This is a genomic window from Kribbella sp. CA-245084 (assembly GCF_050942355.1).
In the GTDB taxonomy this organism is placed as follows: Bacteria; Actinomycetota; Actinomycetes; order Propionibacteriales; family Kribbellaceae; genus Kribbella.
On record NZ_CP192053.1, the window covers coordinates 4,121,794 to 4,345,022 of the forward strand.

General features: G+C 68.1%; 214 protein-coding genes and 4 pseudogenes (2 of these 218 only partly in view). 105 read left to right on the top strand and 113 right to left on the bottom strand.

What is annotated here, in order from left to right; all coding sequences use genetic code 11:
• Both thrS (ACQPYH_RS19790) and ACQPYH_RS19795 read left to right on the top strand, forming a co-directional pair.
• Positions 1-1,240, top strand: the 3' portion of a protein-coding gene (gene thrS, locus ACQPYH_RS19790) for a threonine--tRNA ligase (RefSeq protein ID WP_432893295.1). Its footprint begins 782 nt before the window's first position; the window shows 1,240 of its 2,022 coding nt (coding positions 783-2,022); the start codon falls outside the window, past its left edge; it ends in the stop codon at positions 1,238-1,240.
• Positions 1,237-1,809, top strand: coding sequence for an HIT family protein (locus ACQPYH_RS19795; RefSeq protein WP_432893296.1), 573 nt, complete (start codon positions 1,237-1,239; stop codon positions 1,807-1,809). Before thrS (ACQPYH_RS19790) ends, ACQPYH_RS19795 begins: the two co-directional genes overlap by 4 nt.
• On the opposite strand, the gene ACQPYH_RS19800 is transcribed toward ACQPYH_RS19795, so the two are convergent.
• Together ACQPYH_RS19800 and ACQPYH_RS19805 are read right to left on the bottom strand one after the other, a co-directional pair.
• Positions 1,806-2,723 (bottom strand): hypothetical protein, encoded by a 918-nt coding sequence (locus ACQPYH_RS19800; RefSeq protein ID WP_432893298.1) that lies wholly within the window; start codon positions 2,721-2,723, stop codon positions 1,806-1,808. The two genes, ACQPYH_RS19795 and ACQPYH_RS19800, sit on opposite strands and share 4 nt — an antisense overlap.
• A 70-nt stretch (positions 2,724-2,793) precedes the next feature.
• The gene (locus tag ACQPYH_RS19805; RefSeq protein ID WP_432893300.1) at positions 2,794-3,735 is read right to left on the bottom strand and encodes a hypothetical protein; all 942 of its coding nucleotides are present in this window, start codon (positions 3,733-3,735) and stop codon (positions 2,794-2,796) included.
• A 106-nt stretch (positions 3,736-3,841) separates the two neighbouring features.
• Between ACQPYH_RS19805 and pgsA the strand changes: the two genes are divergently transcribed.
• From pgsA to ACQPYH_RS19820, 3 genes are read left to right on the top strand one after another with little or no spacing between them, the layout of a single operon-like run.
• Entirely contained in the window at positions 3,842-4,504 is a 663-nt protein-coding gene (pgsA, locus tag ACQPYH_RS19810) for a phosphatidylinositol phosphate synthase (protein WP_432893302.1), read from the top strand.
• A gap of 2 nt (positions 4,505-4,506) precedes the next feature.
• Entirely contained in the window at positions 4,507-5,373 is an 867-nt protein-coding gene (locus tag ACQPYH_RS19815) for a phosphatidylinositol mannoside acyltransferase (RefSeq protein ID WP_432893304.1), read from the top strand.
• Between the two features lie 24 nt (positions 5,374-5,397).
• Positions 5,398-6,495: a glycosyltransferase family 4 protein gene (locus ACQPYH_RS19820; RefSeq protein ID WP_432893305.1), complete on the top strand. Its 1,098-nt coding sequence runs from the start codon at positions 5,398-5,400 to the stop codon at positions 6,493-6,495.
• Here ACQPYH_RS19820 and ACQPYH_RS19825 read toward each other — a convergent pair.
• On the bottom strand, positions 6,488-6,892 hold the full coding sequence (locus ACQPYH_RS19825; protein ID WP_363875064.1) for an HIT family protein: 405 nt from the start codon (positions 6,890-6,892) through the stop codon (positions 6,488-6,490). The genes ACQPYH_RS19820 and ACQPYH_RS19825 overlap by 8 nt on opposite strands.
• A 63-nt stretch (positions 6,893-6,955) precedes the next feature.
• Between ACQPYH_RS19825 and ACQPYH_RS19830 the strand changes: the two genes are divergently transcribed.
• From ACQPYH_RS19830 to ACQPYH_RS19840, 3 genes are read left to right on the top strand one after another with little or no spacing between them, the layout of a single operon-like run.
• The gene (locus tag ACQPYH_RS19830; RefSeq protein ID WP_432893307.1) at positions 6,956-7,390 is read left to right on the top strand and encodes a hypothetical protein; all 435 of its coding nucleotides are present in this window, start codon (positions 6,956-6,958) and stop codon (positions 7,388-7,390) included.
• Positions 7,387-8,262, top strand: coding sequence for a tetratricopeptide repeat protein (locus tag ACQPYH_RS19835; protein WP_432893308.1), 876 nt, complete (start codon positions 7,387-7,389; stop codon positions 8,260-8,262). Before ACQPYH_RS19830 ends, ACQPYH_RS19835 begins: the two co-directional genes overlap by 4 nt.
• Entirely contained in the window at positions 8,259-9,512 is a 1,254-nt protein-coding gene (locus ACQPYH_RS19840) for a tetratricopeptide repeat protein (protein ID WP_432893310.1), read from the top strand. The genes ACQPYH_RS19835 and ACQPYH_RS19840 overlap by 4 nt, the downstream gene beginning before the upstream one ends.
• A 1-nt stretch (position 9,513) precedes the next feature.
• On the opposite strand, the gene ACQPYH_RS19845 is transcribed toward ACQPYH_RS19840, so the two are convergent.
• On the bottom strand, positions 9,514-11,640 hold the full coding sequence (locus tag ACQPYH_RS19845; RefSeq protein WP_432893312.1) for an elongation factor G-like protein EF-G2: 2,127 nt from the start codon (positions 11,638-11,640) through the stop codon (positions 9,514-9,516).
• A gap of 119 nt (positions 11,641-11,759) precedes the next feature.
• Between ACQPYH_RS19845 and ACQPYH_RS19850 the strand changes: the two genes are divergently transcribed.
• Positions 11,760-13,646 carry a DUF2207 domain-containing protein gene (locus ACQPYH_RS19850; protein WP_432893315.1) on the top strand — a complete coding sequence of 629 codons (1,887 nt, stop codon included), beginning with the start codon at positions 11,760-11,762 and terminating at the stop codon, positions 13,644-13,646.
• Between the two features lie 66 nt (positions 13,647-13,712).
• Here ACQPYH_RS19850 and ACQPYH_RS19855 read toward each other — a convergent pair whose 3' ends face one another.
• The 3 genes from ACQPYH_RS19855 to ACQPYH_RS19865 are packed head-to-tail and all read right to left on the bottom strand — an operon-like array spanning position 13,713 to position 17,164.
• Positions 13,713-14,240 (bottom strand): ferritin, encoded by a 528-nt coding sequence (locus ACQPYH_RS19855; protein WP_432893317.1) that lies wholly within the window; start codon positions 14,238-14,240, stop codon positions 13,713-13,715.
• A gap of 9 nt (positions 14,241-14,249) precedes the next feature.
• The gene (locus tag ACQPYH_RS19860; RefSeq protein ID WP_432893320.1) at positions 14,250-16,151 is read right to left on the bottom strand and encodes a DUF2264 domain-containing protein; all 1,902 of its coding nucleotides are present in this window, start codon (positions 16,149-16,151) and stop codon (positions 14,250-14,252) included.
• Entirely contained in the window at positions 16,148-17,164 is a 1,017-nt protein-coding gene (locus ACQPYH_RS19865; protein WP_432893322.1) for a hydroxyacid dehydrogenase, read from the bottom strand. The genes ACQPYH_RS19860 and ACQPYH_RS19865 overlap by 4 nt, the downstream gene beginning before the upstream one ends.
• Positions 17,165-17,340: 176 nt before the next feature.
• Here ACQPYH_RS19865 and ACQPYH_RS19870 point away from each other — a divergent pair, with 176 nt between their 5' ends.
• From ACQPYH_RS19870 to thrS (ACQPYH_RS19880), 3 genes are all read left to right on the top strand, one after another.
• The gene (locus ACQPYH_RS19870) at positions 17,341-18,255 is read left to right on the top strand and encodes a proteasome assembly chaperone family protein (protein WP_432893324.1); all 915 of its coding nucleotides are present in this window, start codon (positions 17,341-17,343) and stop codon (positions 18,253-18,255) included.
• 108 nt (positions 18,256-18,363) lie between these two features.
• Positions 18,364-19,209 (top strand): acyl-CoA thioesterase, encoded by an 846-nt coding sequence (locus ACQPYH_RS19875; protein ID WP_432893326.1) that lies wholly within the window; start codon positions 18,364-18,366, stop codon positions 19,207-19,209.
• Between the two features lie 147 nt (positions 19,210-19,356).
• Entirely contained in the window at positions 19,357-20,652 is a 1,296-nt protein-coding gene (gene thrS, locus ACQPYH_RS19880; protein WP_432893329.1) for a threonine--tRNA ligase, read from the top strand.
• Here the strand turns inward: thrS (ACQPYH_RS19880) and ACQPYH_RS19885 are convergent.
• The 5 genes from ACQPYH_RS19885 to ACQPYH_RS19905 all read right to left on the bottom strand — a co-directional run bounded on the left by ACQPYH_RS19885 (position 20,594) and on the right by ACQPYH_RS19905 (position 25,170).
• On the bottom strand, positions 20,594-20,878 hold the full coding sequence (locus ACQPYH_RS19885) for a GlsB/YeaQ/YmgE family stress response membrane protein (RefSeq protein ID WP_432893331.1): 285 nt from the start codon (positions 20,876-20,878) through the stop codon (positions 20,594-20,596). The two genes, thrS (ACQPYH_RS19880) and ACQPYH_RS19885, sit on opposite strands and share 59 nt — an antisense overlap.
• A 66-nt stretch (positions 20,879-20,944) precedes the next feature.
• Entirely contained in the window at positions 20,945-21,802 is an 858-nt protein-coding gene (locus tag ACQPYH_RS19890) for a MaoC/PaaZ C-terminal domain-containing protein (protein WP_432893333.1), read from the bottom strand.
• Position 21,803: 1 nt separating this feature from the next.
• Positions 21,804-23,150: a 3-oxoacyl-ACP reductase gene (locus tag ACQPYH_RS19895; RefSeq protein WP_432893336.1), complete on the bottom strand. Its 1,347-nt coding sequence runs from the start codon at positions 23,148-23,150 to the stop codon at positions 21,804-21,806.
• A gap of 8 nt (positions 23,151-23,158) precedes the next feature.
• Entirely contained in the window at positions 23,159-24,436 is a 1,278-nt protein-coding gene (locus tag ACQPYH_RS19900; RefSeq protein ID WP_432893339.1) for an acetyl-CoA C-acetyltransferase, read from the bottom strand.
• On the bottom strand, positions 24,433-25,170 hold the full coding sequence (locus tag ACQPYH_RS19905) for a TetR/AcrR family transcriptional regulator (RefSeq protein ID WP_432893342.1): 738 nt from the start codon (positions 25,168-25,170) through the stop codon (positions 24,433-24,435). Before ACQPYH_RS19905 ends, ACQPYH_RS19900 begins: the two co-directional genes overlap by 4 nt.
• A gap of 96 nt (positions 25,171-25,266) precedes the next feature.
• Here ACQPYH_RS19905 and ACQPYH_RS19910 point away from each other — a divergent pair, with 96 nt between their 5' ends.
• On the top strand, positions 25,267-26,643 hold the full coding sequence (locus ACQPYH_RS19910; protein WP_432893344.1) for an acyl-CoA dehydrogenase family protein: 1,377 nt from the start codon (positions 25,267-25,269) through the stop codon (positions 26,641-26,643).
• Between the two features lie 793 nt (positions 26,644-27,436).
• Here the strand turns inward: ACQPYH_RS19910 and ACQPYH_RS19915 are convergent.
• Positions 27,437-28,024 (bottom strand): annotated as a pseudogene (locus tag ACQPYH_RS19915) (response regulator); the annotation flags it as partial.
• Positions 28,025-28,112: 88 nt separating this feature from the next.
• The gene (locus ACQPYH_RS19920; protein WP_432893347.1) at positions 28,113-29,138 is read right to left on the bottom strand and encodes a sensor histidine kinase; all 1,026 of its coding nucleotides are present in this window, start codon (positions 29,136-29,138) and stop codon (positions 28,113-28,115) included.
• Positions 29,139-29,457: 319 nt separating this feature from the next.
• Between ACQPYH_RS19920 and ACQPYH_RS19925 the strand changes: the two genes are divergently transcribed.
• From ACQPYH_RS19925 to ACQPYH_RS19935, 3 genes and pseudogenes are all read left to right on the top strand, one after another.
• Positions 29,458-29,862, top strand: coding sequence for a DUF6326 family protein (locus ACQPYH_RS19925; protein ID WP_432893350.1), 405 nt, complete (start codon positions 29,458-29,460; stop codon positions 29,860-29,862).
• Positions 29,863-30,198: 336 nt separating this feature from the next.
• A pseudogene (locus ACQPYH_RS19930) lies at positions 30,199-30,342 on the top strand (IS256 family transposase); the annotation flags it as partial.
• Positions 30,343-30,767: 425 nt separating this feature from the next.
• Complete coding sequence (locus ACQPYH_RS19935) at positions 30,768-31,589, top strand: hypothetical protein (RefSeq protein WP_432893353.1); 822 nt, start codon at positions 30,768-30,770, stop codon at positions 31,587-31,589.
• A gap of 454 nt (positions 31,590-32,043) precedes the next feature.
• Here ACQPYH_RS19935 and ACQPYH_RS19940 read toward each other — a convergent pair whose 3' ends face one another.
• The 3 genes from ACQPYH_RS19940 to ACQPYH_RS19950 form a co-directional block, all read right to left on the bottom strand.
• On the bottom strand, positions 32,044-32,856 hold the full coding sequence (locus tag ACQPYH_RS19940; protein ID WP_432893355.1) for an LLM class flavin-dependent oxidoreductase: 813 nt from the start codon (positions 32,854-32,856) through the stop codon (positions 32,044-32,046).
• A gap of 69 nt (positions 32,857-32,925) precedes the next feature.
• Positions 32,926-33,876, bottom strand: coding sequence for an alpha/beta hydrolase (locus tag ACQPYH_RS19945; protein ID WP_432893358.1), 951 nt, complete (start codon positions 33,874-33,876; stop codon positions 32,926-32,928).
• Positions 33,877-34,014: 138 nt separating this feature from the next.
• Positions 34,015-34,824: an alpha/beta hydrolase gene (locus tag ACQPYH_RS19950; RefSeq protein WP_432893360.1), complete on the bottom strand. Its 810-nt coding sequence runs from the start codon at positions 34,822-34,824 to the stop codon at positions 34,015-34,017.
• 211 nt (positions 34,825-35,035) lie between these two features.
• Here ACQPYH_RS19950 and ACQPYH_RS19955 point away from each other — a divergent pair, with 211 nt between their 5' ends.
• Together ACQPYH_RS19955 and ACQPYH_RS19960 are read left to right on the top strand one after the other, a co-directional pair.
• Positions 35,036-36,013 (top strand): Acg family FMN-binding oxidoreductase, encoded by a 978-nt coding sequence (locus ACQPYH_RS19955; protein WP_432893362.1) that lies wholly within the window; start codon positions 35,036-35,038, stop codon positions 36,011-36,013.
• A gap of 195 nt (positions 36,014-36,208) precedes the next feature.
• Positions 36,209-36,886: a PEP/pyruvate-binding domain-containing protein gene (locus tag ACQPYH_RS19960; RefSeq protein WP_432893365.1), complete on the top strand. Its 678-nt coding sequence runs from the start codon at positions 36,209-36,211 to the stop codon at positions 36,884-36,886.
• Here the strand turns inward: ACQPYH_RS19960 and ACQPYH_RS19965 are convergent.
• Positions 36,779-37,279, bottom strand: coding sequence for a DUF1579 family protein (locus ACQPYH_RS19965; protein WP_432893368.1), 501 nt, complete (start codon positions 37,277-37,279; stop codon positions 36,779-36,781). The genes ACQPYH_RS19960 and ACQPYH_RS19965 overlap by 108 nt on opposite strands.
• 10 nt (positions 37,280-37,289) lie before the next feature.
• The gene (locus tag ACQPYH_RS19970; RefSeq protein WP_432893371.1) at positions 37,290-38,156 is read right to left on the bottom strand and encodes a universal stress protein; all 867 of its coding nucleotides are present in this window, start codon (positions 38,154-38,156) and stop codon (positions 37,290-37,292) included.
• A gap of 262 nt (positions 38,157-38,418) precedes the next feature.
• Here ACQPYH_RS19970 and ACQPYH_RS19975 point away from each other — a divergent pair, with 262 nt between their 5' ends.
• From ACQPYH_RS19975 to ACQPYH_RS19990, 4 genes are all read left to right on the top strand, one after another.
• Entirely contained in the window at positions 38,419-38,979 is a 561-nt protein-coding gene (locus tag ACQPYH_RS19975) for a hypothetical protein (RefSeq protein ID WP_432893374.1), read from the top strand.
• 50 nt (positions 38,980-39,029) lie between these two features.
• On the top strand, positions 39,030-39,941 hold the full coding sequence (locus ACQPYH_RS19980; protein WP_432893377.1) for a universal stress protein: 912 nt from the start codon (positions 39,030-39,032) through the stop codon (positions 39,939-39,941).
• A gap of 14 nt (positions 39,942-39,955) precedes the next feature.
• Entirely contained in the window at positions 39,956-40,495 is a 540-nt protein-coding gene (locus ACQPYH_RS19985) for a flavodoxin family protein (RefSeq protein WP_432893380.1), read from the top strand.
• 144 nt (positions 40,496-40,639) lie between these two features.
• Positions 40,640-41,293, top strand: a complete 654-nt coding sequence (locus ACQPYH_RS19990) for a response regulator (protein ID WP_432893383.1) — start codon at positions 40,640-40,642, stop codon at positions 41,291-41,293.
• A gap of 46 nt (positions 41,294-41,339) precedes the next feature.
• On the opposite strand, the gene ACQPYH_RS19995 is transcribed toward ACQPYH_RS19990, so the two are convergent.
• From ACQPYH_RS19995 to ACQPYH_RS20010, 4 genes are all read right to left on the bottom strand, one after another.
• Entirely contained in the window at positions 41,340-41,696 is a 357-nt protein-coding gene (locus ACQPYH_RS19995; protein ID WP_432893386.1) for a hypothetical protein, read from the bottom strand.
• A complete protein-coding gene (locus ACQPYH_RS20000; protein WP_432893389.1) occupies positions 41,693-42,664 on the bottom strand; it encodes an Acg family FMN-binding oxidoreductase in 972 nt (323 codons plus the stop codon). The genes ACQPYH_RS19995 and ACQPYH_RS20000 overlap by 4 nt, the downstream gene beginning before the upstream one ends.
• An 89-nt stretch (positions 42,665-42,753) precedes the next feature.
• Entirely contained in the window at positions 42,754-44,487 is a 1,734-nt protein-coding gene (locus ACQPYH_RS20005; RefSeq protein WP_432893391.1) for a GAF domain-containing sensor histidine kinase, read from the bottom strand.
• Positions 44,488-44,506: 19 nt separating this feature from the next.
• The gene (locus ACQPYH_RS20010) at positions 44,507-44,956 is read right to left on the bottom strand and encodes a pyridoxamine 5'-phosphate oxidase family protein (RefSeq protein ID WP_432893394.1); all 450 of its coding nucleotides are present in this window, start codon (positions 44,954-44,956) and stop codon (positions 44,507-44,509) included.
• Between the two features lie 439 nt (positions 44,957-45,395).
• Here ACQPYH_RS20010 and ACQPYH_RS20015 point away from each other — a divergent pair, with 439 nt between their 5' ends.
• A complete protein-coding gene (locus tag ACQPYH_RS20015) occupies positions 45,396-45,905 on the top strand; it encodes a Pycsar system effector family protein (RefSeq protein WP_432893397.1) in 510 nt (169 codons plus the stop codon).
• Positions 45,906-46,352: 447 nt separating this feature from the next.
• Positions 46,353-47,924, top strand: coding sequence for a hypothetical protein (locus ACQPYH_RS20020; RefSeq protein ID WP_432893400.1), 1,572 nt, complete (start codon positions 46,353-46,355; stop codon positions 47,922-47,924).
• Between the two features lie 491 nt (positions 47,925-48,415).
• Here ACQPYH_RS20020 and ACQPYH_RS20025 read toward each other — a convergent pair whose 3' ends face one another.
• The gene (locus ACQPYH_RS20025) at positions 48,416-49,708 is read right to left on the bottom strand and encodes a hypothetical protein (protein ID WP_432893403.1); all 1,293 of its coding nucleotides are present in this window, start codon (positions 49,706-49,708) and stop codon (positions 48,416-48,418) included.
• Positions 49,709-50,052: 344 nt separating this feature from the next.
• Between ACQPYH_RS20025 and ACQPYH_RS20030 the strand changes: the two genes are divergently transcribed.
• The gene (locus tag ACQPYH_RS20030) at positions 50,053-51,360 is read left to right on the top strand and encodes an alpha-L-fucosidase (protein WP_432894435.1); all 1,308 of its coding nucleotides are present in this window, start codon (positions 50,053-50,055) and stop codon (positions 51,358-51,360) included.
• Here the strand turns inward: ACQPYH_RS20030 and ACQPYH_RS20035 are convergent.
• Entirely contained in the window at positions 51,320-52,048 is a 729-nt protein-coding gene (locus ACQPYH_RS20035) for a class I SAM-dependent methyltransferase (protein WP_432893404.1), read from the bottom strand. The genes ACQPYH_RS20030 and ACQPYH_RS20035 overlap by 41 nt on opposite strands.
• Before the next feature lie 111 nt (positions 52,049-52,159).
• Here ACQPYH_RS20035 and ACQPYH_RS20040 point away from each other — a divergent pair, with 111 nt between their 5' ends.
• Both ACQPYH_RS20040 and ACQPYH_RS20045 read left to right on the top strand, forming a co-directional pair.
• Positions 52,160-52,543 carry a hypothetical protein gene (locus tag ACQPYH_RS20040; protein WP_432893407.1) on the top strand — a complete coding sequence of 128 codons (384 nt, stop codon included), beginning with the start codon at positions 52,160-52,162 and terminating at the stop codon, positions 52,541-52,543.
• Positions 52,540-53,472, top strand: a complete 933-nt coding sequence (locus ACQPYH_RS20045) for a hypothetical protein (protein WP_432893409.1) — start codon at positions 52,540-52,542, stop codon at positions 53,470-53,472. The genes ACQPYH_RS20040 and ACQPYH_RS20045 overlap by 4 nt, the downstream gene beginning before the upstream one ends.
• On the opposite strand, the gene ACQPYH_RS20050 is transcribed toward ACQPYH_RS20045, so the two are convergent.
• Together ACQPYH_RS20050 and ACQPYH_RS20055 are read right to left on the bottom strand one after the other, a co-directional pair.
• Positions 53,457-56,816: a CHAT domain-containing protein gene (locus tag ACQPYH_RS20050; protein ID WP_432893411.1), complete on the bottom strand. Its 3,360-nt coding sequence runs from the start codon at positions 56,814-56,816 to the stop codon at positions 53,457-53,459. The genes ACQPYH_RS20045 and ACQPYH_RS20050 overlap by 16 nt on opposite strands.
• A 58-nt stretch (positions 56,817-56,874) precedes the next feature.
• Positions 56,875-57,834, bottom strand: a complete 960-nt coding sequence (locus ACQPYH_RS20055; protein ID WP_432893414.1) for a DUF5937 family protein — start codon at positions 57,832-57,834, stop codon at positions 56,875-56,877.
• A gap of 55 nt (positions 57,835-57,889) precedes the next feature.
• Between ACQPYH_RS20055 and ACQPYH_RS20060 the strand changes: the two genes are divergently transcribed.
• Positions 57,890-59,146 (top strand): MFS transporter, encoded by a 1,257-nt coding sequence (locus ACQPYH_RS20060; RefSeq protein ID WP_432893416.1) that lies wholly within the window; start codon positions 57,890-57,892, stop codon positions 59,144-59,146.
• A 33-nt stretch (positions 59,147-59,179) separates the two neighbouring features.
• Positions 59,180-59,560, top strand: a complete 381-nt coding sequence (locus ACQPYH_RS20065) for a VOC family protein (RefSeq protein WP_432893419.1) — start codon at positions 59,180-59,182, stop codon at positions 59,558-59,560.
• Between the two features lie 20 nt (positions 59,561-59,580).
• On the opposite strand, the gene ACQPYH_RS20070 is transcribed toward ACQPYH_RS20065, so the two are convergent.
• The 5 genes from ACQPYH_RS20070 to ACQPYH_RS20090 form a co-directional block, all read right to left on the bottom strand.
• Positions 59,581-59,910 carry an STAS domain-containing protein gene (locus ACQPYH_RS20070; protein ID WP_432893421.1) on the bottom strand — a complete coding sequence of 110 codons (330 nt, stop codon included), beginning with the start codon at positions 59,908-59,910 and terminating at the stop codon, positions 59,581-59,583.
• Entirely contained in the window at positions 59,907-62,060 is a 2,154-nt protein-coding gene (locus ACQPYH_RS20075; protein WP_432893424.1) for a SpoIIE family protein phosphatase, read from the bottom strand. The genes ACQPYH_RS20070 and ACQPYH_RS20075 overlap by 4 nt, the downstream gene beginning before the upstream one ends.
• A 51-nt stretch (positions 62,061-62,111) precedes the next feature.
• Entirely contained in the window at positions 62,112-62,921 is an 810-nt protein-coding gene (locus ACQPYH_RS20080; RefSeq protein WP_432893426.1) for a hypothetical protein, read from the bottom strand.
• Positions 62,922-63,186: 265 nt separating this feature from the next.
• Positions 63,187-63,591 carry a nuclear transport factor 2 family protein gene (locus ACQPYH_RS20085; protein ID WP_432893429.1) on the bottom strand — a complete coding sequence of 135 codons (405 nt, stop codon included), beginning with the start codon at positions 63,589-63,591 and terminating at the stop codon, positions 63,187-63,189.
• Between the two features lie 35 nt (positions 63,592-63,626).
• Entirely contained in the window at positions 63,627-65,174 is a 1,548-nt protein-coding gene (locus ACQPYH_RS20090) for an HD domain-containing phosphohydrolase (protein ID WP_432893432.1), read from the bottom strand.
• Positions 65,175-65,264: 90 nt separating this feature from the next.
• Between ACQPYH_RS20090 and ACQPYH_RS20095 the strand changes: the two genes are divergently transcribed.
• Positions 65,265-67,187: an acyl-CoA dehydrogenase family protein gene (locus tag ACQPYH_RS20095; RefSeq protein WP_432893434.1), complete on the top strand. Its 1,923-nt coding sequence runs from the start codon at positions 65,265-65,267 to the stop codon at positions 67,185-67,187.
• Here the strand turns inward: ACQPYH_RS20095 and ACQPYH_RS20100 are convergent.
• Positions 67,178-67,996, bottom strand: a complete 819-nt coding sequence (locus tag ACQPYH_RS20100) for a LysR family transcriptional regulator (RefSeq protein WP_432893437.1) — start codon at positions 67,994-67,996, stop codon at positions 67,178-67,180. The two genes, ACQPYH_RS20095 and ACQPYH_RS20100, sit on opposite strands and share 10 nt — an antisense overlap.
• An 84-nt stretch (positions 67,997-68,080) precedes the next feature.
• Between ACQPYH_RS20100 and ACQPYH_RS20105 the strand changes: the two genes are divergently transcribed.
• Positions 68,081-69,115: a methyltransferase gene (locus tag ACQPYH_RS20105; protein WP_432893440.1), complete on the top strand. Its 1,035-nt coding sequence runs from the start codon at positions 68,081-68,083 to the stop codon at positions 69,113-69,115.
• A gap of 1 nt (position 69,116) precedes the next feature.
• On the opposite strand, the gene ACQPYH_RS20110 is transcribed toward ACQPYH_RS20105, so the two are convergent.
• Positions 69,117-69,596 carry a MarR family winged helix-turn-helix transcriptional regulator gene (locus ACQPYH_RS20110; RefSeq protein WP_432893443.1) on the bottom strand — a complete coding sequence of 160 codons (480 nt, stop codon included), beginning with the start codon at positions 69,594-69,596 and terminating at the stop codon, positions 69,117-69,119.
• Positions 69,597-69,689: 93 nt separating this feature from the next.
• On the opposite strand from ACQPYH_RS20110, the gene ACQPYH_RS20115 reads away from it, so the two are divergent.
• On the top strand, positions 69,690-70,562 hold the full coding sequence (locus ACQPYH_RS20115) for an alpha/beta fold hydrolase (RefSeq protein WP_432893446.1): 873 nt from the start codon (positions 69,690-69,692) through the stop codon (positions 70,560-70,562).
• 11 nt (positions 70,563-70,573) lie between these two features.
• On the opposite strand, the gene ACQPYH_RS20120 is transcribed toward ACQPYH_RS20115, so the two are convergent.
• Positions 70,574-71,038 (bottom strand): winged helix-turn-helix transcriptional regulator, encoded by a 465-nt coding sequence (locus tag ACQPYH_RS20120; protein WP_432893449.1) that lies wholly within the window; start codon positions 71,036-71,038, stop codon positions 70,574-70,576.
• A gap of 77 nt (positions 71,039-71,115) precedes the next feature.
• Between ACQPYH_RS20120 and ACQPYH_RS20125 the strand changes: the two genes are divergently transcribed.
• From ACQPYH_RS20125 to ACQPYH_RS20140, 4 genes are all read left to right on the top strand, one after another.
• Positions 71,116-71,700, top strand: coding sequence for a dihydrofolate reductase family protein (locus tag ACQPYH_RS20125; protein WP_432893452.1), 585 nt, complete (start codon positions 71,116-71,118; stop codon positions 71,698-71,700).
• Complete coding sequence (locus ACQPYH_RS20130; RefSeq protein ID WP_432893455.1) at positions 71,700-72,524, top strand: MBL fold metallo-hydrolase; 825 nt, start codon at positions 71,700-71,702, stop codon at positions 72,522-72,524. Before ACQPYH_RS20125 ends, ACQPYH_RS20130 begins: the two co-directional genes overlap by 1 nt.
• 122 nt (positions 72,525-72,646) lie before the next feature.
• Positions 72,647-73,147 (top strand): DUF2461 family protein, encoded by a 501-nt coding sequence (locus ACQPYH_RS20135; protein WP_432893458.1) that lies wholly within the window; start codon positions 72,647-72,649, stop codon positions 73,145-73,147.
• Between the two features lie 41 nt (positions 73,148-73,188).
• On the top strand, positions 73,189-73,665 hold the full coding sequence (locus ACQPYH_RS20140) for a ribonuclease H family protein (RefSeq protein ID WP_432893461.1): 477 nt from the start codon (positions 73,189-73,191) through the stop codon (positions 73,663-73,665).
• On the opposite strand, the gene ACQPYH_RS20145 is transcribed toward ACQPYH_RS20140, so the two are convergent.
• From ACQPYH_RS20145 to ACQPYH_RS20160, 4 genes are all read right to left on the bottom strand, one after another.
• On the bottom strand, positions 73,650-76,994 hold the full coding sequence (locus tag ACQPYH_RS20145; RefSeq protein ID WP_432893463.1) for a beta-N-acetylglucosaminidase domain-containing protein: 3,345 nt from the start codon (positions 76,992-76,994) through the stop codon (positions 73,650-73,652). The genes ACQPYH_RS20140 and ACQPYH_RS20145 overlap by 16 nt on opposite strands.
• Before the next feature lie 89 nt (positions 76,995-77,083).
• Complete coding sequence (locus tag ACQPYH_RS20150; RefSeq protein WP_432893466.1) at positions 77,084-78,352, bottom strand: nitric oxide synthase oxygenase; 1,269 nt, start codon at positions 78,350-78,352, stop codon at positions 77,084-77,086.
• Complete coding sequence (locus ACQPYH_RS20155) at positions 78,349-78,870, bottom strand: DivIVA domain-containing protein (protein ID WP_432893468.1); 522 nt, start codon at positions 78,868-78,870, stop codon at positions 78,349-78,351. The genes ACQPYH_RS20150 and ACQPYH_RS20155 overlap by 4 nt, the downstream gene beginning before the upstream one ends.
• Positions 78,818-80,122 (bottom strand): globin domain-containing protein, encoded by a 1,305-nt coding sequence (locus tag ACQPYH_RS20160; RefSeq protein WP_432893470.1) that lies wholly within the window; start codon positions 80,120-80,122, stop codon positions 78,818-78,820. Before ACQPYH_RS20160 ends, ACQPYH_RS20155 begins: the two co-directional genes overlap by 53 nt.
• Positions 80,123-80,487: 365 nt before the next feature.
• Here ACQPYH_RS20160 and ACQPYH_RS20165 point away from each other — a divergent pair, with 365 nt between their 5' ends.
• On the top strand, positions 80,488-80,982 hold the full coding sequence (locus ACQPYH_RS20165) for an RNHCP domain-containing protein (protein WP_432893473.1): 495 nt from the start codon (positions 80,488-80,490) through the stop codon (positions 80,980-80,982).
• Positions 80,983-80,984: 2 nt separating this feature from the next.
• Here ACQPYH_RS20165 and ACQPYH_RS20170 read toward each other — a convergent pair whose 3' ends face one another.
• Together ACQPYH_RS20170 and ACQPYH_RS20175 are read right to left on the bottom strand one after the other, a co-directional pair.
• On the bottom strand, positions 80,985-82,064 hold the full coding sequence (locus tag ACQPYH_RS20170; RefSeq protein ID WP_432893476.1) for a hypothetical protein: 1,080 nt from the start codon (positions 82,062-82,064) through the stop codon (positions 80,985-80,987).
• The gene (locus tag ACQPYH_RS20175) at positions 82,064-82,621 is read right to left on the bottom strand and encodes a TetR/AcrR family transcriptional regulator (protein ID WP_432893479.1); all 558 of its coding nucleotides are present in this window, start codon (positions 82,619-82,621) and stop codon (positions 82,064-82,066) included. Before ACQPYH_RS20175 ends, ACQPYH_RS20170 begins: the two co-directional genes overlap by 1 nt.
• A gap of 71 nt (positions 82,622-82,692) precedes the next feature.
• On the opposite strand from ACQPYH_RS20175, the gene ACQPYH_RS20180 reads away from it, so the two are divergent.
• Genes ACQPYH_RS20180 through ACQPYH_RS20190 form a run of 3 tightly spaced genes read left to right on the top strand, consistent with a single transcriptional unit; the run spans position 82,693 to position 84,279 of the window.
• On the top strand, positions 82,693-83,496 hold the full coding sequence (locus tag ACQPYH_RS20180; protein WP_432893482.1) for a deoxyribonuclease IV: 804 nt from the start codon (positions 82,693-82,695) through the stop codon (positions 83,494-83,496).
• A gap of 3 nt (positions 83,497-83,499) precedes the next feature.
• Positions 83,500-84,051, top strand: coding sequence for a nuclear transport factor 2 family protein (locus tag ACQPYH_RS20185; protein WP_432893485.1), 552 nt, complete (start codon positions 83,500-83,502; stop codon positions 84,049-84,051).
• 33 nt (positions 84,052-84,084) lie between these two features.
• Positions 84,085-84,279, top strand: a complete 195-nt coding sequence (locus ACQPYH_RS20190) for a hypothetical protein (protein WP_432893488.1) — start codon at positions 84,085-84,087, stop codon at positions 84,277-84,279.
• Here the strand turns inward: ACQPYH_RS20190 and ACQPYH_RS20195 are convergent.
• Complete coding sequence (locus ACQPYH_RS20195) at positions 84,269-84,847, bottom strand: redoxin domain-containing protein (protein ID WP_432893490.1); 579 nt, start codon at positions 84,845-84,847, stop codon at positions 84,269-84,271. The genes ACQPYH_RS20190 and ACQPYH_RS20195 overlap by 11 nt on opposite strands.
• A 119-nt stretch (positions 84,848-84,966) precedes the next feature.
• Here ACQPYH_RS20195 and ACQPYH_RS20200 point away from each other — a divergent pair, with 119 nt between their 5' ends.
• Both ACQPYH_RS20200 and poxB read left to right on the top strand, forming a co-directional pair.
• Positions 84,967-86,235: an acetamidase/formamidase family protein gene (locus ACQPYH_RS20200; protein ID WP_432893492.1), complete on the top strand. Its 1,269-nt coding sequence runs from the start codon at positions 84,967-84,969 to the stop codon at positions 86,233-86,235.
• Positions 86,235-87,962, top strand: a complete 1,728-nt coding sequence (poxB, locus tag ACQPYH_RS20205; RefSeq protein ID WP_432893495.1) for a ubiquinone-dependent pyruvate dehydrogenase — start codon at positions 86,235-86,237, stop codon at positions 87,960-87,962. The genes ACQPYH_RS20200 and poxB overlap by 1 nt, the downstream gene beginning before the upstream one ends.
• Before the next feature lies 1 nt (position 87,963).
• On the opposite strand, the gene ACQPYH_RS20210 is transcribed toward poxB, so the two are convergent.
• Complete coding sequence (locus ACQPYH_RS20210) at positions 87,964-89,055, bottom strand: sensor histidine kinase (protein ID WP_432893497.1); 1,092 nt, start codon at positions 89,053-89,055, stop codon at positions 87,964-87,966.
• A 162-nt stretch (positions 89,056-89,217) separates the two neighbouring features.
• On the opposite strand from ACQPYH_RS20210, the gene ACQPYH_RS20215 reads away from it, so the two are divergent.
• Positions 89,218-89,700 carry a VanZ family protein gene (locus ACQPYH_RS20215; protein WP_432893500.1) on the top strand — a complete coding sequence of 161 codons (483 nt, stop codon included), beginning with the start codon at positions 89,218-89,220 and terminating at the stop codon, positions 89,698-89,700.
• On the opposite strand, the gene ACQPYH_RS20220 is transcribed toward ACQPYH_RS20215, so the two are convergent.
• From ACQPYH_RS20220 to ACQPYH_RS20230, 3 genes are read right to left on the bottom strand one after another with little or no spacing between them, the layout of a single operon-like run.
• On the bottom strand, positions 89,657-90,667 hold the full coding sequence (locus ACQPYH_RS20220) for a Gfo/Idh/MocA family protein (protein ID WP_432893503.1): 1,011 nt from the start codon (positions 90,665-90,667) through the stop codon (positions 89,657-89,659). The two genes, ACQPYH_RS20215 and ACQPYH_RS20220, sit on opposite strands and share 44 nt — an antisense overlap.
• The gene (locus ACQPYH_RS20225) at positions 90,667-91,425 is read right to left on the bottom strand and encodes an SDR family NAD(P)-dependent oxidoreductase (protein ID WP_432893506.1); all 759 of its coding nucleotides are present in this window, start codon (positions 91,423-91,425) and stop codon (positions 90,667-90,669) included. The genes ACQPYH_RS20220 and ACQPYH_RS20225 overlap by 1 nt, the downstream gene beginning before the upstream one ends.
• A 29-nt stretch (positions 91,426-91,454) precedes the next feature.
• Positions 91,455-92,084: a TetR/AcrR family transcriptional regulator gene (locus ACQPYH_RS20230; RefSeq protein WP_432893509.1), complete on the bottom strand. Its 630-nt coding sequence runs from the start codon at positions 92,082-92,084 to the stop codon at positions 91,455-91,457.
• Between the two features lie 64 nt (positions 92,085-92,148).
• Here ACQPYH_RS20230 and ACQPYH_RS20235 point away from each other — a divergent pair, with 64 nt between their 5' ends.
• On the top strand, positions 92,149-93,540 hold the full coding sequence (locus ACQPYH_RS20235) for an FAD-dependent monooxygenase (RefSeq protein WP_432893512.1): 1,392 nt from the start codon (positions 92,149-92,151) through the stop codon (positions 93,538-93,540).
• Here ACQPYH_RS20235 and ACQPYH_RS20240 read toward each other — a convergent pair.
• The 3 genes from ACQPYH_RS20240 to ACQPYH_RS20250 all read right to left on the bottom strand — a co-directional run bounded on the left by ACQPYH_RS20240 (position 93,527) and on the right by ACQPYH_RS20250 (position 96,414).
• On the bottom strand, positions 93,527-94,264 hold the full coding sequence (locus ACQPYH_RS20240; RefSeq protein ID WP_432893515.1) for a VOC family protein: 738 nt from the start codon (positions 94,262-94,264) through the stop codon (positions 93,527-93,529). The genes ACQPYH_RS20235 and ACQPYH_RS20240 overlap by 14 nt on opposite strands.
• 105 nt (positions 94,265-94,369) lie before the next feature.
• Positions 94,370-95,401, bottom strand: a complete 1,032-nt coding sequence (gene vanA / locus ACQPYH_RS20245; RefSeq protein ID WP_432893518.1) for a D-alanine--(R)-lactate ligase — start codon at positions 95,399-95,401, stop codon at positions 94,370-94,372.
• On the bottom strand, positions 95,398-96,414 hold the full coding sequence (locus ACQPYH_RS20250; RefSeq protein ID WP_432893520.1) for a D-isomer specific 2-hydroxyacid dehydrogenase family protein: 1,017 nt from the start codon (positions 96,412-96,414) through the stop codon (positions 95,398-95,400). The genes vanA and ACQPYH_RS20250 overlap by 4 nt, the downstream gene beginning before the upstream one ends.
• Positions 96,415-96,500: 86 nt before the next feature.
• On the opposite strand from ACQPYH_RS20250, the gene ACQPYH_RS20255 reads away from it, so the two are divergent.
• Entirely contained in the window at positions 96,501-97,856 is a 1,356-nt protein-coding gene (locus ACQPYH_RS20255; protein WP_432893522.1) for a UDP-N-acetylmuramoyl-tripeptide--D-alanyl-D-alanine ligase, read from the top strand.
• Between the two features lie 84 nt (positions 97,857-97,940).
• Here the strand turns inward: ACQPYH_RS20255 and ACQPYH_RS20260 are convergent.
• The 3 genes and pseudogenes from ACQPYH_RS20260 to ACQPYH_RS20270 all read right to left on the bottom strand — a co-directional run.
• A pseudogene (locus tag ACQPYH_RS20260) lies at positions 97,941-98,285 on the bottom strand (GNAT family N-acetyltransferase); the annotation flags it as partial.
• Positions 98,282-99,358: a lipid II:glycine glycyltransferase FemX gene (locus ACQPYH_RS20265; protein WP_432893525.1), complete on the bottom strand. Its 1,077-nt coding sequence runs from the start codon at positions 99,356-99,358 to the stop codon at positions 98,282-98,284. The gene ACQPYH_RS20265 and the pseudogene ACQPYH_RS20260, both read right to left, overlap by 4 nt.
• Positions 99,355-99,822, bottom strand: a complete 468-nt coding sequence (locus tag ACQPYH_RS20270; RefSeq protein ID WP_432893528.1) for a M15 family metallopeptidase — start codon at positions 99,820-99,822, stop codon at positions 99,355-99,357. Before ACQPYH_RS20270 ends, ACQPYH_RS20265 begins: the two co-directional genes overlap by 4 nt.
• An 87-nt stretch (positions 99,823-99,909) precedes the next feature.
• On the opposite strand from ACQPYH_RS20270, the gene ACQPYH_RS20275 reads away from it, so the two are divergent.
• From ACQPYH_RS20275 to ACQPYH_RS20295, 5 genes are all read left to right on the top strand, one after another.
• Complete coding sequence (locus ACQPYH_RS20275) at positions 99,910-100,590, top strand: response regulator transcription factor (RefSeq protein WP_432893531.1); 681 nt, start codon at positions 99,910-99,912, stop codon at positions 100,588-100,590.
• Positions 100,583-101,662 (top strand): sensor histidine kinase, encoded by a 1,080-nt coding sequence (locus ACQPYH_RS20280; RefSeq protein ID WP_432893534.1) that lies wholly within the window; start codon positions 100,583-100,585, stop codon positions 101,660-101,662. The genes ACQPYH_RS20275 and ACQPYH_RS20280 overlap by 8 nt, the downstream gene beginning before the upstream one ends.
• A gap of 92 nt (positions 101,663-101,754) precedes the next feature.
• A complete protein-coding gene (locus ACQPYH_RS20285) occupies positions 101,755-102,675 on the top strand; it encodes a metal ABC transporter solute-binding protein, Zn/Mn family (protein ID WP_432893537.1) in 921 nt (306 codons plus the stop codon).
• A complete protein-coding gene (locus ACQPYH_RS20290) occupies positions 102,672-103,466 on the top strand; it encodes a metal ABC transporter ATP-binding protein (RefSeq protein WP_432893540.1) in 795 nt (264 codons plus the stop codon). The genes ACQPYH_RS20285 and ACQPYH_RS20290 overlap by 4 nt, the downstream gene beginning before the upstream one ends.
• Positions 103,467-103,471: 5 nt before the next feature.
• On the top strand, positions 103,472-104,311 hold the full coding sequence (locus ACQPYH_RS20295) for a metal ABC transporter permease (protein ID WP_432893542.1): 840 nt from the start codon (positions 103,472-103,474) through the stop codon (positions 104,309-104,311).
• A 29-nt stretch (positions 104,312-104,340) separates the two neighbouring features.
• On the opposite strand, the gene ACQPYH_RS20300 is transcribed toward ACQPYH_RS20295, so the two are convergent.
• Positions 104,341-106,476 carry an MMPL family transporter gene (locus tag ACQPYH_RS20300; RefSeq protein ID WP_432893545.1) on the bottom strand — a complete coding sequence of 712 codons (2,136 nt, stop codon included), beginning with the start codon at positions 106,474-106,476 and terminating at the stop codon, positions 104,341-104,343.
• 99 nt (positions 106,477-106,575) lie between these two features.
• Between ACQPYH_RS20300 and ACQPYH_RS20305 the strand changes: the two genes are divergently transcribed.
• Positions 106,576-108,243, top strand: a complete 1,668-nt coding sequence (locus tag ACQPYH_RS20305; RefSeq protein WP_432893547.1) for a SulP family inorganic anion transporter — start codon at positions 106,576-106,578, stop codon at positions 108,241-108,243.
• Between the two features lie 34 nt (positions 108,244-108,277).
• On the top strand, positions 108,278-108,466 hold the full coding sequence (locus ACQPYH_RS20310; RefSeq protein ID WP_432893550.1) for a hypothetical protein: 189 nt from the start codon (positions 108,278-108,280) through the stop codon (positions 108,464-108,466).
• A 7-nt stretch (positions 108,467-108,473) separates the two neighbouring features.
• Here ACQPYH_RS20310 and ACQPYH_RS20315 read toward each other — a convergent pair whose 3' ends face one another.
• On the bottom strand, positions 108,474-109,388 hold the full coding sequence (locus ACQPYH_RS20315; protein WP_432893553.1) for an alpha/beta fold hydrolase: 915 nt from the start codon (positions 109,386-109,388) through the stop codon (positions 108,474-108,476).
• A 103-nt stretch (positions 109,389-109,491) separates the two neighbouring features.
• On the opposite strand from ACQPYH_RS20315, the gene ACQPYH_RS20320 reads away from it, so the two are divergent.
• From ACQPYH_RS20320 to dhaK, 5 genes are all read left to right on the top strand, one after another.
• Positions 109,492-110,052, top strand: coding sequence for a DJ-1/PfpI family protein (locus tag ACQPYH_RS20320; RefSeq protein ID WP_432893556.1), 561 nt, complete (start codon positions 109,492-109,494; stop codon positions 110,050-110,052).
• A gap of 67 nt (positions 110,053-110,119) precedes the next feature.
• On the top strand, positions 110,120-110,977 hold the full coding sequence (locus tag ACQPYH_RS20325; protein WP_432893559.1) for a class II fructose-bisphosphate aldolase: 858 nt from the start codon (positions 110,120-110,122) through the stop codon (positions 110,975-110,977).
• Complete coding sequence (locus tag ACQPYH_RS20330) at positions 110,974-111,762, top strand: HAD-IA family hydrolase (RefSeq protein ID WP_432893562.1); 789 nt, start codon at positions 110,974-110,976, stop codon at positions 111,760-111,762. Before ACQPYH_RS20325 ends, ACQPYH_RS20330 begins: the two co-directional genes overlap by 4 nt.
• Entirely contained in the window at positions 111,759-112,400 is a 642-nt protein-coding gene (dhaL, locus tag ACQPYH_RS20335; protein WP_432893564.1) for a dihydroxyacetone kinase subunit DhaL, read from the top strand. Before ACQPYH_RS20330 ends, dhaL begins: the two co-directional genes overlap by 4 nt.
• Positions 112,401-112,418: 18 nt before the next feature.
• Positions 112,419-113,414 (top strand): dihydroxyacetone kinase subunit DhaK, encoded by a 996-nt coding sequence (gene dhaK / locus ACQPYH_RS20340; RefSeq protein WP_432893567.1) that lies wholly within the window; start codon positions 112,419-112,421, stop codon positions 113,412-113,414.
• Here the strand turns inward: dhaK and ACQPYH_RS20345 are convergent.
• The gene (locus ACQPYH_RS20345; protein WP_432893570.1) at positions 113,379-114,641 is read right to left on the bottom strand and encodes a GAF domain-containing protein; all 1,263 of its coding nucleotides are present in this window, start codon (positions 114,639-114,641) and stop codon (positions 113,379-113,381) included. The genes dhaK and ACQPYH_RS20345 overlap by 36 nt on opposite strands.
• A 138-nt stretch (positions 114,642-114,779) precedes the next feature.
• On the opposite strand from ACQPYH_RS20345, the gene ACQPYH_RS20350 reads away from it, so the two are divergent.
• The gene (locus ACQPYH_RS20350) at positions 114,780-115,934 is read left to right on the top strand and encodes a heavy-metal-associated domain-containing protein (protein ID WP_432893572.1); all 1,155 of its coding nucleotides are present in this window, start codon (positions 114,780-114,782) and stop codon (positions 115,932-115,934) included.
• Between the two features lies 1 nt (position 115,935).
• Here ACQPYH_RS20350 and ACQPYH_RS20355 read toward each other — a convergent pair whose 3' ends face one another.
• Both ACQPYH_RS20355 and ACQPYH_RS20360 read right to left on the bottom strand, forming a co-directional pair.
• Complete coding sequence (locus ACQPYH_RS20355; RefSeq protein WP_432894437.1) at positions 115,936-118,092, bottom strand: heavy metal translocating P-type ATPase; 2,157 nt, start codon at positions 118,090-118,092, stop codon at positions 115,936-115,938.
• Between the two features lie 47 nt (positions 118,093-118,139).
• On the bottom strand, positions 118,140-120,149 hold the full coding sequence (locus ACQPYH_RS20360; RefSeq protein WP_432893574.1) for a cytochrome c oxidase assembly protein: 2,010 nt from the start codon (positions 120,147-120,149) through the stop codon (positions 118,140-118,142).
• 113 nt (positions 120,150-120,262) lie between these two features.
• Here ACQPYH_RS20360 and ACQPYH_RS20365 point away from each other — a divergent pair, with 113 nt between their 5' ends.
• A complete protein-coding gene (locus tag ACQPYH_RS20365; RefSeq protein WP_432893577.1) occupies positions 120,263-120,775 on the top strand; it encodes a DUF5134 domain-containing protein in 513 nt (170 codons plus the stop codon).
• Positions 120,776-120,791: 16 nt separating this feature from the next.
• Here the strand turns inward: ACQPYH_RS20365 and ACQPYH_RS20370 are convergent, their stop codons facing one another.
• Positions 120,792-122,126: a dihydrolipoyl dehydrogenase family protein gene (locus ACQPYH_RS20370; protein ID WP_432893579.1), complete on the bottom strand. Its 1,335-nt coding sequence runs from the start codon at positions 122,124-122,126 to the stop codon at positions 120,792-120,794.
• Positions 122,127-122,285: 159 nt separating this feature from the next.
• On the opposite strand from ACQPYH_RS20370, the gene ACQPYH_RS20375 reads away from it, so the two are divergent.
• Together ACQPYH_RS20375 and ACQPYH_RS20380 are read left to right on the top strand one after the other, a co-directional pair.
• Positions 122,286-123,755, top strand: coding sequence for an MFS transporter (locus ACQPYH_RS20375; protein WP_432893582.1), 1,470 nt, complete (start codon positions 122,286-122,288; stop codon positions 123,753-123,755).
• A 28-nt stretch (positions 123,756-123,783) separates the two neighbouring features.
• Positions 123,784-124,521 carry an SDR family oxidoreductase gene (locus tag ACQPYH_RS20380; protein ID WP_432893585.1) on the top strand — a complete coding sequence of 246 codons (738 nt, stop codon included), beginning with the start codon at positions 123,784-123,786 and terminating at the stop codon, positions 124,519-124,521.
• Here the strand turns inward: ACQPYH_RS20380 and ACQPYH_RS20385 are convergent.
• The 9 genes from ACQPYH_RS20385 to ACQPYH_RS20425 form a co-directional block, all read right to left on the bottom strand.
• Positions 124,518-127,277, bottom strand: a complete 2,760-nt coding sequence (locus ACQPYH_RS20385) for a helix-turn-helix transcriptional regulator (protein WP_432893587.1) — start codon at positions 127,275-127,277, stop codon at positions 124,518-124,520. The genes ACQPYH_RS20380 and ACQPYH_RS20385 overlap by 4 nt on opposite strands.
• A 98-nt stretch (positions 127,278-127,375) precedes the next feature.
• Positions 127,376-128,047: an urease accessory protein UreD gene (locus ACQPYH_RS20390; RefSeq protein WP_432893590.1), complete on the bottom strand. Its 672-nt coding sequence runs from the start codon at positions 128,045-128,047 to the stop codon at positions 127,376-127,378.
• On the bottom strand, positions 128,031-128,765 hold the full coding sequence (ureG, locus tag ACQPYH_RS20395; protein WP_432893592.1) for an urease accessory protein UreG: 735 nt from the start codon (positions 128,763-128,765) through the stop codon (positions 128,031-128,033). Before ureG ends, ACQPYH_RS20390 begins: the two co-directional genes overlap by 17 nt.
• Positions 128,758-129,570 carry an urease accessory protein UreF gene (locus tag ACQPYH_RS20400; RefSeq protein WP_432893595.1) on the bottom strand — a complete coding sequence of 271 codons (813 nt, stop codon included), beginning with the start codon at positions 129,568-129,570 and terminating at the stop codon, positions 128,758-128,760. The genes ureG and ACQPYH_RS20400 overlap by 8 nt, the downstream gene beginning before the upstream one ends.
• Positions 129,570-131,273, bottom strand: coding sequence for an urease subunit alpha (locus tag ACQPYH_RS20405; RefSeq protein WP_432893598.1), 1,704 nt, complete (start codon positions 131,271-131,273; stop codon positions 129,570-129,572). The genes ACQPYH_RS20400 and ACQPYH_RS20405 overlap by 1 nt, the downstream gene beginning before the upstream one ends.
• Positions 131,274-131,440: 167 nt before the next feature.
• Complete coding sequence (gene ureB, locus ACQPYH_RS20410) at positions 131,441-131,803, bottom strand: urease subunit beta (protein ID WP_432893601.1); 363 nt, start codon at positions 131,801-131,803, stop codon at positions 131,441-131,443.
• Between the two features lie 11 nt (positions 131,804-131,814).
• A complete protein-coding gene (locus ACQPYH_RS20415; RefSeq protein WP_432893604.1) occupies positions 131,815-132,117 on the bottom strand; it encodes an urease subunit gamma in 303 nt (100 codons plus the stop codon).
• Entirely contained in the window at positions 132,114-133,763 is a 1,650-nt protein-coding gene (locus ACQPYH_RS20420) for a purine-cytosine permease family protein (RefSeq protein ID WP_432893607.1), read from the bottom strand. The genes ACQPYH_RS20415 and ACQPYH_RS20420 overlap by 4 nt, the downstream gene beginning before the upstream one ends.
• A gap of 102 nt (positions 133,764-133,865) precedes the next feature.
• Positions 133,866-134,261: a MarR family winged helix-turn-helix transcriptional regulator gene (locus ACQPYH_RS20425; RefSeq protein WP_432893609.1), complete on the bottom strand. Its 396-nt coding sequence runs from the start codon at positions 134,259-134,261 to the stop codon at positions 133,866-133,868.
• 101 nt (positions 134,262-134,362) lie between these two features.
• Here ACQPYH_RS20425 and ACQPYH_RS20430 point away from each other — a divergent pair, with 101 nt between their 5' ends.
• The gene (locus tag ACQPYH_RS20430) at positions 134,363-135,427 is read left to right on the top strand and encodes a substrate-binding domain-containing protein (protein ID WP_432893612.1); all 1,065 of its coding nucleotides are present in this window, start codon (positions 134,363-134,365) and stop codon (positions 135,425-135,427) included.
• Here the strand turns inward: ACQPYH_RS20430 and ACQPYH_RS20435 are convergent.
• Positions 135,424-137,493 (bottom strand): glycoside hydrolase family 2 protein, encoded by a 2,070-nt coding sequence (locus tag ACQPYH_RS20435; protein ID WP_432893615.1) that lies wholly within the window; start codon positions 137,491-137,493, stop codon positions 135,424-135,426. The two genes, ACQPYH_RS20430 and ACQPYH_RS20435, sit on opposite strands and share 4 nt — an antisense overlap.
• A 51-nt stretch (positions 137,494-137,544) precedes the next feature.
• Here ACQPYH_RS20435 and lhgO point away from each other — a divergent pair, with 51 nt between their 5' ends.
• Together lhgO and ACQPYH_RS20445 are read left to right on the top strand one after the other, a co-directional pair.
• Positions 137,545-138,741, top strand: coding sequence for an L-2-hydroxyglutarate oxidase (lhgO, locus tag ACQPYH_RS20440; protein WP_432893618.1), 1,197 nt, complete (start codon positions 137,545-137,547; stop codon positions 138,739-138,741).
• Positions 138,742-138,792: 51 nt separating this feature from the next.
• Complete coding sequence (locus ACQPYH_RS20445; RefSeq protein ID WP_432893621.1) at positions 138,793-139,611, top strand: amino acid-binding protein; 819 nt, start codon at positions 138,793-138,795, stop codon at positions 139,609-139,611.
• Here the strand turns inward: ACQPYH_RS20445 and ACQPYH_RS20450 are convergent.
• The 3 genes from ACQPYH_RS20450 to ACQPYH_RS20460 are packed head-to-tail and all read right to left on the bottom strand — an operon-like array spanning position 139,608 to position 143,482.
• Positions 139,608-140,792 (bottom strand): acetate/propionate family kinase, encoded by a 1,185-nt coding sequence (locus tag ACQPYH_RS20450; RefSeq protein WP_432893624.1) that lies wholly within the window; start codon positions 140,790-140,792, stop codon positions 139,608-139,610. The two genes, ACQPYH_RS20445 and ACQPYH_RS20450, sit on opposite strands and share 4 nt — an antisense overlap.
• On the bottom strand, positions 140,789-142,864 hold the full coding sequence (pta, locus tag ACQPYH_RS20455; RefSeq protein WP_432893627.1) for a phosphate acetyltransferase: 2,076 nt from the start codon (positions 142,862-142,864) through the stop codon (positions 140,789-140,791). Before pta ends, ACQPYH_RS20450 begins: the two co-directional genes overlap by 4 nt.
• A gap of 12 nt (positions 142,865-142,876) precedes the next feature.
• Positions 142,877-143,482, bottom strand: coding sequence for a TetR/AcrR family transcriptional regulator (locus tag ACQPYH_RS20460; RefSeq protein WP_432893630.1), 606 nt, complete (start codon positions 143,480-143,482; stop codon positions 142,877-142,879).
• 90 nt (positions 143,483-143,572) lie between these two features.
• Here ACQPYH_RS20460 and ACQPYH_RS20465 point away from each other — a divergent pair, with 90 nt between their 5' ends.
• Positions 143,573-144,361, top strand: a complete 789-nt coding sequence (locus tag ACQPYH_RS20465; protein WP_432893633.1) for an SDR family NAD(P)-dependent oxidoreductase — start codon at positions 143,573-143,575, stop codon at positions 144,359-144,361.
• Here the strand turns inward: ACQPYH_RS20465 and ACQPYH_RS20470 are convergent.
• From ACQPYH_RS20470 to ACQPYH_RS20480, 3 genes are all read right to left on the bottom strand, one after another.
• Complete coding sequence (locus ACQPYH_RS20470; RefSeq protein ID WP_432893636.1) at positions 144,358-144,747, bottom strand: VOC family protein; 390 nt, start codon at positions 144,745-144,747, stop codon at positions 144,358-144,360. The two genes, ACQPYH_RS20465 and ACQPYH_RS20470, sit on opposite strands and share 4 nt — an antisense overlap.
• Before the next feature lie 62 nt (positions 144,748-144,809).
• Positions 144,810-145,544 carry a helix-turn-helix transcriptional regulator gene (locus ACQPYH_RS20475; protein WP_432893639.1) on the bottom strand — a complete coding sequence of 245 codons (735 nt, stop codon included), beginning with the start codon at positions 145,542-145,544 and terminating at the stop codon, positions 144,810-144,812.
• 41 nt (positions 145,545-145,585) lie between these two features.
• Complete coding sequence (locus ACQPYH_RS20480; RefSeq protein ID WP_432893642.1) at positions 145,586-146,212, bottom strand: VOC family protein; 627 nt, start codon at positions 146,210-146,212, stop codon at positions 145,586-145,588.
• A gap of 126 nt (positions 146,213-146,338) precedes the next feature.
• On the opposite strand from ACQPYH_RS20480, the gene ACQPYH_RS20485 reads away from it, so the two are divergent.
• The gene (locus tag ACQPYH_RS20485; protein ID WP_432893645.1) at positions 146,339-148,051 is read left to right on the top strand and encodes a cation:proton antiporter; all 1,713 of its coding nucleotides are present in this window, start codon (positions 146,339-146,341) and stop codon (positions 148,049-148,051) included.
• Here ACQPYH_RS20485 and ACQPYH_RS20490 read toward each other — a convergent pair.
• Positions 148,048-148,785: a dienelactone hydrolase family protein gene (locus tag ACQPYH_RS20490; RefSeq protein ID WP_432893648.1), complete on the bottom strand. Its 738-nt coding sequence runs from the start codon at positions 148,783-148,785 to the stop codon at positions 148,048-148,050. The genes ACQPYH_RS20485 and ACQPYH_RS20490 overlap by 4 nt on opposite strands.
• Positions 148,786-148,966: 181 nt before the next feature.
• Complete coding sequence (locus ACQPYH_RS20495) at positions 148,967-150,367, bottom strand: sulfatase family protein (RefSeq protein ID WP_432893651.1); 1,401 nt, start codon at positions 150,365-150,367, stop codon at positions 148,967-148,969.
• Positions 150,368-150,771: 404 nt separating this feature from the next.
• Here ACQPYH_RS20495 and ACQPYH_RS20500 point away from each other — a divergent pair, with 404 nt between their 5' ends.
• From ACQPYH_RS20500 to ACQPYH_RS20510, 3 genes are read left to right on the top strand one after another with little or no spacing between them, the layout of a single operon-like run.
• Positions 150,772-151,608 carry an ROK family protein gene (locus ACQPYH_RS20500; protein ID WP_432894439.1) on the top strand — a complete coding sequence of 279 codons (837 nt, stop codon included), beginning with the start codon at positions 150,772-150,774 and terminating at the stop codon, positions 151,606-151,608.
• A complete protein-coding gene (locus ACQPYH_RS20505) occupies positions 151,584-153,053 on the top strand; it encodes a sulfatase-like hydrolase/transferase (protein ID WP_432893654.1) in 1,470 nt (489 codons plus the stop codon). Before ACQPYH_RS20500 ends, ACQPYH_RS20505 begins: the two co-directional genes overlap by 25 nt.
• Positions 153,050-154,633: an alpha-L-arabinofuranosidase C-terminal domain-containing protein gene (locus ACQPYH_RS20510; RefSeq protein WP_432893657.1), complete on the top strand. Its 1,584-nt coding sequence runs from the start codon at positions 153,050-153,052 to the stop codon at positions 154,631-154,633. The genes ACQPYH_RS20505 and ACQPYH_RS20510 overlap by 4 nt, the downstream gene beginning before the upstream one ends.
• Here ACQPYH_RS20510 and ACQPYH_RS20515 read toward each other — a convergent pair.
• From ACQPYH_RS20515 to ACQPYH_RS20540, 6 genes are all read right to left on the bottom strand, one after another.
• Entirely contained in the window at positions 154,623-155,192 is a 570-nt protein-coding gene (locus ACQPYH_RS20515) for a GNAT family N-acetyltransferase (protein WP_432893660.1), read from the bottom strand. The genes ACQPYH_RS20510 and ACQPYH_RS20515 overlap by 11 nt on opposite strands.
• Positions 155,189-156,787, bottom strand: coding sequence for a RecQ family ATP-dependent DNA helicase (locus tag ACQPYH_RS20520; RefSeq protein ID WP_432893662.1), 1,599 nt, complete (start codon positions 156,785-156,787; stop codon positions 155,189-155,191). Before ACQPYH_RS20520 ends, ACQPYH_RS20515 begins: the two co-directional genes overlap by 4 nt.
• Before the next feature lie 7 nt (positions 156,788-156,794).
• Positions 156,795-157,448 (bottom strand): DNA-3-methyladenine glycosylase family protein, encoded by a 654-nt coding sequence (locus ACQPYH_RS20525; protein ID WP_432893664.1) that lies wholly within the window; start codon positions 157,446-157,448, stop codon positions 156,795-156,797.
• Positions 157,438-158,547, bottom strand: coding sequence for a DUF6042 family protein (locus ACQPYH_RS20530; RefSeq protein ID WP_432893666.1), 1,110 nt, complete (start codon positions 158,545-158,547; stop codon positions 157,438-157,440). The genes ACQPYH_RS20525 and ACQPYH_RS20530 overlap by 11 nt, the downstream gene beginning before the upstream one ends.
• A 21-nt stretch (positions 158,548-158,568) precedes the next feature.
• The gene (locus ACQPYH_RS20535) at positions 158,569-159,144 is read right to left on the bottom strand and encodes a dihydrofolate reductase family protein (RefSeq protein WP_432893668.1); all 576 of its coding nucleotides are present in this window, start codon (positions 159,142-159,144) and stop codon (positions 158,569-158,571) included.
• An 80-nt stretch (positions 159,145-159,224) separates the two neighbouring features.
• Positions 159,225-159,944 carry a class I SAM-dependent methyltransferase gene (locus ACQPYH_RS20540; protein WP_432893670.1) on the bottom strand — a complete coding sequence of 240 codons (720 nt, stop codon included), beginning with the start codon at positions 159,942-159,944 and terminating at the stop codon, positions 159,225-159,227.
• 50 nt (positions 159,945-159,994) lie between these two features.
• Here ACQPYH_RS20540 and ACQPYH_RS20545 point away from each other — a divergent pair, with 50 nt between their 5' ends.
• Positions 159,995-160,537 (top strand): HD domain-containing protein, encoded by a 543-nt coding sequence (locus ACQPYH_RS20545; RefSeq protein ID WP_432893672.1) that lies wholly within the window; start codon positions 159,995-159,997, stop codon positions 160,535-160,537.
• On the opposite strand, the gene ACQPYH_RS20550 is transcribed toward ACQPYH_RS20545, so the two are convergent.
• The gene (locus ACQPYH_RS20550; protein ID WP_432893674.1) at positions 160,534-161,181 is read right to left on the bottom strand and encodes a VOC family protein; all 648 of its coding nucleotides are present in this window, start codon (positions 161,179-161,181) and stop codon (positions 160,534-160,536) included. The genes ACQPYH_RS20545 and ACQPYH_RS20550 overlap by 4 nt on opposite strands.
• A gap of 177 nt (positions 161,182-161,358) precedes the next feature.
• Between ACQPYH_RS20550 and ACQPYH_RS20555 the strand changes: the two genes are divergently transcribed.
• Together ACQPYH_RS20555 and ACQPYH_RS20560 are read left to right on the top strand one after the other, a co-directional pair.
• On the top strand, positions 161,359-162,747 hold the full coding sequence (locus ACQPYH_RS20555) for an alkaline phosphatase (RefSeq protein ID WP_432893676.1): 1,389 nt from the start codon (positions 161,359-161,361) through the stop codon (positions 162,745-162,747).
• Between the two features lie 95 nt (positions 162,748-162,842).
• Positions 162,843-163,778 carry an AraC family transcriptional regulator gene (locus tag ACQPYH_RS20560; RefSeq protein ID WP_432893678.1) on the top strand — a complete coding sequence of 312 codons (936 nt, stop codon included), beginning with the start codon at positions 162,843-162,845 and terminating at the stop codon, positions 163,776-163,778.
• Here ACQPYH_RS20560 and ACQPYH_RS20565 read toward each other — a convergent pair.
• Positions 163,775-164,464: a GAF and ANTAR domain-containing protein gene (locus ACQPYH_RS20565; RefSeq protein ID WP_432893680.1), complete on the bottom strand. Its 690-nt coding sequence runs from the start codon at positions 164,462-164,464 to the stop codon at positions 163,775-163,777. The two genes, ACQPYH_RS20560 and ACQPYH_RS20565, sit on opposite strands and share 4 nt — an antisense overlap.
• Positions 164,465-164,633: 169 nt before the next feature.
• On the opposite strand from ACQPYH_RS20565, the gene ACQPYH_RS20570 reads away from it, so the two are divergent.
• On the top strand, positions 164,634-165,299 hold the full coding sequence (locus tag ACQPYH_RS20570) for a transglycosylase SLT domain-containing protein (protein ID WP_432893682.1): 666 nt from the start codon (positions 164,634-164,636) through the stop codon (positions 165,297-165,299).
• A gap of 11 nt (positions 165,300-165,310) precedes the next feature.
• On the top strand, positions 165,311-165,925 hold the full coding sequence (locus tag ACQPYH_RS20575; RefSeq protein ID WP_432893684.1) for a DUF1684 domain-containing protein: 615 nt from the start codon (positions 165,311-165,313) through the stop codon (positions 165,923-165,925).
• Between the two features lies 1 nt (position 165,926).
• Here ACQPYH_RS20575 and ACQPYH_RS20580 read toward each other — a convergent pair whose 3' ends face one another.
• Together ACQPYH_RS20580 and ACQPYH_RS20585 are read right to left on the bottom strand one after the other, a co-directional pair.
• Entirely contained in the window at positions 165,927-168,077 is a 2,151-nt protein-coding gene (locus ACQPYH_RS20580) for a DEAD/DEAH box helicase (RefSeq protein ID WP_432893686.1), read from the bottom strand.
• A gap of 224 nt (positions 168,078-168,301) precedes the next feature.
• Positions 168,302-168,808 carry a hypothetical protein gene (locus ACQPYH_RS20585; protein WP_432893688.1) on the bottom strand — a complete coding sequence of 169 codons (507 nt, stop codon included), beginning with the start codon at positions 168,806-168,808 and terminating at the stop codon, positions 168,302-168,304.
• Between the two features lie 132 nt (positions 168,809-168,940).
• On the opposite strand from ACQPYH_RS20585, the gene ACQPYH_RS20590 reads away from it, so the two are divergent.
• The 3 genes from ACQPYH_RS20590 (at position 168,941) to ACQPYH_RS20600 (ending at position 172,170) form a co-directional block, all read left to right on the top strand.
• Entirely contained in the window at positions 168,941-169,375 is a 435-nt protein-coding gene (locus tag ACQPYH_RS20590; protein WP_432893690.1) for an SRPBCC family protein, read from the top strand.
• Positions 169,376-169,461: 86 nt separating this feature from the next.
• A complete protein-coding gene (locus tag ACQPYH_RS20595; protein ID WP_432893692.1) occupies positions 169,462-169,785 on the top strand; it encodes a plasmid stabilization protein in 324 nt (107 codons plus the stop codon).
• 15 nt (positions 169,786-169,800) lie between these two features.
• Positions 169,801-172,170 carry a phosphoketolase family protein gene (locus ACQPYH_RS20600; RefSeq protein WP_432893694.1) on the top strand — a complete coding sequence of 790 codons (2,370 nt, stop codon included), beginning with the start codon at positions 169,801-169,803 and terminating at the stop codon, positions 172,168-172,170.
• Here ACQPYH_RS20600 and ACQPYH_RS20605 read toward each other — a convergent pair.
• The 4 genes from ACQPYH_RS20605 to ACQPYH_RS20620 all read right to left on the bottom strand — a co-directional run bounded on the left by ACQPYH_RS20605 (position 172,167) and on the right by ACQPYH_RS20620 (position 175,730).
• Positions 172,167-172,781, bottom strand: coding sequence for a UdgX family uracil-DNA binding protein (locus ACQPYH_RS20605; protein ID WP_432893696.1), 615 nt, complete (start codon positions 172,779-172,781; stop codon positions 172,167-172,169). The genes ACQPYH_RS20600 and ACQPYH_RS20605 overlap by 4 nt on opposite strands.
• A 28-nt stretch (positions 172,782-172,809) precedes the next feature.
• Positions 172,810-173,214, bottom strand: a complete 405-nt coding sequence (locus ACQPYH_RS20610) for a vitamin K epoxide reductase family protein (RefSeq protein ID WP_432893698.1) — start codon at positions 173,212-173,214, stop codon at positions 172,810-172,812.
• Positions 173,215-173,282: 68 nt separating this feature from the next.
• Positions 173,283-174,188 (bottom strand): DUF929 family protein, encoded by a 906-nt coding sequence (locus ACQPYH_RS20615; protein WP_432893700.1) that lies wholly within the window; start codon positions 174,186-174,188, stop codon positions 173,283-173,285.
• A 99-nt stretch (positions 174,189-174,287) separates the two neighbouring features.
• Positions 174,288-175,730 carry an FAD-dependent monooxygenase gene (locus ACQPYH_RS20620; protein ID WP_432893702.1) on the bottom strand — a complete coding sequence of 481 codons (1,443 nt, stop codon included), beginning with the start codon at positions 175,728-175,730 and terminating at the stop codon, positions 174,288-174,290.
• Between the two features lie 86 nt (positions 175,731-175,816).
• Between ACQPYH_RS20620 and ACQPYH_RS20625 the strand changes: the two genes are divergently transcribed.
• Both ACQPYH_RS20625 and ACQPYH_RS20630 read left to right on the top strand, forming a co-directional pair.
• On the top strand, positions 175,817-176,419 hold the full coding sequence (locus ACQPYH_RS20625; protein ID WP_432893704.1) for a TetR/AcrR family transcriptional regulator: 603 nt from the start codon (positions 175,817-175,819) through the stop codon (positions 176,417-176,419).
• 10 nt (positions 176,420-176,429) lie between these two features.
• Positions 176,430-177,056, top strand: a complete 627-nt coding sequence (locus ACQPYH_RS20630) for an SAM-dependent methyltransferase (RefSeq protein ID WP_432893706.1) — start codon at positions 176,430-176,432, stop codon at positions 177,054-177,056.
• Here ACQPYH_RS20630 and ACQPYH_RS20635 read toward each other — a convergent pair.
• Positions 177,031-178,155 (bottom strand): MFS transporter, encoded by a 1,125-nt coding sequence (locus tag ACQPYH_RS20635; protein WP_432894441.1) that lies wholly within the window; start codon positions 178,153-178,155, stop codon positions 177,031-177,033. The two genes, ACQPYH_RS20630 and ACQPYH_RS20635, sit on opposite strands and share 26 nt — an antisense overlap.
• 104 nt (positions 178,156-178,259) lie before the next feature.
• Between ACQPYH_RS20635 and ACQPYH_RS20640 the strand changes: the two genes are divergently transcribed.
• Positions 178,260-179,126: an AurF N-oxygenase family protein gene (locus ACQPYH_RS20640; RefSeq protein WP_432893708.1), complete on the top strand. Its 867-nt coding sequence runs from the start codon at positions 178,260-178,262 to the stop codon at positions 179,124-179,126.
• 56 nt (positions 179,127-179,182) lie between these two features.
• A complete protein-coding gene (locus ACQPYH_RS20645; RefSeq protein WP_432893710.1) occupies positions 179,183-180,370 on the top strand; it encodes an FAD-dependent oxidoreductase in 1,188 nt (395 codons plus the stop codon).
• Here the strand turns inward: ACQPYH_RS20645 and sigJ are convergent.
• Entirely contained in the window at positions 180,333-181,232 is a 900-nt protein-coding gene (sigJ, locus tag ACQPYH_RS20650; protein WP_432893712.1) for an RNA polymerase sigma factor SigJ, read from the bottom strand. The two genes, ACQPYH_RS20645 and sigJ, sit on opposite strands and share 38 nt — an antisense overlap.
• Before the next feature lie 93 nt (positions 181,233-181,325).
• On the opposite strand from sigJ, the gene ACQPYH_RS20655 reads away from it, so the two are divergent.
• Complete coding sequence (locus tag ACQPYH_RS20655; protein WP_432893714.1) at positions 181,326-181,766, top strand: YybH family protein; 441 nt, start codon at positions 181,326-181,328, stop codon at positions 181,764-181,766.
• Here ACQPYH_RS20655 and ACQPYH_RS20660 read toward each other — a convergent pair.
• Entirely contained in the window at positions 181,756-182,532 is a 777-nt protein-coding gene (locus ACQPYH_RS20660) for a serine/threonine-protein kinase (RefSeq protein ID WP_432893716.1), read from the bottom strand. The two genes, ACQPYH_RS20655 and ACQPYH_RS20660, sit on opposite strands and share 11 nt — an antisense overlap.
• 163 nt (positions 182,533-182,695) lie before the next feature.
• On the bottom strand, positions 182,696-184,420 hold the full coding sequence (locus ACQPYH_RS20665) for an ABC transporter ATP-binding protein (protein WP_432893718.1): 1,725 nt from the start codon (positions 184,418-184,420) through the stop codon (positions 182,696-182,698).
• 105 nt (positions 184,421-184,525) lie between these two features.
• Between ACQPYH_RS20665 and ACQPYH_RS20670 the strand changes: the two genes are divergently transcribed.
• The 3 genes from ACQPYH_RS20670 to ACQPYH_RS20680 are packed head-to-tail and all read left to right on the top strand — an operon-like array spanning position 184,526 to position 187,210.
• A complete protein-coding gene (locus tag ACQPYH_RS20670) occupies positions 184,526-185,845 on the top strand; it encodes a sensor histidine kinase (protein ID WP_432893720.1) in 1,320 nt (439 codons plus the stop codon).
• Positions 185,842-186,474, top strand: a complete 633-nt coding sequence (locus ACQPYH_RS20675; protein ID WP_432893722.1) for a response regulator — start codon at positions 185,842-185,844, stop codon at positions 186,472-186,474. Before ACQPYH_RS20670 ends, ACQPYH_RS20675 begins: the two co-directional genes overlap by 4 nt.
• A gap of 55 nt (positions 186,475-186,529) precedes the next feature.
• On the top strand, positions 186,530-187,210 hold the full coding sequence (locus ACQPYH_RS20680; protein WP_432893724.1) for a hypothetical protein: 681 nt from the start codon (positions 186,530-186,532) through the stop codon (positions 187,208-187,210).
• Here the strand turns inward: ACQPYH_RS20680 and ACQPYH_RS20685 are convergent.
• On the bottom strand, positions 187,184-187,825 hold the full coding sequence (locus tag ACQPYH_RS20685) for a class I SAM-dependent methyltransferase (RefSeq protein ID WP_432893726.1): 642 nt from the start codon (positions 187,823-187,825) through the stop codon (positions 187,184-187,186). The two genes, ACQPYH_RS20680 and ACQPYH_RS20685, sit on opposite strands and share 27 nt — an antisense overlap.
• 44 nt (positions 187,826-187,869) lie before the next feature.
• Between ACQPYH_RS20685 and ACQPYH_RS20690 the strand changes: the two genes are divergently transcribed.
• Genes ACQPYH_RS20690 through ACQPYH_RS20705 form a run of 4 tightly spaced genes read left to right on the top strand, consistent with a single transcriptional unit; the run spans position 187,870 to position 191,096 of the window.
• A complete protein-coding gene (locus tag ACQPYH_RS20690) occupies positions 187,870-188,265 on the top strand; it encodes a YciI family protein (protein WP_432893728.1) in 396 nt (131 codons plus the stop codon).
• Positions 188,262-189,449 (top strand): RNA polymerase sigma factor, encoded by a 1,188-nt coding sequence (locus ACQPYH_RS20695; protein WP_432893730.1) that lies wholly within the window; start codon positions 188,262-188,264, stop codon positions 189,447-189,449. The genes ACQPYH_RS20690 and ACQPYH_RS20695 overlap by 4 nt, the downstream gene beginning before the upstream one ends.
• 17 nt (positions 189,450-189,466) lie before the next feature.
• The gene (locus tag ACQPYH_RS20700) at positions 189,467-190,642 is read left to right on the top strand and encodes an acyltransferase family protein (RefSeq protein ID WP_432893732.1); all 1,176 of its coding nucleotides are present in this window, start codon (positions 189,467-189,469) and stop codon (positions 190,640-190,642) included.
• Positions 190,643-190,658: 16 nt separating this feature from the next.
• The gene (locus ACQPYH_RS20705; protein WP_432893734.1) at positions 190,659-191,096 is read left to right on the top strand and encodes an SRPBCC family protein; all 438 of its coding nucleotides are present in this window, start codon (positions 190,659-190,661) and stop codon (positions 191,094-191,096) included.
• A gap of 8 nt (positions 191,097-191,104) precedes the next feature.
• Here the strand turns inward: ACQPYH_RS20705 and lexA are convergent, their stop codons facing one another.
• Entirely contained in the window at positions 191,105-191,758 is a 654-nt protein-coding gene (gene lexA / locus ACQPYH_RS20710; RefSeq protein ID WP_432893736.1) for a transcriptional repressor LexA, read from the bottom strand.
• Between the two features lie 69 nt (positions 191,759-191,827).
• On the opposite strand from lexA, the gene ACQPYH_RS20715 reads away from it, so the two are divergent.
• Entirely contained in the window at positions 191,828-192,625 is a 798-nt protein-coding gene (locus tag ACQPYH_RS20715) for a TIGR02569 family protein (protein WP_432893738.1), read from the top strand.
• On the opposite strand, the gene ACQPYH_RS20720 is transcribed toward ACQPYH_RS20715, so the two are convergent.
• A complete protein-coding gene (locus ACQPYH_RS20720; RefSeq protein ID WP_432893740.1) occupies positions 192,583-193,761 on the bottom strand; it encodes a Cmx/CmrA family chloramphenicol efflux MFS transporter in 1,179 nt (392 codons plus the stop codon). The genes ACQPYH_RS20715 and ACQPYH_RS20720 overlap by 43 nt on opposite strands.
• 34 nt (positions 193,762-193,795) lie before the next feature.
• The gene (locus ACQPYH_RS20725; protein ID WP_432893742.1) at positions 193,796-194,371 is read right to left on the bottom strand and encodes a TetR/AcrR family transcriptional regulator; all 576 of its coding nucleotides are present in this window, start codon (positions 194,369-194,371) and stop codon (positions 193,796-193,798) included.
• Positions 194,372-194,546: 175 nt separating this feature from the next.
• On the opposite strand from ACQPYH_RS20725, the gene ACQPYH_RS20730 reads away from it, so the two are divergent.
• Positions 194,547-196,556, top strand: a complete 2,010-nt coding sequence (locus ACQPYH_RS20730) for a glycoside hydrolase domain-containing protein (RefSeq protein ID WP_432893744.1) — start codon at positions 194,547-194,549, stop codon at positions 196,554-196,556.
• Here the strand turns inward: ACQPYH_RS20730 and ACQPYH_RS20735 are convergent.
• The gene (locus ACQPYH_RS20735) at positions 196,542-197,423 is read right to left on the bottom strand and encodes a LysR family transcriptional regulator (protein WP_432893746.1); all 882 of its coding nucleotides are present in this window, start codon (positions 197,421-197,423) and stop codon (positions 196,542-196,544) included. The two genes, ACQPYH_RS20730 and ACQPYH_RS20735, sit on opposite strands and share 15 nt — an antisense overlap.
• An 85-nt stretch (positions 197,424-197,508) precedes the next feature.
• Here ACQPYH_RS20735 and ACQPYH_RS20740 point away from each other — a divergent pair, with 85 nt between their 5' ends.
• From ACQPYH_RS20740 to ctaD, 3 genes are all read left to right on the top strand, one after another.
• A complete protein-coding gene (locus ACQPYH_RS20740) occupies positions 197,509-198,318 on the top strand; it encodes an alpha/beta fold hydrolase (RefSeq protein WP_432893748.1) in 810 nt (269 codons plus the stop codon).
• Positions 198,315-199,115 (top strand): LLM class flavin-dependent oxidoreductase, encoded by an 801-nt coding sequence (locus tag ACQPYH_RS20745; protein WP_432893750.1) that lies wholly within the window; start codon positions 198,315-198,317, stop codon positions 199,113-199,115. Before ACQPYH_RS20740 ends, ACQPYH_RS20745 begins: the two co-directional genes overlap by 4 nt.
• 66 nt (positions 199,116-199,181) lie before the next feature.
• Positions 199,182-200,915 carry an aa3-type cytochrome oxidase subunit I gene (gene ctaD / locus ACQPYH_RS20750; protein WP_432894443.1) on the top strand — a complete coding sequence of 578 codons (1,734 nt, stop codon included), beginning with the start codon at positions 199,182-199,184 and terminating at the stop codon, positions 200,913-200,915.
• On the opposite strand, the gene ACQPYH_RS20755 is transcribed toward ctaD, so the two are convergent.
• From ACQPYH_RS20755 to ACQPYH_RS20770, 4 genes are read right to left on the bottom strand one after another with little or no spacing between them, the layout of a single operon-like run.
• Positions 200,916-201,788, bottom strand: a complete 873-nt coding sequence (locus ACQPYH_RS20755) for a helix-turn-helix domain-containing protein (protein WP_432893752.1) — start codon at positions 201,786-201,788, stop codon at positions 200,916-200,918. It lies immediately after the preceding gene.
• Between the two features lie 44 nt (positions 201,789-201,832).
• Entirely contained in the window at positions 201,833-202,414 is a 582-nt protein-coding gene (locus ACQPYH_RS20760) for an O-methyltransferase (protein ID WP_432893754.1), read from the bottom strand.
• 31 nt (positions 202,415-202,445) lie between these two features.
• Positions 202,446-203,120, bottom strand: a complete 675-nt coding sequence (locus tag ACQPYH_RS20765) for a class I SAM-dependent methyltransferase (RefSeq protein WP_432893756.1) — start codon at positions 203,118-203,120, stop codon at positions 202,446-202,448.
• Entirely contained in the window at positions 203,113-204,669 is a 1,557-nt protein-coding gene (locus tag ACQPYH_RS20770; protein WP_432893758.1) for an ATP-dependent DNA ligase, read from the bottom strand. Before ACQPYH_RS20770 ends, ACQPYH_RS20765 begins: the two co-directional genes overlap by 8 nt.
• 106 nt (positions 204,670-204,775) lie before the next feature.
• Between ACQPYH_RS20770 and ACQPYH_RS20775 the strand changes: the two genes are divergently transcribed.
• On the top strand, positions 204,776-205,714 hold the full coding sequence (locus ACQPYH_RS20775; RefSeq protein ID WP_432893760.1) for a hypothetical protein: 939 nt from the start codon (positions 204,776-204,778) through the stop codon (positions 205,712-205,714).
• Positions 205,715-205,717: 3 nt separating this feature from the next.
• Here the strand turns inward: ACQPYH_RS20775 and ACQPYH_RS20780 are convergent, their stop codons facing one another.
• Positions 205,718-206,680: a Dyp-type peroxidase gene (locus ACQPYH_RS20780; protein WP_432893762.1), complete on the bottom strand. Its 963-nt coding sequence runs from the start codon at positions 206,678-206,680 to the stop codon at positions 205,718-205,720.
• Positions 206,681-206,726: 46 nt separating this feature from the next.
• Here ACQPYH_RS20780 and ACQPYH_RS20785 point away from each other — a divergent pair, with 46 nt between their 5' ends.
• Positions 206,727-207,887, top strand: a complete 1,161-nt coding sequence (locus ACQPYH_RS20785) for a lysostaphin resistance A-like protein (RefSeq protein ID WP_432893764.1) — start codon at positions 206,727-206,729, stop codon at positions 207,885-207,887.
• Between the two features lie 56 nt (positions 207,888-207,943).
• Positions 207,944-208,648, top strand: a complete 705-nt coding sequence (locus ACQPYH_RS20790) for an HAD family hydrolase (RefSeq protein ID WP_432893766.1) — start codon at positions 207,944-207,946, stop codon at positions 208,646-208,648.
• Positions 208,649-208,718: 70 nt separating this feature from the next.
• On the opposite strand, the gene ACQPYH_RS20795 is transcribed toward ACQPYH_RS20790, so the two are convergent.
• The 6 genes and pseudogenes from ACQPYH_RS20795 to ACQPYH_RS20820 form a co-directional block, all read right to left on the bottom strand.
• Complete coding sequence (locus ACQPYH_RS20795) at positions 208,719-209,600, bottom strand: sigma-70 family RNA polymerase sigma factor (protein WP_432894445.1); 882 nt, start codon at positions 209,598-209,600, stop codon at positions 208,719-208,721.
• Positions 209,572-209,640, bottom strand: a pseudogene (locus ACQPYH_RS20800) (hypothetical protein); the annotation flags it as partial. The pseudogene ACQPYH_RS20800 and the gene ACQPYH_RS20795, both read right to left, overlap by 29 nt.
• Positions 209,641-209,925: 285 nt before the next feature.
• Complete coding sequence (locus tag ACQPYH_RS20805; protein ID WP_432893768.1) at positions 209,926-212,007, bottom strand: S9 family peptidase; 2,082 nt, start codon at positions 212,005-212,007, stop codon at positions 209,926-209,928.
• Positions 212,008-212,052: 45 nt separating this feature from the next.
• A complete protein-coding gene (locus ACQPYH_RS20810) occupies positions 212,053-212,856 on the bottom strand; it encodes an exodeoxyribonuclease III (RefSeq protein ID WP_432893770.1) in 804 nt (267 codons plus the stop codon).
• Positions 212,857-212,865: 9 nt separating this feature from the next.
• Positions 212,866-213,330 (bottom strand): hypothetical protein, encoded by a 465-nt coding sequence (locus ACQPYH_RS20815; protein WP_432893772.1) that lies wholly within the window; start codon positions 213,328-213,330, stop codon positions 212,866-212,868.
• Between the two features lie 6 nt (positions 213,331-213,336).
• A complete protein-coding gene (locus tag ACQPYH_RS20820; RefSeq protein WP_432893774.1) occupies positions 213,337-213,927 on the bottom strand; it encodes a TetR/AcrR family transcriptional regulator in 591 nt (196 codons plus the stop codon).
• A gap of 73 nt (positions 213,928-214,000) precedes the next feature.
• Here ACQPYH_RS20820 and ACQPYH_RS20825 point away from each other — a divergent pair, with 73 nt between their 5' ends.
• Genes ACQPYH_RS20825 through ACQPYH_RS20845 form a run of 5 tightly spaced genes read left to right on the top strand, consistent with a single transcriptional unit; the run spans position 214,001 to position 217,952 of the window.
• Positions 214,001-214,894, top strand: coding sequence for an SDR family oxidoreductase (locus ACQPYH_RS20825; protein ID WP_432893776.1), 894 nt, complete (start codon positions 214,001-214,003; stop codon positions 214,892-214,894).
• Positions 214,891-216,027, top strand: a complete 1,137-nt coding sequence (locus ACQPYH_RS20830) for a saccharopine dehydrogenase family protein (protein WP_432893778.1) — start codon at positions 214,891-214,893, stop codon at positions 216,025-216,027. Before ACQPYH_RS20825 ends, ACQPYH_RS20830 begins: the two co-directional genes overlap by 4 nt.
• Complete coding sequence (locus ACQPYH_RS20835; protein WP_432893780.1) at positions 215,999-216,841, top strand: alpha/beta fold hydrolase; 843 nt, start codon at positions 215,999-216,001, stop codon at positions 216,839-216,841. Before ACQPYH_RS20830 ends, ACQPYH_RS20835 begins: the two co-directional genes overlap by 29 nt.
• Positions 216,838-217,230, top strand: a complete 393-nt coding sequence (locus tag ACQPYH_RS20840) for a YccF domain-containing protein (RefSeq protein ID WP_134099988.1) — start codon at positions 216,838-216,840, stop codon at positions 217,228-217,230. The genes ACQPYH_RS20835 and ACQPYH_RS20840 overlap by 4 nt, the downstream gene beginning before the upstream one ends.
• Positions 217,227-217,952: an MBL fold metallo-hydrolase gene (locus ACQPYH_RS20845; RefSeq protein ID WP_432893782.1), complete on the top strand. Its 726-nt coding sequence runs from the start codon at positions 217,227-217,229 to the stop codon at positions 217,950-217,952. The genes ACQPYH_RS20840 and ACQPYH_RS20845 overlap by 4 nt, the downstream gene beginning before the upstream one ends.
• Here ACQPYH_RS20845 and ACQPYH_RS20850 read toward each other — a convergent pair.
• A complete protein-coding gene (locus tag ACQPYH_RS20850) occupies positions 217,942-218,448 on the bottom strand; it encodes a hemerythrin domain-containing protein (RefSeq protein WP_432893784.1) in 507 nt (168 codons plus the stop codon). The genes ACQPYH_RS20845 and ACQPYH_RS20850 overlap by 11 nt on opposite strands.
• A 51-nt stretch (positions 218,449-218,499) precedes the next feature.
• Between ACQPYH_RS20850 and ddaH the strand changes: the two genes are divergently transcribed.
• Positions 218,500-219,261 carry a dimethylargininase gene (ddaH, locus tag ACQPYH_RS20855; RefSeq protein WP_432893786.1) on the top strand — a complete coding sequence of 254 codons (762 nt, stop codon included), beginning with the start codon at positions 218,500-218,502 and terminating at the stop codon, positions 219,259-219,261.
• On the opposite strand, the gene ACQPYH_RS20860 is transcribed toward ddaH, so the two are convergent.
• Both ACQPYH_RS20860 and ACQPYH_RS20865 read right to left on the bottom strand, forming a co-directional pair.
• Positions 219,230-220,165, bottom strand: a complete 936-nt coding sequence (locus tag ACQPYH_RS20860) for a hypothetical protein (RefSeq protein WP_432893788.1) — start codon at positions 220,163-220,165, stop codon at positions 219,230-219,232. The genes ddaH and ACQPYH_RS20860 overlap by 32 nt on opposite strands.
• Positions 220,158-221,525, bottom strand: coding sequence for a DNA polymerase IV (locus tag ACQPYH_RS20865; protein WP_432893790.1), 1,368 nt, complete (start codon positions 221,523-221,525; stop codon positions 220,158-220,160). Before ACQPYH_RS20865 ends, ACQPYH_RS20860 begins: the two co-directional genes overlap by 8 nt.
• A 37-nt stretch (positions 221,526-221,562) precedes the next feature.
• Here ACQPYH_RS20865 and ACQPYH_RS20870 point away from each other — a divergent pair, with 37 nt between their 5' ends.
• Both ACQPYH_RS20870 and ACQPYH_RS20875 read left to right on the top strand, forming a co-directional pair.
• Positions 221,563-222,324, top strand: a complete 762-nt coding sequence (locus ACQPYH_RS20870) for an MBL fold metallo-hydrolase (protein WP_432893792.1) — start codon at positions 221,563-221,565, stop codon at positions 222,322-222,324.
• A gap of 65 nt (positions 222,325-222,389) precedes the next feature.
• Positions 222,390-223,229, top strand: the 5' portion of a protein-coding gene (locus tag ACQPYH_RS20875) for a glutamate--cysteine ligase (protein WP_432893794.1). It continues 639 nt past the right edge of the window; only the first 840 of its 1,479 coding nucleotides appear in the window; its start codon is at positions 222,390-222,392; its stop codon lies off the right edge, out of view.

Here is a 223,229-nt window from a genome sequence, read left to right on the forward strand (position 1 = left end):
GCGCGACCACCGCAAGCTCGGCACCGAGCTCGACCTGTTCAGCTTCCCGGACGAGATCGGCTCGGGGCTCGCGGTCTTCCACCCCAAGGGCGGCGTACTGCGGAAGGTGATGGAGGACTACTCCCGTCAGCGGCACGTCGAGGACGACTACGAGTTCGTCTACTCGCCGCACATCACCAAGGGCCAGCTGTTCGAGACCTCCGGCCACCTCGACTGGTACGCCGACGGCATGTATCCGCCCATGCACCTGGACGAGGAGCGTGGCGCGGACGGGCAGATCCGCAAACAGGGCCAGGACTACTACCTGAAGCCGATGAACTGCCCGATGCACAACCTGATCTTCGCGGCCCGCGGCCGGTCGTACCGCGAGCTGCCGCTGCGGCTGTTCGAGTTCGGCACGGTCTACCGGCTGGAGAAGTCCGGCGTCGTGCACGGCATGACGCGGGCCCGCGGCTTCACGCAGGACGACGCGCACATCTACTGCACCCGGGAGCAGATGCGCGACGAGCTGCGCAACCTGCTGACGTTCGTGCTCGGCCTGCTCGCCGACTACGGTCTGGACGACTTCTACCTCGAGCTCTCGACCAAGAACCCGGACAAGTTCGTCGGCTCCGACGAGGTCTGGGAAGAGGCCACCGCGACGCTCCGGGAAGTTGCCGAGGGCTCCGGTCTCGAGCTGGTCCCGGACCCGGGCGGCGCGGCGTTCTACGGCCCGAAGATCTCGGTCCAGGCCAAGGACGCGATCGGCCGGACCTGGCAGATGTCGACGATCCAGCTGGACTTCAACCTGCCCGAGCGGTTCGAGCTCGAGTACACGGCTCCGGACGGCTCACGGCAGCGGCCGGTGATGATCCACCGGGCGCTGTTCGGCTCGATCGAGCGGTTCGTCGCGGTGCTGACCGAGCACTACGCCGGCGCCTTCCCTCCGTGGCTCGCCCCGGTCCAGGTCATCGGCATCCCGATCACCGACGGGCATGTCGACTACCTGTTCGAGGTCGCCAAGCAGCTGAAGGCACAGGGCATCCGGGTCGAGATCGACGCGTCCGACGACCGGATGCAGAAGAAGATCCGCAACGCGCAGAAGTCCAAGGTGCCGTTCATGCTGATCGCGGGCGACGAGGACATGGCAGCCGGCTCGGTCTCGTTCCGGTACCGCGACGGCGAGCAGAAGAACGGCGTACCGATCGCGGACGCGGTGTCGGAGATCGTCGAGGCCGTCAAGAAGCGCGTCCAGGTATGACACCAGACGTCCCGGACTCGCCGTACCAGCCGGAGGAGCTGGTGCGGCAGGACGGGGTCGGGGAGCCTGACGAGTTCATGCGGCTGTGGACGCCGCATCGGATGGCCTACATCGAGGGCGAGAACAAGCCGACCAGCTCCGAGGCAGGATCGGGCTGCCCGTTCTGCCGGCTGCCGGGCTTGCCCGACACGGACGGGCTGATCGTGCATCGCGGCGACGCGGCGTACGCCGTCCTGAATCTGTACCCGTACAACCCGGGCCACTTGATGGTCGTGCCCTACCGGCACGTGGCGGACTACACCGAGCTGACCGGCGCCGAGGTCACCGACATCGCCGAGCTGACCCGCCAAGCGATGCAGGCCGTTCGCACGGTGTCGGGTGCGCAAGGCTTCAACATCGGCCTGAACCAGGGCGAGATTGCCGGTGCAGGCATCGCCGCGCACCTGCACCAGCACGTCGTCCCGAGATGGGCCGGCGACATGAACTTCATGCCGGTGATCGCCCACACCAAGGTTCTGCCACAGCTGCTCAGCGATACCCGGGCGCTGCTCGCCAAGTCCTGGCCCTAGTCGCCGGCCAGCGGCGGGTCGGTGTACTTGCGCCAACTGAAGTACGCCCGGTCCGTGAAGCTGCCCGGTACCTTGCCGAGTCCCTTGATGACGGTCGCCAGACCGTTGGCATGGCCAACGGAGTACAGGTAACCGGCGCCGGTGTCCTTGTCGATCGCGAGGACCGTCGAGCCTTGACCGCAAGGCGCCGCGACCAGGGTCTCGAACGCCTGCCAGGTCGACATCCGGATCGGCTTCACCGTCGACTGCATGATGTGCCCGCCGGCCACCGGGAACCGCGCGGTGTACAGCCGGCCGGTGCTGTGCGTCATCAGGAACGTGTCGTACGTCGCCGTCTGGCTGATCAACGCCAGCCCCTTCACCCCGCGGAAGTTCGACTGCCATCCGTCGTGGTGCCGGTACAGGTGACCGCTGGCGTCGGTCTTCACCGTCCGGCGATCCATGGTCCCGTCGTTGCGCAGCGACCACTCGGTCGTCCGGCTGCCGAAGGTCGACCGGTCGAGACTCCGATAGTTCTGCCAACCTGGGCCGACTCGGGTGAGCACCTTCTGCGACACGGTCCCGCCGCCGACCGGCGTCCGGTACGAGAAGTCGTAGAGGACCGATCCCACAACCGTCTGACCGGTGTGCAGCTCCGACCCTTCACCCGGGCCGTACCGGACTGCCGCACTGAGAGTTGTCTGACCGTCGGCGAAGATGTCCTTGCCGACGATCTTGTCGGCCACCTTCGTCACCGGCGCCGTCGCCGAGAACGTCTGCATCCGATGATCCCCGCCGGCCGTCACCGAACCGACCGAGATCGTGCACGGCGCCATGACCTTGCCCTGCCCCGCCGTCGCCGTAACGGCCGTGAGCAGTCCCGTGGTGAGCACTCCGGCTGCCATCAATCCGCCGTACTTCGCAAGCGTGCGCATTACCACCACCCCCTGTGATGATCGTTGGTGGTGGGACGCCGGACTGGACCGGAAAGTTCTCAGGTAGTACTCAGCGCAGGAACAGCGGCAGCATCGGATCGACGATGGTGGTCAGCGCGTCGAGCGTGACCTCGCGCGGCGGGTTCGTCAGCGCAGACACGCGAACCACGCGCCTGCCTTGCCTGAACACGAGTTCGCCCGCCTCGGGCAGGTAGTACCCGGGCTGACCGAGCGGGGCGAAGCGCGGTGGTGGCACGCGCTGGGACTCCGGGATCGTCGCCTGGTCGAACGCCTCGACGATCGACACGGTCGCCTCGAACGTCCCCCAGATGCACGTCAACGCGCCATTCACCCGGTAGTCGCGCCGCAGCTGCACCTGCAACCGGACGAACCGCTCCGCCGCCGAGGTGGACAGCTGACACGTCTCGTCCGACTGCCGAGCCGGACGAAGACTCTTCGGTACGGCGTCCCGAGCGGCCAGCGCGATCGCGACGGCCTTGGCCCGGTCGATCCCGTCCGCGTTACTCCGATCGATCCCGCCTGCCGGGGTGACCCGCACGGCTCGATCGCCGACATGGAAGACCAACCGTGAGTCGGCGATGAACGCGTCCGGTCCGAGCTCCGGCAACGACTTGAGGGCGCCTGCACCGTCCATCAGCCGGCTGATGGTGTCGGGCTGACTGGGCAGAGCGCTCACACCGATCGTGACGGCCCGGTCCTCGAGCAGCAGCGTGCACAGATCCATCGCGGGGAGGCCGCCGTCGTTCCAGGCGCTCGGCTTCGCTGTGACCGGGACCCGGAGCTTGGCGGTCAGCGTGCGCGTGATCGCCGTACAGACCTGCGGGCCAGCGGCTCCCGCCGTACCGTCCAGGCCCTCGGGTTGCGGGGGAGCGATGACGCTGGGGACGACCGCGCTCGGAGGTACGGCGTGCGGCCGCGAGTCGTTGGCGCGCTGAGCGACCGTACAGCCGCTGACCAGGAGCACAGCGAACATACCGGCCAGCAGACGCATCCCACACCTCCTCGCGTCCAGCATCGCTCGGAATCAGGTCTCCTGCAGGTGGAACAGGGTGGCATGTCATCGGATGGTGATCCGTCTGGACTACGATCGCGTCGCCATGCTTAACAGATTCCGGCAGTTCTGGACCAAGGTGATCACGCCGATCGCCACCCTCCTGCTCAAGCTCGGCGTGACCGCCGACATGGTCACGCTGGTGGGCACCGTCGGTGTGTCCGCCGGGGCGCTGATCTTCTTCCCGCGCGGCCAGTTGTGGCTGGGCGTCGTCGTCATCACCTGTTTCGTCTTCTCGGACCTGATCGACGGCCACATGGCCCGGACCTCGGGTACGTCGTCGAAGTGGGGCTCGTTCCTCGACTCGACGCTGGACCGGATCGCCGACGGCGCGATCTACGGCGGCCTGGTGATGTTCTACGCGAACTCGCACGCGGGCAACTCGACGCTGATGGCTGCCGTGACACTGTGGGCGCTGGTGATGGGCGCGGTCACGTCGTACGCGCGGGCGAAGGCGGAGAGCCTCGGGCTGAAGGCGAGCGGCGGCCTGGCCGAGCGCGCCGACCGGCTCGTGTTCACGCTGATCCTGGCGTTCTTCTCCGACGTGTTCAACCTACCGATCCTGCTGGAGATCGTGATCTGGTACGTCGCGGCGGCGAGCACGATCACCGTCGTACAGCGGTCGCTCTCGGTGCGTAAGCAGGTCCTCGCCGACCCGGCCAACGCGGGCCTGGACACCCCGCCGCCGGCGGAGCCGAAGAACGACTGACGATGGAGGGTCTCAAGCAGCGGGCGGTCGACGCGGCCTTCGCGCTCGCCTGGACCCTGGTACGACGCCTGCCTGAACGCACCGTCACCTGGCTGTTCCGGAAGGCCGCCGACCGCACGGTCCGCCGGAACGGCCGAGGCGTACGGCGCTTGCGCGGCAACCTGGCCGTCGTACGCCCGGAGGCCACTGAGGCCGAGCTGGACGCGCTCGTGCACGCCGGAATGCGCTCGTACCTGCGCTACTGGCAGGAGACGTTCCGGCTGCCGGAGTGGTCGGACGAGGAGATCGTCAACAGCGTCCGCACGGTCAACGAGAAGCTGCTCCGCGACGCGCATGCAGCCGGACGCGGCGTGATCTGCGCGCTCCCGCACCTCGCGAACTACGACCATGCCGGCGCCTGGGCCGGCCTGACCGGGATGCCGGTCTCGACCGTGGCCGAGCGACTCAAGCCGGAGTCGCTCTTCGACCGCTTCATCGAGTACCGCAAGCGGCTGGGGATGGAGGTCCTTCCGCTGACCGGCGGTGACGACGACGTGACCGCCGTACTCGCGGACCGGCTGCGGGCCGGCGGCTTCGTCTGCCTGGTTGCCGACCGGGACCTGTCCGAACGCGGCATCCCAGTCACGTTCTTCGGCCGCCCGTCGCGGATGCCGGTCGGCCCGGCCGCGCTGAGCCTGAAGACCGGCGCGCCGCTCGTCCCGGCGACGCTCCACTACGACGGCCCGGACCTCGTCATCACGTTTCACGACGCGATCGAGCCCGACGGCGGCGCGGCCGCGATGACCCAGCGCTGCGCCGACGCGTTCGCCGTCGGCATCGCGGCTCACCCCCAGGACTGGCACATGCTGCAGAGGATTTTCCTGAACTAGCAACCGCGGGGTGAGAATCGTCGTGTGAGGATCGGCGTGGTGTGCCCGTACTCGCTGGGCACGCCCGGCGGAGTGCAGAACCATGTCCGCGATCTCGCCGAGGCGCTGCTCTCGCTCGGGCACGAGATCTCGGTCCTGGCACCGGTCGACGACTTCGACACGGTCCCGCCGTACGTCGTCTCGTCGGGCCGCGCTGTCGGCGTGCCGTACAACGGCTCCGTCGCTCGGGTGACGTTCGGCCCGCGTACGGCGGCGCGGGTGAAGGGCTGGCTCGCGGACGGGGACTTCGACGTGGTCCATGTGCACGAGCCGACCACGCCGAGCGCGTCGATCATCGCGCTCTGGTCGGCCGAAGGCCCGTTCGTCGCGACCTTCCACACCTGGCAGGTCCGCTCGCGCGCGATGAGTGTCGCGTCGAGCCTGCTCCGTCCGGCGCTGGAGAAGATCGACGCCCGGATCGCGGTGTCCGAGAATGCCCGCTCGATGATGGTCCAGCACGTCGGCGGCGAGGCCGTCGTGATCCCGAACGGCCTGTACACCGCGCGATTCAAGGGCAGCCCACGCCTGGAGTGGATGGGCGAGGACGGCACGATCAGCTTCCTCGGACGGTTGGACGAGCCGCGCAAGGGTCTCGGCGTACTGCTGGACGCCGTACCGCTGCTGCTCGCCGAACGCCCGCAGCTGAAGGTGCTCGTCGCCGGATCGGGACAGGCGGACGAGGCACGCCGCTCGCTGCCGCCGCGCTATCGGGAGAACGTTCTGTTTCTCGGCCCGGTCGACGACGAGGCCCGCGCCGACATGCTCGCCGGCTCGGATGTGTACGTCGCTCCGCACCTCGGCGGAGAGTCCTTCGGCATCGTCCTGCTCGAAGCGATGGCCGCCGGCGCACCCGTGCTGGCGAGCGACCTGGCCGCGTTCCGCCAGGTCCTGGACGGCGGCCGGCTGGGGGAGTTGTTCGAGCCGGGCAACTCCGCCGAGCTCGCGTCGGGCATCTTGCGTCTGCTCGGTCGACCCGACGAGCGCGAGCGCCTCCGCTCCGCAGGGCTCGTCGCCGTACCGCAGTACGACTGGACGGTGCTGCTCCCCGAGCTGCTGTCCGTCTACGAGCTGGTGGCTAGGTGAGCTTCGCGGCAGTCGCGTTGATCTCCTCCAGGTCTCCTGACGTCGGGTGCCAGGGGAGCTGGAGAGGGTCGTCCTTGTAGCGGGGAATCACGTGCAGGTGGGTGTGGAACACCGACTGCCAGGCGTCGGCGCCGATGCAGCTGAGCAGGTTGGCGCCGTCGGCGTCGAGGCGCTCGATCACCCGGCCGACCAGCGACTGGGCGAGCAGGGTCGCGGCCATCAGGTCCTCGGCCGAGGCCTCGCGCAGGTCGGTCGAGTGGGTCCGCGGAATCACCAGCAGGTGGCCGCGGGTCGCCGGGTTGATATCCATGAACGCGATCGCGCGGTCGTCGGACGCCACCTGGGTCGACGGGATGGTTCCGGCCACGATCCCGCAGAAGATGCAGTTCTCGCTCATCCGCACAGGCTATACACTGCGCGAGCATCACAGAGTGCGGAGCCTGTCCACCCGAGGAGCCCGATGCCGGACGAACTTCTGCGCCCGACGATCGGCGCGGGTGTGGACATGTCCGTACGCCCGTGGCGGCTGATGTCGCAGGCGTACGTCGCCTTCTTCGGCGGCGTGATCGCGTCGACGGCCGTTGCCTTCCTCAACTCGCGCCGGCTCGGTGTCGACGCGGCCAAGCGCCGGCTGATCCTGCTGACCGGAGTCGTCGGCCTGATCGCCGTTGTCGCCCTGTTCGTCCTGCTCGACGGCGAGAGCCTGCAGGTCAGCTCACGCGTGGTGGCTGTGTTGTGCTTCCTGGTCCAGCTCCGGCTGCAACGCCCGATGGACCGCGCGTTCCAGCTTCGCGGCACGGACTACGGATCCCTCTGGGTTGTGGGGATCGGCCTCACGATCGGCGGGGCTGTGACGGAGGGTCTGATCCTGCTCCTGGTGACGGTGATCCGGTGAACGAACCGAGCGAAGCGCGTCTGCAGATGGCGGCGCATTGGCTGCGGATCGGCCACCCGCAGCGCACGCTGGACGAGCTCAAGGGGCTGACCGGCGAGACCGCCCTCGACTACCGCGCGTATCTGTTCCGCGGCGCCGCTCTGCACTCTCTCGACCGGAACGCCGAGGCCATCGACGTACTGCGTGACGGCTTGGCGCTGCACGGCCCGTTCCCGGCGTTGCTCCATGTGCTCGGCTCGGCCCTGCGCTCCGAGGGACGCCTGCCCGAGGCCGAGGCCGCGTTCCTCCAGGGTCTGAGCCTCGACCCGAACGATCCCGATCTCCTGCTCGGCTATGCGCGCGTTTGTCTGACAGCCGGCCAGGCAGACAAGGCAGGCGCACTGGTCGAGCGCGCCGCGTCGCATGCGCCGGAGAGCGCGGCCGTCTCAGCGGCTCGTGCGCAGGTGGCGTTCGCGCTCGGCAAGGACCGCGACATGCACCGCCACAGCACCGAGGCGCTGGCACACGATCCGGAGGACCCGAACGCGCGAGCCCTGCACGGTACGGCGTCCATGCTGACCGGCGACTCGCGGTCGGGCTACACGTCGCTCGCGTCGGCGGCAGCGTCCCAACCCGGTGACGCGGACCTGCGCGACGCGGCTCGCCAGGCGAAGCTGATCAACCACCCGTTGATGCTTCCGCTGCGCCCGTTCTCCCGGGTGAATCCGCTGATCGTCTGGGTCTGTGTCGTCGCGGTGATCTACGGCCTCCGTGCCGTCGGTCTCGCGCCGGTGTCCTTCGCGTTCGCCATGATCTGGTTGGCGTTCTGCGTGTACTCGTGGGTGGTCCCACCGCTGGTCCGCCGCTGGATCAACAGGAAGTGGGGTCAATGAGCAACGACCGGATCACCGCGCTGCGTAAGGCTGTCGAGGCCAGTCCGGATGACGTGATGCTGCGGCTGCTCCTCGCCGAGGGGCTCGCCACAGCCGGTGAGAACGAGGAGGCGCTCGACCAGTACGTCGTACTGCTTGATCAGCAGGGGCTTCCGGACGACCAGTTCGTCCCGGTGGGTGAGCTGGCGGCGGCGAACGGGCGGCTCGCCCTGCTGCGGAACCTGCTCGAAGCGGCCCGCCAGCAAGGCGTCGTCGAGGGCACGGGCCGGCTGCAGCAGCTCGTCGACGGCATGATCGCCGAGCGCAGCGGCGTACGGATCAAGGTCGGTCCGGAGGAAGACCAGGATCCTTTGAGCGCCGACGCGGTCAAGGAGACGACCACCTTCGACCAGGTCGGGGGGATGGACGAGATCAAGCGGGTGATCCACCGGATGGTGATCCTCCCGCTGAGCCGGCCGGAGCTGTACGAGAAGTACGGCCGCAAGTCCGGCGGCGGTGTGATGCTCTACGGTCCGCCCGGATGCGGCAAGACGCTGCTCGCACGGGCGACGGCGGGGGAGTGCGGTCTGCCGTTCATCAATGTCCGGATCGAGGACGTGATGGACCCGTACCTCGGGGTGTCGGAGCGCAATCTGCACGCTGCCTTCGAGCGCGCCCGCGCCAACGGTCCGTGCGTACTGTTCCTCGACGAGCTGGACGCGTTGGCGTTCGCGCGGCACAAGCACGGCGGGTCCGAGGCGCGGCGGCTGGTCGACGTACTGCTGCAGGAGCTCGACGCGATCGGCTCCGAGAATGAAGGCCTGCTCGTGCTCGCCGCGACCAACGCGCCGTGGGACGTGGACGAGGCGATGCTCCGGCCCGGCCGCTTCGACCGGGTGATCTTCGTGCCGCCGCCGGACGAGCCCGCCCGCGCGGACATCCTGACCGTGCTGACGAAGGACGTGCCGGCCGACGGCCTCGACCTGAAGGCACTCGCCGCGCAGACGCCGATGTTCAGCGGCGCGGACCTGCGTGCGCTGATCGAGCGCGGCGTGGACAAGGTCATCGACGAGGCGCTCACCAGCGGTGGCGAGCCGCCGCTGGACATGCGTCACCTGACCGAGGCGCTGGCCGCGGTGAAGCCGTCGACGCTCGACTGGCTGCACCGCGTCCGCTCGTACATCGAGTTCGCCAACCAGAGCGAGCGGTACGACGATGTGGCGGCGTACCTCAAATCCCGCGACGTACGCCGCCGCCTCAACAAGCCTTAGCTCATTTCATCTTGGCTGCGGCAGAGTCCGGCATCGCCTCGTAGCGGGAGAACTGACGGCTGAAGGTCGCCGCGCCGTGCGACAAGGACCGGAGATCGATCGTGTAGCGAGTGATCTCCACCTGAGGTACTTCGGCCTTGACCAGCGTCCTGTCGTCGCCGACCTTGTCCGTGCCGAGCAGCCGTCCGCGCCGCCCGGACAGGTCGCTCATCACCGCGCCGACCAGGTCGTCCGGCACGAGCACCGAGACCAGATCCACCGGCTCGAGCAGGCTGACGTGCGTGGCGGCCGCCGCCTCGCGCAGTGCGAGCCCGCCGGCCATCTGGAACGCCATGTCCGACGAGTCGACGCTGTGCGCCTTGCCGTCCAGCAGCGTGACCCGGATGTTCACCATCGGGTACCCGGCCGACACACCCTTCTCCATCTGGGCGCGGACGCCCTTCTCGACGCTCGGGATGAACTGCCGCGGCACCGCCCCGCCGACGACCTTGTCGACGAACTCGAAGTCGGATCCCTGCGGCAGCGGCTCCACCTCGATGTCGCAGACGGCGTACTGACCGTGGCCGCCGGACTGCTTCACATGCCGCCCGTGCCCCTTCGCCTTGCCGCCGAACGTCTCCCGCAGCGGTACGCGCAATTCCACGGTGTCGACGGTCACGCCGTACCGGCTGGACAGCGCGTCGAGCACGACATCGGAGTGCGCCTCGCCCATGCACCACAGCACGATCTGGTGGGTCTCCGGGTTCTGCTCGATCCGCAGCGTCGGATCCTCGGCGGCCAGCCGCTGCAACCCGACCCCGAGCTTGTCCTCGTCGGTCTTCGCATGCGCTTGTACGGCGATCGGCAGCAACGGCTCGGGCATGTTCCACGGCTTCAGCAGCAGCGGGTCCGTCTTGTCGGAGAGCGTGTCACCGGTCTCCGCCCGGGTCAGCCGGCCGATCGCGCACATGTCACCGGCGACCACCGTGCCGGCCGGGCGCTGGGTCTTGCCGAGCGGGAACGACAGCGCGCCGATCCGCTCGTCCTCGTCGTGGTCCTCGTGCGAGTTGTGCTCACCGAAGAACGACGTGAAATGGCCCGACACGTGAACCGTCGTGTCGGGCCTGATGGTGCCGGAGAACACCCGCACCAGGCTTACCCTGCCGACGTAGGGGTCCGACGTCGTCTTCACCACCTCGGCGAGCAGCGGGCCGTCCGGGTCGCAGGCGAGCCCCTTGCGGGCGACACCGTGCGGGTTGAAGACCTCCGGGATCGTGTGCTCGGGCGGCGACGGGAAGCCGCTCGTGATCACCTCGAGCAGCTCGAACGTGCCGACGCCGGAAGCGCTGCAGACCGGGATGACCGGGAAGAACGAGCCGCGGGCCACCGCCCGCTCGAGGTCCTCGATCAGCACCTTCTGGTCGATCTCCTCGCCGCCGAGGTACCGATCCATCAGCGACTCGTCCTCGGACTCCTCGATGATCCCCTCGATCAGCGTGCCGCGCAGTTCCTCGATCTCGTCGGCGTACGCCGCGTCCGGCGCGGAAGTCGAACGTTTACCTTCGGAGTAGCCGTAGTACGACTGGGAGAGCAGCCCGATCAGCCCGTCACCAGCGGGCAGGTAGAGCGGGAGGACCTTGTCGCCGAACGCGGCCCGCGCGGTGGCGAGCGCGTTCTGGTAGTTGGCGCGGGCGTGGTCGAGCTTGGTGACCACGACCGCCCGCGGCATCCCGACCTGGGCACACTCCTGCCAGGCCGCCTTGGTCGGCTCGTCGACGCCTTCATTGGCCGAGACAATGAACAGCGCGCAGTCCGCGGCCCGGAGGCCGGCGCGCAACTCGCCGACGAAATCGGCGTACCCCGGGGTGTCGATCAGGTTCACCTTGACCCCGTCGTGCGGCAGCGAGGCGAGCGACAGGCCCACTGAGCGCTGCTGCCGGAGCTCGGCGTCGTCGAAGTCGCACACGGTGGTTCCGTCCAGGACGGTGCCGGGTCTGTTCAGGACTCCGGAGGCCACCAGCAGGGCCTCGACGAGGGTGGTCTTGCCGGAGCCCGACGGGCCGACCAGGACCACATTGCGGATGGCGGCCGGGCTGTCCACAGCGGGCGCGGCTCCGGTGCCTTGGGAAGCATTCGTCTTGTCTGCCATGACGTTCCTCCTGGTCCACCCACGATTCCCCTAACGGACACTTCGCACAAGAGTCTTCAGGTCGCGGATTCGTGTCCGCCTCCCACGCCCGGACCCTCGCGCTCTGTAGTGTCGCCGCCATGCGTAGGGCACTCGGGGTCGTCATCACCATGCTGGTCGCCGTTCTGGCACTGGCCGGATTCGCGCTTCCTGCTTCGGCGGACGCGGGTGACGAGATCAGGAACTTCAGGATCGACTACACCGTCACGGCTGACGGCGTGCTGCAGGTGAAGGAGACGATCGACTACGTCTTCGGGAGCACCGGCCGGCACGGCATCTACCGGGACCTGGTCACCCGGGAGCCGTACAAGGACGACGATTCGAAGGACCAGGAGTACCAGGTCTCGAACATCGACGTCTCCTCGCCGACGCCGGGGGTCAGCTCCGAGTTCACCGTGGACACGTTCCAGGAGAACAACCAGCGCAACGAGAACACGCAGATCAAGATCGGCTCGGCGAACAGCACGGTCCCCGGCAACGAGGCGACGTACGTGATCTCGTACGACGTCCGCGGTGCGCTGCGGCACTTCGCGGACCACAGCGAGCTGTACTGGGATGCCACCGGTAGCGCCTGGTCCGCGGTGATCAACCAGGTGACGGTCAACGTGCAGGTGCCGCAGGGCGTGACCCAGGTCGACTGTTTCGCCGGCGAGGCCGGGTCGACACAGACCTGCCCGCAGAAGTCGGTCGTCGGCCAGAAGGGCGTGTTCGGCGCGTCCCAGCTCGAGCGCGGACAGCAGCTCACGATCGTCGCCGGCATCACCGCGGGCGTCGTACAGAACGACACCCCGATCCTGGTCGACCCGCCGAACTGGCTCGAGCGCAACGGCCTGTCCTGGCTCTCGCTCATCGGCGCCGGCCTGGTCACCGCGATCTCGGTCGTCCTCGCCGCCGTCTACGCCAAGTTCGGCAACAAGGACCAGCGGTACGCCGGGATGCCGCCTGGCACGTTCCCGCCGAGCGGGGTCGCGGCCGAGCCGGTGAAGGACGACCTGAGCAAGGACCAGATCCCGGTCGCGTTCTCGCCGCCGAGGATCCCGGTCGCCGAGGGCGGGCTGCTGATCGACGCGAAGGCCACGACCGTGGAGACCGCCGCGACGCTGATCGATATGGCGGTGCGCGGCGGCGTACGGATCGACAACACCGGCGACTCGCAGAAGGCCGTCCTGCTCAACCCGGCCGTCGCGACCGCACCGCACGAGCAGGCGCTGATGTCGGGGCTGTTCCCGACGCTGCAGCCGGGCTCGGAGGTGCTGCTCAAGCGCGGTGCGGTCGGCGACAACACGATGCGGACCGCGCACACGTCGATGATCACGGCGCTGCGAGAGCAGGTGAAGCAGCGCGGCTGGTACCTGCGGATGCCGCGGGCGGGCGGCGGGTCGCCGTTCAAGAGCGGCTTCGGTTGCGCCTGTATGGCGATGATCGGGATCTGGGTGGTCGGTGCGGGCTTCGCAGGCACGATCACCGCGGCGGCGACCGGCGGCGCGGGCCGGGCGGTGGTGATCGCGATCCCGGTGATCGCGGTGATCGTTGCCATCGGCATCTGGATCGGCATCCGTGGCCGCGGGCAACGGAACCCGGCCGGCCGGGCAGTGACCGACCAGCTGGTCGGCTTCGAGAAGTACCTGGCCACGGCCGAGGCGGACCAGCTGCGGTTCGAGGAGGGCGAGGACATCTTCTCGAAGTACTTGCCCTGGGCCATCGCTTTCGGGATCGCGGACCGCTGGCAGAGGGTGTGCGAGCAGCTCGTCGCCGCGGGCCGCATCACACCCGATCCGGTCTGGTACTACGGTCCGTCGTACTACACGTCCGGCTGGACCGCGGGCGCGGTGAGCGCGACCGTCGCCAGCACGTTCGACCCGCCGCCCACCCCGTCCAGCTCGGGCGGAGGAGGCGGCAGCTCGTCAGGCTTCAGCGGCGGGTCGTCCGGCGGCGGTGGCGGTGGTGGAGGCGGCGGCAGCTGGTAGGCAGCTGGGTCGGCCGCTCGTAGGCTGCGTCCGCCTGGCGCCCAGTCGGTCAGGCGGGGTGCCAGGTCAGACCGTGCCGCCAGCGGCCGGGGGAGCCGTCGGGTCGGTGGCGGTGGTGCCGACGACCTCGCGGGCGAGAAAGTCCTCGAGGTGGAAGAGGTTGTCGCCGGCGCGGTTGGCCACGTTCACGAGGGTCTTCATCGCGGCGACCTCCTCGACCTGCTCCTTGAGGAACCACTGCATGAATTGCTCGCCGATGTAGTCGCTCTCGTCCCGCGCGGTCCGGGCCAGCGTCTCGATCTGCTTGGTGACGGTGATCTCCTGCGCCAGCGCGAGCTCGAGCGGCTCGAGCGCAGTCTTGAAGTCGGACTCGACCTCGCCGACCGCCGGGATCTGCGGCCGGATGTCCTTGTCCAGCAGGTATTGCACCATCATCATCGCGTGATTGCGCTCTTCCAGTGACTGCTTGTAGAAGTGCGCGGCCAGCTGCGGCAGGTCCTGGTCGTCGTACCAGACAGCCACTGCCACATACTGCTGTGACGCCGTGAATTCGTTACGGATCTGCTCCAGCAGAAGTTTTTCGTACGTGCTCATGGCGTCAATCTAGTGGCCACGTCCCAGTTCGACCACCTCGACACCGCCGCCGGGCAGGCCGATGCGGACCGTCGTACCGTCCACCGTCACGTCGATGCCCTCGGCAAGCGCTTCCGGCCGCAGCGCGTCCCGCGTCAGCAGTACGGCGTTCACCAGCACCAGCGGTTCGCCGTGATGCGGGGCGGTGAGGTACGGCGTGGCCGAGTGCGCACCGAACGGATTCACGCCGAGCCCGCGATGCACGCCCGCCGCGTCGTACCCGTGCAGGCCGACCACCGCCGACACCAGCCCGTCCGCGTTCCGCGCCGACGCCACGACGGCGCCAACTGTTGCCTCAGGCAATGGCTCGCCGGCTACCGCGAACCCGCCGCTGCGCACGTACGCACCGTCCGGTCCCTCGACCAGCGCGCATCGGATCTCCCACCCGTTGTGCACCACGGACGTGATCTCGATCGCCCACGGACCCTCAGAACCGAGCCACGCCTTGTGCCAAGAGGACGCCGTGCGCTCGTCCACTCCGAGCCGCCGGATCCGGCCGCGACCGCTCGCGACACCGTCGGGAGAGACGAGCGAGATCAGGTTGTCGACGTGCGGCTCGTTGTCGGACAGGTCCGGTCCCGCGTGGTTTGCGTACGCCAACCGGTTGTAGTGCGCGTCGCCCGCAGGCTCCACGCCCTCCGGCTCGGCGACCGGCGCGTGGTCGGCGCCGTGGTTCACCAACTGCACGACCTGGTCGTGGCGGCTCGCGTGCACGATCCATCCCGGCTTCGGCATCGCCCTTTGCTGGTCCGCGTCGTCCAGCGGAATCGAGTCCTCCGGGTCCGCCCACACCGGGTGCTCCGGCGGCAGGATCAGCCCGACGAAGCCCTTCGAAGCCCAGTACGGCGAGCCAGGTCCGGAGTACTGCTGTGTTGTCGGCAGGAAGGTGTCGTACCACCCGAGCGTCAGCACGCCACGCTCGTCCGGCACGCCGTGCTGCACGAAATGCCGCGCGATCCCCGAGCACAGCCGCCGCGTCTGACCCGGCGTCAGGGGAGTGGAGTCGAGCAGAGCGCCCATCCAGTACGGCGCTGCCGCGGCCATCCGGTAGGTCAGCGATCGGCCCTGGTAGAGCGGTGCACCGTCGTTGCCGACGAAGTACAAAGCGTCCTCGAGGAAGAGGTTGATCCGCTCGCGGTACAGCTTCAGCCGGTCCTCGTACTGCGCACCCGGCGTCGCGGCGGCCATCCGCGCCCAGAGTCCCGGGTAGAGGTGCATCGCCCAGCCGATGTAGTTGTCGAAGTTCTGCCCGTCGCCGTCGGAGTACCAGCCGTCGCCGACGTACCAGTCCTCGATCCGGTCGAGGCCGCCCTCGATGTCGTCCTGCGAGTACGGCGCGCCGACCGACGCGAGGAACTGCTCGCTCACGACCTGGAACAGCCGCCAGTTGTTGTCGTGCGTCGTGGACCCGTTGAAGCCGCCGAGCCACTCCGCGACGTGCTCCTGCGCCCGCGTGTCGAGCCGGTCCCAGATCCACTCGCGCGTCTCGTGCAGCGACGCCGCGATCGCCGCGGCCTCGACCATCTGCTGCGACCGCGGGGTGAGCCGGAGCCACGCCTCGGGGTGGTCCGGATTCGCTCCGTTCGCGACTCCGCGCGCGTACCGCTCGATCAGTTCTTCGCAGCCCTTGCCCTGGACGCCGGCGATGCGGAAGGCGGCGAGCATGAAGGATCGGGCAAAGCCCTCGAGCGCGTCGGACGCCGTACCGGATCGGCTCGGCCGGCCGGGCAGTTCGACGAGCGAGGCGCCGCGGGAGAAGTACGGCACGAGCGAGTCGAGAAGGTGGTCCGCCAGCGCCTCCCAGTGCTTGCGGCTCCAACCGGTCTGCCGCGAGAGGACGCGGTCGGTGTCTGGCAGAACGAGGCGGGTCATGCGAGCCTTCCGAGTTCGGCTTGGGTGATCGCGTGCTGCAGGGGTTGCCCGGTGGAGAGGCGTTCGAGTTCGCTGACGGCCATCTCGCCGAGCCGGGCGATTTCGTTGCCGACGGCACCGGCGACGTGCGGGGTGACGAAGACGTTCGGCAGGTCGAGCAGCGGCGAGTCCGGCGGCAGCGGCTCGGGATCGGTGACATCGAGTACGGCGTCGATCCGGCCGGAAACGCACTCGCTCAGCAGCGCGTCGGCATCGATGATCTTGCCTCGCGCGGTGTTGATCAGCACCGCTCCGTCTTTCAGCAGACCGAGCAGCCGCCCGTCCACCAGGCCGACCGTCTCGGGAATCAGCGGCGCGTGCACGCTCAGGATGTCGCTCCGCCCGAACAGCGCGTCGTTGTCGACCAGCTGCGCACCGAGCGCAACAGCCTCGTCCGCGGTCAGGTACGGGTCGCTGATCAGCACCTCGAGGTCGAACTCACGCAGCCGCTCCGCGACCATCTTCCCGATCCGTGACGCTCCGAGCAGGCCGACCGTCGTACCGTAACTGCCCGGCATCCCGTGCGGGTCCGCCTTGCGTCGCTCGGTCCGGTACTGCGCCGCGAGCCGGAACGCCCGCTTCCCGGCGAGCACGATCGCGGCGACCGTGAACTCGGCGACCGGCTGGGCGTTCGCCGTGGCCGCCGACGACACCTGGATGCCGCGGTCGAACGCGGCCGGGTCGACGATCGCCTTGACCGAGCCGGCCGCGTGCAGGATCGCCTGCAGCTTCGGCGCCGCGTCGAGCACCTCCGGACCGATCCGCGGGCAGCCCCAGCCGGTGAGCAGTACGTCGACGTCCGGCAGCGCCGCCCGGACGGCGGGATCGGCGAGGAAGCTGGACCCCGGGCCGACCGGGAGCACGGTGGCGATCGCCTCGAGCCGCTGCAGGACGCTCGGCACGAGGACGCGGGACCTGGCGTCGTCGTGCATCGCCAGCATGACGGTCAGGGCGGAATCTGGTTCGCTGCTCACGGTGGACAACTTAGCAAGCGCTTTCCCAACTGTCTCGCCGACGACCGAGTCTTGGAACATCCTGAATCTTCGCCGGGACCGGAATTTGTGCCCCGAGTGACAGCGTTGGACTCGGTGAACGGCAGGATAGAGGGGCCCAACCCGCCCTGTTGGCGACTGCGCGAAGGAGAACGACGATGCTGCGACCGGACGACCTCTACGAGATCGTCGACGAGTCGGTGGCAACCGGCCCGGCGGCGACGCCGAAGGTCATGGTGCACTCGCTGGACGGGTTCATGGACGCGGGTCAGGCCGGCCGGGTGACCGCCGACCACCTGCTCGAGGTGCTCGACCACCGGCTGCTCGCGCGGTTCGACGTCGACCTGCTGCACGACTACCGGGCCCGGCGGCCTGAGGTGACGTTCGCCGAGGACCGGTTCACCGATTACACGCCGCCGCACCTTTCGCTGCATCTGGTGACGGACGACGCGGGTGTGGACTTCTTGCTGCTCGAGGGTGCCGAGCCGGACAACCACTGGGACCGGTTCGCCGGTGCGGTCCGGCAGCTGATCGAGCGGTACAACGTGACGCTGACGGTCGGCGTCCACGGCATCCCGATGGGCGTGCCGCACACCCGTCCGCTCGGCCTGACCGCGCACGCGACCCGGCCCGAGCTGGTCACCCGCTCGAACATCTGGGACGGCGAGATGGTGCTCCCCGCGAGCGCCGGCACGATGCTCCAGGTGCGATTGGGTGAGGCTGGCAAGGACGCGATGGGCTTCGCCGTACACGTCCCGCACTACCTGGCCGAGAACCGCTTCCCGGGCGCCGCGCTGGCCCTGGTGCACGCGATCTCTGCCGCGACGGGCCTGCTCCTCCCTAGCAAGGCCCTGCTCGACGAGGCCGCCGTCACCGGTCGGCTGGTCGACGAGCAGGTCGAGGCGTCCGACGACGCAAGCCAGGTCGTCAAGGCCCTCGAGACGCAGTACGACGCCGCCGAGGGCTCGCTCAGCCGGAAGAGCCTGCTGGCCGATTCCACGCCGTCCGCCGACGAGCTGGGCGCCGAGGTCGAGCAGTTCCTCGCCGAGCTGAACCGCGAGGACGACCAGTAGCCGCCCTCCAGACCGAGGGGTTTACACAGGTTGTCGGGGCCTGAAACAGGTTATTTCCTGTTTCAGGCCCCGAGTTCTTGTGTGAGGGTGCGCCTGTCAGGATGAGGCATGCCTGAGTCGCTGGAGGATCTGGTCGAGCTGCTCGACCTGGAGATGATCGACGTCGACCTGTTCCGGGGTCGCCAGCCGCAGACCTCGATGCAGCGAGTGTTCGGCGGCCAGGTGCTGGGACAGGCGCTGGCCGCCGCGAGTCGCACGGTCGACCCGGAGCGAGTCGTGCACTCGCTCCACGGTTACTTCCTGCGGGGCGGCGACACGTCCGTGCCGATCGTGTACCGCCCGGAGCCGACCCGCGACGGCGGCTCGTTCAGCAGCCGGCGCGTCGTCGCCTCGCAGAACGGCAAGCCGATCTTCTACATGTCGGCGTCCTTCCAGCGTCCCGAGCCCGGCCTCGATCACCAGGACCCGATGCCGGACGACGTCGTACCGCCCGAGGAGGCGCCGCGGTTGGCGACTGTCCTCGAAGCGCGGTCGGGTCGGCCCGCCGCGGATTGGGATCGCGAGTGGGCGGCGCTCGACGTACGACTTGCCGGCGTGACCGGCCGCCAGTTCTGGATCCGTGCCGCAGGCAAGCTTCCCGACGATCCCGCACTGCATGCGTGTGTGCTCGCCTACGCCAGCGACCTCACCCTGCTGGGTGCCAGTCTCCTTCCGCACGGCATCGTGATCGGCGACCGCCGCATCCAGCCCGCGTCCCTCGACCACGCGCTCTGGTTCCACCGCCCGTTCCGCGCCGACGAGTGGCTCCTCTACGACCAGTCGTCCCCGTCAGCCTCCGGCGCCCGGGGCTTCGCGACCGGCCGACTCTATGCACAGACCGGCGCCCTGATCGCGTCGGTTGCGCAAGAGGGTCTCATCAGGCCCGTCGGCTTGGACTCCGATCTGCTAACGTAGAAACGTGATCAAGCGCGCAGTAGTGACGACGACGCCGAGGTTCGTCCCGGCGCGCTGACATCTGACTGTCTACCGAAGCCCCGGGGCGAGTGCCCCGGGCTTTGTTGTGCTCGGTGGTTGCTCGCTCCAACTCTCTTGGAGGAAATCATGTACGACCACCGCAAGATCGGCCGCGAGCTCGGCCTGTTCGACTCCGACCCGCTGATCGGCGCCGGCCTGCCGTACTGGCTGCCCGCCGGTGCTGCTGTCCGCCGCGCCTTGGAGAGCTACATCTCCGAGGTCGAACGAAGAGCCGGCTACCAGCAGGTCTATTCGCCCGTACTCGCCAAGCGCGAGCTGTACGAGATCTCGGGCCACTGGGCGAAGTACCACGACGACATGTACCCGCCGATGGATATGGGCGCGGAGCAACTGATCCTGCGGCCGAGCATCTGCCCGCATCACGCGCTCATGTACCGCTCCCGCTCGCACAGCTATCGCGAACTCCCGCTCCGGTACTCCGAACTCGGCGGCCAGTACCGCGCCGAACTCTCCGGCGCGATCGGCGGTCTCAGCCGGGTGCGCGCGATGCAACTCAACGACGCACACATCTTCTGCCGCCTCGACCAGGTCGCCGCGGAGGCCGCTTCAGCTTTGGCGTTGATCAACCAGGCGTACGCCGACATGGGCATCAGCGCGTCGCGCTACGTCCTCGCTCTGCCCGCGGAGGACGCACGGTTCGGGGACCCGTCCAGCAAGTACGTCGGCGACGCAGACAGTTGGGCCCAAGCCGCTTCGTTGCTCCGGGATGTGTTGGAGGCGGCCGGCATCGACTACGAGGAGGCGCCCGGCGACGCGGCGTTCTACGGGCCGAAGATCGACATCCAGCTGGAGGATTCGGCCGGCCGCGAGTTCAGCCTGTCGACCGTCCAGATCGACTTCCACCAGCCGGCGGCGTTCGGCCTCGAGTACATCGGTGCCGACGGCAACAAGCATCGTCCGGTGATGGTGCACCGGGCGATCGTCGGCAGCATCGAGCGGGCGATGGCGCAGCTGATCGAAGTCCACGGCGGGGCGTTCCCGGCGTGGCTCGCGCCGGTGCAGCTCGTCGTACTCCCGATCTCGGACGACGAGGAGAAGCGGGCCGTCGAGGTGGCCCGCAGGGCGGTGGATCGCGGTCTGCGGGTCGAGATCGCGCATGCGGACGAGGGCAGCCTCGGCGCGCGGATCCGCGAGAACCGGTTGGCGCCGTATCAGGCTGTCATCGGTGCCCGCGAGGACGCGGCCGGCCTGATCGCCGTTCGCCAACGGGATGGTCAGCAGCTCGCGCCGGCTGAGATCGGGATGGTTCTCGACGACCTCCGCGACAACTGCCAACCTCCCGCACTCCGCTTGGCGGGCGAGGTCAGGCCGGATGTTGTGAGCGGCGACGCAGGATCCAGGTCGCGATCGGTACCACGATGATCGTCCCGATCAGGGCACTCAGCAGTCCTCCCCAGTCGAAGATGTCGTCGTCGCCGATGCCGAGGCCCAGCGTGAAGATCACGTAGCCGAGCAGCGCGCCCAGCAGGCCGAGTCCGATCGAAACCAGCCAGGACTTCGGCCCGCTCATGTGCCGGAAGGCATCACCGGGGACGAGCATCCGGGCCAAGGCCCCGCAGACCAGACCGAGTAGCAATGCTCCAATCATGTCCACCCCTCCTATGGTTCGGAGTGTCCTCCACCTTCTCGGCGGAGTCGAGTGGGCGAGCTGGGGTCACTCTCCTTGCAGCTGTCCGATCAGGTGAGTGACCTCATGCGACTCGTCGTACAGCGCGAAGTCGATCGTCTTGCCGGTCTGCTGGTACCCGAACTGGACCCGGGACGGCAGTAGCAATGGCTTGCGGAAATCGACGCGGACCGTGAAGGCGTCGGGCAGGTGCCCGGCGCGCTGGATGGACGCGAGCGAGGCAGCCTTGGCCCACATCCCGTGCGCGATCTGGCGCGGGAACCCGAACGCCTGAGCGGTGAGTTTGAACAGGTGGATCGGGTTCCGGTCGCCGGACGCGCCGGCGTACCGACGGCCGAGGTTGCCGCGCAGGTCCCACCACGCGTCCGCCGGGAGGACCGGGTCGGTCAGCAGGTCCGCGTGCGCGTTGGGCGTCCCGGCCGTGCGGCTGAGCAGCGTGGTGAGGTCGCTCCACACCAGCTTGTGGTCGACGAAGACCTCGCTGATGATGTCGAAGACGGTGCCCTTCGGGTGCGGGCGTTCCGGCGTACTGTGCACGCGGATGGCCGGCTCGGCGTGGATCGGGATCGGCTGCTTCTGCGTGATCGTGTTGGACAGATGCACGATCCCCATCGGCTTGTATGGGAACGAGGGGTCCGACATCAGGTCAAGATGCAGCGGGAACGCGAGCACATGCGGGTACGTCGGCGGCACCGCCGGCCCGGCCTGGAACCCGGTGACCTCGCGGTACGCCGTGAGGTGGTCCTGGTCGATCGCCGACCGGGGCAGCTCGAGCGTCAGCCCGTCCTCGTCGGGCTCGTAGTCGGCCCGGCGCAACGTCGCCCGCACGGTGCGGGCGTAGAGCGCGCCGAACTTGGGGGAGTCGTCGTACCGACGGGTGGGCATGTCACGCGCCCAGCATGCTCTGGCCGCAGACCCGGACCACGTTGCCGGTCACGCCGGCCGAGGCCGGATCCGCGAACCACGCGATCGTCTCGGCCACGTCGATCGGCAGCCCGCCCTGTTGCAGCGAGTTGATCCTGCGGCCGACCTCGCGGATCGTGAACGGGATCTTCGCGGTCATCTCGGTCTCGATGAACCCGGGCGCCACCGCGTTGATCCGGATGTTCCGCTCGGCCAGCTTCGGCGCGAGCGCCTGGACCAGACCGATCACGCCGGCCTTCGAGGTCGCATAGTTCGTCTGGCCGTTGTTGCCCGCGATCCCCGCCATCGACGAGACCCCGATGATCGAGCCGCCGTCCTTGAGTGCGCCGGACTCGATCAGGTACTCCGTGATGCGCTCCGGCGCGCGCAGGTTCACGTCGAGGACGGCGTCCCAGGCGTCGGTTCGCATGTTCGCCAGCCGCTTGTCCCGCGTGATGCCGGCGTTGTGGACGACGATGTCGAGCCCGCCGTGCTGCTCCTGCGCGTGGGCCGCGATCCGCTGCGGAGCGTCGACAGCGGTGACGTCGAGCAGAAGCTCGGAGCCTCCCAGCCGGGTCATGACCTTGCGCAACGGGTCCGCGTTCTGCGGTACGTCGACGCCGATGATCGTCGCGCCGTCGCGGGCGAGCGTGTCCGCGATCGAGGCACCGATACCGCGGGCCGCGCCGGTCACCAGCGCTGTGCGGCCGGCGAGCGGCTTGGTCGGGTCGTTGCTGACGAGCGGGCCGGTCCCGATCCGTGCGACCTGGCCGTCGACGTACGCGGACTTGGGGGAGAGGAAGAAGCGGAGCGTCGAGTCGAGCTGCTCGTGGGCGTCCGGGGCGACGTACACGAGGTTGACCGTGGCGCCGCGCTTCACCTCCTTGCCCAGCGAACGGGTGAAGCCCTCGAGCGCGCGCTGCGCGACGTGCTGCTCGGTGGAGGTCGCGAGCTCCGGCGTACGGCCGACGACGATCACGCGGCCGGCCGCGGCGAGCTGGCGGATGACGGGAGAGAAGAAGCGCTGCAGGCTGGTCAGCTCCGCGGTCGTGACGGCGCCGGTCGCGTCGAAGACCAGTGCCTTCGGGCGGATGCCGATCGACGCGACGCCTTCGGTCGCCGTACTGAACGAGGCGCCGATGTCGCGCAGCAGGGCCTGGATCGCCTTGCCGGCGTCGGTCTCCCCGATCGCGCCGAAGACGACCGGTCCGTCGATCACCGGAGACCCCTCGACCCAGCGCTGCAACGGCGTCGGGTCGGGCAGGCCCAGGTTCTTCACCAGGGTCTGACCGAGCGGTGTCCGGGTGAAGGTCTGGTAGCGGTCCGTCATCTCAGCTCCTACTTCTCGAGGATGGCGACGACGCCTTGGCCGCCCGCGGCGCAGATCGAGATCAGGCCCCGGCCGCCGCCGTTCTCGTCCAGTTGCTTGGCCAGCGCGGCGACGATCCGCCCGCCGGTCGCCGCGAACGGGTGGCCCGCGGCCAGCGAGCTGCCGTTCACGTTCAGCTTGTCGCGATCGATCTCGCCGAGCGGCGCGTCCAGGCCGAGCCGCTCCTTGCAGAAGATCGGATCCTCCCACGCCTTCAGGGTGGACAGCACCTGGGAGGCGAACGCTTCGTGGATCTCGTAGTAGTCGAAGTCCTGCAGCGTCAGGCCGGCTCTGGCCAGCATGCGGGGTACGGCGTACGCGGGGGCCATCAGCAGGCCCTCGGCGCCCTTCACGTAGTCGACCGCGGCGGTCTGCGAGTGGGTCAGGTACGCCAGGGGCCGCAATCCGTGCTCCCGCGCCCATTCGTCGGTGCTCAGGAGAACGGTCGATGCGCCGTCGGTGAGCGGCGTCGAGTTGCCGGCGGTCATCGTCGCGGTCTCGCCCTTGCCGTACACGGTCCGCAGCTTGGCCAGCTTCTCCAGGCTCGTGTCGGGGCGGAGGTTCTGGTCCTTCTCGAGGCCGAGGTACGGCGTGATCAGGTCGTTCTGGAAGCCGCGGTCGTAGGAGGCGGCGAGGTTGAGGTGGGACTTGAGGGCAAGCTCGTCCTGCGCGTCGCGGGTGATGCCCCACTCCAGCGCGGTCAGCGCGGCGTGATCGCCCATCGACTTGCGGGTCCGCGGCTCGGCGTTGCGCGGGATCTCCGGCACGACGTCCTTCGGGCGGACCCGGGCGAGGACCTTCAGGCGGTCCGGGTACGTCTTCGCGCGGTTGAGGTCGAGCAGCACGTTGCGCAGGTGGTCGTTGACCGCCACCGGCGCGTCACTCGCGGTGTCGACGCCACCCGCGATGCCGGCGTCGATCTGACCGAGCGCGATCTTGTTGCCGACCAGGATCGCCGCCTCGAGCCCGGTGCCGCAGGCCTGCTGGATGTCGAACGCCGGGGTGGTGGCGGCGAGCTTGGAACCGAGGACCACCTCGCGGACCATGTTCCAGTCGCGGGCGTGCTTGAGGACCGCGCCGGCGACCACCTCGCCCACCTCCTGACCGCCGAGGCCGGCCCGGTCGACCAGACCGTTCAGCGCGGCGGTGAGCATGTCGGAGTTGGAGGAATGCCGGTACGTCTTGTCCTGCCGGGCGAACGGAATCCGGTTTCCGGCGACGACGGCCACCTTGCGGGTCTCGGTCACGATGTCTCTCCTTTGGACTTTCGTGCGGTGGCGGAAGGTCGCTTGAGTGCTATACGCCCCACAGCGGTCGCCAGGGTCGCGGTGATGGCAGTCTCTCGCACGGTACCGACATCCGCGTGATGCACCACCGGGTGTCCGGGCTGTCCGCTCGACACGATCAGTCCGACCCTTGCCATATGCAACGATCCGAGTGTCTGTGTGTACAGGTGATTGGCCAGGTAGTCGGTGTCGACCACGTCGAACACACCGGTCCGCTGGCCGGCCTTGAGGATCGCCGCGATCCGCTCGAGCGGCGCGGCCATCGCCGTACCGAGCTTCATCATCACGGGCTCGGTGATCTCGCCGAACAGCTCCTCGCCGGTCCTTCTCAGCAGGCTCATCGCGCAGTCCGTGAACGCCGGGTAGGCCAGGCAGAAGTCGACGAAGGTCTCGCTGACCGCCTTGAGCCGGTTGAGCGGTGCACGCCTCGGGCTGTCTTTCTGTTGCAGGCCTTCGTCGAGCTCTTTCAGGTAGTCGACCAGGGTGAGGGCGAACAGCTCTTCCTTGCCGGCAAAGTGCCGGTAGATCAGCGCCTTGTTGATCCCGACCCGCTTGGCGATATCGTCGATCTGGGCGTCGATCGTGCCGCGCTCGTCGAACAGTTCGCGGGTGGCCCGGATGATGTCCCGCTCCCGGTCGCGACGACGCTCCGCCGTGGTCCGGCGGCGTCCGATCGCGAGCAGCGCGGAGCTCATGGATCGATCTTAGCCACAGCGGTACCCCTTGGTGCAAACGACGGTTACACTCGTCGGTAACATCGTACTGCCGCCTGTTGGAGGATGTTGATGACCATGACCGATCCGAAGCCCGCGGTCTCCGCCGACGTGATGGCGTTGGCCGGTGAACTCGGCGCCGAGCGGTCCCGGCCGGGCTGGAGCTCGTTCTCGCTCGGGCTGAACGACGAGCAGCTCGAGATCCGCGACTGGGCCCACACGTTCGCCGCGGACGTGATCCGCCCGGCCGCCGCGGAGTGGGACGAGCGCGAGGAAACCCCGTGGCCGGTCATCCAGGAGGCCGCCAAGATCGGTCTGTACGGCCTCGACGCCAACATCAACCTCTTCATCGACCCGTCCGGTCTGCTGATGCCGCTCGTCCACGAAGAACTCTTCTGGGGCGACGCCGGCATCGGCATGTCCCTGAAGGGCACCGGCCTCGCGTCGTCGGCCATCTTCTCCAACGGCACCCCGGAGCAGTGGAGCCAGTGGATGCCCCGCTGCTACGGCACGCCTGACGACGTACGCGTGGCTGCCTTCTGTTCTTCTGAGCCGGGCGCCGGATCCGACGTCTCTGCGATCCGCACCCGGGCTGTCTACGACGCCGTTAGTAACGAGTGGGTCATCAATGGGCAGAAGGCCTGGGCCACGAACGGCGGCATCGCCGACATCCACGTGGTCGTCGCGACCGTCGACCCCTCCCTCGGCGCCAAGGGCCAGGCGGCCTTCGTCGTACCCAAGTCCGAAGTGAAGGGCCTGGAACAGGGCACCAAGCTCCGCAAGCACGGCCTGCGCGCCTCCCACACCGCCGATGTCTTCTTCGACAACGTCCGCATCCCCGCCGCGAACGTCCTCGGCGGCAAGCAAAAACTCGACGAACGGTTGGCCCGGGCGCACGAGGCCCGCGAAGCCGCAGCCGCCGCCTCGTCGGACGGTGTTGCGGGTGCTGGAGGCGCTGCGGCTGCCGGCTCTGCCGGCCGCAACGCCTCGATGGCCACCTTCGAAATGACTCGCCACATCGTCGGCGCCCAAGCCATCGGCATCGCCCGAGCGGCGTACGAAGTGGCCTTGGACTACGCCAAAACCCGCGAACAATTCGGCCGCCCCATCATCGACAACCAAGGCATCGCCTTCAAACTCGCCGACATGGCCCTGGAGATCGACGCCGCCAGGTTGCTGGTCTGGCGAGCCGCCAACATGTCCGCCGCCCTCATGCGAGGCCAAACCCCCGACTACCGCCACGGCGAAGGCTCCATGGCCAAACTCAAAGCCGGCGAGGTAGCCGTAAAAGTCACCGAAGAAGCCATCCAAATCCTAGGCGGCAACGGCTACACCCGCGAATACCCGGTCGAACGCATGCACCGAGACGCCAAGATCTACACCATCTTCGAAGGCACCTCTGAAATCCAGCGCCTGGTAATAGCCCGAGCCATCTCCGACATGCGAATCAGGTAAGTAAAACCGGGGGAGTGGGTGGAAAGCCCCCGCCCGCTAGGCAGGTGCTCCGGCGCTCCGCTCCGCCCGCACCTGCCGCCGGACGGTGCGGGCTGCCGCCCGTCATGGGCTCGCTGCCGCTCGCGTGGGACTGCCACGTGCTGCCGCCCGACCACGATGAGACTTGTCTGTGCCGGCGGGCGCGGGCGAGTCTCGTGTGCTCGCAGTGCCTACGTATTCGATTGCGGGTGACGCCTGCTCGTGCCGGATCGCTGACTACCTCCCGGTGGCTTCGCTCGCCGTGTCGGCTTCTGCGCTGAGGCGATTGCCGCTCACGTGGATCAGGCGAATCGCGGGCGGCGTACCTTGGGGCCACGGAGCCTGGTCGGACTGGAGAAGCCGGCGTCCGATCGCGGCAGTCCGGAGTTCGCTGCACGTCTGCCAGAACGAGGCGGACGAGGCGACCGTTACTTCACCTTCGGCCGGAATAGTCAGCACAATGTTGGTGCACGCCGGCTCGAAGGTGCTGTCCCGGTCCTCGAGGCGAATCTTCAGCCCGTGTCCGGCGCCGGACCGGTTGTGCGCGCCGTTGTTCCACGTTCTGACTTGCATCTCTGGCGTCTCCGAAGATCGACCCCGCGCTGGCCGGCGCGAGTTCATCAAGCCCGGATGGCCATCGTGGAGGTATGCCACCGTGTGACTCGGCGGCTTCCAAGCGCAGCCAAACGTATGCGCTTGCTCGATGTTGACGAAGCCGTACCGCCGCGGCTCGTCGCGGTTGCCTATGCTGCGATCTGAACCCCCTAATTGCTCTCACGCGTCTGGTGTCGTGGGCCCACATTGCGATCTCTACGCGGTTGCGTACGCCGAGTTTGGTCATCAGCGATGCGACGTGGGACTTGACCGTGCTGAGGCCGGCGAAGAGCTCGGTGGCGATCTCGGCGTTGGTTCGGCCCCGTGCCACCAGGGCGAGCACCTGCTCCTCGCGCTCGGTGAGCGGGGTGATGGGCTGGACCGGTACCTCCGGCGACTGGCCGGCGAAGGTCGCCAGGAGGCGGCGGGTGACGTTGGGGGCGATCAGCACGTCCCCGTTGGCCGCCGCGTGGATGGCCTGTACGAGGAGCTCCGGACCGGCGTCTTTGAGCAGGAAGCCGCGGGCGCCGGCGCGTAGGGCGCCGAGGACGTACTCGTCGAGGTCGAAGGTGGTGATCACGACGACCGCCATCGGGTCCGTCACGTCTGGCCCGGCCAGGCGCCGCGTCACCTCGACGCCGTCGAGCCCGGGCATCCGGATGTCGACGAGGAGGACATCGGGACGCAGCTGGGTGGCCATGTCGAGCGCTGCGAGCCCGTCTGCTGCCTCCCCAACGACCTCGAGGCCGGGTTGCGCGCCGAGGATCATCACCAACCCGGTCCGGACCAAGTCCTGGTCGTCGGCTACGACAACACGGATGCTCGTCCCAACGCCTCCACCGGCAGTATCGCCTCGACTACCCAGCCACCCCACCGGGCCCCGGGCCCGCGGAGAGCGATCCGCCGAGGAGCTGGGCGCGTTCGGCCATGCCCAGCAGGCCGAATCCATGGCCCGGGGCCGGTCCCGGCTCAGTGCGTCCATCGTCGCTGACGCGCAGTCTGACGGCGTCGCCCTCCCGGCGTACGTCGATTCCGACGCGGGTCGCGCTCCGGGCATGCCGTACGGCGTTGGTCAGCGACTCCTGCGCGAGGCGATAGAGCGCGGCGTCCACGGGTGGTGCCAGCCGGGCCAACGAACCGTCCAGCGAGACCTCGACGGTGGGCGTCGCGTTCGCGCGCGCCAGAGCAGGCAGGTCCGCGACACCCAGCTGCGGTGAGTAGGCGACGGCTTCCTCCTCACGCAGCACCCGCACCATGGATCTCATCTCCGCGAGGGTTCGCGACGCTTCACGCTCGATTGCGGCCAGGACCTCGGCGGCCTTCTGAGGCTGGATGCCGGCGACCACGCGACCGGCCTGCGCCTGTACCGCGATGGCCGAGACGTGGTGGGCCACGGTGTCGTGCAGCTCGCGCGCCAGCGCCACCCGCTCCTGATTGCGGATCTCGCGCTGCTGGCGACGCCAGAGGTCCGCGCGGTAGCGGAACACCACCGCGAGGGCCACGAACAACAGCACGAGGACGGTCCCGCCGAAAATCTCGGCCCGGCCCGCGGAGGCGGCGTACATCCCCAGCGCGACGACGAGTGTCACCAACGCCGTCCCCAAGACGATCTCGCGGCCAGAGCCCCACCGCACCAGGGAGTAGAGCAGGATCAGGACGGCCGCCATGGAGTCGAGGCTGAGGTCGCCGGCGTGCGCAGCCAGCTGGAGGACCGAGAGCAGCCCGGCGATGCCCCACCCGGCCAGGGCGGCCATCAGGGGGCGGCTCCGCCGCCAGAGCAGGGCAGGCATCAGCGCCAGGGCGAACACCGTCACAAAGGGTTGCCAGGCCAAGCTCGGCCGAGCGATGCCTTCGACCAAGGCGGCGGCCGCGAGCACGCCCACCAGCAGCCAGTCGAGCCGGCCGATGGGTGGGGCGTCAGCAGGCCGCGGCTCGTGTCAGATGGAGCGCCGGATAGTGACCACGGCTCCAGCCTGGAGATCGGCGCGCGTCGGCGTACCAACCGAAAGAACTAGAGACAGACCATGCCATCGGCCAGGCGAACCCGAGCCTCCGGGCCGAGGCGCCCGCCGCCGGGGCCAGGCGATCGTGGACCTACCGATCCGCACCACACCAACGGAGCCCATGATGAGAACACGTGCCACCCTCGCAGACCAGCCGGTCCCGGTGCGAGCCAAGCTCGCCGCAACGTGGACAAGCTTCATGTTCCTCTACGCCTACGTGGACATTCTCAACTTCTTCACGCCCGGCGTCATCGAAGACATCCTCGACGGCAAGGTCTTCGAATTCGACCTCTCCCAGACCTTCTCGACCACGACGCTGACCCTCATGGCCATCCCGATCCTCATGGTCGTGCTGTCGATGACGCTGCCCGCCAGGGCGAACCGCAGTACGAACCTCATCGTGGCTTCGCTCTTCGTCCCCGTCACGGCATTCAATGCGCTGGGCGAGTCCTGGCTGTACTTCTACGGCCTCGGCATCGTCCTGGAATTGATCCTTCTCGCCCTCATCGTGCGGTTCGCCTGGACCTGGCCTCGCACCGCACCGTCGGCGACCATGGCGCCCAGCCCGGACCGTGAAACCGTTCGCACCCAACAGCAAGGGTGAACCAACAGCAGTCCCGTCCTATTCGGAGCCATCTGCCTCGGTGCCGCGGTGTGGCCTCCTGGAGGTGGAACACCAACCACCGGGACGTCGTGTCGGGGCCTTCCAACGGGTGACGGACTCATCCGCGTGTTCGACGTATTCACCTACGTCGCCGAACATGTCCGTCGTACCGTGCCAGATCGTCAGCATCCAAGTGTGGCCCACTTGTCGCGCAGTGGGCCCAAGCCGCAGTCGCGACGCAATGTCAGCCGATCCCCGGGCCCCGACTCTAGTTTTCAAAAGCTGAGAGTTCAGGGTCATAGGGGTCCCGGCCACTACCGCCTAGGCGGACAGTGCGGTGCCGTCCTGGCCGAACAACAGGACAAATGGGCCGACGGACGCCGCTACCTCGGCCTCGACGTCCTCCACCGCAGCCGCCTCGCCCTCACCACCCACAACCCTGAGGACAAACCCAAGACCACCGGCGCGATCAGCGCCTAACCAACACCAACGACGAATCACCAAACCTCGTAGACCACTCCACAGGACTTGCCCGTGCGCCGTTGCTCCATGCTCGGACCTGAATCGCTCCGCCCCCGGGTATCGGTCACCCTGCCCCGAGTCGGCGAGAGTCCCGTCAGGCTGGATAGCCATCGTGGCGGCACGCCACCGTCTGCGATTTGGCGGCCTTGAGGGTGGCATCGCTATACGGCAGCCCGTGTCATCCGCAGTAATTAGCGGACCCGACGTACCGCGAGTGCCATATTGCAGCATGTCGGTCCCGAGCGCAGTAATGGCCAGCGCTCATCAGACCGTCTGCCCCTTGCGGCGGCTTGCCATTGAGGGGTGGACTGTTCTCACCGCAGGTTAGCCCCCGCTGATAGGCGGCAACACGCTGGAGCGTCCATCGAATCTAAGAGGAAATCATGGCGGCTTCTCTCGGATCCCGAAAGGCTGCGTCGAGATTGGCGCTACAACCGCCTCTGGAGCGGCAGAGACTCTCGTATCGCGCCCGCCTCCTCGTGATCCTGCTCATCGTCCTCACGATCGTCGCGATCGCGATCGCAGTCGCCATGGCCCGTCGCGACCTCGACCACGACACGCTGTGGTATGAGATCGGAAAACTCGTGGCCCAGGCCGGCATCCTGACAGGGTTCGGTGCGCTCGTCTCTCTTCTGATCCATGAGTTCCAGCAGGACCAAGTGCAGGCGCGGCAGCGTGTGGACGTGGCAAGCCAACGATTGTCCAGTCGGAACGAGTGGCTCCGTGACTTCGCGGGACGTGTTACCGACGCGTACACCAACCTTAAGCAGGCACGCCGCCGTCTTCAGTGGGCCTTGTCATCAACCGCCGACGGCATGTTCATCGACACGCGTGTGTACGAGAAGCAAATGCGGAGGATCAGCGCTGTCCAAGCGGAGTTCGAGGCCCTGCTCACACAAGCTCAGACCTACTTCACGGAGGAGGGCCGTGCGGAACCAGTGGAGTCGCTCCTGAAATTCATTGAGAATCGCCTATCCGAACTCGTTTCTGAGCGGAAGAACCAGTGGGCCGGAGATTCTGTGCAACCGGCTCGGGTGTCCCTCAACGATCGAGCGTCGATGAGGAGGTTCGTCGCCGAGTCGAATGGTCCCGATTCGGACTTTGGCAAGGCGGGTGGTTTCGGGGAGATCAAAGCGAACTACAAAGCAGTCTTGGTTTGGATCATCACCGAACTCCGCGGGGCACGCCGCGCGAATGATGAGTAGTCCTCGATAAGCTTGATCACTGCCCGCCGTCGCCGCACCCTGAGCGGCGGAAAGATCATCGAATGGTCGCTCAGTGGTGGTGCCGGGTACGATGCGGATCACTCCCGCCACCTCCTACGCTGCCGCCTCTCCTGCCAGAGAATGGGCAGGCCGACGGACGTCGCCTTCCGTCGACCCCGTCCACTCGCAGTAGGCCTGACCGGCTCCAGACTGCTCGATCTCGGCGGTTGGTTGTGCATCCGATGAATGCGTGCCGGTGGAGTCGTCTTTCGATGTCGTTGGCCCAACGAGTCGGTGATAGATCGCGAGACAGGGCGCGCGATCAGATTTGTGGAGGTCCCCGAGTGCGGCGCCGTGGTGCAGTGTCAGATCGATCAGCCGTTGTCCGTCGGATTCCGGGAGTGCTCAGCCGCGAACGGCTTCAACAGGCGATGAATGGTGACCGCTTCGCTGGCTAGGTGGGTGGGCCGGTGGTGATGCGGCGGTGGAGTTCGGTTGGTGGGATCTCGGAGCCGTCCTGGAACCACCAGGTGACGCCTGCTTCTTCGTACTGTGTGGCTGTTTCGGCGTTGGGTGCGCCGGCCTCACTGGGGGACCAGATCGCGATGTCGGCGTGTGGGCGTCCGCCGGCTTTCTCGAAGTCGGCGCGGATGGTGGCTAGTTCGTCGATGGTGGGCAGCCGGAAGTCGTCGGCCTCATCCCTGATCTGCGGGAAGAGTCCGGTCGCGTCGCGCGCACCCCGTACCGGTCCGGTCCGTGGCCAGAATCCACTGGTCCAAATGGGTACGTCGCTAGCCGGCATGCGGACGTCTGTGGCGCGGTAGTACTTGCCGGCGTGCTCAACTGGGTCCCCGGCAAGGAACTTGTGCAAGAGTTCGGCCCCGTCGTCCAGCCGTTCGGCGAGTTCCTTGCGCCTGGCGGACTCACCGAACCGGGTGTAATCCCATCCAGCTCCCGTGCCGAGGCCGAGGATCAGGCGCCCGTCCGAGAGCTCCTGAAGGGTGCCGGCCTCGAGCGCCAGCTTCGCCGGGCGTCGCCGTGGCAAGGGCACAACCATCGGGCCGATGAAGATCCTGCTCGTCGCCTGAGCGATCGCGGCAAGCGCGACCCAAGGATCTGCAACCGGTGGCTCGTAGGTAGGTGCACTGAGCAGGTCCCAGACAAAGAACCCGTCCCACCCGTGCTCCTCGCTCGCTATGGCAAGATCCCGCAGCACCTTCGGGCTCCCGTACTCACCGAACGACTTCGTATAGACCCCATAGCGCATGGTGCTGACAACCTCCCCCTCCCGAACGCTATTCCCTGTGGTCACAGCAGATCGCAGCGAGCGGTCGGCTCAGGCTGTACCGAGTGCCTTGCGGAGGATCTGGATCGCCTGCTCGACGGCGCCTGTCGTGGCGGCCGTCTGACGCAGCGGGTTGAGCATCATGAAGTCGTGGATGATGCCGTTGTAGCGGACCGACGTGGTGCGTACGCCGGCCTCGGTGAGCCTTCGGGCGTATGCCTCACCCTCATCTCGGAGTACGTCGTTCTCGTCGACGATCAGGAAGGCTTCCGGCAGCCCGGCGAGTTGATCGAGGCCGGCCCGCAACGGCGAGGCCGTGATCTCGGACCTCTTGGTTTCGTCAGGTAGGTAACAGTCCCAGAACCAGGCCATGCCCTTCGCAGTGAGGAACGGGCCGTCCGCGAACTCGCGGTAGCTCTCGGTGTCTTGTGCAGCGTCGGTCACGGGGTAGTACATCGACTGGTGGACGAACGTGACGTCACCTCGCTGTTTGGCGAGAATGGCCAAGGCAGCCGTCATGTTGCCGCCGACCGACTCGCCGGCCACCGCCATCCGGCCCGCATCGAGACCCTCGGACGATCCGCTCTGGGTGATCCAGCGTGCCACCGCGTAGCCCTGCTCGATCGCGACAGGGTAGTGGACCTCGGGCGAGCGGTCGTACTCGACGAAGACAACCGCCGCGTCGGCGCCGACCGCCAACTCGCGAACCAGCCGATCATGAGTCTGCGAGTTCCCGAGGACCCATCCGCCGCCATGCATGAACAGGATGGTCGGGAGGACGCCCACGGCGTCGACGGGCTTCACGATGCGGACCCGGACATCACCGACCTCGGCCGGAACGGTGATCCATTTCTCGACGATGTCGAGCTTGCCGATCGGGGCGGCCTGAACGTCGTCGAGAACCTTGCGGGCGCCGTCGGGACCGAGTTCGTAGAGGAACGGCGGCTCCGACGTCGCGTTCGCGAACTCCTGGGCTGCCGGCTCGAGGAAGTGCTTGCTCATGTGAGATCTCGTCCTTCCGGATTTCACTCGATCGACCAATCTGATCGATCGGAAACTGCAGCGACTACCGCGGCGCACTGCTTCTCCGCAGTGCCGCGCGGAGGTCTGGCGTTGACGACGAGCGTCCGACGTCGTCGTCTAGTTGTGGCTGGAGGCCGCGCTCGTGTGGCGGATCGCCCAGTCGAGCGCGTAGTCGGCGACGGCTTCCCAGCCGGGGGCGCCGGCTGTGAAGTGAGGTCGTCCGACGAACTCCTTGTACTGCACCTCTGCTTTTGACCTGCCGAGACGTGTCGCGGCCTCTTTGCTTACCGAGGCGGGGATCGTATGGTCTTCGCTGTTCCCGATCACGAGGAGCGGAGGACGATCGTCCTTGTGGAAGTCGACCTTGTTGGCCGCGTGTGGATTGAAGTTGGCGAACGCCCCTTGGAAGGCCACCCGGCCCGGACCGGCAACGGCGTACCGCTCGTACGCCGCCTGGGCGTCGTCGTCGTTCATCGTGTTGGTGAAGGCGTAATGGAACTGCTTCGGCGTCATCGCGAAGGTCTTGTTCTTGTTGGCCGGGTTCCTGAGCACCGGGAAGATGCAGCGGAGCAACGTGAACGGTAGGCGCAAGACGCCTTTCACCGGCGCCGGCGACAAGGCAACGCCCGCCGAACCCAGGCCGCGGTCGAGCAGCAGTTCGGTCACGAGCCCGCCGGTGGAATGCCCCATGATCACCGGTTGAGTGGGCAGACGGCGGATGATCTCGTCGTAGTGATCGACGACCTCGCCGATCCCGAGCCCGTTCATGACGGAGGGGTCGGCGCGGAGTGCCTCGACCTCGCCCTCCATTCCGGGCCAGGCAGGCGCGAGCACAGTGTGGCCGCGCGCCTCGAACCGCGCCTTCCAGCCTTCCCAGCTTCGCGGAGTGAGCCACAGGCCGTGGATGAGAATGATTGTGGATGACATGACGACTCCAGGTGCTGATCACCCCAGAAACGGGCACGGTCCGCAGCCGCGCAAGGGTTGGAATCGTGCTATCGGCGACAACCGCCGATGTACCAAGGAAGTCCGGGCAGCCGCCTGATTCGTGACACGACATTCGCCCTTGGGCCTGCAGCTGTGCAGATGGGTCTTTCGGCCCTGTTCGTACGCCGCGGCCGGGAGTTGGCTCGAACGTATGGAACGAATGCAGTACGACGAGCAACTGACCGATGCCGACCGGGATGCGATGCTGCGGGCCGCGGTGGCGGCGCCGTCGATGCACAATACCCAGCCGTGGCGATTCCGGTTCGAGGGCCGGACGGCCGAGGTGTACCGGGACCGGGAACGCGAGCTGCCGGCCGAGGATCCGTCGCGACGGATGCTGTTCATCTCGCTGGGGGCGGCGATCTTCAACCTGCGAGTGGCCGCGGCGGCTCGGGGGATGGGATCGGAAGTGCGCCATCTGGTCGATCAACGGCGGCCGGACCTGGTCGCCGTCGTCGAACTCGGCGGGATACCGAACGAGCCGATGGCCGCGCTCGCGCCGTACCTGACTGAGCGGCGGACGAATCGCGAACCGTTCACCGAGCAGCGCTTGCCGGGGCAGTTGCGAGTCGAGCTCGATCTGTGTGCCGGACTCGAGGGAGCTGTGCTGCAGTGGATCGAGAAGCCGGCCCGGCGCTGGTGGTTGCGGATGGCAACGAATGAGGCGGTGACGGCCGACGACCAGAGCGCGGCCCGGACGGCCGAGCGCCGGCGCTGGGTCGGCGGCGCCCGGGACGTGGACGGCGTACCGTCGAGTGCGCTGGGCTCGCGGGTCGCCGGCGCTGATCCGCTGGTGCGCGATCTGGCGGCGACCGAGGCGGATGCGGCCCGCCCGGTGGCCGACTTCGAGCGGGAGCCGCAGCTGGCTGTGCTCGCGACGCGGTACGACGGCCCGATCGAGTGGTTGCGGGCCGGACAGGCGCTGGAGCACGTGCTGCTGGAGGCGACCGCGCGTGGTGTGTCGACCTCGCTGCTGAACCTGGCGATCGAGCACGAGGAGCTCCGCGGGCAGATCAACGACCCGCTCGGTCCGTGGCGGCGTCCGCAGGCGGTGATCCGGTTCGGCTACGGCACACCGGTCCCGCCGACGCCGCGCCGCCCCATCGGCGAGGTGCTGCTCGCCGACTGACGATGGGCCGGGTGGTCCGCAAGCTCGGGACCTACGGCCCTGACCACGACGCCACCAGGTGGGCGAATCTGTAGGTGCCGGGGAGGCGACCGGCTCACCGGAAGCGGACCGACAAAGGTGGCCACTGGCCACGAGACCCACCGTCGTCAAGACGGACCCGGTCCGGTGAGCCGCCTCCCGGCAACAGGAGGAATGATGAACATCGTCTGGCTGTCGGGCGATCTGGATCCGACGCAGGTCGGCGTGAAGAGCGCCCGCTTGGCCGAGCTCGCCGACGCGGGGATCAGGATCCCGCAGGGGTTCGCCGTGACTGCGACGGCGTACCAGGAGTTCGTTCGCGAGGCGCGGCTCGGTCCGGCGATCGCGCGGGCGATCCGGCGGTTCCGGGCCGGCCGCGACCTGGTCGTGGCGGCGGCCGAGATCCGTTCGGCCTTCCGTGATGCGGAGCTGCCGCCGGCTGTGGTCGACGACATCCTCGCGGGCTACGAGAAGCTCGGCGGCGACGGCGCCGAGGTGATCGTGCGCTGCAGTCCCGTCGATCCGGCCGACGAGGTACAAGAGGAGGTCTTCCTGCATCTGCGGACCGGTGCTGACGTGGTCGCGGCGGTACGGCGATGCTTCGCGTCGCTGTTCTCGACGGCTGCTGTCGGCCACCGCGAGGCGACCGGCGACGATCACCCACGGGCAGCGATGCCGGTGACCGTACAGACCATGGTGCCCGCCGAGATCGGCAATTCCGGCAGCGCCCGTGGCCTAGGAGACGGTTTAGCTGATCGTTGTGCAGACGTACTGTTCGACCAGCTCGAAGGGGTTGTTCTGGATGGAGACTTCGTTGCGCCAGGTCATCGTGTTGTCGTCGACGAGGTGCCATGAGAGCTGGGTGCGGATGGGTGGGCGACCGATGCTGCGGAAGGTGAGGACGTCGCCCTCGATGTTGCCGGCGAGCAGTTCGAGGTGTCCGTAGTTGTCGGCCACCGATGCGCGGTACTCACGGCTCTGAGGATCCCAGCCGGAGACCCAGTGCAGCTGCCAGTGCAGAACAAAGGTGCCGTCGGCAAGGAACTGGTCCTGCTGGTACTCACCAACGATCCACAGCCCGTCCTGGATCGCATGGTGCCGACCTTCGCCGGTCGCCGTCATCGCCGGGCTGCCGGGACCCATCGCGCCGGCCTCGATCGTGCCGGTCCACCGAACGTCGCGAAGGAAGCGCCCGAGGTGCTTCATCTCGTCACCTGCTTGTATTGGCCGCGGAACTGACTGGGTCATCGGGGGCTCCTCAGGGTTCCTGATGGTGTACGACGGCTACCGGGCAGTGTGAGTGGTAGAGCAGGCCGCGGGCTACGGATCCCATGCGGAGTTCGGAGAACGCCGTACGGCCGACTCCGCCGACCACCACGAGGTCGGCGTCCTGGGACTCGCGCGCCAGGACGAGAACAGGGTGGTCGGTGAGCCTGCGACTGCGGAGGCCGACGTCGGGGTACTTCGCGGTCCAGCCTTCGAGGGTCTGGGCCAGCAGTTCGTCGGCGGTGTCGATCCACGGCTCCCGGCTCGGGTCGACCCAGACGTTGGGGTCGGGGTAGCTCTCCCGGACCTCGACCGCGTGTACGCCGTGAACCTCCGCATCGGTCTTCTCCGCCAGTTCGAACGCGAAACGCAGCGCGTCCTGACCCTCCAGTGAGCCGTCCACGCCGACAACGATCCGCTCGTGTGCGGGCGCCGCCTGGTCCCAGGTGTCCGGGACGACGATCAGCGGGACGTCCGTGGCGAGCGCCGTACAGACCTGCGACGTGGAGCCGAGCACGAGCTCGGCGAAGCCGCCCATGCCGCGCCGGCCGACCACCAGCGCCTGGGATCGTTCGGCGAGCTGGAGCAGAACCTGGGCCGGGTGCCCGTGCCGCAGTTCGAGTGACGCGTCCCGGAAGCCGATCCGCTCGAGTTCCTGGAGCGCATCGTCGAGTACTTCGGTGCCGTCGTCCGGCTCGGTCGGTGGTGGGCCGGGAGGAACCGGACGTTCGTCGTCCATCACGTACAGCGCGTGGAGCGGCGCCATGTGCAACGTGGCGTACGACGCTGCCCAGGTGAGGGCGATCAGGCCGTCGCGGGACCCGTCGATCCCTACCAGCACGGGCAGTTCGGTGGACATGGGACCTCCCGGGGCTCGGACTCCTTGCACCTCCAGTCAAGCGCTGAGCGGGCGCCGTGGGCAGGGCCGAAGGTCCCCCGAGCGATGATGTTCGACCACCGTGACAGCCGGTCGGCTGCCGCACCGGTGGTCCGAGGGGAAGGGCAGGCAGTCCCGGGACCTCCGGGACGTTCGGTCCTGGGGTGAGGTGAGAAAGGCTCTGACGGTTGTGCTCGCGAGATCCGAGGATCGAGGTGTCGGAAACCAGTGAAAGGACGACACCATGAGCGCCACGCAGCACCGGCAGGACTTCCAGGCTCCGAGGACCGAGCCTGATGGTGATCGGCACCCGATCATCACGACCGCTGCCGGCCGTGCGATCGCCGTACTGCGGATCGCCGTCGGCCTCGAGTTCTTGTGGGCCTTCGTCGACAAGCTGTTCGGTCTCGGCTACGCGACCCCGTCCGGCAAGGGCTGGATCGACGGCGGCGACCCGACGGCCGGATTCCTCGGCAAGGGCACCAGCGGTCCGATGGCCGACTTCTACCACTCGCTGGTCGGCGACTGGTGGGTCACCCCGCTGTTCATGATCGGCCTGGCCGGCATCGGCCTGGCGCTGACCCTCGGTATCGGACTGCGGATCGCGGCCGTCAGCGGCGTGCTGCTGTACCTGCTGATGTGGTCCGCGAATCTCCCGCCGGAGACCAACCCGGTGCTCGACGATCACATCATCGGGGCCATCACTCTCGTCGTCCTCGCGCTCGTTGCCGCTGGCAACGTGTGGGGATTCGGCAAGATCTGGAACGGTCTCGCCATCGTCCGCAAGCACCCCTGGCTGCGGTGACCATCACGCAACCTTGGCCGTCGTCCCTGCGCAATCCTGAGGTGAGAGCGATGAGTGACTGGAACCGGACCGGACCTGTAGTGGTCGAAGTCGACGGAAGCGCCGAGAACCGTCGCGTAGTGGACTATGCGTCCGCCGAAGCGCTTCGGGTGGGTGCGGAGCTGGTACTCGTCGCTCCGTACTCGGCGCACGGCTCGTCCTCGCCGATGCTGCCGGGGTGTGCACCGAAGTCGCCGGCCGAGCTGGCCGACGACGCGGTGCGCGCCGCGGTAGCACATGTCCGTCACCACGACGGATACGCGACCGAGCTGGCCGCGGTCACCGAGGAAGGCTCGCGCCTGCGGGTGCTCGCTCACGCGGCGCGGAAGGCCCGGATGCTGGTGGTCGGACGATCCCGTAGCCGTGGTCCGCAGCGCCTGGTGCATACCCAGGCCAACCTGACGCTGGCCGCAAGGGCCGGCTGTCCGGTGGTCGTCGTGCCGATGTCCTGGAAGCCATGTCTGGCCGACCGGAAGGTTGCCGTCGGCATCGATGGTACGGCGTTGTCGAGCGAGGCGCTGGAGTTCGCGTTCGGCGTCGCGGCAGGCCGGGAGGGCGACCTGATCGTCGTCCACGCCGGGGTGCCGGCTGAGCGCGCCTTCTCCGACGACGATCCGGACTGCTCCTGGCTCAGCCGGGCGGACTACATGGTGTCCGAGACCCTGGCACCGTGGACCAGCCGGTTCCCGGACGTGCAGGTCACGCGATTCCTGAGCAGCCGGCAACCGGCGGCCGCACTGGTGCACGAGAGTGCAGAGGTCGGCCTGGTCGTTGTCGGCGCGCACAGTGGCCCGTTGCCGATCGACCCGGTCGCTCGGCGCTCGGTGGCTGCGATGACGTGTCCGATCGCGATCGTCCCGCACCACCTGACAGACACCGAGCGGCCGCGCAGGCACGCGCAGGCCGCCGTACCGACGCATTGATCGGAGGCAACACCATGTCCGGGACAGTTCGTGCGTTGATTGTGTACGAGTCCATGTTCGGCAACACCGAGCGGATCGCGCGGGCGATCCGCGACGGTCTGCGGCAGTACGTGCCGGCCGAGACGGTCGCCGTGAATCGGGCGCCTGTCGCCGTACCCGAGGGGGTTCGGTTGCTGGTCGTCGGGGGACCGACGCACGCGTTCTCGATGAGCCGGCTGTCCACCCGCCAGGAGGCAGTCAAGCAGGGCGATCTGGTGACGCCGATCGAGGTCGGCATCCGCGAGTGGCTGGCGGCGCTGGAACCTGCCGGACGCGCGGATGCGCTGCGGGTGGCGACGTTCGATACCCGGATCGCCAAGGTACGCCGGTTGCCGGGCTCGGCGGCGCGCTCGGCGGCCAAGGTCCTGCGCCGGATGGGGTTCCGGCTGCTGAGTACCGACAGCTTCTTCGTGAACGAGACGACCGGTCCGATCCGCGACGTCGAGATCGAGCGCGCGGAGCACTGGGGCGCGGAGCTCGGCCGGCAGCTGACCGGCTCGGCGAAGGTCGCCTGATGATGCGCTCGAGCGGACCGAGGGCTGCCGAAGGTCCCGGATGGACCGGGACTGTGGTCCCTGGCGAGTAGCGTGGTGGGGGCGAGATGCTGGGGCGAGCGCTCGACCGGGTGGGTACGGCGCGTGACTCCGAAGGGGACGGCGATGACGATCAAGGTGTTCCTGCTTGACGACCACGAGGTGGTCCGGCTGGGACTGCACCAGCTGCTCGACGCAGAGCCGGACATCGAGGTGGTCGGCGATGCTGCGACGGCTGCGGAGGCGATCGCCCGGATCCCCGCCGTACGTCCCCATGTCGCCGTCCTTGATGTGCGGCTGCCCGACGGCGACGGCATCTCGGTCTGCCGTGAGGTCCGCTCGCAGATGGACCAGCCGCCTGCCTGTCTGATGCTGACGTCGTTCTCCGACGACGAGGCGCTGTTCACCGCGATCATGGCCGGCGCGGCCGGGTACCTGCTGAAGCAGATCCATGGCCAGGCCCTCGTCGACGCCGTACGCCGTCTCGCCGCCGGCGAGTCATTGCTGGACCCGAGCATGACCGCCAAGGTCCTGGACCGGCTCCGGCACCCGGCCGAGGCCGTGGACCCGAGGTACGCGACGCTGACCGAGCAGGAACGCCGCATCCTCGCCGAGATCGCCGAAGGCAAGACCAACCGCCAGATCGCCCAGTCCCTGTTCCTGGCAGAGAAAACCGTGAAGAACTACGTCTCCTCGTTGCTACGCAAGCTCAACCTGGAACGCCGCACGGAAGCCGCCGTCTTCGCGATCGAGCACACGAAGAAGCATCCGCAGAGCTGACTCAGCCGATGAGGCGCCCGGCTGGTGACGTCGCGCCCGGCCGTGGTCACGGGACGTCTTCGAGGGTGCGGTCGAGACTGGCGGCGACTCGGGCGAGGGATCGCAGTGCGGCCACTTTCTCGGCGACCGCGAGGTACGAGTCGGGCGGATGAACCGTCCTGTACAGGTCGTCGCGGAGGACTTCGAGGGCGTCGACGAGGTGCTCGATCTCAACGACGATCACGTTGCCGTGCGGTTGCTTTGCGGCGAGTATCGGGATGATGCGCTCGCGGAAGGCGGTGATCGTGTGCAGGGCTTCGGCCAGGCGTCGTTCTTCGAGGAACCAGTCGTTGTACTGGCTGGCTTCGGCGATGTTGTCGAGGTCGGCCTCCCAGCGGTCGATCTCCTCGCGCAGTGTGGTCATGACTGCTCCTTCGGTAGGAAGTCGGCGACCGGCCGGCGGGCGGTGCCGCTGTGGGTGCGGCTGCGGCCGAATCGGATGATCATGTGGGCGTGGCCGGGTTGCTCGGTCAGGCGCTGCACCTTGTTGCGCAGCTCGTCGTACTCGAGCGGCTGGTTGAGGAATGACGCACTGACGCCGTCCCGCGTCGCGGTCAGCAGCACGCGTTCGAGGGCGGCGCCGGCGGTGACCTGGTCGGCCGGTTCGTCGAAGTCGGTGGAGAGTACGGCGAGTTCGGGGTGCTCCTCGAACCGTCGTTCGTCGCGGAGTCGATCGGCCGGGCGGGTGCCCATGTCCCGCACCGCCGCGGGATAGCTGCTCGACCGCGGTCCGAGCGCCGTGCTCGGCACACCGTCGACGGCGCGATCGCCGCCGACCCAGTGGGCGCGTTCGGCTCGCCGGTGCCAGTCGTGGACCTCGCGCAGGTCGCTCTCGAGCACCAGGTCGAGGACTCCATGAACCTCGCCGTCGCCGAGCCAGGTGAGCCGAGCGCCCTCGGCGTACGCGGCCTGCATCAGCTTGACCCGCACGTCCTCGGCCAGTGGCGTCGTGTCGGCGGGGTGGCGGTCGGTGTGGCGGTATGGGATCTGCTCGGCGAGGTCGCACAGGTCTTCGTTGCGGTTCTCGGTGGGCTCGATGACGATGCGGGCCAGCAGATCAGGTTCCTCCGGGTACGGCGCCAGCCCGAACCAGGCGCCGTACCCGAGGCTTTCGGCCGCACACCGCAGGTTGAACGCTGCGGCGCCGGCGGCAATTCGCATCGCCCGGCCGGTCGGGTCCTCAGCGGGCAGCGTGCGTGATCCGTCCAGGAAGATGTCGATCACGTGGCCCTCGACCTCGAACCGCCACGGTTGGGTGTTGTGCATACTCGGCGCGGCGATGGCCGCCGCGAGCAGGACGCTGACGTCTTCGGTCGGCAGTTGCTCGGACACGGGGTGCTCCTCCCACTGGTTCTCCTTCTTCAGGTTCGCCGGTGGGAGGTGAGTCGCGCTGCGGTCAAGAGTCCCAACCTGGGAGGCCGTTAGTCAGTTGGTGCGGTGAGCTCCACGACCGTGCCGTACGGCTGGTTGTCGGCGATGCGGACGGTGCCGCCGAGTGCCTGGGCGCGCTCGGTCAGGTTGCGCAGGCCGCTCCTGCGGGTGCGGGCGCCGATGCCGGTGCCGTCGTCGGAGATGCGGGCAACGACTCCTCCGGCCTGGACTGTGATCTCGACGGTCACCTGTGATGCCTTGGCGTGCCGGACGACATTGGACAGGGACTCCCGGACGGTGGCGAGGATCTGTGGTCGCACGGGGGCCGGTACGACGGTGTCGATCGGGCCGGTGCAGATCAGCTTGGGCCGGAAGCCGAGTGGCTCGGAGTACTCCGCAACGAGCGCTTGCACGTCGCCGCGGAGCGAGCTGGAGTCGGGCGGCTGCTGGAGCTCGAAGATCGCGGCCCGGAGATCGTGGATCGTGGCGTCGATGTCCTCGACCGCGCGGCTGAGTCGTTGCTGATGCTCGGGCCGGACGAGTCGCTGCATGCCCTGGAGTTGCAGCCCGGTGGCGAAAAGGCGCTGGATGACCAGGTCGTGCAGGTCGCGAGCGATCCGGTCGCGGTCCTCGAGTACGGCGAGCATGTCGCGATCGCGTTGCGCCTGCGCGCGCTCGAGGGCGAGCGTGGCCTGACCGGCGAACATCCGCACCAGGTCGGCGCCATCGGCAACGTTTGCGCCTTGCCCGACGGCGACGGCGAGGAGGCCGCCGGTGCCGGTGTTGCCGGGCGGCAGGGGAGCCATCGTTGTCCGGGCGAGCGTGACGCCTTCGGGGAACTCGGACAGCCCGCCGGCGTCCTTCAGGAACTGCGCGAGGTCCTCGATAACGATCTGCTCGCCGGTGCCTGACGTGGCGCGGCCGATCACCGGCAGATCGGCGGGGATGCGGCGCCCGACGTACCGGGCGAACCGCGGTGGCCCCTCGACGGCTCGCACGACCAGCTCCTCGCCGTCAGCCAGCAGTACGGCGGCGACCTGGGCACCCGAGACCTCGCGCGAGCGCTTCGCGATCAGTTGCAGCGCTTGGTCGGTGTCGAAGTCGCCGAGCATCAACTGGGTGATCTCCGCAGTGACCTCGTGCCAGCGCCGGCGTTGCTCGGTATCGGCGTACAGGCGGGCGTTGTCGATCACGACGCCCGCTGCGGCAGCCAGGGCGGTGACGACGCGCTCGTCGTCCTCGGTGAAATCCGCGCCGCCGGTCTTCTCGGTCAGGTACAGGTTGCCGAAGGCGTGTTCGCGGGTGCGGATCGGGACGCCGAGGAAGCTCTTCATCGGCGGGTGGTTGGCGGGGAAGCCGTACGACCTGGGGTGCTCGGCGAGGTCGTGCATCCTGATCGGCTCGGGGTGCTCGATCAGGAGACCGAGGGTGCCGTGGCCCTCGGGGTACGGACCGATCGCGGCGATCTCCTCGTCGGACACGCCGTGGGTGATGAAGCGGACGAGCCGCTTGCCGTCGGGGCCGACGACACCGAGAGCGCCGTACCGGGACCCCGCGAGCTCGCAGGCCGCGGTGACGATGCGGTCCAGGGTGCTGTTCAGGTCGAGGTCCGCGCCGATACCGACGACCGCGTCGAGGAGGGCACGCAGCCGCTCCTGGTACTCCATGATGTCGTCGACGCGCCCGAGCAACTCCTGCAGCAGGGCATCAAGGCGTACCCGGGACAGCCCGGCGTACTCCAAGGCCCCCTCGTCCCAGCTACCGCGCCCAGACCCCTCGGCCACGGGGCAAGCCTACGCATCGTCACCGGTTGTGGGAACTGGGACGCTGAGCCCAAGGCAGCAGCCGGCGCCCCTGCACAGACTCGATTCCGAGCCGGACGAGCTGCGGGTCGTCCATCGGCAGCCACGAGTGCAACGGCAGCCTGCGGCGCAGCTCAGCGCTCTCTTCGGTGGTGACGACCGACAAGTGCCCGATGGCTGTGACTGTCCAACCCAGATGACGCTCCATGTCCACGTCGTCGGCCTCGAACGCGACGACATCACCCCGCTCAGCCGCCCGGAACTTGTCGCCCTCACCGGTGCTGAACACGATCGTGTCGTCGTCGAGCACGAAGTTGACCAACCGAACCGCGGGCAGACCGGCGTACGTGTAGATCAGCCGGCCGAGCGGGACCGACCCGAGCAACCGCAGACAATCCGCGGCGCCGAGAATCTCCAGCCGGGACCTGTCGAACTGTTGCACCGTGCTCATGGCGCGCCTCCAGACAGCGGACACAACCGTCCACCCGTCCACAGTCACCTGACGACGCCCCGCGCCACTAGGGCCGAAAGTCCTCGACTGCCGGTGCAAGTCGCGCCGGGCCGGCTACGAGCCAATTTCTGTCAGCAGTTGACTCCTCGCCATCTTCGCAGGCGACTATTCCACCCACGGTGTCTTATGCAAGATAAATTTGCACATACGCTCATTGTGGGAGCAACCGCCCTGCCAGTCGACGGCGCTCGTATGTCCTGCAGAGTAGGTGAGTTGCGCTTCCGTGCGGCGTGGCTACAGGGGAATACAACCCCGTGCTTGGACTTGGCAGATGACCAAACGTTTGAGCTGATCGTTTGAGGGTGAATGGTCTCTCATAGAGGGCCGATGTACTCGCAGATCGCGCATGTGCGCAGTATGTTGGACCGTGGGGGCGGCTATGGCAACAAGTGGACAACTGGATGGGTTCACGGCAGCGCCTGAATCCATCGCCAGTCTTTGGCAGGTACTGCAAACAGTCAACGACTGGATCAAGTTCGCCGACGCCAAGGCAGGAGCCGTTTTGGCAGGCGACGGCGTCCTGATCGCTGTGGTCGCCCAGTCGTCAGACGACGTCACTGCTCTACTTCTTCCGGCACTCGTGGTGGCTGTCTTGAGCGGCCTCCTGGCGCTGTGGGCCGTCGTGCCGCGCCTCGGGCTGGTCTATCCAGCTTCGCCGTTCTATTTCAATCACGTCGCCTCGCAATGTGAGGACGCCAAGGCGTACCGGGAGTGGATCCTCCCAACTCTGCGTGATCCCGCCGCCCTGGAGCAGACACTGTCGGATCAGATCTGGGCGATGTCGAGAGTCGCCCGAGTCAAATACAGGTGGGTGCGCTTCGCCACCTGGCTCCTCGGTTTGGCATCCTGCTGCATCATCATCGCGACCCTCGTGGAACTTCTCCGATGAGCCTGGCGTCGGGTCGCAGACCCGCCTGAGGCAGCCGGGCGGCCTGCTCGATCGACAGGCTGCTGGCACGACGACTGAGACACGCAAACCTCACGTCTGTAGGTCAGGCCTTGTCGTTGTCCAACGTCGCGGCGCCGGCAAGCCGTGCACGGACCCGAAGAAGGGCCCGGAGAACAGCCTTGGGCAGGGAGGATCTCCCTCGCGCATGGGCTCTCGACAGTTCTGGTGCGGTGGTGCCATGCTCGGGGCGGGGATGGGGGAACGGGGATGGGGCTGCGGGTGTTGGCTGGTGCGTTGGCGGCCTGTGTGTTGGCTGCTTCCTGTACGGCGCGACCGGCGGATGAGACTGAGGGCTCGGAGCCGGAGTCGGGGACAGCTTCGGTTGTGGCGACGGGGAAAGCGACGAGCGTTGTGTCTGTGTCAGTTGGGCCGGCACGCGGGAACACGTTGAAATCAAGACAGTTCGAGGTAGCCGCGCCGGCGGGTGTCAGTACCTCGGACACGACCTTGGCCGGTACGCCGATCCCCGGACGGATTCAACTTGTCCGCGGGGTTTCGCTGGACGACGGTATCGACCTCCGGCTCGGGACTGGGCAGCCGCTGAAGCCGATGGTCCTCAAGTACACGTTCGCGATCCCCCTGCCCGCTGCGTCGATCGCGACGATCGTGCGCGGCGATCCGAGTCGGGTACCCGTCGTACCGGTGAAGAGCGCGCTGTCGGCCGACCGGATGACGCTCACCGCTTCGATCACGCACCTGAGTTGGTACTCGGTGGTTGTCGAGGCGATCGAGCCGGCCGTCGCCGGCTTCCTCGGAGTGCGTGGCGAGGCGCCTCACTGTGGCGGCAAGCGGCCCGATTGGGCGACCGACATCATCTATATCTCGCAGAAGGGCGATCCGCCGATCCTGGTCTGTTCGGGCCGGGACTCCAAGAACCCGCAGGTTCTGGTGGTCAAGCTGACGAACAACCGCGGAACTGGTATGGCCATCACCTCGTCGGTGAAGTGGAAGAAGCAGACGTCGGGCGGTGCGGGCGGAGTGCTGGCGACCGCGGGGGAGTGGATGTCCAAGCTCTCTGACCCGGCGGCAGACCGGACTGTGTTTCTGATGCCGGGGCAGCAAGTCGAGTTCGACTACGACAAGCCTGCCAGCGGAACGACGATCGCTCTGCAGGGCGTCGTCAGTACCTCCGCGCTCGCGTACGGCGTGGCATGGCAAGCACTTGAGGAGGTCCCGTTCAGCAAGCAGGTCCGGACGATCGCGGCGGCCGCCTTCCTGACCGTGTGTTTCAACGACGCGATCGCGGACCCGCTGTTCCGGGCCAAGGCGATCGACGTCGCGACCACCATTGCGTCCGTCGTGAAATGCGGGATCACCCACTACAACGACATCGTGACTGTCCTGCGCTCAAGGCTGTCATCTGGCGACTGGGCGAAGATCAGCCAGCCTCTGTATCGGGCGGGCTCCTTGGTGTTCCGCCGCTTGAATGCCTACCTGACCCTCGCGTCCGTGGCGTTCACGCTGGCCGACGCGATCGCTGACGTACTCCAGGATCCGAATGCGCGGCGGATCACGATCTTCACACGAGTCGACAGGCCGAGCATTGCCCGGTTCACAGGCGATTGGCGGGTGCATGGTTACCAGTTGACGATCTCTCGCAACGGGACCGGCCGTGAAAACTGGAACTCGGGCCCGTGCAATTTCGACATCAATACCGGCGGTCCTTCGGTGATGTGTACGACGTACACGACTGTCCGATTCACCGCCTCGAGCGACGGCAAAGTTCTGACAGGCAAGATCCTGACGCTCAGCAAGCGGGGTTCGGACGGCTCGTCGTGGCCGTTGGATGACCCAGGCGCAAGGGTCGGCGACACGTTCGAGTTGCGACCGGCGGGCCAAGGGTTGCTGATCCGCAAGGAGGTCGTATCTGGTATTTCGGCCGCCGACCGAGAGGCCAGCAATCCATATCTGTGCAGCGTCGACCACCCTCCCGCCAACACTGATGTGTGCGGGGCATAGCGCCGAGCTCGTCGGCGGACCGGCGACCGTAGCGCCGCGGTCAGCGCTACAGTCCGGTCGAGTTCGGTTGCTGCGCCTGAGTTGGTAGGCGGTCCAGGTCGGATCAGGACAGGCTTGTGATTTCCCAGATTCGGTGCCAGGGGATTGCTCTTGAGGGCGGGACTGGCTTCCTCAGGTAGCCGGTGATTTCCACACAACCCTCGTCTTGGATATCTACCTTCCATCCTTCGGCCGCGCTGAATTTCTCACTCGCGCCCGGGCCGGGCTGACCGTCGTCACGCGTGTAGGTGACGATGGCGCCTAGACGATAGCTGTATGCCATTGGGTGCTCCAGCCCTTCGATATGTGTCATGGCATCGCCGGAACGAAACTCCCCGTTGCTGGCGTTGCCCCCTTAACCGGGCATATCGGGCAGAACCGCCGGCGCGTTTCATTTCGCACCGAAGGTTCTTTCTAACCCTTGTGCGGCCCGCGATGGCAATCACCAACCTCTATGCGCCCCTGTCGTCGGATTCGCGTGGCGGCGGGGGTGATTGTCGGGCCGACCCCAGATGCGCGGACAGATAGTACGTGTAGAGCAGGACGGTGTCGGCTGCTTCGTCGAGCTCGTCCCGCAGGAAGGTGAGCGATTCGCCGAACTCGCGATGAGAGCTCTGCGGCACGGAGATCGAGAAGTACAAGGCGGCCAGGGCGCCAAGCACTCCGGTAAGTCGCACCAGCGGCTCGGTCACCATGATCGATGCCCCGAACAGATCATCCTCGTACAGCGGTCGTAGGTCGCCGATATCTACTTCGAGCAGCGAAGCAGTCGCGCGCGCATCCGCCACGAACACGCCGAAGACGATCAGGGCGGCGGTGGTGGCCAGTCCGACCAGTGACACCCGCAGTACGGCGGTGCTCATCAGCATCAGATGCGTATTCCGACGAACTACTATCGGCAACGTCGCTTCATAGCGATCGAGCCCGTTGGCGACGGATCGGCCTAGTGGTGACCCTTTCACGGTGGCCTCCCGGTCCGCGTCCGCGTGGCTCGCGATCTCGAGGATCGCCTTTCGCTCCGAGCGCGTGCGGACCAGAAGAACAAGGGAAGCGACGAGCAGGAGCAGGCCCAGGACGATCCAGTACCGCAGTCCTTCGATGCGGCCGAACAGCCGCCATGCGTCATCGGTGACGAACACGATAAGCAGCGACGGAAAGAGTAGCGGCATCTCGCGTGCCGCTATGCCAGAGCTCGACATGAAGCCCTGCCCGAGCCTCCGTACGAGGTGGATCAGCAGCGAGATCCCGCTGCCGACCCCCATCATGAACAGCATGGTTGCGGATGCGAAGGCGATCGTCACGGCGAAGCCGCCGAAGATTGCTGTGTACCTGCTCTGGACCAGCACGATGCCGGTGATGAAGAGCGAAACGGCGCCGGGAATCAAGAGACGGAAGGCCCGGGCCTTCCACGAACGATCCTTGGTTCTCCCCAGAAAGTGGTTGGTATCGACAGACTCCGGCCTCTGTCGGGACAGGTGAAGTGCAAAGGCTTGAATACAGAGGAATATGAACTGCAGAGCAAGCATCCAACGGAAGTACTGGGATGCGAAGATGGCGACGGGTATGAAGATGGCCAACGATGCGACACTGCAGGCGACGAGGAGTTGACGGGCCTGCTGGGGATACCGTCGGTCGTAGCCGAGGGCGAAAGCCGGCAAGCCGCGCCGGCGAAAGAGGCGCTCCGCCGATGCCAGATCGCCGAGCGAGGTGCCGTACGGATCTCGCAACGGTTCGTCGCTGTCCATCTGATTCCCCCGTCCGCGCAGAGAGCGGAAGTTCAGGACGCGCGCGTTCCACCCCACTGGCTACGCCGCCGAAGAACGCTCCGGCAGTCGCACGTCAACCTTCAACACTCCTCTACGGCCCAGTCACCGTCAAGGAAGCAAATGCTTGACAAGGCTGGTGTCAGCGCACAAACATCAGCCCCGCCGGCTGGCTCGGCTTGAGGGTCAGGCGTGCGTGATGGCTCGCGTTCGCTGGTTCGCTGGTTTGCAGGTCCTCTACTCCTCGCACTGAGAAGGGCTCTTGTCTGATGCAGGTCAAGGTTGAGTCGTCTGATGGGCCGGACGAGTTGCGGCGTAAGGCCTCGATGGTTTGGCCTTCGGGGCGGCAAGTTGCTTGGCAGGGGCAGGAGTTGACGGCGTTCGTTCATTTTGGGCCGAATACTTTTACCGGGTTGGAGTGGGGGACTGGGGTTGATGATCCGGGGGTTTTTGCGCCGGAGGAGTTGGATTGCTCGCAGTGGGTGGGGGCGTTGCGCGCGGCGGGGTTCAAGAGTGTGATATTGACGGCTAAGCATCATGATGGGTTTTGTCTTTGGCCTAGCCGGTATGTGGCGCATACGGTTGCCGCTAGCCCCTATCGGGGAGACGTTGTTGCCGAGTTGTCGGTGGCGTGTCAGGCCGCGGGGCTTGGGTTCGGGGTTTATTTGTCGCCGGCGGATCTTTATCAGGAGAAGGCGGCCGGCGGGTACTACGGGAACGGTAGTGCGGTGGTGCCGTCGACGATCGGACCGGACGATGGTCCGTTGCGTTACGACGTGGACGACTACAACCGGTATTACCTCAACCAGCTGTACGAGTTGTTGACGGAGTACGGGCCGATTGCCGAGGTCTGGTTGGATGGGGCTAATCCGACTAGTAGTGCGCAGACGTATGACTACGAAGCGTGGTTCGATCTGATTCGGCGGTTGGCTCCGGAGGCGACTATCGCGATCGGTGGGCCGGACGCGCGGTGGGTGGGGAACGAGGACGGGTTCGCGCGGGAGACCGAGTGGAGTGTCATACCGTTCGCTGACGGTCGGATGGTTGCTGCGGAGACGGACGTAGATGTCGCTGGTCCCGAGCAGTTGCGGAAGGCGGATGAGCTCCGGTGGTATCCGGCTGAGGTCGACGTGTCCATCCGGCCGGGGTGGTTCTACCACGCTGCTGAGGATGCGGCGGTGAAGTCCGTCGCGGAGTTGCTCGACATCTATCGGAAGTCAGTCGGGCGGAACGCCGTACTGCTGCTGAATGTCCCGCCGGACCGCCGTGGACTGTTCGCCCAACCGGACGTCGAACGGCTGGCGGAGTTCGGCAACGCGGTGCGGGAGTACTACGACACCGACTTGGTGCTGCCGGCAACCATTAACGTGATCGACGTTCGCGAGAACATCGAAGACGGTCAGCAAGTCGAGTCATTCGCTGTGGACGCACTGATCGACGGTTCCTGGACCCAGGTCGCGGAAGGTACGACGGTCGGCCATCGCCGGCTGCTTCCACTTCAAGAGCCGATCACGCCGACCGACGTACGAGTCCGAGTGCTAGAGGCACGGGCAGACGTGAGCGTCAGTCTGTCCGTCCACTACGACCCGACGATCACTGGCGGCGGGCGAGATGGACGTCGATCTGGCCGTTGATTTCAACGGTTTCGGGGAGGACCTCGAGGGTTCGGCGGAAGACCTCGTCCCGGTCGGCGGGTGCGAGGAGCACGTACGCCGACACTGTTGAGAGGTGCCCGACATAGTCGTGGGCGCTCATCGTCAGGCGCCGTTCGATCACGACCTGCCGGACATCGCTGAACCACTCGGACTGCTGGAGCTCCGTACCGGGCCACTGCATCGAGAGTTCCGCGGATGTGCCGTCGGGCGACGGGACGCCGTCGTCCCCCAGGTACGGCGCACGTGCGGCACGCGCGGCCTCGTCGAGGTCCGGGTCGGCCAGCCCGATGGGTACGCCGAACGAGGTGAACACACCACCAGGCCGGACAAGCGCGGCCATGCGCTCCCACCGGCCTTCAGGTTTTGTCCAGTGGAGCGCCGCGGCCGAATACACCAGGTCGTACGACGAATCCAGCGGCAGATCTTCGAAGGCGGCCTGCACGGTCATGACGCTGCTAGGTAGATGCTTCCGCAGCTCCGCCAGCATCGCCGCATCAGGCTCGGTCGCCGTAACCGCGATCCCGCCCTCCACGAACAGCCGCGTCGCCTTACCCGTCCCGGCCCCAATCTCGAGCGCCGTCCGGATCGGCCCACCGGCGTACGCCGTCACCAGCTCGAGGAGTTCCACCGGATACCCAGGCCGAAACCGCTCGTAAGCCTCCGCCACAGCCCCAAAACTCAACCCACGCACAACCATGCCGAGATCCTGGCACCTTCTACGACCCAATGCTCGTCAATTTCCCCGCAGAAGAGCGGCTTGGGCACCATAATGCCCGGCATGGGGTATGGGATTTTGCTGGATCGGGATGATGCGGACGATGGCGTGCCGCGGCTCGAGTTGCCGGATGGGGTTGCGGTGCTGGATGCTGCGGTCGCGCTGGAGGAGTTGTTCGGCTCCGACCCGGCTCTCGAGCAGGTGGCGGTGGTGGTCGGGTCGGCGGTTGTGGGTGGGACGAGCCGGGCGCATGTGCTGATGTCGGGCGAGCAGGAGCGGGCTGTTGGCGATGGCGACGGGGCAACCCTGCCCGGGTATTCGTCGCAGTACGAGCTGCTGTCGTTCGTCTGCGGGGTGTGCGGGCGGGTGACGTACCGGTTGCACCTGGATCCGCGGGAAGTTCCGGTGTGCGCGGGCGGGCATGGGCCATTGGAAAGGGTCCGATGAAGCTCGACGCGGCGGCGAAGCCGTTGGGCGAGGTGTTCGGCGGGCGGTTCGTGCTCGTGAACTACCTGCCGTTCTACGGGGCGGCGTTGTTCGTCCTGGTGCTGATCTGGGCGGGGGCGCCGGGTCCCCTGAGGTTCGGCCGCGCGTGGTCGACGGCGGGTGCGCTAGGGCTGGGCGAGGTGCTGCTGTTGACGGTTGCGCTGACGCTGCTCGGGGCCGTTACCCAGCCTTTGCAGTTGGGGCTCGTTCGGCTGGTCGAGGGGTACTGGCCGCGGTGGCTGGAGCGGCTCGCGAAGCCGTTGCGGGAGCGGCATGAGAGGAAGCGTGAGGAGCTGGACGGCGCGGCCTCGTTGCCGGCGGACGCAGCTTCGCTCAAACAGGCTGAGCTGAACCGGATCGGGTTGGCCGGGACCAAGTTGCGGCAGCGGTACCCGGCCGCGGACGCCGTACGGGCGACGGTGTTCGGGAACGCGCTGGCTGCGGCGGAGGCATCGGCCGGGGCGCGCTTCGGCTGGGATGCGGTAGTGGCATGGCCGCGGCTGTATCCGGTGCTCGGCGATCGGATGCGCGAGATCGTCGACGACCGCCGGAACACGGTGGACTTCACTGTGCGGCTGTGCGCGGTCTTCCTTTTCACTGGCGTGGTCAGCGTGGTCTTGTTGATCGCGTCGGGATGGTGGCTCTTTCTCGCTCTGTTGCCGATCGCGATCGGAGTGTTGGCGTACCGCGCTGCCGTCGAGGCGGCCGTCGCGTACGGCGAAGCAGTGGACGCGGCCTTCGATCTGCACCGCTTCGACCTGCTGAAGGCGCTCCACCTGCCGTTACCGGTCAATCAGGTAACGGAGCAGCAGTTGGCGAACGACCTGTGTGCGTCCTGGCGCCAGCGCGCAGGAAGCTCAACGCCGTACGACCATCAAGCCCCGAAATGAACGTGCGACGCCCACCGAGCCGGATCGTCCGGGTAACGGCGACGCAGCTTGCCGACGGCAGCGTGCAAAGCTGATGCGCCATCGGTGTCCGGTACTGCGTCGTACACGTCCGCGACGAGCTCGACCGACGCTGCGTCGCTGACCGGCCAGATCGTCCCGATCACCTGTGGACAGCCGCCGAGGAACAACGCACCTGCCAGGTGGAGCGACTCATCGGGCACGCTCGCATCGCCACGTGCCGTCTCACACGCCGACAGGAATGCGAATTGCGGCGCAGAACCGGTCCGAATGAGATCGAGCAGGCCGAGGTCCCCATCAGCAAGGATCAGCCGACCGTCACCCGGCACTGCGGCGTCCTGCTGACCGTGGCAGGCGAAATGCAAGACATCGGCCGGCGGCAGCTTCGCAAGAACCTCCTCGCGCGTCGCGGCCGGCCCGGCGAGCACTTCTGCTCCCGGCAGCCGACCACGGGCGACCGCGAGCTCGCGCTCGGCGTGCGGAAGGTCCGGCAGCGTCGGGGTCTGCGGCATCCCTACGATCACAGCGGATTGCCATGGGCGCTCCGGCTGGCGCCGAGCCGCGATCAGCGCAGTGACTGTTGGTGTGTACGACGAGATCACGCGCTCCGGTACATCGCCGGCCGCGTGGAGTGGGAGTGACATCGTCGGCCCGGTCAGGCACCACCAGACGCGGGCCTGGCTGTCCAGCGACAGGGCGTCGAGCGTCGGCTGCGCGACGGTTGTCCACAGCCAGTCGCAAACCTCCTTTACGACGACCCGTGACGTGAGCCGGCCAGGCTCGGCGGCTGCACGGTTGAACTCCTGAGCATGCCTGACGACATCGGCCAGGTCGGTCGCCAGCGGTACGACGCTGAGTCCGTCGGACGTCACCGCCAGGGCGTCGCACCGGTAGCGGCTCACGTTGATCACGACGACGGGTCCTCCAGCGGCCGCGTCGCTCAGTTCGCCGTACTGCGGGGCCGCTCGCGTCATCGCCTCGTCCCACCGGCGCGCAAGCTCCCGGCGCCGTGGGCCGGACGAGTCGTCCGTCGACTCCATCAGGTTGTTCAGCTCGCGATGGATGTCCGCGAGGTCGGGGTCCGACTCCGGAGTCGTCAACAGCACGCCGCGACTGGCCTCCAACAGTTCGATCGCCAATTCGGGCCGGCCAACCGCGAGCGCCGCGGACGCCGCCTGCGAGGGCAACCCTGCAACCTCGGCAAGCACTCGTCGGCGCTCGCGGTGTTCGAGACCTCGCCAGACCAGCTCCGGCAGGAGCCCGACTGTCGCAGCGAAGCCCTCGAGCGCGGTCGGCCAGTCATCCAGCTCGGCCGCGACTTCGCCCCACACCCTCCCCGCCCGCGCGCGGACGAGCGCCGGAGCGTTGCGGTCGGCAACAATTTCCCGGTTGAGCTCGATCGATCCACGGCCTGCGCCCACGTCGGCCCGGGTGCGGAACTCGCGCACCCGGACGTTGGCCAGACCAACCAGGTACCGGTGCCGGACCGGATCGTCCGGCCTCGCTGCGTCCAACGCGTCCAGGCAGACCCGGCCGGCGCGCGCGAGATCGTCCAGGTCAGCCGTCGCGTCGTACCGAGTCAGAAGAGCAGTGGCCAGCAGACTCGAGTACCGCGGACGGCTGGAGTGGTCCTGCGGCAGACCGGCCACGGACTCCTCTGCGGCGACGATGGCCCGATCCAGTTCGCCACCGTCAAAGGTCGGGCGCGTCGCACCGAATTCTTGGCCCCAGCGATCCATGTCCTGCCGGCCGCGCAGGTACGCCGACACGTAGTTGTGCAGATACCGCGGTCGATCAGGGTGCCCGGCCGGTACCGCGTCCACGGCCTGGCGCGCCAGCGACATGGCCTCGAAGATGATCCGGTGATCGCCGGCGTGCTCGAAGTACTTGCCCAGCGAGAGGCTGTAGTTCGTCAGCCGCCGCGCCCGCGCCGGACCGTCGTCGTCCGCCTCGATCGACTCCGCCCCGAACGTGAGGGCCTCTGCCAGGTCCGAAGTTTCGCCGAACAGCGCGAAGCGGTACTGGTACGTCAGACCGAGATCCGCGACGACGTCGGCGCGGCGTGCATCGTCGCCTGCGAGAAGATCGAGTGCGGCGCGGTGGACATCGATAGCCAGATCGAGGTCTTCGGGGTCACGCCGCAAGTCGTACCGTCTGAGCAAGGTTGCCGCGAGATTGACCAGCGGACCGGTCTGCTGGTCGGGGGTCGTGTCGCGGATCGCGTCGTACCCGGTCCGGACGGCTGCATCGAGCCCGGCCGCGTCGTGGGTCGCCAGCGCATGTTCGCGCACCGCGAGGCTGAGCCCGTCGAGGTAGACCGAGCGTGCCGGATCATCGGGTGCAACGGTCTCGCAGGCCTCGGTCAACGCGGCGACGCTCTCCCGGAGATCGTCGACGTCGGACTGTGATCGGCCGCGGAACATCAGCGCAGTGCCGGTCACGTTGAGGGCCGCTACCCGCAGCGCCACGTTGTCTCCGGCGAGAGCCTCGGCCGTTCGTCCGGCCTCGATTGCGGCGTTCAGGTCGCCACCGTCGCCGAACTGCTCGAAGCGGGTGCGCAGGGTGAGCCCGATGTTCATGGCCAAGGCGCTCCGCATTTCCGGATCAGGCGCGATGGCGGCGGCCTCGTAGAACAGTTCGATGGCGAGGTCGAGCGCTAATCGCGAGGCGCGGGAATCCTGCGCGAGGATGATCGCCACCGCGCTGGCGATCGATGCGCCGCTACCGGGCTCGAGGTCGCCGAAGAGGGTGTCCAAGCTCTGCACCAGACCGGCGGCCGACTCCTCGACGCCGTGCTCGGCGGCGTACGGCAGAAGCTCCTCAGCCAACTGAGCCGGCCATTCGTCGAGATCGGGTACGCCGTCGAGCTCCGGCGCACCGTCATGATCCAGCAGGTCGCCATCTCTGCTATCCCGGCTCGCACTCTCAGAATCCGCCGTATCGTCCCCGTCCGGTGGTACGTCGCCGTCCGCGCGGGCGATGATCTCCGGATCCAACCCGTCAAGGGCATTCGGGTCAGCGCGCCGCGCCAACCCGAAGAACTCCATCGCTACGCCGCGCTCGACCTCGTCCGTGCTGAGGACGTGCCAGCACCAGTAGTACCTGCCGATCTCGACCGCAAGCTCCGCGTCCACGTGCGAAACCGCCGAGTCGGGCAGGTGCCACTCGGTCCGAAGTACGTGGTCCATCGCGCCCCGTACTCCGGCCTCCGAAGCCAGCAGCTCGGTCGGATCACCTGTCCGTTCGTAGCGCGACAGCACCCCTCGGATGAACCGCAGCGCGCGGCCGCGACTGGCCTTCGGCCCACGCCCCCAGATCCCACCCACAAGAGGAATTATGTGTGCTGACCAACGGCTTGGCGATGCCTGCGGGGACACCTCGAGGTCACGTCCCGCGGATGAGGTGGTCGCCTAGGTCGGTGCGGTGGTAGAGGACTGAGCGGCCGTGGCGGGCTGAGGTTAGGAGGCCGGCGGCTTGGAGGGCTCGTAGGTGTTGGTTGATGGCGGTGGGGGTGACGTTGAGGCGGATGGCTAGTTCGGTTGTGGAGGTTGGGGTTTCCAGTAGGGAGAGGAGGCGGGCTCGGGCTCGGCCGATCAGGTTTGCGAGGGCGGCCGGGGGCGTTGCTGCTGGGGTTTGCCAGAGGGTGGCTAGGCCGCGGGCTGGGTAGATGAGGTGGGGTGGCTTGTCGGGGGAGATGGGGGTGGCGGCGCGGCGGCTGAAGAGGGAGGGGGTGAGGGTTAGGCCGCGGCCGGCGGTTGAGGTGCGGTAGGTGAGGTCGCTGCGGAGGCGGATGCGGAGGATGGTGTCGTCGAGGCGGACGTGGGGGTCTATGTCGGTGAACATCGCGGCCAGGCCGGCGTTTGCCATGACTCGGCCGCGGTAGACGATGTCGGCCTCGAGGATTGTGCGCATCCGCGTCCAGTACGGCTCGAAGCAGGCGTCCCAGTAGTCCCGCAGAGCGGCCAACACATGGCGGAGGACGGTGGCTGTGCGACCTCGGAGTACCGACGGCAGGGCGGCCGGATGGACCGCGGCGAGGTCCGCGCGCAGCACACTCGCCGGCGTGTCCACGAGAGCCGACAGCTCGTCCTCGATGCGGCCCAGCGGGCTGTAGGGCCGTGGGGTAAGGAAGTCGGGCGTCCACAGGGCCTCGTTTGTCAGGGCCCACAGGAGATCCATGTCGAGCCCAGCACGCGCGGACTCGGTGGCCCGGAGCCAGGGGAGTTGTAGCGGGAAGCGGCCGGGGTCGCGGAGGGCTCGTAGGGACAGGACCAGCTCGTGCAGCGGTGAGATCGCGAACCGCACCTCACCGAGATCGTTGCCCGCCAGCTCGTACTCGATCATGAAGCAATACGCTACATCTCTGGTACCGACAGCACCGGGATGCGACAACTGTCGAGTGCCTGAACTCCTCCGTGATCCCGTCGAACGCGCGCTCGCCTCCGCCGTGGCCGCGCTGTCGCTGTCCCGTGGCATGTTCTTCGCCGTCAGCGCCCTCTACTTCACCCGCGGAGTCGGCCTGTCCGCAGCCACCGTCGGGATCGGCCTCACCGTCGCCGGAGCGGTTGGCGTCCTCGCGTCGTACGTCGGTGGGCGGCTGAGCGACCGCTATGGCGCAGACCGGCTGCAGCAATGGACGCTGGCCGCCAACGGAGCCGCATTGCTGGCGTATGCCCTTGCCGGCAACGTCGTCAGCTTCATCCTGATCGCGGCCTGCGTCTCCGCCACGCGCGGCCTGCAGAGCACCGCCCAGGTGACACTGCTCGCCCGGTGGTACGTCGGCCCGGAGCGGGTCACTGTCCGAGCCATGCTGCGCGTGGTGATGAACGTCTTCATCGGAGGCGGCAGTCTGCTCGCGGGACTCGCGCTGATGGTCGACACGACAGCGGCGTACCGCCTCACGGTGGTCCTCGTCGGCACCGTCACAATGCTCGGCACGGTGCCGCTGATCGGTCTGCGCCGCAGAGTCGAGGGACTGGCGGCACGCATGGACGCATCGATCGGCGCCACCAGATCCACACGTGGACGATCCCCGCTGCGCGACCGCACGTACGTCGCATCGACGATCCTGAACGCCATCCTCGCGATCCAATTCGGACTGACGTCGGTCGCGATACCGCTGTGGGTCGCCGACCACACCGATGCGCCAACGGTCGTCGTCTCAGCGCTGCTGCTGGTCAACACCGCCTACGTGGCTCTCTTCCAAGTCCGCGCGTCCCGCCGCGCACAGAACCTGCGCACCGCCGGCCAGTCTGTACGCCGAGCAGGCCTGTTCCTGCTGGTTGCCTGCGTGCTCTTCGCCTGTGCGGGGTACGTCGGCGCCGCAGCAGCAACCGCCATACTGCTCCTCGCCGCGCTCGCTGCGTCGGCGGCCGAGACACAGGGCGAGGCCGGCGGGTGGACCATGGCTTTCGATCTCGCCGACCCCGCTCGCGCCGGCGCCTACCAAGGGCTCAGCCAAACCGGCTATGCAGTTGCCCAGATGCTCAGCCCGGCCGTTGTCACCACCAGCGCGATCGACCACGGCACACCGGGCTGGATCGCCCTCGGCGCACTCTTCGCAGCCACCGGCATCGCAACGGCCCTGGTCGCCAATCACGCAGCCACGCACAGAAACCAGCCCCAGCCCGTCTCCGGAATACCAGTCAGCCAATAGAGTGGACATCGCTCATAGGGCAAGGAGTTCCGGATGGACAGCGTGGGTGTTCGCTACATCGTGGACGACGTGGCAACGGCGGTGACCTTCTATACCGAACGGCTCGGTTTCACCGTGGAGATGGACTATTCGCCAGGGTTCGCCGCGGTCACGCGTGGCGGGCTGCGGTTGATGCTGAACAACGTCGGCGGCATCGGCGGAGCATCCCAGCCGATGCCTGACGGTCGGTCGCCAGAGCCTGGTGGCTGGAACAGGTTCCAGATTGTCGTGGACGATCTCGCCGCCGAGGTCGCGCGGCTCCGAGCCGAGGGCGCGACGTTCCGCAACGAGATCGTCGTCGGTGTCGGAGGCTCTCAGATCCTCCTGGAGGACCCGGCAGGCAACGTGGTCGAGCTGTTCCAGCCGGCCGGCTGACATCGCCGCACCTTGGCTGATCATTCGAGCGTGTGCTGGACCGGGATGGTCCGCGGTAGGTCTGTGAGCTCGAGGGCGGCTCGGAGTGGGGAGTCCGGGGGCACGACGATGCGGAGCTCCTGGCGGCTTTGGGTGAGGCGTTCGGCGAGGCGGAAAAGCATCGCGATGCCTGAGCTGTCGAGATAGGCCGTCTCGGTCAGGTCCACGGCGATGACGGATTCGTCGACGGAGGCGACGCGGCTGATGGCGTCTCTTACCTCGGCGGCGTTCGTGAGGTCGACCTCGCCGGAGATCCGGACGACCTGGACGCCCTTGCTCGTCCAAGCGTCGACCTCGGCGTACGCCGTCATTTCTCGTCCCCGACCGCTACGTGGCGTCGCATGAAGATCGTCGTACCTTCCACATCGCTGTCGATGTCCACCGAGTCCGAGAGCCCATGGATCAGGGTCAGGCCCAGGCCGCCGCCGCGGTCCGCCGGACGGCGCCACTGACCATCGTCGCGCACGGTCAGCTCGACCGAGCCGTCGACCAGTCGCGCCTCGACATGCATGTCGCCCGGCGAGGCGCCGTACGCGTGGCGTACGACGTTGCTGCACGCCTCCCCGCAGGCGATCGCGATCTCGCCGGCGTCCTGTGCGTTGACACCCGACTCGCGGAGCCAGCGGCGTAAGGCGTGACGGACCTGGAAGAGCATGCGCGCCTCGGCCGGTACGTCGAGGGACAGTGGCGTTCCGGCCAGCGCGAGAGGCCGGAGCGCGATCAACGCGATGTCGTCGGCTACCTTGCCGGTCTCCGCCAGGGTGGAGAGCAGGTGGTCGCAGAGAGCATCGAGGTCGGGCCATTCGGCGCCTTGCGCTTCGGCGAGCAGCCGATCGAGTCCGTCCTGGATCGACAGTGTGCGCTTCTCGACGAGCCCGTCGGTGTAGAGCAGCAGAGTCGCTCCGGGCGGCAGCCGGTGCGTTGCTTCGGCATAGTCCCAGTGCGCGAGTACGCCGAGAGGTGGGGCCAGCCCGCCGTCGAGGTACTGCGTGCTCCCGTCGTCGATCAGGAGAGCCGGCGGATGTCCGGCGTTCGCGATCCGTACGGTGCCGGTGTCCGGGTCGTACAAGACATACAGCAGGGTCACCATCTCGGCCATCGGCAGCTCGCGGGCCAGCTCGTGCAGTCCGCTCATCACCACGACCGGTGACGGATCGTGGATGGCATAAGCCCGCACCGCCATCCGTAGCTGTGTCATGGCTGCTGCGGCCTGGAGACCGTGGCCGGCAACATCGCCGATGACGAGACCTATCAGGCCGGCGCGCAGCTGGATCACGTCGTACCAGTCGCCCCCGACGTGTAGGTCGGCGGTCGCCGGGACGTATCGGGCGGCCACGACCAGGCCGGGGATCTCGGGCATCCGGTTCGGGAGCAGGCTGCGCTGGAGCGTCTCCGCGATCTGGTGCTCGCGCCGGGTCCTGGCCTCCTCCCGGGTCAGCTGCTGCTGGGTTTCTTGCCGCTGGTCGGTCTCGCGACGCAGCCGGTCGCTGGTTGCCTCCAGCTCGGCGGTGCGGTCTTTGACGCGCACCTCCAGGTCGGCAGCCGCAGCCATCAGCGCGCGAGCAAACCCGATCCGCTCGGTCACCAGCGCGGCGAGGAAGAACGACGTGAGCGCGACGGTGACGTTGAAAGCCTGAAGGGTCAGCATCTTCTCGGTCAGCGACTTGCCCTCGAACGGGCCGAGGTTGCGGGTCGCGGACCAGGTTGCGATCAGGGACGCGGTCAGCGCGGCCGGCGCGGCTCCGCGCAACTGCAGACGCCACGAGGCCCAGCCCAGTAACGGCAGCACCAGGAACATCAGGGGTACGTCGATGCGGGTCGTCCACGACGCCAGGACGATCATCAGCGCGAGGATGACCGCGGCTTCGAGCCAGCGCGCGGCCGGCCACGGTTCGAGCTCCCAGAACAGCGGGATGCACAGCAGGAACGGGGCAACGGCGAGAACGCCCATCGCGTCACCGGTCCACCAGACCGCCCACGCAGCGGCCAGTCCATCGGTGCCTTTCGACGTCGTGAGGGTGGTGGCGCCGATGGTCGCGCTGATCGTCATGCTCGCCAGCGCGCCCAGGAAAACGATCGCCAGCGCATCACGCAGACGATCCAGCTGACGGCGGAACCCGATGCGCTCGAGCACGATCGCCGCCACCAGTGGCGCAAGCGTGTTGCCCAGAGCGGTCAGCAGCGCGGGAACCAAACCGGTGCTGATCGGCAGATTCACGGCCAGAGCCGCGAGCGCGACGCCGGGCCACATCCGCCTCCCCAGAATCAGGAAGGCCGCCAGTGCGATGCCGCTGGGCGGCCACAGCGGCGTGACGTTCCGCTCGACCAACGACAGGCTCAGGCCCAGCCGCGCACCCAGGTAGTACGCCGCGCCGACCAGCACAGCGGCCGCGGCGGTGCGGCCGAAGTCCGCCGGAACGCGCAGCCTGAGCGCCCGAGAGGTTTCCGTCCGCCCGCCCATGGCTCATAGCACGCTGTAATCCGCGCTACGTCAAGTCACCGTGCGGCCGGCTCACTCGCCGAACAGCATCCGGGCGTCGCCGGGCCGGATCTGGAGACGGAAGTAGACCGGGTCGGCGAAGGTGGCAGGGACCTTGCCGAGGCCCTGGATCACAGTCGCGGTCCCGTTCGCGTGGCCGACGGCGTACGCGTAGGCCGACTGGGTGTCCTTGTCGATGCCGACCAGCATCGTCCCGTACTGACCGCACTTCTCCGCGACCAGCGCATCGAACGCCTGCCAGGTCGAGCCGCGTACCTTCTTCACGACAGGCTTCATGGGCGAGGTACGGGGGAGCCTGATCGTGTACAGCGCGCCGCCCCGGGTGTTCGCCAGGAAAGTGTCGTAGGTCAGCGTCTGACTGATCATCGCCATCGTCTTCACCGCGCCGAACCCGGTGGCCGACTGCTTGTTGGCCCACAGCCGCGGATTGTTGCCGTTGTTGTAGTACATCTCCCAGCGCGTCAGCGTCCCGTCGGTGCGGAGCTGGTACTGCGTGGTGAGGTTCGGCAGCTTGGGATAGTCCCAGTACCTGGTCGTCTCGAAGAAGGTCGTGTCGCCCCAGCCGCCGCCGACCCGGTAGTACGTCGGCCTGGTCGGGTCGACGACGCCGTCCAGCGTGAGCAGGTACGAGGTGGCGTACATGGTCGAGCCGAGCACCGTATAGCCGGTGAACGACGCGTCGTACCCGGTGACGTCCGGATCCACTGACAGCGAACCACTGACCCTGACGGCGCCGGCCGGGAAAACGCCGACGTCCTCCTTGTCGGTGGTGACCGCGCCAGGCGTGATCAGCTTGCCGGCTCGCGCGCCCGTGGCCGTCACGGAACCGACAGAGACGCGGCAAGCCTCCGACGCCTTGGCGGCCGTCGTGGAACCCGCTCGTGCGGCCGTCGCGGCCCCGGGGGTGACTCCCGCTATGAGCAACACAGCTGCCGCGGCGCACCCCGCTGCACTCAGTCGACCGGACATGGTCAGCCCTTCGGTTCGCAGTACGGAGTAGTCCTTCTGTGTACTCCGATACTGCGCGGGGCCGGAAGGTTATGCCGGGCTTGAGTCGCTGATGGTTAGTCGGCTACCTGGGCTTTGGTCAGGCCCAGAAGGCGGTTACTGCGGGTGGGTCGCCGATGTACTGGTCGACTGTGCGGACCCGGTCGTCTTCGACGGCGAAGAGGAGGATCTGGGTGTCGTCGAACGCGCGGCCGTCGGGGCGGGTGGCGGTGATGCGAGTGACTACGGCGACGTTGCCGTCTGCGTCCGACAGGAAGGTCTGGGGGACCGGGCGGAGGGTTCCGGCGGTGAGTTCCATGGAGACCCGGAGGAACTCGAGGATCTCGTCGATGCCGTGTTTGAGGCCGCCCAGGCGGTCGGGGTTGCGGTGGTTCCAGGTGGCGTCGGGGTGGAAGCCGGCCGCGAAGGCGGTCAGGTCGCCGACGGCGATGGCATCGAAGCCGCCCCGGACGATGTCGACGTCGTTGATGGATGTTGTGGTCATGGTGTGCTCCCAAGAAGTGGTGGATGCACATCACGTTATGGAGGCGGGACCCGCCCGGGTATCGACTGTTCGGTCGATATCAGGCCGTGGCGCATGGCGAACATGGCCAGGCCGGCGCGGGTGGAGACGCCGCATTTGCCGTAGATGTGGACGGTGTGGGTATGCACCGTCGAGTGCGAGATGTACAACGTGCCGGCGATCTGCCGTTTGGTGTGGCCGTTCGCGAGCAGCTGGAGGATCTCCAGCTCGCGCGCAGTCAGCTCCACCGGCGGCGAGGGGAAGGACGGTCGGGGCGCGTCGGCTGCCTGGAGGACGGCTCGTACGGCGGTGCGGTCGAGGGGCAGGCCGGAGATGACCTGAGCAGCGTCGTCGAGTTGGAGCGCCGGGCGATGCGGGCGAGGCGAGCGGAGCGCGTGCCAGGCGTCCGCGGCAGCGAGGAGGCGCGCGGCGGCGTCGAGCTCTCCATCGTGTACGCCGGCCGGGTAGCCGGTTCCGTCGGCGCGCTCGTGGTGCCGGCTGACGATCGTTGCCAAGGGCTCCAATTGCGGCGAGCGCGACAGGATCCGGGCCGAGTGGTACGGATGCAGCCGCACCTGCTCCCACTCGTCCGGCCGGATGCGCCCCGGCCGTTCCCAGACACCGGTCGGTACGGCAACCCGCCCGAGATCGTGGAGCAAGCCCGCGCGGTACATCACGGCCGGATCGACACCCATCGAACCGGCCGCCGAGCGACTCAGCGTCCCGACTCCACGGGCGTGTCCTTGGAAGCAGGGCGCCTTCAGGTCGGCCGCATCGCCGAAGAAGGCCAGCGCTTCGTCCAGCTGGGCGTCATCGGCGAAGTACCGTCGCGGCGAAGGCTCGGCCTCGACGACCGCGGCCCAGAGATCGTCGGGGTTCGAGGCAACGAGCAGGTCGGCAGGCGCATCGAGGAAGATCGCGGCGATCGCCGGGTCGAGTGCCCGGCCGGACCAGCGCGCCAGTACGTCGATCGCGAGACCCGCGCCGCCGACCGCGTCGAACATCACGGCGGTGAACCCGACAGCGGCGAATCGCGCCGCCTCCGGCACCTCGGACCCCGCCAGCCCGGTCGGCGACCCCTTCCCGTCGTACCGCTCGAAGGCACACAGCACCGCGTCGCGCACGGTCTCGGGGAGACTCAACCGCTGGATCAGCTCGGCACCGACCTCGCAGTCCGCCCGCGCGGACTCCTGGACCAGCTTGGGTACGCGCGGTGCCCGCGACAGCACACGTACCTTCTCGACACCGGATCCGAGGCCGGCTAGAAACCTCAGCGCCTCCAGCGGACGCGTCGCATCGATCAGGTCGCCCCGAGCGCGAACCGCGACATCATCACCACCCAGGGCGGCGGCCGCCTCATGCGAAGTCGCCGTACAGCCCGCGAAGCGCAACAGCGTCGAGTAGTAGACCTCGCCTTGTCGCAACGGATCCAGCCCGGCGCGACGCGCGAGTTCGGTCGCCACGAGGCTCGCGCGCATCGCCTCGCCGGCCGGATGGCCGCGCGTGAGATCACTCGCCGCGGACAGCGCGGCGACAACCCCGGCAACACCGACCGGTCCGGCCATGAAATCGAGTCTAGAAGCGCGGCAGAGTTCCTTGGGGCTCGTTTGGGGTACTAGCCGGTAGTAAGAGTCTCCAGTCGAGGAGGGATACCCGTGACGGCTACGACGCGGCAGGTGGGGGAGCGTGAGGCGCGGGAGGTTGCGGAGGCGGCGCGGGAGACCGAGTGGACCCGGCCGAGTTTCGCCAAGAGGCTGTATCTGGGTGACTTCGACCTGTCGCTGATCCACCCGCAACCGCATGCCGTCGCGGCCGACGACGCGGTGCGCGGCGAGGAGTTCATCGCGCGGTTGGCGGCGTACTGCGAGACGCTCGACGGGCTGCTGATCGAGCGCGAGGCGAAGATCCCGGACGAGTACGTGCGCGGGCTCGCCGAGCTGGGCACGTTCGGCATCAAGATCCCGGTCGAGTACGGCGGTCTCGGCCTGCCGATGTCGTACTACGGCAAGGCGCTCATGCTCGTCGCGTCGGTGCATCCGAGTGTGAGTGCGCTTGTCTCCGCGCATCAGTCGATCGGTGTGCCGGAGCCGGTGAAGATGTTCGGGACCGACGAGCAGAAGCAGCTGTTCCTGCCCCGCTGCGCTGCCGGTGCGGTGACGGCGTTCCTGCTCACGGAGCCTGATGTGGGTTCGGATCCGGCGCGGCTGGCGTCGACGGCAACACCGACTGACGGCGGGTACCTGCTCGACGGCGTGAAGCTCTGGACGACGAACGGCGTCATCGCCGAGCTGGTCGTGGTGATGGCGCGCGTACCGGAGCACGAAGGCGGACGGGGTGGCATCAGCGCGTTCGTGGTCGAGGCCGACTCGCCGGGGATCACGGTCGAGAACCGCAATGCCTTCATGGGGTTGCGCGGGATCGAGAACGGCGTGACCCGTTTCCATCAGGTCCGGGTGCCGGCCGAGAACCGGCTCGGACGGGAAGGCGACGGCCTGCGGATCGCACTCACTACGCTGAACACCGGCCGGTTGTCGATCCCGGCGACCACCACGGCGGCGGCCAAGTGGTGCCTGAAGATCGCCCGGGAGTGGTCCGCGGAGCGGGTCCAATGGGGTCGGCCGATCGGCGCCCACGCAGCCGTGGCCGAGAAGATCTCGTTCATCGCCGCGACCACGTTCGCGCTCGAGGCGGTCCTCGACCTGTCGGCGAACCTGGCCGACGCGGGCACCAAGGACATCCGGATCGAGGCGGCGCTGGCCAAGCTGTGGGCCAGCGAGATGGCCTGGCGGATCGCCGACGAACTGGTGCAGATCCGCGGCGGACGCGGGTACGAGACCGCCGACTCGCTGGCGGCCCGCGGCGAGCGCGCCGTACCGGCGGAGCAGATCCTGCGCGATCTGCGGATCAACCGGATCTTCGAGGGCTCGACCGAGATCATGCATCTGCTGATCGCCCGGGAGGCCGTCGACGCCCACCTGTCCGCGGCCGGCGACCTCGCTTCACCGGACGCCGATCTCCAGGCCAAGGCAAAGGCCGCGGTCAACGCGAGCGGCTTCTATGCCAAGTGGCTGCCCAAGCTGGCCGTCGGCAAGGGATCGGATCCCCGGTCGTACGGCGAGTTCGGACCGCTCGCGAAGCACCTGCGGTACGTCGAACGCTCGTCCCGCAAGCTCGCGCGGCAGACGTTCTACGGGATGGGTCGCTGGCAGGCGAAGCTCGAGTACCGGCAGGGCTTCCTGGCCCGGATCGTGGACATCGGCGCCGAGCTGTTCGCGATGGCCGCGTCCTGCTCGCGGGCCGAGACGCTGCGCTCCCGTGACGCCGCCCAGGGCGAGTCGGCGTACGAGCTGGCGGCGGTGTTCTGCGAACAGGCGCGGTTGCGGGTCGATCACCTCTTCGAGCAACTGTGGAGCAACACCGACGACGCCGACCGGAGACTGTCTCAGCAGGTGCTCGACGGCAAGCACAGCTGGCTCGAGGCCGGCATCGTCGATCCCTCCGAGGGCACCGGCCCGTGGATCGCCCAATGGCAGCCCGGCGAATCCACGGCGGAGAACCAGTCACGCCGCTACCGCTGAGGGGCGGGGCTCAGTAGGTCGTGAGCGGCTGTGACGAAGGCTTGGCTTCGCGCGGTCGCTGCGTCCGCACGCCACATCAGGCGCCAGTGGACCGGCGGCGCGTCGCGGAAGGGGACGTAGGTGACGTCGGGGCGCATGTAGTAGCGCCTCATGTGGGCGCCGATCGGGAAGAGACCGCGGCCGGCGCCGACGAGCGTCAGGATCTCCTGGAACGAGCCGGCCGCGCGCAGTACGGCCGCGTCGGTGAGATCCTCGACTTCGACGAATTCCCTGTCAGCAAAGGGATGTGCCGACGGTACTGCGAGCATCCGCGCCTCGGTCACGAGCGGGGGACCGGTTACGAGATCGTCGCGCTCGCTTGGGAAGCAGGTGAGCAGGACCTCCACCTCACCGTCCAGCAGCCAAGGTACGGCGTCGACGAGCTGCACCTCACGAACCAGTACCTCGCAGCCGGGCTGTCGAGTCTTCAGCAGCTCGGCGGCTTCGAGTAGCAGCTGGCCTCCCGCCGCACCGACGAACCCGACACGGAGGGTGCCGGTGATGCCGCGGGCCGACCTGCATGCACGCTCGAACCCGACCGCGATCAGCTCCCGCGCGGGCCGCAGGTCGTCGTACAGCCTGTGTCCGATGGGAGTCAGCTCCACCCGGCGACTGGTGCGGATGAACAGCGGCGCTCCGATGCGACGCTCCAGGCGCTTAATCGTCTGGCTGACCCGGGCCGTGGAGACGTGCAGTTGCTCGGCGGTACGTCCGAAGTGGAGTTCCTCGGCGAGCGTCAGGAACGTCTCGAGTTCGTAGCGCTCCAGCATCTCCGTCCCTTCGTTAACTCACACTTCACGAGCCTTGCACAGGTTCGCGTTGATCGACAGGGCACCTCCGATGAGGCTGAGTTCATGGACAACACCCGTGACGCAGTTGTCTCGCCTCTGCCGCTGATGCAGCTGTCGATCGGCTTCTGGTCTTTCAAGGCGCTCGCCTCTGCACACGAACTAGGTCTATTCGCCTGTCTGTCCGGCACCGATGGTCACACCGTCGATCAGCTTGCCGAGTTGCTTGGCGTCGACGCGCGGCCCGTTGAGTTGCTGGTGACAGCATGCGCGTCTGTCGGGTTGCTCGAGCGCCGGGACGGGCGGTATGTGAACAGTGCGCTGGCAGAGGAGTTTCTCGTTCCTGGCAAGGCTTTCCACTTCGGCGGCTGGGTGCGGATGCTCGACCGCAGGCTCTACCCGGCGTGGGGCCGGCTGACCGAGGCGGTCCGAACCAACCGGCCGACGAGCTGGGATCCCGACAAGCAGGCGCACTTGTTCGACAGCGAGGATCCCGAGCTGCTGGCACTGTTCTGGGAGGCGATGCACGCGCTCTCGACGCTGACTGCGCGCGAACTCGGCGCGTACGTCGACCTGTCCGACTCGACCGCCTTGCTCGACATCGGCGGCGGGTCTGGTGCGTACGACATCGAGCTGTGCCGGCGGTATCCCAGCCTGCGGGCAACGGTGTTCGATCTGCCGCCGGTCTGCGAGATCGCCTCGACGAAGCTTGTCGCAGCAGGTCTTGACGACCGGATCGTGGTCGCCCCGGGCGACTTCCTCGAATATGCGGAGCTGCCGACGGGGCATGACGTCGTACTGCTGTCGATGATCATGCATGACTGGACGCCCGAGCAGGACCTGGCGATCTTGCGGAAGTGCTTTGCTGCCTTGCCTTCCGGCGGTCGGATCGTGATCAGTGAGTTGCTGGTCAACGACGAGAAGACCGGACCGCCTGCCGCCGCGTTGATGAGCCTGAACATGCTGGTGGAAACGGTCGGCCGCAACTACACGGCGGCAGAGTACGAGCAATGGCTTGAGGTCACCGGTTTCGTCGACGTCCAGACAGTGTCGTTCGAGGCGCCCGGGGCGAACGGCGCGGTCCTCGCCCGCAAACCATGACTTAGGACGGCTCGCCGAGGTCGCGGGCCATCCAGGCGGGGGTGTCGAAGCGGATGGGGCTGCCGCCGATGAGCGTCGACAGGTGCTTCTCCAGGCGTTCCAGTTCCTTGGATCCGATCTGCTGCTCCCAACGGTCGCGCAGGTCGTCGAAGATCTGCTCGCCTTGGCGCAGTACGTCGAGGCCGAGGTCGGTGACCTGGAGGCGTTTGCGGCGGCCGTCGAGAGGATCGGCATCGCGTGTCACGTAGCCGCGGTCCTGCAGGACCGCGATCGTCTTCGCGGCTGCCTGTTTGGAGACCGAAAGGCGGCGCCCGAGCTCCGCGGCGTTGTCGGCGCCCGCGGCGATGGCACGCATGGCGAAGTCGTGGACGGGGCGTACGTCGTGGTATCCGCGCTGGGCCAGTTGGTCGGTCGCATCGTCCACCAGCGAACGGAAGCCGCCCAGCAGCAGCAGCGCGAGATCGGCACCGGAGCGGGACATGGCAGCAGCGTACGGGAGGTGAGACCGGGTTGCAGTCGACAACCTGGTTGCCTAATAATTGGGCAACCAGGTTGTCGACCTCTAGGAGAGCCGATGAATGCCGTACTGACTGCCGCGACGATTCCGGGGGTCACCCATCACCAGGTCGAGGTGAACGGAACCACGCTGCACTACGTCGCCGCCGGATCCGCCGGAACCCCGATCTTGCTGGTCCACGGGTTCCCCGAGACCTGGTGGGCCTTCCATCGGGTCATCCCGCTTCTCGCTGCGCATCACCGGGTGTTCGCCGTCGACCTGCGCGGCTTCGGCGACTCCGGGCCGGGGTCGCCTGACAGTGCAACCGTCGCCGAGGATCTGCACCGCCTGATCGAGCACCTCGGCGTCGGGGCTGTCCACCTCACCGGGCAGGACATCAGCGGGGCGAGCGTGTTCCGCCTCGCGACGACGTACGCCGCCGACGTACTCAGCCTGACTGCGATCGAGACGGGGCTGCCCGGATTCGGAATGGAGGCGCTGGCCGACATCACCCATGGCGGCGTCTGGTATATCGGGGTTCTTGCCGCACCCGGCATCCCCGAGATGCTGCTGGCAGGGCGCGAGCGGGAGTTCATGGGACAGTTCCTGTTCCCGACGCTGACTGCGATCCCTGGCGCGATCACCGACGCCGACCTCGACGAATTCGCCCGAACCTACGGACGGGCGAACGGCTGGCGTGGAGCGGTCGGCCTGTACCGGTCGATGCTGCGGGAGGGCGCCGAGATCACGGCCCTCGCCCGGACGCCTGGGCTGAACGTGCCAGTTCTCGCGGTCGGAGGCTCTTTCACCCTGACCACCATGACCCAGGCCGCGGCGAGCGAAGTGTGTTCGGTGTCGCTCGACGGAGTCGGTCACTACGTCGCGATGGAGGCTCCCGAGCGACTGGCCGACGCCATCATCGAGTTCACCGGACGCGTCGATCGGCGTTGACGAGCTGGTCGTCATTCGACCTGCATTTCCAGGCGTTCGAATGGGGTTGGTCCGGGCTTGGGTGGGGCGGCTAGGTGGCGCGTGCGGAGGTCGTCCATCAGGGCCTCGATGAAAGGCGAGCCTTGGTCGTGCATGAACTGCTGGCGGGCGTGGAGTTCGTTGGTGGCGGGGCGCCAGGTGAGAGACCAGTTGCCTAGGGCAAGGAGGATGGGGAAGGTCTGGATGCCGGCTTCGGTGAGGCTGTACTGCGCGCGTTGGCCGCGGGCTGCCGTGCCTCGGCTGAGGAGGCCGGCCTCGACCAGGCGGACCAGACGGTCGGCGAGGATGTTCGAGGCGATGCCTTCGGTGGATCCGGTGAGCAGTGCCCGGAAGTAACGGCGGTCGCTGAAGATGACGTCGCGCAGTACGAGCAACGACCAGCGATCGCCTAGTACCTCGACGGCTGCGTTGATCGGACAGCCTGACCGTGGTTCCACGTCTCCTCCTTGACAGGTCCGGGCGTCGCCATAATAGTGATTGCAGATTGCAAGCACTAGTCGGAAGAGGGGGAAAGATGGGCCGCTTCGTGTATGCGATGAACGTGTCCCTCGACCTGCGGATCGAGCAGGTGCCCGGGGACAACGGCGCGGGCGAGTGGCTGCGCATCGACGAAGAACTGCACCGCGTGTTCAACGCGCAGACGCGGCAGCTCGCGATGATCGTCCACGGACGTGTCGTCTACGAGGTGATGGAGGAGTACTGGCCGCGATCCCGCGCGGACGCGTCGCTGCCCGATTTCATGCGCGAGTACGGCGAGATCTGGACCGCCACTCCCAAGGTGCTCGTCTCGCGAACCCGCCACAGCGCTGATCACAACACCCGGATCATCGGGGGAGACGACGCGATCGAGCAGCTCGCCGTACTGCGCGCCGAGACCGAAGGCACGATCGCGGTCGGCGGCGCGGCGCTCGCCACGCAACTGCTCCGCGCCGGGCTGCTCGACGAACTGCAGCTGACGACTCATCCCGCGATCCTCGGCTTCGGCCGGCCGCTGTTCGACGACTACGACCTACCGATCGACCTCGAACTGCTCGACCAGCAATCGTTCGGATCGGGTGTCACGATGAACCGCTACGCGATCCTGAAAGAGGCCAGCTGATGCTGAGGCAAGTTGCGGACGGCGTACGCGTCCACCAGAGCGAGCTGCTCCAGAACAACACCATCGTCGTACGAGGCACGGCCGGCGTACTGCTCGTCGACCCCGGAATCACCGGCGACGAAATGGCCTGCCTCGCGAAGGATCTCGATGGCGAGCCTGTTGTCGCAGGCTTCGCGACGCATCCCGACTGGGACCACGTCCTCTGGCACCCCGACCTCGGCGACGTACCCCGCTACGGTACGGCGGCATGTGCGGCTGATCTCCAGGGTCTGCTGGAGAACGCGGACTGGAAGACGCGCGTCGCGGGCGCGATGCCGCCGGAGATCGTGGACGAGACCCCGCTGGAGCTCTTCGGCCTCATCAGCGGTCTACCCACCGGCACCGACCAGCTCCCTTGGGACGGCCCACAAGTCCGCATCATCGAACATCAGGCCCACGCCGCGGGCCACGCCGCTCTGTTCATCGAGGACCACGGCGTCCTCGTCGCCGGCGACATGCTTTCGGACGTCCTCATCCCGATGCTCGACGTGACCGGCGAGCCTGACCCGATCGAGGAGTACCTCGCGGCGCTCCGACTCTTCGACGAGGTGGCGGCCCACGTGCAGTTCGTCGTACCGGGCCACGGTTCCGTAGGCGGTGCGGACGAACTACGCACTCGAATCGCCCAGGACCGCACCTACGTCCAGGCCCTACACGACGCCCGCGAACTGACCGACCCCCGCATCGGCCCCTCACCCAAGTCCGGCTGGGCATGGGTAAACGACGTACACACCGGCCAACTAGAACGCCTCGCTCACCGACGCGACCCCGACGCACTGTCGTGACTGCGGGGTTCGATGGTTGGCCGAGGTCGGCTTTCGATGTGTTGTTGCAGCTTGAGGGGGAGCCTTCGGCTGAGGTTCGGCGGGAGTGCCGGCGGGGGCGGGAGGAGTTGGTTCGGCGGCCGATGATTGGGTTGCTGAACGCGGTGGCGGACGCGGATCCGGAGTACGAGGATTTCTCGGTCTGGGGGTACGGCGACGTCCTGCTGGATGCGTGGCAACGACAGCGGGCCATCGTCCGGCTGGCTCGGAACGTCGAGCTTGGGGTCCGGTTCGATCTCGACGGGCTCGAGGTCGGCGTGGCGTGGTGGTATGCGCCGTCGGAGCAGATCGAGCGCTACCGGGCCGCGGTAGCGGATGCCGGCCAGGGGCCACGGCTGGTTGCCATCATCCGGAACCTCGAGCGAGACGGGTTCACGATCACAGGCGACCTACTGAAACGCCCGCTACGCGGCCATCCCACCGACCATCCACGCGCCGACCTGCTGCGACACAGGTCGCTCATCGCAACCCGCCCCCTCGGCTGCGACGACTGGATCCACACCTCAGCCGCAGCCGACCAAGTACTCGCCGCCTTCCACCAGCTCCGCCCACTGTCGCGCTGGCTCGTCAAGAATGTGTCCTAGCGTGCGCCGCCAGGGTGTGGACGCAGAGGTAGGGTGCTCGGATGTCTGTTACTCGTGTGCGGCGGGCTCGGCCGGCTGATATGGCGGTGCCTGTTGGGGCCCGGTCTGTGTTCACCGATGGGGCTTGTTCGGGGAATCCGGGGCCGGGTGGGTGGGCCTGGGCGTTGTCGAAGGTGGAGTATGCCGCTGGGTCCGAGGTGGTGTCGACGAATCAGCGGATGGAGATTCGGGCGGCGCTCGAGGCTGTGCGGGACAACGCGGGGCCGCTGCTGGTGGTGTCTGATTCGACGTACGTCGTGAACTGTTTTCGCGACCGCTGGCACCAAGGGTGGCTCGAGCGTGGCTGGCTGACGTCCGCCAAGAAGCCGGTCGCCAACCGGGACCTGTGGGAGCCGCTGGTCGAGCTGGTGACGGAGCGCGGCGACGTGGCCTTCCGTTGGGTGAAAGGCCACTCCGGCCACGAGATGAACGACTTCGTCGACCAGTTGGCAGTCGCTGCGTCTCAGACCGCGGGATAGACCTCCGCTTCATAGAGCGAATAGCCGTACTGCGTCGCTCGGTGGACGCCTTGCACACGGACATAGCGAGCGGTCGTGTCCAGCCAGAGGGTGTCGGTGCCGCCGTCGCCGTCGGTCACCTCCGTCGCCGTGGTCCAGGTGGTGGCGTCGTCGGAGACCTCGATCTTGTACGCCGACCCGTACGCCGCCTCCCAGCGCAGCACGACCTTGCCGAGGTGTGTCGACGCGCCCAGATCGACCTGGAGCCAGGACGCGTCGTCGTACGCCGAGGCCCAGCGCGTGGCGGGATCGCCGTCCACGGCGAGGTCGGCGGTGAAGGCGGTCCCCGGCTCGGTGCCTGAGGCAACGACCGGGCGGTGGACGGCGATGTTGACGGAAGAGGTAGGCGGCCGGACCGCGACGCGTATGACGGTCCCGGCGCCGGCGAACGAGACGGGGATATCGACGTCGGTCAACGGTGCGTCGGCGGGTGGCGTCAGACTGATGACGACGGTCTGAGGGAGCCCGCGCTTGAGCGTGATGGGTCTGGCCGGGGCGGTCCATCCCGGTGGCGCCGCGACGCGCAGGGTCCCGGCTACGTCGCCGCCGGCCTCGAGTGTGACGGCGAGGCTCGTGCGGAGGCCGCGAACCACGTCGACCCGGTCCGCACTGGTGCTGAGGGCAACCAATGGCGTGTCGGTCCATTGCGGTACGAGCTCCGCGACCGCCGGGCTGCCGCCTGTCCACACCAATCGCACGGCATCGACCACGAGATCGCCGACGCGGACCTCGGCGTACGCCGAAGACACCCGGCCGACCCGCTTCCACGCGCCACCAACCTGGACCTCGACATCGGCAATGCCCACAGACGTTTGCAGAACAGTCAGCCGGGACAGCGAGCGCGGCGCCGACAACGTGGCAACCAACGCATCGCCGGCAGCCGGTGCCGTGGCAGGCACGTAGGCGGTGTCCACTGAGCCGTCGACAGCCCGCTGGTACGACGACCCCGCAGCAGGCGCCGGCGTACCGCTGGCAGTCAACGTCGTCACGTTCCCACCCACGGTCGACACCGAGAACTCCCGCACCACCAGCCAGAAGTCGCTCGCCGTTAACGACCGGTACCGGACGTACCGCGCAACAGTCCCCGCCGGCGCGGTGAACCGCACCTCGGCAGTCGTCGCGCGCGTGAGCTCGGTCCACCGCGTGCCGTCAACGGAGTACTCCAGCGCACCCGAGTGGATGTAGTCGTCCGGGCTCCCCGACTTGCCCATCAGTACGGCGATGTCACTGACCTGGACCGCCGACCCGAGATCGACCCGCACCTCCGAGCCCGGACCAGGCGCCCCGTTGCTCCAGAAGAACGTGTTCTCATCGCCGTCGACCATCCGAGCCGGCACGTTGTCCTGATAGGTGCCCAGATTCGTGGTCGCCGACTTTCCAGGCGTGACCCCGAGCCAGCGGTCGTGCACCCGGCCGATCTCCGCGATGAGCTCGTCGACGACCCGTTCACCGATCCGCGGATACGTCCCGTCATGCGGTGCCCGGCTGTCGCGGATGGCCTTTGCCGAGGTGACGAGCGCGCTCATCTGCTGACGCGCGGTCCAGGCGGCCGCACCGTTGCCCGCCTCGAGCGCAGCCAACAGGTCCAGGCCGCGGCTCATCGCCTGCCCCCAGAGTTCCGTTGCCTTGAGCCACGACTCCGCCTGCCCGGCAAAGGCCGGATCGACGACACCTGCTCGTATCGTCGCCGGCGCCGCGACAATCGCGTTCACTCGCGGTCGCAGCGCCGCGATTGCCTGGGTGCGTTGTCCGTCCTGCCACTGCTGCCAGAACGAGTCGACCGCCGCCCCGAAGACCGGTGCGCTCTCCGGATGCAGCGTCCCGTCGTACGTGTTGAGGTCGGCGAACACCCGCAGGGCATCCGCCGTACGCCGATCGCCGCCGGCCCGCTCCGCGATCGCGCGCAGCCAGACCGGCGTGGCGTCGTACCGCGCAGGGTTCCAGCCGAACTCGGCGAACGAGTACAACGCAACCTTGCTCACGGCCGCCTGGTTCATCGGGTTGGAGATCACGCCGACGACGTCCTCGGCGATGCCCGGTTCGCGGCCGGTGTACGGCGCGAGCAGCAACCGGCCGGCGGCGTAGTCGTTGACCGGGTAGTTGTCCCAGATCAGGATGTCGTGCCCGAACACGGCCTTCGCCTGAGCCGCCTGCGCCGCGGTGATCGTCTGTGGGACCACTCCCACGCCGGTCCAATGCACGACGACGGCTGGGTCGAGCTTCTCCCGCAGTACCTTCTTGTACGGCGTTTCGCTGACGTTGTAGTACTCCGTCGGCACCATCTGGAGCGGCGCCACGTCGGGCTTGGACTCGACCCACTCACGCTGTATCCGGTTGAGCAGATCGCTCTGCGCCCGCCCGGCCGCCTCTCCGCCGGTCCCGTACTTCGCGCGGTCCGCGTCGCAGTGCCAGGTGTTGTAGTCGATGTCGTCGAGCGGCACGTTGAACGACCGCGCACCGAGCGCGTAGAGGGACTCGAACTTTGCTGTCAGCGCCTGGAAATCGGCCTCGGAGGTGTAGCAGATCGATAGGCCGGGGGAGAGCGCGAAGGTGAAGTCGACCTTGTTCTGCCGCGCGCGGGTCACGAGCTCACCGAGTTGTGCGAGCTTGTCCGCCGGATACGGATCGCGCCATTGCTCGCGGTGGTACGGGTCGTCCTTCGGCGCGTACTCGTAGGTGTTCATCCGATGCGCGCCGAGATAGTCGACGTGGTCCAGCCGATCGGCCTGCGACCACGGCGTGCCGTAGAAGCCCTCGATCGAGCCGCGGTACCGCATGGTCGGCCAGTCCCGGACAGTGACCCCAGGCATCCAGCGCCCTGCCCGCCCCACCAGTTGTGCGAGCGACTCCGCGGCGTAGAACGTGCCGTCGGAGTCGACGCCGTCGAGCACGATCTGGGCGCGGTCATGCCGATCGCGTCCAGCGGCGAGCACGTATCCCTCGGCGGGTAGCCCGGTGCTGTCCTGGACCTGGAGCGCGGACAGTACGGACGACGTACGACCGAGCCAGATGGTCGTCGGCGTGCCTGGATCGCTGCCGTCCGTCGTACGCACAGTCTTCACACCAGCACTAGCCAGCGCCGCCCGTACGACGCGTTCGGCGTCCGCGTCGGACCGCGACGTACGGACCAACCCGACCACCGGCGTGATCGGGAACCCGTCGCTGCGCGCAACGACCTGCTGTGGTGCAGGACTGATCGTCGGAGCAGCAGGCGGTACGGCGGTCGCGGTCGGCGCGGCCAAGGCCAGGGGAGAGGTAAGGGCAAGCAGGGCGGACAGGAGAAGGCGCATCGAGTCTCCTCAGGCGGGGCGGTTCCAGCTAGTTAGCCACTGCGCAGAACTGCTCGTCAAGACGTCACCCTGGTCAATTCCGGGCACGTCTAGAAGCCACTCCGGTGGAAGGCGGGAGGTGTGCCGTGGAGGGAGCGGTGGGTGGCGGCGGGGTCGGTGAAGAAGTTGGGGAGCTGGAGGTCGGGGGAGTAGTAGCGGTGGAAGACCGGGGTCAGCGAGCTGGACATCGGCGGGACGATCCAGGTCCAGTCGGCGGGGCACTGGCGGCCGGCTCGTTCCTCGCGTTCGACGTGGATGAGGAACCGGCGGGACTCGGTGTGGTGGTCGGTGATGGTGACACCGTTCAGGTTGAACGAGTGCAGCACGGCGCGATTGATCTCGACCAGCGCGCGGTCGCGCCATAACGAGGTCTCGTCGGTGGTGTCCAGGCCCATCAGCTCGGCGACCTCGGGGACCATCGCGTAGCGATCGGTGTCGCCGAAGTTGCGGGCGCCGATCTCGGTGCCCATATACCAGCCGTTGAAGGGCGCGGCGGGGTACGAGATGCCGCCGATGACGAGGCGGTTGTTGCTGATCACGGGCACGGCGTGCCAGCGCATGCCCAGGTCGGCGAACCAGGGCAGTTCGGGGTGCGCCAGCGGGACTTCGTGGACGGCTTCGATAGGCAGCTCGAACATCCGCGGCCCCTCCTCGACGGTCTCCACCACGAGCGGGAGTACGTCGTACGCGCCCGTACGGTCGGGTTGCCGCCAGCCGCGCCGGATGAGCTCGCTGGTGAAGGCTCGGTAGCGAGGGTCGCCGAGAACGCGTCCGTCCGGCTGCTCGTACCCGGCGTACCGGATGAGTTGCTCGTTCCAGATCCTGGGCGCGGGGCGGGACGGCGTCTCGGGAGCGAACACGCTGATCATCGGACGGATCTTCCCGCCGTTGTGGGCCTCGCGCAGATGGTCGAAGCAGTGCCCGGCGACGCCGCGAGCGTCGGACACCGTTCTCAGGTCGCGGACCTGCAGACTGCGCCAGTACAGCCGGCCGATGCAGCGGGCGTTGTTGCGCCAGGCGACCCGGGCGCCGAAGGCCAGCTCGTCGGGGGTGTGCCAGTACGTCCCGGTGAGGTCGATCTCGCGCATCACCGCGGCGAGCCGCGGCCCCATCCAGCCGGTCTTCGGGTTCTCGGCGTGAAAGAGCTCGAGGAACTCTTTGGCTGCCGCCCGAACCATCTCGGTGTCGCTGCTGTCGGGACTCGGCCCCGGTTCGGGCCTGCTGACCGGGTGGCTGGTCCGCGCCCGGATCCGCCCCGGGCCGGGCGAGGCCCGCCGGCCGGCCCGCGGAGCCTTGCCCCACGACCTGTCGGGGTTCATGGGGTACCTGGACGGCGGGTCTGCCAGTCGCCGGAGTTGTCGAAGAAGGAATCGTGCTGGACGACCGGCTCGCCGGGCACAGCCTTGCTCCCGAGCTGGTCGACCTCGGTCGCGAACGAGTCCACGATCGACTGCATATGCGCCTGCGCCGTCTTGGCGTACGAACGAACCTGCTCGCCGGCCGTGTCCATGGCGTCGGCGACGATCCGGCGCTCGTGCGCGCGTGCCTGGCCGATCCGCTCCCGGGCGTCCCGGCTGACGTCCTGGACCATCTCCTCGACCACGAGCTGGGCCTGGCTGAACATCTGGACGACCTGGTCGTTGACCCGCTCGCCGGCCTGCTCGTACTGGTCCAGCTCGGCCTGGACGCGCTGAAGCTCCGCCTGTCCGCGCTGGAGCTCGATCTGGAGACGTTCGTTCCGGGTCCGGGTCTCGCCGAGCTCCCGTTCTGTTTGCTGGACCTGGTCAGCCAGCTGACCGAGGTATCCGTAGACCGTGTCGGCGTCGAGTCCCCGCATCCTGCGTCGGAACGTCTCCTCCCGGATCGAGCGGGGTGTCTGATAACGCGGCGAGCCTTGGCGGTGGCTGTTGGGCGTCACGTGTCGTCTCCTGACCTGATAGTGCCGGCGCCACGGTGTGCTCACCCGCGGCTGCGTAGTAGAAGTGCTCGTACTTGATGTGTTCGGGCTGCATGCCCGCGGCGGCCAGCTGCTCGAGCGTGTGCGCGACCATCTGCGGGCCGCCGCACACCATCGCCGTCCGGCCGTAGAGAATCTGCCGGGCCGCGACCGTGCCGACCTTCCCGCGAGTGCCGGGGTAGGAGGCGTCGTCGGACACGACTTCGGTGTAGTCGAACCAGGACCGGTCCTGGGCCAGCGCTTTGAGCCGCGGGCGGTCGTACAGGTGCCAGGGCAGCCGTACGCCGTGCAGCAGGTGGACCAGCGGTCCGTTGCCGGTGCGCGTCCACTCGTTGTCGACCTGCTCGAGGACGGCCAGGAGCGGAGCGAGTCCGGTGCCGCCGGCGACCATCAGCAGTTCCCGCTGGTCACCTTCCCGCCGGGTCAACCGCTCGCCGATCGGGGCGCCGAGCCGCACGGTGTCGCCGGCCTTGAGAGTCCGGACCACGGCCGGGCTCACCTGACCGCCGTCGATCTGCTGCACGTGCAGATCGATCGAGCCGTCGGCGCGTGGGGCGTTGGCCGGGCTGAAGTACCGCCACTGCTTCGGCCGCTGCGGTATCTCCATCGAGACCGACTGACCGGGGCGGAACCGGAACACGTGCCGCGGCTGGACCTTCAGCAGGGTGAGGTCCATGGTCCGCCGTTCGACCGAGATCACGTCGGCGTCCCACCAGTCGGGGCTGGACTCCTCCGACGTTTCGGCCGCCTCGACCATGATCCGCGCCACCACCTGGTACGCCGCTGTCCAGTGCGCGGCGAGGTCCTCGTCCCATTCGGGCCCGAGGAAGTGCTTCAGGGTGGCGCAGAGCGAGGCGCCGACGGCGTTGTAGTGCTCTGCGACGACGGCGTACTTGCGATGGTCACGGCCGAGGTGCTGGAGGAAGTTGGCATCGTTCTCGAGCTGGTCGGCATGACTGACGATCCGGCCGAGTGCGCTGACGAACTTGTCCCGCTGGTTCGACATCGAGAGCGGGAACATCGCCCGCACCTCGGGATGAGACACGAAGATGTGCGAGTAGAAGTACAGGGCTACCTGATCTCCGTACGCCGACACGCGGTCCCAGCTGCTTTGTAATGCGTAGGCATCCATGGGGCTTGGCTATCCGGCTCGGAACGGCAGCTCCTCGAAGGCGACGGACATGTGCTCCGGGTCGTCGGCGTAACGCACCGACGAGTACTGCGTTGACAAGAGTGTCCTCCTACTTTCCGTCCCCGAGCCTGTCCATCCCGTGATCTTCCCGATCTACCCCCGGGTTCGCGGCTTGAAACGGCGTGTCGGACTCGAACGTCTCGAAAATCTGGACCTTGGATTGAGGGTCAATCGCTTGATTTACAAGGCGATTCCGGAGTCGTGAAGTTGCTCATGGCAACTAACCGCGCGAGGCCGGCAGTTAATCGATTGACCGAGGCGGGCGCGGGCTGATCTGCTAGGAGGCTGGTGCGCCGGACCGGCCGGTGCGGACCGGGAGGAGGAGAGCCGATGTCTGTTCTGTCCTGCAGCTTTGCTCTGAAAGGTTCATCGGTTTGGCTTTCGCACGTTCGTTCAGTTGTGAACACTGCGGCGTAGAGGTCTCCCTCGACGCCCCTGGAACCACCCATCGAAATCACTGCCCGAGTTGCTTGTGGTCGCGTCATCTCGACCGCAACGTGCCGGGCGATCGCAAGGCCGAGTGCTCCGGCGGCATGGAGCCGATCGCGGTCACGGTCCGCGGCGAGGGCCGTTGGGTCCTCATCCACAGGTGCACCAACTGCGGGCGCCTTCGACTCAACAAGACCGCGGGCGACGACAACGTCCTGCTGCTGATGCGGCTCGCGGCGCTGCCGCTCACCATGCCGTTCATCCCGTTCGCAGCCGAGCCTGAGACCGAGGTCAACGGCAATGGCAACGGCAACGGCAACGGCGGGCATCCGGTGGCCCGCAAGCCGAGGGCGCGTAAGGCGAAGACCTGAGCTCAGGCGGGGAGCCTGCGTTTGACGAGGCCCCAGAGCGTCTGGGGCCACGTATACAGGAAGAGCGCGCAGAGGCCGACGTACATCGCCACTGTGAACCAGCCCAGCGCCTCGATCCCGGTGTGGTGGCTGATCACGCTCATCCCGGTGACGATCGTGCCCCAGGAGAATGGCGTCGCCCACCAGGCCATCGAGAACTTGAGCCCCTTCCCGAAGGCCCAGATGATCATGGCGACGCACAGGGCCGCCCACAGCAGCGTGAATCCCATGATCGGTACGCCGGCGACGATGGACAGCGTCTGCAATCCGGTGTCGAATGGTGCGGGCAGACCGGACGTCGTCGCCTGGTCGCCGAGGTTGCCGAGGGCGTTGACGCCTTGCCCGAACGGCGCAATGCCGATGAAGAGGATCGGCGTGGCCTGGATCGGGAGCGGGCCGTGGACGAAGAGCCGCTGCAGCACGAGCGGCAGCACCACGATCGTCATGATCAGGTCGAGGCCGAACATCGCGTACAGGCAGATGACGAACAACTCCTTACCCTGGCCTGGGTCCAGGTGCTGGAGCAGCGGCAGCGCGAAGGCGGCCGACACCATCGTCCCGGTCGGCGGCAGCAGCCAGGCGGGGGACTGGCCGATGATGCTCAGGTCGTGCTTGATGATCATCAGCAGCGTCAGCCCGACCGCGCAGACGAGCCCGACGACGGTCCCGATCGTCCACAACGTCGCACTCAGGCCGAGTGCCAGGCCGTCCGGCAGGAACGTGTGCCCGACCGTGTAGCAGATCAGTCCGGTGGCGAGAAAGGCCAGCGAGATGCACGCATAGAACGGCGCGACCGTCGGGTCGAGCAGATCGGCGCGGGCCTGATCGGAGTGGAAGCGCCAGTGGATGCCGCGGGCAACTACCAGTGCGACCAGCTCGAGGAATGCCAGCACGGCGAAGACCTGCCAGACCCGCAGCGCGCCGGGGAACTGGTGCGGCAGTGAGATGCCCGCCCCCGGAATGATGGCCGTCCCCATGATCGCGGCGTACCAGTTCGGGCCCAGGTGGCGGAACGCCGCCCAGCGCCGGTCGTCGGCACTCATCAGATGTCGATCAGTGCGGCGTCGAGGAGGCGGGTGAGCTGCGAGGGAGCACGGCCGGCCTTGGCCAGCACATTCGTCCCGATCACCACGGCCAGGAGGGCGCTCGCGGCGTCACCGGGATCACGACCGGGGATCAGCTCGCCGCTGGCCTGACCGCGTTCGATCGCGGTCCGGAACGCATCCTGGACCAGGTCGAACATCTCCTTCGAGACGTCCGCGACGGCGTCGTCCGAGCTGCCCAGCTCGGCGACCGAGTTGACGATCAGACAGCCCAGCTGATGCTCGCCGACGCCGGCCAGGTTCCGCATCGCGGTCCGCAGCTTGGGGCGCACGGGCCCCGGCCCGTCGAGAGCCTCGGCCAGGTCGGCGGCGCGATGGGCGCTGTACCGACGCATGGCCAGCTGGAACAGGTGGTGCTTGCTCTTGAACGTGTTGTAGAGGCTGCCTTTGCCGATGCCGAGCTCGTCGACCAGGTTCTGCGGGGTCGTCGCGCCGAAGCCGCGCTGCCAGAAGACCTCCACCGCCCGGTCGATGGTCTGCTCGGCGTCGAATGTCATAGGTCTCGCCACACCCTCATCCTAGGGTTCTGTACTCTGAAGTCAAGAATGCGAACCCGGAGGGAACGAGAGTGCGGATCGGTTCACACGTTGCCGTCGCCGGCGGACTGGTCAAGGTCGGGCTGGGGGAGGCCGCTGCGGTCGACGCCGAGATCATCCAGCTGTTCGCCGGCAATCCCCGCAGCTGGATACCGGCAGCGGTCGACCCAGCGGCTGATGAAGCGTTCCGTACGGCGTGCGCCGAGCGGGACCTGCCGGTCGTCGTCCACGCGCCGCACCTGATCAATCTGTGCTCGCCCTCCGACCTGGTGCTCAGCCGCTCAACAGCCGCCCTCGAGCTGACCCTGCAGCGCGCCGCCTCGCTCGGCGCGTCCGCGGTCGTCGTCCACGCGGGGTCGATGGTCATGAGCGGGCGCCGCGCCGAAGTGCTCCGTGGCCTGCGCGATCTCGTCGTACCGATCGCGCACCGCTGGCACGACGTACGGCTGCTGATCGAGCCGACGGCCGGCGCCGGTGAGGCGGCTGCCTCGACCATCGAGAGCAGCATCGAGTACCTGGACGCTCTGGATGACCCCGAGATCGGGCTGTGTCTCGACACTTGCCATCTGCACGCGGCCGGTGAGGATCTGGCCGCGATCAAGCCAGTGGCGGACAGGGTCGGGCTGATCCACGTGAACGACAGCCGCGATCCCGCCGGTTCACACCGCGACCGGCACGAGTCGCTCGGCCGCGGCACGATCGGACTGGCCGCACTGGAGACGGTGCTGTCAGGCCTGCAGGGCATTCCGCTACTCGTCGAGACGCCGACGCATGCGCGTGACGTCGCCTTGCTGAAGGACATGCGTGCGGCGGCCCGGTCCTCTGTCGTACCGTGAATCATGCCGTGGTTCCCGGAGTTCTCCACCGCGATCGAGCTGGCCCGTCGTGATGCCCGGGCGCGAGAGCAGGCGGATCCAGTCGCGCAGTACCTGAAGGCGATGTACGACGATGCGCCGGGCGCGCTGGAGAAGACGTGGCCCGGAGACGTGGTCGTGCATGATCCGCGGGCCGGAGAGATTCGCGGGCATCGCGACTTGCGGGCGTTCATCCACAGCAACCGCGAGTGGATGGCCGCGCACCACGCCCGGCTGAAGGTGGTCGGCTCGATCACGGTCGACGGGCGCGCGGCGGTCGAACTGCTCGTGCATGTCCTGCACGAGGGCGACGAGGTGGCGTGGCCGGTTGCGGTGGTCGCCGAGTCGCTGGACGAGCGCTCCGTCGAGTTCCGCACGTACTGCAGCCAGTGGCCGGTCGACGGACTGCGCCACCTGCGGCCGGCCTTCCTGGATGCTGGGGCCGTCCAGACGACGGACGTCGTGGCGCGCCACCTGGATGCGCTGGCCGGTGGTGATGTCGAATCGATCGTCAAGACGTTCCAGCCGGACGGCTAGGTGCAGGAGCCGCTGGACAATATCCGTCGCGGCGTGGACGGCCTTCGCGCGTTCTACGCCAACGCCGGCCCAACCGCCGTACAGGCGTGTGCTGTCACAGATGATGGCGTCGGCTGTGCGCTGGAATACAACGTCGACGGACCGCCCCAGGCAGGTCTCGCCGTCTTCGAACGCGGCACGGACGGACTTCTCGCAGCGGTCCGCCTGTACGACGACATCACGCGTTAGGGCGCTTGTTCCATCCGTGGAAGGCGCTGTGGTCGCCGCTGTCCCATGCCTCGCGTAGCCCGGGCTTGCTGAGATCCCAGTCCGGACGTACTTCGCTGCTCGCTGCCCGGAGGTCCTGCCACAGCTCGGAGGTCGTCGGCCGTCCCCAGAACCAGTAGCCGTTGTAGATGCTGTGCACCACCAGCCCGGGCTTGAGCACGAGCGTGTACGGGATCATCGGGTCGTTGTCGGGATCGGTGTACTCCGCGATGTCGAGATCCCGCTGGACGATCCGCCCCGGATCGGACAGGAACGGCCACTGCGCGCCGACCGACGACCGGAACTCCTGCAGCGTGTGGTGCTCGTCGGTCGCGATCGTCACGATCTGCGTGTAGCTGACCGCGATCTTCGGGTAGAACGCCGCCAGCTCGAGATGCTGCTGGTGCTCCTTGGGGCAGTAGTGCCCGCGCGCGAGCGTGAGAATCATCGGATCCTCACCCTGGAGGTCGCTCAGCTTGCGCGGTACGTCCTCCTGGTCGGGCAGCTCGTAGTCGGGGAACACAGCACCGGGCACGATGTCAGCTCGCATGCTCGTCACTGTAGACCCGGGTCACTCCCTGGTGAGTGAGACCAGGGAGTGACCCGGGTGCGGCGGGCCGGTGGTGCGGAGCATCGTCGGTGCGGAAGGCATCCGGGAGGAGAAGACCTATGTGTTTCGCTCACTCGGCAACCGCCAGCGACGCCGTACACGTCCAGGCAGGCGTCGGTCCGGAGGCCGCCGCCAGCTTCGCGCAGTTGGCCGGCGAGGGCGGGCTCGGCACGGTCGACGTCGCCGGATCGGGTACGCCGGAGACCGTCGCCGCTCCGCGCGGGGACCGCGTCCTGGACGGGTACGGGCAGGTCCTGCACAACCGCTGGAACCGCGATCTGGAGCCGGCGGTCACGGTCCGTCCCGGTGAGGAGATCCAGCTGCTGTGCCGCGACGCTCTCGACATCGGTGATCAGGCGCAGACGTTGACGCCGGACGGATCGATGACGCTCGACCTCGGCAGGATCCATCCGCTCACCGGCCCGGTGTACATCGAGGGCGCCGAGCCGGGGGACATCCTCGAGGTCGAGGTGCTCGACGTCAGCCCCCTGGTCGATTTCGGCTACACGACCGTCAGTCCGGCTCTCGGCCTGTTCGGGACACTGCGTCCGGACGTCCTCGGCGTGTTCGCCCCGTGGATCGAGGCGGCACAGCTGAGCGATCCCAGTCCCGGGCGGGTGCCGTCGGCGATCCCCGAGGACCAGCCGTTCGGCACGGGAGCGGCGTACGTCCAGCTCTACCGGTTCGAACGCGGGCAGTCGTCCGGCTCCGCCACGTTCGTCGGCTCGGACAGCGGGAAGCGTGCGCAGATCCCGATCGCGCCGTTCCTGGGGATCATGGGAAACGCGCCGATGCGCAAAGGCATGTACCGCACGTTCCCGCCCAGCTTCAGCGGCGGGATGGGCGGCAACATCGACGTACGCCAGATCACCTCCGGCTCCCGGCTGCAGCTTCCGGTGTACGCCGAAGGCGCGCTGTTCTCGGCCGGGGACGGGCACATGGCGCAGGGCGACGGCGAGATCTCCGGGACGGCCGTCGAGACGCTGATGTCCGCGACCCTGCGGTTCCAGGTCATCAAGAACACCGTGATCGGCGCACCGCGGGCCATCGTTCCCGCGGCCGATCCGACCCAGCGGGCGATGTCGGCCGAGATGGCCGCGCAGGGGTACTACATCACCACCGGCGCCGGTCCGGACCTGATGGAGGACGTGAAGAACGCCGTCCGCGACATGATCGACTGGCTGGTCACCGACCAGGGTGTGAGCATGCATGAGGCGTACGCACTGTGCAGCGTCGCGGGCGACCTGAAGATCAGCGAGCTGGTCGACCTTCCGAACTGGCTGGTCTCGATGACCGTCCCACGCGGAATCTTCGAAGGAGCCGCATGATGACGGTCGCCGATCTGTTGGTGGCTACCCTCAAGGCGTCGGGGGTTCGGCGTGTCTACGGCCTGCCTGGTGACTCGCTCAACGGGCTCACGGATGCGCTGCGTCGGGACGGCGAGCTGAGTTGGCAGCATGTCCGTCATGAGGAGGCGGCCGCGCTGGCGGCGTCGGGAGAAGCGGCGACGACAGGCGAGCTGGCGGTGTGCGCCGCGAGCTGCGGGCCGGGCAACCTGCATCTGATCAACGGTCTCTTCGACGCGCAGCGCAGCCGGGTCCCGGTGCTGGCCGTCGCTGCGCACATCCCGTTGGCCGAGATCGGGAGCGGGTACTTCCAGGAGACCCATCCGCAGGAGTTGTTCCGTGAGTGCAGCGTGTACGCCGAGATGGTGAGCACCGCCGAGCAGTTCCCACGGATCCTCCGGGTGGCGATGCGTACGGCGGTCGAGCGGCGCGGCGTCGCGGTGGTCGTCGTACCCGGGGAGGTCTTCAAAGCGGCAGCGCCTGATGGCGCGGTGCACGGAGTACGGGCGGCGTCCGCGCGGGTGCTGCCTGCCGAGGCGGATCTGGTGGCTGCGGCCCAGATGCTGAACTCGGCCGGCGCGGTCACGATCCTGGCCGGGGCTGGGTGCCAGGGCGCGCATGACGAGGTCGTAGCGATCGCTGAGCGGCTGAAGGCGCCGGTCGTTCACGCCCTTCGCGGCAAGGAGTTCGTCGAGTACGACAATCCGTACGACGTGGGCATGACCGGTCTGCTCGGCTTCGTGTCCGGCTATCGCGCGATGGAGCACTGCGATGCGTTGCTGATGCTCGGCACTGACTTCCCGTACCGCCCGTTCTTCCCCGAGAACGCCAGGATCGTGCAGGTCGACGTCCGCGGCGAGCAGATCGGCCGCCGGGTGCCGGTCGACGTACCCCTGGTCGGAACGGTGAAGGACACCGTCGAGGCGCTCCTTCCGCACCTCGCGGCACGGGCGGATGTGAAGCATCTCGAGACGATGACCGCCCATTACCAGCGGACTCGCCGCCGGTTCGACAAGCTGGCCGAGCCCGGGCGGCGCCGGCGGCCGCTGCATCCCGAGACGGTCGCGGCGGCGGTCGATCGACTGGCCGACGACGACGCCGTACTCATCCCAGATGTGGGTACGCCGACGCTGTGGGCCGCGAGGTACTTCCGGATGAACGGCCGACGGCGACTGATCGGGTCCTTCACCCACGGCACGATGGCCAACGCCCTGCCGCAGGCTCTCGGTGTGCAATCCGCTTTCCCGGATCGCCAGGTCGTTGCCTTCTCCGGCGACGGCGGGCTGGCGATGCTGATGGGGGAGCTCCTGACGCTTCGTCAGCTGCAGCTTCCGGTGAAGATCGTGATGCTCAACAACGGTGCGCTCGGTTTCGTCGAACTCGAGATGAAGGCCGACGGCATCGTGAACTACGGCACGGACCTCGACAACCCGGATTTCGCGGCGGTGGCACGTGCCGTCGGCATTCATGGCATCCGAGTGGACATGGCCAAGGACCTGGACGGCGCTTTGAAGGAAGCGTTCTCGCATCGCGGTCCGGCGCTGGTCGACGTACGGACATTGCGCCACGAGGTCGCGATCCCGCCGCGGATCGCGTTGAACCAGGCCGCCGGCTTCACCCTGTGGGCGACCCGGAGCGTCCTGAACGGCGACGCCAGCGCGGTCCTCGAGGTCGCCCGGACGAACGCGAGGCAACTCGCGCGCGAGTGAGTCAGGCCTGGTCGACAGGTAGTGCGACGGTGACGTGGAGCCCGCCGCCCAGGCGGGCCATCAGGGTCAGCGTGCCATTGTGGGCCTCGGTGATGCTTTTGACGATGGCGAGGCCCAGGCCGACGCCCGGCTGATGGGTGCGGGCGCCGCGCTGGAACGGTTCGGTCAGGGTGGAGACCAGTTGCCGGCTGAGGAGCTCGCCGGTGTTCTCGACGGTCAGTACGACGGTGTTGAAGCGTGCCGCGGTGGTTACGGCGATCGTGCCGTGATCGGGGAGGTTGTGGACGATCGCGTTGTGGATGAGGTTCGTCGCGAGCTGGAGCAGCAGGGTGTGAGAGCCGGTGGTCGGCGTGAGCTCGCCGGCGGTCTCGATCGTGATGCCGCGCTTCTCTGCGAACGGGAGCAGGGTTTCGGTGGCCTCTTCCACGATCAGCGAGAGGTCGACGCGTTCCTGGGTGAAGGACCGTTGATCGGCGCGGCTCAGCAGCAGGAGCGCCTCGGTCAGGTTGATCGCCCGGGTGTTGATGGCGCGCAGGCGTTCGTCGAGGTCGCCGCTGTCGCGGTCCGGGTCGTTGATGGCGACGTCGAGGAGCGTCTGTGTGATCGCGAGCGGCGTACGCAGTTCGTGGGAGGCGTTGGCCGCGAATCGCTTCTGTTCGGCGACATGTGCCTCGAGCTGCGCGAGCATCCGGTCGAAGCCGTCGGCGAGTTCACGGAACTCGTCGGTCGGTCCTTCGAGCTCGATCCGGTGCGACAGCGAACCGTTCTCGGCGAGACGCGCGGCGTTGGTGATGCGGGTCAACGGTGCGAGCATGCGGCCCGAGAGGATCCACCCGCCCAGCAAACCGAAGATCAGCAGCAGGATGAACACCGCGGCGGCCCGCGGCGCGAAGACCTCCAGCAGACGCGACCGGACCGGGAAGACACTGCTGCCGGCCGTGCCGTCGGGCACGACCAGGACCGCCTTCTCGGGGACGTACCGCAGGAGGAACAGCCACACCGCCGCGAGGAGCAAGGTGCCCGCGAGCATGAGGAAGGCGGCATAGCTGAGGGTGAGCTTGAGGCGGACGCTCAACCCAGGCCGCCTCCCCATGCCCCCGACGCTACCCGCAGACACATATCGTCCGCATATCCATAACCACATACACCCCGGCAACATCAGCCCGCGTTCGCTGGAGACCGGAACGGAGGTACCGCAATCATCAGAGGGTGGCACGGCTGGCTCGGTACGTTCACGGGCGTAGCCGTCTTAACGGTGTTCGCACTGCCGGTGGCCGCGCTGGCGGTCTGCCTCCTGGCACGCCTGCGAGGTTCATGGCGTACGTCGCTCACCGACGTCGGCATCGTCTACGGGACGCTGCCGTGGGTGTGGATGACCCTGTTGCCGGGCAGCCGCGCCGGCAGCGCTCCTGCCCGCGTCAGCCTCGTACCGCTGCACGACCTGGTCACGATGCCAGCCCCTGAGATCGTCGGCAATCTGCTCGTGTTCGCGGCGCTCGGGTTCCTGGCCCCGCTGCGGTTCGCGGCGTTGGCGTCCGTACCGCGGATCCTGGCGCTCGCGGCGGGCTGCTCGATCCTGATCGAGGTCTCGCAGTACGCCTTCCAGTTGGACCGGGTGTCCTCTGTGGACGACGTACTGCTCAACACCGCCGGCGCCGGACTGGCCGCCCTCGCATCACACCGCTGGTGGCTGGTCAGGGCTGAGGAGCCGGAAGCTGCACAGTCTGTCCGGAGCTGATCGACTCCTCGATCGCGCAGATGAGCTCAGTGACCAGTACGCCGTGATCGATACCCGGCCCGAGGTCGCCGCCGTCGACGAGCCCCGCCGCGAAGTCCTGAACCATCCAGACAGCCGGACCGACCTGCGACCGCCCGATCCGGCCCGCGACAGGCCAGGTCGACCGGTACTTGTCGCTGACCACAGTCAGGCCTTGGTGCGACAGATCCGCGGTCACCGATCCCTCGGTGCCGACCACCTGGAACCGGAAGTCGACGATCCCGTCTCCGGCATCCGGCAGCGTCCACGCCGACGACAGCGTCGCAGTCGATCCGTCCTCGAAGCTGACCAGTGCGTGGACGACGTCCCATGTGTCGATACCGCGCTTGGCGAGCACACCGCGAGATCCGACCGCGTTCACGGACACGGCCCGTCGGCCGGTGAGGTACAGGATGAGGTCGACGGTGTGCGGCATGAGGAACCATGCAGGCGACGACTTCGCTGCCCAGGACAGCATGGTGGTCGGCACGAAGTACGAGTTGCTCAAGGTGGCTGATGCCGTGATCGGATCGCCGACGGAGTCCATCGCCGCCTTGGCCTGCACCACGTGCGGATTCCACCGGTTCTCGAAGCCGACGAGGCAGCGCACACCCGAGCGGTGAACCGCCTCCGCGATGGCATGCGCGTCGTCGAGATTCGTGGCGACCGGCTTCTCGATCAGCAGGTGCTTACCGGCCTCGGCCACATCGACAGCAACCTCGCGATGTGCGAAGTCCGGGGTCGCGACGATCACGGCGTCCGGGTCGAGTTTCTCGAGCAACTCGCCGTGCGACGGGACGACGGGCAGGCCGGTGGCCGCCCGTGCCTGCGATGCCACCTTCTCCGACGGCTCTGCCAGACCGACGACAGTGACATCCGGCTGGGTATGGAGTGCCTCGGCGAACAGTCTCCCGCGGAGTCCGGCGCCGACGATGCCTATGGTGACCATCAGAACAGTGTGAAGCCGCCGTCGACCTTGACGATAGAGCCGGTCATGAAACTCGACGCCTCGCTCGCCAGGAAGATTGCCACCGGCCCCAACTCCGGCGGCAGCCCGTACCGCTTCATCGCCGCCGGATCGACGCACCATTGTTTGAACTCGGGCTGGTCCACCGGTGACATCTCGGTCAGGAAGTACCCCGGCGCCATCGCGTTCACCCGGATCCCGTGCGGCGCCCACTCGGCCGCCAGCGCCTTGGTCAGCTGATGGACGGCGGCCTTCGACGAGAGGTACGACGCCTGCCAGCGCGGCTGGTTCACGATCTCCGCCGACATCGACCCGACGTTCACGATCGTGCCGCCGCCGCGCTCGGCCATCCGGCGCGCGACCGCACGACTGCAGTACCAGAGGCCGTCGACGTTGACCGAGAACACTTCGTGCCACGCGGTATCAGGCGTCTCGAACGCGCGACCGGCGACTCCGATCCCCGCGTTGTTGAGCAACACATCGATCTCGCCGAACTCGCTGCTCACCTGCTCGACCGCGCGTTCCACGTCCTCAACATCGGACACCTCGAGCTGTACGCCGTACGCGCGGATGCCGAGCGCTGCGAGCTCCGCCGCGGAGGCTTCGGCTGCAGCGAGGGTCCGAGCGGTGACCGCGACCGCGGCACCGGCATCACCGAGCGCCTCGGCCATTGCGCGTCCGAGACCCCGGCTGCCACCGGTGACGAGAGCGACCTTGCCCTCGAGGGAGAACTTCTGCATCGCGTTCATGGTGACCCTTCTGTGGTGCCTCAAGTGGATGGCCAGAGCGGAGCCAGGCCGGAGGAGAGGAGGGCAAAGCCTTGGTTGGCGGCTTTCACTGCGGTGGGCAGAGCTTTCGGGGCGGAGGTGCCGGACGCGCAGCGGTCGAAGTTCGACATCGCCAGGGTCCAGTGGACCGAGGTGATCTGGGCGGCGGCCAGGCGGGCGGTGAGTTCGGGGGTTCCGGCGGTCTCGTGCAGAGCTGAGGCCAGTTCCCTTTCGGAGGTCTCGTTGAACTGGAGCATGCGTGCCATCAGGGCCGGCGTACCGCGGAGAAGCCGGTAGAGGTCGAGCACCTGGGGCAGATCGGTGAGGCCGGTGAACGGGTCGTGGGCGCGGAGGCGCTCGATGAAGTGGGTGTGGAGTGCGACCAGCGGTGACTGGTCGGCGGGGCGAGCGCGGACGACACGGGCCGGCTCGTCTTCATGGTCGGCGAAGCGGTGGACGACGAGATCTTCCTTGGTCGGGAAGTACGCGAAGAGCGTACGCCGGGACACATCCGCGGCCTCCGCGACCTGGGTGATCGACACCCGGTCGAAGCCGTGCTCGACGAACAGCTCGATGGCCGCCGTCGAGATCGCCTCCCGGGTCCGGAGCTTCTTCCGTTCACGCAACGCCATGGCGGGATCGTAGCACCGGGTGCTAATCTGCACTGAGTCTACTTGTGCACTGAGGAGAGCTTTCATGGACGTACTGATCGCGGGTGCCGGGCCGACCGGGCTGATGCTGGCCTACGAGCTGGCGCTGGCCGGCATCGACGTAACCGTCCTCGAACGGCTGGACACGCGGATCGAACAGACGAAGGGCGGCGCGCTGCAGGCCCGCACGGCCGAGGTGCTGGATCTGCGCGGGCTGCTCGGCCCGATCCGGGCGCGCGAGCTGCCGCGCGAGGAGGTCGGCGGACATTTCGCCGGACTGCCGGTGCCGCTCGACGCGTCGCCGTGGAACACCCGGCACCCGTACCCGATCTCGGTGCCGCAGTGGATCCTCGAGGAGGAGCTCGAGCGAGCTGCGGCCGCGCGCGGAGTTCAGGTACGTCGTGGTGTCGAGGTCAGCGCGGTCTCGCAGGACTCCGACGGCGTGACGGTTACCGCGGGTGGGGAGCTCCTGCAGGCTCGGTATCTCGTGGCGTGCGACGGCGCGCACAGCACGGTCCGCAAGCTGCTCGACGTACCGTTCCCCGGTCGGGCAGGGACGTTCCGCGCGGTGCTGACCGACGTACGGCTGTCGTCGGTGTCGGACGAGGTGCCGACGGCCGTGTGTCACTTCAGCACGATGACCAAACAAGCCGGCGAGTACTGGGGCATGCTCGTGCCGGTCGGCGAGGGGAAGTATCGCTTCACGTTCGGCCGGGACGGGGTCGCGTCGGCGGACGAGACGGCGCAAGCGCTCAGCGTGTTATACGGCGAGGAGACCCGGCTCGCCGAGGTGCTGAACTCGTCCGAGTTCGGCGACGCGACCAGGCAGCTGGAGTCGTACCGGTACGGGCGGATCCTCTTCGCGGGAGACGCCGCGCACATTCATCCGCCGTTCGGCGGGCAGGGGCTGAACCTCGGCGTACAGGACGCGTTCAACCTGGGCTGGAAGCTCGCGGCTGCCGTGCGCGGTACGGCGGACCTGCTCGACACGTATCAGGTCGAGCGGCATCCGGTGGCGGCACGGGTACTGCGTCATACCGCGGCGCAGCGGGTTTTCGCGCTTCCTGGGCCGAGCGAGGACATCGTCGAACTGCGCGAGATCTTCACGGACCTGATGCGGTTGCCCGACACCAACCGCTACCTCGCCGGCATGATGTCCGGGCTCGACGCAGCGGACCGGATCCCCGACTTCGAGGTGGTCACCGGTGACGGGCCGGTGTGGTTGTCGACGCTCCTGCACTCGGGCCGCGGTTTACTGCTCGACTTCGGCGACCGAAGCTGGCCGGACGGTTGGGCCGATCGTGTCGACGTACTGCAGGTCAAGCCGGACGGAGAGCACGACGCGCTGCTGATCCGCCCGGATGGACTGCTGTGCTGGTCGGGAGGCGCGGATGTCACCGCCGCGCTGATGGCCTGGTTCGGCGTCAGAGCGGGGTAAGGAGGCAGAACTCGTTGCCCTCGGGGTCAGCCATTACCTGCCATGCGACGTCGCCCTGGCCGATGTCGAGCTTGGTGGCACCGAGGGCCTCCAGCCGGGCAACCTCTGCTGCGTGGTCGTCGCCCGGGTACGGGCGGAGGTCGAGGTGGATGCGGTCGAGCCCGGTCTTCGGGTCGGAAGAGCGGAGGAACTCGAGGTACGGGCCGACGCCCTTCGCCGAGCGCAGCGCCACGAAGTCATCGGTCTCCTCGTGCAGGGTCCAGTCCATCGCCTCGCTCCAGAACCGGGCCATGGCGTGCGGATCCACGCAGTCGACCACGATCGCGGCGATCGGGCCGGTGTCGCTGTAGATCGCGCGGGGCTCGAGCACACAGAACTCGTTGCCCTCGGGGTCGGCGAGGACGGTCCACGGCACGTCACCCTGACCGATGTCGGCAGGGGTTGCGCCGAGCTCCTGGAGGCGCTCGACCAGCTCTGCCTGGCGAGTCGCTGAGGTGGTGGCCAGATCGATGTGCACGCGGTTCTTGACCGTCTTGGGCTGCGCACCCGGGATGAGGTCGACGACCACGGCGCTCGGGTCCGGATACGTGACACCTTCAGGCTCGAGGTTGGTCTCTTCGGGTTTGTCGCCGGTGACCTTCCACCCGAGGGTCTCCGCCCAGAACCGCCCGAGCGCAGAGTTGTCCCGAGCCTTGATCACCGCCTGCACAAGTCGCGTCGCCATACCGGGATCTTATGTCTCACGGCGAGTGGTATTTGAGAAGACCGATCAACACCAGACTGGCAACCAGGATCACGGTGAGCACTGCCGGTCGGGGCGGGCGTTCGTTCACCGAGCCTTGGCCGCCACGGCCAGCGACAGCATGCGGTCGATCACCTCGGTGCGGGAGAGGCCGGTGGCGTCCATCATCCGGGGGTATCGGCTGTACGACGTCATGCCGGGCAGCGTGTTGACCTCGTTGAGTACGACGGTGCCGTCCTCCTTGAGGAACATGTCGACGCGTGACAGGCCACGGCATCCCAGTGCGCGGTAGATGGCCTTCGCCGTCTCTTGGACGAGCGCACGCGACTCGGCGGAGATGTCCGCGGGCACGATCACCGTCGAGTTGTCGGAGCCGCTTTCCGGCGTACTCTCCTGGTGGATCTTGAAGAAGCCGTGCGACAGGTCGATCTGGTCGACCTCACCGGTGAGCAGTTCGGGATCGTTGCCGAGGATCGCGCAGCCGATCTCGCTGCCGACGACGGCCTCCTCGATCAGCACCTTCGAGTCGAACTGTCGGGCGGCCTCGACGGCGGCCGGCAGTTCGTCTTTGCCCGCGACCTTGCTGACGCCGAAGGACGAGCCCGAGCGGGCCGGCTTCACGAAGTTGGGATAGGTGAACTGATCGGGATCGATGGCCTGGCCCGCCGTGAACGTCCAGAAGTTCGGCGTCGCGATCCCGGCGCTCGCGGCGACGGTGTAGGCGAGGGACTTGTCCATGCACAGCACGGAGCTCTGGATGTCGCAGCCGACGTACGGGAGGCCGGAGAGCTCGAGCAGACCCTGGATCGCGCCGTCCTCGCCTTGCTTGCCGTGCAGGACCGGGAAGAGTACGTCGAGGTTGATCGTCTCGTACTTCCCGTCGTCCAGCACGAGCAGCCCGGGGGAGGTGCTGTCCGGTGAGAGCACGGCCGGGCGGCAGACGCCGTTCTCCCAATCCGTCGCGGGGCCGTCGCACAGCTTCCAGGCGCCGTCCTCGGTGATGCCGATGTAGAACGGTTCGTACTTCGTGGTGTCGATGTTCTCCGCGACCTGTTGCGCGGACTTCACCGAGATGGGGTGTTCCTCGGAGCGGCCTCCGAAGATGATGCCGATCTTCATATCCACTGCTGCTTCCTGTTCTCGAATTTCCGGCAGTTGATGATCGAGTTCTCGACCGTGTCGCTCAGGGCGTGATCGGTGTAGTAGGCGGTGTGCGGACTGACGATCACGTTCGGCAGTTCCTGGAGTCGCAGCAGTTGTTTGCTTTCGATCGGCTCGTTGCTGCAGTCGGCGTAGAAGATGCCGTCCTCGCCCTCGAGGACGTCGAGCGCGGCGCCGCCGAGTCGTCCGTCTTCCAAGGCTGTGAGAAGGGCCTCGGTGTCGAGCAGCGGGCCGCGGCCGGTGTTGACGACGTACGCGCCGGGCTTCAGCTGCTCGATCCGCCGACGGTCGAGCAGATGGTGGGTGTGTTCGGTGAGCGGCGTGTGGAGGGTCACGAGATCGCTGACGCGCAGCAGCTCGTCGAGCGGGACGTAGTCGGCCGAGGTCGCCGGACGGTTGTCATAGGCAACGGTGCGGCAGCCGAATCCGCGCAGCCGGTCGATCACGGCCGCACCGATGCGGCCGGTCCCGATGACTCCGACGGTCAGGTCGCGCAATTCTTTCCCGCGTACGTCGTTCAGTCGGTAGTCGTGAAGGTCGGCCCGGCGGATCATCGACTTCGCGTTACGTACTGCCATCAACATCAGCATCAGCGTGTAGTCGGCGACGCTGTCGGGGGAGTAGGCAACGTTCTCGACGGTGATGCCGACGCTGTCCGCGTAGTCCAGGTCGAGGTGGTTGTAGCCGATGCTCCTGGTGGAGATGTACGCGACGCCGGCTCGAGCGAGAGCCAGCAGCGTCGCGTTGGTGATGGGCGTCTTGTGGCCGACACTGACACACCTCTTGCCTAGGGCAAGTTCAATGGTTGCCTCGGACACCGAGGCCTCGGTGATGGTCGGTACGACGCCGAAGCGGGGCGCGAGCTCCCGGAACAGAACGGCCTCGTCCGGCCCGCACCCGTAGATCGTCAGTGCGACATCTGGGAGGGTCGCGGACGACAACCAGGACGCCAGCGATTCGCTGTGGGTCATGCCTCCAGTGAAGGAAGCGCCGCGTTGCCAGACTGTATGAGCTTTTCGATATGCCGACGATATAGCGTGCATTGTTGACTGGGGGCATGATCCCGCTCAGCCTCGACGAGATTGCCGCGGTCGTCGGCGGAACGGTTGCCGGCGACGGTTCCGTGAAGGTGACGGCACCTGCAGTACTCGACGGTCGCGAGGCCGAGCCTGGCGGCCTGTTCGTTGCCTTCGCCGGCGAACACGCCGACGGCCACTCGTATGCCGTGCAGGCTGGCGAAGCTGGTGCTGTAGCTGTCCTCGGCTCGCGGCCGACCGTGCTGCCTACGGTCGTCGTCGAGGATGCGCAGACCGCTTTGCAGACCCTTGCCGCTCACGTCGCCGCGCGTCTCCGTGACGGGCTGACCGTCGTCGGGCTCACTGGCTCGCAGGGCAAGACGAGCACCAAGGATCTGCTCACCGCTGCGCTCTCCACTGTGGGGCCAACGGTCGCAACGATTGAGTCCCTCAACAACGAGCTCGGCGTACCGCTGACGATCCTCCGCGCCGATGCGGCTACCCGCTTCCTCGTCATCGAGATGGGTGCGCGGCGGAGGGGCGACATCGCTCACCTCGCCGGACTGGTCGCACCCGACGTGGCGGTCGTGCTGAACGTCGGGCAGGCGCACCTCGGCGAGTTCGGCTCACGCGGGGCGATCGCCAAGGCGAAGGGCGAGTTGGTGCAGGGCCTCGCGCCGGGAGGGACCGCCGTACTGAACGCCGACGATCCCCGGGTTGTCGCGATGCGTGCCCTCACGAACGGCCCGGTGCTCACCTTCGGCCGGGCGGAGCACGCCGACGTACGAGTGCTCGACCTGACGCTCGATCGCCGCGGCCGGCCTTCCTTTACCTTGCAGACCGCCGACGCTGCGGCTCGCGTCGTACTGCCGCTTGTCGGCGCACACCAAGCCTTCAACGCGGCGGCTGCTGCGGCGGCTGGGTTGGCAATCGGCATACCCGTCGAGATGACCGCGGCCGCGCTCGCCACCGCATCCGTCTCGAAGTGGCGCATGGAGCTGTCCGACCTGCCTGGCGGGATCACGCTCCTGAACGACTCCTTCAACGCCAACCCCGACTCCACCCGCGCCGCCCTGGACGCGATGGCGGTGATCGAGGGCCGCCGCATCGCCGTACTCGGCGAGATGCTCGAGCTCGGCGAGGAAAGCGAGTCCGAACACCGCATCATCGGCGAGTACGCCGCCACCCGCGCCGATGTCATCATCGCCGTCGGCGAAGGTGCGCGCGCGATCGCGGCCGGCGCGGGAGAGCGTGCAGTGGCGTTGCCCGACAACACCGCAGCAATCCATTGGCTCCGCCGAACCCTCGCCCCTGGCGACGTGGTCCTCGTCAAAGCCTCCCGAGAAGCCCACCTCGAAGAGATCGCTGCCGCACTCACCCCAGCTCGGCTGCGGTAAGGAGCGGAGGAAGCGGGTCGAGGTATCGGTCTGGTCGGCGTAGCCGAGGTCTTGGTAGAAAGCGTGGGCGTCGTGGCGGTTGTTGGCGCTGTTGAGGTCGAGGCGGACACAGCCTTGGGTGGCGGCGAAGGATTCTGCGGCGGCCATGAGTTGGGTGGCGATGCCCTGACGGCGGGCCTGGTTGGAGACGACCAGCGCGACGATGCGGGCCCACGAGCCGTCGCGTTGGAAGAAGGGGGCAACGTGGACGGCGATGACGCCCAGTACGTCGCCGTTCGACTCCGCGACGTACGCCGCCAGGGCCGGGTCGTCGGCCCAGACCTGGATTCGATCGGCTGTCGCGCGTGCCCCGTCTTGGGGATAGCCCAGCTGACCGAGGAGTTCGTTGACGGCGATCGCGTCGGCGCGGGTTGCGGGTCGGATGTTCATCGGCGGCGCCGCTTCGTGTAGAGGTCGAAGGCGCGGTACACCATCGGACGCAGCGGGAGGTCCCACTCGCCGGCGTACCGGACCGCTTGCCCGCCGGTGCCGACCTTGAACTGGATCAGCCCGACATGGGAGTCCTGCAGATCGAGCGTCGGCGTGATGCCGCGCAGGTCGTACACGTCGCACCCGGCGGCCAGCGAGTCGCGGATCATCGCCCACTGGCACGCGTTCGACCCGCGAACCTCACGCTTCGACGTTGACGAAGCGCCGTACAGGTACCACGCATGAGCGCCGACCCGGACCAGGATCGTTGCGGCGACCAGCTCACCCTGGTGATGTGCCAGATACAACGTGGCGGAGCTCATCGCGGCGAACAAGTTCTCGAAGTACCGCACTGGCCGCGGCGTGAAGCGATCGCGCTCGGCGGTGTGGACGTACAGGTCGTGGAACGCCTTCACGTCCGTGCCGACCGAGACCTCGACGCCCTCTTTCGCCGCCTTCTTGATGTTGCGCCGCCACTGCTGGTTCATCCCACGGAGTACGTCGTCCTCGGTCCGCCCGGCCAGCGGAAGCTCATAGATGTACTGCGGTTGCCCGTCACCGAACCCGTCCTCCGGACTCTGCGGCAGCCACCCGGCCTCCTCGAGCCAGCGCGTCACCCGATCCCCGCCCGGCCCGGTGAACCGCTTGACCCCCGGATCCGCGATCCCCGACTTGACCTCAGCGGCACTCCAGACGTCCGTGCGCACCGGTGGCCCGAGCCGGATCGCGAATGCGCCCTGCGCCTTCAGGTACGCCGCGAGCGGGTCGATCCACTCGTCAAGCGGCCCGCTCCAGTCGATCACCGGGCCTTGCGGCAGGTACGCCAGCGTGTACCGCTCCAACCGCGGTACGGGCCGATGCAGCACGAGGCCCGCGCCGACGAGCCACGCGCCGTCGTACCAGCCGACCGACTCGCTACGCCACTCGGTCTTGACGGCGGCCCACTCCGGCATCTGCAGGAAGCTGACCGACCGCTGTGCCTCGACGAACGCCTGATGTTCGCCGGCGCTGATACGAGAGACAGCCAGTTTCACCGCTGCATCCTCGGATCGTGCGTCGGGTCGGCGTACATCGGCTCGCACCCGTCCGGCCGAAGCTCGTAGTGCCACGGCTCGTTGCGATAGATCTGACACAGCCCGTACGCCGCCCCGTGCTCGGCCAGCCACGCCTTCGCCTCGGAGTGCCCGATATCGACCGCCGCGCCGCGCACGTGCTGGGACGTCTCAGGCGTAGCGACCCATCGAGCCGCTTCCTCCTCCGAGCCGTACTTCACGACCGCGTTGCGCAACAGGTCATTCTGGTACTCCGGAGAACGCCAGCCACTGTTCACGTAGAACGTGACTCCGTCGTCCGAGGCATCCGTCGCGGCCTTGCGCAGCGCCGTGAGCAGCGCCGGATCGAGGTTGGCCACGGCCGGGTAGTCGTCGTCGAACACCGTCACGCCGGCCGGGACGGCGCCGTCATCCTTGCTGGGCGCACCAATTGCCGCTCGAGTCATGGTCCCAGTCAAGGCAGCGCGGTGTTGTCGGTACGTATGGGGAATTCGATATGCGGACGATATGAAGGACCTCGTAGCATCGGGAGTATGCGGGTGCTGCTGGTCGAGGACGAGCCGGAGATGGCGGGCGCGATCCGCGACGGCCTGCGCCTGGAGGCGATCGCGGCCGATATCGCCGGCGACGGCGACACCGCGCTCGAGTTGCTGAGCATCAACGCCTACGACATCGCGGTCCTGGACCGCGACATTCCCGGCCCGTCGGGGGACGAGATCGCCAAGCGGATCGTTGCCTCCGGCAGCGGTATGCCGATCCTCATGCTCACCGCGGCCGACCGGCTCGACGACAAGGCGTCCGGGTTCGAGCTCGGCGCCGACGACTACCTGACCAAGCCTTTCGCGCTGCAGGAATTGGTACTGCGTCTCCGAGCGCTCGACCGTCGACGCGGCCACAACCGGCCGCCCGTGCGCGAGATCGCAGGCCTGCGGGTGGACCCGTTCCGCCGCGAGGTCTACCGCGACGGCCGGTACGTCGCGCTGACCCGCAAGCAGTTCGCCGTACTCGAGGTTCTCGTCGGTGCGGAAGGCGGGGTCGTCAGCGCCGAGGAGCTGCTGGAACGGGCGTGGGACGAGAACGCCGACCCGTTCACCAACGCCGTACGGATCACGGTCTCCGCACTGCGCAAACGGCTGGGCGAGCCTTGGATCATCGCCACCGTGGCAGGCGTGGGGTATCGCATCGACACCCCCGATGACGGCGGCCGTGGCTAGGGAGCCGGGGCTGAGCGTTCGCCTCAAGCTCACGCTCAGCTACGCGGCGGTCATCATGCTCGCGGGTGCCGGGCTGCTCGCGGTCGTCTGGGTGTTCCTGCTGCGCTACGTCCCCGCCCGGATGGCTCGCGCACCGATGAGCAGCCCGGACCGTGCCGACCTGCTGGCCGCGTTCGTGCCGAAGGCGATCCTGATGCTGACGTTGCTGCTGATCGCCGGTCTGGTCGGAGGCTGGATCCTGGCCGGCAGCATGCTCGCGCCGCTGACCCGGATCACCAACGCCGCCCGCCTGGCCACGAACGGATCGCTGTCTCACCGGATCCAGCTGGAAGGCCGTCAGGACGAGTTCCGCGAGCTTTCCGACGCGTTCGACACGATGCTCGAGCGGCTCGAAGCACACGACGCCGAACAACAGCGGTTCGCCGCCAACGCCTCCCACGAACTGCGTACTCCGCTCGCGATCACCCAGACCCTGCTCGACGTGGCCCGCAAGGACCCGAACCGCGACCCCGCGGAGCTCGTCGACCGCCTCGACTTCGTCAACAGCCGGGCGATCGACCTCACCGAAGCCTTGCTGCTGCTCAGCCGCGCCAACCAGCGGACCTTCACCCGCGGCGACATCGACCTGTCCCTCATTGCGGAGGAGGCCGTCGAGACTCTCCTCCCACTCGCAGAAAAGCGCGGTCTGACGGTCGAAACCTCCGGTGACGTGGCCCCGACCGTCGGCTCGCACACCCTCCTGCTGCAGCTGGCCACGAACCTCGTCCACAACGCGATCGTCCACAACCTGCCCGCGGACGGCGCCGTGTGGATCACGACGACCGTGCACCCGAAGACCGTGGTACTCACGGTCGAGAACACCGGCGAGATCCTCCCCGCACCGGTGGTTTCCACCCTGATCGAGCCGTTCCAGCGCGGCGGCGGACGCGTCCGCACCGACCACACCGGCGTCGGCCTGGGCCTCGCGATCGTCAACAGCATCACCCAGGCGCACGACGGAATCCTGATCCTCGCCGCCCGCCCCTCCGGCGGTCTCCGCGTCACGGTCCAGCTCCCAGCCGTACGCCGCTGACCAACCCGTAGCTGTCAATCCTCCGGGGGACAGTGCTACCTTGTTGCCGGAATGGTTTTCATTATCAATTGGCGATGAGGGACGGGTGCTCTGTGAGGCTGCGTAGTTCTGTTGGATTCCTGGCCGGTGCGGCGGCGGTGGCGCTGCTGGCCGCGTGCAGTTCGTCGGCGGCCGACGAGACGACCGCGTCGACCTCGAAGGCAGGGGTGCAGGTCGTCGCGTCGACCAACGTGTACGGCGACATCGTCAAGCAGATCGCGGGGGACAAGGCCGAGGTGACGTCGATCATCTCCGACCCGGACCAGGACCCGCACTCGTACGAGGCGAACGCGCAGACACAACTCTCGCTCTCGAAGGCGAAGGTCGTGATCGAGAACGGCGGCGGCTACGACGACTTCATGGACACGATGCTGAAGTCGGCGGGCAACACCTCGGCGAAGGTGCTCAACGTGGTCGGCATCTCCGGCCACAAGGCGCCCGCCGGCGGTGAGCTGAACGAGCACGTCTGGTACGACTTCCCGACCATGGAGAAGCTGGCCGCCCAGCTGGCGTCCACCCTGTCCGAGGTCGACTCCACGAACAGTTCGACGTACGCCGCGAACGCAGCCGCCTTCACCGGCAAGGTGAAGCAACTGGAGGCGACCGAGGCCTCGATCAAGGCTGCTCACAACGGCGACGGTGCCGCGATCACCGAGCCTGTGCCGGTGTATCTGCTGACCGCCTGCGGGCTGGTGAACAAGACGCCGGGCGAGTTCAGCGAGGCGATCGAGGAGGGGACGGACGTTCCGGCCGCGGTGCTGCAGGAGACGCTCACGTTGTTCAGCGCGAAGCAGGTCAAGCTGCTGGCGTACAACGAGCAGACGTCCGGCCCGGAAACGGAGAAGGTGCTCGCGGCGGCCAAGGCGAACGGCGTCGTCGTGGTGCCTGTGACCGAGACGCTGCCCGACGGTAAGGACTACCTGGGTTGGATGACCTCCAACCTGGACGCGATCCGTTCGGCCCTGGCCCGATGAACGTCCTGCAGTTCGAGAAGGCTTCGTTCGGATACGGAGGACGGCGGTTGTGGGGCGGCCTGACGATGAGCCTGCAGGCAGGGGAGTTCCTCGCGATCCTCGGCGCCAACGGATCGGGGAAGACCAGCCTGCTGAAGGCCGTTCTCGGGCTGCATCCGCTGATGTCCGGGACCGTCCAGGTCGCCGGCGCTCCGCCCCACCGGGGAAGCACGCAGATCGGCTACGTGCCGCAGCACCGGCGCATCGACACGCTGACGCCGCTCCGGGCTCGGGATGTCGTTGGCCAAGGCCTCGACGGCCATCGATGGGGGATCGGCCGCCCCGACCCGCGGCGCCGTCGGCGGATCGACGAGCTGCTCGAGTCGGTCGGAGCCGACGCCTTCGCGGACCGTCCGATCGGACAGCTGTCCGGCGGCGAGCAGCAGCGGGTCCGGATTGCGCAGGCACTGGTCTCCGACCCGAAGCTCCTGCTGTGTGACGAGCCGTTGTTGTCGCTGGATCTGAACAGCCAGCGCACGATCTCTGGTCTGGTCGATCGGCGCCGCCGTACGCATGACACCGCGATCGTCTTCGTCACCCACGACATCAACCCGGTGCTTCCGTACGTCGACCGCGTGCTCTACCTGGCCAACGGGCGCTTCCGGACGGGGACGGTCGACGAGGTGATGACGTCGACGACGTTGAGCGACCTGTACCAGTCGCCGGTCGAGGTGGTCCGCTCCGGCGGCCGGGTGCTGGTGGCCGGCGTTCCCGAGGACACGCATCACACCTCGGTACTGCGGGCCGGGTGAAGTCGATGCTTACGGCAACTGTCTGGCACGAGATCTTCAACTTCACCAACTACGGCGAACTGCTGGCGTTGGTGCGCAACTCGATCATCGCCGGTGTGGCGCTCGGTATCGTCGGCGGTTTGATCGGCGTATTCGTGATGATGCGCGACCTGCCGTTCGCCGTCCACGGCATCAGCGAGCTGTCGTTCGCGGGCGCGTCCGGCGCTCTGCTGCTCGGTGTGAACGTGGTCGCCGGCTCGCTGACCGGGTCGATCATCGCGGCGATGCTGATCGGCGTACTGGGAAGTCGTGCGCGTGATCGCAACTCGATCATCGGGGTGCTGATGCCGTTCGGGCTGGGGCTCGGCGTGCTGTTCCTTGCCCTGTACAAGGGTCGTGCGGCCAACAAGTTCGGCCTGCTGACAGGGCAGATCGTGGCGGTGGACACGCCGCAGTTGTCCTGGCTGATCGTCACCGGGGTCGTCGTACTGCTCGGGCTTCTGATCGTCTGGCGGCCGCTGATGTTCGCCAGCTCGGACCCGGAACAGGCCGCGGCCCGAGGTGTGCCGGTGCAGGTCCTGTCGCTGGTGTTCATGGTGCTACTCGGCCTCGCGGTCGCCATCTCGGTCCAGATCGTGGGCGCACTACTCGTCCTGAGCATCGTGGTCACCCCCGCAGCCGCCGCCCTCCGAGTCGCCACCTCCCCATGGCTCGTCCCCGTACTGAGCGTCATCTTCGCGACCGTCTCTCTCGTCGGAGGCATCCTTCTAGCCCTCGGCGGCAGCCTCCCGATCAGCCCTTACGTAACCACAATCTCCTTCCTCATCTACCTCATCTGCCGGGCCGTCCCGGCCTCCGGGCGATAGGCACCGGAGGCCGGGACATCCAGGGACACTCACACAGAGGTCAGTTCTTCCTCCCGGTTCGGCTGTTGCGGCTCGCGTTGGGCGTCGGCGTGGCCTGGCCACCAGGCGCGGTGGCCGATGAGGGCGGTGAGCGCGGGGGTGAAGAACATCGCCATCACGAAGGCCGCGATCGCGATCCCCGCGGAGATCGCGAAGCCCATCTGCGAGAGGACGTTGTTGCCGGCCAGCATCATCGACGCGAACGTGCCGGCGAGGATCAGGCCGGCGGCGGCGATGGTCGGGCCGGTGTGGTGCAAGGCCAAGGCCGCGGCCCGCTTCGGGTCGTGTCCCTCCCGTGCTTCCTCGCGCAATCGGGCGACCATCAGGATGTTGTAGTCGGTGCCGAGAGCAACCACGAACAGGTACATGATCACCGGCAGGGTGAAGATCAGCCCCGAGTTGTGCTGCAGATGCTGGAACACCAGCACCGACGCACCGAGCGTCGCCCCGAAGCCGAGGAACACCGACGCCATCAGGTACCACGGCGCGACCAGACTGCGCAGTAGCAGTGCGAGCACGATCATGATCAGGATCGCCGCGACCGGGAACACGATGCGGTAGTCGTGGTTCATCGCGTCCTGGAAGTCGACGAACACCGAGGTCAGCCCGCCGACGACCGCCGTCGTACCGGCCGGTGCGGCCGCATGCGCAGCGTCGCGTAGCGGACCTCGGACCGTGGCGATCGCCTGGTCCGATTCGGGCGCGGACTTCAGCGTGACCTTGAAGTCGGCGACCGTACTGTCCGGAGACAGCGTGGCCTGGGAGACATCGCCGACACCGTCCACCTTGGTCAGCGCGGTGCGGTAAGTGTCGAGCTGGTACTTGCCCAGCGGGCTCGACGACTGCAGCAGTACGTCGGACGGCTGGGTGACGCCTGCGGGCAGGCTCTTGAGCAGCTCCTTGCTGTACACGGTGGATTCGGACGTGTCGGCCGTCGAGCCCGAGGTGAGGTCGAACGTCGGGTTGAAGCCGATCGCGAACGCGCTGAGCACGATCAGCAGCCCACCCGCAGCGACCGCGAAGACGGCCGGCCGCCGTCCGAGTCCACGACCCATGGCTGCGAACTTCGCGCCCTTCGGCTCGACCTTCCACGCCTTCGACGGCCAGAACACCTTCGTGCCGAGCAGCGAGACGATCGCCGGTACGAGCGTGAGCCCGGCCAGCAGCGCAACCGCGACGGAGATCGCGAGCGCCGGTCCCATCGCGCGGAACATGCCGAGCGTCGACAACGTCAGCGCCATGAACGCGATGATCACCGCTCCGGCCGCGGACGCGATCGCCTCACCGACCCGGGTGACGGCGCTGACCATCGCGGTCTTGGCGTCCTCGCCGGCCCGCAGGCGCTCCCGGTACCGGAACATCAGGAACAGGATGTAGTCGGTGCCGACGCCGAACAGCACCACCAGCAGGATCGACGTGATCGAGCTGTCGATCTTGAGATCGAAGGCCTTGCTGACAATCGCGATCAGACCGTTGACCACCGTGGAGACAGCGCCGATCACCACGATCGGCAGCAGCGCGATCACCGGGCTGCGGAAGATCAGCAGCAGGAGCAGCAGGATCAGACCGACCGTGGCGATTCCGATGATCGCCAGGCCCTTCGTCGAGGATTCCTGGGCGTCGAGGGCCTGCGCGGCCGATCCGGTCACGCCGGCCTTCAGCGACGTCCCGTGCAGCTTGTCCTGCAACGCCGTACGGAGTGCCTTGACGGCGTCGTTCTGCCGCGTGTCGCTGGGGTTGGTGATCTTGGTCAGCTCGACCGCGGCGATCTGGATCAGCCGGTTGCCAGTCGGCGGGACCGCCTGGATTCCGGTGACGTCCTTGAGCTTGGCCTGGTTCAGCTGGCCGGCGATCGTTCCGACCGTTGCGGCGTCGGCGGGGCTGATCGGCGCGCCGTCGCTGCGTTCGAACACCACGAGGGCTGCGGGCGCGGTGGCGTTGGGGAAGGCTTTGTCCTGCAGTTGTGCTGCCTGGATCGACTCGTAGTGCGACGGCAGGAACGCGGATTGATCCGTGGTCGCGGTCAATTTCGGGGCCGTCGCGGCCACCGCGGCGATGATCAGCACCCAGGCGCCGATCGTCCACCACGGCCGCCGTACGACCAGCGACCCCAGTCGTGCGAACATGACAGTTCCTCTCAGAAAGTTTTCGTTGGTACGACGATCGCGGAGAGGACTGACACCGGACTGACACGGCGCAGTCACCGGTGATCGAGAGGGGGCAGGTTGCCGATTCCTGGGGTTGAGACGCTGCGGCAGTACCAGCGGAGCTGGCTGCGGGCGGATGTCGTCGCGGGTCTGACGGTCGCTGCGTACTTCGTCCCGCAGGTGATGGCGTACGCCGAACTCGCCGGCCTGCCCGCGGTGGTCGGGCTGTGGGTCGCGCTCGGTCCGCTCGTGCTGTACTTCCTGCTCGGCACGTCGCGGTTGATGTCGCTCGGCCCGGAGTCGACGACCGCTCTGCTGACCGCGACGGCGATCGGTCCGTTGGCCGCCGGTGATCCGGCTCGGTACGCGACGTTGGCCGCAGTACTGGCTTTGCAGGTCGGGGTGATCTGCGTGGTCGGGTGGGCGGCCCGGCTGGGATTCCTGGCCGATCTGCTGTCGAAGCCGGTGCTGATCGGCTACCTGACCGGGATCGCGGTGATCATGATGACCGGCCAGCTCGGGCGGCTGACCGGTGCTCCGGTGGAAGGTGATTCGCCGCCGGCCGAGATCCTGTCCGCGATCCGGCTGATCGGTCAGTGGAAGCTCGCCCCGGTGGTGTTGTCGGTGGTCGCGCTCGTGCTGCTGCTGGCGCTGGCTCGATGGACGCCGCGCCTTCCGGGGCCGCTGATTGTCGTGGTGCTTGCGGCGTTCGTGACCTGGGCGGCGGGGCTGGGTGACAGGGGAGTGGAGCTGGTCGGCGCGGTGCCGAGCGGTCTGCCGACACCGCAGGTGCCGTCGATGTCCCTTCACGACGTCGGTTTGCTTGCCCTGCCCGCGGTGGGAGTGGCGCTGGTCGGCTACACGGACACGGTCCTGACCGGCCGCGCGTTCGCCAGTCGGGGCGGCGGCCGGACCGACCCCGGCCGGGAGCTGCTCGTACTAGGGCTGGCCAACCTCTCCGCGGGCTTCTTCCGCGGCTTCCCGATCAGCAGCAGCGGCAGCCGGACCGCCCTCGCAGCAGCGTCCGGCGCGAAGAGCCAGGTCTACTCGCTGGTCGCCGCGCTGGCGATCGTCGCTACCTTGCTCTTCGCCGGCCCGCTCCTCGCCACCTTCCCGATCCCGGCCCTCGGCGCCTTGGTCGTGTACGCCGCCATCCGCCTGATCGAGCTGGGCGAGTTCCGTCGCATCGCCGCCTTCCGGCGCAGCGAGTTTTTGTTGGCCTTGGCAACAACCGTCGGCGTGATCGCCCTCGACGTCCTGTACGGCGTACTCCTGGCCGTCGCGCTGTCGGTTCTCGACGTACTGCGACGGGTCGCGCGACCGCATGACGGCATCCTCGGATACGTACCGGGCATCGCCGGTATGCACGACATCGACGACTACCCCGACGCTCGTCCGGTGCCGGGGCTGGTCGTCTACCGGTACGACTCGCCGTTGTTCTTCGCGAACGCCGAGGATTTCCACCGTCGCGCCCTCGCAGCCGTCGACGACGCACCGGATCCGGTGCGATGGCTGCTGCTGAACACCGAGGCGAACATCCAGATCGACGTCACCGCGGTCGACGCACTCGACGCGCTGCGCGAGGAGCTGGCTTCGCGCGGGATCGTGCTGGCGCTGGCGAGGGTCAAGCAGGACCTCCGCGACGACCTCGAATCGGCGGGGTTCCTCGATCGTTTAGGACCTGGCCGTGTCTTCTACACCCTCCCGACAGCTGTCGAAGCGTTCCGGGCGGAGCAACCCGGCTAGCCTGGTCCGTGGATGCCTGACCTGGGAGGCAAAGATGGCTGTGCTCACGAAAGCTGAGGCGCTGGCGATCATTCGTCGCGCTTACGGCCCTGATCTTGCCCAATCCATCGCGGGCCGGTTGCCGGACCAGATCGACCCGGAGGACGATGCGGACGCCGAGTTCCTGGCGACGCTCGGGTTGACCCGCGACGGACTGGCCAACGCGATGGGCGGGGAACTCTAGGGGAGCTCTAGAGGAGATCGCCGCAGAAGGAGCGGATGGCCCGATTGACCAGCTGAGGGCGTTCCCAGGGCATGAAATGCCCGGCGCCCTTGACCCAGAACGGTCCGACGCCTTCCGGGAAGGCCAGCGCGCAGCGTTCCTCGGCATGCTCGCCGACGGTGACCTGGTCCGCGCCGATCAGCACCAAGGCACGTTGCTGCACCGGGCGATCGATCAGCTCCGGCGCTGACAGCGGCCGGGTGCCCATCAGCACCTCGTAATCGGCGAAGGACGCGCGCAGGCGGGCGGCATCGCCGTACGGCTCGGTCAGGAACGCCAGGTCGTCATCGTCGAAGGCATCAGGCGGGCACCAGAGGCGATGCCCGTAGAACTCGCCGATGTAGCGCCGCCGCCGTTCGGGCGTCTCCAATTCGGCGACCAGCTCGTCGGCGTGATGACCCTGGCGACGCTGGTAGTCGTAGACAGCGGGCTTGGGTCGACCGGGCGGGATGCCGGCCGCCGCGAACGCGTCCGGCAGATCGGGCATCGAGTCGTCCAGGATCACCAGCCGGTCCACACGCTCCGGGTGCCGGTTGGCCAGGTCGATGGAGATCATCGCGCCGAGGTCGTGCCCGGCGACGACGGCACGCTCCCAGCCGAGTACGTCGAACAGCCCGGTCAGGTCGCCGTTGAACGCGTTGAAGTCGTAGAAGTCGTCCGGCGCGAAATCGGAATCGCCGTACCCGCGCAGGTCCGGCGCGACGACGTCGAATCCGGCCTCGGCGAGCGGGATCAGGTTGTGCGACCAGATCCGGCTCGTGCACGGGAACCCGTGGATCAGCAGGAGCGGTACGCCGCCCGCGCCTCGACGACGTACTGCGAGCCGATGCCCGGGACGTACTTCGATCCGCTCGGGCGCAACGAGCTCAACAGGAAGAACCATGCCTTCGGTCTACACGACCACCCGGTCAGACGACCCTTGACCGCGGTTGGAAGCGGGCAGAGGCTGGCTGGTGGACGGAGTGTCTTCGAGAGGGAGTGGCCTGATGGCGAAGGTACTGATTCTTACCGGTGACGCCGCGGAGGACCTGGAGGTGTTCTACCCCTATCAGCGTTTGCTGGAGGAGGGGTACGACGTCGACATCGCGGCGCCCGAGGTGAAGAAGCTGCAGTTCGTGGTGCATGACTTCGTGGACGGGTTCGACACGTATACCGAGAAACTCGGGCACACCTGGCAGGCGGATGTCGCGTTCGCCGATGTGGATCCGGCGGAGTACGTCGCTGTCGTGATTCCGGGCGGCCGCGCTCCGGAGTACATCCGGAACGACGCGGACTGTCAGCGGATCGTGAAGCACTTCTACGGCGAGTCGAAGCCCGTCGCGCAGCTGTGCCACGGACCGCTCATCCCGGCGGCGGCCGGTGTGCTGAACGGCCGGAAGACGTCGGCGTACCCGGCGCTCGCACCGGACATCCGCGCCGGGGGAGCCGAGTGGGTCGACGGTGACGCGGTCGTCGACGGCATGGTGGTCTCCGGTCGCGCGTGGCCGGACCACCCGACCTGGATGCGCGCCTTCATGGCGATCCTCAAGGAGCACGCGCCGGCCTAGCCCGGAGTGCAGCCTTTCTGCAGCGTTCGGAGAGGCAGGCTGGACGGAGCTACCGGGAGGAGTGAGCATGCCGGTCGCACCGTTGAAGGAACTCGTCGACGAGGCCTTGGCCAAGGGGTACGCCGTTCCCGCGATCAACATCGTCGACGAGTTGAGCCTGCGGGCCGTCGTCGACGCGGCCGTGGAACTGCGCTCGCCGCTGATCGTGCAGACGTCGGTGAAGACCGTGAAGTCGGTCGGGCGCGACGTGCTCAAGGCGATGTTCGACGCGACCGTCGCACCCGAGCCGGTGCCGGTCGCGCTGCATCTGGATCACTGCCCGGACCGCGAGGTGATCAGCTCCTGCCTCGCGGCCGGCTGGAACTCGGTGCTGTTCGACGCCTCCGCGCTGCCGGTCGAGGAGAACCAGCGGCAGACCGTCGAGGTCGTCGCCGAGGCCCGCAAGTACGGCGCCCACGTGGAAGGCGAGATCGAGGGCATCACGGGGGTCGAGGACGGCGTCGGCTCGGACACCGAGTCCGAACGCCAGTCCTTGGAGGTCGCCACCCGGTTCGTGGCGACGACCGGGGTCGACGTGTTCGCGCCGGCGATCGGCAACGCCCACGGTATCTACCGCTCGACGCCCGAACTCGACTCGCAGCGGATCACCGACCTGGTCGCCGCGACCGGGATCCCGATGGCGCTGCACGGCGGATCCGGGCTGACGCCGGAGCAGTTCCAGGACCTGATCGGGCGGGGCTGCGCGAAGGTGAACATCTCGACGGCGCTCAAGGTCGCCTACATGAAGGCGTCGCTCGAGCATCTCGAGGAGGCGCGGGCCAAGGACAAGTGGGACCCGCCGACGTTGTTCCGGACCATCCACGCCGCGGTCAAGGCGATGACCGTCGAGTACATCGAGATCTTCGGTAGCGGCGGCCACGCATGACAGCGCTGATCTTCGACTGCGACGGCGTGCTTGGCGACACCGAACGCGACGGCCACCTGCCGGCGTTCAACGCGACGTTCGAGCACTTCGGTCTTCCGGTGCGCTGGTCGGTCGAGGACTACGGGCAGCTTCTGAAGATCGGCGGCGGCAAGGAACGCCTGGCCACGTTGCTCGACGATCCCGACGTGGTGAAAGCAGCCGGCTCGCCGTCGACGGACGACGAACGTACGCAGGTCGTCGCGGCCTGGCATCAGTACAAGACCAAGACGTTCACCGACCTCATCGCGGCCGGGGTCGTCCCGCCGCGGCCCGGCGTACGGCGGATCATCACCGAGGCGCTGCGGGAGGGCTGGACCGTTGCCGTCGCGTCGACCTCGGCCGAGCCGTCGGTACGTGCTGTGCTGACCGGAGCGGTCGGTGCGGAGGTCGCGGCGCGTGTGCCCGTGTTCGCGGGGGACGTCGTACCGCGGAAGAAGCCGGACCCGGCGGTGTACGAGCTGGCTGTGCACCAGCTCGCGCTGGTCCGGGATCACACGCTCGTCATCGAGGACTCGAGCAACGGCCTGCTCGCCGCGTCCGGAGCGGGACTGTCCACTGTCGTGACCGTGTCCGGCTACACGCGCGACGAGGATTTCACCGGAGCGGCGCTGGTCGTGTCGAGTCTCGGCGATCCCGACGGTGAGCAGCTCGAGGTACTCGCGGACCCCTGGAACATCGGCCCCGTCAGCGCGCTCACGCTGACCGAGCTCGCCGAACTGGCCGGTCGCAAAGGAGGGCAGACATGACTGACAGCTGGAGTGAGGTCGACCTGGTCATGACCACGATCATCGACACCTGCCTCACCAACGAGAAGTACTTCGGAGACCTCGACTCGGTCGTCGGCGACGGCGACTTCGGGTACTCGCTGGCCCGCGGCTTCGAGAAACTCCAGGCGCAGTACGGCGAGTTGGACCGGACCGATATCGGCACGTTCTTCAAGAAGGTCGGGATGCTGGTGACGTCCCGGATCGGCGGGACCTCCGGACCGATCTGGGGAACGGGGTTCCTGCGTGCCGGGATGACGGCCGGCGCGACCACGACCCTCGACGGCGCGGCCGTCGTCGCGATGCTTCGGTCCGCGATCGCGGGGATCATGGCGCGCGGCGGCGCCTCGTTGGGCGAAAAGACTCTTCTCGATGCGCTGGTCCCGATGACCGACGCCATCGAGGAGGCGCTCACCGAGGGGGTGAGCAGCGACGAGGTCGTGGACCGTGCCGCAGCGGCCGCCCGGTCGGCGGCCGACGCGACGATCGACCTGGTCGCCAAGCGCGGCCGGGCCGCCTACACCGGCGAACGCAGCCGGGGATCGGTCGACGCCGGGGCTACCGCCGTCGCCGTGCTGATGGAGCAGATCGCAGAAAACTGGCAGCGTTCAAATCGCTAGATAGGGGAGGAACTCCGGATGAAGAAGTTCGTCAACGATCCCAAGAACTACGTGCCGGAGATGCTGCAGGGCATCGCACTGGCGAACCCCGAGACCTTGAAGTACGTCCCGGAGTACAACCTGATCATGCGGACCGACGCGCCGCGCGACGACAAGGTCTCGATCATCCAGGGCTCGGGCTCCGGGCACGAGCCGGCCCATGTGATGACCGTCGGCAAGGGCATGCTCGATGCCGCCTGTCCCGGTGACGTCTTCGCCGCGCCGCCGATGGACTACGTGTACGAGACCACCAAGCTGCTCGCGTCTCCGAAGGGCGTGTTGCTGCTGGTGAACAACTACACCGGCGACCGGATGGCGTTCGACATGTCGCAGGAGCTCAGTGCCGCGGACGGGCTGACCGTGAAGACGCTGATCATCGACGACGACGTCGCGGTGAAGGACTCGACGTACACGGTCGGTCGGCGTGGGGTCGCGGGCAACTTCTTCGTGATGAAGGCGGTCGGTGCGGCCTCCGAGCAGGGCGCGGACCTCGACGAACTGGTCCGGATCGGCGAGAAGGTCAACTCGGTCACACGCACGATGGGGATGGCGCTCACCGCGTGTACGCCGCCGGCCAAGGGCTCGCCGCTGTTCGAGCTCGGCGCCGACGAGATGGAGATGGGTGTCGGCATCCACGGCGAGCCGGGCCGCAGCCGCGAGCCGCTCGCGTCGGCGAACGACATCATCGACCAGATGCTCGAGGCGGTCCGCTCCGACCTGCCGTACGAGTCCGGCGACAACGTCGCGCTGATGATCAACGGCCTCGGCGGTACGCCGATCAGCGAGCTGTACCTGCTCTACGGCCGGGCGCACAAGGTGCTCACCGACCAGGGCATCAACGTACGGCGCAACTATGTCGGGGAGTACTGCACCTCGCTGGACATGGCGGGCGCGTCGGTGACGCTGGTGAAGCTGGACGATGAGATCGACGGCTTGTTGTCAGCGCCTGCGGAGATCGCGATTCGCGTGTTCTGACAGGCCGTAGTCCGCGCGCAACCGGCGTACTTCGGACTGGGTCGACGGCCACAGCGGGGAAGTCGGCGAGAGCAGGGTCAGCTGGTGCTCCCAGGCGCTGAGGTCGTTCACGCCGGCGTACGACCGGGTCCACGCGACGACCAGGTCGACGTCGTGGGTCCGCAGTACGTCGGCGCGCATGCGGTTCTCGAGCCGGTTCCGGGAGGCGACGACGCCTGGGGCGTCGGACTGCGGGAGGAGCGGGCCGGCGTAGCGACGGAGCGCCGACGAGAGCAGGTGGGAGTCGAGGTCGTCGGCCGTCTCGAGCCAGTCGGCGGCGATGTCGCGGCGGAACCGGTACGGACGGGAGTCGAGGACGTCCGCGCCGAGGAGTGCGCGGAGCCGGGTCATCTCGCCGCGCAGCGAGGAGCGGTGATCGGCCTCGCCGTACAGCGCGTCGGAGAGTTCCTCGGCGGTGAGGCCTTCGGGGTGCTCGGCCAGCAGTACGACGATGTCGCTGTGCCGCCGGCTGAGTCGGAGGTCGCGGTCGTCGACCCGGATTTCGGCGTCCGGGCGGCCGAGCGCCGAGATGCGGATGCGATGGCCGGTGTCGCCGTTCAGTTTGCGGAGGATGGTCAGCCGGCCGAGCTCGGCCTCGGCCATCCGGGCGGCGGCGCGGACGAGGGCGAGCGACTGCGGTGAGCTGGCGTCGGCGCCGCCGGTGATGTCGACCACGCCGAGGACCCGCTGCGTGTCCGGGTCGTAGATCGGGGCGGCCGCGCAGGACCACGGCTGCACCAGGACCGTGAAGTGTTCGGCCGATCGGATCTGGACGGGCGCGGTCACCTCGAGCGACGTACCGAGGGCGTTGGTGCCGACCTGTCGCTCGGCCCACCAGGCGCCCTCACTGAAGTGGATGCCGTCGGCTGCGCGCAGTACGTCGGGTCGGCCGCACACCCACAGCAGTCGACCGCCGCTGTCGCCGACCGCCATCACACAGTCGCTGTCCACGGCTGCCCGGCCGAGGACGTCGTACAGCATCGGGAAGACGGCCGACAGCGGATGTTCGGCTCGATAGGTGGCGAGTTCGTTGCCTTGGAAGGCAAAAGGCGCTGCCGTATCGGCGCGCAGCCCAGCGGCGACCGAGCGGTCCCAGGAGGCCGCGACCAGCCCGCGCACGGGCTGTTTCTCCCCACCCTCGACGAACTCTTCGTGTCGCCGGTGCAGCCATCGATCGATGGATTCCACCTGTCCAAGACAACTGCCGAACCCCGCGAAAGTCCAGACCCGCAGCGACGGGGGTCCGACACGCGGAGTAATCGCGCGGACCCGAGTTGGTTCCTAAACTGGGAGCGCGTGGATGACGGGTCGCCGGGGAGGTCGCGGATGGCGGGACTGCCGGGTGGCCGTTATGACCGCGCGGCTGCGTCCCGGGTGCTGGCCGAGGTCGCGGGCCGTGCTGCGTTCGGGCCGGTGGGTCTTGGTGGTGTGCGCCGACTCGAGCCTGAGGTCGTGCCGCTCGACGGCCGGCTGACTGCGCCGCAGCTGGAGTATGTGGATCAGCGGATGCGGCCGTGTCCGCCTGCCTTGGTGGTGAGTGCTGCCTCGAAGGTCAGTTGGCGGGACAGCGGCGGGGTCGCGAATGTCGCTCACTGCGGCCCGCTCGGGCCGATCGTGCCCGTGGTGGCGCGGGAGGCGACGCTGGCCATCTGGCGGGCGTTCGCGGGGTTGGATGCTGCTGCGTTGACGGATGACGATCGCGCGGTGATGGCCGCGACGACGACCGACAAGGACCCGGTGGAGATCCTGCGGGTCGGGATCGATACGACGTCGCGCGCCTTGGTGCAGCACGCGTACCTTGCGGATCAGACGCCGTACCGGAGTGCCGCTGAGTTTGCGGCTGGCTTGCGGGATTCGGGGATCTTCTCGGTGGTGGCGAACACCTGGTTCTGGGGTCTGCAGTCGTCGACGTTCCGGCGCGGGATGATCCCGGTGCGGCTGGTCGCGCAGGACGACGGGACGGTGCGGTACGCCGCGGAGACGGTCGACGTACTGCGGGAGATGAAGCAGACCGCGATCGCGGACGCGCACGAGACGTTGCGCCGGGCAACGGTCGAGGAGGGTCTGACCGTCGAGGAGGCGTTGCGGAAGTACGACGTACTGCTCGGGGTGATCTCGCGGCAGTACGCGCTGTTGCCGGCGGGGGAGCAGCCGCGGTGTCTGGCCAACATGGCCGTGGACGGGGTGCGGTTGCTGCCCGGGGTGGTGGACACGTTCGTGGAGACGTTCGTTCAAATGCTCGAGTTGGTGGAGATTGGGGAGACCGGCATGAACACTGCAGACGAGGTTTTCGAGGTCCCGGATATGACGTGCTCGCACTGCACGAACACGATCACCGGGGTGCTGGAAGCGCTCGGGGTCCGGGTCGCGGGGATCGATCTGGACACGAAGGAGGTGGTCGCGGCGTTCCCGTCCGAGGAGGTCCGCGCGCAGAGCTTCGAGGCGATCCGGGGGCGCGGGTTTACCGTCGTACCGCGGTGAGTTATTCGGGCTCTGTCCCGAAGTCCCGCAGCCGCAAGCTGTTGTAGGTGACGAACAACGACGACAAACTCATCGCGGCCGCGGCGATCAATGGGTTCAGCAGTCCCGCGGCCGCGATCGGCACAGCGGCGACGTTGTAACCGAACGCCCAGATGAGGTTGCGGTGAATGGTCTGCCGAGTACGCCGCGCCAACGCGATCGCGTCCGGAACCACCCGCAGGTCTTCCCGCACCAGGATGATGTCCGCCGACTTGAGCGCAATATCAGTTCCGCTGACAACCGCCAGCCCAAGATCAGCCGTCGCCAGCGCAGCCGCGTCGTTGATCCCGTCCCCGACCATCGCCACCCTGCGCCCATCAGCCCGCAACCGCTCAATCACAGCCGCCTTGTCAGCAGGCAGCACCCCCGCCCGAACATCATCAATCCCCAGCGACGCCGCCACCGACCGGGCGACGGGCTCGCTGTCCCCGGTGAGGAGAATCGTCCGCAGCTTCTGACTGTGCAACGTCTCGATCGCGGCTCCAGCAGTCGGCCGCAACCGATCGGCAAGGGTGAAGGAGCCCGCCTGCTGCCCGTCGATTGCGACGTACACAACCGAACTCGCGCCGCCTTCCTGCGCGGTGGCGGGGATGCCCTCTGACTCGAGTAGGGCGAGGTTTCCTACTGCTACGCGGTGGCCGGCTACTACGCCTGTTGCGCCTTGGCCGGGGTGGACTTTGAAGTCGGTTACCGGTTCGGGGTTGATGCCGTCGGTGGCGGCTCGGCGTTCTACGGCTTGGGCTATGGGGTGTTCGGAGTTGTGTTCGATGGAGACGACGTAGCGGAGTAGGTCGGGGTCGATGTGGTCTACGACGAGTTCGCCGGTGGTGAGGGTGCCGGTCTTGTCGAGGACGATGGTGTCGATGACGCCGCTGGCCTCGAGCGCGTCCTGGCCCTTGATCAGGATGCCGAGGGTGGCACCGCGGCCGATGCCGACCATGAGGGCGGTCGGCGTGGCCAGCCCGAGTGCGCACGGGCACGCGATGACGAGAACCGAGATGCCCGTGCCCATCGCCTGCTGGAACGGCGCACCGGACACGATCCACCCGACGGTGACAGCGATCGCGAGCGCGATGACCGCCGGCACGAACCACACGATGATCCGGTCGACCGTGTGCTGGATGCGAGCCTTCCGCTCCTGCGCCTGCTCAGCGACAGCCGCCATCTGAGCGAGCTGCGTATGCGCACCTACCGCCGTCGCAGTCAGCACCAACCGCCCGTCCGTGCTGATCGTCCCGCCGATCACGGGATCGCCGGCCCGCACGCTCCGCGGCAACGGCTCACCGGTCACAACGCTCGTGTCGACAGCCGCCGCGCCCTCGAGCACGGTCCCGTCGACCGGCACGATCTCGCCCGCCTTGACGATGACAACCTCGCCCTTGACGACCTGCCCGGTCGGTACGTCGACCTCCGCGCCGTCCCGCAGTACCCGAGCCGTCGGCGTGGCCAACCGACTCAGCGCACCGAACACATCGGCAGCGCGCCGCCGCGACCTCGTCTCGAAGTACCGCCCCGCGAGTTGGAACACGGTCATGCCTGCCGCGACATCGAGGTACAGCGCCCCGGTGTCGAGCGGGATCGACGACAGCCCCGGCCAATGACCACCCGTGCTCGATGCCCCAGGCAACAACACCGACACCGCCGCCCACCCGAACGACACGACGATGCCCAGCGACACCAGCGTGTCCATGCTCACCGCGCGATGACGCAGGTTCCGGATAGTGGCGCGATGGAACGGGTACGCCGCCCACGTGACAACCGGCAACGCGACGAGCAGTGAGACGATCTCCCAACCGGGGAAGCGAAGCGACGGTACTGCGGCCAGCACGATCGTTGCGTCCATCAACGGAATCGCCAGCAGGATCGCCACGATCAGCCGCCGGCGCAGGGCGGTCACGCGCTTGATCGTCAGCTGCTCGGCGAGCTCGTCCGCGGACTCGGGATCGCGCACGGTCGCGTCGTACCCGGCCTTGTCGACCGCACTGGTCGCGCGGCCCGCGAGATCCGGTCCGGCGCCGGTGACGATCGCGCGCTCAGTCGCGTAGTTGACGCTGGCCGTCACGCCGTCGAGCTTGTTCAGCGCCCGCTCGACGCGGTTGGCGCAGGCCGCGCAGGTCATCCCGCCGACCAGCAGTTCGACGGAGTTCGTCTCGGATCGGGTCAGCGTCACCGAGGCTCCTTGGTCCGGTCGGCAGGTCGGTCGCCAGGTCGGTTGCCGGTTCGTTCGGAAAGGCGCTCGAGCATCGCGTTGTAGGCGTCGTACGAATCGTCGAGCCCGCTGTCGAGGTGGCGATCGATGCGTTTGGCAAGCTTCCCGTCCTGCACCGCCCATTGCAGCGCCAGTACGACGACGACGATCAGCAGCGGAATCTCGCCGCCGGCCCAGGCGATGCCGCCGCCCGTGTGCTGCGTCGCGGCGAGGTCGACCTTCCACGGCAGCTCGAGGTGCTGGTAGAACGAGTCGCCGATGATCGCACCGTCGGACATCAGGATGACGCCGAAGAACGCATGGAACGGCATCGCCGCGAACAGGAACCCGAGCTTCGCCAGCGAGGGGAGCTTCCGCGGCGTCTGGTCGACGCCGATCACCAGACCGAAGTACAGGCAACCGACGAGCAGGAAGTGCGCGTTCATCAGCTGGTGGGCCCAATGAAACTTCATCAGCGTGCCGAAGGCGTTGGTGAAGTACAGGCCATAGTACGAGCCGATGTAGACGCCGAAGACAAGCAACGGGTGGTAGAGCGCCTTGAGCGGACGCGAGTGAAGTACGGCGACGATCCACTCGTGCGGGCCAGGCTGCGCGTCCTTGGCCGCGGCAGGCAGAGCTTTGAGTGCGAGGGTCAGCGGTCCGCCGAGGACGAGCGGAATCGGGATCAGCATGCTGAGCGCCATGTGCATCGCCATATGGACGGCGAAGCTTGCGCCGGAGTACTTCCCGAGACCGGAGCTGGTCACCACGACGATGAGCACCCAGCCGAGGGTCCAGGCGATGGTCCGGCCGACCGGCCACGACTCGCCACGGCGACGGATCCTGATCGCGCCGGCGAGATACGCGGTGATGGCAGCGACGGCCGCGGCCACAAACAACAGGTTGGGACGCCACTGGCTGACCAGCGTCGCGAACGCCGGCGGCTTGCTGAGGTCGAAGCCGAAGAAGATCTGGCTGATCGACGTCGGCACGAAGAACTGGGGCGGGGGAATCCGGGTCATCGCGATGCCGCAGGCAACGAAGACCGCCGTACCGGTCGTGAGGAGCACGGTGCCGAGCGGGAGCTTGCTGCGAGCAACCGAGAACAGGCCGACGGCAACTAGCGCCAGAGCCGCCAACCGGGCCAGCGTGAGCCAGCCGGTGGCCGAGGTGAAAGGCGATGAGCCGGCCATCTTGAACCAGAGCAGCACGGCCTCGGTCACGATCAGCAGTGCGACCCCGATCACCGCGATGCTGCGCCAGTGGGTGCGGTCGAGGGCTCGGTTCCGGCGGCCGGTGGCGAGCCTGAGGGTCTGTACGACGGCCAGCCCGAGGAGGAGCTGCGCCGCGATCGTCTGGTAGATGGCCGAGTCGCCGGCGAAGTCGTGCCGGGGCCCGACCAGGACCTGGCCGACGACGACCGGGGCGAGCGAGCCGGCGAGGGCTGCCCAGAGCGCGATCAGGTACGCGACCCAGCGCACGGTCACCACGCTCGTGACGAGCACCACGATCGCGGCCAGGCAGGTGATCATCCAGGCCCGGCCGAAGTCGCCGGAGAACATCGCGAACCGGAGCGCGCTCGGGCTGGCGATCCGGCCGAGCGACAGGCCGTTCGAGTCGGCGGAGTCGAACGCGATCAGCAGGCCGGAGCTGATCACCCAGACGGCGGCAGCCCGGCGTACGACGATCGGCTCGAACCACTCGGCGATCTCCAACTGCCGCCGCGAACCCGCCTCGCGCACCGGTCGCGCCTTGCCCGCGACGAGCGCCGACGCGAGGGCGCCGACGGTCACCAGCGAGGAGAGGTCGGCCACCGCGCGGACGAAGGTCGTGACGAGCCCGGTCAGTTGGCCGGGATAGTCGCGGGCGATCGGCAGGTAACTGGCCGAGCCCATCCGTGCGGTGGTGACCAGCGATGCGGCCAGAACGAGTACGCCCAGCAGGACGACGTACCCGATCAGCCACCGCCGGTGGCGCGTCGTACCCACGTCACTCCTGATCGATTGGTTGCCACAACCCCCAACTGGTGAATACGAGCGAGTTGTGGGAACAGTTCCCAGCAGCGGAACTTCTTTGCGACGACTGGAGTTAGAGGGGCGTGGTGACTGGAGCCTGGACGATTGTCCTGACCGCGGTCTTCGCTGCGACGGGTCTGTACGGCGTTTGGCGGCTGAGCACGAGGCGCTGGCAGGGGATCGAGACCGTCGTCGACGTCAGCCATGCCCTGATGAGCCCGGCCATGCTCGTGATGCTGTGGTGGCCGATGGCGGCGACCGGTCAGTGGGCCCAGATGGCGGTTTTCAGCGGGCTGGCGGTCGTCTTCTTCTACCAGTTGTCCGGCTTGGACACCGTCCCCGAGCGGGCCGGCGCGATGGCTCACGCCGGCATGAACCTCGGCATGGTCTGGATGCTGGCCGCGATGCCCCGCCTGATGTCCGGCGAGGCCTGGACCACGATGCTCAGCTGGTCCGCCGTCGGCCTCCTCGTCATCACCGCCGCGTGGTGGCTGGTCCACGCCGCCCGAACCCCCGGCCACCGAACCCTCTGCGGCTGCCACGGCCTCTCGTGCGCCGGCATGGCCGCCATGCTCGCGCTGATGACGCCGGCCCTCTGACCTCGGCTACCGAGCGTTACTCGTTGGCTAGTTGGCGGAGGGCTTGGAGGAAGGCTTCGGAGAAGGTGGGGAAGGGCTGGATGACGTCGAGGAGGACGGGGATCGGGATCCTGGCGCGGATGGCGAGGGTTGCTTGCTGGAGCCATTCACCGGCCTCAGGGCCGACCGCGTAAGCGCCGGTGATGACTGTTCCGTCGGAGACGAGCGTGAGGAATCCGGGCTGCGTGTCGTACGAGCGCAGGTACGTCGCCGTGCGCGGGACGCCGGACAACTGGATCGTGCTCGTGTAGGGTCCCTCGGCCTCACCCACCGACGCGGCCTGCGGGTAGCTGTACACGACGCGCGGCACCGCCCGGTAGTCCGCAGTACGCGGCTTGCCGAGAATGTTGCTCGCGGCAACACGACCCTGGTACTCACCGACATGGGTCAGTTGCCACAGGCCCGTGACATCACCGATCGCCCAGAGGTTGGGACCGGCCGACAGTCTGTCGTCGACCGCGATGCCGCGCGGATTCGCGACGATGCCGACGGTCTCCAGCCCGATGTTGTCGACGCGCGGACGACGACCGGTCGCGACCAGGACGCGGTCGCCCTCGACCTGACTCCCGTCGCTCAGTTCGATCACGTACGTCGCCCTGTCGAGGCGAGCCCGCTCCGCACCGGTCCCCGTCCGTACATCGACCTTGTCGGCCGCCAGCGCGACCGCGATCGCCTCACCGACCGCCCGCGGCTCCCGAGGCATCAGGTGGTCCTCGCGCTCGATGAGCGTGACGGTCGAGCCCATCCGCGCCAGCGCCTGACTCATCTCGACCCCGGTCGCCCCACCGCCGAGAACGAGCAGCCGGCCAGGTACGTCGACCAGCCCGGTCACGTCCCGGTTCGTCCACACGCCAGGCAGCTCACGCAGTCCCGGAACGGGTGGAATCGTCGGATCCGCACCGCACGCGATCACGATGTGTTCGCCGGTGTGCGTCCGATCGTCCACCGAGACGGTGTGCGGGCCTGCGAGCCGGCCGTGGCCCCGCAGTACGTCGAGGCCGACGCTTTTGGCCCATGACATCGCGCCGGCGTCGTCGTAGTTCGACACCATGAAGTCGCGCCAGCCCAGCGCTGCATGGGTGTCCAGCGATCCGGTCACGGCTTCGCGCGCGCCGGGCGCGTCGAGGGCCTCGGCCAGCGCCTCGCCGGGTCGCAGCAGGGTCTTCGACGGGATGCAGGCCCAATAGGAACACTCGCCGCCGAGCAGTTCGCGCTCGACGATCGCAACGCGTGCACCGCCCTTGGTCAGCGCCGCTGCGCAGTGTTCACCCGGAGCACCGGCTCCGAGGACGATCACGTCGTACTCAGTCATCAGTCTTGGGCTCCCTTCGAACCGGCGGATCCAGCCTCGCGCGCGGCACGAGCCGGCGGGGCCAGGGAGTGTCCCTGGTCTCGTGCGACCAGGGACCGGCACGGTGGCGCAACGCGGTACGTGGGCCGGATCGTGGAGCAGACACGCCTGGGAGGTCGGATGAGTGAGCCTGCGGTGACCGGCGCGGGGCTGGTCGCGTTGCGGGGCAGGGCCGGCGCTCTGCTGGTCACCGCGACGGTGCTGGCGTCGATGGTCGGGTTCATCGACGCGTACATGATCAACGTCGCGATCCCGGCGATCGGCCGCGACCTGGAGATCGGTGTGAGCGAGCTCCAATGGGTGCTGACCGGGTACCTCGTCACCGTCGCGTCGCTGCTCCTGCTGGCCGGTGCGCTGGCTGACCACTTCGGCTGGCGCCGGATCCTCGTCGCCGGTCTCATCGTCATGCTGGTCGCGTCGCTGTGCTGCGCCGCGGCCCCGAACGGCGGTGCCCTGATCGCGGCGCGCGTGGTGCAAGGAGCGGGCGGTGCACTCGTCGTACCGAGCAGTCTTGCGTTGCTCAACGGCACACTTCAGTCGGCCGACAGAGCCAAGGGAATCGGCATCTGGGCCGGCCTCTCGACCCTCGGTACGACGCTCGGCCCGTACGGCGGCGGCTGGTTGATCGACCACGGCTCGTGGCGGTACGTGTTCCTGCTCAACGTCCCGCTGATCGCCGCCGGATTGTGGGTACTGCGCGGCGTACCGGAGGTCGCGCGCGAACGCCGTCCCCTGTCGGTCGATGTCGCGGGAGCTCTGCTCACCGCGCTCGGATTGGGCGGCGTGATCTACGCGCTGACGGCCGGACCGGCGTCAGGCTGGGCCAGTGCACCGGTTCTCGTGTCGGCAGTCGTCGGCGTGGTCTGCCTCGTCGCACTGATTCCGGTGGAGCACAGGCAGTCGGCGCCGATGCTGCGTACGGCGCTGTTCCGGATCCGCCAGTTCGTTGCGATCAACGCCGCGACCCTCCTGTTCTACGGCGCGTTGTCAGCCGCCAGCTACTTGGTCGTCCTGCAGTGTCAGCTGCGGCTGGGCTACAGCGCCACCGAGGCGGGTGCCGCGCTGATTCCGGAGTCGGCTGTGTTCCTGCTGGTCTCGCCGTTCGTCGGCGGCCTGGTCGCACGGGTCGGCACGCGTTGGCCGATGGCTATCGGCATTCTGATCGTCGCCGGCGGGTTCGCCTGGCTGTCGGCAGCGCAGCCCGGCCAAAGCTACGTGCAGGCGATCCTGCCCGGCGCACTCTTGTGGGGTCTCGGCATCGGCTTGACGGTCGCTCCGCTGACAGCCGGCGTACTCGCAGCTGTTGATGATGCGGATCTGGGGGAGGCGTCAGCGATCAACGACGCCGCGTCGCGCGTCGGTGGGGTGGTACTGATCGCGCTCGTACCCGCGCTGCTGGGCGTGGGCGGCTCGGACGAGCTGGCCGGGCCGTTGGCGAACAGGTACCAGGCGGCCATGCTCGTGATGGCAGCGTTGAGCGTCGTCGCCGCGGTGATCACGATGGTGTTCGTCGCCCGCGGTCGCCCGTCGGCCGCTCAGCTTCCGGCGACACCTCGCGTGCACGGTTGCGCCGTACCGGTATCCAACTGATTCGACTGATTCGACTGAGGAGAGCACGATGACTGAGCCAACGACGAGTCTCGCCGATCAGGTCGTGGTGGTGATGGGCGGCAGCGCGGGCATCGGGTTGGAGACCGCGAGGCTGGCGCGTGCGGCCGGCGCGCGGGTCATCATCACCGGACGGGATCGTGAGCGGCTCGAGAAGGCTGCTGCCGAGGTCGGCGCCGAGAGCGCGCTGGCGCTCAACCTGGATGATTCCGCGGACGTCGAGCGGGTGTTCGGCGAGCTGCCCGAGCAGCTCGACCACCTTCTGATCGGGGGGAGCGGTCCGTTCTACGCGCCGCTCGCCGAGCTCGATCTGGAGGAGGCGGAGCGGTTCATCAGCCAGCATCTGGTCGGCTCGTTGCGAATCGCGCGGTTGTGCGTCGGCAGGGTTCGTGCGGGCGGTTCGCTGACGTTCATCAGCGGTACAGGCGCGCGGCGGCCGGGAGTCGGGCTGATGCTCGCCGGCATCGCGACGGCCGCGCAGTCCGCGATCGTCGCGAACGCAGCCGTCGAGATCGCCCCGATCCGGGTCAACACAGTCGCCGCGGGCTTCGTCGACACACCGCTCTCGGCCCGGCTGCTCGGCGATCAGCTCGAGGAACGTCGCGCGCAGCTACGTGCCACGCTGCCGATCGCGCGAGTCGTCGGCCCGGAGGACGTGGCCGCGCTGGTCGTCCACCTGATGACGAACACGGCGCTGACCGGGGCGACGTACGACGTCGATGGGGGACAGCAGCTGATCCCGGGTTAGCCGGCCTCGGGGAGTGCATCGCGGAGTTGGCGGCGGGAGCTGATCGAGAGCTTGTCGAAGATCTTCCGGAGATGCCACTCGACCGTGCGCGGGCTGAGGAACAGGCGGGTGCCGACCTCGGGATTCGACAGGCCGTCTCGGACGAGCAAGGCGATCTGGCGTTCCTGCGGGGTCAGCTCGTCGCCCGCGGTCGAGGCGGTCGCGCGTCGGCGTACTGTCTCGCCAGTCGCTTGCAGCTCGCGACGTGCTCGGTCGGCGAAGGCGGTCATGCCGATCTCGGAGAACATCTCGTACGCCGTCCGCAGCTCGGTCCGGGCGTCGCCGCGACGCGTCTGCCGACGCAGCCATTCGCCGTACAGCAGGTGGGTGCGGGCGAGGTCCGGGCGCAGTCTGGTGCCGTTCAGCTGCTCGATCGCTTCGAGATACGCCTTCTCCTCCTTGTGGACCAGCCCGCGGGCACGGGCCTCGAGGCCGAGTCCCCACGGTTCGTTGGTGCCGCGTGTCTTCTCCTGCAGGCGGGCGAGTGCGGCGGCCGCCTCGTGCGGGTGCCCGCTGTGTGCGGCGGCCTCGATCTGCTCGCTCAGCGCCCAGAAGGAGACGAACAGCTCGGGTGTGTCCTCGGCGGCGAGAGTTGCCCAGGGCAACGCTTCGTCGTGGTGACCGAGTCCGTTCAGTACGACGGACTTCGCCCAGCGCGCGTACTGCGCCGCCGTACCCTGGCCCTCGGCCGTCGTCCTTGCGATGGTGTCGTCGATCAGCGGGAACGCGTCGTCCGGGCGTCCTTGGAGCGCGGCCAGCACGAGCGCGCCGTACGGGCCGATGTGGGTGCCGGTGGCCTCGCGTACGGCGTCTGCCTCGGCGCGGAGCGAGGTCGCTTCGGCGAAGTCGCCCGCCATCGCGAACACCTGCCCGAGCACGTTGACGCCAACCGCGAGTACTGCGAGGGCGCCGGCGCCTCGCGCTGTCTCCACCTGCCGGATGGACGCGGCCAGGCAGGCTTCAAAGTCCCACGCGGTCGCGGCCGCAGCCGTAGCCAGCCATCCCCAGCGCAGAATCTCCTCGGCCGAAACGTCCCCGTCGCCGAATGCGACCGCAGCCCGCTTGAGCAACGGCACCGCCTCATCGCGCCCGGCTGCGAACAACGAGGCGAACCCATCCAGCATCACGTCAGAACTGCGCTCGGGCGGGTCAGGGCGCGGGGCGGCCATTGCGGCTTGGGAGACCTCGCGGAGGCCGGTGCCTGCCGCCAACTGGCCGGCGAAGAGCGCGGCGCTCCAGGCATCGAGGTACGTGTCACGGGCCAGGCGGGCGTCGAGGGGCTCGAGCGTTCGGGCGGCACGCAGCAGGAGGCCCGGCGCGTCACGGCCGCGTTGTTGGGCGAAGGCTGCCTCGGCGCGGAGCAGGTCGATCCTTGCGCGCCCGAGGTCGTCGAGCTGGCCCGCTTCCGCCGTCGCGAGCAGCTCCCACGCGGTCCGGAACGCGCCGGCCTGCACGCTCGCCTGGGCTCCGGCGAGTGCGCGCTCGGTACGGCGTACCGGGTCACGCGTCAGCGCGACCGCCCGCTGCAGGAACGCCGCAGCCGCCGCGAACCCGCCGCGTGCCTGCGCCCGATCGGCCGACCGCTCCAACTCCACGGCAACGGCCTCGTCCGGCCCGGTCGCGGCCGCGGCCAGATGCCAGGCCCGCCGATCAGGATCAGTGACCGAATCCGTCGCCCCCGCCAGAGCCAGGTGTACGGCGCGACGCTCCGTCGCAGACGCCGACCCGTACAAAGCCGACCGCACCAGGGGATGGCGAAACGTCACCCGCTCACCCAGGCTCAACAGGCCGTCGATCTCGGCGAACGCAGCATCGATCCCGAGCTGATCGGCGGCCCGGCGTACCAGGACCGGATCGCCCACCGGCTCGGCCGCGGCGACAAGCAGCAGGCGTCGCGTCGGCGGCGGCAGCGCATCGGCCTGCCGCAGGAAGCTCTGCTCGATCCGCCCCGGCAACCCCTGCCCGCCCAGCAGCCCGAACCCGGCCGCCAACTGGGTCGCCGTCAGCCCTCGAGGTAACTGCAGCAACGCCAAGGGATTGCCACCGGTCTCGGCCACAATGCGATCCCGGATCGGAGCGTCCAGCAGGAACTCGACCGCCGAACCTAGCAGCGCGCGCGCCTCGTCGTCCGGCAGGCCGTCGATCTCGAGCTCCGGAAGACCGTTGAGCTCCACGCCGACCTCGCGCGCGCCGAACAGCAGACCGACCGCCTCGTTCCCGATCCGGCGGGCGACGAACCCGAGCGTCTGGGCGGTCGCAGTGTCGAGCCACTGCGCGTCGTCGACGACCACGAGCACGGGCTGTTCGGAGGCGAGGTCCGAGATCAGGCTGAGTACGGCGAGCCCGACCATGAACCGATCCGGCGCCGGCCCGGGAGCCATGCCGAACACCGTGGCGAGCGCCCGCCGCTGCGGCTCAGGGATCCGCTCCATCCGGTCGAGCAACGGCATACACAGCTGGTGCAGAGCCGCGAACACCAGCTCCATCTCCGACTGGACGCCGACCGCACGCAGCAGCCGCAGGTCAGGCGTGGAATCGGTGGCGTAGTTCAGCAGCGCGGTCTTCCCGACACCAGCCTCTCCGCGTACGACGAGCACCTGGCTGCCACCGTTGCGGACGTCGGCGAGTAGCTGATCGAGTACGGCGCGTTCGGACCGGCGCCCGAGCAGCGCCGTCGGCTGTGTTCGTCCCGCCTCTGCTCCGCCGCCATGCTCCACCGTCCGTCCGCCCTCCCAGCGGTGGGACCACGACGAACTTTCGGTACGCCGCAGTTGCCGAACCGATCCAGCCTAAGTCCGCGGAGCCCCGCTGACCATCACACAGGCGTCTGGATGAGATCGCTCTCGTGCTGTTCCTGGACCAGTTGCCGCCTGATCGAGCCGGTGCCTTCGAGCTGGAGCGTGTGCGGCGTTTCCGGCAGGCGGAAGCCGAGAGTGGTAACGGTGTCGAGGCATCGGGCCGGGCCGAGGATCGCCCAGCCGCTGCGCGCCTCGGGGGAGAGGTCGAGGTCTTCGGCGAGGAGGAGGTCGTCGTCGAGCCAGGCGCGGGTCGCCGTACGGAGTGTGCCGCCGACCTCGCCGTACCGTCCGAGGACGAGGGACTCGCGCAGTTGGGCGGTACAGGTGGGCTCGAGGCGTGCGGTCAGGGTGCGGGTGACGTCGGCGCCGGCGGAGACGACGAACGGTTCGGCGTACCACTGGAGGCTGGCACCGTCGGTCAGACGGATGTCGACGTCCCAGCGGGCGGAGCCGCCGCGCATCGCGTACGCGACAGTGCCGGCCGTCTCTACGATCTCGAGCCTGGTGGGACCGGAGACGGCGATCTCGATGCGTACTTCGTCGCCTGCGAGCAAGAGCGCACCCGCTGCGACGAGGGCGACGCGGACCACGCCTGGCGGACTGTGCAGCCGCCGCGGCGACAGGTGGTCGGTCGTCAGCAGGCAGCGGTCGCGGACCGGGTCGGCTGTGACGTCAATGCGTGTGGACATGGGTGATCACGCTGCCGTCCTCGCCGACATGAGAGTGCGGCGCCATCGGACCGGGGTCGACCGGGGTGTGATCGCCGGTGCTCACTTGGGTCGTCATGTTCCGGACCCACTCCTTGAGCCTGGCGACCGAGGCCGGATCCTTCCGGGAGAGCGCGAGGACGGGCTTGCCGTCGCGGGCAGCCTCGGCGTCCTTCACCATGTGGTCGACGTCCACCTCGACGTACGGCGCGAGGTCGGTCTTGTTGACGACGAGCAGATCCGCCCGTGCGATCCCCGGTCCGCCCTTGCGCGCGACGTCACCGCCGCCGGCGACGTCGAGGACGAAGATCTGCGCGTCGACGAGCGCGGGGGAGAAGGTCGCGGTCAGGTTGTCGCCGCCGGACTCGACGAGTACGACGTCCAGCGGGGCGAAGTCGCGCTCGAGGTCCTCGACGGCGATCAGGTTCGGCGTGACGTCGTCGCGGATCGCGGTGTGCGGGCAGGCGCCGGTCTCGACGGCGCGGATCCGGTCCGGATCGAGTACGCCGGCCGAGCGCAGCAGGCGGGCGTCCTCGTCGGTGTAGATGTCGTTTGTGATCACGCCCAGGCGGAGCTCGTCGGCGAGTTCGCGGCAGATCGTCGCGATGAGTGAGCTCTTACCGGTGCCGACCGGGCCGGCGACACCGAGCCGGAAGGAGCGGGTCTCAGGCGTCGCAGGCGTCTCAGGCGTCTCAGGCATGGAACAACCTCATTCTCTCGGTCACGTGGTTCTGCGCGTGGATGTCGATGAGTGGGGCGGCGTTGGCGGGGATCTTGTCGACGTCGGTCAGCGGCGCGACGTCGGCGACGAGCTCTTCGATGTCGTCGTGAAGTGCGGCGAGCCAGGTCGCGGCCTCGGCCGGGTCCACTGGCAGCAGCTTCAACGACGCAGACACGACAGTCTGCGCATCGTCATACGCCACAACCCGAGCCAACTGCTCGGCCGACAATCCAGTCACCGCCGCCACCACCCCCATCACGATCGGCCGAGCGATCTCCCCATCCGCCGGCAGATGCTCCCCAACCCCCGGCCAAACCCGCCCCGCCAACCGCAACAACAACCGCCCCTGCCGCCGCACCGCCCCCCGAACCGCCTGACTACTTGTCCGAGCCGCCCAAGCCCTCTCGACCACCCCCACCTCACCGCCGCCGACTCGTGGATCGAGGTCGCCACCGTCCTCGTCGAGTCGTGACTGGCGGTCGTGATTTCGGGACCATGCTTCACGACTCGGCGAACCCGACCCGGACCAATCGACACGACTCGGCGGTTCGGGGTGTCGGGCGGCGGCGAGGACGACATGTCGGGTGACAACAGCGACGGCCGCATCGACCCGGGCGACGGTGCGGAGGCGGTCGCGAGCGTACGTTGCCACGTCAGCCAGTTGCTTGCCGTCAGCACCCAATCCGGCGCGTACGGCGGGCTCGAGACCGGCCGACTGGGTGTGTCCACCGGTGGGCAAGCGCCCGTCGGCGAGCATGAGCGCGACCAACTCCGCCGTACCCATCAGAACATCGCGTACAACTGGGCGAGCGGAAGCACCTCCGCCGGCGACGGCTCGACAAGCTCTCCGTCGACCTCGATGGCGAACGTCTCCGGGTCGATCCCGATGCTCGGCAGCGCGCTGTTGTTCTTCATGTCAGCCTTACCGATCTCCCGTGTCGGCCGTACGCCGAGCAGCCGCCGGCGCAACTGCAGCCGTTCAGCCAGCCCGTCCTCGAGCGCGGCGGGGGAGACGAACGTGTACGACAGATCCGCGCCGATCGCGTCGCCGAACGCCGGCCGCATCAGCACCGGCTGCGGCGTCGGGATCGATGCATTCGGGTCGCCGAGTGCGGCCCACGCGATCGCGCCGCCCTTGATCACCAGGCTCGGGCGGACGCCGAAGTACCGCGGCTCCCAGAGCGTGAGGTCCGCGAGCTTGCCCGCCTCCACCGAGCCGACCTCATGGTCGATGCCGTGGGCAACAGCCGGGTTAATGGTGTACTTCGCGACGTACCGGCGGACCCGTTCGTTGTCGGCGGGAAGGTCGCCGGCGAGGGCGCCGCGGCGGTGCTTCATCACGTGCGCGACCTGCCAGGTGCGGGTGATAACCTCGCCGATCCGGCCCATCGCCTGCGCGTCCGACGAGGTGATCGAGAGCGCGCCGAGGTCGTGCAGGATGTCCTCGGCCGCGATCGTGGTGGCCCGGATCCGCGACTCGGCGAACGCGAGGTCCTCCGGTACGTCCGGGCTGAGGTGGTGGCAAACCATCAGCATGTCGAGGTGCTCGGCGACGGTGTTCACGGTGTGCGGCAGGGTCGGGTTGGTGGATCCGGGGATCACGTGCGGGTACGCCGCGATCGAGAGGATGTCCGGCGCGTGCCCACCACCCGCGCCCTCGACGTGGAACGCGTGGATCGACCGGCCGGCGATCGCGCCGAGCGTCGACTCGACGTACCCGGCCTCGTTCAGGCTGTCCGCATGCAGCGCGACCTGCAGGCCCCACTCATCCGCGGCCCGCAGTGCGGAGTCGATCGCTGCCGGCGTCGAACCCCAGTCCTCGTGGACCTTGTAGCCGGCCGCACCTGCAAGCGCCTGCTCGGCGAGCGCCTCCGCGCTGACCGTGTTGCCCTTGCCGAGCAGGAGGATGTTGAGCGGTACGTCGTCCAGTGCGCGATGCATCTGCTCCAGGTGCCACGCGCCGGGGGTGACCGTGGTCGCCTTGGAACCCTCGCTCGGCCCGGTCCCGCCGCCGACGATCGTGGTGATCCCGGTCGCGAGGGCCTCGTGCAATTGTGAAGGCGACAGCAGGTGGACGTGCGAGTCGATCGCGCCGGCGGTGAGGATGCGCCCCTCGCCCGCGATCACGTCGGTGGACGGGCCGATGCAGAGGTCCGGGTGTACGCCGTCCGCGATGTCCGGATTCCCGGCACGACCCAGCGCGACGATGCGCCCGTCCCGGATCCCGACGTCGGCCCGCACAATGCCCCACCAGTCCACCACAAGCACGTTGGTAATCACCGTGTCCGGCGCCCCATCAGCCCGCGTCGTCGTACCTTGCCCCATCGACTCCCGAACCGACTTCCCACCCCCGAACACCACCTCCTCACCGCCAACGGTGAAGTCCCGCTCAACCTCCACCCACAAGTCCGTATCCCCCAACCGAACCTGATCCCCAACCGTCGGCCCATACAACGCGGCATACGCCGCCCGCGAAATCTCAACCACGATCCACCTCGCCGGAGGAAGTCGGTCCTGCCTGGATCCCGGCCACCCAGCGGTGGCCTTCCCGCGCCAGACTCACCTCGCTAGACACTCCGGGCTCACCCCGCCAGGAGGTCGCTGGGGGTCCCTCGAGCGGTCCGTGACATGCGGCGTACGCCGCGCGCGAGCTTTCAGACATCGCGCTTCACCTGAATCCCCGGCACACGCCGATTGCCCCTCAACGCCACCAGATCCACCTCGCGCGACGCCCCAGGCTCGAACCGTTGCGAGGTCCCCGACGGTACGTCGAGACGGAACCCCCGTGCGGCCTCCCGATCGAACGCGAGCGCGGCATTGGCATCGGGCAGATGCAGATGCGACCCGATCTGGATCGGCCGGTCGCCGGTGTTCACGATCACCAGCCGCAGGCGCTCAGCGTCCGCGCGGTCGGCGTTCAGGCGGATGGTGCCCGGCGCGACACGAATTGCACCAGGTGCGGCCGAGCGAGCCGCCGCCCCCTGTCCTTCCGTGCTAAGTCTATCGGCGTCAGCCATGGGATCTGCCTTCAGATGATCGGGTTGTGGATAGTCACGAGCTTCCGGCCGTCCGGGAACGTTGCCTCGACCTGGACGTCGTGCAGCATTTCGGCCACGCCCGGCATCACCTGATCGCGAGTGAGCACAAGACGTCCGCTCTCCATGAGGTCGGCGACGCGGGCGCCCTCACGTGCACGCTCGATCACCCACGTGCTCAGCAACGCCACCGTCTCCGGGTGGTTCAGCAGGACCCCCCGCGCCAGCCGGTCGCGAGCGACCATGCCGGCCACGGAGAGCAGCAGCTTCTCGACATCAGCTGGAGTGAAGTTCACGATGGCAACGGTAGGACGTGGTCGGAGAGCTTGTCTGTGCTGAGGCATAGGGAGCAGACGGCGGCGGCGTGGGTTTGGCAGGCGGTCATGTCGGGGCGTTCGTAGTCCTGGCGGCAGACGTGGCAGGTGAGTACTTCGCCGGACGGGTTGCCGTGTTCGTCGTACATGGGGAGGTCGAGGCCGTCGTCGGGGCGGCGGAGGTAGTACTTGCCGCGGGTGATGATGGCGAGGACGGGCGGCAGGACCAGAGCCAGCCCGATCGCGACCAGTGGTGAGTAGGGCTTGATCGTGTCGCCCAGGCCGCCGAAGAAGACCAGGATGGACACGCCTGCGGCCGCGGCCATCGAGACGAAGCCGACCGGGTTGACGGCGTACAGCATGCCGCGGCGGAATTCCGGTGCCTTGGGCGACAGCTTCAGCAGGTACTTGTTGAAGACGATGTCGGAGGCAACGACCACGATCCACGCCATCCCGCAGTTCGCGTAGAAGCCGAGGATGGTGTTGAGGAAGTCGAACATGTTCGCCTCCATCAGCACCAGCGCGATCACCAGGTTGAACCCGAGGAACACGAGCCGGCCGGGGTAGTGCCTGGTCAGCCGCGTGTACGAATTCGTCCAGGCGAGCGACCCGGAGTACGCGTTGGTCACGTTGATCTTCACCTGGCTGATGACGACGAGTACGACGGCCAGCGTCATCGCGAGCCACCCGGGCAGGAAGCCGCGGTAGATCTCCAGGAACTGGTGCACCGGCTGGTTCGCAATCGCCGTACCGCCATCGACCTGGGCGATGATGTAGACGGCAAGGAACAGCCCGATGACCTGCTTCAGCGCGCCGAAGATCACCCAGCCCGGACCGGCGAGCAGTACGGCGGTCCACCAGCGGCGCGAGTTCTCGGGCGTCTTCGGCGGCATGAACCGCAGGTAGTCGATCTGCTCCGCGATCTGCGCGATCAACGACAGACACACGCCGGCTGCGAGCAGCATCGAGCCGAAGTCGGCGTCCGGACCGTAGTCGAAGAACGTCGACACGGACGACGGGTGCGAGACGAGCAGGTAGCAGAACGGCAGCACCATCAGGATCAGCCACAGCGGTGTCGTCCACACCTGCAGCGTCGACAACACCTTCATCCCGTAGATCACCAGCGGGAAGATCACCAGCGTGGACACGGCGTACCCGAGCCAGAGCGGCACGTGCAGCCCGAGTTGCAGGCCCTGCGCCATGATCGAGCCTTCGAGCGCGAAGAAGATGAACGTGAACGACGCGAAGATCACGTTGGTCACGACCGAGCCGTAGTACCCGAAGCCGCTGCCACGCGTGATCAGGTCGAGGTCGATGTTGTACCGCGCGGCGTAGTACGCGAGCGGCAGGCCGGTCGCGAAGATGACCACCGCGAAGATCGCGATACCCCACAGTGCGTTGGTCGTCCCGTACGAGATGCCGATGTTCGCGCCGATCGCGAAGTCGGCGAGGTACGCGATCCCGCCGAGGGCCGAGACGGCGACGACACCGGTGGACCACTTGCGGTAGCTGCGCGGCGCGAACCGGAGGGTGTAGTCCTCCAACGTCTCGCGGGTCGCGGTGTTCTGACTCGGAGGAGTGGGGCTGCCGTGAACAAGCGGGGGTTCGAGCGAGGGTTCAACAGTCATGGCGGAACTCCTGCGGCACCTTCGGGCGAGCGGTGCTTCCGGCGTACCGGCGACGCTGCCGGCGGGGATGCACCCGAATGGAAGGAACCTAGGAACGGCGTGTTACCTGCGTGTTGCCGATCCGCTACGTTCGTGTATTTCCATCTGGAAGTAATCCGGGAGTTCGGCCTCGAGAGCGTGCTGGGCGGTGCCGAGGCGGTCGGCGACGGTCGCGCCGACGGGGGAGAGGGCGGTGACGATCCGCCGCTTGTCGTCGGGGTGCACGCGGCGCAGGACGAGTCCGCGCTCGACCAGCTTGTCGACGTGCCGGGTCAGGCTCGCGGCCGGCAGTACGGCGGACTCCGCGAGCAGCGACATCGGCTGACCGGGCTCCTCGTGCAGCGCGGCCATGATCCGCCACTGCTCGATCGTCAGCCCGAACTCGTCGAGCAGCGGCTGCAGACCGAGCTCGATCTCCCGCTCGACCCGCTTCAGCAGCAGGAGCAGGCTCGACGCCATCCGCACCCCCTCCTCGGTTCAGGTGCTGGGAAATATAGCCGTTCGCTCGAAGTTCCGCCTCCGATTCGTTCACACTGGTCGCGCCCGTACGGCGATGGTCGGTGGACGAGGAGGTGATCGTGCGGCGTTCCGACGTACTGCCGATCGCCTTCGTGGTGCCGCTGCAGGGGCCGACCGGGCTCTACGGGCCGTCGTGCCTCGCGTGCGGTGAGCTTGCCGTCGAGCAGTTGAACGCGCGCAACGGCATTGCTGGTCGCCGGGTCGAGTTGGTTCAGGTCGATGCCGGGCGTCCGCCCGAGGTGGTTGCCGAAGAGGTCGGGCGGCTGGTCGATTCCGGGCGGGTCGAGGCGGTGGCCGGGTGGCACATCTCCGCCGTACGCGTGGCGCTGACGCGACGGATCGGCGGGCGGGTCGTCTACGCGTTCGCAGCGATGCACGAGGGCGGCGACGATACGCCTGGGGTGTTCATGCTCGGCGAGCGGCCGGTCAACCAGTTGCTGCCGGCGGCGGAGTGGCTTCGTGAACATCAGGGCGCTCGCCGATGGGTTGTCGTCGGCAACGACTACGTGTATCCGCGGGTGACCGGATCCGTTGCGGAGGAGGCCTTGGACATCGTCGAGTCGGCTTATGTTGCCCTCGGCACCTCCGACTTCACCGACGTGATCAACGGGCTCAAGGCAACCAAAGCCGACGGCGTCATCATGTTGCTGATGGGGCAGGACGCGGTCCACTTCAACCGTCAGTTCGCCCGCGCCGGTCTGAGCGAGGATCTTCTCCGCCTCAGCACCGCGATCGAGGAGAACACGCTGCTCGGCGCCGGGCCCGGCGCGAACCACGGTGTCTACGCGGCCGCGGCGTACTTCGATGGGCTGTCGACCGTGGAGAGCAACGAGTTCGCCCAGCAGTACTACACCCGCTACGGCGCCTTCGCCCCGGCCCTGAACGCAGTCGGTGAATCCTGCTACGAGGCCATCCACTTCCTCGCCCGCCTAGGCGAGATCGCAGGTTCCGTCGAGATGTCGGCTGCCCTTCCCACCGGCCATTTCTACGACAGCCCCCGCGGCCTCCTCCGCCTCGACGGCAACCTCGTCGACCAAGACGTATACCTCGCCGCCGCCGACGGTCTCGAGTTCCGGATCGAGGAGCAGATCGCTCGCAGCGGCTAAGGAGTTGCTGTCAGGGTAATCGTGGCGGTGCCTAGGGTGGGGTGGTGGGCGGTGAGGTGGATTGGGCCGGGGTGGGTCGCGCGGAGCCAGAGCGCGGTGGCGCCGCCGTTCGACTCGAGGGAGAAGGTGGCGTCGCCGACCAGTTGCGCGGGACCGTCTAGTTGGAAGGTGACCTGGCCCGTTGCCGACGGGCGGATGTTGCCATGCAGGTCCGTTGCGCGGAGGACGACGCGGGTCATGTCGGTGCCGTCGGCGACGATCTCGTTGTCGTCGGCAACCAGGTCCAGACGGTCCTTGGTTCGGTCGGACGAGAAGTACCTGGTGATCACGCGCCGATCGCCCAGGAAGCCCTCAATACGCAGATCCTCGTCCAGCGAGAGGTGGACGAAGGAGGGTGGGTAGGGGAGCGCGCCGAAGCGGGCGGTGTCGGGGTGGACTGTGGCGACGCGTACGTCGTTCACGAACACCTCCAGGCGGTCGCAGTTGGAGCAGATCATCAGCTCGTCGTCGAGGGGCGCGTCCCAGTGGAAGGCGGGCGCGATGACGGGTCGCCGTACTGGATCGATCTGGGCCTGGTAGATCGCGGCGCCAAGTTTCGGGATGCGGAAGGTGTCCGCCACCCCGTTGCACTTCAGGGAATGGTCGACGTACCCGTTGCAGGAGTCGTAGTCGAAGGCCTGCCAGGCGAGCACGCCCAGGTAACCGTCGTCGGCTGCGGCCTGGGCATGGACCTGCGCGTGCAGGAACGCCTGCCGAGCCTGGATCTCCTGCGGGTCGGTCCGGCGGTAGAAATGCGGTCCGGTCAGCGCGCCGATCGCCTCGGTGACGAGATACGGGATGTCAGGCAACGGCGGGAGCAGCCTCGCACCGGCGGAGTCGTTGGCGTAGTCGTTGTAGCTGAACACGTCCTGGTCGAAGTCGACCGTCGAGTACTCCGACGCGAGCATCGCCCCGCTCGTCGCCCGGTCCGGATCGAGCCTCTTGGCGACCTCCTGCGTACGGCGGTACAGCTCCGGCTGATTCGCGGACTCGTTGACGCGGACGCCCCAGATCACGACCGACGGGCGATTGCGGTCGCGGCGGATCATCCGCTTCACGTCGTCCACGACCAGGTCCTGCCACGCGGCGTCGCCGACGTACTGCCAGCCGGGGATCTCCTCGAAGACGAGCAGCCCGAACTCGTCACACGCGTCGAGGAACGCCGGCGACTGCGGATAGTGCGCGCAGCGGACCATCGTGCAGTTGAACTCTTCCCGCAGGATCTGGGCGTCCCGCCGCTGCACCCGATCCGGCATCGCCATCCCGGTCCACGGGAAGATCTGGTGCCGGTTGAGCCCGAACAGTTCCAGCCGCGAGCCGTTCAGGTAGAACCCGTCCAGCTCGAACCGCGCCTCCCGGAACCCGATCCGCACCGTCCGCTCGGCGCCCGTCTCGAGGCGCGCCACGACGTCGTACAGCACAGGGGAGTCCGGCGACCAGAGCTCAACGTCCGAGAGACCGGTCAACGACGTCCCACTAGCAATCACCCGACCGTCACGAGCACGCAGTTCGAGCATCACCACCCCGTCGTACGGCCCGTCAACCACACAGGTCACCTCCACCCGACGAGCCGCCGGATCGAGTACGTCGACCGGTCGCGCGTAGACATCCGCAATGAACGTCGCAGGCTCGAAGCGCACCGAGACGGACCGTGTCAGCCCGCCCGGCTGGAAGTAATCCACCGCCCCGGAACCGTCCGGATGACCGTTCGGCGGCACCGGCAACCACCGCGAGTCCACCTCGATCTCGACGAGGTTGGTCCCCGGCCGCACCAACTCCGTCACCTCGTGCGAGAACGGCAGATACCCGCCCCGCTGAGCCCCCGCCACGACGCCGTTCACGGAGACCGAGGCCGCGTGCAGCGCCCCATCCACGTCCACAAACACCCGCCGTACGTCGGCCGGCGCCTCGAACTCCCGCCGATACGACCACCGCCGCTCCCAGGTGGACGCATCCCAGTCCCGCCAGGACAGCGGCACCGTCGTATGCGGGAGACTGACCGGTATGGAGCCCTCGAACATCCACATGATCCGAGGTTATCGATGTATTTCTGACCGCCCGAGCGACCTCTCTACACCGTGACGAGATCAGCGGTGGTGGTCGGTGGCGGCATTGTCGGACTGGCGGTGGCGCGTGCCCTGCAGCAGCGCGATCCCGGTACGCCGGTCGTCGTGCTCGAGAAGGAGTCGTCCGTCGCCGCGCATCAGACCGGGAACAACTCGGGCGTCGTGCACTCCGGCCTGTACTACCGGCCCGGCTCGCTCAAGGCGCGCTTTGCCGTCGAGGGCGGGGCGGCGCTGAAGGAGTACTGCGAGGAGAAGGGCATCCCGCTCGACGTACCCGGGAAGCTGGTCGTCGCCACGACCGAGGCCGAGCTGCCGCAGCTCGATCGCCTGTTCGGGATCGGCCAGGAGAACGGCGTACCGGTCCGGCGACTGACCCTCGAAGAGGTAGCCGAGCGTGAACCGCACCTGCGCGTGAAGGGCGCCCTGGCCGTCGACTCGACCGGCCGTGTGGACTTCAAGCTGGTCGCCGCAGCCTTGGCCGACGACATCAGGGCCGCCGGCGGCGAGATCCGTACCGGGATCTCCGTGACCTCGGTCGAGAACGCCGGTTCCATCGCACGGGTGCGGACGACGGACGAGGTGATCGAGGCCGATCGGGTCGCCGTCTGCGCCGGTCTGCACAGTGACCGCCTGGCGCGCGCCTGCGGGCTCGAGCCGGGCGTGCGCATCCTCCCGTTCCGCGGCGAGTTCAGCGAGATCGTTCCCGAGCGCGACTTCCTCGTGAAGGGCCTGGTCTACCCGGTGCCCGACCCCGACCTGCCGTTCCTCGGCGTCCACCTGACCCGCGGCATCGACGGCGGCGTCCACGTCGGCCCGAACGCCGTACCCGCGCTGTCCCGCGAGGGCTACAAGTGGTCGAAGATCGCCCCGAAGGATGTGTGGGAGGCCGCGACCTACCGAGGCACCTGGCGCCTGGCCCGCCGGTATGCGCGGACCGGTGCGAAGGAGATCGTCCGCTCGCTGACCGGCCGAGCCCTCGTCCGCGAGGCCCGCCGCATGCTCCCGGAGCTCGAGGTCAAGGACGTACGCCGCTCCGGCGCCGGCGTCCGCGCCCAGGCCGTCACCCGCGACGGCAAACTCGTCGATGATTTCCTGTTCCTCCGCGACGGCCGCGCCCTGCACGTCCTCAACGCACCTTCACCCGCCGCAACAGCCTGCCTCGTCATCGGCAACCGCATCGCCGAGGAGCTCTCCGCGGACAGGGCCTGAACGTCATATCGGGGCAACAGCAGGGCAACGTCCAGCAGCGAGGCTGGTGGCATGGATTCCTTGCGTACGACGCTCACGGGCGGCACAGCCTGTGACGTGTGTGGGCGGCTGCCTCATCCCCGGCGGCTGCGACTGACGCTGGCAAAGCTCGTGGCGGTGGCTCCGGCGGAGCTCGCCCTGCATGCGGTGGTTCTCGCCGCGCATCCGCCGTACCTGGTGTCGGTCGCCGTCCTCGCGAGCGTGACGACGGCGCTGGTCATCTGGGTGATCGAGCCGTCCGCGATGCGGCTGCTGCGCTCTTGGCTGCACGCCCCGACGGTTCGTCCGCGGCAGGGTGCCGAGACGCTGTGGCGGATCCGCGTGACGCTCGATGATCGGGCCGGATCGCTGGAACGGCTGACCCACCGCCTCGCCGAATTGGAGGCCAACATCCTCGGTCTGCACGTCCATCCGATCGCAGACGGAGTACGTGACGAGCTTGTCGTCTCGACGCCCGACTCGGTCGGTGCGGGCGACCTGGAAGCGGTCGTCGAGGCGGGCGGCGGCCGGGCGGTGCATGTCTGGCCGACAACGGCGTTGGCGCTGGTCGACGGCCAGACCAAGGCGCTGAGTCTGTCCGCTCGGGTTGTCGCGGATCCGGCCGAGCTTCCGCACGCGGTAGCCGAGTTGCTCGGCGCTCAGCTGGTCACCGACCGAGCCACCTTGGCAGCACAGCTGCCTGGCGACGTACTGAAGGTGCCGTCGCCGTGGACGGGGCTGTTCGCCTTCAACCGGCCAGGCGAGCCCTTCACTCCTGCCGAGTCCGCCCGGGCACATCGGCTCGCCGAGCTTGCCGAGGCGGCTCTCAGCCTGGCGCCCGCGAGTCGCTAGCCGCGCACTACTTCCAGCGCCTCGCGGGCGATCTGCCATTCCTCGTTGGTCGGGATGACGAGGACGGCGACCGGGCTGTCGTCGGTGGAGGCGAACGTTTCGGACCTGGCGTTGCGGTCGGCGTCGAGGTGGATGCCGAAGGCCCGCAATCCGTCGACCGCGGCGGCTCGGACCTCGGCTGAATGCTGGCCGACCCCGGCGGTGAAGACGATCGCGTCGACGGTCCCCAGTACGGCGTAGTACGCGCCGATGTACTTCTTGATCCGCTGGCAGTAGATGTCGAATGCGAGCTGAGCCCGCTCGTCACCGGCTGCTCGTCGTCGGGAGATCTCGCGGAAGTCGTTCGCACCGGTCAGGCCCTTGAGGCCGGACTCCGAGTTCAAAGCGCGATCGGTCTCCTCGGCGGAGCGGTCTGCGACCCTGGCCAGCAGACCGTGAATCGCCGGGTCGAGGTCGCCCGAGCGGGTGCCCATCACGAGACCCTCCAGCGGCGTGAGACCCATCGACGTGTCCACCGACTGCCCGCCGCGGATCGCCGCGGCGGAGCAACCGTTGCCCAGGTGCAGCACGATCACGTTGACCTCGTCCGGCGAGCGACCGAGCAGCCGCGCCGCCTCGGCCGACACGAACGAGTGCGACGTACCGTGAAACCCGTACCGGCGGATCCCGTACTTCTCCTGCCACTCATAAGGCACCGCGTAGGTATAGGCGTACGGCGGCAGCGTCTGGTGGAACGCGGTGTCGAACACGGCGACATGCGGCAGATCCGGCAGCAACCGCCGCGCGACCTTGATGCCCTCGAGGTTGGCCGGATTGTGCAGCGGAGCGAGCGGCACCAGGTCGGTCACGGCCGCGATCAGCTCGTCGTCAACCAGCGCCGGCGCCGCGAACCGATCGCCGCCATGCACGACCCGATGCCCGACCGCGACGATGTCCACGTCGGCAAGCGCCGGCCCCTGTGTCTCGAACGCCCGGACGGCGGCCTCGAGCGCGGCCTCGTGGTTCGCGATCGGCTTGTCGTCGTTGAACTCGCCATCAGGCCCGTGATGCACGTGGTGGCTGCGTTCCTCACCGATCTGCTCGACGAGCCCCGTCGCGGCGGCCTCGCCCGACTTCGAGTCGACCAGGCTGTACTTGAGCGAGGACGATCCCGCGTTGATCACCAGCACGTGATCACTCACCGCACACCACCCTGCTGCGCCTGGATCGCAGTGATCGCGACCGTGTTGATGATGTCCCGCACGGTGGCCCCTCGCGACAGATCGTTGACCGGTTTGCGTAACCCTTGCAGGACCGGGCCGACCGCGACCGCGTTGGCCGAGCGCTGTACCGCCTTGTACGTGTTGTTGCCGGTGTTGAGGTCCGGGAAGATGAAGACCGTCGCGCGGCCGGCGACGGGGGAGTCCGGCAGCTTGGTGCGGGCGACGGCGCTGTCGATCGCGGCGTCGTACTGGATCGGTCCCTCGACCGGCAGTTGCGGCATCCGGTCACGGACGATATTCGTTGCCTTCGACACCTTTTCGACGTCGGTCCCCGTGCCGGAGCTGCCGGTGGAGTACGACAGCATCGCGACCCGCGCCTCGACGCCGAACGCGACCGCGGTCTCGGCGGACGAGATCGCGATGTCCGCGAGCTGTTCGGCGTTCGGATCCGGGTTCACCGCGCAGTCGCCGTACACGAGGACGCGGTCCTGCAGGCACATGAAGAACACCGACGAGACGACCGACGTGTCCGGCACGGTCTTGACCACCTCGAGCGCCGGCCGGATCGTGTGCGCGGTGGTGTGGACGGCGCCCGAGACCATCCCGTCCGCGAGTCCCAGCTGGACCATCATCGTGCCGAAGTACGACACGTCCCGGACCAGCTCGCGCGCCCGGTCGAGGTCGACGCCGCGATGCTGCCGCAGCCGGTGGTACTCCGCCGCGAACCGCTCGGTCAGCTCGCTGTGCTCCGGATCTACGACGGTCGCCGCGGACACGTCCACGCCGAGCGACGCGGCCTTCGCGCTGATCGTGGTCGCATCGCCGAGCAGCGTGAGGTCGGCGACACCGCGCCGCAGCAGCACGTCGGCCGCCCGCAGGATCCGCTCCTCCTCGCCCTCCGGCAGCACGATGTGCCGCCGGTCGGAGACGGCGCGATCGACCAGTTGGTGCTCGAACATCAGCGGTGTCACCGCACTGCTCCGCGCGAGCGCGAGCTGGTCGAGCAGCGCCTGCCCGTCGACGTACTGGTCGAAGAGCGCGAGTGCGGTGTCGATCTTGCGCGGCGCGTCCTTGGTCAGCCGGCCGCGGACCGCGGTGAGCTTGGTCGAGACGGCCTGCGTACCGAGGTCGGTCTCGATGATCGGCAGCGTGACGCCAAGCCCCTCGATCAGGCGTTGCACCTGCGGCGGCAGCTCGAACCCGCCGTTGAGGATGACCGTCGAGATCTGCGGGAAGTTGCGGGACGCATGCGCCATCAGTACGCCGAGGACGACCTCCGGCCGGTCGCCCGCCGTCACGACCGCGGCGCCCTCGAACAACCGGTCGAGCACGTTCGGCATGGTCATGCCGGCGATCATCAAGCCGGTGACCTCGCGGTTCAGCAACTGCGGGTCGCCGCTCACGAGCCGGCCGTCGATCGGGGCCAGCAGGTCGGCGATCAGCGGCTGGTTGAGCAGCGGCTCCTCCGGAATCGCGAACACCGGAGCGCCGACGCCGTCCAGCGCGGCGACGAGCGGTTCTCCGTCGCTCACACGGTTGACGATCACCGCGAACAGCGAGCCGTGATTCGCAGCGAGCTCAGCCGCGGCCAGATCGGCGATCGTGCGTACGTCGTGCGGCGTACGGGTGAAGCCGTTGAGCACCAGCAGGACCGGCGCCCCGAGGTTGGCCGCGATCTTGGCGTTGAACGAGAACTCGGTCGGGGTGCCGACGTCGGTGTAGTCGCTGCCCACGACAACCACCGCATCGGCGTGCTCGGCGACCGCGCGGTACCGCTGCACGATCGTGTCGAGCGCGGCGTCCGGGTCGTGGTGCACCTCTTCGTACGTGACCCCGACGCCGTCGTCGTACGAGTGCGTGACCGCATCCTGCGAGATCAGGAGGTCGAGCACGTAGTCACGACCGCCGTGGGTCGCAGTATCCGCGCGAACGATCGGCCGGAACACCGCCACCCGCCCGACCCGCCGCGACAGCTGATGAAGCACTCCGAGAGCCACCGTCGACTTCCCGGTCGTGCCCTCGACCGATGCGACGTACACGCTGCTGCCCATGGGTGAACCCTACTAACGGGTCAAGGCGTGCAGATGGTCGATCATCGTGTCGACGGCGATCCGCAGCGGCGCGGGATCACGACGTACCTGGCTCAGCAGCAGGCCGCCTTGCACGGCCGCCAGCATCGCGACCGCGAGGTCGGCCGGGTCCGCGTCCGCGGCGAGTTCGCCACGCTCCTGCATCTGGACGAGGCCGTCGCGGATCAGCCCCTCCCACTGTTCGAAGGCGCCGGCGAGCTGGATCCGGGCGACCGGGTCGCTCTCGGACAGATCGCTGGCCAGCGAACCGAGCGGGCAGCCGCCGGCACACTGCACGTCGGTCAGGATGCCGACCATCAGATCCCGCCAGTTCGTGAGGGAGTCGATGCTGTCGAGGCTGCCCAGGCCGCTGTGCTGGATCTCGAGGACCTGCGTGGTCTGCTGCTCGATGACCGCCGACACCAGCGCGTCCTTGCCGGGGAAGTAGTGGTAGAGCTGCGACGGGCTGACGCCGGCGGCGGCCTGGATGTCCTCGATCGTGGTGCGGGCGACGCCCTGCTCGATCATCAGCCGTGCCGCGGCCGCGACGATCCGGTCGCGGGTCGCCTGGCCCTTCCTCGTCAGTCGCTGTGTCGTCACGTGTCCACGGTAGCGATTTTGGAGTTGATACTCCAATTTGCCTGGCGAACTATTGGAGCAATCACTCCAACAAGTGGATGGGGAACGGATATGACGCAGGACTTCGCCGGCCGGACCGCGCTCGTGACCGGCGGCAACAGCGGTATCGGCCGGGCCGTGGCCGACCGGCTCGCACGACGTGGCGCGCACGTCGTGATCAGCGGGCGGGACGTCGCGCGCGGTACGAAGGCAGTCGAGGAGATCCGGGCGGACGGCGGTACGGCGGACTTCGTCCGGGCCGACCTGGCCCAGCTGGAGGACGTGCGGTCGCTGGCGAAGCAGGCGATCGAGCTCGGCGGCGGGCACGTCGACGTACTGGTCAACAACGCCGGGATCTTCCCGTTCGGGCCGACGGCCGAGGTGGCGGAGAGCGACTTCGACGCGGTGTACGCCGTGAACGTGCGCGCGCCGTTCTACCTGGTCGCCGAGCTCGCCCCGTTGATGGCGGCCCGGGGATCCGGCGCGATCGTCAATGTCACGACGATGGTGGCGTACTTCGGCATGGCGGGCATGGCGGCGTACGGCTCGAGCAAGGCGGCCGTGGAGTTGCTGACGAGGGCCTGGGCGGCCGAGTTCGGTGCGGCTGGTGTCCGGGTGAACGCCGTCAGCCCCGGACCGACGCGCACTGAAGGCACCGCCGTGATGGGCGACAACCTCGACGGTCTGGCCGGAACGACCCCGCTGCAGCGAGTGGGCCGGCCGGAAGAGGTTGCCGCCGGCATCGTCTTCCTGGCCTCCGACGAAGCATCGCTGATCCACGGCGCGACGCTCCCGGTCGACGGCGGACGCCTGGCGGTCTTGACAGACCGCCAGGCCTGGCTTCACCCCGCCTGGCGCTAGGCGGCGGGTGGGGTGAAGATGCCGAACTGGTTGCCGGACGGGTCGCGGAGGTAGGCGAAGGCGGGGGTGCCGGGGGCGGGGTCGGTGTTCTTGCTGATGAGCGTGCCGCCGAGTTGTTCCGCCTGGGCGCAGGTGGCTTCGAGGTCGGCGACGAGGATGTAGAAGACGGCGTGGTTCGGCAGTTGGCCGCCCGTACCGAAGATGCCGCCCATCGGCTGCTGTGCGCCGGCGGCGGTGATGTTGCGGTAGTCCAGGCCGCCCGAGGTGAGGCTGCCGGACGACTCGAACGTCCAGTCGAACAGGTTGCCGTAGAACTTCTGCGCACCGTCCGGGTCGTCGCTCGCGACCTCGAACCAGGCCAGCGTGCCGGCGGCGGGATTCGTCATGGGATCTCTCCTTCGTCGAACTGTTTCGGTAGAGCCCACGGTTTCAGCGGTTCGCGACAGCCCTATGTCGGAGTTGGAAAAAGATCCTCGGGATGCAGGGCGACGGCCGGCAGTTTGGTCTCGAAGCCGTCGACGTGCAGGTCGCCGGTCGCCTGCGGTCGGTGCGGCAGTATCGGCGTGCGCTCGGCCTTCGTGATGCGGTCCATCCGGAAGACCCGGTCCTCCCGGCGTAGATGGCACCAGGCCGTCAGGTAGGAGCCCTTCGGACCGACGACCCAGTGTTGAGGCTCGACCTCGCGGACGGTTTCCACACCGTCGCCATCGGTGTAGAAGATCCGCAGCACCTGGTTGTCGCGTACGGCGCGCCAGATCTGCTCGGCGACGTCGCCGTCCGGATCAGGTGTCGGCCGGATCAGCAGCCGGATCTTCGCTGCCGCGGTGCGCGCCTCGTCGAGGGCATGCTTCGGCATGGCGGCGACAATCTTCTGCAGCGCCGTCCGGGAGTCACGGGCGAACAGCACGTGGTCGCTGCCGCTCAGGGCGACAGCGACAGCCATCGCCTCACGCGCGGTGAAGTTGAGCGGCGGCAGGCTCATCGCCCGATCCACGCTGTACCCGCCCGTGCGGCCCTGCTTCGTTGCCAGCGGTACCCCGGCCTGACCGAGCGCGCTCAGATCGCGCTCGATCGTCCTGACGCTGACCTCGAAACGGGCCGCCAGCTGCCGCGCCGTACGTCCTCTCGGCCCTGCTGCCCGTAGTTCCTCGGCGAGGGCGTACAGCCGATCGATCCGGTTCATAAGGGCAGGCTAGGGACCTCCATGGACACTTCTCGTGTCAGCTACTGCGGAAGCTCGGTGCCGGTGCCTTCCGCGAACATGTAGGCGGCGTACCACGCTGGCCAGTTCGCGTCCGCTTCACCGGTGCGGGCCTCGTGCTCGCCGTGGGCGGCGGCTGCGCGCGTCAGAGCGGCCTCGAGGTCCTGGACCGTCATGTACGTCGTCTCCTCGACCCGCCCGGGCAGTCGCGTCGTGACCTCCTGCAGCAGCCAGGTGTTGCCGTCGGGGTCGCTGAACGTCGCGAACGAGCTGTAGCTCGCGCTCTCGTCCGCAGGCCCGTCCACCCGCCCGTTCCCGTCCGTGACCTCGAACTGCGCACCGGGCGCGCCCGGGTGGAAGACCTCGCTGACCTTGGCGCCGTGCGCGAGCAGGTCCGACCGTGCCGCCTCGACGTCGGTGACAACCAGGTAGAGCCCCTGCGCCGTACCGGGGGCGGCCGAGGTGATGTTCGTGCCGAACTGGACCGAGGCCGGCGAGCCCGGCGGCGTGAACTGGACGACGCGGAACCCGTTGTCGAACGCGAAGTCGGCGTCGAGCCGCCACCCGAGCCCGGTGTAGAACTCCTTCGACCGGTCGGTGTCCGCAACCGGGATGACGACGGCCTCGAGCTTCAGGTCGGTGTTGCTCATGTCTTCCTCCAGAGATGTTCTTGATTCGTTGACGCCTAATCTGCCGCCTGAGGACCGCGATGACACCAGTGAGAATCACTGGTCATTACCCTGGCGAGCCGGTCGCGGGATCTAGACTGCCGTCGCGTGGACCACCAGTTCGTTCTGATTGCCGGTGCGGGGCTCGCGATCATGATCGCGGCGTCGGTGTTCGCGCGGCGGACCGGGGTGGCGGCGCCGTTGCTGCTGGTCGCGCTGGGGATCGGCGCGAGCTACCTGCCGAGTACGCCGGCGATCCACCTCGAGCCCGAGATCATCCTCGCGGGCGTCCTCCCGCCGCTGCTCTATGCGTCGGCGGTCCAGCTACCGGTTCTCGACGTACGGCGGAACGTCGCGCTGATCTCGTGGTTGTCGGTCGTGATGGTGATCGTGTCCGCGCTGGCGATCGGGGCGCTGGTGCACGCGTTGTTCCCGAGCATCTCGTTCGCGCTGGCGACCGCGCTCGGCGCCGTGGTCAGCCCGACCGACGCGGTCGCGGCGACGGCGATCGGGCACCGGGCCGGGCTGCCGCCACGCCTGATGACCGTGCTCGAAGGTGAGAGTCTCGTCAACGACGCGTCGGCGCTCGTCGTTCTGCGTACGGCGGTCGCCGCGCTCGCCGTGACGACGCACTTCAGCCTCGGCGACACGATCCTCGACTTCGCCTGGGCGGTCGTCGGCGCGGTGCTGATCGGGCTGGTTGTCGGTCTGCTCACGGCTCTGTTGCGCCAGCGGCTCGACGATCCGGTGCTGAACACGACGATCTCGTTCGCCGTACCGTTCCTCGCGTACTTCCCGGCCGAGGAGGTGGGCGCTTCCGGCGTACTCGCCGTGGTGATGGCCGGTCTGCTGACCGGCGCGGTGGGGAGCCGGAGGTTCAGCGCGCGGGACCGGCAGACGCAGGCGACCACGTGGACGACGATCAGCTTCATCCTGGAGAGCGGCGTCTTCCTTGCGATGGGTTACCAGCTGCCGGAACTCGTCAACGACGCGCGTGCGGAGACGACGGTCGGTGAGATCACGGCGCTCGTGCTGCTGGTGGTCGGTCTGCTGATTGCGTTGCGGTTCCTCGGGTTGGCGTGGCCCGCGCTGCAGTTCCGGTTCGGGTCGAGCAATCGGACCGAGCAGACCCGGGCCAAGCTGAGCCAGTTCGAGGAACACCTGGACGCGATGGAGCCGTCGGGGGAGCGGGAGGAGAACCGGCTCGCCTGGGCCCGCAAACGGCTGGCCCGCGGCCAGGCGGACGCGGACTTCGAGGAGCGGGAGCCGATCACTGGTCGCGGCATGCTCGTGCTCGCCTGGGCCGGGATGCGCGGAGTCGTCACGGTCGCCGCTGCCCAGACCATTCCGGCCGGTACGCCGCACCGCGCGACCGTCGTACTCGCCGCGTTCATCGTCGCGCTGATCACGCTCGTGGGCTTCGGGCTCACGCTGCCCGCGGTGATCGCGCGGATGCGGTTCCGCCCGGAGAGCGCCGAGGAGAAGCGCGACTCCGTGACGGCGCTGATGCGGCAGATCGGCGAGGCGGCGATCGACGCACTCGGACCGCTGGAGGAGCAGACCGTCGACGGCGAACCGCTCGATCCGGAGGCGGTCAGCGCGCTGAAGGAACGGATCGTGCCCCGGCTGGTGTCCGGGAGCCGGCAGCTCCGGGACACCAAACCGGACACGCGCGAACAGATGGCCGTCCTGCAGCGGCGGTACCTGGACGCGATGCGGGAGGCCCTCGAGGCGGAGCGGAGTATCGGCGCCTACAGCTCAGACGCCTACCGCTTCGTCGAAGGCTTCCTCGACACCTTCGAGCAACGCTTCACCGCCTAACGCAGGTGACGAGTGAAGAACCGCACCATGCTGTCGGCCTCGAAGCGCGGCACCTCTTTGTGAGCGCCCGCGTTGGCGTGCAGGCTCTTCTCCGTTGACGCGAACGCGTCGAACAACGCCATCCCGGATTGCCTCGGGATGTGCTGGTCGTCCCATTGCAGCGCGAACTCGACCGGCACCTTGATCCGACGGGCATGCTCGGCGAGCGTCTCGTCGTACCAGAAGATGCCGAACACCGCGGCGGTGATCCGCGGATCGACAGCCGTCAGCGGTATGCCGATGGCCGTGCCCATGTTGAGGCCGAAGTACCCGAACGGGCCGGCGATCCCGGGGAGCTGCTCGAGCGCGTCGAGGGTTGCCTGCCATTCGGGTACGGCGCGCTCGGCCAGGTGCAGGTTGTACGGGACCACGATCGGGCCGACCGGTTCGCCGACCTCCATCGCGTGCTGCATCGCGACGGTTTCACGCTCGTCTCGCGCTGTCCGCGGCCGGTCGCCGTGGCCGGGTGCGTCGATCGACACGGCGTGGAATCCGGCTGCGGTGAGCAACTGAGCCCGGCCGACCATCGGGGCGGCCTTGCTGTCGCGCCCGCCGCCGTGGCCGAGGAGGACCAAGGGAGCCTGGCCGACGCCTGCGGGTGACCAGAGCATGCCGTGGACGTCGCCGAGGGTGAACTCGCGTTCGAGGACGCCGTTCGTGGTGGCGGTGCTGATGAACTGCAAAGAAGTAGTCATGATCGTGCCTTTCCAGGAGTGCCTACGTGTTGGCGCTCCTGGCGACACCTACTTCGGTCGCCGCTCCGTGACGGTGAGAGGGAGCACCCATCTCGATACCTCGCGCATGGTGCTCACCTCCTCGTGTGAAGTCACGTTCGCCGGGAACGGTACAGCTCCGGCGGGTGCCGTCGCCATCGAATTACCAGTCGGCGATGCGTTCCTGACTGCGGTCCTCGGTGGCGACCAGGACGTCGAGGAGGAACTCCTGCAGGTCGGTGCGGATGTCGCGGTGCAGGGGATCGTCCCAGAGGTTCTGTTGCTCGTCGGGGTCGGCGGTCAGGTCGTACAGCTCGCCTGTGCGCTCGCGGGAGGTCGCGTGTTGTACGACGAGCTTCCACTGGGCGCGGCGAAGCATGGTGAGGTGGACGGGTGGATCGTACGGGTGGCCGCTGTTGCGGTACTCGCTCAGCGCCCAGCCGCGACCGGTCTGCCGATTAGTGGCCAAGGGCAACAGGTCTTGGCCCTGGCCGCGAGGCTGCAGTCCGGCCGCGGTGAGGATGGTCGGCGCGAGGTCGATCCATTGGACCAGCTCGGGGCAGCGCATGCCGGGCTTGATCGCGGCGGGCCAGCGGAGGATGAGCGGAACGCGGACCGCCTGCTCGTACATCATCGGGCCCTTGAGCATCAGCTGGTGATCGCCGAGCATCTCGCCGTGGTCGCTGGTGAAGATGACCAGCGTGTCGTCGCTGAGCCCTTGTGCGTCGAGCGCGTCGAGGATCCGGCCGACTTCGTCGTCCACGAGCGTGACCATCGCGTAGTACGCAGCCTTGACCTCTTGGAGTTCTTCGGGGGAGTACGACGTGTAGCCGCGCGCGTGTCCGGCATACGACGCCTTCGAGGCCTCGGTCTGGATCGGGGGCTTGCTCGCGAGGTCGTCGGGGATGGGGCGGGACAGTTGCTTGTCGCGGTACCGGCGTACGTAGTCGTCGGGGGCGCCGAAGCCGTGGTGGGGGTCGAAGAAGTTCGCGATGAACAGGAAGGGCTTGTCGCGATCGCGGGAGTGGGTGAGGAAGTCGACGGTCTGGTTGCCGATCCACCGGCTGTAGTGCAGGTCGGTCGGGAGGGTGTCGTAGTCGACGGTCATACCCTCGGCGCCGGCCAGGTCGGGGCGGAGCGTGCGGAGCCAGCGGTGGTACTGGTTCTCGGAGGAGCCCGGGTACGGGTCGTGTGCCCAGCGGAAGACGCGGAAGCCGTCGTCGAGGCGTTTCTCGGACCGGCCGCCGAAGCAGGCGTTCAGGTGGAACTTGCCGACCAGGCCGCAGTCGTAGCCGGCGTCGGCCAGGTCCTTGCTGAACAGGCGCTCGTGGTCGGGCAGGCCGACGCCGTTCGCCCAGAGGCCGTGGGCGTGGACGTACCGGCCGGTCATCAGGCTCGCGCGGGAAGGGGCGCAGACCGGGCTCTGGACGTAGCAGTTCTCGAAGAGCACGCCTTGCGCGGCGAGGCGGTCGAGGTTCGGCGTCTCGATCTCGTCGTTGCCGTAGGCACCCAGTGCCGAGAACCGTTGCTGGTCGGTGCAGATGAGCAGGACGTTGGGCGGCATACGGCTCAGTTTATTAAATTCGGACTGTTGACAAAAATACGCCACACCGTCCAGAGTCAGATCCTGTGGGCAGTGAATCGACGGGACCGCTCCGGCTACTCCGGGAGACTCACGAGGAGCGAGTCCTCACCGCCCTGCGCACCCAGGGTCCGCTCACGCGCGCCCAATTGACCGAGCAGACGGGGCTCTCCCGGGCAACCCTGTCCTCCATCATCCGAACCCTCCTCACCAAGCAGGCCATCACCGAGCGGCCGGCGCACCCCGCTGCGCGGGGTGCGGGAGAAGAGGCGGGAGGGGCCGCCGGCGCGGATCGCGATGTGCGGGGTGACGCAGGCGGGGCCAGGGGGCGGGGGCGGCCCGTTTCCGTGGTGATGTTGAATCCCGGCGGGGGACTCGCCGTGGGGATGGATCTGGGGCATCGGCGGATTCAGGTGACTGTTGCCAACGTTGCGCACGAGATCGTCGCGACCGAGGGGATCGCTTGCGCTGAACGCACGCCTTGGGCCCGTCGGGTCCAGCTGGCGGTCGAGCTGGTGGACGAGCTGACGACCCGGGGTGAGATCTCCCTGACCTCGCTCGCCGGGCTTGGAGTAGGGATCGTTGGGCCGGTTCCGTCGGAGCGGGCCGGGCTGGTGCGTGAGGCGCTGGGCGCGCGGTTCGGCGTACGGCTGTTTGTGGACAACAACACTCGGCTGGCGGCGCTGGCGGAGGCTACGTGGGGTGCGGGGACCGGGGCGGAGAGCGTCCTTTATCTGCGGCTCTCGTACGGCGTGGGTGGTGGGCTTGTGCTGGGTGGGCGACTGCTGGCGGGTGCCGGGGGAGCGGCCGGGGAGTTGGGGCATATCAGCGTCGACCGGGACGGGCCGCCGTGCTCGTGTGGCGGGCGCGGATGTCTCGAGCTCTACCTCTCGAACCTGGTCGACGCCCACGGCGGCTTCGACAACCTCAGCCGCAGCGCGATCACCGACGTCGCGACTCGAGTCGGCGAGGTCCTGGCCTCCGCCTGCAACACCGTCAACCCGGAGGTGGTCGTCGTCGGTGGTGAGCTGACCGGCGCAGGGGAGGAGCTGTTCCGCCCACTCCGCGCAGCCCTCCGCGGATACACCCATACGCAGGTCCACCGCAGCCTGCGCGTCGCGCAAGCAGAGCTGGGGTACGACGCGGCCGCCCGCGGCGGGATCGCCCTCGTGCTCACCAACCCACCCGAGGAGGCCGAGTGGCGAAGAACATCCTGTTCCTGATGACCGACCAGCACCGCGTCGACACATTAGGGTGCTACGGCAACCAAATCTGCGAGACACCCAACCTTGACGCGCTCGCCGCATCCGGCACCCGCTTCACCAACGGCTTCACCCCGACAGCGATCTGTACGCCGGCCCGCGCCACCCTGCAAACCGGAGTACTCCCGTACCGCCACACTCTCCTCGCGAACTACGAACGCAACGTCGGCTACCGCGAAGAACTCGGCGACACCTTCCCCGTCTTCTCCCACTACCTCACCGACTACCAACTGGGCCACGTCGGCAAGTGGCACGTCGGCAAGGACAAGGGCCCGCGCGACTTCGGGTACGACGGCGAGCACTACCCGGGCTGGGGCAACGCCGTCGATCACCCCGACTACCTCAGCTACCTGGCCGAGCACGGCTACCCGCAGTTCAGCGTCCGCAACCCGGTCCGCGGCACCTTCGCCAACGGTGAACCGGGCAACCTTCTCGCCGGCGTCCTCGAGCAGCCCGTCGAGGCGACGTTCGAGTACTTCCTCGCCGAGCGCACCATCGAGCAACTCCGCCGCTTCGCCGACGGCCGCCCGTTCTACCTCACCTGCAACTGGTTCGGCCCGCACCTCCCGTATCTGCTGCCCGAGGACTACTACTTCCGGTACGACGCCGCGCAGGTCGAGCTCCCTGCGTCCGTCGCCGAAACGTTCGCCGGCAAGCCGCGCGTGCAGCAGCACTACTCGTCGCACTGGACGTACGACAGCATCGGCCCGGACCGCTGGCGCGAGCTCGTCGCGGCGTACTGGGGCTACGTCACGCTGATCGACGAGCAGATCGGCCGCATCCTCGCAGTTGTCGACGAGCTCGGCCTCGCCGACGACACCGCCGTATTGTTCACCGCCGACCACGGGGAGTTCACCGGCGCGCATCGCCTGCACGACAAGGGCCCGGCGATGTACGACGACATCTACCGCGTCCCGCTGATCGCCAAGGTCCCCGGTCTACCGGCCCGCGTGGAGGACTCCTTTGCGACACTGACCGACCTGACGCCGACGTTCCTCGAGTTGGCCGACGTCGAGCCGCCCGAGCACTACCAAGGTCGCTCGCTGCTGCCTTTGATCAACGGCGAGCGGCCGGACGACTGGCCGACGGAGGTTGTCGCCGAATTCCACGGCCATCATTTCCCGTACCCGCAGCGGATGATCCGTACCGACCGCTACAAGCTCGTCATCAATCCGGCCGACGTCAACGAGCTGTACGACCTCTCGGCCGATCCGGACGAGCTCCACAACCGCTACCAGCATCCCGAGCTCGCCGCAGTACGCCGTGAGCTGACGACCCGTCTGTACGACGTACTCCGGGGCCGCGGCGACAACTTCTACCACTGGATGACGTCGATGTTCGAGGTCGGCGGCAAGAGCTACGACACCGCGCTCAGCGCACTCGATCAGGAGGCATCTCGCCCGTGACCCAGCCCGCCGAGATCAACATCCGCCGCGACCAGCGCCACTCGATCGACCCGATGATCTACGGGCATTTCCTGGAGTCGGCCTTCTTCGGCAACATCCAAGGCGGTGTCTTCGACGAGGGTTCACCGCTGGCGTACGGCGGGGACGACGTACGCAGCGGTCTGCGGACGGACGTGATCAAGCTCTGCCAGGAGCTCGGGCTCCCGGTCGTCCGTTGGCCCGGCGGCAACTTCACGTCGGCGTACCACTGGGAGGACGGGATCGGCCCGCGCTCGGCGCGTCCGCGGCGGCTCGAGTTGGCGTGGGGCTCGGAGGAGGACAACCGCTTCGGCACGGACGAGTTCCTGACCTGGTGCGCCGAGGTCGGCACGGAGCCGTACCTCGCGCACAGCTGCCGCGATGTCGACGAGGCGGTGCGCTGGGTCGAGTACACGAACTACGGCGGCGACACGGAGTACACCCGCAAGCGCGGGCGCCCGCCGTACGGCGTGAAGTACTGGGGACTGGGCAACGAAGTGTACGGCGACTGGCAGATGGGCCACCGGACCGCCGAGGCGTACGCCGCCGACGCCGCCGAGCACGCCCGCTTCATGCGAGCCGTCGACCCGGGCCTGAAGTTCATCGCCGTCGGAAACTCCGACTACGACTGGACGAAGACAGTGCTAGGTGCTGTCGGCAACCAGATCGACTACCTGTCGTTCCACCTCTACGGCGCGACGACCCAGTTGGTCGACGGCGCAACGGAGTACGACGAGATCGTTGCCCAGTCGCTCTATTTCGAGCAGCAGATCGTCGAGTACTCCGACCTGGTCGCGGGGATCGCGCGACGCCCGATCGGCCTCGCGCTGGACGAATGGAACATCCGCCACGTCGAGCCCGCGAGCTGGCCCGTCCCGCACCCCTCGGACGACGGCGGGACCGTGGCGCGTGACGTCGACGGCCTGCCGACGTACCCGGCGCATCGCGTCAACCGGTGGAGCCCGCGCACCCTCGCTGACGCGCTGTTCTACGCAGGTGTCTTCCACGCGCTGCATCGTGCCGCCGGCCGCGAAATCCCCGTGACGATGGCCAACACCGTCAACCTGCTCAACGCCAACGGCGTTGTCGTCGCCCGGCCGGGTGGTGCCGTCCGAGCGGCGACGTACCACGTGTGGGACCTGTACCAGAATTACCTCGGCCCGGTGGCGCTCGCCGCCGATGTGCGTTCGTCCAGCCGTCTCGCCGCAGTACGACAAGGCGATGAACGCGACCACCGCGGCGACTTCCGGACGCGGCCGTCGACCGTTCCCGACCTCGACGTGTCAGCGACCACGGATGGCCGCGCGGTCCAACTCGCCGTGATCAACCGCCACCGGGACACGGCGATCCGCGCCGACCTCACGCTCGACGGCCGTCGAGACACGCTGCCGTCGCGGGCCGCCGTGAAACAGTTGGGCGCAGACGACGTACTAGCTTCCAACACCCTCAGCAACCCGGACGCCGTCGCACTCCGCGACCTCGGCATCGTCGACCTTCCCGAGCCGACCTACGAGTTCCCGGCACACAGCATCACGCTGCTGTCGTTCGCCCTCAGCGGATGACGAGGCGCATCAGGATGCGGGAGTGGCCGGCCAGGGTGGAGGTGGTGTCGGCGGACTTGGTGAAGCCGGCCTGTTCGAAGTTCTTGCGGAGGCCGGCGTACGCCATCGTCAGGTCGACCTTGCTGTCGCCGTTGTCCAGGGGATAGGCCTCCACGACCGGGGCGCCGTTCGTCCGGGCGAAGTCGACAGCGCCGGCGATCAGCGCGTGCGAGATGCCCTGACCGCGATGGCCCGGACGGACGCGGATGCACCATAGGGACCAGACCGGCAGGTCGTCGACGTGCGGGATCTTCCGGTTGCGGGCGAAGCTCGTCGCCGCGCGCGGCGCGATCGCAGCCCAGCCGACCGGCGTGTCTGCGTCGTACGCGAGGACCCCGGGCGCGGGCTTCTCCTTGCAGAGCTCGGCGACGTACTCGGCGCGCGCCTGACCCTTGAGCTCGTTGTTGAGCTTCGACGGGATGCGGTAGCTCAGGCAGAAGCACACGGTGGAGGTCGGCGCCTTGGGGCCGATGACCGCGCGGACGTCCTCGAAGACGGTGGCCGGACGTACGTCGATCATTCGGCCTCTAGTAGTTGGTTGTGGATCATGAACGCGGTGCGGAGTTCCTTGTAGCCGACGCGGTCGAACAGGACGGTCATCGTCGTACCGTCGTAGTGCTCGACCAGACCGGCGCCGAACTTGCGGTGCTTCACCCGGCTGCCGATCGGGAACGGCTCCTCCTCGGGCGGAGCCGCCGTACGGCCGGCCAGGTCGTTGTCGCAGTTGCCGCACGGACCCTCGTAGTGCTCGCCGAAATAGCTCAGCAGCCACTCGCGCCGGCAGCCGCCGTACTCCGCGTACGTCGACATCATCTCGACCCGGGACTTGGCGACCTCACGCCGATCGTGCTCGACCGCCGAAGCCGCCGCGACGGCCTTGTCGACGTCGACGCGGCGGGCCAGGTGAAACTGGTGGCCGATGGCAACGACCCGGGCGTCGGTCAGCCGGCCGAGGGCGCGCTCGACGCGGGCCGTGCTGAGGTGCGTCGCGGCGGTGAGCTCGGCGATGTTCGCGGGCCGGTGCTCGTCGATGGCGGTCGCGACGGCGACGAGATCCTCGTCGGTCACGCCGCCGGAGGCGAAGAAGCGGTTCAGGCCGAGGTCGGCGTGCCGGAAGAACAGCTCGATGTCGGCCGGTTCGCCGTCGCGGCCCGCGCGGCCGATCTCCTGGTAGTACGCGTCGATCGAAGCCGGCGCCTCGGCGTGACTCACCCAGCGGATGTCGGGCTTGTCGATCCCCATCCCGAACGCGATCGTCGCCACTACGATGCGGCAGTCGCCTGCGAGGAAGGTGTCCTGAACCTCGCGGCGCTGCTTGGCCGACAGCCCGGCGTGGTACGCCTGCGCGGACACGCCCGCGGTGTTGAGATCGGACGCCAGATCCTCGGCGTGGCGGTGCGTGGCGACGTACACGATGCCCGGACCGCGGGACGACCGGACATGGCTGAGCAGACGGCGGTTCTTGGTGTCGTCGTCGGCGAAGGCGAACACGGCGAGGTTGAGGTTCGGCCGGTCGAAGCCGCCGACGACGACTGCCGGATCGTCCAGCTCGAGGCGATGCGCGATCTGCTTGCGCACCGGCGGGGCAGCCGTCGCGGTCAGCGCGAGCACCGGTGGCCGTCCCATCGCCTTGATCGCGGCCGCCAGCCGGAGGTAGTCGGGCCGGAAGTCCTCGCCCCACTCGCTCACCAGATGCGCCTCGTCCACCGCAAGCAACCGGGGCCGGGACTTCGCCAGCAGTTCGAGTACGTCGGCATGCGTCAACTGCTCCGGCGACATCAGCACGAACCCCGGCCGCCCGTCCATGAGCAGCTCACGAGCCGCACGCCCGCCGGCGCGATCGGTCGCATTCAGCTCGGCGACCTCGACACCGGCAGGATGCTTCGCCAACGCCCGCAACTGATCCCGCTGCAACGCCACCAGCGGGCTGACCACCACGGTCACCCCGCCGAGAGCCAGGCCCGCGAGCTGATAGATCGCCGTCTTGCCTGTCCCGGTTGCGAGCACGGCCAGCGTGTCCCGCCCGTCGAGCACCGCCCGTACGGCGTCCTCCTGCCCCGGCCGCAACGACTCGTACCCCAGCCACTCGCGAGCAAGCGCGACGATGTCCCTCACGGTCACATCATGCCCCGCCGCGCTGGACCGCCCGCCAGCGCCAGAGGTACATCCCGGCCAGCGTCCGCTGCGGCCGCCACGCCTCACCCAACTGCTCGACCTCGGCGGGCTTGGGCAGCTCGGAGAGCTTGTACGCCGCTTCGACGGTCCGGCGGATCTCGAGGTCGCCGACCGCGAGCACATCCGGCCGGAGCAGATGGAAGATCAGGAAGATCTCCGCCGTCCACCGCCCGATCCCTTTGATCGCGGTGAGCTGAGCGACGACCTCGTCGTCCGGAAGCTCCGGCAGCCGCTCCAACTCCAGCTCACCCGAGATCACATGCTCCGCCAACGACCGCAACGAGGCAGTCTTCGCCCGCGACAACCCCACCGCGGTCCGCAGCGCATCCGGTTCGTCGGCCAGCAACTCCTCCGGCGTCGGCGTACGCCCGCCGTACCGCTCGACAATCCGCCCGAAGATGGCCTGAGCAGCCACATTCGAAATGTTCTGCCCGACAATCGCCCGCACCAGCACGCCATAATGCTCAGCCGGCAGATCCGGAACCCCACTATCCCGACTCACCGACAACGGCACCCCCACAGCCCCAACCACATCATCAATCACCCCACCAAGCACGGCATCGACCCGCCGCAGATAGTCCTCAGGGGTTTCAGCGGGCATGGCGCCGGGTCCGTACCGTCAAGGACAGGTTGTCGCCGGTCCGGTCGATCTGCAGCAGGCCGCGCGATTCGGCGTACTCGAGAGTCGCTCGTACGTCGTCCTCCGACGCGCAGGTCCGCTCGGCGAGCGAGGCGACGGTCTGTTCGGTGCCACCCCAGAGCGCCACGGACACGATGTCGGCGGCATAGCCGGTGTACTGCTTGACTGCCCGGGAAGCCTTGAGGAACGTGACGGCCTGCGCCGGGAGTTGGACCACATCCTCAGCTGACGGCGGGTGCTCGACCGCCCGGTATCGCAAGCCGTCGAAGCTGACCATGCGAAGTGCGATGTAGAGCGGTAGCAGCTCGCGGCGGGTGGTCGGCTCGGGTACGTCGACCTGGCCGGCGAGCTCCGCGAGGCTCGGCCACTCAGGCCGCGACGGAGGACCTTGGCGGAGTGGCTGGTCGAGCCAGTCTGCGCCGCGGTGGTGGTCGGCGCCCCACGCGTCGATCTCGTCGACGCGCAGACCGTCGGGCCTCCCGAACCACTCGATCACGTTCGCGACCTCGATCTCCTGGAACCCGAGCACCGAACCCCAGCCCGGATCCGGCGCCCAGACCGGCGGCCTGGACCGGCGAATCCATCGCGGCGGCTCCGCCACGTCGGTGACCGGCCAGAAGTCCAAGTGCCAGACGTCGGTCGGTTGAAGGTCGTCCTCGTCGTCCGGCGGGGGAGTCGGCGGCAAGGGCCGGTGTGCCAGCCGGACGCGGTACAGACCCGGATCACCGAGCTTCAGGTGATCTTCGCCGGGGCCGCCCATCAGGTCGCTCAGCGCGACGGTGCCGGACGGACTCTGGTACGGCACCTCGACGAGGTCTGCCCACGCATCCAAGCCCTCGTCGCTCGGCGGGTCGTCGTGCGCTTGCAGTTGTACTACGCAAGGGCCGTCCCCGCCTGCGACGTACAGCCATCCATTCCCCGAGCGGCCGATCGAGCCGACCGGATGCGCTTCGTTGTCGGATGTCTCCTCGTGGTCCATCGAATCCCGTACGTCCAGCACCACGAGGATGCCCGAGTCGGGCATGTAGTGGTCGTCCCCGCGTCTCCCCAGAACACCCATGGCCGAACCGTAGTACAGGGGTTAGTTGTTCACGGTGTAGACGAGTTTTTGGATGCCGTTTGGGTAGGCGGCGCTGTCGGTGAGGGTGAGGGAGAGTTTGTCGCGGTCGGCTTCGCTGAAGAGGCGTTTGCCGGCGCCGAGGAGGACGGGGAAGACGAGCAGGTGGTAGCGGTCGATGAGGCCGGCGTCGGAGAGGTTGCGGTTGAGGGTGGCGCTGCCGTTGATGATGATCGGGCCGCCGTCGGTCTCCTTCAGTGCGGCGACGTCGTCGAGTGAGCGCAGGATGGTGGTCTCGCCCCAGTTCGTCACCAGGTCGCTGTCCTGCAGCGTGGTCGACACGACGTACTTCGGCATCGCGTTGTAGCCAGCGAACTCGACCGTCATGCCCGGCCAGACCGGCGCGAACGCCTGGTAGCTGACCCGGCCGAGCAGCAGTGCGGTCGCCTCGTCCTGCTCGGTGCCCTTGAGCTGGTACGCCGCCTCGTCGAACGGGATGTCCTTGAACGTCCAGCCCGAGTTCCGGTAGCCCGGCTCGCCGCCCGGAGCCTCGACGACACCATCGAGAGAGACGAACGCGGTGGTGATGAGGGTACGCATCTGATGCTCCTTGTTCGGTTGGTTATGCCTGTGCGTCGAGCAGGGTCGGGCAAATGCGACAGGTCATGATGTGACCCACGTCACTCCGTGGTGATGATCCACGCAGCCGAATCGAAGAGGACGCCGTCCCCGGTGTCGTGCGCTGCGAGCATCGCGCGCAGAGCCGCCTCCGCACGCTCGGCGGCCGCCGGATCGAGCTCTGCGAGGAGCGCCTGCGGCTCCCGGAGCCGGAGGACATTCGCGTACGCCGTCTCAACGTCCGCGCCGTAGTAGAGCGGTTCATGGACAGCCGTGAACGTCGGATCAGCGAACCCCGCAGAGGTCAGAATCTCCCGCGTCACGTCCTCCGCACCGAGCGCGAACGCCGACTCGTCGCGGTACGTCCCGCCGATGGCTTCCGGAATCACCCGCGCCCACTCGTTCTCCGCCCGCGGCTGCCAGACCAGCACCACCAGCCGGCCACCCGGACGCAACGCACGCCGCAGATTGGTGAACGCGCCGATCAGATCATCGAAGAACATCACACCGAACCGGCTGATGATCAGGTCGAACGACTCGAAGTCGTACGTCGCAGCGTCGGCCAGGAGGTAATCCACGTTCGGCATCGGCTGACGGCGAGCGTGCTCGAGCATCCGCTCGGAGACATCGACCCCGAGCACCTGCCCAGCATCAGCCGCCGCATCTCGCGTCGTCTGCCCGCCGCCGCAACCGACGTCGAGCACCCGATCCCCGTCGCGTACGCCGCACGCCTCGCGCAACCGCGGGCGATAGAACCGCATCTCCGCGTCGTAGTCGAACATTGCCCAAGGCTAAAGGCGACCGTTCACCTGGGCTGCCTACGCTCCACGGCATGTCGATCAGAACCGTCGATGACCTGATGAACCTGCTCGCCGACTGCGAGGACGCATGGGACATGCCCGACCGCAGCGGCGATCCGGTCGACATCCTCGACCACGACCGCCAATGCGCCGAGCTGTTGCGCCGCGACTTCCCGGACGACGAGGAGCTCCAGGTCGCCGGACTCGTGCACGACGTCGGACACCTGCTGCGGCCGGGGGATGACGCAGGTCATGGCCGGCACGGCGCGGACGCAGTACGAGGTCTGTTGGGGGAGCGGGTCGGGCGACTCGTGGAGCTGCACGTGGTCGCCAAGCGATACCTGGTGGCAACGGACACGGTTCATGCGGAGCGGCTGTCCGCCTCGAGTCGCCGTACCTTGGTCGCTCAGGGTGGCGCGATGTCGGAGGACGAGGTCCGTACATTCCGGGGCGATCCCGAGTTCGCTGCGGCGGTCGCGTTGCGGCGAGCCGACGATGCAGGCAAGGTCGTCGGACTCGAGGTCGCACCGCTGGAGTCGTGGCGGCCCGTCATCGAGCGGGTCGCAGGCGGTTAAGCGGCAGGCAGGAAGACCACGCGGTTGCCGTCCGGATCCTGTACGTCGGCGCCTGGCTCCGCCGCGGCGAGGCCGAGGTGGTCAATCGACGACGCGGCGTCAGGAACGAGCTTGACCGCGTCGGCGCCGATCCGGAACGTGTCATCGGCGACGCGCTCCATGCCGAGCTGCGTGCCGTAGAACTCGATCGCCGCGTCGAGGTCGGGCGCGGCCAAGGCGACGTACGACAGACCGTGCACCGGGCCGGCGGTGATCGGCGGGACGCGGAACTCCTCCGAGCGCTGCAGCAGCTCGACGCGTACGCCGTTCGGATCGGACAGGAACGCGAGCCGGCCCTGACCGCTGCCCGCGACCCGGGGCGACGAGATCTCGCCGTACCCGAGCGCCATCAGCCGCGCGTAGTCGCCGTCGAGATCGTCGGTCATGAAGCCGACATGATTCAGCCCGTACGTCGCCTGCGGGTCGGACTCCTCGGGGTGGAGCAGCTCGACCAGGCCGGTGGCGATCTGGACATGCACCCGATGAACGCGTGAGTTGGACATGAACAACCGGTCGACCACCTCCGCACCGAGACCGTCGTAGAACGACAGGCTCGCGTCGAGGTCCTGCACCCGGCCGCCGACGTGGTTCAGCTCGTAGATCACCCGGCCACTCTAGCAAGCGCTTTCCGATCCTGTCGCCACTCAGTGTCTTCTCAGCTTCACGCCACGTGGCGTCACCTGGCGGCCACGTCCTGGTCACCTCACGTCCGGCGGCAGCCCCTAGGTTCCAGCTGTCTTGACCTACGAGAAAGGCCCGGAATGATCAGGAAAAAGGCTTTTGTGGCTGCCTTCGCAGCGGCCTCGGTGATTGCCGCGGCAGGGATGGCCTCGGCCGCCGCCAGCGGAGCGTTCGACACGGCCCGCGGCGACGACTCCGCTGCCGGGTCCGCGTCGCACCAGCCGCAGCGTGGGCCGAAGAACGTGATCTTCTTCCTCGGTGACGGTATGGGCACCCAGGAGATCACCGCGGCGCGCTACTACCAGGGCGTCCAGAACAAGCTCAACGTCGACCGGGCCCGCTACACCGGCTTCGACACGACGTGGTCGGTGAAGTCCGCCGCCAAGCCGCCGTACAAGCCGGACTACGACCCCGACTCGGCCTCCACCGGCTCGAGCTGGGCGACCGGCAAGAAGACGATCGACGAGCGGATCTCGCAGGGTCCGAGCAGCGCCGACAACGTCCCGGGCACGAACTACCAGACGGTCCTGGAGTTGGCGCAGAAGCGCGGCCTGAAGGTCGGCAACGTCTCCACCGCGGAGATCACCGACGCGACACCGGCGGTGCTCGCCTCGCACATGTCGCTGCGCGGTTGCCAGGGCCCGGCCGACATGGCCGCCTGCCCGAAGGAGACCAAGGCGGCCGGCGGTCTCGGCTCGATCGCGGAGCAGGAGGTCGACCACAAGATCGACGTACTGCTCGGCGGCGGTCGCGCCCGCTTCGAGCAGCAGCTCACCGGTGGTCCGTACGCCGGCAAGACGGTCGTCGACCAGGCCAAGGCCAAGGGCATCCAATACGTCACGGACGCCGCCGGTCTGAAGTCGGTCAAGGACAACAAGCCGGTGCTCGGCCTGTTCACCAGCAGCAACATGTCGCTGGAATGGAGCGGTCCGACCGCCGCCCTCGGCAAGGGCGCCGCGGCCCAGTCCTGCAAGGAGAACCAGCGTCCGTCCAACGAGCCGAGCCTGTCGGACATGACGTCGAAGGCGATCAGCCTGCTGGAGAACAAGAAGGGCTTCTTCCTGCAGGTCGAGGGCGCCTCGATCGACAAGCAGGACCACGCCACCAACGCCTGCGGCCAGATCGGTGAGACCGTCGCGTTTGACCGGGCCATCGGCGTCGCGCTGAACTACCAGAAGACGCACCCGGACACGCTGGTCGTCGTCACCGCCGACCACGCGCACACCAGCCAGATCGTCGGCGAGGACGCCTCCGGCTCGGGCCTGCCGACCGGCTGGTCGACCAACCTGACCACCAAGGACGGCCAGACGCTGACCCTGACCTATGGCACCGCCGGTTTCGGCGGCGACGGCAAGGCCCCGGTGGCCGTGCCGCCGAGCCAGCAGCACACCGGTGCGGTCGTCCCGGTCTGGGCCAACGGCCCGGGCGCCGACGCGGTTCTCGGCACCAACGACCACACGCATCTGTTCGACGTCCTCCAGGGCAAGTAACACCCGTTTGAAGCAAACGCGTGGCCTCCGTTTCGTGCTGAAACGGAGGCCACGCGCGTGTGGTGAACTGCCCGGACGGCATGCACTATGGGCCGATGGAATCGATGCTTTTCGAGAGCCGGGACCTCGCCAGGACGGAGGAGTTCCTCAATCGCGCCTACACCAAGATGCAGATCGGTGGCAGCGCGAAGGACGTGAGCACGCGGATCTCGCGGGCTGCCGCGGACTCGATCAGCATCGACCGGCTCGAGATCGGCTTCGAGATGAGCTACGACGCCGATCCGCTCGGCAAGATCTGCCTGTGCGAGGTGGTCTCCGGCAGCATCGAGGATCACGCCACCGACGGGTGGACGGACGACTTCGGGCCCGGGGACCTGGTCTGGTTCACGCCTCCGGACCGGCCGTACTCCGGCAGGGTCTGCCGGTCGTCGTACACCATCACGATGTTCGATCCGGTGCTGCTCACCCGGGTCGCGGGCGCCGGCCGCAAGGACGATTCGCCGGTCCGGCTGCTGTCCCACCGGCCGTACTCGCGTCCGGCGGCGCGCCAGCTGTCCAGGACGATCGCGTACCTGAGTGATCAGCTGTCCAATCCCGCCGTACAGGCCTCGCCGTTGGTGCGCGCGTCCGTCTCGCAGTTGCTCGCCTCGAGCGTGCTCGCCGCCTTCCCGAACACCGCGATGGCCGAGCGAGGCAGCGTCGACCCGCGGCCGAACACAGTCCGGCGGGCGCTGGCCTTCATGGAGTCGAACCTCGATCAGGCCATCACGATCGCCGATATCGCGGCCGCTGCCGGTGTCACCGTCCGGGCGGTTCAGACGGCGTTCCAGCGGCACGCCGGCGCGACGCCGCTCGGCGAGCTCCGCCGGCTCCGGCTGGCCGAGGTCCGTTCGGAGTTGCTGGCCGCCGATCCGGCCGAGCGCACCGTCGCCGAGATCGCGGTTCGCTGGGGCTTCCACCATCACGGCCGGATGGCGGCGGCGTACCTCGAGCAGTACGGCGAGCTGCCGAGCACCACGCTGACCCGCTAGGGCAGCTTGCGGGTGTCGATCAGCTGCTGAGCGACGTCACGCAGCTTGGTGTTGGTGTCCTGCGAGTACCGCTTCAGTACGGCGAAGGCCCGGTCGCCGTCGATGTCGAAGCGTTCCATCAGGATGCCCATCGCCTGACCGACGAGCTTGCGGGCGTCGATCGCCTGCGCCATCGTCGCCTCGTGCCGGGCGGAGGCCACCGCGACCGACGCGTGCCGGGCGAGGATGTGCGCGACCGCCTCGTCATCGGCCGCGAACGCGTCCGGCTCCGGGCTGTACAGCCCGAGTACGCCGACCGTCCTGCTGGTGGCCAGCGGTACGTCGAGAACGCTGCGGACCCCGAGCGCCGCAACCCGCGCCGCCCACTCCGGCCAGCGGTCGTCCGCGAGCGTGTCCCGGATGAGCACCGGGTGCCGTTCCCGCATCGCGGTCACCAGCGGACCGTCCTGTTTACCGAGCTGGAGTTGGTAGACCTCGGCGACGACGGGGTCGGTGACCGCGGCGATCTCCGGGCGCGAACCACGCGCAGACAGCGCGATACCGGCGTACGTGCACCTGAGCGCCTGGAGCGCGAACTGGACGACGGCGTCGACGGTCTCCTCGACCCCGGTCGCGTCGTGCAACTCGACCGCAAGGTGGGCGAACGCCGAGGCGGCGCTGTCCTGGGTCGGGTCGATGAGGGTCATCTGCGTGTTCCTCTATTGAACGGCAGAGGGTGGCCCCCCTCCGGACCACCCGGCTGCCGTGGACACATCATGCGGCCCTTGTGCCCGCCCCGGCACCGATCTGTCCCAGTTGGTGCAAAAGTTGCGTTCCTTGGACAGCCGGGCTTCGCCGTACGGCTAAGTTGGGGGCGTGCAGGTGGCGAAACGCTGGTCATGGGTGGCCGTCGGGGTCCTTCTGGTGGGGGTCTGGGCGGCGTGCTCGGACCACGACACCAAGCCCACGTCCGCGCCGAAGACCCAGCCGACGGCAGCCAAGCCGAAGCCGACTCCGGCCGCGACGACCACGACGACCGCGAAGCCGTGGTACGACGACTACGACCCGGCCCGTTTCGCTCCCGAGGTCCGTGGGTACGCCAAGCAGGCGGGGATCAACCCACAGTTGCTGATGGCAATCTTGTACAACGAGGACTACAAGCCGCACGACCCGAAGTTCGAGCGGCAGTGGGCCGAGGTCGACTCGGACCCGGCGTTCGGGATCGCCAACATGCACAAGCCCGCGTTCGACGAGACCAAACGCGGGCGGGACTTCGCCAAGCGGAAGTGGGAGGAACTGCCGGACAACCCAGCGCTTGCGATCGAGGCCGCCGCGTGGCACCTGCACGACCTGGCCAAACGCTTGCCCAGCAAGCGCGCGGACCTGTACACCAAGGACGAATTGCTTGCCCTCGGCTACAACGCCGGCGGCGGCAACATGCGGATCTTCGCCCGCGGCCGGAAGGCCGGCTCGCAAGCCCAGTCGTACCTGGACCGCCTGCACAGCAACTGGGCCAAGTCCGCCGAAGCCCTCAAGAGCTAACAGGAGACATCGTGGAATTCGCAGCACCCGCACTGGCTGTCGCCAACTGGCGCCGGCGCGTGTTTGCGCTGTACCAGTCCGTCCGCTCTGAAAGCGATCCGGCCGCCGGACACGCACTGTGGCAGGCCGGCCGGGACGACCTGCTCATGCATCATCCCGCCTCACCGGTGCCGGAGGACGAACGTGCGGCGTACGGCGGCGCGCGGGTGGGGGAGTATCGCCCGGAGCTGCGCTTCGACGCGGTGATCGACACGGACGTGAAGCCGGATCGGTGGGAGTTCGAGTCGGCCACCGATGGCGTGATCCCGTTCTCGCTGATCGGCGTACTGCACCTGCCGGCGGTCGGAGACCTCGACGTCTGGTGGCTCGAGTCGTACGGCGGCGGCATCTTCGTCCCGCTCAAGGACGCGCTCGCCGGCAGATCGACGTACGGCGGCGGCCGCTACCTGATCGACACCGTCAAGGGCGCCGACCTCGGCGGCGACCTGCGCGCCGGCAGGCTCGTCGTCGACCTGAACTTCGCCTACAACCCGTCCTGCGCGTACAGCCCCGAATGGACCTGTCCGCTCGCCCCGGCAACCAACAAGGTGGACGTCGAGTTGCCGGTGGGCGAGCTGTCAGGCTAGATCAGGCAGCAGCTTCCAGGGCCTGGGTGAGGAGGGCGGCGAGAGCCTCGAGCTGGAAGTCGGCGGAGGCGCCCACCTCCTCGTCGGACCCGTCCAGCGCCTTGGCTGCCAGGCCGGCCTTGGCGTCGATCAGGTCGGCGATCCGGGTGTCGATCGTCTGCGCGGCGATGATCCGCCACGCGGTGACCGGCTCGTCCTGGCCGATCCGGTGCACCCGGTCGATCGCCTGCGTCTGCTCGGCATTCGTCCAGGACAGCTCGGCGAGCACGACGTTCGAGGCGACCTGCAGGTTCAGGCCGACGCCCGCGGTCAGCAGCGAGCAGACCGCGATCGACACGTCGGGATCCTTGACGAAGGCGTCGATGTTCTTCTGCCGGGTCCGTGTGGTCTGGTCGCCGCGGATCGACGAGAACTGGATGCCGCGCTCGGCGAACAGCTCCTCGGCGGCGTCCATCACCTCGATGTGCCGGGCGAAGAACACCACCTTGCCGACGTTCTGCGCGAGCTGGGCCGCGTAGTCGGCGGCCAGGCCGGCCTTGGCCTGCCCGATCCGGCGGAACAGGCTGAACACGTTCTCGCCGGTCTTCTTGGTCGCCATCTCGGCCCGCTCCCAGCCGGCCACCTGGCGGACCAGGTCGTGGTCGATACCGTCCACGACGATGCCGGAACGGCGGGTCTCGAGCGCGGTGTTGTACCGCGCGACGAGCCGGTCGGCGAGCTCACGCTCGGCGGCCCGGATCGAGCGGCCGACAGCGCCGTCCAGCTCGACCGGCAGGTCGGCGATCCGGCGGGCCGGGATGTCCGCGGCCACGTCCACCTTGCGGCGGCGGACGATACCCATGTCGATCACGCTTGCCCGCGCGGAGGCGGAGAAGCCCGGGTCGGCCGGGGTCAGATCGGTGTCGTCGAGCTTCTCCATCAGCTCGGCGCGCGGTGCCTTCTCGTCGACCCAGCCGAGGTACTCCCAGATCGCGGTGAAGTCCTCGATCGAGTTGATCAGCGGCGTACCGGTCAACGCCATCAGCAGCGGGCGGACCGTGCGGTTGCGGATCCGGTTCGACAGGTCGAGCACGTTGCGTGACCGCTGCGACTTCTTGTTCTTGATGAAGTGCGCCTCGTCGACGACCATGCCGCGGAAGCCGAGGTCGCCGAGCCAGCCGACGTGCCGGTCGAGGACCTCGTAGTTCACCACGACGATGTCGGCGAAGCCGTCGATCGTGTCACCGTCGCCGTGGATGACGGTCGGCGTACGGCGGGGTGTCCACAGGTTGGCCTCGCGCGCCCAGTTCGTCTTCACGACGTTCGGGACGACGGCGAGCAGCGGGTAGGCCTCAGCCGCCTGGGCGGCGAGCAGGGCCTGGGCGGTCTTGCCGAGACCCGGCTCGTCGGCGAGGAGGAACGTCCGGTGCCCGGCGGCCGCGGCGGCGATCACGCCGGCCTGGTGCGGCATCAGCTCGAGACCGCGCAGGCGCAGTGCGTCGATGCCGCCGGACAGCTGGAGCGAGGTCGGGTCGGGCAGCTTCATACTGGCCGAGGCGCCGGCGTGCTCGAACGATCGCAGCAGCGGCCCGATGAGCTCCCAGCCCGCCAGCCGGCTGGTACGCACCGGGCGCGACGGAGCGCTGGAGAAGTCCGGGGCCAGGAACGGGTTGGCGAGCTGCCGGGACACGACCGCCTGGGGCACCACCCGCCGGGTCTGGGTGTCCGGGGGAGCGACCGGCTGCACCGGCTCCGGCTCCTCCGGCAGCTCCATGCCGGCATCCTCGAGCATCTGCCGCCGGAGAGCGCCCGCGGCCTCCGAGATCACCGCGTCCTCGGCCAGCAGACCGAGGAGCGTCGGGTCCATCGCGGCCGTCTTGGCCAGGATCGTCGCGATGCCGTCGAGCCGCCGGAGCTGCTCGGTGCGGTACGCCTCGGTCGCGGATTCTGCGCCGTTCACCCGGGACCGCTCCTCGCGGACCAGCAGGGCGACGACCTGGAACTTCGTCCGGGTCGACGGCTTGATCGCGCCGCGGGTGACCGCGCCTTCGACCTCGCGCACCGCCTGTGCGAGGACCTGGATCAGACCGTCTGACTCACCGTCGCGGACACGACGCCGGCGACGGGGAGCGGAACGGGTAGCGCCGGGCTGGCGCTGACCTCGTCGGGCCAACTTTCCTCCTGTGTCATGCCACGACGGAGCCGTGGCGGAACGCCAGACCGCACCAGGACCCGAACCGCCGGCGAGACGCCACGCAGTGACATGCAGTGGGCCGCCCAGAAGGTCCCCCAGGAACACGGCTCAGAATTCACCGCTCCTGAATTGCGCGATCGAGAATCCATCCTACCCTCTGTCAGCACCAACGACCGCTATTGGGCCCCCACCCGATTCCAAGATCAGCCTTCAGCCCGCTGGCTGCGGGTGAAGTAGACGGTCGCGGCGGCCGCGCCGGCGGCGAGTGCGCCGACCACGCCTCGGTGGCGCGAGGCCCAGACCTGGTAGCTGCGGCTCGTCGAGCGGTCGTCGAACACGCCGTGCGCCCCGTAGTCGCGGTCTTCGTCGGCAGGAGCCCACAGATTCGCCGGCTTCTCGGCCGGCTCGTCGGTCTGCTGCGCCTTGTACCCGGTCCGGGCCAGGTAGCGGTCCGGCAGTCCGGCAGCGAACTTGTTCGTGATCAGGGTGGCGGCCGTCGGGGCGCCGACCCAGTATTCACGCCGGCCCGGATGATCCGCGGCGTACACGACGGCGTCCGCGGCGACCTCGGGCTGGAAGATCGGCGGGACCGGTTGCGGGTGCTTTGGCAGGCGGGAGAGCACCCAGGAGAACTGCGGCGTATTGACGGCCGGCATCTGCACCATCGTCACGTGCACGTTCGACTTGTCGTGCATGAGTTCGCAACGCAACGAGTCATGGAACCCCTGGATCGCGTGCTTCGCCCCGCAGTACGCCGACTGCAGCGGGATCCCCCGGTAGGCCAGCGCCGATACGCGGCTTACGGGCGGCGTGGCGGGTGGTGGATCGGGTACTGGGGGTGCGTGAGCGAGAACGAGTGTCTGATCGAGGCGAGCGTCGAGGACGTGTTCGCGATTCTCACCGACGGTTGGTCGTACGCCGCGTGGGTGGTGGGCGCATCGAGGATCCGTGACGTGGACCCGCCGTGGCCGGAGCCGGGCGGCCGGATCCATCACTCGGTGGGGGCGTGGCCGTTCTTGCTGGATGACGTGACGACGGTCCTGGAGTACGAGCCGTCGAGTCGACTCCGCCTGCAGCTCCGTATCTGGCCCGCCGGCCGCGGCGAGGTCGAGTTCTGCGCCACCGAGACGCCCACCGGTTGCCTCCTGACAATGACCGAGCGGGCAACCAGCGGCCCGATCTCCCTACTCCCGGACCACCTCGCCGACCTGATGCTCCACCCCCGCAACGCCGAAGCCCTCAGTCGCCTGAAACTCCTGGCCGAGAAGCGCTCCTGATCTCCGACGAGCGGGAGTTCCGGCTAGAGCAGCGATTGACTGCGGGGACTCCGGGTACCGGCGGATTGGGTGAGAGGAGCAACGACATGCCTGCAGGGTCGAGTCCGAAGCGGGAGCGGCAGTACGAGCACATCAAGGATGGGCTGAAGAAGCGGGGCCGTAGCGAGGGCACCGCCGAGGAGATCGCGGCGCGGACGGTGAACAAGGAGCGCGCGCGGTCCGGTGAGGCGAAGGAGAAGAGCCGTACGTCGACGCACGACATCTCCTCGAGCCGGCGTGGAGGCCTACGGTCGCACAGCGGCTCCAAGGGGCGCACCAAGGAGCAGCTTTACAATGAGGCGAAGCAGAAGAACGTCAAGGGTCGCTCGAAGATGACGAAGGCCGAGCTCGCGAAGGCGGTCGGCCGCTAGCTGGGGGAGCCAGCCGTGCAGCAGACCGACGCCATGCCACTGACCGACGACGAACTGCAAGGCATCGACGCCTACTGGCGTGCAGCGAACTACCTGTCCGTCGGGCAGATCTATCTACTCGCCAATCCACTTCTCCGTGAGCCGCTGCGGCCCGAGCACATCAAGCCCCGGCTGCTCGGCCACTGGGGTACGACGCCCGGGCTCAACCTGATCTACGCGCACTTCAACCGCGTGATCAGGCAGCGCGACCGCGAGGTCCTGTTCGTCACCGGGCCCGGCCACGGCGGCCCGGCGCTCGTCGCGAACACCTGGCTCGAGGGCAGCTGGACAGCGGAGTACCCGAACACCACGCAGGACGAGGTCGGCATGGGCCGGCTGTTCAAGCAGTTCTCCTTCCCGGGCGGCATCCCGAGCCACGTGGCCGCGGACGTCCCCGGGTCGATCAACGAGGGCGGCGAGCTGGGCTACTCACTCAGCCATGCGTACGGCGCTGCCGCGGACAACCCCGAGCTCGTCGTGGCCTGTGTCGTCGGCGACGGCGAGGCGGAGACCGGTCCGCTCGCGGCGTCCTGGCACTCGAACAAGTTCCTCGACCCGGTGCGCGACGGCGCCGTACTGCCGATCCTGCATCTGAACGGATACAAGATCGCGAACCCGGCAGTGCTGGCGCGGATCGGCGATGACGAGCTGTCCGCGCTGCTGCAGGGGTACGGATACGAGCCGCATCTGGTCGAGGGCTCCGAGCCGGCCGAGGTCCACCAGGCGCTGGCCGCGACGCTGGACAGGTGCATGGACCGGATCGACGAGATCCAGGTGGAGGCACGATCTGCGCCCGAGCCGCCGCCGCGACCCACGTGGCCGATGATCGTGCTCCGTACGCCGAAGGGCTGGACCGGCCCGCAGATCGTCGACGGGGAGCCGGTCGAGAACACGTGGCGGGCACATCAGGTCCCGCTGTCCGGCGTACGGACGAACGAGGACCATCTCCGCCAGCTGGAATCGTGGATGCGCAGCTACCGGCCCGAGGAGCTGTTCGACGACTACGGCCGTCCGGTCGCGGCGCTCGTCGAGCTCGCGCCGGGTCCGGAGCTGAGGATGGGGTCGAACCCGCATGCCAACGGTGGTGTGCTGAGCCGCGACCTCGAGCTCCCGGCGGTCGACGAGTACGCCGTACCGGTGAAGTCGCCCGGCGCCGAGGACGGTGAGCCGACGAAGGTCTTCGGGGCGTTCCTGCGAGATGCCTTCCGCCTCAACAGCGACAACCTGCGTCTGTTCGGCCCGGACGAGACCGAGTCGAACCGGCTGACCGCCGTCTACGAAACGACCGGCAAGCAGTGGCAGGCCGAGCTGCTCGACACCGACAACCACCTCGCCCGCGACGGTCGCGTGCTGGAGATCCTGAGCGAGCACACCTGCCAGGGCTGGTTGGAGGGATACCTGCTGACCGGTCGGCACGGGCTGTTCTCGTCGTACGAAGCGTTCGTCCACATCGTCGACTCGATGGTGAACCAGCACGCGAAGTGGCTGAAGACGATCAACCGGCTGGAGTGGCGCCGGCCGATCCCGTCGCTGAACTACCTGCTCACGTCGCACGTCTGGCGACAGGACCACAACGGCTTCTCGCACCAGGACCCGGGCTTCATCGACCATGTCGTCAACAAGAAGGCCGAGGTCGTCCGCGTCTACCTGCCGCCGGACACCAACACGCTGCTGTCGACGATGGACCACTGCCTGCGGACCCGGAACTACATCAACGTCGTTGTCGCAGGCAAGCAACCGCAGCCCAACTGGCTCGACTGGGAGGCGGCCTCACTGCACTGCGCGCGGGGCGTCGGCGTGTGGGAGTTCGCGAGCAACGACGAGGGCGAGCCGGATGTCGTGATGGCCTGCGCCGGCGACGTACCGACGATGGAGACGCTGGCCGCCGTCGACCTGCTGCGCGAACACCTGCCCGACCTGCGGATCCGGGTCATCAACATCGTCGACCTGATGCGGCTGCAGTCCGAGGGCGAGCATCCGCACGGGCTGCCGGACGCCGAGTTCGACGCGCTGTTCACCACGGACAAGCCGGTGATCTTCGCGTACCACGGCTATCCCTGGCTGATCCACCGGCTCACCTACCGTCGGCGCGGACACGACAACCTGCACGTCCGCGGCTACCTCGAGGAGGGTACGACGACCACGCCGTTCGACATGGTCGTCCGCAACAACCTCGATCGCTACCACCTGGCGATGGACGTGATCGACCGGGTGCCGTCGCTGGGCAGCCGGGCGGTGTCGACGCGGCAGTACTTCGCCGATCAGCGCGCCCGTCACCACGCGTACGTGACGACGTACGGCGAGGACCTCCCGGAGGTTCGAGACTGGCGGTGGACCCCGCGTTAGTCGAGTAGCGCGACCGCGGCGCGGAGGTCGTCGACGAAGAGACCGAGATCGCGGGTGAAGTCCTGCGAGCGGACGACCGCGGAGGGGTGGACGGTCGCGATCGCGGTGCCGCCGTCGGGGAGCTCGAGTTTCTCGCCCCGGTGCTGCGTCACTTTGAAACTCGGGCCCAGCAACGACCGTGCGGCGACGGCACCCATGATCACGACCAACGCGGGCTTCACGATCTCGAGCTCGCGCGCGAGCCACGGGTGGCAGGCGGTGATCTGCCCGGCGGACGGCGTCTTGTGGATCCGCCGTTTGCCCTCGCGCTCGAACCGGAAGTGCTTCACAGCGTTTGTCAGGTAGACGTCCGACCGGTCGATCCCCGCCTCCTCCAGCGCACGGTCGAGCAACCGCCCGGCCGGACCGACGAAGACGTGGCCTTCCTTGTCCTCGTGATCACCGGGCGTCTCGCCGACCAGCATCATCCGCGAGCGGACCGGCCCTTCACCCGCGACGGCCCGCTCGGCGTCCTCCCACAACTCACACCCACGACAGTCCCCGAGCGTGGCGCGAACCTTCCGCATCCCACCGTCGCGGGGCACCCACTTCTCAGCCCCGGCAGTTTGCATAGCCCACTTGTACCCGAGCGGCACTAAATCATGACGTCGGCGGGATCAACGCCTGCCGGATGATGACGAGCGCGAACAGGACCAGCGTCAGGCCGTGGACCACCGTGCACCACAAGCAGATGGCGTTGATCTGGAACAGCTCGGCCCAGATCAGGTAGCAGATGAACACGACCCCGACGAGTACGGCGGCCAGGCGCAGCCGAGCCGGCCACGGTGACGACGTACGCCAGAGCGGAGGCACCGAAAGCGCCGTCATGCCGACGAAGAAGCCGAGGCCGAGCAGGGCGACCGGGATGCCGAACACCTTCGAGTACTGACTACTGGTGACCTTGGCGCAGTTCACGACACCCGTGTCCGGGCACGCGAGCGTCGTACCAGCCGTGAAGTGTTCGTAGGTCAGGTATCCGGCGACCGCCAGACCTGCGATTGACACCACCAACGTGGCCCATGGGATCCAGCCCAGTGATGTCTGGGAGGACCGCTGTGCTGTGTCGCTCACGGTCAGCTGCCGCTGCCGAGCTTCGAGGCCGCCGCGGTGACGGCGGAGCTGGTGCACACGTTGGCCGGCTGGTTGTTGGTGATCTTGCAGATCGCCGCCGTGTACACGTTGGCCGACGCGATGACGGCCTTGGAGATGTCGTTGTTCGGGTCCTTCAGCGCGTCCGCGACCTGCGCCTGGGTCTTGCCGGCCAGCAGCTGCGGGCTGTACGTCGCGCCGGACGACACGAACTTCCCGCCGATGTCGATGAACGGGATCGACCCTTCACTCGAGACGTACGGCGGCTTGTTGTACGTCTCGAACGTCTTCTCGTCGTCGGCGGCCGGGGTGTCGAGCGGCTTGTACCCGTTCCCCTCCTGCTCGTTCGTCGTCGTCTCGACGCCGGTGAAGGCGAGGTACTGACTCGTGAACGTCGCGCCGTGGAACGACAGCGTCGGCGTGTTCGGGAACTCGTCCGCGGATGCCGAGTGCGTCGTACCGAGGTTGCTGAACGTGCCGAACCGGGACAGCGCGACCGTCACCGGCCAGCGCTCGGCCGCGCAGAACGGGCAGAACTCGGCGCCGATGTAGAGCACCTTCGGCTTGCCGTTCGCGGTCAGTGCCGGCGCGGTGATCGCGGACGGCACCGCCTTCACGCCTTCCGTGCCGACCGTCGAGAACGTCGACTCCGGGATCGAGGAGAGCGCGGTGATGAGGGCCGCGTCGGCGGCGCCGGTCGGACCGGTCGCCGTCTTCTTGCCGCCGCCGACCAGCCGGATCGTCACCAGCCCGCCGACGATCACGATGACCAGGACGACCGCACCCACCGCGAGCAGAAGGCGCCGCCGGCGCTCCGCCGCCTGCTGGGCGGCGAGCTGCGCTGCGATCCGCTCCCGGGCCGCAGCCTTCTGTTCGACACGCCTTGCCATGACTCTCCTCTGATCGCGCACGGGCTCCTGAAAGACAACTATCCATCGGTCCCGGAAGTTCCTGTCCTTCTGTCACCGCGAGATTACAGATCGCGAGAGTTACGGCAGATACGAGGTCAGGGTCCCGGGCGTCAGGCCGGCATCGGAGCGAGCGGCAACGTGCTGGTCCGGCCTCACCAGTAAAGCCCCATCGGCAAGCAGACCGGCCCACTCCATGCCGTTGCCGATCCGGTGGACGCGGACCGTGTCGCCGAAGTCCGGCGCGTCCGGCCCGGCGATGACGACGCACTCCGGCCCGCAGAGATCGAGCGTGGATCGGCCATCGGGCAGCTCGACGTGGGGCAGGCGCGTACCTACCTGACCCGTCAGCGCATCGACGTACCCGTCATCTGCGTAGTTGTAGCGCGACATGATCGCGCCGGTGTCGATCTGCTGCGCCACATCGGCGGCGTTGCTCGGTGTCTCGATGCCGTAGCGCGCGAAGAAGTCCGTACGGATGCGGGCCTGCTGGGCCGCGAGTACGGCGCGCGGCCGCCGCTCAGGCTCATACGTGTCCAACAGCTCTGGCGCGGCCTGTCCTTTCAGCACCATCGCGAGCTTCCACGTCAGGTTGTGTACGTCGGCGATCCCGGTGTTCGCGCCGTACCCACCCCACGGCGCGCGCTGGTGTGCGGCGTCGCCGGCGAGGAAGACACGGCCGCGGCGGTACTCGTCGGCGACGTGGACGCGGGTGTCCCAGGTGCTGCTGGCAAGGATCTCGACGTCGACATCGTCCTTGCCGATCGCGGCGTGGAGCTGCTCGAGCACGTTGTCCGGGGGAGTGTCGTCGTACTCGAGGTGGAACGACCACTCGTCGGTGTTGTTCTTCGCGAGGATCATGCCGCGGACGACCTCGTTGGCGATATCGCACTGGCTGAACGTGCGTCCGGTGACGAGCTCGGTCAGGTCGGCCCGCACGAACGCGTTCAGGTATTTGTGGGTCGGCGGCAACGTCCAGCCGGTGATGCCGAGCTTGGTACGGATCGGGCTGCCGGTCCCGTCCGCGGCGAGCAGGTAGTCGGCTTCGAGCTGCTCACCGCCGATCGTCGCCGTCACGCCGTCAGGCCCGGCGGTGAACTCGGTGAGCTCCGTGCCGAAGCGCAGGTCGCCGCCGCGTTCGCGTGCGATGTCGGCCAGCACCGGCTCCAGCAGCACCTGCGGGCAGAAGCAGAAGTTGGACGGGCTGGGGTCGAGACCGAGGCCCATCTTGTGGATGTTCTTGAGGTCGAGCGCCTCGGAGTCGATCAGGTTCCGGCCGTGGCGGGCGCCGCCGAAGGCTCCGGCCTTCAACGCAGTCGCCGCGACCTCCTGCACCCGGTTCTCGATGCCGAGCTGCCGGAACATCTCGACGGTCCGGATGTGCACCCCGCGAGATCTCGGCAGCACCGAGGCGCCCGTACGGCGTTCGACCAGGACGAAATCCACCCCGTGGTACTGCAACATGAGTGCTGCCGACAGGCCGACGAGCCCGCCTCCGACGATCAGCACCGAAGTTCGCGCCATGATGTTCTCCTACACTCGGATCTAAAATTACACTCGACTATAAAGTTATAGCTCGATGTAAGCTGGTGTCGCAAGGAGGTGCCTGAATGGCTGGCTTGCGGGAACGTAAGAAGGCGGAGACCCGCGCGCGGATCGCGGACGTCGCGCTGCGGCTGTTCGCCGAGCGCGGCTTCGACCAGACCACGGTCGCGGAGGTCGCCGCGGCGGCGGATGTGTCGGTGAAGACGGTCTTCAATTACTACCCGGCCAAGGAGGATCTGTTCTTCGACCGCGCCGAGGAGATCGAGCAGCGCTGGCTGGAGGCGGTCGCCGATCGGCAAGACGGCGAGAGTCTGCTGGCTGGTCTGCGGCGCCGGTCGTTGGGGCGGTTCGCCGACCATCCGAACGGACAGTCGGCACACTTCCGCCGGGTCCTGGCCGGCAGTCCGTTGCTGCAGGCCAAGGGCCAGCAGATGTGGGCGTGGCATGAGGATGCGGTCGCTGATGCTCTGGCTGCAGAGGTGGATGAGTTGACCGCGCGGATCCTGGCGCATCAGATCTTCAACATCCATCCGCTCGCCCTCCGCATGGTCGAGCGATGGACCGAGGAGGGACTCGAGGCCGACGAGATCCGGGAGCGAGTGCTCGCGTTGGTCAATCGTGCTTTCGACCTGCTCGACCGCAGCGTGGCTGTCGGCGGTGCCGTTTAGGGTTCCCGCCATGGATTGGAAGACGTGGCACGAGCGGTACGACGACCCCGAGTCCGAGCTGTCGCGACGCCTCGAGGCGGTGAAGGAGCAGGTCCGCGCGGCACTCGACCGAGCACCCGCCGGTCCGGTGCCGGTGGTGAGCCTGTGCGCCGGCCAAGGCAGGGATCTGCTCGAGGTGCTGACGGACCATCCGCGTCGGGCGGACGTGCAGGCGAGACTCGTCGAGCTTGATCCTGTGCTGGCCGCCTCCGCACGGGAACGCGCCGCGGAATTCGGCCAGGTGGAGGTCGTCACCGGCGACGCTTCACTGACGGATCAGTACGTCGGGCTCGTGCCGGCGGAGCTGGTCCTGCTGTGCGGGATCTTCGGCAACATCAGCGCCGACGACATCCGGCGGACCGTCGACGCGAGCCCGCAGCTGTGTCGAACCGGCGGAACGGTGATCTGGACCCGCCACCGGGAAGACCCGGATCTGGTGCCGTCGATCTGCGACTGGTTCGAGGCCCGCGGCTTCGAACGCGTCTGGCTGTCCGACCGCGACGCGGGGTTCGGCGTCGGCGTGCACCGCTTCTCCGGCGTACCTGAGCCGCTGATCACCGGGCAGAGCCTGTTCAGCTTCGTTTCGGGCCGAGTATGACGAGAGCCACGAGAAGGAGTACGGCGAGCGCGAGGTAGCCGGCTTCCAGTACTGCGATCGTCGCGACTGCGGCGACGAAGAGTGGGCCGCCCGCGTCACCGAGCTCACGGCCGAGCTCGGCCGTGCCCATGGTCTGTCCGAGTCGCTCGGGCGGAGTGCTCGCGGCCAGCGCCGCGAACCCGAGTGGCGTGATTACGCCTGTGCCTGCACCGATCAATGCGGCGGCGATCAGCAGGAACGCGACGCCAGGTAGTGCGGCGCAGCCGAAGCCGAGCGCCGCCAGACCCAGGCCGACCGTGATCCCGGTCCGGGTCGTCAGCCGTCCGGCGTCGAGCGCCCGGCCGGTCCGGGGCTGCACGACCGCGGCCGTTGCCGCCAGCAACGAAACGGCTGCTCCGGTGGCAATCGTCCCGAGCCCGTCCGAAGCGCCCGTGACCGGCAGGAACCCGACGCCCACCGACAATGCCGCCGTCGCGGCCGCCAGCGCCATGGTCGGTCGGAGGAACACCGGATCCGTGATCCGCCGCGCGAGATCGAGCACGGTCTGCCGCGTCCGCGGCAACGGAGGTACGACGGGTACGGCGACCAGCGCCCACACCGCCACGCTCGCGGCAAGCACCGTCATCACACCGAACAGCAGCCGGAACCCGCCCAGCCACACCAGCCCACCGCCGAGCAGCGGCCCCGCCGTGTACCCGATGCTCTTGTAGAACCCGTAGCTACCGAACGCGCGCCCGTGTTTGCTCGCCGGGTTCAAGCGCGCGACCAGCGTCGAGGCCGCGGGCGAGAACGCCGAGGCGGCCGCTCCTTGTCCGAGCCGTGCCACCCACAGCCAGCCGGGCCGGTCGACGAACACATAGGCACCTGAGGCAACAGCAAATCCGACCAGCCCGAGCAACAGCACCGGCCGCGCACCGATCCGGTCGGCGATGGTCCCGAACACCGGCTTCAACAACACCTCGGCACCGTCGTACAACGCCAGCAGGACACCGAGCGTGAGCAGCGACGTGACGGCATCGGCTGACGATCCGCCGAGGTTCGCCGCCACCGCGTGCGCGCCGAAGGCCGTTGTAAAGCCTGCCGCGTAGAGCGGCCACATCCGGATCACAAAGCCCGAGGGTATCCCGGGCGGGCGGCTTGCCGGATGGTGGGACAGCGGTTATGTTACATAGACGATGTCATATCGCATCGGAGGTGTGTGGGATGGATGAGACCGCTCAGCGGTTGCTCGGGTCGGCGACCCGGTTGTCCCGGGATCCGGAGACGGAGATCGACTGGGACGCGCCGGTCGGCGACGGGTACGGGATGTCGCCGGAGTGGAGCACGCTCTACGGCACGCCGTACTGGGACGAGCTGACCGAGGCTCAGCAGCGGGAGCTGACCCGGCACGAGTCCGCGTCGGTGGCGACCACCGGGATCTGGTTCGAGCTGATCCTGCAACAACTGGTACTTCGGGACGTCTACGACAAGCCGGCCCGGAGCGCCGAGTTCCAGTGGGCGCTGACGGAGATCGCCGACGAGTGCCGGCACTCGATCATGTTCGCGCGGGCGACCGAGCGCATGGTGGAGCCGGCGTACCGGCCGCGGTGGCTGGCGCGCGAGCTCGGGCGGATGTTCAAGACGGTCGCCACGGGCGAGTCGGCGTACGCCGCGATCCTGGTGGCCGAAGAGGTCCTGGACGTGATGCAGCGCGACTGGATGCGGGACCGGCGGGTCGAGCCGTTGGTGCGTACGGTCAACCACATCCACGTGGTGGAGGAGTCGCGGCACATGGTGTTCGCTCGCGAGGAGACCCGGGAGCGGCTGGCCGGAGCCGGTCGCGGACGGCGGTGGGTGAGTGCGCTGGTGATCGCGATCGCGGCCGACATGATCGTGTCGAGCATGGTCGGTCCGGCGGTCTATACGAACGTCGGTCTGGATGTGGATCGGGCGGTCCGTGAGGCGCGGCGGAACGAGCATCACCGGTCGTTGCTGCGGACGAGCTGCGCGAACTTGATGGACTTCCTCGGGTCGCTCGGCCTGCTGACGCCGGCCGCGTCCCGGGTGTATCGGCGGACCGGGCTGCTGTGAGCTACGCAATCTCCGGGGAGTGCTGCTCGGACGCAAGCTGCGTTTCTGTGTGCCCGATGAACAGCATTCATCCGTCGCCGGGCGAGCCCGGGTTCGGGACCGGGGCGAGCCTGTTCATCGATCCGCGGACGTGCATCGATTGCGGGGCTTGTGCTGACATCTGCCCGGTCGATGCTGCCCAGCCGGTCGAGAAGGCTTCGGCTGAGGACGTCGAGCGGAACGCTGCGTACTTCGCTGGGCAGGAGCCGCTGGACGCGACGGACCTCGACAGCTGGGAGGCGCCGACCTACCAGGTGTGGGGCGGTGGACCGCGGCGGGTGCTGGTCGTCGGGGCCGGGCCGGCGGGGATGTATGCGACGCGTGAGTTGTTGCTGCGGACAACAGCTCGGGTGACGCTGGTCGATCGGCTCGAGCAGGTCGGCGGGCTCGTGCGGTACGGCGTGGCGCCGGATCACCCGAGCACGAAGCAGATCATGCAGACCTTCGAACGAATCCTCCAGCACGAGCGAGTGCGCTGGTTGCCCGGAACGGATGCTCGTGAACTGCCGGACGGGTTTGACGCGGTGGTTCATGCTGTGGGGGCTCGGCGGAGCCGGCGGTTAGGGATTGCGGGGGAGGACGCGGCCTGTACTGCCGAGGACTTTGTTGCCTGGTACAACGGGCGGCCGGGGGCGGTCAGACCGGTGGAGCTTGTGGGTCCGCGGGCGGTGATTGTTGGGAACGGCAACGTTGCACTTGATGTCGCACGGATTCTGCTGAGCGATGAGGCGCGGCTACGGGACATGGACGTGTCGTCGGATGTCAGGCGGGTGCTAGCGGCCGGCGGTGTGAAAGAGGTCGTGCTGCTCGGGCGGCGCGGGCCGGGCGAGGCGGCGTACACGGACTCGGCTCTGAAGGAGCTATTGGCCGCGGCGGGCGATCGCGTCGAGCTGCGGCACCACGCCCGCCCGACCGCGTGGACCTCCGAAGGACTCGCGTTGGACGACGGTACGACGATTGCCGCGGGCAACCTGTTTACCGCGATCGGGTTCGAAGGGACGCCGATCGACGGACTGCCGTTCGACCCGGAGCGCGGGATCGTGCCGAACGTCCGCGGCGCCGTCGTCGGCCGGCCCGGGCACTACGTGGCGGGCTGGATCAAACGCGGCGCTCGCGGCGGGATCGGCGTGAACAAGGCCTGTGCGCAGGAGACGGTGATGGCGCTGGTCAGTTCGTCCAGGGCCCCAGCTTCTCCGGGTTCCTGATCGCCCAGATGTTCGTGATGTGATCGCCGTCCACGTCGAACGCGATCACGGTCTCGATCACGCCCTCGAACTGGATCACCAGACCGGGCTGGCCGTTCACCACGCGCTCGACGAGTTCGCGGCCGAGCATGAACACCGGAAGCCCGGCGAAGTACGACGCGACGTCTGTGCCGCCGTGCACCGGCTCGAGTGCGGCCGTCACGATACCGCCGCCGTCGGCGACCGCGGTGACCTCGGGGTCGAGCAGGCTGACGAGCTTGGCGATGTCGGTCGCCTCCCACGCCTGCTTGAACTGCCGGATGAGCTCCGCCCGGTGCGGGGAGGGCGCGGCCGGGAGTTGCGCGTCGCGGATCCGCCGCCGGGCCGAGGATGCGAGCTGACGGCAGGCAGCCGGAGTACGACCGACGATCTCGGCCACCTCCGGGAACGGGTACCGGAAAACGTCGTGCAGGATGAACGCAACGCGCTCGGCGGGTGTCATCGCGTCGAGTACGACGAGGAACGCCATGTTGACCGACTCGTCCAGCGTGACGCGGTCGGCTGGATCACTGGGACCGGCCGGCTGACCGGTGTGCCACTCGGTGCTCTCCGGGAGCGGCTCGGGGATCCACTCACCGACGTACCGCTCGCGCCGGGACCGCGCGGAGCGGAGCAGGTCGAGGCAGATCCGGCTGGCGACCTTGGTCAGCCATGCGGCCGGATTGTCGATCGCCTGCTGCTCGGCCGGCGTCATCGCGTACCACCGGGCGTAGGTCTCCTGGACCACGTCCTCCGCGTCGGCCAGCGACCCGAGCAGCCGGTAGGCGAGGTTGATCAGCTGCCGCCGCTCGCTCATGATCGCGCTCAGGCCGGGCTCGCTCATGTCGATCCTCTCCTCGTTCATACTCCGTACGACGGGGCAGCCCGGCGAACTGTGAGGTCTGACAGTCCGCGCCGCTGTCTCGTCGTAGCGATCATGACCACAGACAACGCAGTAGCCGAAGTAGATATCCGTGAGCGTATCGACAGCCTGCTCGACGCGGTCCAGACCGGGGACCTGGAGACGTTGAGGACGATCTTCGCGCCGAACATCGTCTCGTTCGACATCGAAGCGCCGCTGCGGCACCTCGGCGCGGAGAAGAAGATGTCGAACTGGGAGCAGGTCTTCACCGTCTTCCAGCTGCCGCTCGAGTACGAGACCCGCGACCTGACGGTGCTCGTCGACGGTAGCCTCGCGGTCGTTTACAGCCTCAACCACATGAACGCGAGCCTGGGCACCGGCGGCAAGATCGACTACTGGCTGCGCTGGACGTCGGCATGGCAGAAGATCGACGGACAGTGGATGATCGTGCACGACCAGGTATCGGTTCCGACGTACTTCCCAGAGGGCCGGGCGGCGATGGACCTCATGCCCTGAGCCAGGACGGCCACGGCTTGAGTTCGCCGGCCGTCTCCGCCAGGGCGGCGAGCCCACGCTGGGCCGTGGGGTGCGGCGCGAGGAGGAAGCGGAGGCTGTCGGGCAGCTCTCCGCAGGCCTCGGCGAGCGTCCGGCCGAGACTGTAGAGGTCCATCTCGGCGGAGACCGGCTCGCACGCTTCTTGTGCCGGCGACGCGTAGCCTTCGGTTCCGACCGGATGCCCGGCGGGCTGCTCGCTCCCGATCCGGCGCGCGCTGCCGTAGTCGATCAGCACCGGCCTGCCGTCCCGCAGTACGACGTTGTCCGGTTTCACGTCCAGGTGGGCCAGCTCGCGACGGTGCAGGTCCATCAATGCAGGCAGCAACTGTGCTCCGAGATTCGCCGTCTCGGCGATGCTGAGGAGTCCGTTGTCCTCGAGTTCGTCGGCGAGCGTGGGGCCGTCGACGTACTCGACGAGGATGTGGGGGATCGGGTCGTCGGTTCCGTCGGCGAGCAGCCGCGGGAGAGCCGGATGCAGGTTGCCGGCGAGTGCGGCCGTCTCGCGTCGGAGGGACTTGACCGCGCGAGGATGGTGAATCTGATGAGGGCGTGCAGCCTTGAGTACGGCGGGTGCCCAGAGCCGGACCGACCACGCCAGCCAGGTCTCGCACCGGTGGCCGATGCCGAGGCGCTCGATCGAGAACGTTCCGCCGGGCAGCTCGCAGCCTTCAGCCCAGTCCCAGACGGCGAGGCCGTCAACGTCATCGGTCGGGGTGTCGACAAGCATGGTGAGTCTCCGATAGAAGAGGTGAAGCCTGCCGCCGGGATGCGCCCCGGCGGCAGGCTGGTGGGTCAGCCGCGCGAGCGGCTGCGGGAACGGCTGCGGCTGCGCGAACGGGACCGGCTACGGGACCGTCCGTGGTGCATGACAGGCTTGATGCGCATGGTGTTCACCTCCTTCCGGCGAGTTGGTGGTCGAGAGTGACGACCCGGTCGGCGATCGCCGCCAGGTCGCGATCGTGGGTGACCATCAGCACCGTTCGGCGCGAGGTCCCAGTTGTCATCGCCCGGATGGCCTGGATCACGGTGGCGGCCGAGACCGGGTCGAGCGAGGCGGTCGGCTCGTCGAGCAGCACCATCGGAGCGGATGACACTGCGGCTCGGGCGAGCGCGACCCGGCGGCGCTGACCGCCGGACAGCCGTACGCCGCCTTCGCCCAGCGGAGTGTCGTAGCCGAAAGGCATCCCGTCGGCGAACTCGTCCACCAGGGCGGTCCGTCCGGCCGCGATCACGCCGCCGCGGGTCGCGTTCTGGTTGCCAAAGGCAATGTTCTCGGCGACCGTTGCGTCCAGCAACCAGGGATCCTGCGGGACGAACGCGAACCGGTCGCGCAGGCTGCGCTGGTCGCAGTCGCGGAGGTCCACACCGTCGATCAGGATCCGGCCGGCATCGACGTCGTACAGGCGGAGGAGCAGGTGGAGCGAGGTGCTCTTGCCGATCCCGCTCGGGCCGAGCAGGCAGACCGTCTCGCCGGCCGTGATGTCGAGGTCGAAGTTGTCCAGAACTGGGCGGCCGGGTTCGTAGCCGAAGGACACTCGCTCGAAGCGGACGCCGGAGCGCAGCCGGGGCGCCGGGCGAGCGTCGTACCGGTCCTCGACGACCTCGTCGCAGTCGAGTACGTCGCGGACGCGGACCGCGCTGGCTCCGGCCTTCGCGAGTACGACGGACAGACGGGTCAGGCCGCGGACGGGGGAGTAGAGGTCGCGGAGGTAGGCCAGGACGACGAGGAGCCCGCCGACCGAGAGCGCACCGGTCAGCACGTGGCGTCCGCCGACGACCAGGACGAGCGCAGTGCCGATCGCGAGCACGATGTCCGCCATCGGAGTCCAGCGGGCGTCCACGTCGATGGCGCGGAGCTCGACGTCGAGGACGGCGCGGTTCCGGGTGCCGAAGATCGCGGCGGCGCGGTCGATCCGGCCGAACGCCTGGACGGCGCGGACGTTGCGGAGCAGATCGGTTGTTGCCCCGGCCAACCGTCCGGACTCGGTCCGGGCGGCGTGCTGCGCGGCGCGGATCCTGCGGCGCTGGCCGACCGCGAGTACGGCGAGCACCGGGGCGACGGCCAGGCCGATCAGGGCGAGTTCGGGGTCGAAGGCAACGAGCAGGGCGAGTACGCCGGCCAGCATCACCGCGTCGGGCAGGAACGAGGTGGTCATCGCGACGACCGCGTCGAGGAGGCGGCCGACGTCGGTGGTGAGGCGGGACACCAGCTCGCCGCTCCGCATCCGGTCGTGCCAGCGGAGCGAGCGCGTCATCGTGCGCTGGAACATGGTCGCCCGGAGCGAGGCCCCGATGCGCTCGGCCGCGCCCTCGACCGTCCGCAGACTCGCCATGTCGAGCAGCCCGACGATCGCGGACAGCAGGACGCCGGCGGCCGCGGCCAGGACGAGCACGGCAAGCGGGCTCGCCCCGAGGCTCGCACCAAGCCCCGAGCCCGGCCCGGCTGCAGAGCCCGGCCCGGGGCGGAGGGCGTGGTCCACCGCTAGGGCGAGGGGCCAGGGGCGGAGCAGGACCGCGCCGACTCGCAGTACGACCAGGCCGGACGCGGCGGCGAGAGCGGGTAGCTCCGGTCGTGCGGCGGGCCCGGCGACTGCGAGCGACAGCGGAAGTTTCATGCCGACAACGCTCGCCGTCGGCTGGTCGGCTCCGGTAGTGCACCTTGGTACTAGGACCGTTGTCGGGCTGCCGTCCGGCGGTGGACGCACCCTACGATCCCTGACATGGGGAGACTCCGACGTGCGGACAAGGGACCGATCTCGACGGTCGGCCTTCTGGTGCGCTTCACAGCAGCCGGGTTGATCGTGCTGCTCTCGCTGGCTGCACTGATTGCGTTCGTCGCGCGGCAGGCCGGCGTGGAACAGGCGACCGAGTCCGCGCGACAGGTGACGTACGTGACCGCGCGGGGTGTGGTCGAGCCGCGGCTGGACGCAGCGGTGATCGCTGGGCAGCCCGGTGCGCTCACGGCGTTCGACCAGGCGATGCGGAGGTACGTGCTGCAGGGGTCTCTTGTCCGGGTGAAGTTGTGGAACGCCGACGGGCGGATCGTCTACTCGGACGAGCCGCGGTTGATCGGTCAGCAGTTCCCGCTCGGAGCCGAGGAGCAGGAAGCCCTGCAACGCCAAGGAAGCAGCGCATCCGAGGTCAGCGACCTGAGCCGGCCGGAGAACAAGTTCGAGATCCCCTACAAGAAGCTGCTCGAGGTGTACGTCGAGGTGCGCGGCACGAACGGTGAACCGATGCTGTTCGAGGCGTACTTCGAGTACCGGGCAGTCACCGAAGCCGGACAGGCAGCGTGGCGACGGTTCGCACCGCCCTCGCTGGGAGCATTGCTGGTGCTGGAGTTGGTGCAGATTCCGTTCGCGTGGTCGCTCGCCCGACGGGTGCAGCGGCAGCAGCGGGATCGCGAGCGGTTGCTGCAGCATGCGGTGGACGCGTCAGACGCCGAGCGCCGACGAATCGCGGGCGAGTTGCACGATGGCGTCGTACAAGAGCTGACCGGCTTGAACTACGCGCTCGACGCGATGCGGCTCGGGCATCCGACCGAGGGACAGCGGGCCGAGTTGATCGCGGACAGCGCGAGCCGGCTGCGCGGGAGTATCGGGTCGCTTCGCTCGTTGCTGGTCGACATCTACCCGCCGAATCTCGCCGAGGAGGGGCTGACGTCGGCGTTGGCCGAGTTGGCTGCCGGGCTGGAGCGGGCGGGGATCGAAGTACGGCTGGAGACCGACGGCGCGGAGGAGTTGCCGCCGGCAGTTGCCGCGTTGTTGTTCCGTACTGCGCAGGAAGTCGTGCGGAACGTTGCCGCGCACAGCGGGGCCGGCGAAGTACTGATCAAGGCCGGTCGTTCGGACGGGCGAGGGGTGTTGATCGTGGACGACGACGGGCGTGGATTCGATGATTCGCGGCTCGGGGAGCGCAGCAGCCGCGGGCACCTCGGGCTACGCTCGATCGGCGACCTGCTCGCGGAATCGGGTGGCACACTGACGGTCCGGGCCGCGCCCGGTCAGGGGACACGGGTGGAAGCCGAGGTACCGATGTGACGCGGGTGATCCGGGTGTTGATCGCCGACGACCATGCGATCGTCCGCACCGGCCTGTCCCAGTTGCTCGGTACTGCGGACGACATCGAGCTGGTCGGCGCTGCGGGCGACGGGGCCGAGGCGGCGACGATGGCGGCAGAGTTGCGGCCGGACGTCGTACTGATGGATCTGTCGATGCCGGGGACCGACGGGATCTCCGCGACCGAGCGGATCGTGGCGGCGTCGCCCGAGGTGCATGTGCTGGTGCTGACGTCGTTCAGCGATCAGGCGCGGATCCTGGATGCGCTGCAGGCCGGGGCCGAGGGGTATCTGCTGAAGCACAGCGAGCCTGAAGTGATCCTGGCTGGTGTCCGGGAGATCGTGTCAGGTGGTTCGCCGCTGGATCCGAAGGCGGCGCGGGTGCTGCTGACGAACCGGCGCTCGCCGGGACCCGAAACCAAGCTGACCGACCGCGAGCAGGAGGTGCTCGACATGGTCGGCGCCGGCCTGCCGAACAAGACGATCGCCCGACGGCTCGGGATCAGCGAGCGCACGGTCAAGGCACACCTCACGAACGTGTACCAACGCCTGGGTGTCACCGACCGCACCCAAGCAGCCCTCTGGGCCCAACGCCAACGCCGGGACAACTAGGTACTAGTACCAACGTCCGATACCCCCGAGTCGCCCCGTGCGGCACGCTCGAACCATGGACAACAAGGCGCACGAGGCGCACGGGGCGCACCAGGCGCAGAGCGCCCGCCCCGCGGGCGGGCGGGAGACCGCCGGCACCGTGGACGGGGCGCAGGGCCCCGCGGCTGCGGGGCGTGCGGAGCGCGCCGGCGCTGCGGCACACTCGCAGAGCGCCGCGCCCGCGGGCGACGCGCACGGCGCGGGTGGCGCGGAGCGCGTGGATGCAGGGTCTGGGGTGGGTGATGTGCGGCGGAGGCCTGTTGTGCTGCAGGCCGGGCGTAGTGATGACGTGGCGCCGCGGCGGTCTGCGCGGTATCTGGCGTGGGTCGGGAGCGGGGTGCTCGGGCTCGTGGCTGCGGCTGGGCTGGTCGCCGGTGGGACCGCAGTGTGGTCTGCGTTTGATCCGGGTACGCCGGGGCAGTCGCCGGCGCCGTTGTGGTTTCCGCCGCCGGAGACGATTACGCCGCAGAGCGAGCGGATCACCCCGACACCGACCCCGACCGTCGACGATCACGGCGGCGACCGCACTCGTACTCCGAAGTCCGGCAGCACGACCGAGCCGGGAGACGACAAGGGCGGCACCCGCCCGAGCACAGCGAAGACCACAGGGAAGAGCACGGCGACGTCGACGTCCGGCAAGCACGGGTCGGACGACTCCGGGAAGTCTGGTTCAGACGACGGGCCCAACCACCGCTGATCTGGCACGGCCCAGGATGTGCGGACGCGCCGGATTCGGCTGATCGGCAGGGAAATCGAACCGATCGAGCTCCTCGATCACGAACCCGGCCGCCTCGATCGCCGCCGCGGTATCGCGATGCAGATGACACCCGCCGGCGAACAACGACCATACCGTCGCATCCGCGAGACGCTGCATCGTCTCCAGCCGTCCGCCGTCCGCGGCAACATGCTCGTAGAACCTCAACTCGCCGCCAGGGCGGAGTACGCGAAGAGCCTCAGCCAGCGCCGCCTGCTGATCCCGCACCGAACACAGCACCAGCGACACCACAACCACATCGGCTGACCCGTCAGCAGCCGGCAACCGCTCCACCGTACCCTCGACAACCTCGACCGGCACAGGTGCTGTTGCAGCGGCCCGAAGTGCCTGAGCCCGCAGATAGGGCTCCGGCTCGACCGCGAGAACACGAGAGACCTCCGCCGGATAGTGAGCGAAATTGCCGCCGTCACCCGCGCCGACCTCGACCACCCGACCGGCCGCCCCGGCCAGCAGCCGCCGCCGGTGCTCGGCCGCGCCCTCCCGATCCATCGCAGGGCGCACTCGCGTGTACATCCGGGCGAAGATCGGGTGCTTCATGCGGACACGATGTCACCCGGGAATGTCAGAGTGTCGGATTGAGCGTGACCCCGATCGTCATCAGGCTGAAGCTACCGACCGGAGGTGTGCGGGTGAAGTACGTGCTGATGTTCATCGAGACCGAGGAGTTCGCCAAGGAGTTCGAGGCGAAGGGGCCGGCCGAGCGGGAGGAGGCCTATCGGCGGGTGTACCAGTGGTTCGACGACCACCGGGACAAGATCACCGACCGCGGGAACAAGCTCCAGGGCCCGGAGACGGCGACCACGGTCCGGCTGGACGGTGGCGTGGCGATGACCACCGACGGTCCCTTCATCGAGGGCAAGGAGGTCGTGTCCGGGTTCACCGAGATCGACGTCGCTGACCTCGACGAGGCGCTGCGGATGGTGAGGACCTGGCCGGCCTGTCCGGTGATCGAGATTCGTCCGGTGGCAGAGATGTGAGTACCGAGGACGAGCTGGCCCGCGTGGTGCGTGACCACGCAGGTCGGTTGGCCGGTTCTCTGGTCTCGCTGCTGGGTGACTTCTCCGCGGCGGAGGACCTGGTCCAGGACGCGGTCGAGATCGCGTTGAGGCGCTGGCCGGTCGAGGGCATCCCGGATCGGCCGGACGCCTGGTTGTTCACGGTCGCCAAGCGGCGCGGTCTCGACGTACTGCGTCGTCAGCAGAACTACCGCGCCAAGCTGACGGAGTTGCAGCGCCAGGACGACCACCCGGCACCGGACGACCGGCTGCGGCTGATCTTCACCTGCTGCCACCCGGCCCTCGCCCGCGAGGCGCAGGTCGCGCTCACCTTACGAGTGGTCTGCGGCCTGACGACCGCACAGATCGCGGCCGCCCTGCTCGCCTCCGAGTCCGCGGTCGCTCAACGCATCACGAGGGCCAAGCGCAAGATCACCGACGCCGGGATCCCGTACCGGATCCCGCGCGACGACGAGCTGCCCGAGCGCCTCACCGAAGTACTGACCGTCATCTACCTGCTCTTCAACGAGGGCTACCTCTCCAGTACGGCGGAACGCGCACACTCGCGAGACCTGGTCGACGACGCCGAATGGCTGACCGCGCTACTCCACGGCCTCCTGCCCAACGAGCCGGAGGTCGCAGGACTACTCACCCTCATCCGCCTCCACCGAGCCCGTACGGCGGCCCGCTTCACGCCGGCCGGCGAACTCGTCCTGCTCGAAGACCAGGACCGCACGCTCTGGGACCACACAGCGATCTCCGAAGCGACAGCCTTGCTCACCCGAACGGCCTATCGTCACCACGCGCCCGGCGCCTACCAGCTGCAAGCCGCCATCGCGGCCTGCCACAGCGAGGCGCCGACCTGGGCCGAGACCGATTGGCCCCAGATCCTGGTTCTGTACGACATGCTTCTCACGCTCCAGCCGAGTCCCGTGACCTGCCTGCACCGCTCCGTCGCGCTCTCGTTCGTCGAAGGACCGGCGGTCGCTCTAGCCGAGCTCGACCGGCTCGCCCTCGACACCTATCCCTTGTTCCATGCGACCCGGGCGCAGTTCCTCCGCGACCTCGGCCGCGATGCCGAGGCACGCCTCGCAGATGAGCGCGCGGCCGAACTGACGGCCAATCCGGCGCAACTCGACCTGTTGCGCGAGCGGCTGGCCCGCTGAGCCACCATGCTTTCTTCATGGGAGCTCAGGGGCGGGGCGAACGGTTGTGGTTTCTCGACTGGTTGCGGGTGCTGGCGGTGTTCGGGGTGTTCGTGTTCCACACCCTGCGGCCGTTCGACGACGGTGACTGGCATGTGAAGAACACTCAGACGAGCGAGGGGATCTCGATCGCGATCGCATTCCTCGGCTTGTGGGGTCTCGCGTTCTTCTTCATGATCTCCGGCTCGGCCGCCTGGTTGGCGTTGCGGTGGCGGACCGCGACGCAGTTCCTCAAGGAGCGGTCGATCCGTCTGCTGATCCCGTTCGTCGTCGCGTACGTGCTGCTGTCACCGCTGCAATACTTCATCGAGGAGCACCACAAGGGCCGGTCCAGCCAGTCGTTCTTCGGCGACGTACGGACGTTCTTCAGCGATCTCGCCGGACATGCGCCGCTGTGGTTGCGGGACACGTACCACCTCTGGTTCCTCGTCTACCTGATCCAGTTCGCCGTGCTCGGGCTGCCGTTGTTCATGCTGCTGCGCGGCCGGACGGATTGGATCGCGCGGAGATGTCAGCGCCGCGGCTCGATCCTGCTCCTCGCCGTACCGCTGGTTCCGGTGCATCTGCTGCTGCTCGCCGCGCCCGGTCCGGAGCACGGGTGGGGCGAGTTCGTGTTCTTCTTCGACTTCTTCGTCGTCGGGTATCTGGTGATGTCCGACGACGGCCTGATGGCAGCGGTACGACGGGACGCCGTGCCCGGGCTGATCCTCGGCATCGGCGCTTTCCTCCTCGGCGTCGTCACCGGGATCATCGACTTCCTCGACGGCTGGTGGCAGGACCCCGGCTACTCGTGGCAGTACCTCTGGTACTCGCCGCTCATCACGTTCGCCGTCTGGGGCTGGCTGGTCGCCGTGCTCGGCTTCGGAATGCGCGCACCGGCGTTCCAGCGCACGCTGCCGACCCCGCTCGCCCGGGCAGCGATGCCGTACTTCATCGTCCACCAACCGGTCATCCTCGCGATCGCGTACTTCGTCGTGCAGTGGGACGCCGCGATCTGGACGAAGTACGCCGTCCTGCTGCCGTCAGCCTTCGTCGTCTCGGCGGTATTAGCGTGGTTACTGTCGGCGCTCCCTGGGGTCCCGGTCCTGTTCGGCGTCAAACGTGTCGAATCCGGGGCCGTCCCGATCGTCAACAGATCGAAAGCATCCGACTGAGTAGGAGACTGGGGCAATGGGATCGATCGTCACGAAGATCGAGGTCGAGCGGACGGCGGACGAGGTGTTCGCGTACGTCACGGACCCGAACCACTTCACCGAGTGGCAGGCGAACGTCACCGGCGGACACCTCGAGGGCGGCGAGCCGGTCGTCGGCGCGAAGTGCCTGACCCGTCGCAAGATCGGCGGCCGCGAGCGGGACGTGACGTCGCGGCTGACCGAGTTCGACCCGCCGCGGGCGTGGGCTGTGCACGGCGACGAGGGGCCGATCCGGTCGACGGTCAAGGTGTCGGTCGAGCCGATCGCCGGCCGCGACGCGAGCACGGTGACGATCGACCTCGACTTCGAGGGTCACGGCATCGGCAAGCTGCTCGTGCCGCTGATGGTGGTCCCGCAGTCCCGCAAGGAGATGGTGCGGAACATGGCCCGGTTGAAGACCAACCTCGAGAGCTAGCCGCTGCCCTAGACGCTGCGGAGTACCGACACGACCACGCCGAGGATCGAGGCGTTGTCGCCGTCGATGACCTCGTACGCCGGGTTGCGCGGTTCGAGGTACACATGGCCGTTGCGGCGGCGGTAGACCTTCACCGTCGCCTCCTCGTCGATCATCGCGGCGACGATCTGGCCGGAGTGCGCCTCGGACTGCTGGCGGACCACGACGATGTCGCCGTCGCAGATCGCGGCGTCGATCATCGACTCGCCGCGGACGCGGAGCCCGAACACGGTGCCGCGCCCGGTCAGCCCGCGGGGGAGTTGCATGACGTCGTCGACGTGCTCGATCGCGGAGATCGGCGTACCGGCCGCGATGTCACCGACCACGGGGACCGGCACGTTGTCGTCGCTGGTGGACTGCATGCTCGTCTCCTGCAGGAACATCCGGACGTCGATCGGCCGGGAGACCGACGGACTCCGGCGCAGGAAGCCCTTCTCCTCGAGGCTGGCCAGGTGCTTCGACACCGATGACGAGGACCGCAGCCCGACCGCGTCACCGATCTGCCGACTGCTAGGCGGGTACCCGTGCCGGGTCACCCAGTCGCGAATCACCACGAGGATCCGCTGCTGCCGCTCCGGAAGAGCAGCGCTGTCGAGGTCGCCGAACAGGTCGAGATCAGTCACCGCAGAACCCTATAGCTCTCGGACCTAAAACCTGGTGAGCCCGCGCGCTGTTGATGGGAGGGTGCGGGGATGGGTGGTCCTTCTGAGGAAGTGCTGGACGCGTTCGGTCTGTCGGAGCCGGTGGTGTTGCTGCCGGGTGGGCAGGGCGAGACGTGGCGGTCCGGAGCGGTGGTACTGAAGCGCGCCGTTTCGGAGAGTGTGTGGCGGGCTGAGGTGTTGGACTGCCTACCTGGCTCCGAGGCGTTTCGGATACCTCGGCCCGTGCGGAGCCTTCGCGGTGAATGGGTCGAGTTCGGGTGGGAGGCCAGTGAGCTCCTCGCCGGTGCGACCGACGTCCGGCGGCAGGACGAGGTACTGACGGCAGCTGAGGCTTTCCACGAGGCTGTTGCAGGTTTGCCGCGGCCCGACTTCCTTGATGGGCGCAGCGATCCGTGGTCCGACGGGGATCGGGTCGCGTGGGGCGAGCAGTCGTACGACGGCAGTCCGGCGTACGGCGAACTCACGGCGCCGCTCGTTGACGCGTGGCGGCCGGTCGAGCTGGTGGAGCAGGTCGTGCACGGGGATCTGCCGGGGAACGTGATGTTCGCCGACGGGCTTCCGCCGGCGATCATCGACTGGCCCGTGTACTGGCGACCGCCGTCATGGGCGTCGGCGGTCGCCGTTGCCGACGCACTGTGCTGGTACGGCGCGGAACCCGAGCTCGCCGCGCGCTGGGCACACCTGCCCGAGTGGGGCCAGATGCTCATCCGCGCGTTGATCTACCGGATGACGACCGAGGACCTGGTGGCCGGGCAAGACTTCTGGGCAGGCGTCGCTCGCACGTCCTACGAGCCGGTCATCGAGGTGGCCCTCTCGTACGCCGGCTGACCAGCCGCCCGGATCGCGAGCGGAATGGTGCCGACGGCAAGTACTCCGAGCCCCGCGCCGATCCAGCCGACCGAGGAGTACCCGGCGCCCCCGTCCAGCGCGAGCCCGCCGAGCCACGGCCCGACCGTGATCCCCACGTTGAACGCGGAGATGTTGAACGCAGCGGCCAGCGTCGGCGCGGATCCGGCGACGCTGAACACCCGCGAGTTCACCGCCGGGTTGGACGCGAACCCGAACGTCCCGACCGCGATGATCGCCGGTACGGCGAGCCACGGAGTACGTGTAGCGAGCGCGAGCACGATCGCGGCGACGATCACGCCGGTCAGGCTGAGGGCCAGCGTGCTGAACGGGCGTTGGTCCGCGGTCCGTCCACTGACCGTGATGCCGATCAGCGCGCCGACGCCGTACAACGCCAGGATCGCGGGCACCCAGCCGTCCGACAGTCCGGTGGTGTCGGTGAGCAGAGGAGCGAGGTAGCTGAAGATCACCAGGATCGCGCCGGTCGACAGCGCGGTCGTGCCGTAGGCGAGCCACAGTTGCGGATTCGCCATGCTGCGCACCTCCTGCCGCAGCTCGGGAGTCCGCTCCGCCCGGCCCCGCGGGATCGTGGCGACGACACCGATGATCGAGAGCGCCGACGTCGCGGCAACCGCCCAGAAAGCGGATCGCCAGCCGAGGTGCTGGCCGAGCAGCGTGCCCGCGGGCAGGCCGACGATCGTGGCGACGGTGAGACCGCCGGCCAGGATGCTCATCGCCTTGGCGCGGGCCTCCGGTCCGGCGAGCTCGATCGCGGTCACCGAGGCGACCGCCCAGAATCCGGCGTACACGAAGGCTCCGGCGACGCGGGTCGCGAGGAGGACGCCGTACGACGACGTCAGCGCGCCGGCGACGTGGGTGAGCGCGAAGATCGCCAGGAACGCGAGCATCGCTGCGCGGCGGGACCAGCGCAGGGTGGTGACGGCCAGGATCGGCGCGCCGACGAGCATGCCGACGGCGAACGCCGAGATCAGCAGGCCGGCGGCCGGGATCGACACGTCGAGGTCGGTCGCGATCTCGGGGAGCAGGCCGGCGAGCATCAGCTCGGACGTGCCCTGGGCGAAGATCGCCAGGCCGAGCAGATAGACAGCGCGAGGCATGGATGTCCTCTCGGATTGGAGCGGCGGGGAGTACTTAGAAGCTGCGGAGAGTCGCCTCGACGACGGCCTGCTGGCTGGCGCGGTCGGCGCCGCGCCGAGCGGTGACGCGGAGGCCGCCGAGAACGGTGAAGACGTACGTCGCGAGGCCGGTCGCGTCCCGCTCCGGGTCGAGCTCACCGCCGGCCTGCGCCGCGCGGATCGCGTTCGTCAGGGCAGTCAGCTTGGACTCGTGGTCCCGGTCGAGCAGGTCGATGATCTCGGCGTCCTTCGGGCCGAGCTCGACGATCGTGTTGATGACGAAGCAGCCGGCCGGATCGTCGGGCTCCGGCTCGACCGCCGCCCACAGGATCCGCCGGACCCGTTCACGGATCGGTACGGCGGCGTCCTCGATGACGTGGAGCTGGGCGGCGGTGAACTGGTCGACGTACCGGCGCAGGGCGCGGTCGAACAGATCGCGTTTGCTGCTGAACGTGTTGTAGATGCTGCTCCGGCCGAGGCCGGTCGCGTCACAGAGGTCCTGCGTCGAGGTCGCTTCGTAGCCGGCCGACCAGAACACGCGCATCGCGGCGTCGATGGCGCGATCCTCGTCGAACGTCCTCGGTCTCGGCATGCCGCCGAGCATAACACGTTTTGAACCGATCGATCCAAAACCGGGGTGACGAATGCGTGAACCATCTGCGCCGATAGCATCCGGGCATCGAGGCGAGTGCCGGATGCTCTTCGACAAGAGCGCAGGTGCTCGCTTTCACTTGGGGGCTCTGATCGTCGATCATCTGGGGAGCACTGTGAGGTTGTTCAGACCTGGGGGGCTGGCAGTCGCCCTCGCCCTGGTGGCGGGTATTACCGTCACCACTTCTGCTGTCGCGGACGGGACCAAGACCGTCTCGTACCGCGGCTACCAAGTAACCGTCCCGGCCAACTGGCCGGTGGTCGACCTGACCGCCGACCCGACGGCCTGCGTCCGGCTCGACCAGCCCGCCGTGTACCTCGGCCGCAGTACGTCGCAGGCCAACTGCCCGGCACACCTCGTCGGCCGCAGTTCCGGCCTGATGCTGGAGCCGCTGACCACGAACACGCCGTCCAGCGACGGCCTACTCCGGCGGTCGGTCACCGACGCCGGCGTGCTGGCGACCGCGTACTACGCACCAGGTGCGGAGAAGGCGGCAAGCGACGTGCTCGCGACCGGTCGAGTGGTGACGAAGACGCCGTCCGCGCGGGTCGCGACGCCCGCCGCGGTCACCCCGTCAGTGGTTGCTACGGGCAACTTCGCCGGGAACGGCTTCGATGCCTGCACCGCGCCGCCACAGTCCACGATGGACGCGTGGCGCCCGACGTACCAGGGGATCGGCATCTACATCAGCGGTGGCCTCCGTGCCTGCGCGCAGCCGAACCTGACTGCGGACTGGGTGGCCACGAACGCAAGCAAGGGCTGGCAGTTCCTGCTGATCGACGTCGGCTACCAGGCGCCCTGCACGACGTACAAGAGCCGGATGTCGTCGGTGGCGTCGACCGCGTTGGTCCAAGGCCGCAACGCTGCGATCAACGCGGTCGCCGCGGCGCAGGCGCTCGGGTTCGCCCAGCGCAGTGCGATCTACACCGACCTCGAGCCGTACGAGTCGACCGCGGCCTGCAAGGCGGCGGTGCTGTCGTATGTGAGTGGTTGGACCCAGGAGCTGAATTCGCGAGGCTACGTTGGCGGCGCTTACGTCAATGCCGCCCACGGAGGGCAAGACCTGGTGAGCGGCTATGCGAGTACCGCATACACGCGGCCGGACAACATCTGGATGGCCCAGTGGAACAGGACTCCGGGCACGATGTCGATTCCGGCTGCCTACTGGAGTAATCACCAGCGCGTGCATCAGTACGACAGCGTCAGTGAGACCAACGGTGGCGTGACCCTGTCCATCGACAAGAACTACCTGAACCTGACCGCTCCGCCGCCACCTGTCAGCAGCTTCACCGTCACCGGTGGCGTTGCGGCGGCGACGCTGCGGTGGACGAAGCCGGCCAACGTGACACTGGGCCAGATCATGGTTCGCAGCGCGGTCGGTTCGACCTCTCCGCCACTGCCGACGTCCGGTACGGCGGTGTACAACGGCGCGGCCAGCCTGTTCACGCAGACCGGGCTGTCGAACTCCGCCAGCTACGCCTACCGCGTCTGGGTGAAGGACAGCAAGGGCAAGATCGGTCCCGGTGTCGACGTGAAGCTCGTCGGGTCGAAGGCGACGATCGGCGCCAGCGCGGCGTCGATCATGTACACGCAGGCGGTGACGCTGTCGACGGCAGTCAGCCGGCTCGACGGCGGGGTGCTGGCCGGCGTACCGGCCGTGCTATACGCCAAGGCGAAGAACGCGAGCAAGTGGTCGACGGTCGGATCGTTCACCACGAACGCCAGCGGGGTCGCGTCGACGTCGCAGAAGCCGGCCGTGTCGACGTACTACATGTGGGGCTACAACGGCGGCGGCGCGGTTCTCGGGACGCGGAGTACAGCTCCGCTCGTCCAGGTGCATCCGGCGCTGTCGGCGTACCTGACGCCGGGCGCGATCAAGCTGGGCGCATCGACGTTGCTGTACGGGTACCTGAACCCGCCGCACGCCGGTACGACGGCGTACCTGCAGCGTCGTTCCGGTACGACGTGGGTGGCGGTCACGACCGGGAAGCTGACGACGAACGGGAAGTACGCGTTCAGCATCAAGCCGACCGCACGCGGCACCTACACGTACCGCGTGGTGTGGCTGGCCGACGCTGACCACCAGGGGACGCAGACCGCGTCGAAGGTGCTAACCGTCAGTTAGGTTGAGGCCGGCCGCCGCACTCCGCGCGAGCTCGATCGCGTGCGCCGCAAGCGGTGAGTGCGTGCGGCCGGCCTGCCACAGCAAGAAGATCTCCCGCGCCGGGAGCTCGGGCGTGAGCTCGTGCAGCGTGAGGCTCGGGTCGTCACGCAGTACGGCGAGACGCGGCGCGAGGGCCGCACCGAGGCCGGCGCGGACCATCGCGAGTAGTGCCTCGTTGCCCTCGGTGCGGAACACGAACTGCGGGCGGATGGTGCGGGCGCGCAGGAAGTCCTCGACCACGGCCTGGTGGCAGATCGGCGGATGGGCGACCAGCGGCAGGCCGTCGAGCGTCTCGAGCGGGACCGGTCCGGCCGGGAAGTGGTCGGGGCGCGCCACCAGGACGTACGGATCGTCGAGCAGTTTGAGCTGATCGATGCCGTCGCCGCCGCAGCCGTCGAAGAACATCAGGTCGAGCCCGGTGAGATCGGGATCGTCGGTCTCCTCCTCGAACAGCCGGATATCGCAGCCCGGATGCGCGTCCCGCAAACCGCGGATCACCTGCGGCAGCAGCGTGTTCGAGACGGTCTGGAACGTGCCGATATCGATCCGGCTGTCGCCGGCACGGAACCGCTCGATCCCGTCGCTGAGCTCGTCGGCGCGGCGCAGCAGGTCGCGTGCGTGCTGCAGCAGGACAGCGCCGAGCGGCGTGATCCGCACCGGCTTCGGCCCACCCGGCCGGTCGAACAGCGGACCGCGGGCGGTCTTCTCGAGTACTGCGATCTGCTGGCTGACGCTCGACTGGGTGTACCCGAGCCTGCTCGCGGCGCGGCCGAACGAACCCTCGTCGGCGACGGCAGCCAGCGTCGCCAGATGACGCAACTCGTACATGACGGCAATCTATCGCCATCGGCGATTGCTTTGATAAGAATCAATCGCTTTTCACGATCGCCTGCCGCCTCCTACGGTCGTTCGTATGGAGAACATCTACGAGGTCAACGGCATCGAACTCTGCGCGGAGACGTACGGCGATCCGGCCGATCCCGCCGTCCTGCTGATCCACGGCGCCACCGCGTCCATGCTGTGGTGGGACAGCCGGCTGTGCACCGAACTCGCCGCCCGCGGGCGGTTCGTGATCCGCTACGACCAGCGCGACACCGGCCGGTCGACGTCGTACCCACTCGGAGAACCGGGGTACGCGATGAGCGACCTGGCCGCCGACGCCGTCGGTCTGCTCGATGCCCTCGGCATCGACAAGGCGCACGTGGTCGCGCAGTCGATGTCCGGCGGTACGGCGCTGATCCTCGGCGTCGATCACCCGTCCCGCGTCGCCTCCCTCACCTTCGTCTCGACGAGCACCGGCGACGAAGGACTCCCGGGGCCATCACCTGACATGCCTCACCTGGGTACGCCGGACTTCGCCGACCAGGCCGCCGTCGAGGAGTACGTCGTACGCGCGATCGAGGCGGAGGCGGCCGGCCACTTCGACGAGTCGGTCGCCCGGGCCCTGGTGGTGGAGGACATGGCTCGGACGACGGACTACGAGGCGGCGATGTCGAACCACTATGCGATGACCTTCGACGGCCCACGCAACGGCTCCTTCGCGGACCTGACGATGCCCGTTCTCGTTATGCACGGAGACGCCGACCCCTTGCTCCCGTTGCCGCACGGTGAGGCTGTGCGTGACGCCGTACCCGGCGCTCGGCTGGTGGTACTTGCGGGCATGGGGCATGGGCTGTCCGCGCCGTACTGGAAGACGTTCGTTGATGAGGTGACGGGGCGATGAAGTACGCGATCTGGCTGCCGTTGTTCGACGAGTTGTCCGACCCGCGCGAGGTCGCGCACCTCGCGGCGGCCGCTGAGGAAGCCGGGTGGGACGGGTTCTTCCTCTGGGACCAGCTGTGGTGGCGGGAACCGGTCCGGCTGGTGTCGGATCCGTGGATCGCGATGAGCGCGATGGCGATGACCACCGAACGGCTGCGGATCGGCCCGATGGTCTCGCCGATCGCGCGCCGGCGGCCGACCAAGTTGTTGCGCGAGACAACGACCCTGGACCGGCTGTCAGGCGGTCGGCTGACGCTCGGGGTCGGGCTGGGCAGCGACCGGTTCGCTCAGGAGTACTCGAAGACCGGTGAGGAGGTGAACGACCGGGTGCGAGCCGAGCGGATGGACGAGACGCTCGACATCCTGACGGCGGGCTGGACGGGGGAGCCGGTGAAGTACCGCGGGAAGCACCACTTGGTCGACGACGTGCAGTTCCTGCCCCGCCCGGTCGCTGGTCGAGTGCCGGTCTGGATCGCCGGATTCCCCGGCAACACCAAGCCGATCCGGCGAGCAACGCGGTACGACGGTCTCTTCCCGGTCAACCTCACATCGCCGGACCAGCTCGCCGAGCCGGCCGCCGTACTGCGGGAATTGCGCGGGAATCTGGACAATTTCGACATCGCGGTGGCGCTCGAACCGGACGACGATCCGCGTCCGTACGCAGACGCCGGCGCCACTTGGTGCCTGATGGACGTCGACCCGACGACGCTGCGGCTGGACGACGTACGCGCGGTGATCGCGGCCGGTCCTTCCCAGTAGGGGGTTCTCCTCTCCGGTGCATAGGTGTCTAATCGAACCGTGGCCAGCGTCAGTGGACAGGCTGGGATCACCGAGCGCACCGGAACGACTGCTGTCGGACTACGACGGCGGCCACTCGGGCAGGTGATCGGCAAACTCTTGTCGACGACCGATCACAAGGTGATCGGCCAGTTGTACCTGGTCACGTCGTTCATCTTCTTCCTGATCGCCGGCGTGATGGCGCTGGTCATGCGCGCCGAGCTCGCCGAGCCGGGTCTGCAGATCGTGAACGAGGAGACCTACAACCAGCTCTTCACGATGCACGGCACGATCATGTTGCTGCTGTTCGCGACGCCGCTGTTCGTCGGGTTCGCCAATGTGATCATGCCCGTGCAGATCGGTGCTCCGGACGTGGCGTTCCCGCGGCTGAACATGTTCAGTTACTGGCTGTTCCTGTTCGGCGGCCTGATCACGGTCGGCGCGTTCTTCACGCCGGGCGGTGCGGCCGACTTCGGCTGGACGGCGTACTCGCCGTTGTCGAACGCGGTCCGCTCGCCGGGTGTCGGCGCGGACCTGTGGATCATGGGTCTGTGGATGGCCGGTCTGGGCACGATCCTCGGCGGCGTCAACTTCATCACCACGATCGTCACGATGCGGGCGCCGGGTATGACGATGTTCCGGATGCCGATCTTCTGCTGGAACATCCTGGTGACGTCGATCCTGGTGCTGATCGCGTTCCCGATTCTCGCGGCGGCGCTGCTGGTGCTCGAGGCGGACAGATCCTTGGGCGCCCATGTGTTCGACTCCGCCAACGGCGGCGCGATCCTCTGGCAGCACCTGTTCTGGTTCTTCGGGCATCCCGAGGTCTACATCATTGCCTTGCCGTTCTTCGGCATCATCACCGAGATCCTGCCGGTCTTCAGCCGCAAGCCGGTCTTCGGCTACATCGGTCTGGTCGCGGCGACGATGGGCATCGGCGCACTGTCGATCGCGGTGTGGGCGCACCACATGTTCGTGACCGGCGCGGTGAACCTGCCGTTCTTCTCGTTCATGACGTTCTTGATCGCGGTGCCTACCGGGGTGAAGTTCTTCAACTGGATCGGGACGATGTGGGGCGGTTCCCTGTCGTTCGATACGCCGATGCTCTGGGCAGTCGGCTTCCTGACGACTTTCCTGTTCGGCGGCCTGACCGGGGTCATCCTGGCCTCGCCGGCCTTGGACTACCAGATCTCCGACACGTACTTCGTCGTTGCACACTTCCACTACGTGGTGTTCGGGACCGTGGTATTCGCGATGTTCGCCGGGTTCTACTACTGGTGGCCGAAGATGACGGGGCGGATGCTCGACGAGCGCTGGGGGAAGCTGCATTTCTGGCTGCTGTTCATCGGATTCCACACGACGTTCCTGGTGCAGCACTGGCTGGGTGTCGAAGGAATGCCGCGGCGGTACGCCGACTACAAGTCGTTCGAGGGCTTCACGACCCTGCACCAGGTGTCGTCGGTCGGTGCGTTCATCCTCGGGATCTCGACGCTGCCGTTCTTCTGGAACGTGTACAAGTCGCGGCGGCATCCGCGCGTCGAGGTCGACGATCCGTGGGGTTGGGGCCGGTCGCTCGAGTGGGCGACGAGCTGCCCGCCGCCGCGGCACAACTTCGACAAGCTGCCGCGGATCCGCTCGGACTCGCCGGCCTTCGACATGCACCACCCGGACATCGCGCTGGCCGAGTACGTCGACAACCAGACCGGTGACGGCGGCTTGCTCGACGCGGGGGAGGACGCTGGGCGCGTCAGGCACCTCGGGTCGACCGACACCGAGGACTAGTCAGCTCGCCAGGCGATCGAGCAGGCGGGTCAGTTCTCGCTCCGTCTGTTGGGGTGAGGGGCTGCTCGCGGCCAGCAGGTCGAGGGCTTGTGTGTAGGCCTCGACGTCGTCGCGCTTGTCGAGGTACAGCGCGCTGGTCAGGTGTTCCAGGTAGACGATGTCGGGCAGATCGCGCTGCGGGAACCTGAGGAGCGAGAACGCCCCGCCGGTCGCGGCGTGACCGCTGCTCGAGAGCGGGATGATCTGGAGCGTCACGTTAGGCCGGGTGATCGCTTCGCGGAGCGCGTCGAGCTGACTGCGCAGTACGTCGGGGCCGCCGATCGGGCGATGCAGCACCGACTCCTCGATGACGGCCCACAACTTGAGCGGGGGCTCGCGGTCCAGCACCCGTTGGCGGCGAGTGCGGAGCGCGACAATCCGCTCGATCTCCTGGTCGGTCGGCACGCCCGAGGGAGTCAGCCGCGCGACCGCTCGGGCGTACTCCGCGGTCTGCAGCAGTCCCGGGACGAATTGGATCTCGTACGTCCGGATCAGCTCGGCGGTCGCTTCGAGGCCGAGATACGCGTCGAACCAGTCCGGCGTGACGTCGCCGTACCGATGCCACCAGCCCGGGTCGTTGGCTTCGCGGGCGAGCTCCAGCAGCCGATCCCGCTCGCGCGCCTCGTGCACGCCGTACAGCGTGAGGAGGTCGGCGACGTCGCGTTCCTTGAAGCCGACCCGGCCGAGCTCGAGCCGGCTGATCTTCGACTCCGACGACCGGATCGCCCAGCCGGCATCCGTCCGAGTGACGCCGGCGCGCTCACGCAGCTCCCGCAGATGACCCCCAAGCATCATCCGCAGAGCCGTCGGCCCCACCACATTTCGCCCCGCCATGAAGCGAGTCTACATGATTTTCGAACACATGTTCCCATGCAATCTCATCGCACGCGGGTGCCCACCAGGAGTGAATTCTGCAGGTCCGGAAGGACCACTTCCGTCGCTACCAGGCGTGAATCGGTGAAGAAGAACTCCCGCTTCGGGTCGTTCTCCCGGTACGGCGAATCCGCGGGCAGCGCCTCGACCGGCGTGACGTCGTCGAACACCAGCCGCCCGCCGATCCGCAGCAACTCGACGACGCGATCGGATGGCCCGCCGTCGACGAAGACGAGATCGAACGGCGCTCGCCGCGCCAGCTCGTCGTACGAGTCGCCGTGGATCACCTCGACCCGGTCCTGATCGGCGAACACCCGCTGTGCCGCCGCTACCCGAACCGGATCCAGCTCGACGGTCACCAGCCTGCAGCCCGCGGGCATCGCCGACGCCATCCAAGCCGCCCCCACGCCGACGCCCGTACCCATCTCACCGATCAACCCACCCGCGCATCCGGCAGCCAAGACGGCCAGGAACCTGCCCACTCCAGGCAGGCAGCACGACGGCCCCGTGCCTTCCCGCGAGAGCGGCATCCCGAGCTCGGCGGCAGCTGCTTGCGCCAGCACCACGAGCGGAGGCAGATCCGTCATCGAAGCTCCAGACATCGTCAGCCGGCGCCGATCAGTCGCGGAGGTACTCCGCTCGCCAGCGGAGGATGGTGGGGTCGGTCGGGCTGGGGGCCCGGTCGAGTTGGATCAGGTGGAGGTCGGGGGCGGTGAAGGACCGGATGGCGGCGCGGGTGAGCGGCCAGGGCGGGCCTTGGATGTCGTCGTCGGTCTGGTCGTCGGGGCGCGCGGCAGCGATGACCAGGAGTGTGCCGCCGGGGGCGACCAGCTCGGTGACCTGCTTGATGGCGTCGGGTTGCAGGTTGATCGGGAGCGCCTGGACCGTGTAGATCTCGACGACAAGATCGAAGGCGCGATGCCAGTCGGTCGGCGGAGCCAGCAGGTCGGCGACGATGTAGTGCGCCTTGGAATCCGGGTGGTTCCGGTGGGCTGTCGCGATCGCGGTGGGGGAGATGTCGAACGCGGTCGTGTCGTACCCGCGGTCGGCGATCAGCTCGGCGTCCCAGCCGGTGCCGGCGCCGACGACCAGCGCGGTCTTGTCGGCGCCGTAGGGCTTCGACTCGTTGACCCAGTCGGTCAGCAACTGATGCGCCGTACCGCGATCCCACGGGACGACGGCCGAGCCTTCCGCGGCCGCGGCGTACAGGTGCTCGAACCAGCCGGTCGGGTCGTCGCGGTCGATCGACTCGTGGGCGATCCGCCGGGAGACGACGTCAGGATCCTCACTCATCAGCTGGGCCTTCTTCCGCGAGATCTGGACCGACGTGGATCGCACGCACGGTCTGCACCGTATCAACGTCCGCGGGCCGCTTGTCCTCGCGATAACGAATCACCCGGGCGAACCGCAACGCCATCCCGGCCGGGTAGCGAGGCGACGTCTGTACGCCGTCGAACGCGATCTCCACCACCACCTCCGGACGCAGATAGACGGCCCAGTCATCCCGCCGTACGGCGAGCTCCTGGAAGCGCTCGGTCTGCCACCGCAGGAGCTCGTCCGTCAGCCCCTTGAACGTCTTCCCGAGCATGACGAACTCGCCTGTCTCCTCGTCGCGCGCACCGAGATGCAGGTTCGACAGCCAGCCCGTCCGACGCCCATGACCCCACTCCGCCGCGAGCACGAGCAGATCGAGCGTGTGCGTCTGCTTGACCTTCACCCAGCCGGACCCACGCCGCCCCGCCTCGTACGGCACGGTCAACGACTTCACCATCACGCCCTCATGCCCGCGCCGCACCGCATCCGCGAAGAACGCCTGCCCGGCCTCGGCGTCATCGGTCACCAGCCGCGGGACCTGTCGCTCCTCCGGCACCAGCTTCGACAGCCACTCGTGCCGCTCTGCTCCGTCGAGCCCGAGCAAGTCCTGACCGTCCTGATGCAGGATGTGGAAGAAGTACGGCGTGAGCGGCACGGACTCGGGCCCTGTCGCCGCCCGCGTCGCCGTCCGCGACCCGGTCACCTGGAACGGCTCGGGCCGCCCGTCCGGCCGCAGCGCGATCAGCTCACCGTCAAGCACGACCTGCTGCGCCTCCAGGGCGAGCACCGCGCTGACCACCTCGGGCACCCGCGTCGTAATGTCGTCGAGCGTCCGCGTGTAGACGACCACGTCGTCGCCGTTGCGATGCACCTGGATCCGGATCCCGTCGAGCTTCCACTCGAGCGCCGCCGGCGTACCCGTCTTCGTCAACGCCTCCGCGACCGTGGTCGCCGACTGCGCCAGCATCGGCTGCACTCCACGCCCGACCTGGAGCCCGAACTGCGCCAGCCCGGCCTCGCCTTCGGTCAGTACGGCGACGGCGACCGGAGCAGCCGCCCCGCGCAACATCGCCGCAGCCCGGATCTTGTCCAACGCAATCCCGGTCGCCCGCGCGACCGCGTCCGCCATGACGCCGTCGAGCGCGCCCTGCCGCAACTCGCCGCCGACGAGCTGGCGCAGGAACCACTGCTCATCCGCCGTCGCCCGCGAGAACAAACCGTCCACGGCCTCCCGGCGCCGCGCCTGCACACCGGTGCCTGACATCTCAGCGAGCTCCGCGAACGCCTGGTCGATCTCCTCGACCGTCAGCGACGGCTCGGCGGCCGGCTCCGGCGCGTCCATCAGCGTCCGCCAGCCGACCCCGGTCCGGCGCTGCCGCAGCTCACCGGACAGGTACGTCACGACGATCTCGATCTCGGCCGGTTCAGTGGCCTTGGACAACAGTCCGGCGATGAACTCCGCCTTCTTCAGCCGCGACCTGGTCCCGGCCAGCGCGGCCGACGTCGTGACCACCTCGGAGAGCAACATGAATCCAGTCTCGCCTATGGCACCGACAGGTTGGCTTCCACAACTTTCGAAGTGACACCGGCATCAAGCAGGGTGAATGAAACTTAGCACCGAAGGGGGAACCAACATGCGAAAGATGATTGCGGCAGCCGCCGGTCTGCTCCTGGCGGGACCTGTCCTCACAGCTATGAGCCCCGCCCAGGCAGCCCAGACAGCGCAGGCAGCCCAGACGGCCCAGTCGGCCACTGCCTGCTACATCCAGGCCGGCTCGGTGACCGCGGGGAAGGACCTGGTGGACAAGTACGTCCGGGCGACCTCGCCGATCTCGGTGAATCCGGTCGACACGATGGCGAAACAGCCGTTCGCCGGCACGATCGCCCTGAGCAGCGAGTGGGTCTGGGACGACGACTTCGACGACAACACCGCACTGACGGGCGCCGTGGTCACCGGAGGAGTGCTGTACGACGGCGGCCTGCTCACCCAGACGGGGACCGGCGGGAAGGTCGTCAGCAACCAGATGAACCGCATCGGCGGCGGCTGGAACGACTTCCGCACGCTGACCAAGTCCTGGTCGGCAGACGGCGGAAGCAGCTACCGGACGTACGCCCTGCGCAACGACGGCGTGCTCTACCGGTGGTTCGTCAGCGAGGTCAACGGCAAGCCCGCCTGGCGCTCCGCGGGTTCGTACGCCGGATTCGCGTCGGTCAAGGCGGTCGCGCTGATCAGCAGGACATCGACGTACGACACCCTGCTGGCGACGACTCGTGGCGGCGCCCTGTACACGATCCGCATTCCGCTGACCTCGCCGATGAAGCCGGTCGTCAAGGCGCTGCGGACCAGCACCTGGCAGGGCTTCGAGTCGCTCCTGACGACGCGTTGCGGCCAGTACGGCACGCTGCTGCTCGGCATCGACAAGGACACCGGCTCGGCGTACCTGTACGCCGTTGGGCACGCCAACGGAACCGCGACTGTCATCAACAGCCTCGGCAAGGTGCCCGGGACCTTCAACGACCCGGTCAACTACAGCTGGGCGAGCTTCGTCGATCCGCCGCTGAACGGCGAGTAACCCTCAGGGCGCCGGCGGCAGGTCGTCGAGGAAGTCTGACGTCGGGGTGAAGAACAGGCCACCCGTGACCGCTGTCGAGAAATCGAGCAGCCGGTCATGGGTGCCCTCGGGTACGCCGATGAACATCCGGCGCAACATCAGCTCCGTCACCGCCGGGCTTTTGGCGTACCCGATGAAGTACGTGCCGAACTCCTGCGCGCCGATCGTGCCGAACGGCATGTTGTCGCGCAGGATCTGCAGCTGGTTGCCGTCCTCGTCCTCGATCACGTTCAGCACGATGTGTGCGTTGGCCGCCTTCTTCGCGTCGGGGAACTCGATGTCGTCGAGCTTGGTCCGCCCGACCGCGGCCTCCTGCTGCTCGACGGTCAGCGCGTTCCACGTCTTCAGGTTGTGCAGGTACTTCTGCACGATCACATAGCTGCCGCCGCGGAAGTCGGGGTCCTCGTCGCCGATGAGTACGGCGGCCTGTGCGTCGGCGCCGGTCGGGTTCTCCGTCCCGTCCACGAAGCCGAGCAGGTCGCGCATCTCGAAGTACTTGAAGCCGTGTACTTCGTCGACGACCGTGGCGGCGCCGTCGAGGACGGTCATGATCTGCCCGGCCAGCTCGAAGCACTGGTCCTGGTGGGCCGCCCGGATGTGGAAGAGCAGGTCGCCGGGCGTGGCCGGGGCCTGGTGGGTCGCGCCCTTGAGCTCGATGAACGGATGCAGCTCGGCGGGCCGTGGACCGCTGAACAGGCGATCCCAGACGTCGGAACCGATGCTGGTGACACATGAGAGGTTGCCGTTCGGCACCCGGAAGCCGACCGAGCGGACGAGACCGCTCAGGCTCTCCAGGAGGTCGCGGGTCCGGTCCTCGCCGCCTTCCTCGACCTGGACGACAAGGAAGATGGCCGAGCCGCTGAGCGGCATCAGTACGGACTGCGGCAGCGCATCCGTCGACCTGGATGTTCCCGGATCAGTAACCACCGTGTGTTCCCTCCGTGTGCTTGGCCCGATCTTCTAGAGTCCAGTCATGGACCCGCAACAGCCCGGGCCGCCACCGCAAGACCAACCGCAACCGGGCCCATACTCCCAGCCGGGGCAGTACCCACCGCCCCCGCCCCACCCTGGCCCGTACCCGGAGCAGTGGGGAGCGCCGCCGCCCCAAGCGCAGCCGTACCCGCAGCAGTGGGGCGCACCGGCGCCGTACCCGGCCCAATATGCCTACCGCGAGCCCCGCATCATCCCCGCCGCGCCGGGTACGCCGTTCCACCGGCTCGCCCGTACGGCAAAACACGCGTGGTGGCGCCCGATCGTCGGGACCCTGCTGCTCGGCGCGTTCGTCCTGTTCCTGACGACCGGTGTCGTCGTCGCCTGGACGATCGTGCACCGTGTCGTCGCCGGACCGTTCCCGACGCCGACCGGGACGCACATCTTCCCGAGCGACACCGAGAACCTCGCCGTCACGCTGGTCATGCTCGGCATCCTGACCCCGTGCGTCGGCCTGGCCGCGTGGGTCGTCCAACGCAGGCCGTTCTGGAGCGTCGCCTCGGTCCTGAACAAGATCCGCTGGCGCTGGCTGCTGCTGTGCTGCGTGCCGGCCCTCGGGTACCTCGCTCTGTCGTACGCGATGGGGCTGCTGGTCGACGCGATCTTCCCGCCCGAGGACGCGATCGGGACCGACGGCGGGTCATGGATCGGGTTCGGCGCGTTCGCCGTACCGGCGCTGGTGATCCTGTTCCTGGTGCCGTTCCAGTCGGCCGCCGAGGAGTTCATGTTCCGCGGGTGGCTGATCCAGGCGGTCGGGGCGTACGGCCCGGACAACCCCGACGGCAAGGCCCGCTGGCTGCGGACGATCTTCCGGTCGCCGTGGCCGGGCATCGTGATCGGCGGAGCGGCGTTCGTGTCGGCGCACGGGTACACCGGGTGGGCGATGGCCGACGTGTTCCTGTTCGCGATCACCGTCGGCTGGCTGACGGTCCGGACCGGGGGACTGGAGGCCGGCATCGCGCTGCACGCGCTGAACAACCTGCTCGCCTTTTTGTTGCCTGCGGCAATGGGTCAGCTGTCCGGCTGGGACGAGCAGGGCGGCGCGCCGTGGACGCTGCTGGTCTCGGACATCCCGTGCCTGGCGTTCTACGCGTTCGCGATCACCTGGCTGGCCAAGCGGCAGCAGGTCGCCAGAGTCAGCTGAACCGGCAGTTGAAATACAGGCGAGAACTGTCGGTCGGCTCTGGCAGGCTGTGCCGCGTGACGAACGTGAAGATCGAGGCCGTCCTGTTCGACTGGGGCGGCACCTTGGCGACCTGGCACGACATCGACCTGCGCGAGACCTGGCGAGCTGTCGCCACGGTCCTCGACGAGGAGCAGGCCGACGACCTGGCGGCCCGGCTGGTGGCGGCCGAAGGGTCGATCTGGCGGCGCTCCCGGGACGAGCATCTCAGCAGCACGCTGGAAGAGGTGTGCACGCTGGCCGAGGTCGTGATGAGCCCGGCGGCCCAAGCGGAGTACGACCGGCAGTGGGACCCGCACACCGAGCTGGAGCCGGACGCGATCGAAACGCTCAAGGAGCTACGGGCGCGCGGGCTGAAGGTCGGCGTGCTGTCGAACACGATCTGGCCCCGGCAGCGGCACGAGGCGATCTTCGCGCGGGACGGCGTCCACGAGCTGCTCGACGGTGCGGTCTACACCAGCGAGATCGCGCACACGAAGCCGCACCCGGAGGCGTTCCTGGCCGCGATGCGGGCCGTCGGTGTGTCGGAGCCGTCACGCTGCCTGTTCGTCGGCGACCGGCTGTTCGACGACGTTTGGGGCGCGCAGAACGTCGGCATGCGGGCCGCGCACCTGCCGCACAGCGCGATCCCGACCGAGCAGATCGGCCACACCGAAGGTACGCCGGATGCCACGATCCAGCGCCTGTCGGAGCTGCCGGCGCTGATCGACAGCTGGAACTGACCCCCGACATACCGAAGGACCCCCGAGCCGGATCGCGGCTCGAGGGTCCTGAGGGGTTTCGGAGTGGGTGTTACGCGGCCAGCGTCGGGTCTGCCATCAGGCGCAGGCGGCCCAGCGCCTCGCGCTCGATCTGGCGAACTCGCTCCGCCGAGATGCCGTGCACTGCGCCGATATCGGCCAGCTTGGCCTGGCGGCCGTCGTGCAGGCCGTAGCGGCGCCGGATCACGTCCGCGGACCGCGGGTCGAGCTGGTCGACCAGACTGAACAGACCCGAACGGTCGGACGCGTCCGCGACCAGCTGGTCCGGACCCGGCGCGGTCTCGGCCGCGATCAGGTCACCCAGCGAGGTCTCGCCCTCGTCGTCGACCGGGCTGTTCAGGCTGATGTGGTCCCGGCCGATGCGGATCAGTTCAGTGACCCGCTCCGGGTCCAGGCCCAGCTCCGCCGCGATCTCGTGGATCTCCGGCTCCCGCCCGAGCTTGCGCTCCAGCGTGCGCCGCGCCGACCCGATCTGGTTGAGCTGCTCCACCACGTGCACCGGCAGCCGGACCACACGGGCCTGCTGCGCGATACCGCGGGTGATGGCCTGCCGCACCCACCAGGTCGCGTACGTCGAGAACTTGAAACCCTTCCGGTAGTCGAACTTCTCCACCGCGCGGATCAGCCCCGTGTTGCCCTCCTGGACCAGGTCCAGCAGCGGCATCTGGGACCGCCCGTACCGGCGGGCGATCGACACCACGAGCCGGAGGTTCGCGGTCACGAACCGCTGCTGTGCGCGCCGGCCCGCTTCGGCCAGCCACTCCAGCTCTTCCTCCGTCGCATATTTGGGCGCTCCGCCCTTCTTACGTCCAACCCGCCCCTCGGCCAGCAGCTGCTCCGCAAGGAGTCCTGCTTCGACCGTCTCAGCGAGCTCGACCTCTTCCTCAGCCGTCAGCAAAGGAGTCCGTGCGATCTCTTCGAGGTAGAGACCTACACTGTCCTTGCCGTCGATACCGTCGTCCGTGGACCGGACACGAGCCATGCGAGCCACCGAAACTCCCTTCGTCGTTACATGGAGAGCAACGCTCGAGTAGGGTTCAAGATTCCGGTACCAGTGTGTAAACACCCTGAAGGTTCCCTGAGAGTTCCCGGCAGTGATTCCGCCGTGGAAACCGGTGTCCCGCAGCTTTGCTGGGGTATTAGGCCTGACACTCCGCGTCGAACCTGAGAATCAGTCCAGAAATCTGTCCCTGGATGTGTTGCACAACACACGTCCAGGGACAGATATTCCTTCTGGTTCAGCTCAGGCCGAGCGTGTCCAGCTCCCAGGCCAGCGAGAACGCGACCTCGCGCCAGGCGTCGTACCGCCCGCTGCGGCCGCCGTGGCCGGCTTCCATTTCGGTCTTCAGCAGTACGTCGGCGTCACCGGCCGCGGTCGCGCGGAGTTTCGCCACCCACTTCGCCGGCTCGACGAAGAACACCCGGGTGTCGTTCAGGCTGGTGATCGCCAGGATGCGCGGATAGCGCTGCGCGGCAACGTTTTCGTACGGCGAGTAGGACTTCATGTACTCGTAGACGGCTTTGTCCTCGAGCGGATTACCCCATTCCTCCCACTCGATCACGGTGAGCGGCAGTGACGGGTCGAGGATCGTGGTCAGCGCGTCCACGAACGGGACCTCCGCGACGATTCCGCCGAACGCTTCCGGGGCCAGGTTCGCGACCGCGCCCATCAGCAGGCCGCCGGCGCTGCCGCCCTGCGCGACGATCCGTTCAGGCCTGGTCCAGCCCGCCTGCACCAGGTGCTCCGCGGCCGCGATGAAGTCGGTGAACGTGTTGCGCTTCGTGAGCATCTTGCCGTCGTCGTACCAGTGCCGGCCGAGCTCGCCGCCGCCCCGCACGTGCACGATCGCGAACACCACGCCGCGGTCGAGCAGCGACAGCCGCGGGATCGAGAACCACGGATCCATCGACGATTCGTACGACCCGTAGCCGTACAGCACGACCGGCGCGTTGCCGTCCTTCGCGACGTCCTTGCGCGCGACCATCGAGATCGGCACCTTCGTCCCGTCCGGCGCCGTCGCCCACTCGCGGTACTGCGTGTACGCCGTCAGGTCCACGCCGCCGAGAACAGGCTGCTGCTTCAGCAATCGACGCTCGCCCGTCGCGACCTCCACGTCGTACGTCGAACCCGGCGTGACGAGCGACGTGTACCCGAACCGGTACCGGGTGTCGTGCCACTCGTCGTTGCGGCCGGGGGAGACCGTGTAGATCGGCTCGTCGAACTCCAGCACCTCAGGCGCGGTGAACGAGCCATCGGTGCGGCGCATGATCGCCAGCTCGGTCAGCGCGTTGCGGCGCCGGTAAAGGATCACGTGGTCGGCGAACGCGTCCGTGCCGAGCAGGCGGCTGGTCTCGTCGCCCTCGATCAGCGTCGTCCAGTCACCGGGGGAGTCGAGCGGCGCGGACGCGAGCGAGAAGTTGGCGGCATCCGCGTTGTGCGTGATCAGGAGCTGATCGCCGGCATGCTCGACGTCGTACTCGACGCCCTCGCGCCGCGGCGCCACGACCACTGCCTCGCCGGTCGGGTCGTTGGCGTCGAGCAGCCAGACCTCGCTGGTCAGCTTGCTGCCGAGCGCGATCATGATCGCCTGCTCGTTGCGCGTGAGGTCGACGCCGACCCAGAAGCGCTCGTCCGGCTCCTCCATGACGAGGACGTCGTCCGTCGTGCCGAGCGTGTGACGCCAAACCTGGTGCGGGCGCCAAGCGTCGTCGACCTTGGTGTAGAAGATCGTCGAGCCGTCCGCCGACCAGGCCGAGCCGTAGTGCACCTCGGGCAGCTCGTCGGGCAGCAGTTCGCCGGTGCTGAGGTCTTTGATCCGGAGGGTGAATCGCTCGTCGCCCTTGAGGTCCACGGAGTACGCGAGCAGACGGCCGTCGGGGGAGACGTCGACGGTGCCGAGCGAGAAGAACTCGGAGTCGCCGGCCACCTCGTTCCCGTCCAGCATCACCTCTTCGCCGGCGATCTCGCCGTCGGTCGCGGGCGGCTGGTCGCCGTCCACCTTGACCCGGCAGTGCAGCGAGTACTGCCGGCCCTCGATCGTGCGCGAGTAGTACCAGTACCCGCCGCGTCGCGCCGGGACGCTCAGGTCGGTCTGCAGCGTCCGGTCCGAGATCTCCCGAAAGATTGCCTCACGCAACGATTCCAGATGCGCCGTGCGCGTCTCGGTGTACGCGTTCTCGGCCCGCAGGTACCCCAGCACCTCATCGTCGGTCTTGTCCCGCAACCACTCGTACTCGTCGACGAACACATCGCCGTGATGCACCCGCTCAACCGGCTTACGAGCAGCAACCGGCGGCGTAACAGAAGAAGTCTCGGACATGCCGCGAGACTACCCGCCACGCTGCCGTCTCCGCGCAGGCTTTCCCTAGACGTTGTACGTCGCGACGACCGGGGCGTGGTCGCTCCAGCGTTCGGCGTAGGTCGGGGCTCGGTGGACGACGCAGCTGGTGGCTGCGAGGGCCACGACGGGGGAGGCGATCTGGTAGTCGATGCGCCAGCCGGCGTCGTTGTCGAAGGCCTTGCCGCGCCAGGACCACCACGAGTACGGACCGGGTCCTTCGCCGCCGAAGCGGCGGCCGAGGTCGACCCAGCCGGCCTCGAACAGGCGGTCCATCCAGGCGCGTTCTTCGGGCAGGAAGCCGCTCTTCTTGCGGTTGGCCTTCCAGGCCTTCAGGTCTTCCTCGCGGTGGGCGATGTTCAGGTCGCCGCACATCAGCACGTGCCGGCCGTCGGCGCGCAGTTCGGTCAGCCGAGCGGTGATCGCATCGAGGAACGCATACTTCTCCTCCTGCCGCGGCGGCGTCTCGAACTCGCCCGTGAACACATACGTGCTCACCGCGGTCAGCGTCGTACCGTCGTCCAGTACGACGTCCGCCTCGACCCAGCGCCCGGTCCCGGCGAACCGCTCCGGGCCGATGTCGCCGCGCTCTTCCTTGATCGGACGCCGGCTCGCGACCGCGACGCCCGCGCGTCCCTTGTGCCCGTCGATCGCGGGCTCGGCATGCGCGATGTTCCAGTCGCCCCCCAGGAGTTCACGCAGTACGTCGTCCGTCGCCCGGACTTCCTGCATCAGCAACAAGTCGGGGTCCGTGTCGTCCAGCCACGGCTGCATCCCGCGTCGGAAGGCGGCCCTGATTCCGTTCACGTTCACCGTGGCAACCGTCAGCACGCGGGAACCTTACCCTCTGTGGTGCCCCGGCTTGACGACCATCAGCACGAGCACAACCAGCCAAAGCAGCGCGAAGATCCCCGACGTCATCGAGAGCAGCTTCGCCTTCGACAGTACGGCGCTGCGCTCCTCGGTCGTCCCGCCGACGACCGCCAGCACGCTCGACTGCGCCGGCGCGACGAGGAATGCGAGCACCAGCGCCGCAGCCAGGGTCAGCACGATCGAGATGATCAGCCAGGCCTCGCCCATCACGTGCATGCTGCCCGCGAGAGCGAACCCGAAGAGCGGCACCGCGAGGCTGGCCCAGGCGTAGACATTGGTGATCCGGTGCAGCACCTGCAACCCGCCGGTGTCCGGGTTCTCAGCCGTCAGCGCGCGCTTGGCGATCGACGGGAACATGCTGGTCGCCACGGTGACCGGACCGACGCAGAGGATCGCGGCGAGGATGTGGACCGTCAGGAAGAACTTGTTCATGCCTTCTCACTCGGACGTTGTCGTGAGGATCGCGTCCAGGGACTGCTCGCAGAGGTGTTCGAGGGATTCCGGCGAGACGGTCGGGTCGTCGATCCATACCAGGAGGGTCTGTTCGACGTAACCCTGCCAGCCGTGGCACGCGAGCTCGACGACGGGGGTGACCTCGATGCCACGCTCTGCGACCGCGCTGATCACCCACTGGCTGAACACACGGCGCAGATCCGAGTGCAGCGCGCGGATCTCCGGATCGCCGGCGGCCGACATCAGCAGGGTGGCGCGATAGAGCTGCGGGGCTTCGAGTACGGCGCGGACGAACGCGCGGATACCCGATCGGAGCTGCTCGTCCGGTGGCAGGGACGGATCCGGCGCGGTCCGCAGCATGACCTCTGCCGCGGCTTCCTCGATGACGGCGTACTGGAACTTCTTCTTCGAGCCGAAGTAGTGGAACAGCAGAGCAGGGGAGACGCCGGCTTCCGCGGCGACCAACTCGACCGTCAGCTCCCGGTGCGGATCCGCGAGCAGCACCTGACGCGCTGCCGCGAGAATCTGCGCCCGCCGCTCGTCCGGGCGCAATCTGGCAGAGGAGGTCTGGCTCATACGGCCAGTCTATTGAGTAAACGGTCAATAAGCACTTACTGTTGAGTATCTGCTCAACAAGCTGGAGGTCCAGATGCGTCCGTTGGCCGGTCAAGTCGTCCTCATCACCGGAGCCTCCCGGGGGATCGGCGCCGCGGTCGCCCGGAAGTTGGCGGGCGAGGGCGCGAAGCTCGCGCTGGTCGGCCTGGAGCCGGACGAGCTGAAGCAGGTCGCGGAGGACTGCGGCCCGGACGCCGGCTGGTGGGAGGCGGACGTCACCGACACCGACTCGCTGCGTACGGCGGTCGAGGGCGTCGTCGAGCGCTACGGCCGCATCGACGTCGTGATGGCGAACGCCGGTATCGCCGCGCCCGGCTTCGCCCGGAGTATGGACCCCGCGACGTGGGAGCGCGTGCTCGAGGTCGATCTGCTCGGCGTGTGGCGTACGACGCACCTCACGTTGCCGTACCTGCTGGAGAGCAAGGGGTACCTCCTGCTCGTATCGTCGCTCGCCGCGATCGTGCACATCCCCGGCCTGTCGGCGTACAACGCGGCGAAGGCGGGTGTCGAGGCGATGGGCGACACCTTGCGGCCGGAGCTGAAGCACCTGGGCGTGCGGGTCGGCGTCGCACACATGACGTTCGTCGACACCGACATGGTCCGCGGCGCGGACGAGCACCCGGTGTTCGGGAAGGTCCGGACGGGGATGCCGCTCGCGAGCAAGACGTACCCGCTGGAGTTCGCGGTGGACAAGTTCGTCGACGGCATCAGGAAACGTTCGCGGACCGTGCACGTGCCGGGCTGGATCGGTGCGATGAAGGTTGTCCGGTGGGCCATCCCGCATTTCATCGAGCTCGGCGCGCGGTTCAGCGTTCCGAAAGCGGACGCGGCAGCGCTCGCCGACGTCCAGGCGCGCGGAGCCGAGGCGTCGTCGAGGCCGACCGGCGCCGGCGGGTTGGCCGACTCGGAGAAGGCTGGGCACAAATGAGCCGCCAGTACGACGTGGTGCTGCTTGGCGCGAGCGGCTTCACTGGCGCGCTCACCGCGGAGTACCTGGAGAAGAACGCGCCCGAGAGCCTGCGCTGGGCCGTTGCCGGACGCAACAAAGCCAAGCTGGAACGCTTCGGCAAGGACATCCTGCACGCCGACGTGACGGATGCCGAGTCGCTGCGTGCGCTCGCCGAGTCGACCAAGGTCGTCGCGACGACGGTCGGCCCTTACATCCAGTACGGCGAACCTCTTGTGGCCGCCTGCGCCGAGGCGGGGACGGATTACCTCGACCTCACCGGTGAGCCGGAGTTCGCCGATCGGATGTACGTGCGCTATCACCAGCGCGCGACGGAGACCGGCGCCCGGATCATCCATGCCTGCGGGTTCGACTCGATCCCGTACGACCTCGGCGTGCAGTTCACCGTCGATCAGCTTCCCGAGGGTGTGCCGATCCAGGTGGACGGCCTGCTCCGCGCGGGCGGTCGACCGTCGGGTGGCACGTTCCACACGGCGATCACCGCGTTCTCGCGCCCGAAGCAGAACCTCGACGCTCATCGGGCCCGCAAACAGGCGGAGCCGCGGCCGGAGGGACGGAAAGCGCGTGCGGTGGCCGGCCGGATCCATCGTCAGCAAGGGTTCTGGGCGGTGCCGCTGCCGACGATCGATCCGCAGATCGTCGGGTACTCCGCGCGGCTGCTCGATCGCTACGGTCCCGACTTCCGCTACTCGCACTACGCGGCGATGGACCGTCTACCGATGGTTGCCGCAGGCATCGGTGGGGTCGGCCTGCTGATCGCCGGCGCGCAGATCCCGCCGGTGCGGAAGGCGATGCTCAACCGGCTGCAGCCCGGCGACGGTCCGAGCCCGGAGCGGCGGGCGCGGTCGTGGTTCAACGTCCGGTTCGTCGGCCGTGGCGGTGGCAAACAGGTGATCACCGAGGTCGCCGGCCGCGATCCTGGGTACGACGAGACCGCGAAGATGCTCGGCGAGAGCGCACTGTGCCTCGCACTCGACGACCTACCGGAGACGTCCGGCCAAACCACGACGGCCGCTGCTATGGGACCTGCCCTCCGCGAGCGACTTGTGAAAGCGGGGATGACCTTTGCCACCCTCGAAGTCGACCACTACTAGCCGAGACGGCACGCGCATCGCCGTCTACGACTACGGCAACCCCGATGCACCGACGCTGATCTGCGTCCACGGCTACCCGGACAACGCATCACTCTGGGAGCCGGTCGCCGAACGCCTCACCACCGACTTCCACGTCATCACGTACGACGTCCGCGGCGCCGGCGAATCCGACCAGCCAAGCCCAACCTCGGCGTACGCCCTGGATCGCCTCCAGGAAGACTTCGAGGCCGTCCTGGACCACGCCTCACCCGATCAGCCAGTACACGTCCTGGCCCACGACTGGGGCTCGATCCAAGCCTGGCACTTCCTGACGGACCCCCGGATTGCGTCTTTCATCTCCATCTCAGGGCCGTCGCTGGATCACGCCGGATACTTCCTTCGTCGAGCGAACCGCGCCACCCTCCGTCAACTCCAGCACTCCTGGTACATCTTCTACTTCCATCTCCCATGGCTCCCCGAGTTCGCCTGGCGCAAAGGGTGGGCGCACCGCGTCTTCAACCGCCTCGAGAACCAGGACGCCACCGAGCAGCGATCCATCGGCGACTACGTGAACGGCATGAAGCTGTACCGCGCCAACGTCCTGCCACGCCTGATCCGCCCGACGCCGCCCAGCACCGACGTACCCGTGCTCGCCGTCGCACCGGACGCCGATCCGTTCGTCACGACCGCGCTGCAGACCGACATCGCACGCTGGGCACCCAACCTGACCGTGAAGGTGGTCAGGGGAGGGCACTGGATGCCCCGGAGCGATCCCGGGCTTGTCGCCGATTTGGTACGGAAACACACCCGCGAGGTGGCACGCTTGGAAGCATGAAGACGCTTCTCAACCTGATCTGGCTGGTGCTGGCCGGGTTCTGGCTGGCTGTCGGGTACGCGGTCGCCGGCATCATCTGCTGCGTGCTGATCGTGACGATCCCGTTCGGCATCGCGTCGTTCCGGATCGCCGGGTACACGCTGTGGCCGTTCGGCCGGACCGTGGTCGACAAGCCGGGCGCCGGCGCGGGCGCGCTGCTCGGCAACATCATCTGGATCATCTTCGCCGGCTGGTGGCTGGCGCTCGGTCACCTGACCACCGGGATCGCGCTCTGCCTGACGATCATCGGCATCCCGCTCGGCGTCGCGAACTTCAAGCTGATCCCGGTCTCGCTCCTGCCGCTGGGCAAGGAGATCGTGCCGAGCAACCAGCCGTTCGCCACTCGGTGAGGTCGCTGACGGTCCTCGGCTCCTGCGGCGCGTGGCCCGAGGCCGGGCGCGCGTGCGCCGGATTCCTGCTGGAGTACGACGGGTTCCGCGTCGTGCTCGACCTCGGGTACGCCGCGTTGCCCCGCCTGCTCGAGCACTGCCCGCAGGGTGAGGTTGATGCGGTGGTCGTGACGCATCAGCACCCGGACCACTGTGTCGACGTCAGCGGGTTGGCGCGGGTGCGCTACTACGAGGCTCCGGATGCGCCGCCCGTTCCCCTGCACTGCACACCTGGGACTCTCGACGTACTGCGGGCTCTCGAACCGAACCCCGACCCGGCTGAGGTCTTCGCGGTGCACGATCTAGCGTCGACCAACCGCATCGGGCCGTTCGACGTGCTGACTGTGGAACTGCCGCACTACAAGACGAATCTCGGTATCCGGCTGACCGCGCCGGGTGTGACGGTCGCGTACACCGGCGACAGCGGCCCATCGCCTGATCTCCGGCGGTTGGCGGAGGGCGCCGACCTGTTCATCTCCGACGCGACGTACCAGGGCGGCGCGCCCACCAGCGCCTACTTGATGACGGCGGCTGAGGCGGGTCGAGGTGCGCGCGGAGCCCGGCGGTTGATGCTGACGCATTTCTGGCCGGGATCCGATCGCGCTGTCTCGGTCCGTGAAGCACAGGCCGAGTTCGACGGCGAGGTCATTGCTGCCGACGAAGGGCTCGTCGTCAGCTTTTGACGATCTTGCGGACGTTCGCGATGTTGCCGCAGTCCTCGGCGATCAGCCGGGCCCGTTCCTCCGCGAACGTGTCGCCGAGGTTTCGGCGTACCTGTTCTGAGATGTCGGTGCGGGCCGGGTTGAGGATGTCGCGTTCTTCCTCGTCGAGGTGGTGGGTGAGGGCCTCGGACAGCTCGTGCAGCTTCGAGCTGAACTCCTCGCTGCCGGTGTCCTCGACCTCCATCAGCTCGAGCAGCGCCTCGTTGCCCTCGTCGTGCTCGTGCTCGGAGTGCTCGACCTCCTCGGCGTCGATCGCATCCTTGCGCCGCAGCGTCGGGTAGACCTTCGACTCCTCGGCCTCGGCGTGGGCGATCAGCACGGTGGCCAGGTCGGCGAGCACTGCCTCGCGGTCGCTTCGGACGTCGCGTAGTTCACGCAGCGCCTCCTCGAACCACCGGTGATCGGCGAGGATGATCTCGACCACGTCGCCACCCGCCGCCGGAAGAATCTTCGGCATCCCGTTGTCTCCTCTCTCGGATGCCTCCTGGTACCCGGATAACCTGCGGACATGCCGACAGCCCTCATCCGTCGTCCCAGCCCACGCCTCGCCGAAGGCCTCGTCACCCACATCGAACGCACGCCTGTCGACATCGACCTCGCCTCGACGCAGTGGCAGCAGTACGTCGATGCGCTGCGCCGCACCGGCTGGTCCACGGTCGAGGTGCCGCCGATCGAGGAGTGCCCGGACAGTGTCTTCATCGAGGACACGATGGTCGTGTACGGCGACCTCGCGGTGATCGCCCGCGCCGGCGCGAACGAGCGACGAGCCGAGGCCGCGGCAGCCGAGGAGACCGTTGCCGCGCAGGGCTACGAGATCCGCCACATCACCGATCCCGGCACGCTCGACGGCGGCGACGTACTGAAGATCGGCTCGACGATCTACGTCGGACAGGGCGGACGGACCAACGCAGCGGGGATCGAGCAACTGCGCGAGGCGTTCGCTCCACTCGGTGCCGACGTACGCACGGTTTCGGTGGAGAAGGTGCTGCATCTGAAGTCGGCTGTGACGGCGTTGCCCGACGGGACGGTGATCGGGTACGAGCCGCTCGTCGATGACCCGTCGGCGTTCGACAGCTTCCGGCCCGTTCCCGAGGAGGCCGGTGCACACGTCGTACTGCTGGGGGAGGACCGGCTGCTGATGGCGGCATCGGCGCCGAGGTCCGCGGAGTTGTTCGCGGAGCTCGGCTACACGCCGGTTGTCGTGGACATCAGTGAGTTCGAGAAGCTCGAAGGATGCGTCACATGCTTGTCGGTGCGGCTTCGCCGGTGAGCACTTGGCGTGCCGCGGCGGCGAGTTGCACCTCACTCTTCTTCCCGCGCCCGTCCGCGAGCTCGCACGCATCGACCAGCGCTGCGCGATAGACCGCGGTGTCGGGATGCGCCGGAGCCGCGTCGCGAACCACCTGGGTCAGCGCTTCGAGTGCCTCCGAGATGTCGCCGCACGCGAGCAGGGCCCGTCCCAACGCGGCCCGATCGCGCACCAACTGCGGATCCCCGGCCAGGAGGCTGTCCTCGTCGGCGGCAACGATGTCCGCGAGCAGCTGAGCCTCGGAGCGGGGCCCGCCGACCATCAGCCGCGCACCGGTCGTGGCCTCGGTCGCCGCTCGGGTCAGCTCGTGATGCGGGCCGAACACCTCCGTCAACTGCGGCGTCACCAACTCGAACCACGCGATCGCGCGCCCGTAGTTCGCCGTCGCCAGCAGGCCTTGCGCCACGCGGAGTCGGAGCCGCAACGTGGCCGGGTCGTCGGCGGCCAGCACGTTCTCCCGCTCGGTCAGCGCCGACTGGTAGAACGGCAACGCCTGCCCCGGCTCGTCCTGCTCCCAGTACGCCTCGGCCTGCCTGTAGCCGGAGTCCGCCTCGAGCTCCGGATAGGTCGCGATCGCCGAGACAGGCTCCCGCCGTACGACGGTCTGCAGCGGCAGCGTGACCACCTTGCGTCCGACGTACGTGCGCCCGCCGGTCGGGATGATGCGGAACTTGCCGACCTTCGACACCGGCAGCCACAGGACCGTGTTGTAGAGCGTCCGCACCGATGACCCGCAGTTCTCGCACACGTCGCGGTGGCCGTAGAACCGGCTGCCCATCGGGCCGGCCGTCCCGGCTGCCCACGCTTCCGACGCCGCCGTACACGGCGCACAGAACGGGTAGACCCCCCGCCGTTCCTCATTCATTCGAGACATTATCCGGGACATTGTGGTCAGTTTCGGGTTCTTCGTCTGCATCCGCACCGATGATGCGCACTTTTGTCAGCGCCGGGTCGTCGATCGCGAACGTCCGGACCGGGCCGGGCGGGGTGTCGGCGGTCTCGAAGCGGACGGTGACGCGACCGCGTCCCGAACCCCACACCCAGCCGCGGCCGTAGTCGGGATGCGCGACATCCTGACCCGGATGGAAGCCGAGCTGGTCGCGCGGCCGGGCGGGCAACTCGATGACCTCGACCGGGGCGTCAGCGTGCTCGTCCTCGGTGAACAGGTCGTCCTGGATCCAGTCGGCCAGTGACGACACGCCGACGCCCAGCAACCGGATGCCGCCGCCGACCTCGCTCTCCTCGAGCAGCCGGCGCGCGACCCGCGCGATCACCCGCGAGTCGTCGGTCGGCCCGGCCAGCGTCGACGATCGGGTGTGCGTGGTGAAGTCGTGCATACGCGTCTTCACGGTGACTGTCCGGCCGGAGAGCTGGGCCTTCTGCAGCCGCTCGGAGACCCGCAGGGACATCCGATCGGCGATCGCGACCAGCAGCGAGCGGTCGATGATGTCGGTCTCGAAGGTGTCCTCGACGCTGACCGACTTGGTCTCGCGGTCGCTCACCACCGGCCGGTCGTCGGCCGCGACAGCGAGCCGGTGCAGGCTGGTGCCGTGCGCTGATCCGATCTGCCGGACCAGCTCGTCCTCGTCGAGCTGCTGCAGATCGGCGACCGTCCGCACGCCGGCCATGCTGAGCCGCTGCGCGGTCGCCGGACCCACACCTGGGATCACGGTCACCTGCATCGGCGCGAGGAACTCCGCCTCGGTCCCGGCCGGGACGACCACCACGCCGTCCGGCTTGTCGAGGTCGCTGGCGATCTTCGCGATCAGCTTCGACGTACCCGCGCCCACCGACGCGGTCAGGCCGCCGCTCACCTTCCGGATCGACTCCTTCAGGTCGCGAGCGATCGCCTCGACGTCGTCAACCGTTAGCCCCCTGAGCCCGCTCGCCGCCAGGTCGATGAACGCCTCGTCGAGCGACAGCGGCTCGACCAGCGGCGACAACGCGCGCATCTCCGCCATGACCGCCTGGCTGCTCTGCCGGTACGCCTCGAAGCGCGGACTCAGGTACGCCGCGTGTGGACACCGCGATCGCGCTTCTGCGGTGGACATCGCTGACCGCACGCCGTACTTGCGGGCCTCGTACGACGCGGTGGACACGACTCCGCGGACGCCGATACCGCCGACGACCACGGGCTTGCCCCGCAGTGACGGCTTGTCCCGCTGCTCGACGGCCGCGAAGAACGCGTCCAGATCGACATGCAGCACCGACGGATCCCCACGCACCTGTCCAGTGTCCCTGGTGTGACCGACAATTCCTGTCATGACGTTTCCCGAGCAGTGGGACGACGGAACCGATCCGTCCACTCCCGCCCACCAGGTCCATTGGTACGACGACCGTACGGCGATCATCCGCCAGGCGCTGCACACCAACTTCGAAGGCCCGTTCCTGTACCTCCTGCTCGGCGACGAACGAGCACTCCTCCTCGACACCGGCACCGGCCACGCACCGCTCCGTCCGCTGATCGAGGAGCTCGCGGGGGACCGGCAGCTCGTCGTCGCCCACACCCACAGCCACGGCGACCACGTCGGCGGCGACGGCGAGTTCGACGAGGTCGTCGGCAAGACGGCTGACGACGTCGCGCAGTACTTCGGGTTCGCGGAGTGGCCGGACGGTGTCGTGCAGTTCGACCTCGGCGGACGCGTGCTCGACATCGTCCCGATCCCGGGCCACCACGCGTCGCACATCGCGACGTACGACCGGAACACGCGGCTGCTGTTCAGCGGCGACTCGCTCTACCCGGGCCGGCTCTACGTCTTCGACTGGGCCGCGTTCCGGGCGAGCGTCGCGCGGCTCGCGGAGTTCGTTGCTGACGGCAATCCGGTCGAGCTGGTGCTGGGCGCGCACATCGAGATGACGCAGGAGCCCGGGCGTGACTACGAGATGGGCGCCGACAAGCATCCCGACGAGCACGAGCTGCAGCTGCAGCCCGCCGTACTGACCGAGCTTGCCGAGGTGCTGACCGAGGCAGGGGACGAGCCCGTGCGGATCGAGCGAAAGGATTTCATCGTCTATCCGGTGTGATTCACCAGGCGGCCGGTGGGCACTTCAGGCACACTGAGCGAAGGAGCCACCAAGGGGAGGCGCTGATGGGTGAGGAAGTCGACCGGGTCGAGTTCACCCGGGCGGACCGGACCGCGTTCCGGGGTCAGGTCCATCGGAATCTGGACGCCTTCGCGCGGATGTTGCGCGAAGCCCGGTTCGCGCCCGAGCGGCCGATGACCGGGATCGAGATCGAGCTGAACCTGGTCGACGAGAAGTGCGACCCGGCGTTCAAGAACACCGAGGTGCTGAGCGCGATCGAGGACGACGCGTTCCAGACCGAGCTCGGCCAGTTCAACATCGAGATCAACGTGCCGCCCGGGCAGATCGACGGACTCGGTCTGGACACGATGGAAGCGAGCATCCGGGACAGCCTGAACGCCGCCGAGGACAAGGCTGCCCGGACCGGCTCGTCGATGGTCGTCGTCGGCATCCTGCCGACCTTGCTGACCGAGCACATCCGCCGCGACGCGCTCAGCACGAACCCGCGGTACGCCTTGCTCAACGATCAGATCTTCGCGGCCCGCGGCGAGGACGTGCAGATCTCGATCGACGGTGTCGAGCGCCTGCAGGTCACCGCGGACAGCATCGTCCCCGAGGCCGCGTGTACGTCGACGCAGTTCCACCTCCAGGTCACGCCGGAGGCCTTCCCGAAGTACTGGAACGCCGCGCAGGCGATCTCCGGCGTACAACTCGCCGTCGGCGCGAACTCACCGTTCCTGTTCGGCAAGGAGTTGCTGCGCGAGACCCGGATCGCGCTGTTCGAACAGGCCGCCGACACGCGCACGCACGAGTTGAAGACCCAGGGCGTCCGGCCGCGGGTCTGGTTCGGTGAACGCTGGATCACCTCGATCTTCGACCTGTTCGAGGAGAACTCGCGCTACTAC

Coding starts and splice junctions, on each gene's coding strand:
- ACQPYH_RS20325 (WP_432893559.1), top strand. CDS start 110,120: ATGCCGGTCGCACCGTTGAAGGAACTCGTCGACGAGGCCTTGGCCAAG.
- ACQPYH_RS20640 (WP_432893708.1), top strand. CDS start 178,260: ATGGATGAGACCGCTCAGCGGTTGCTCGGGTCGGCGACCCGGTTGTCC.
- vanA (WP_432893518.1), bottom strand. CDS start 95,401: ATGAAGATCGGCATCATCTTCGGAGGCCGCTCCGAGGAACACCCCATC.
- ACQPYH_RS20055 (WP_432893414.1), bottom strand. CDS start 57,834: ATGATCGAGTACGAGCTGGCGGGCAACGATCTCGGTGAGGTGCGGTTC.
- ACQPYH_RS20355 (WP_432894437.1), bottom strand. CDS start 118,092: ATGACCTGCGCGGCCTGCGCCAACCGCGTCGAGCGGGCGCTGAACAAG.
- ACQPYH_RS19980 (WP_432893377.1), top strand. CDS start 39,030: ATGAGTGACTGGAACCGGACCGGACCTGTAGTGGTCGAAGTCGACGGA.
- ACQPYH_RS20115 (WP_432893446.1), top strand. CDS start 69,690: ATGAATGCCGTACTGACTGCCGCGACGATTCCGGGGGTCACCCATCAC.
- ACQPYH_RS19895 (WP_432893336.1), bottom strand. CDS start 23,150: ATGACGGACCGCTACCAGACCTTCACCCGGACACCGCTCGGTCAGACC.
- ACQPYH_RS20725 (WP_432893742.1), bottom strand. CDS start 194,371: ATGCCGAGACCGAGGACGTTCGACGAGGATCGCGCCATCGACGCCGCG.
- ACQPYH_RS20630 (WP_432893706.1), top strand. CDS start 176,430: ATGGATTGGAAGACGTGGCACGAGCGGTACGACGACCCCGAGTCCGAG.
- ACQPYH_RS20025 (WP_432893403.1), bottom strand. CDS start 49,708: ATGGACAGCGACGAACCGTTGCGAGATCCGTACGGCACCTCGCTCGGC.
- ACQPYH_RS20030 (WP_432894435.1), top strand. CDS start 50,053: ATGGTTTGGCCTTCGGGGCGGCAAGTTGCTTGGCAGGGGCAGGAGTTG.
- ACQPYH_RS20435 (WP_432893615.1), bottom strand. CDS start 137,493: ATGTGGATGTTCGAGGGCTCCATACCGGTCAGTCTCCCGCATACGACG.
- ACQPYH_RS20070 (WP_432893421.1), bottom strand. CDS start 59,910: ATGACGGCGTACGCCGAGGTCGACGCTTGGACGAGCAAGGGCGTCCAG.
- ACQPYH_RS20200 (WP_432893492.1), top strand. CDS start 84,967: ATGTGTTTCGCTCACTCGGCAACCGCCAGCGACGCCGTACACGTCCAG.
- ACQPYH_RS19845 (WP_432893312.1), bottom strand. CDS start 11,640: ATGGCAGACAAGACGAATGCTTCCCAAGGCACCGGAGCCGCGCCCGCT.
- ACQPYH_RS19985 (WP_432893380.1), top strand. CDS start 39,956: ATGTCCGGGACAGTTCGTGCGTTGATTGTGTACGAGTCCATGTTCGGC.
- ACQPYH_RS20525 (WP_432893664.1), bottom strand. CDS start 157,448: ATGCCCGCTGAAACCCCTGAGGACTATCTGCGGCGGGTCGATGCCGTG.
- ACQPYH_RS20560 (WP_432893678.1), top strand. CDS start 162,843: ATGGAATCGATGCTTTTCGAGAGCCGGGACCTCGCCAGGACGGAGGAG.
- ACQPYH_RS20015 (WP_432893397.1), top strand. CDS start 45,396: ATGGCAACAAGTGGACAACTGGATGGGTTCACGGCAGCGCCTGAATCC.
- ACQPYH_RS19910 (WP_432893344.1), top strand. CDS start 25,267: ATGACCGATCCGAAGCCCGCGGTCTCCGCCGACGTGATGGCGTTGGCC.
- ACQPYH_RS20290 (WP_432893540.1), top strand. CDS start 102,672: ATGAACGTCCTGCAGTTCGAGAAGGCTTCGTTCGGATACGGAGGACGG.
- ACQPYH_RS20075 (WP_432893424.1), bottom strand. CDS start 62,060: ATGGGCGGGCGGACGGAAACCTCTCGGGCGCTCAGGCTGCGCGTTCCG.
- ACQPYH_RS20250 (WP_432893520.1), bottom strand. CDS start 96,414: ATGACCCACAGCGAATCGCTGGCGTCCTGGTTGTCGTCCGCGACCCTC.
- ACQPYH_RS19905 (WP_432893342.1), bottom strand. CDS start 25,170: ATGAGCTCCGCGCTGCTCGCGATCGGACGCCGCCGGACCACGGCGGAG.
- ACQPYH_RS20150 (WP_432893466.1), bottom strand. CDS start 78,352: ATGAACCCCGACAGGTCGTGGGGCAAGGCTCCGCGGGCCGGCCGGCGG.
- ACQPYH_RS19935 (WP_432893353.1), top strand. CDS start 30,768: ATGGCGGCTTCTCTCGGATCCCGAAAGGCTGCGTCGAGATTGGCGCTA.
- ACQPYH_RS20545 (WP_432893672.1), top strand. CDS start 159,995: ATGTCGATCAGAACCGTCGATGACCTGATGAACCTGCTCGCCGACTGC.
- ACQPYH_RS20275 (WP_432893531.1), top strand. CDS start 99,910: ATGCGGGTGCTGCTGGTCGAGGACGAGCCGGAGATGGCGGGCGCGATC.
- ACQPYH_RS20160 (WP_432893470.1), bottom strand. CDS start 80,122: ATGGATGCCTACGCATTACAAAGCAGCTGGGACCGCGTGTCGGCGTAC.
- ACQPYH_RS20040 (WP_432893407.1), top strand. CDS start 52,160: ATGGGGTATGGGATTTTGCTGGATCGGGATGATGCGGACGATGGCGTG.
- ACQPYH_RS20740 (WP_432893748.1), top strand. CDS start 197,509: ATGGAGAACATCTACGAGGTCAACGGCATCGAACTCTGCGCGGAGACG.
- ACQPYH_RS19965 (WP_432893368.1), bottom strand. CDS start 37,279: ATGACCCAGTCAGTTCCGCGGCCAATACAAGCAGGTGACGAGATGAAG.
- ACQPYH_RS20110 (WP_432893443.1), bottom strand. CDS start 69,596: ATGTCCCGCTCCGGTGCCGATCTCGCGCTGCTGCTGCTGGGCGGCTTC.
- ACQPYH_RS20495 (WP_432893651.1), bottom strand. CDS start 150,367: ATGCCGCCCAACGTCCTGCTCATCTGCACCGACCAGCAACGGTTCTCG.
- ACQPYH_RS20540 (WP_432893670.1), bottom strand. CDS start 159,944: ATGTTCGACTACGACGCGGAGATGCGGTTCTATCGCCCGCGGTTGCGC.
- ACQPYH_RS20175 (WP_432893479.1), bottom strand. CDS start 82,621: ATGACATTCGACGCCGAGCAGACCATCGACCGGGCGGTGGAGGTCTTC.
- ACQPYH_RS20475 (WP_432893639.1), bottom strand. CDS start 145,544: ATGAACCGGATCGATCGGCTGTACGCCCTCGCCGAGGAACTACGGGCA.
- ACQPYH_RS20230 (WP_432893509.1), bottom strand. CDS start 92,084: ATGGCGTTGCGTGAACGGAAGAAGCTCCGGACCCGGGAGGCGATCTCG.
- ACQPYH_RS19795 (WP_432893296.1), top strand. CDS start 1,237: ATGACACCAGACGTCCCGGACTCGCCGTACCAGCCGGAGGAGCTGGTG.
- ACQPYH_RS19875 (WP_432893326.1), top strand. CDS start 18,364: ATGCCTGAGTCGCTGGAGGATCTGGTCGAGCTGCTCGACCTGGAGATG.
- ACQPYH_RS19860 (WP_432893320.1), bottom strand. CDS start 16,151: ATGACCCGCCTCGTTCTGCCAGACACCGACCGCGTCCTCTCGCGGCAG.
- ACQPYH_RS20465 (WP_432893633.1), top strand. CDS start 143,573: ATGACGCAGGACTTCGCCGGCCGGACCGCGCTCGTGACCGGCGGCAAC.
- ACQPYH_RS20195 (WP_432893490.1), bottom strand. CDS start 84,847: ATGCGAGCTGACATCGTGCCCGGTGCTGTGTTCCCCGACTACGAGCTG.
- ACQPYH_RS19950 (WP_432893360.1), bottom strand. CDS start 34,824: ATGTCATCCACAATCATTCTCATCCACGGCCTGTGGCTCACTCCGCGA.
- ACQPYH_RS20390 (WP_432893590.1), bottom strand. CDS start 128,047: ATGTCCACACGCATTGACGTCACAGCCGACCCGGTCCGCGACCGCTGC.
- ACQPYH_RS20140 (WP_432893461.1), top strand. CDS start 73,189: ATGTCTGTTACTCGTGTGCGGCGGGCTCGGCCGGCTGATATGGCGGTG.
- ACQPYH_RS20625 (WP_432893704.1), top strand. CDS start 175,817: ATGGCTGGCTTGCGGGAACGTAAGAAGGCGGAGACCCGCGCGCGGATC.
- ACQPYH_RS20300 (WP_432893545.1), bottom strand. CDS start 106,476: ATGTTCGCACGACTGGGGTCGCTGGTCGTACGGCGGCCGTGGTGGACG.
- ACQPYH_RS20670 (WP_432893720.1), top strand. CDS start 184,526: ATGGGGAGACTCCGACGTGCGGACAAGGGACCGATCTCGACGGTCGGC.
- ACQPYH_RS20770 (WP_432893758.1), bottom strand. CDS start 204,669: ATGTTGCTCTCCGAGGTGGTCACGACGTCGGCCGCGCTGGCCGGGACC.
- ACQPYH_RS20825 (WP_432893776.1), top strand. CDS start 214,001: ATGCGTCCGTTGGCCGGTCAAGTCGTCCTCATCACCGGAGCCTCCCGG.
- ACQPYH_RS19805 (WP_432893300.1), bottom strand. CDS start 3,735: ATGCGTCTGCTGGCCGGTATGTTCGCTGTGCTCCTGGTCAGCGGCTGT.
- ACQPYH_RS19990 (WP_432893383.1), top strand. CDS start 40,640: ATGACGATCAAGGTGTTCCTGCTTGACGACCACGAGGTGGTCCGGCTG.
- ureG (WP_432893592.1), bottom strand. CDS start 128,765: ATGCCTGAGACGCCTGAGACGCCTGCGACGCCTGAGACCCGCTCCTTC.
- ACQPYH_RS19815 (WP_432893304.1), top strand. CDS start 4,507: ATGGAGGGTCTCAAGCAGCGGGCGGTCGACGCGGCCTTCGCGCTCGCC.
- ACQPYH_RS20755 (WP_432893752.1), bottom strand. CDS start 201,788: ATGGCGGGGCGAAATGTGGTGGGGCCGACGGCTCTGCGGATGATGCTT.
- ACQPYH_RS20010 (WP_432893394.1), bottom strand. CDS start 44,956: ATGAGCACGGTGCAACAGTTCGACAGGTCCCGGCTGGAGATTCTCGGC.
- ACQPYH_RS20500 (WP_432894439.1), top strand. CDS start 150,772: ATGGATCTGGGGCATCGGCGGATTCAGGTGACTGTTGCCAACGTTGCG.
- ACQPYH_RS20225 (WP_432893506.1), bottom strand. CDS start 91,425: ATGCAGAAGTTCTCCCTCGAGGGCAAGGTCGCTCTCGTCACCGGTGGC.
- ACQPYH_RS20735 (WP_432893746.1), bottom strand. CDS start 197,423: ATGTACGAGTTGCGTCATCTGGCGACGCTGGCTGCCGTCGCCGACGAG.
- ACQPYH_RS19840 (WP_432893310.1), top strand. CDS start 8,259: ATGAGCAACGACCGGATCACCGCGCTGCGTAAGGCTGTCGAGGCCAGT.
- ACQPYH_RS20185 (WP_432893485.1), top strand. CDS start 83,500: ATGCCGTGGTTCCCGGAGTTCTCCACCGCGATCGAGCTGGCCCGTCGT.
- ACQPYH_RS20665 (WP_432893718.1), bottom strand. CDS start 184,420: ATGAAACTTCCGCTGTCGCTCGCAGTCGCCGGGCCCGCCGCACGACCG.
- ACQPYH_RS20145 (WP_432893463.1), bottom strand. CDS start 76,994: ATGCGCCTTCTCCTGTCCGCCCTGCTTGCCCTTACCTCTCCCCTGGCC.
- ACQPYH_RS20720 (WP_432893740.1), bottom strand. CDS start 193,761: ATGCCTCGCGCTGTCTATCTGCTCGGCCTGGCGATCTTCGCCCAGGGC.
- ACQPYH_RS20655 (WP_432893714.1), top strand. CDS start 181,326: ATGACCACAGACAACGCAGTAGCCGAAGTAGATATCCGTGAGCGTATC.
- ACQPYH_RS20065 (WP_432893419.1), top strand. CDS start 59,180: ATGGACAGCGTGGGTGTTCGCTACATCGTGGACGACGTGGCAACGGCG.
- ACQPYH_RS20100 (WP_432893437.1), bottom strand. CDS start 67,996: ATGCTGGAGCGCTACGAACTCGAGACGTTCCTGACGCTCGCCGAGGAA.
- ACQPYH_RS20805 (WP_432893768.1), bottom strand. CDS start 212,007: ATGTCCGAGACTTCTTCTGTTACGCCGCCGGTTGCTGCTCGTAAGCCG.
- ACQPYH_RS19850 (WP_432893315.1), top strand. CDS start 11,760: ATGCGTAGGGCACTCGGGGTCGTCATCACCATGCTGGTCGCCGTTCTG.
- ACQPYH_RS20565 (WP_432893680.1), bottom strand. CDS start 164,464: ATGACCCTCATCGACCCGACCCAGGACAGCGCCGCCTCGGCGTTCGCC.
- ACQPYH_RS20840 (WP_134099988.1), top strand. CDS start 216,838: ATGAAGACGCTTCTCAACCTGATCTGGCTGGTGCTGGCCGGGTTCTGG.
- ACQPYH_RS20635 (WP_432894441.1), bottom strand. CDS start 178,155: ATGTGGCCGCTCTACGCGGCAGGCTTTACAACGGCCTTCGGCGCGCAC.
- ACQPYH_RS20530 (WP_432893666.1), bottom strand. CDS start 158,547: ATGGGTGTTCTGGGGAGACGCGGGGACGACCACTACATGCCCGACTCG.
- ACQPYH_RS20680 (WP_432893724.1), top strand. CDS start 186,530: ATGGACAACAAGGCGCACGAGGCGCACGGGGCGCACCAGGCGCAGAGC.
- ACQPYH_RS20420 (WP_432893607.1), bottom strand. CDS start 133,763: ATGACTGTTGAACCCTCGCTCGAACCCCCGCTTGTTCACGGCAGCCCC.
- ACQPYH_RS20480 (WP_432893642.1), bottom strand. CDS start 146,212: ATGAGCAACACCGACCTGAAGCTCGAGGCCGTCGTCATCCCGGTTGCG.
- ACQPYH_RS20860 (WP_432893788.1), bottom strand. CDS start 220,165: ATGAATGAGGAACGGCGGGGGGTCTACCCGTTCTGTGCGCCGTGTACG.
- ACQPYH_RS20295 (WP_432893542.1), top strand. CDS start 103,472: ATGCTTACGGCAACTGTCTGGCACGAGATCTTCAACTTCACCAACTAC.
- ACQPYH_RS20470 (WP_432893636.1), bottom strand. CDS start 144,747: ATGACGAATCCCGCCGCCGGCACGCTGGCCTGGTTCGAGGTCGCGAGC.
- ACQPYH_RS20220 (WP_432893503.1), bottom strand. CDS start 90,667: ATGGTCACCATAGGCATCGTCGGCGCCGGACTCCGCGGGAGACTGTTC.
- ACQPYH_RS20105 (WP_432893440.1), top strand. CDS start 68,081: ATGGACAACACCCGTGACGCAGTTGTCTCGCCTCTGCCGCTGATGCAG.
- ACQPYH_RS19870 (WP_432893324.1), top strand. CDS start 17,341: ATGCTGCGACCGGACGACCTCTACGAGATCGTCGACGAGTCGGTGGCA.
- ACQPYH_RS20330 (WP_432893562.1), top strand. CDS start 110,974: ATGACAGCGCTGATCTTCGACTGCGACGGCGTGCTTGGCGACACCGAA.
- ACQPYH_RS20715 (WP_432893738.1), top strand. CDS start 191,828: ATGGGTGGTCCTTCTGAGGAAGTGCTGGACGCGTTCGGTCTGTCGGAG.
- ACQPYH_RS20605 (WP_432893696.1), bottom strand. CDS start 172,781: ATGCAAACTGCCGGGGCTGAGAAGTGGGTGCCCCGCGACGGTGGGATG.
- ACQPYH_RS20615 (WP_432893700.1), bottom strand. CDS start 174,188: ATGGCAAGGCGTGTCGAACAGAAGGCTGCGGCCCGGGAGCGGATCGCA.
- ACQPYH_RS20380 (WP_432893585.1), top strand. CDS start 123,784: ATGACTGAGCCAACGACGAGTCTCGCCGATCAGGTCGTGGTGGTGATG.
- ACQPYH_RS20425 (WP_432893609.1), bottom strand. CDS start 134,261: ATGGCGTCGAGCCTGCTCCTGCTGCTGAAGCGGGTCGAGCGGGAGATC.
- ACQPYH_RS19830 (WP_432893307.1), top strand. CDS start 6,956: ATGCCGGACGAACTTCTGCGCCCGACGATCGGCGCGGGTGTGGACATG.
- ACQPYH_RS19945 (WP_432893358.1), bottom strand. CDS start 33,876: ATGAGCAAGCACTTCCTCGAGCCGGCAGCCCAGGAGTTCGCGAACGCG.
- poxB (WP_432893495.1), top strand. CDS start 86,235: ATGACGGTCGCCGATCTGTTGGTGGCTACCCTCAAGGCGTCGGGGGTT.
- ACQPYH_RS19970 (WP_432893371.1), bottom strand. CDS start 38,156: ATGTCCACCGAACTGCCCGTGCTGGTAGGGATCGACGGGTCCCGCGAC.
- ACQPYH_RS20490 (WP_432893648.1), bottom strand. CDS start 148,785: ATGACTACTTCTTTGCAGTTCATCAGCACCGCCACCACGAACGGCGTC.
- ACQPYH_RS20400 (WP_432893595.1), bottom strand. CDS start 129,570: ATGGGTACGGCGGAGTTGGTCGCGCTCATGCTCGCCGACGGGCGCTTG.
- ACQPYH_RS19975 (WP_432893374.1), top strand. CDS start 38,419: ATGAGCGCCACGCAGCACCGGCAGGACTTCCAGGCTCCGAGGACCGAG.
- ACQPYH_RS20745 (WP_432893750.1), top strand. CDS start 198,315: ATGAAGTACGCGATCTGGCTGCCGTTGTTCGACGAGTTGTCCGACCCG.
- thrS (WP_432893329.1), top strand. CDS start 19,357: ATGTACGACCACCGCAAGATCGGCCGCGAGCTCGGCCTGTTCGACTCC.
- ACQPYH_RS20085 (WP_432893429.1), bottom strand. CDS start 63,591: ATGACCACAACATCCATCAACGACGTCGACATCGTCCGGGGCGGCTTC.
- ACQPYH_RS20170 (WP_432893476.1), bottom strand. CDS start 82,064: ATGAGTGCCGACGACCGGCGCTGGGCGGCGTTCCGCCACCTGGGCCCG.
- ACQPYH_RS19955 (WP_432893362.1), top strand. CDS start 35,036: ATGGAACGAATGCAGTACGACGAGCAACTGACCGATGCCGACCGGGAT.
- ACQPYH_RS20645 (WP_432893710.1), top strand. CDS start 179,183: ATGAACAGCATTCATCCGTCGCCGGGCGAGCCCGGGTTCGGGACCGGG.
- ACQPYH_RS20135 (WP_432893458.1), top strand. CDS start 72,647: ATGATTGGGTTGCTGAACGCGGTGGCGGACGCGGATCCGGAGTACGAG.
- ACQPYH_RS19995 (WP_432893386.1), bottom strand. CDS start 41,696: ATGACCACACTGCGCGAGGAGATCGACCGCTGGGAGGCCGACCTCGAC.
- ACQPYH_RS20700 (WP_432893732.1), top strand. CDS start 189,467: ATGGGAGCTCAGGGGCGGGGCGAACGGTTGTGGTTTCTCGACTGGTTG.
- ACQPYH_RS19890 (WP_432893333.1), bottom strand. CDS start 21,802: ATGCCCACCCGTCGGTACGACGACTCCCCCAAGTTCGGCGCGCTCTAC.
- ACQPYH_RS20045 (WP_432893409.1), top strand. CDS start 52,540: ATGAAGCTCGACGCGGCGGCGAAGCCGTTGGGCGAGGTGTTCGGCGGG.
- ddaH (WP_432893786.1), top strand. CDS start 218,500: ATGCCGACAGCCCTCATCCGTCGTCCCAGCCCACGCCTCGCCGAAGGC.
- ureB (WP_432893601.1), bottom strand. CDS start 131,803: ATGGCTGACGCCGATAGACTTAGCACGGAAGGACAGGGGGCGGCGGCT.
- dhaL (WP_432893564.1), top strand. CDS start 111,759: ATGACTGACAGCTGGAGTGAGGTCGACCTGGTCATGACCACGATCATC.
- ACQPYH_RS20685 (WP_432893726.1), bottom strand. CDS start 187,825: ATGAAGCACCCGATCTTCGCCCGGATGTACACGCGAGTGCGCCCTGCG.
- ACQPYH_RS20090 (WP_432893432.1), bottom strand. CDS start 65,174: ATGGCCGGACCGGTCGGTGTTGCCGGGGTTGTCGCCGCGCTGTCCGCG.
- sigJ (WP_432893712.1), bottom strand. CDS start 181,232: ATGAGCGAGCCCGGCCTGAGCGCGATCATGAGCGAGCGGCGGCAGCTG.
- ACQPYH_RS20155 (WP_432893468.1), bottom strand. CDS start 78,870: ATGCGGGGACTCGACGCCGACACGGTCTACGGATACCTCGGTCAGCTG.
- ACQPYH_RS20235 (WP_432893512.1), top strand. CDS start 92,149: ATGGACGTACTGATCGCGGGTGCCGGGCCGACCGGGCTGATGCTGGCC.
- ACQPYH_RS20350 (WP_432893572.1), top strand. CDS start 114,780: ATGGCGGGACTGCCGGGTGGCCGTTATGACCGCGCGGCTGCGTCCCGG.
- ACQPYH_RS20535 (WP_432893668.1), bottom strand. CDS start 159,144: ATGCGTACCCTCATCACCACCGCGTTCGTCTCTCTCGATGGTGTCGTC.
- ACQPYH_RS20255 (WP_432893522.1), top strand. CDS start 96,501: ATGATCCCGCTCAGCCTCGACGAGATTGCCGCGGTCGTCGGCGGAACG.
- ACQPYH_RS20775 (WP_432893760.1), top strand. CDS start 204,776: ATGCGAAAGATGATTGCGGCAGCCGCCGGTCTGCTCCTGGCGGGACCT.
- ACQPYH_RS20240 (WP_432893515.1), bottom strand. CDS start 94,264: ATGGCGACGCGACTTGTGCAGGCGGTGATCAAGGCTCGGGACAACTCT.
- ACQPYH_RS20270 (WP_432893528.1), bottom strand. CDS start 99,822: ATGACTCGAGCGGCAATTGGTGCGCCCAGCAAGGATGACGGCGCCGTC.
- ACQPYH_RS19855 (WP_432893317.1), bottom strand. CDS start 14,240: ATGAGCACGTACGAAAAACTTCTGCTGGAGCAGATCCGTAACGAATTC.
- pgsA (WP_432893302.1), top strand. CDS start 3,842: ATGCTTAACAGATTCCGGCAGTTCTGGACCAAGGTGATCACGCCGATC.
- ACQPYH_RS20310 (WP_432893550.1), top strand. CDS start 108,278: ATGGCTGTGCTCACGAAAGCTGAGGCGCTGGCGATCATTCGTCGCGCT.
- pta (WP_432893627.1), bottom strand. CDS start 142,864: ATGGGCAGCAGCGTGTACGTCGCATCGGTCGAGGGCACGACCGGGAAG.
- ACQPYH_RS20125 (WP_432893452.1), top strand. CDS start 71,116: ATGGGCCGCTTCGTGTATGCGATGAACGTGTCCCTCGACCTGCGGATC.
- ACQPYH_RS20515 (WP_432893660.1), bottom strand. CDS start 155,192: ATGATCGACGTACGTCCGGCCACCGTCTTCGAGGACGTCCGCGCGGTC.
- dhaK (WP_432893567.1), top strand. CDS start 112,419: ATGAAGAAGTTCGTCAACGATCCCAAGAACTACGTGCCGGAGATGCTG.
- ACQPYH_RS20785 (WP_432893764.1), top strand. CDS start 206,727: ATGGACCCGCAACAGCCCGGGCCGCCACCGCAAGACCAACCGCAACCG.
- ACQPYH_RS20315 (WP_432893553.1), bottom strand. CDS start 109,388: ATGGTTCTTCCTGTTGAGCTCGTTGCGCCCGAGCGGATCGAAGTACGT.
- ACQPYH_RS20820 (WP_432893774.1), bottom strand. CDS start 213,927: ATGAGCCAGACCTCCTCTGCCAGATTGCGCCCGGACGAGCGGCGGGCG.
- ACQPYH_RS19940 (WP_432893355.1), bottom strand. CDS start 32,856: ATGCGCTATGGGGTCTATACGAAGTCGTTCGGTGAGTACGGGAGCCCG.
- ACQPYH_RS20830 (WP_432893778.1), top strand. CDS start 214,891: ATGAGCCGCCAGTACGACGTGGTGCTGCTTGGCGCGAGCGGCTTCACT.
- ACQPYH_RS20760 (WP_432893754.1), bottom strand. CDS start 202,414: ATGACGGATCTGCCTCCGCTCGTGGTGCTGGCGCAAGCAGCTGCCGCC.
- ACQPYH_RS20815 (WP_432893772.1), bottom strand. CDS start 213,330: ATGAACAAGTTCTTCCTGACGGTCCACATCCTCGCCGCGATCCTCTGC.
- ACQPYH_RS20375 (WP_432893582.1), top strand. CDS start 122,286: ATGAGTGAGCCTGCGGTGACCGGCGCGGGGCTGGTCGCGTTGCGGGGC.
- ACQPYH_RS20130 (WP_432893455.1), top strand. CDS start 71,700: ATGCTGAGGCAAGTTGCGGACGGCGTACGCGTCCACCAGAGCGAGCTG.
- ACQPYH_RS20370 (WP_432893579.1), bottom strand. CDS start 122,126: ATGACTGAGTACGACGTGATCGTCCTCGGAGCCGGTGCTCCGGGTGAA.
- ACQPYH_RS19925 (WP_432893350.1), top strand. CDS start 29,458: ATGTTCCTCTACGCCTACGTGGACATTCTCAACTTCTTCACGCCCGGC.
- ACQPYH_RS20595 (WP_432893692.1), top strand. CDS start 169,462: ATGCCTGCAGGGTCGAGTCCGAAGCGGGAGCGGCAGTACGAGCACATC.
- ACQPYH_RS20765 (WP_432893756.1), bottom strand. CDS start 203,120: ATGAGTGAGGATCCTGACGTCGTCTCCCGGCGGATCGCCCACGAGTCG.
- ACQPYH_RS20705 (WP_432893734.1), top strand. CDS start 190,659: ATGGGATCGATCGTCACGAAGATCGAGGTCGAGCGGACGGCGGACGAG.
- ACQPYH_RS20850 (WP_432893784.1), bottom strand. CDS start 218,448: ATGCCGAAGATTCTTCCGGCGGCGGGTGGCGACGTGGTCGAGATCATC.
- ACQPYH_RS20445 (WP_432893621.1), top strand. CDS start 138,793: ATGGATTCCTTGCGTACGACGCTCACGGGCGGCACAGCCTGTGACGTG.
- ACQPYH_RS20660 (WP_432893716.1), bottom strand. CDS start 182,532: ATGCTTGTCGACACCCCGACCGATGACGTTGACGGCCTCGCCGTCTGG.
- ACQPYH_RS19960 (WP_432893365.1), top strand. CDS start 36,209: ATGAACATCGTCTGGCTGTCGGGCGATCTGGATCCGACGCAGGTCGGC.
- ACQPYH_RS19825 (WP_363875064.1), bottom strand. CDS start 6,892: ATGAGCGAGAACTGCATCTTCTGCGGGATCGTGGCCGGAACCATCCCG.
- ACQPYH_RS20210 (WP_432893497.1), bottom strand. CDS start 89,055: ATGGGGAGGCGGCCTGGGTTGAGCGTCCGCCTCAAGCTCACCCTCAGC.
- ACQPYH_RS20870 (WP_432893792.1), top strand. CDS start 221,563: ATGACGTTTCCCGAGCAGTGGGACGACGGAACCGATCCGTCCACTCCC.
- ACQPYH_RS20320 (WP_432893556.1), top strand. CDS start 109,492: ATGGCGAAGGTACTGATTCTTACCGGTGACGCCGCGGAGGACCTGGAG.
- ACQPYH_RS19800 (WP_432893298.1), bottom strand. CDS start 2,723: ATGCGCACGCTTGCGAAGTACGGCGGATTGATGGCAGCCGGAGTGCTC.
- ACQPYH_RS19885 (WP_432893331.1), bottom strand. CDS start 20,878: ATGATTGGAGCATTGCTACTCGGTCTGGTCTGCGGGGCCTTGGCCCGG.
- ACQPYH_RS20620 (WP_432893702.1), bottom strand. CDS start 175,730: ATGGCGCGAACTTCGGTGCTGATCGTCGGAGGCGGGCTCGTCGGCCTG.